Below are 189829 nucleotides of genomic sequence, written 5' to 3' on the forward strand. Positions count from 1 at the left end.
GGCGGACGGCTGGCAGGTCGAGCTGCCGGAAACCTGGCTGGCGCACGGCAACCCCTGGGAGTTCGAGCGGCGCGAAAGCTCCTACGAGATCGGTTTCGGCGGCTCGGTCGAAACGGTCAATATCGACGAGGAACTGACCCGCTATGTCTGGAAGCCGGCAGAGCGCGTGATCGCCACGGCCTGCGACACGCCGGTCGTCGGCTGGCGCGGCAAGCGCACCAATACGCTGCGCCTCTGGAGTGCCCACCCGATCGATCCCATCCTGCTCGACGCCTTCAATGCCGGCGACCACATCGGTGCGCTGCGCGAAAGCAACAAGGCCGAGGCGCTTGCCCGCGTGCTCTATCCGGCAGACGCGACGCCGGCCGGCCAGGAATTGCGCCTGCGCCAGGAGTTCTTCTTCTCCTCGGCCTCGCTGCAGGACATCCTGCGCCGCCATCTCCAGCAGTATCCGGACTTCACATCGCTGCCGGACAAGGTCGCCATCCAGCTGAACGATACGCATCCCGCCGTCTCGGTCGCAGAACTGGTCCGCCTGCTGACGGACGTCCACGGCATCGACTTCGACACGGCCTGGGACCTTGCCCGCCGCACGTTCTCCTACACCAATCACACGCTGCTGCCGGAGGCTCTGGAAACCTGGCCCGTCCCGCTCTTCGAGCGCCTCCTGCCGCGGCACATGCAGATCATCTACGCGATCAACGCGAAGATCCTGATCGAGGCGCGGAAGCTTCCGGATTATAGCGACCAGCAGGTGCGCAACATCTCCCTGATCGACGAAAGCGGCGACCGCCGCGTCCGCATGGGCAATCTCGCCTTTGTCGGCTCGCACTCGATCAACGGCGTTTCCGCACTCCACACGGATCTCATGAAGATCACGGTGTTTGCCGACCTGCACAAGCTGTACCCCAAGCGCATCAACAACAAGACCAACGGCATCACGCCGCGCCGCTGGCTGATGCAGTGCAATCCCGAGCTCTTTTCGCTGATCCGCGAGACGATCGGCGACGATTTCATGGACGATGCCGAGGCCCTGAAGGCGCTGGATGCCCATGCCGACAACCCGGTCTTCCAGGAACGTTTCGCCGCCATCAAGCGCGACAACAAGGTGCGTCTGGCGCAACTCGTCCAGAGCCGGATGGGCATCCGCATCAACCCGTCAGCCATGTTCGACATCCAGATCAAGCGGATCCACGAATACAAGCGCCAGCTCCTGAACATCATCGAGGCGATCTCGCTCTACGACCAGATTCGCTCGCATCCCGAGCTGGACTGGGTTCCGCGCGTCAAGCTTTTTGCCGGCAAGGCGGCGCCGAGCTATCACAATGCCAAGCTCATCATCAAGCTGGCGAACGACGTGGCCCGGGTCATCAACAACGACCCTGCCGTCCGCGGCCTGCTGAAGATCGTCTTCATTCCGAACTACAACGTCTCGCTCGCGGAGATCATGGTGCCGGCGGCCGACCTGTCGGAACAGATTTCGACGGCCGGGATGGAAGCGTCCGGAACCGGCAACATGAAGTTCGCGTTGAATGGTGCGCTGACGATCGGCACGCTCGATGGCGCCAATGTCGAGATGCGCGATTGCGTGGGTGAGGAGAACATCAAGATTTTCGGAATGACGGCGGAAGAGGTTTCCAACCTGCGTCGAGATGGCCACGAACCCCGGGCCGTCATCGAGGCGTCGCGCGAACTTTCGCAGGCGCTCCAGGCGGTGGCCTCCGGCGTGTTCTCGCCCGACGACCGCAGCCGCTTTGCCGGGCTGATCGACGGCATCTACGCCCACGACTGGTTCATGGTTGCAGCCGACTTCGACGCCTATGCGAAAGCACAGCGCGAGGTCGACGCGATCTGGACCGATACCAAGCAATGGTATGGCAAGACCATTCGCAACACGGCGCGGATGGGCTGGTTCTCGTCGGACAGGACGATTCGGCAGTATGCCGATGAGATTTGGAGAGCCGGATGACCTCCGAGCTGAAAGAGGTCTCGTCGACGGCCTATCTGTCGGATGACGAGGTAGCAGCCTTCATCGAGGGCACGCATACCAATCCGTTTGCGAGTCTCGGGCCGCACATGGTTGGCAAGGATGTCGTGGTCCGCTGCTTCCTGCCAGGCGCCACCCATGTGTCGGTCGAGACGCTGTCCGGCAAGGATCTCGGGGCGCTCGCGCTTCGCCACGATGCCGGCTTCTTCGAGGGCATGGTCGGCCTGCGCAAGGCACAACCCCTGCGTTACCGGGCCGAGAATGCCGGCGGCAGCTGGACCGTCACCGATCCCTACAGCTTCGGGCCCGTCCTCGGACCGATGGACGATTACTATATTCGGGAGGGTTCGCATCTTCGCCTGTTCGACAAGCTGGGCGCCCACCCCGTGCGTCACGAGGGCGCCGATGGTTTCCACTTCGCCGTCTGGGCGCCGAACGCGCGCCGGGTGTCGGTGGTCGGCGCCTTCAACGCATGGGACGGGCGTCGACATGTCATGCGCCTGCGTCTCGACACGGGCATCTGGGAAATCTTCATTCCCGATGTCCATGCCGGAACGCCCTACAAGTTCGAAATCATGGGGCCGGACGGGCAACTGCAGCCGTTGAAGGCCGATCCGTTCGCACGCCGCTCCGAGCTCCGCCCGGAAACGGCGTCGATCACCACCCCGGAGATCGCACAGGTTTGGGAAGACGAGGCGCACCGTGCGCATTGGGCGTCCGCCGACGCACGCCGTCAGCCGATCTCGATCTACGAGGTGCATGCGGGTTCCTGGCAGCGCGGCGACAACGGCGCGTTCCTGAGCTGGGATGAGATGGCCAGCCGGCTGATCCCCTACTGCGTCGACATGGGCTTCACCCATATCGAATTCCTTCCGGTCAGCGAATTTCCCTACGATCCGTCCTGGGGTTACCAGACGACGGGGCTCTATGCGCCCACGGCCCGCTTCGGAGAGCCTGAGGGCTTTGCGCGCTTCGTCAACGGCGCCCACAAGGTCGGCCTCGGCGTGATCCTCGACTGGGTTCCGGCCCACTTTCCGACGGATGCCCATGGGCTGCGCCAGTTCGACGGAACCGCGCTCTACGAACATGAAGATCCCCGGCAGGGTTTCCACCCGGACTGGAACACGGCGATCTACAATTTCGGCCGCGCCGAAGTGTTTGCCTATCTCGTCAACAACGCGCTCTACTGGGCCGAGAAATTCCATCTCGATGGGCTGCGCGTCGATGCGGTGGCATCCATGCTCTACCTCGACTATTCGCGAAAGCACGGCGAATGGGTCCCGAACGAATATGGCGGCAACGAGAATCTCGATGCCGTCCGCTTCCTGCAGACGATGAACAAGGAGGTCTACGGCAGCCACCCCGGCATCCTGACCATCGCGGAGGAAAGCACCTCCTGGCCCGGCGTCTCCGCGCCGGTCCATGTCGGCGGCCTCGGCTTCGGCTTCAAGTGGAACATGGGGTTCATGCACGACACGCTGCAATATCTTGCGCGTGACGCCATCCATCGCAAGCACCACCACAACGACCTGACCTTCGGTCTCGTCTACGCCTTCAGCGAGAACTTCGTTCTGCCCCTGTCCCACGACGAAGTGGTGCACGGCAAGGGCTCGCTGGTCGCCAAGATGCCGGGCGACGACTGGCAGAAATTTGCCAATCTGCGGGCCTATTACGGCTTCATGTGGGGTTACCCCGGCAAGAAGCTGCTGTTCATGGGACAGGAGTTCGCCCAATGGTCGGAATGGTCGGAGGAGCGCGGTCTTGACTGGAGCCTGCTCGAGTATCCGTTACACCAGGGCATGCGACGGCTGGTCCGTGATCTCAACGGCACCTATCGCAACAAGCAGGCGCTGCATGCACGCGACTGCGAAGGCGAAGGCTTCGAATGGCTGATCGCCGACGACAGCGACAATTCGGTCTTTGCATGGTTGCGCAAGGCGCCGGGTCAGAAGGCCGTCGCCGTCATCTCGAACTTTACGCCCGTCTACCGCGAGGTCTACTCCATTCCCTTGCCGACCGAGGGGCGCTGGCGGGAGATCCTCAACACCGATGCCGAGATCTACGGCGGCAGCGGCAAGGGAAATGGGGGCGTGGTTCACGCGGTGCGCACCGCGTCGGGAGAGATCCGCGCGGACCTGACATTGCCGCCCCTTGCCACGCTGATGCTGGAGCAGGACTGACATCGACCGAGCCGGATTTTCGTCCGGCACAAGAGCACATGCAGGGCTACCCGTTTGAGAGGGCGGGCAGACCGGCCAAGAGACCGCAAAATCGGGAGGATAGAATGGAAAAACGCATACAGCCCCTGGCACGTGACGCCATGGCCTACGTTCTGGCCGGCGGCCGCGGGAGCCGTCTGAAGGAACTGACGGACCGTCGCGCCAAGCCTGCCGTCTATTTCGGCGGCAAGGCGCGCATCATCGACTTTGCCCTGTCGAATGCGCTGAATTCCGGCATCCGCCGCATTGGCGTCGCGACGCAATACAAGGCCCACTCGCTGATCCGCCACCTGCAGAACGGCTGGAACTTCTTCAGACCCGAACGAAACGAGAGCTTCGACATCCTGCCGGCCTCCCAGCGTGTGTCGGAAACACAGTGGTACGAAGGCACCGCGGACGCGGTCTACCAGAACATCGACATCATCGAGGATCACGGTGTCGAGTACATGGTGATCCTGGCCGGCGACCATATCTACAAGATGGACTACGAGCTGATGCTCCAGCAGCACGTGGACAGCGGTGCCGACGTCACCATCGGCTGCCTCGAAGTGCCGCGCATGGAAGCGACCGGATTCGGCGTCATGCATGTCGATGAACAGGACCGCATCATCGCCTTCGTCGAAAAACCCGCAGATCCGCCGGGCATTCCCGGCAACCCGGAAATGGCCTTGGCGTCCATGGGCATCTACGTGTTCCACACGAAGTTCCTGATGGACATCCTGCGGCGCGATGCGGCCGACCCGACCTCCAGCCGCGACTTCGGCAAGGACATCATTCCCTACATCGTGAGCCACGGGAAGGCGATCGCCCACCGCTTCAACGAATCCTGCGTGCGCTCGGACTTCGAGCGCGAGGCCTATTGGCGCGATGTCGGCACGATCGATGCCTACTGGCAGGCCAATATCGACCTGACCCATGTCACCCCCGAGCTCGACATCTACGACAGCACCTGGCCGATCTGGACCTTTGCCGAGATCAAGCCCCCGGCAAAGTTCGTCCATGACGACGAGAACCGGCGCGGGTCGGCAACCTCCTCGCTGGTCTCGGGCGACTGCATCATCTCCGGTGCATCGCTCAATCGCAGCATGCTGTTTACCGGCGTCCGGGTGAATTCCTTCTCCCGCCTCGACGGCGCCGTGATCCTGCCGAGCGTAAAGATCGGCCGTCACGCGCAGTTGAAGAACGTCGTCATCGACAGCCGGGTCGTCATCCCCGAAGGCCTCGTGGTGGGTGAAGATCCCGACCTCGATGCGAAGCGGTTCCGGCGCTCGGAGAACGGCATCTGCCTGATCACCCAGCCGATGATCGACAAGCTGGGACTGTGAGGCGATGAACGTCCTTTCGGTCGCCTCGGAAGTCTTTCCGCTGATCAAGACGGGCGGCCTTGCCGACGTCGCGGGCGCCCTGCCCGCGGCGTTGAAGCCACATGGCATCCGCATGCGCACCCTGCTGCCCGGCTATCCCGCGGTGATGGAAAAGATCGGGGTGACCACGCAGGTCGGCGGTTTCGACACGCTGTTCGGCCATCCCGCAGCCGTTCTGGCCGTGGATCATGACGGCCTCGATCTTCTGGTGCTGGACGCACCTGCGCTCTTCGACCGACCGGGCGGACCGTATCTCGATCCGCAAGGCCTCGACCATCCGGACAACTTTCGTCGCTTCGCGGCACTGTCGCTGGCCGCGGCCGAAATCGCACGGGGCATCCTTCCCGACTGGACGCCGGATCTCGTCCATTGCCATGACTGGCAGGCAGCACTGGCGCCCGTCTACATGAACCGCGGCGGTGCAACGCATGTGCCGACCGTGCTGACGATCCACAACATCGCCTTTCGTGGCCAGTTTCCGGCCAGCAGCTTCCCCGAACTGGCGCTCCCCTGGGATGCGTTCTCGGTTCATGGCGTCGAATATTACGGAGACGTGTCCTTCCTCAAGGGGGGACTGATGGCCGCAACAGCCATCACCACGGTCAGCCCGTCCTACGCGCAGGAGATCCTGACCCCGGAATTCGGCATGGGCCTGCAGGGTGTCCTCGCCGCCCGCATCGCCGATCTCCACGGCATCGTCAACGGCATCGACACGGATGTCTGGAACCCGGAGACCGATCCGCACATCGCCTCCCCTTATGCCGCCGGGGGCTTGAAAAAGCGCCAGGCAAACCGCGATGCGCTGCGTGCCCGCTTCGGCCTTACGGCCACGGACGGCCCCCTCTTCTGCGTCGTCAGCCGCCTGACGGGCCAGAAGGGCATGGACGTGCTGGCGGGCGTGATCGACATGATCGTCGAGAATGGCGCGACGCTTGCGGTCTTGGGTTCCGGCGATCCGGCGCTGGAAGCGGCGTTCCGGACAGCCGCTGCCGTGCATCCCGGCCGGGTGGGTCTTGTCACCGGCTATGACGAACCTTTGTCACATCTGATGCAGGCCGGCGCGGATGCCATTCTCGTGCCCTCACGCTTCGAGCCCTGCGGCCTGACGCAGCTGTACGGTCTGCGCTATGGCTGCGTGCCGGTCGTTGCGCGCACGGGTGGTCTTGCCGATACGATCATCGACGCCAACGAGGCCGCTGTGGCCGCCAATGTCGCGACCGGCTTCCTGTTTTCCCCTGTCTCCGAGGAAAGCCTCAGGCGCGCGTTGCGTCGCGTTTTCTCGCTGTGGCACCAGCCGAAAATCTGGGCGCGTCTGCAGATGCGCGGCATGAAATCCGATGTCTCCTGGGATATGAGTGCCACGCGCTATGCTGCGCTCTACGCCGGTCTTCTTTCGAAAGGTTGAACCATGACGAAAACCGTGACTACGACGCCCTATACCGACCAGAAACCCGGAACCTCGGGGCTTCGCAAGAAGGTTCCGGTGTTCCAGCAGCAGAATTACGCCGAGAACTTCATCCAGTCGATCTTCGACAGCCTCGAAGGCTTTGCCGGCAAGACGCTGGTCATCGGCGGCGACGGCCGGTTCTACAACCGCGAGGTCATCCAGATCGCCATCAAGATGGCGGCGGCAAACGGCTTCGGTCGTGTTCTCGTCGGCCGCGGCGGCATTCTCTCGACGCCAGCGGCCTCCCACGTCATCCGCAAGTACGAAGCCTTCGGCGGCATCGTGCTCTCGGCAAGCCACAATCCCGGTGGCCCGACAGAAGACTTCGGCATCAAGTACAATATCGGCAATGGCGGGCCTGCGCCCGAGAAGGTGACCGACGCGATCTACGCGCGCACCAAGACCATCGAGACCTACAAGATCGCGGATGTCGCGGATGTCAATCTCGACGCGGAAGGCGAGCAGGACGTCGCGGGCATGACCGTTCAGGTCATCAATCCGGTCTCCGACTATGCCGAACTGATGGAAAGCCTGTTCGATTTTCCGGCCATTCGCGCCCATCTCGCCAGCGGCTTCCGCATCGTCTTCGATGCGATGAGCGCCGTGACCGGCCCCTATGCCAAGGAGATCCTCGAAAACCGGCTGGGCGCCGCCAAGGGGTCCGTGCTCAATTTCGTGCCCCTGCCCGACTTTGGCGGCCACCACCCCGATCCCAACCTCGTCCACGCCCGCGCGCTCTACGAGGAAATGATGGGGGACGACGCGCCCGACTTCGGCGCGGCCTCGGACGGGGACGGCGATCGCAATCTCATCATCGGCAAGGGCATCTTCGTAACGCCGTCCGACAGCCTCGCCATGCTCGCGGCGAACGCCACGCTCGCGCCTGGCTATGCCAAGGGGCTTGCCGGCATCGCCCGCTCGATGCCCACCTCGGGTGCTGCCGACCGCGTGGCGGAGAAACTCGGCATCGGCATCTACGAGACGCCGACCGGCTGGAAATTCTTCGGCAACCTGCTGGATGCAGGCCTTGCAACGATCTGCGGCGAAGAGAGCGCCGGAACCGGCTCGAGCCACGTCCGTGAGAAGGACGGTCTCTGGGCCGTTCTCCTGTGGCTGAACATCCTTGCCGTCCGCAAGGAAAGCGTGGTCGACATTGCCCGCGAACACTGGACCACCTATGGCCGGAACTACTATTCGCGCCACGACTATGAAGAGGTGGACTCCGCGGCCGCAAACGGCCTGATGGAAACGCTTCGCGGGCAACTCGCGACGCTCCCCGGCCGCAAGCTTGGGGATCTCGTGATCGAGACGGCGGACGATTTCTCCTACCACGATCCGGTCGACCAGTCGGTCAGCAACCATCAGGGCATTCGCATCCTGTTTGAGGGCGGCTCGCGCGTGGTCTTCCGCCTGTCGGGCACCGGAACCTCCGGCGCGACCCTCCGCGTCTATATCGAGCGCTTCGAGCCCGATGCCGCCAAGCACGACATCGATACGCAGGTCGCCCTCGCCGACCTGATCGAAGCCGCAAATACGCTGGCCGGCATCAAGGAGCGGACAGGCCGCGCCGAGCCGACCGTCATCACCTGATCGCAGGCCGGGCTTCCCCTGATGGTGAGCGGAAGCCCGGCAACGCTTTCATATTGGTCCAAAAACAAAAAACGCCGCTTCGAAGCGGCGTTTTTTGTTGATGTTGGACTTGGAAAAGCCTCAGGAGGCAGCCTTGACGCGGGCAAGGCCGGCGCGGGCGGGCTCGTATTTCGGATCGAGCTGCAGGGCATGGCCGTAAGAGCGCTGCGCCTTGGCCTTTTCGCCACGGCGCTCGTAGACCAGCGCCTGGTTCGCCCAGGATTCGGCGATCTTGCCGTTCAGATTGATGGCCGTGTTGAAATCGGCAAAGGCGTTGTCGTCGTCGTTCTGCGCGACGTAGGAGATCCCGCGACCGTTATACGGCTCTGGCGAACTCGGCGACAGCGAGATGGCCGTCGAGAAATCCTCGATCGCCTGTCCATGCTGGTTGCGGGCCTGATAGATCAGGCCCCGATTGTGATAGGCGCGCGGATCGGTCGTGTCGTTCTCGATCGCCTTGTTGAAATCGGCAAAGGCCTGGTCCAGCCGGCCGCTCTGACGGTAGAGATTGCCGCGGCCGATATAGGCAACGTCGTAGCGCGGATTGAGCTGCAGGGCCGTGTTGTAGTCGGCCAGCGCTTCGGCGAGGTCACCCATGTTCCGCTCGACAAGCGCACGGTTCGCAAAGGCCTGATAGAAGCGGGGATTGAGCTCGATCGCCTTGTTGAAATCGGCGACCGCCCGGCGGAACTCGCCGGCACGACCATAGGCGGAGCCGCGAACGTTGTATCCTTCGGGATTGCTCGGATCGCTGTTGATGACGCCGGAGAGCGAAGCGATGTTCTGCTCGGAGCCCTGTGCCCGCTCGACCTGCAGCGTGCTGTCGTTGGACGGATCCGTCTGGCAAGCCGACAGAAGCAGTGTGGCGCCGAGCGCTGCGAGAATGCCCAGTCGGCCGGAGCGCCGTGCGCCACGGGACACGTCCCGGCCGGCGAAATCCTCTGTCGTCACAGTCGATGTCAAGATTGATCCCTCAAATCAAGAATGCCTCAGGCACGTCATACTCCGCGGTCTTGAACCGCGGCTGCCACTGTAACGCCGCAACGAGCGGTTCGTTCAGGCAAGAGCCGCATCCGTCGCGAATCCACCATCGGCGAACGGATATCGACCTTGATGACATGTCGCGAACAGGCCGTCTACCTTTGCCGGGCGGAAACACGTCGTCATCAGGCGAACGTGAGGCCGGCTGCCGGCATAAGGAAACGGCGGCGGCGCCTGAACGCCTCCGCCGCCACAATTTCCGAACGATCGGCCGTTCAGCGTGCCTTGGCCGCAAACTTGGCCGCGGCCTTCGGCATCGGCAACAGGCCTTCGCGCTGGGCCTGCTTGCGGGCGAGCTTGCGGACGCGGCTGATGCCTTCGGCCTTTTCGCGCGCACGGCGCTGCGACGGCTTCTCATAGGCTTCGCGGGCGCGCATTTCGCGGAAGACGCCTTCGCGCTGCAGCTTCTTCTTCAGCGCACGAAGCGCCTGGTCAACATTGTTGTCGCGAACGAGTACCTGCACGTGCTTACCATTCCTTGATATCGAGCCGAGATCGCTCAGGCTGTGTCTGTTGGCCGATCCCGGGCTGTGCTTGTCGCAGAGCCGAACGGCACGGTTCTTTGTTCGCCAGGGTCACGACCCTGCGAGAATGGGCGGCAGATAGCAGATGACAGCGCCAAAGTCCACCCGCGCCCGAAATTGCAGCAATCGGCATCTGTCCGGCGCGCGTCATCGACATCGCGGGCCGAAGGCTGCGCCGTCCTGCCGCGCCGAACGCCGGGTCTTTTCCAGACCGCGCTCGCACAGTCCTGGGCAGCGCGGGCCGCGTCGGAGATTGGCGTTCCGCATTTTCCGCAACGGGGTCTCACATTGTCGCGGTGTCGAAAGTGAAGGCGTGCCTTGTCGCAAAATGGACGTTGCGACGCGCCTTGATTTGCGATGTGTTGAAACGACGGTCGGGCGTGCCGCACAGGAGATGAGGCGAATGCGCAAATATTCGGTTTTTGCCGTGGCACGCGAAGCCATGCGGGCGCACAAGGGCTGGGAAGCGCAATGGGTCTCCCCCGAGCCGCGGGCTTCCTATGATGCCATCATCATCGGCGGGGGCGGGCACGGCCTGGGCGCTGCCTATTACCTTGCGAAGGAACACGGGATCACCAATGTCGCCGTGCTCGAAAAAGGCTGGCTCGGCGGCGGCAATACCGGCCGCAACACCACCATCATCCGGTCCAACTATCTCTATGACGAGAGCATGGACATCTACGAGCACTCGCTAAAGCTCTGGGAAAACCTGTCGCAGGACCTGAACTACAACGTCATGTATTCGCCGCGCGGCGTGATGATGCTGTCGCACGGCATCCACGACCAGCAGGTATTCAAGCGTCACATTCACGCGAACCGGCTTTACGGCATCGACAACGAATGGCTTTCGCCTGAACAGGCCAAAGACTTCTGTCCGCCGCTCGACATTTCCGCGTCTGCCCGCTTCCCCATCAACGGCGCCGCCTTGCAGCGCCGCGGCGGCACCGCTCGCCACGACGCCGTCGCCTGGGGCTATGCGCGCGCCGCCTCGGACCGCGGCGTCCACATCATCCAGAACTGTGAGGTCACCGGCATTCGCCGTGGTCCCGACGGCGCTGTCACCGGCGTCGATACCAATCGCGGCTTCATTGGCGCAAAGAGGATCGGGGTCTCCGCCTCAGGCCACAATTCCGTGATCATGGCAATGGCCGGCGTGCGGGTGCCCTTGCATTCGGTGCCCTTGCAGGCGCTCGTATCCGAACCGCTGAAGCCGATCTTCCCCTGCGTCGTCATGTCGAACACGGTGCACGCCTATATCTCGCAGTCCGACAAGGGCGAGCTCGTCATCGGCGCCGGCACCGACCAGTACAACTCCTACTCCCAGACCGGCGGACTGCAGATCATCACCCACACGCTCGACGCCATCTGCGAGCTGTTCCCGATCTTCCGACGCGTCAAGATGATGCGCCAGTGGGGCGGCATCACCGACAACACGCCGGATCGCTCCGCCATTCAGGGCGTGACGCCCGTGCCGAACCTGTATGTCAATTGCGGCTGGGGAACGGGCGGCTTCAAGGCGACGCCGGGATCGGCCCATCTGTTCGCCCATCTGATCGCCAAGGGGGAGCCGCATCGGCTGGCGGCGGGCCTGACGCTCGACCGCTTCCGCTCCGGACGCCTGATCGACGAGGCGGCAGCCGCAGCCGTGGCGCACTGACCATGGCCACGCCAGCCCGCTCTCGCCGCAGACCGTCCGTCCCCGCACCAGGAGTACGTCCATGCTTTTGATCCACTGCCCCTATTGTGAGGAAGAGCGCTCCGAACTCGAGTTCCGGGCAGCCGGTGATGCCCATATCGCCCGGCCCGAAAACATAGCCGCCATCTCGGACGAGGACTTCGAGGCGTACTTCTTCCTGCGGGATAACCCGAAGGGCCTGATCTTCGAGCGCTGGCGCCATGTGGCCGGCTGCGGCCGGTTCTTCAACGCGGCGCGCGATACGGTCAGCGACCGATTCCTGAAGACGTACAAGGCGGGCGAACCGAAACCACAGCTGCCGATCGCTGCCATGACCGACGAAACCGTTGTCGAAACCTATGAAGCCACGGAAGGACGTGCGGAATGAGCGGCGCCCATCGGACTGCGAACGCCGCCAGCATGGGGGGAGCGAACCGCCTTCCCGGCAAGGGCCGCCTGACACCCGCGAGAACCGCGCGCTTCACCTTTGATGGCCGCACCTATCAGGGCCTTCAGGGCGACACCGTCGCTTCGGCGCTGATCGCCAATGGGGTCCATCTGGTCGGCCGTTCGTTCAAGTATCACCGCCCGCGCGGCATCGTGTCCGCCGGCCCGGAAGAGCCGAACGCGCTGATCGATGTGATGCGCGACAATGCCCGCCGCCAGCCGAACGTGCGCGCGACCGTTCAGGAAGTGTTCGACGGCATGACCGTCGCCTCCCAGAACCGGTACCCCTCGCTCACCTTCGACGTCGGGGGCATCAACAACATCCTGGCGCCCTTCTTCGCCGCCGGCTTCTACTACAAGACCTTCATGTGGCCGAAGCAGGCCTGGAAGAGCATCTACGAGCCTCGCATTCGTGCCGCGGCCGGCCTTGGCGTCTCTCCGACGGAAGACGATACCGATGCCTATGCCAGCCGGTACGCCCATTGCGACGTGCTGGTGATGGGTGCGGGCGTCGCCGGCCTGACGGCCGCACTGGCCGCGGCCGGGACGGGTGCGCGCGTGATCCTCTGCGACGAACAGCCCGAGGTCGGCGGCGCGCTGCACCATGATACCGGCGTCATGATCGATGGCCAGAACGGCTATGACTGGGCGCAGGCGGCCGCGCGCCGGCTGGCTGCCCTGGACAACGTCACCCTCCTGACGCGCACGACGGCCTTTGGCTACTACGCCCAGAATTTCGTCGCACTCGCCGAACGCGTCACGGATCATGTCTCGCGCCCCGACCGCACGGCGCCGCGCGAGCGGCTCTGGCAGGTGCGCGCCAAGCGCGTCGTCATCGCGACCGGCGCCATCGAACGTCACATGGTGTTTGCCAATAACGACCGTCCCGGAATCATGCTGGCTTCGGCCGCGCGCACCTATCTCAACCATTTCGGCGTCGCCGTCGGTCGCAAGGTCGGCGTCTACACCGCGCATGACAGCGCCTACGAGGCCGCCTTCGACCTCCACCGCGCGGGCATCGCCATCCCGGCCATCGTTGATTGCCGGGAGCAGCCGGGGAGTGCCGTGCTGGCGGAAGCGCGGGCCCTCGGCATCGAGGTTCTCACCGGCCATGCCGTAACCGACACCAAAGGCAAGCTCCGTGTCTCCGCCATGTCCGTCCGTCGCGTCAGCGGCGGCAGCAGCGCCCGCTCGATTGCGGTCGATGCGTTGATCACCTCCTCCGGCTGGACGCCGTCGGTGCACATGTTCTCGCAATCGCGCGGCAAGGTGGCCTTCGACGCGGAGACGCAGCGCTTCCTGCCCGGCATCTACGCGCAGGACTGCATCTCGATCGGCGCCTGCAACGGCACGACCGACATCGCTGCAACCCTTGGCGAAGCCGTCGACGCCGGCGAACTGGCCGCGCAGGCTGCCGGGTTTGCGGGCGGCGCGCGCCTCGACCTTGCCGGTACGCAAGCCTTCGCCTGGACAGGCGGCATGGCGGGCGCTGCCTACGGCGCCGGACCCGAGGACGACGTGAAGGCCTTCATCGACTTCCAGAACGACGTCTGCGCCAAGGATATCCGGCTGGCCGTGCGCGAAGGCATGCACTCGATCGAGCATATCAAGCGCTTCACCACCAATGGCATGGCGACCGATCAGGGCAAGCTCTCCAACATCCATGGTCTGGCGATCGCGGCGGAAACGCTTGGCCGCGGGATCCCGGAAGTCGGCCTCACCACCTTTCGCGCGCCCTATACGCCGGTGACCTTCGGGACCCTGATCGGGCATTCACGCGGCGATCTCTTCGACCCCACCCGCAAGACGGCGATGCACGAGGCCGAAGAGGCCATGGGCGCCGCCTTCGAGGATGTGGGGCAGTGGAAGCGCGCGTGGTATTATCCGCGGCCCGGCGAGGACATGCATGCGGCGGTCAATCGCGAGTGCCGCACGGTGCGCCAGACGGTCGGCATGTTCGACGCGTCCACGCTCGGCAAGATCGAGGTCGTCGGGCCCGACGCGGCCGCCTTCCTCAACCTGATCTATACCAACAGCTGGGACACGTTGAAGCCTGGTCGCTGCCGCTATGGCATCATGTTGCGGGAAGACGGGTTCATCTATGACGACGGCGTTGTCGGCCGGATGGCCGAGGACCGTTTCCACGTGACCACCACGACGGGCGGCGCCGCGCGTGTCATGCATCATATGGAGGACTATCTCCAGACCGAGTTCCCGCACCTGAACGTGTGGCTGACCTCTGCCACCGAACAGTGGGCCGTGATCGCGCTGCAAGGCCCGAAGGCCCGCGAGATCATCGCGCCGCTCGTCGAAGGCATCGACATTTCCAACGAGGCCTTTCCGCATATGAGCGTGGCCGAAGGCCGGATCTGCGGCGTCCCGACACGGCTCTTCCGCATGTCGTTTACCGGCGAACTCGGCTTCGAGGTCAACGTCCCCGCCGATTTCGGCCCGGACGTCTGGAACGCGATCCGGGCCCGCGTCGAGGCGGTGGATGGCTGCGCCTACGGGACGGAAACCATGCACATTCTGCGCGCCGAGAAAGGCTATATCATCGTCGGGCAGGATACCGACGGCACGCTGACGCCGGATGATGCCAGCCTTTCCTGGGCCGTCGGCAAGAAGAAGGCTGATTTCGTCGGCATTCGCGGCATGAAGCGCCCCGACCTCGTGCGGGACGGCCGCAAGCAGCTCGTCGGCCTGCTGACCAAGGATCCGAACGTCGTGCTGGAGGAAGGGGCCCAGATCGTCGCCGATCCCAACCAGCCGAAACCCATGACCATGCTCGGCCATGTCACCTCGGCCTACTGGTCGGAAAACTGCGGACGCTCCATCGCCCTGGCGGTGGTGGCTGGCGGCAAGGCGCGGCTCGGTCAGACCCTTTACGTCCCGATGGCCGATAGAACGATCGCCGTCGAGGTCAGCGACATGGTGTTCTTTGACAAGGAAGGTGGCCGCATTCATGGCTGATCTCGCAACCCGAACCCTGCCGCTTCGCGGTTTCCACGGGAGCTCCGCCACCGTCCGTCTAACGCCGGCACCGCCGGCAAGCCGCCTGTCGCTACGCGCCAGGCCGGAGGCGGTCGAAGCGCTCTCGACGGCGCTCGGACTGTCGTTGCCGACCCGTCCGAAGACCTCGGCCACCAACGCCGCGCGTCACGCGCTCTGGCTCGGCCCCGACGAGTGGCTCGTGATCGACGCGCTGGATACGGACCTCGCGGGCATGGCCGCCGCGGCGGGCGTCCTGCATTCCGCCACCGACATCTCGCATCGGAATACGGCCATACTCGTCGATGGCCCCGGCGCGGCCGCGGCCATCAATGTCGGTTGCCCGCAGGATCTGTCGCTGAAGGCCTTTCCCGTTGGTGGCTGCTCGCGCACCGTCTTCGGCAAGGCGGAGATCGTGCTCCTGCGCACCGGCGAAACGGCCTTCCGCGTCGAATGCTGGCGCTCCTTCGCGCCTTATGTCTCCGGATTGCTGGCGGCAGGCGCTGTGGACGCGAGCCACTGACCGCCGCACTGTGTGTGCAAGCCCGCTTTCGGCGTCAGGATAGGCCGGGCCAGCCGCTCCAGTCGACCCAGCGGCCGTGGAAATCTGCACGGCCCACCTCGTGACGCTCGCCGCTGGGCCACATCTGCAGCGTCAGAGCGGCACCCGGCTGCGTTCCATCGTTCTCGAGCGACAGACGCGCGAAGGGTGCCGCCTCCGTCGCCGCGCGGCCGGCTTTCCCGATCAGTGCTTCGCCGCGTTCGCGGTCCGTCGCCGACAGGTATTGCCAGGCAATCGTGTGATAGACGACATGCACTGAGCCCGGGCGGGCAAGGGCCAGGCGGCGCTCCAGCCACGAGACGGCATCCACGGCCTCGACCTTATGTTCCGACGAAGCCACGAGAGCGATCGCAGCGCGTGTCCGCGCAATCCGATCCGCCTGATCTGCCCACAGGTAGGACAGAAGACGTTGGGCATCATCCGGACTTGCGGGATCGAGAGGCCGGAGATCACAGCCCGCCCGATCCTCGACGACGAGGGACGTTGCCGGCGGCGCACGGCCCTTCCAGTCGGGTGTCAGCGTCACCGGCGATTGCGGATCGCCCCAGGAGACATCTCCGAGACGATAAGCAAAACGGTCCCAATGGAGATTAAGCCCTGCACTCGCACCGACCTCCGAGAGGCAAAGCGGCTTGCCGAACCGCTTGGCGATGGTGAGAAACCCCGGCAGAAGCGCTGAGGAGCGTCGCACCTCATTCGTCTGGGGCGGAGACTCGAGCCGCGCGAGAACGAGCTCGGCATGGTCGTGACAGGCACGCTCGACGGCCGCCCATAACGCCGTGGGATCCGGTGTGTGCGGGGGGAAAACAGCCGCGAGGTCTTCAGCAACGCCGCCCAGAACCAGAGAATGCAGCGCGCCGGCAAATCGCAGGGGAACCGAATCGGCAGAGGAAGCCGGATCTCCGGTCCAGCCAAGGACACGGCGTCCGACCGAATGCGTTTCCGTCAGGCGGTCGGCAGCAAGGTCGCAGAGACGGGCGACGAAGGGTGAGCCCAGCGCACGGCAGGCGTCCGCTTGCGACCGAAAGGCCGCCCAGACAGCTGCGGCGCGGGCGTCGGCGTCAGGCATCGTCCGGCCGGTCCTTCGGGTCGAACTGGACGATCGTCAACCAGGTCGCCGTCAATGCCGGCTTGCTTTCCTGTTCCACCTCCACGGAGACCTCGTAGGTGACGACGAGCATGCCCGCGCCGCGAAAACGGGCGTCGGTGAGCGTGAAATGACCGCGAACCCGTGCACCGGACCGCACGGGCGCAAGAAAGCGAACCTTGTCGAAGCCGTAATTGATCGCCATCGTCTGCTCGCGCACCGCCGGCAGGCAATTGTAGTTCATGGCCGAAAGCAGCGAGAGCGATAGGAAGCCGTGCGCGATGGTGCCGCCATAGGGCGTCTCGGCGGCCGCCCGCGCCGGATCGGTATGGATGAACTGATGATCCTCCGTCGCATCGGCAAAGCGGTCGATCATGTCTTGGGAGACGGTGATCCAGTCGGAGATTCCGAGCTCCTGCCCGACGAGATCCTTGACCTCCCCGAGCGCGACCTCTCTGACACGCGTCGTCTTCGTACCGTTCGTATCCATCTCGGTCACTCCTGTCAGACCCTCGGCGGCCCTTACGCGACGTCCGGCGTCACGTACCAGCCGACCGCACGGGCCGGGATCTCCGTCGTGCTTGTCTCCGGCAGCAGCGACTGCCAGCCTGTCCCGGGAAGCGTCAGCGTCGCCGCGGCATGCGCCCGGTTCAGAACCACCGCCAGCCGACAGGGCTTGTCCGTCGTCGCATCGCGGGTCGAAAGGATCATGACGAGCCCGTCGGTGCGCTCACCCTCCCAATCCGAAACCTCCATCGGCTCGCCGTCGAAACGAACCCAGGCCACGTCGCCCTGCCCTGTGAAGAAACCGTCGCCCTTAAACACATCGAAACGACGGCGCAGGGCGCCGAGCGCGGCGCAATGGGCGATCAGGTCCTCGTCGGCCGTGCCCCAGTCGAGCCAGGTGATCGGGTTGTCCTGGCAGTAGGCATTGTTGTTGCCCCCCTGCGTTCGCCCGAACTCGTCGCCGGCGGTGATCATGATCGCGCCGCGCGTGGCAAGGAGCGTCGCCAGCAATGCCTTCACGTCACGCAAGCGCGCCGCAACGATCGCGCCGTCGTCCGTTTCCCCTTCGACACCATTGTTCCAGGAATGGTTTTCATTGTGGCCGTCGCGATTGTCTTCGCCGTTCGCCGCATTGTGCTTGTGGTCGTTGGACACGAGGTCCCGCAGCGTAAACCCGTCATGTGCGGCGATGAAGGTGACGCTGCGGCTCTGCGTGCCGCCGTGCTGCGCGAAGATATCGGACGAGCCGGCCAGGGCACCGGCAAGCGCGCCGATCATGCGCCCCTCTCCTTTCCAGAACCCGCGGAGATCGTCGCGTGCGCGATCATTCCATTCAAGAAAGGGCGGTGGGAAGTGGCCGAGCTGATAGCCGCCCGGTCCGATGTCCCAAGGTTCGGCGATCAGCACGCGATTCTTCAGAAGCGGATCGGCGAGCATCTCGGTCAAGAGCGTCGCGTCCCGGCGAAACCCTGCCGCGTCACGGCCGAGGATGGATCCGAGATCGAACCGGAAACCGTCGATCCCGGCTGCCGTGACGAAGTGACGAAGCGTGTCGAGGATCAGGGAGCGGACCGTCGGATGGTCGCAGGCGATGGTGTTGCCGCAGCCCGTATCGTTCACGAGCCGTCCCGGCGCGGCATGCCGATAGTAGACGGCATTGTCGAGGCCGCGCATGGAGAGGGTCGCCCCCTCGGAATCGCTCTCGCCGGAGTGGTTGAAGACGAGATCGAGGATGACGCCAATGCCTTCGCGGTGCAGCGCGGCGACCGTATCCCGGAGTTCGGTCAACCCTCCGGGCACCAGCCGCGGATCGAGCGCCATGAAGGCCACGGGATTGTAGCCCCAGCCATTGGTAAGCCCGAGCGGCGGAAGATGCCGCTCGTCGATCCAGGCGGTGATCGGCATCAGTTCCACGGCGGAAACGCCGATGCGCTTCAGGTGGGCGATGACGGCTGGATGCGCCAAGGCAGCCACGGTCCCCCGCTGCTCCTCCGGCACATCCGGATGCTGCATGGTGAACGGCCGAACCGCGACCTCGTAGATCAGGCCGTCATTGGAAAAACGCGGCGCGGAACCCCGCGCCTTCGGCACTTTTGTCACCAGCGCCTTCGGCACGAGATCTGCCGTCTCCGCGCCGAACTGCGTCAGGCGCACGTCATGCTGAAACGGCCGATCGAGCTCCAGCGCATAGGGGTCGACCAGAAGCTTTGCCGGATCGAACCACAGACCGCGCTCGGGATCGTAAGTGCCGTGGGCGCGCAGGCCGTAGCGCGTTCCGATCGGCGCGTCGGGCAAGGTCAGCGCAAAGACATCACCTTCCTCGCGGCCCATTTGCAGCCGGCGAAGCTCTGTCTCGCCATCGCCATGGAAAAGGCAGAGATCGATGCGGTCGGCCGTCCGCGAGCGCACGGCAAAGCGCGTCCACCGACCGGTGATCGTGGCACCGAGCGGCCGGGTCGTTTCCGTCATGGTGATCCCTCTCGCTGCATGGCCACACGGTCAGCTAAGAGCAAATCGCGTGCGGATACAACGAATTTCGTGGCATGAGCCCGAAAGTCCAGGCGTACCGACCTCAGCGCAGAAGCACGACGCCGGCAATGTTGAGGAGCACGAACAGCACGAATCCCGTAAACCAGCCGGCGCTCGTGAAGAAGGCCGCAGCCATGGCAATCAGCAGCGCCACGCAGAAGATGGTGAGGAACTTTGCAGCGCTCAGGAAGTGAAGATAGGTCTTCTCGTGTTCGGGATAATCCATCGGCGCACCGGTTTCGGAAGGTCCCGTCTGATGTTCGGCCATGTCTGTCTCCCCGCAAGTTTTCACGCCGCAAGATGCGGCACCTCTTGGCGTCAAGACATGCCCGCACTGCTCCGCGACGTCAAGGCCCGCAGAGCATGGGAAGGCTCAGCTTTTACGGCGACGAAAGCCAGGACACATCCGAGGGCCGCTACCGACTATCCTGGGAAACAGAAGCATTGACGCGGCGACGGCTTCCCGGCAAGTCGGAGGAAGAGACGCCACCGGAGAGCCCCATGTCGAAGCCGATCATCGCCATACCCGCCGATTTCCGTGAGATCGAGGGCAATGTCTGGCATGCCGCCCCGCATCAATATGTGCGCGCCGCCCTGACCGGCTCGGGCGTCATGTCGCTTCTCGTGCCGGCCCTCGAGGCCGGCAACGAGCCCGACGCCATTCTCGATCGCGTGGACGGACTGCTGGTCAGTGGCTCCCGCTCCAACGTCCACCCGACACTTTATGGCCGGGAAGCTGTGGAAACCGACGGGCCGTTCGATCCTGGTCGCGACGCAACCAGCCTGCCGCTGATCCGCCGCGCGCTCGCCCGCGGCATTCCGGTCCTCGCCATCTGCCGCGGCATCCAGGAACTGAACGTCGCGCTCGGCGGCACTCTCGCGTCGGAGATCCAGGATCTGCCGGGCCGGCAGGACCACCGCAAGCCCGACGTCAAGGATCTCGACATCGCCTATGGCATTCGCCAGACCGTCATGGTGGAGCCGGGCAGCTGCCTGGCCGGCGTGGTCGGCGCCGGTGCGATCCAGGTGAACTCACTGCACCGCCAGGCCATCTCCGATCTCGCACCCAACCTTGCGGTAGAAGCGGTGGCCGACGACGGCACGGTGGAGGCCGTCTCCGTCATCGGTGCAAAGGCCTTTGCCGTCGGCGTGCAGTGGCATCCCGAATACTGGGTCGGCCGCGACAAGACCTCGAACGACCTTTTTGCAGCCTTCGGCGAAGCTGTCCGCGCCTATAGCGAGGCAAGATAGACGAGAGGCGACAGACGGGAGCCGAAACAGACGGGTGTTATCGCGCGCGTCGCGTAAACGGCGTCTCGGCGACCGGCGTCAGCGCCTTGCCGTTCTGAAACCAGGACGCCAGATTGTCGACCACGAGGTCGGCCATCTTGTTGCGGGTCCCGACCGAAGCCGATGCGACATGGGGCAGCAGCGAGACCTGCGGCAGGGCCATCAGGGCTTCGGGCACCTGCGGCTCGCGCTCGAAGACATCGAGTCCGGCCCCGGCGATCACCCCCTGTTGCAGGGCGGCAATCAGCGCGGTTTCATCCACGGTGATACCACGGCCGACATTGATGACGACACCGTCCGGCCCCAGCGCCTGCAGGATGTCTGCATTGACCGTATGCTTCGTTTCCGCGCTGCCCGGCACGATGACGATCAGCGTGTCCACGGCCTGCGCGAGCTCGAGCAGGGTCGCGTGATAGGCATAGGGCACGTCGTCGCGGCGGGAGCGGGTGTGATAGGCGATATCGAGATCGAATCCCTGGAGACGCCGGGCGATCGCCTGCCCGATGCGGCCAAGCCCATAGAGGCCGACCTTGCGGCCGCCGAGCGACAGCGGGCTGAGCGGAAAGGGTCCGTCCTTGACCCAGCGTCCGTCGCGCAACCATTGTTCCGCAGCGGGAAGGCGGCGCAGCGTGTTGATCAGGAGGCCGATGGCCGTATCGGCGACCTCGTCATTGAGAACATCCGGCGTATGCGTGACGACAATGCCCGAGCGGGCGGCATGGCCCGCATCGACCCCATCATAGCCGACGCCGAAGTTCGATACGATTTCCAGCTTTTTCAGGGCGTCCATCAGCGACGACGGGACATTGTTGACCGTTGCAATGCCCGTGACACCCGCGGCAAGCTCGGGCGTGATCAGGCTTGCGTCCGGACCGTCGACCTGCCGGACATCGAAGAGGGTCGTCATGCGCTCCAGTACACGCGGGTGCATCTTTCCGGGAACGAGAATGATCGGGCGATCTTGCGACATGGCGTGTCCTTTCAGACGTCGGCGAAAGAAAAATGGCGCCGCGACGGGATCGTTGCGGCATGCGAATGCGCAGCGGAAACTACCGCACGGATCGGCTGCGTCAATTGAGGCTGGGTTGGTGAGCCAAGGCGGGGAGTTTGCCGCAAGGGCGCGCGGTGACGAGAAACACCCGGCGGGCGATCGCTCAATCGGCCTGCTGCAGCCGCAGGGGGCCTGTCGACTGACGGATGCGCATTTCCGGTTTGATCAGGTGGATACCATCCGGCTCATGGCTGCCGTTCAGGCGGTCGAGCAGGGCCCGTGCGGCGCTTCGCCCGACATCCGACTGCCCGTTCCAGACCGTTGTCAGGGCGGGCGTGGCGATAGCGGCTTCCTCCAGATCGTCGTACCCGGTAACGGACACATCCCGGCCGGGCACGAGGCCGGCGCGTGCGATGCCGTTCATCATGCCGATGGCGACGAGATCATTCCAGCAGACAACGGCCGTCGGCTTCTGCGGCAGCGACAGGAGATGCACGGCCGCCTCGAAACCGCCCTGCATGGAACGCGGTCCGGGAATGCGCAGATCGGGATCGACGTCGATGTTCGCCTTGCGCAGGGCCTGGACGTAGCCGAGATAGCGGTCGCGACCCGTCGAGGTCAGGTCGGTTCCGCCGACCATGGCGATGCAGCGATGGCCGAGGCTGATCAGATGATTGGTTGCGAGCGAGATGCCATAGGCGTCGTCTCCCCGAAAGATCGGCACGTCCACGCCTTCGATCGAGCGTGCAACAAGGATCGCCGGCATGCCGTTGTCTTCCGCCAGCTTGATATCCTCCGGCGGCGTGCCGATGGCCGGAGACATGATGACGCCGTCACCTCCGAGCTGCAGCAGCGTTTCGATGAACACGCGCTGTTTTTCGACGGAGTCGTAGTGATTGGAGAGAATGAAGGTCTGGCGGTCGCGGTCGAGTTCCGCCTCGATGGCTTTCAGAATCTCGCCATAGAACGGGTTCATGATGTCGTGCACGACGACACCGATGATGCCGGAGCGAGAGGTACGAAGGCTGGCGGCACGACGATTGTAGATATAGCCGAGTGCCCGCGCCTGATCCTTGATCTTGTCCCGCGTCACCGATGCAACGAGGGGACTGTCACGCAGGGCGAGAGAAACGGTCGCGGTCGAGACGCCCAGTGTCTCCGCGATCGTCGACAGCTTGATCTTCTGCGCCACGTGTCCTCCGTCTGCCCGGCTATCCCCTCCACGCCTCCGGCCATGCCTGAAAGCGCCCTTAAATCCTCTTAAACTGTTTAAAAGGAGACTGCAATCCCTGCGCGAGGCGGCAGAAAATGCCTACTCGCTGCCCTGCAGATTGGCATCGACCAGCTTCAAAAGCTTGGCCAATGTTCGGATCTGCTTGTCCGTCATGCCCTTGAGAGCCGTCGTCTCCGACAGGTCGGCGGCCGCTTCGATCGCCTGCAGTCGCTCGCGCCCGTTCTCAGTCAGGTAGACCTTGGTCAGCCGGGCATCCGTTGCATCTGGCTTACGCTTAAGAAAACCCTGTGCCTCCATGCGGCCGATGGTGCGCGTCATCGTCGGAGCCTTGACGCCGAGATGGCCTGCCAGCGCGCCGGCCGTCAGGCCGTCGGTTTCGGCCAGCGCGAGCATCACGCCGTCCTGCCCGGCATACAGCCCGCTTTCCAGAAGGTTGCGCGACAGCACGGTCCGCATGGAACGGGCCGCCTGTGCCAGCAAGGGCGCCAGAACCGGCGCTGTCGCCGCCTCCGGCTGCCCCTCTCCGTCGACCGCGGCATGATCGAGGATCTTGTCGATCTTGATCTTTTTCTGCTTGGCTTTCTTCTCGGATTTGTCTTTCTTGCCCATGCTCGCTCCCCTGCCTGGCGAAGGCTTGCACCGCCCTGTCGAGCTTGTATGACTCATATGACAATAGGGCCGCAAGAGCCTGCGCAAGGCTTGATGTCGGGATGCAGACCAGGAAGACACGCCATGACGAGACCCGCTGCCCGGTATGCGGATAACAATCCCGCCCTTGCTGCATCCGAACGGGCCGACTGGATCGCCGTGCTGCCGCTCGGCGCGCATGAGCAGCATGGTCCCCACCTGCCGTTCGAAACCGATACGCTGATCGCGGACGGCTTGGTGGACCGCTTGATCGCGGCACGCGGCGACCTGCCTGTGACCTTCCTTCCGACCGAAGCCGTGGGATATTCGATCGAGCACATGGACGTCGCGGGAACGCGGACGCTTCGCTATGACGAGGCGGTCGAACGCTGGCTCGGCATCGCCGCCCGTCTTCACGCGGACGGCATCCGCAGGTTCGTGATGCTCAATGCCCATGGCGGCAATTCTCCCCTCATGACCATTGTCGCCACCGAAGCGCGGGTGCGCTACGACATGCTGGCGGTGGCCACCAGCTGGACCCGTTTCGGGCAACCCGACGGCTGGATCGCTCCGGTGGCCAAATCCGTCGACATTCATGCCGGCGACATCGAAACCTCGGTCATGCTCGCCCTCCATCCGGACAAGGTCGATCGCAGCAGGGCCGAGACATTCTCGTCGCGACAGAGCGAGTGGCAGGCGCGCTTTACACATCTGCGCGCTTACGGCCCTCATGCCTTCGGGTGGCGCATGCGGGACCTCAACCCGAAAGGCGCAGCCGGCGACGCGGCGGCCGCGACCGCAGAGCGCGGCGAGCAACTGCTGGACCATGCCGTTTCCGGGCTGCTTGCCCTCTTCTCGGACGTCGCGGCTTTCGACCTCGCGCAGTTTGACGCGGATACCGGAAATCCCGCGCTGTAATGTTATAAAGAATGGATATTCCGTCGGAGCATTTGCACTGCCGTGTGCCATCTCCTATATCACCCCGACGATCCCGCGCATCGGCCGCCTTACGGCAGGTCGGTGGGCACCCCTCCTGCGCTCTCGAGGTTTCCATGTCCGAAGTCCCCGCTTCCGAAACGCCTGTCCAGAAGCCCATTCCCGTGACCGTCCTCACCGGCTATCTCGGCGCCGGCAAGACGACACTGCTGAACCGTATTCTCTCGGAAAATCATGGTCGCAGATATGCCGTCATCGTCAATGAATTCGGCGAGATCGGGATCGACAACGACCTGATCGTCGAATCCGACGAAGAAATCTACGAGATGAACAATGGCTGCGTCTGCTGCACGGTGCGCGGCGACCTTATCCGCGTCGTCGAGGGCCTGATGAAGCGTCCGGGTCGCTTCGATGCGATCATCGTGGAGACCACGGGTCTTGCCGATCCCGTTCCCGTGGCGCAGACCTTTTTCATGGACGATGACGTTCGCGCCAAGACGGAGCTAGATGCCGTCATCGCGCTTGTCGACGCCAAGCATCTTCCGTTGCGCCTGAAGGACAGCCGCGAAGCTGAAGACCAGATCGCTTTCGCGGACGTCGTGCTGCTGAACAAGACCGACCTCGTGACGCCGGAAGAGTTGGCCAAGGTCGAGGCGACGATCCGCGTCATCAATCCCTCGGCCCGGATCCATCGCACCCAGCGCTCCGAAATCGACCTCGCCAAGGTTCTCGACCAGGGCGCGTTCAACCTGGAACGGGCGCTGGAAAACGAACCCGACTTTCTGAAGGCGGACGATCATCATCACGACCATGATCATGCCTGTGGACCCGACTGCGGCCACGACCATCATCATCATGGCCACGACCATCACCACGATCACGCACATGATCATGGGCATGACCATGCACACGCACCGTCCGACATTCACGACGTGACGGTTCAGTCGGTTTCGCTGCGCGGTGGCGAGATGAATCCCGACAGGTTCTTCCCCTGGATCCAGAAGATCACCCAGACCGACGGACCAAACATTCTGCGCCTGAAGGGCATCATCGCGTTTGCAGGAGATGCCGATCGTTACGTGGTACAGGGCGTGCACATGATCATTGAAGGCGATCACCAGCGCCCGTGGAAGGAAGGCGAAGCGCGCGAAAGCCGTCTCGTCTTCATCGGCCGCGATCTCGATCGCGAAAAGCTCGAACGGACCTTCCAGGCCTGCGCGGCAAAGCCCAACTGATGCCCACCGTCGCTCCGCTTGATCTTGATGCCCATGTCGTCGGCGTCGCCTATCTCGGCGACGTCCCTGTCTTTGCCGATGCCGCCGGTCTCGTGCATCGCCTGGATGGCGGCCACGCCGTGACGCCGGCGCATGAGGGGCTGCTTGTTGCCCTCCGCGACGACGCGACCGACACATTGCTGACCGGGGGCGAGGACGGACGGGTCCTGCGCATCACGCGCGATGGCAGCGTCAGCGAACTTGCCCGCCAGCCGCGCAAGTGGATCTCCCAGATCGCGGCCGGCCCGCAAAGCGCTGTCGCCTTTGCCACCGGCAAGACCGCCACCGTCCGGCTCGCCGACGGCACGACGCGGGACTTTACGGAAGAGCGGACCGTGGAAGGCATCGCCTTTGCGCCAAAGGGGCTGCGCATCGCGCTCGCGCGGTACAACGGCGTCTCCCTTCACTGGGCCGCAACATCGAGCCCGGCTATCGATCTCGACTGGAAAGGCGCCCATACCGGGGTGACCTTCAGTCCAGACGGCCGCTTCGTCGTGACCATGATGCAGGAAAATGCCCTGCATGGGTGGAAGCTCGACACGAAGCCCGGCGCGGAAACACGCCATATGCGCATGAGTGGTTATCCGGCTAAGGTAAAATCCTGGTCGTGGTCGGCGCGCGGAAAGTGGCTTGCCTCGTCGGGTGCGCCGGCGGCCATCGTCTGGCCTTTCCAGGCGAAGGACGGCCCCATGGGCAAGGCGCCGCTTGAACTCGGCACGCGTGCCGATGTCATGGTTTCCCAGGTTGCCTGCCATCCGGCCGAAGAGGTCGCAGCCATTGGCTACTCCGACGGAATGGTTCTCGCCGTTCGCTTTGCCGACAGCAAGGAAGTCCTGCTTCGCCGCCCCGGCAAAGGCGCCATCACGGCCTTCGCCTGGTCGCGATCCGGCCAACAATTGGCATTTGGCAGCGAAGCGGGAGAAGCCGGCGTCATCGACCTGACGTCCTGAGAAGCACCGGTGTCGCGGTGGTTCTTGCACGAACCCCGTCAGGCGCCGACCGTCGAAATGACCCTCGCGAGAAGGTCATGCAGGTCGTCCCGATAGCCGGTGCGGGCGGACGGAGCGCCTTCGGCGGAGGTCATGACAACGGTCAAGCTCAGTTCGGGCACGATGTAGAGCATCTGCCCGCCAAAGCCCCAGGCGAAATGAACCTGATGCCCGCCGATCTCCCGGGTGAACCAGCCATACCCATAATCGTCGCCGGAGAAACGGGATTGCGTGCGCGCGGCCCACGACTGGGAAACCCAATCCTCCGGCACCACCTGCCGCCCGGCGGGGGTCCGTCCGCCATTCCGGTAGAGTTCGCCGAACGCCAGCAGAGAGCGGGCACTCATCGCCATCTGGTTGCCACCGAGATAGATGCCTTGCGGATCGCGCTCCCAAGCCGCGATGCGGAAGCCCTCGACTGGTCCCAACCAGTCGCGTGCCAGTGCCAGGGTCGATTTTCCCCCGACCTTCGTCAGGATGGCGGACAGAAGATGCGTCGATCCCGTGGAATAGAGCATCTGCCCGCCGGGTTCGTCCACAAAATCTGCGGCCAGCGCAAACCGGACCCAGTTGCCGCTGGAGACCCATCGTCCGTAATTCGGCCCGGACATCCGGTCCAGCCCAGCCTGCATGGAAAGAAGGTTGCCGATGGTAATCTTCGCCAGACGCGGGTCGGGGTTGGCCGGCAGATCGCGGGCGAGGATCGGCGCGATCGGCTGGTCGACGCCGGTTAAGAGGCCCTTCTCGATCGCGATCCCGACCAGTGCGGAGACGATCGTCTTGGAGGCCGACTTGATGTTGGTGCTCCCAGTGGTCGTGTTGGACCGGTAGCCGCGCTCGGCAACGGTCCGGCCGTTCTGCGCCACGACAACCGTCTCCAATGGCGGCAATCGCGCTGCATCGTTCAGGACGTTCGACAGCCGCGTGACGTCGAGGACCGGTGCGTGTGCGGGCGCCGGAGACGCAGCCGGATCGTCGGCACCGGTCGAGCGCCGGATCTCTGCAGCAAGCGGAGACCCGGCGAGGAAAGTGCCGGCGATGAGTGCGAGGGCGGAGACGGATCGGCGGGATAACAGTGTCATCGAGCCGAGGTAGGCATTCGCGCCGGGCTCGCAAGGGAGCGGCACGCCGCGCGTGCCGTCTTCACGTCAACGTGACGCTTTACCAGAGCAGTTCGACATGCGGTCGTCCATCCGACGTCTTCGCGGTCGTTCGCCCGGATCCTTCGATCGTGCAGTGGACGCGCTTGCGAAAGGCGGAAAAGCTCTCGAAGGTGACGACATCGACGGGCTCGTCGAGATCGAGCGTCAGACGAAACTGGCCTTCCCGCGCCGTCAGTGCCTGCACGCCGAGCACCTTCGCCTCGAATGGTTGGCCAAGATAGTATCCGCGAACGCGCGAGCCCAACTGATAGGGGTCGAGCGGCGGCCGGTTACCGACGGCGGCATGAAGCGTATTCCAGTCCCGGAAGCCGTATTGCGCGGCAACCGCTTCCAGAGCATGGGAATGGGACATCTCCGTGCCGCGATCGGCAAGCGACGACCGCAGCCGCTTCGCCTGTGCCTTGAGCGCATCGAGACAGGGCAACGGGGATGATGGTGGTGATGGACTCATCGGGATCTCTCCAGCAGGGGCATGCCGTGATATCCGTGGGGTTCGCATTGCCATCGGGAACATGCCGGGAGGGATGACCGAACGTGTTGAAAAGAGACTTCACCAGAGCCCGAAGGCTTGCGAACGGCCGGGGCTCTCACCCGTGAGGCGCAGAGTAAGCCAGCCCAACTATCGTGTCAAATGCCGGTTCGATCCGGCGACCGACCCGCAAAGGTCGATCGCCGAAAGACGTGTTCAGGCAACCCTGCGCATCGGCATGGCCTGAGAGAGTTTACGGCCGCTGGCGGTCAGCATGCCCGCGGCGCCCTTCAGCCAGCCCTCGCGAAGCTCGAGACCCAGAAACCGATGCCGCTCGAACGGCCCCGGCATCACGAGATGCTGGGCGTGCTGCGCTTCAAAGCCGAAGCGTTCGTAATAGGGCGCATCGCCGACAAGCAGGATCGCACCATGACCCCGCAGCGTGGCCTCGCCGATCGCCGCGCGCATCAGGGCAGCGCCGACCCCCTTGCCTTCCTGTGCGGAGTCGACGGCAAGCGGACCGAGGAGAAGCGCCGGGATGGCACGACCGGCAGGGTCGACGCCGGCGTCAACGTTCCAGAGGCGCACCGTACCGATGACGTGGCCGTCGCCATCACGGGCGACGAGCGCCAGGCCATCTGCCGGCACACGGCCGCGGCGCAGCTTCTCCGACGACTTGCGCCGGCGGTTCGGGCCCATGGCGCGGTCGAGCAGCCGCTCGCGCGCAACGACGTCGCCGGGATTTTCGGCGTCGATGATGAAGGTATTCTGCGCAAAGAAGGCGCGGACAGAATCAAGAACAGCGGCCATGACAAGGCCTCCCGTACTCAAAACCGTTTCAAACGGTATCGAAGGATCATTGTGAAGGTGCGGTGCCCGTCGCCGGGAACCGCAGGCTCCCTGTGCGGGAGCCGGAACGTCAGATGACGTAGGACTTCAGCGGATCGAAACCGTTGAAGGCGACGGCCGAATAGGTCGTCGTATAGGCACCGGTGCCTTCGATCAGAACTTCATCGCCGATCGTGAGGGACACGGGCAGCGGGTACATGTTCTTTTCATAGAGCACGTCGGCCGAATCGCAGGTCGGGCCGGCGAGCACGCAGGGCTCCATCTCGTCCGCATCATGCGCCGTGCGGATCGGATAGCGGATCGCCTCGTCCATCGTCTCGGCGAGACCGCCGAACTTGCCGATGTCGAGGAAGACCCAGCGGTGATTGTCATTGTCCGACTTCTTCGAAATCAGGATGACTTCCGCCTTGATCACACCCGCATTGCCCACCATGCCGCGCCCCGGCTCGATGATCGTCTCCGGCAGCTGGTTGCCGAAGTGCTTGCGCAGCGCACCGTAGATGGCCTTGCCGTAGGCTTCGGCCGAGGGCACGTCGCGCAGGTACTTGGTCGGGAAACCGCCGCCCATGTTGACCATCTTCAGTTCGATGCCCTGCTTGGCCAGCTGCACGAACACGCGCTTGGCATCGGCAAGAGCCACGTCCCAGGCATCGACCTTCGTCATCTGCGAACCGACATGGAACGAGACGCCGTGGGAAACGAGACCAAGCTGGTGCGCGTAGACGAGAACGTCGACGGCCATCTGCGGCACGCAGCCGAACTTGCGCGACAACGGCCATTCGGCGCCTTCGCCATCCGTCAGGACGCGGCAGAACACGCGGGCGCCCGGAGCAGCGCGCGAGACCTTCTCGACTTCCTCGTGGCTGTCGACGGCGAAGAGGGAGACGCCGAGCGCATGCGCGCGGGCGACGTCGCGTTCCTTCTTGATCGTGTTGCCGTAGGAGATACGCGAAGGGGTCGCACCGGCTTCCAGCGCCATCTCGATTTCCGCCACACCGGCGCAGTCGAAGTTGGAGCCGAGACCGGCGAGAAGGCGCAGGATTTCCGGCGACGGGTTTGCCTTGACCGCATAGTAGATCGAGCTGTCCGGCATCGCGTGACGGAAAGCCTTGAAATTGTCCCGCACGACATCGAGATCCACGACAAGGCACGGGCCTTCCGGGCGACGGGTGTTCAGGAAGTCGATGATGCGAGCTGTCGTCATGGTTTCAATCCCAATACGTTAGGCTTCCCGATCCGCGAGGAAACCTCGCCGAGCGATGAAGGACAAAGGGCGTACGGGTGCGCGTTCGGATACCAGCCGGTGGAGACCCCGGAATCCTCACATGCGCTCGTACAGCGCGAATTGTGGATGAAGCCCGCCGAGGCGTTCATCCGGCTTTGTCTGCCATGGATTGGAGGTTGGAACCTACCGCACGTCTGGCAATGAAGGTGTGCCTCTTCAGTAACCCCGGCTGATGGAAAGCCGGCAGAGAACAAAAAGGCCCGCACCGTCGTTGCTTCAAGATGTCCTCGCAATTCCGGTTGGCCGGAAAAACGACTGGAGCGGTTAGATCCAGGTACCTTACCGATTTCCTCACCAAACGAGGGATCGGCGGACACCCACAGGCACGTGCGACTTTGGGCAGAGCGGAGATAAGAAATATCCCTGTCGTAATCAAGTGTTTTTTGAGCTGCGCCGGTTTTTTTCGACCCGTGCCGCAAGCCTCGCACCAGCTTGCGGCGAGGCACGAGCAGACCTCCAGCAGGCGCGGGCGCATCAAGAGGGTTGCAGACCTTGCCAACCCTATGTTTTGAATGGCGGCGCGCGACAATGGTTCCCGGAGACCGCTCCGGCCCAGACGCTTGAAGCTCCAGAGAGGAGCCGCGCATGGGAGCCGAAATGGACACATTGACCCGCATTCGCGCCTTCATCGACGTCGTCGATGCCGAGGGTTTTTCGGCGGCCGGCCGCCGCGTCGGACGCTCCAAGGCGTTGCTCTCGAAATATGTGCGCGAGCTGGAAGACGAACTTGGCGCCCTCCTTCTCAACCGCACGACCCGGCAATTCTCGCTGACGGAAGCCGGCCACATCTACTATCGGACCGCGGCCGAGATCCTGAAGGAGATCGACAATCTGGCCGATCTCGTGCGCGCGGGGAACAGCGACCTCAAGGGACGCCTGCGCATTTCTGCGCCGCGAACCTTCATCGATGCCGATATTGGCCAGTCGCTCATCGACTTCGGCCTCGCGCATCCCGAGCTTTCCCTGGAAATCGTCTCGGACGATCGCTTTGTCGATCTGGTGGAGGAAGGCTTCGACGTCGCCATCCGCATCACCCGGCTCGAGGACTCCACGCTGATCGCCCGCAAGCTGGACGATTTTCACATCAAGATGTGCGCATCGCCCGCCTTTCTCGAAAAGCACGGGGCCATCACGCACCCCTCGGATCTCGCCCACAGGCCGTGCGTGATCGACACGAACGGTCGTTCCTACAGCAATTGGCGGTTTGTGGACCGCGACGGCACGAATTTTTCGGTTCCGGTCAGCGGGCCGATGGAGGTCAACAGCCCGCTGGCCAGTCTTCGCGCCGCCGAGTCCGGCCTTGGAGTCGCCGGCGTACCGGACTTCATTGCCCGGCAGAAGCTGGAGAACGGCAGCCTTGTGGCCGTACTCGACGAGTTCCTGCCGCATGATCGCGGCATCTACGCGATCTATCCGCACCGGCGCTATCTGCCGACGAAGGTCCGCACCCTCGTCGACTTCCTGCACACCTGGTTTCGCAAGAGAGCGGATATATGAGGGACACAGGAAAGACGCGGAGCGCCCTGTCCCAATTCCGTCTACTTTCGGCTGGATGACAAGCCACCACTTGTCCGCGTCTGCGCCGGACGCGAGACCGTTGCGCCGCATGGCCAGAAGGCAAGGATCCTTTTTGATGACACGTCACCGATTGTCGAAAGGCCTGCTTGCTGGGTTTGCCGCAGCCGCCGTGCTCCCGGCGCAGGCCCTTGCCCATCCGCACATCTTCGCGGAGGCCCGCCTCGAAGTCGTCTCGGACAACACAGGCCATATCGCCGAACTGCGGAACGTCTGGCGCTTCGACGAGCTCTTCTCGGCCAGCGTTCTCCTCGATTTCGACAAGAACTCCAATGCGACGCTGGATCCGGACGAATTGGCGGAGGTCGGCCAGACCGTCCTGGATTCGCTGAGCGAGTACAATTACTACACGACGATCTACAACAACGGGAAACTGGTGAAGGTCTCCAAGCCGGATGCGATCCATGCCGACTTCAAGGACAATCAGCTTCTGCTGATCTTCGCCGTCAAGCCGGCCGAAACGATCGCACTGAAGGGCACGCTGTCCTTCGGCATCTATGACCCGACCCTTTACACCGCCATCGACTTCCCCAGCGATGGAGACCTCGCCGTCGTCGGCGACAAGCTTTCCGCCTGCCAGCACAAGGTCGTGCGACCGGATCCGGACGAGGTGATCTCCCAGAACCAGTCGACGCTGACGGATGCCTTCTTCACGGATCCGACCGGCACCGACATGTCGAAGCTCTTTGCGACGAGGATTGAATTCACATGCTGATCCGCACGCTTCGCCTGCCGCTCATCGTCGGCACATTCCTCATCCTCGCAACGGTCGCGGCACAGGCGCAATCGCCGCTCGGCATCGGAACCGCCGAGCCGGCGTTCAACACATCCGGTTTTCTTGGCGGCTTTCTCTCCTGGGTGAACATGGAGCAGCAGGGGTTCTACCGAACCCTGACCGACGCCCTGAAAGGGATGCGCGACAATCCGTGGCATCTCTGGTCGCTCGTCGGCCTGTCGTTTGCCTATGGTGTCTTTCATGCCGCCGGCCCGGGCCATGGCAAGGCGGTCATCTCCTCCTACATGATCGCCAATGAAACCGAACTGAAGCGCGGCGTCACCCTGTCGTTCATGTCGTCCTTCCTGCAGGGCGGCGTGGCGATCCTGCTCGTCGGCGCGGCCTATCTCGTGCTGCGCGGCAGCTCGATCTCGATGACGCAGGCGACGACGTTCCTCGAGCGTGTCAGCTACGCCCTCGTGGCAGCGTTCGGCGCCTGGCTCCTCTTCCGCAAGATGCGCGCGCTCGCGCGCTCGACGCCGTCTTCCGCAGCCGGACTGGCGCTCGCCGGTGCGCCGGATTTCGCGCCCGTCCATGCGCACGACCATCAGCATGCCCACGACCGTCACGCACATGCGCACGCTCACCACGACCACGGCAGGGTGGCGCACGGTACGCTAGCGCATGGCGCAGAGGCCCGCGCGCATAACGCCGGGTCGGCCCATGGCCACGCGCTGGGGGGCCATGCCCATGGCCCGGACGAGGTTTGCTCGAGCTGCGGTCACGCCCACGCGCCGGACCCGTCCATGCTTCAAGGCGATCGCTTCCAGCTTCGCGAGGCGTGGTCGGCCGTGCTGGCCGTCGGCCTGCGGCCCTGCTCGGGCGCACTGATCGTGCTGTCCTTCGCGCTCTTGAACGGGCTCTACCTCGGCGGCGTTCTCTCCGTCCTCGCGATGTCGATGGGCACGGCGATCACGGTCTCCGTGCTCGCGACCCTTGCCGTCACCGCCAAGGATCTGGCCGTCCGCTATGCGTCGAGCGCCGGCACGGCCATGCGGCTGACGAACGGCATCGAGATTTTCGGTGCCGTCCTGGTGCTCGGCCTCGGCCTTGCCTTGCTTGGCGCCTCGCTGCAGGGCTGACCGCCGTCAGCGACGTCGCTGATAGCGGGCGCGGAGCCAGAAGACGAAGAAGAAGGCCAGCACGAACACGGTGCCGACGGCCGCCGCGAGATACGGGGAAATTGTGCCGAGATAGAGCATGACCTTCGGCAGCAACAGGAAACCGGCGCCGAAGACCATGAGGAAGATCGCCGCAGCGATGGCGGCCGATCGGTCCCGCGGATCGAGCGGCTTCACGCGTCACCCATGACGGCGGCGATTTCCGCCCTGAGGTCTTCGAGGCGCCGGCGCTGGCGACCGTCGGTATCGAAATTCTCCGGTGCCAGCCATGCCTTGAACGCGGCATTGATGACCGGCCATTCCCCATCGATCATCGAGAACCACGCCGTATCCCGGTTGGCGCCCTTGGCCACCATGTGCTGGCGGAAGATGCCTTCGTAGGAAAAGCCCAGCCGAACCGCGGCGACCTTGCTCGGTGTGTTGTCGTTGTGGCATTTCCATTCATAGCGCCGATATCCGAGATCCTCGAAGACATGGCGGGCCATGAGATAATGTGCCTCGGTGGCGAGCGGCGACCGCGCCATCGCGTCCCCATGCGCGACGGACCCGACCTCTACGACGCCGTTTGCCGGATCGGGCCGCATGTAGCTTGCCATGCCCACGACCGCGTGGCTTGCCTTGTCGCGGAACACCAACGTTACCCAATTGGCCTGGGCCAGGTCGAGCCACGTTCCGAAAGCATCGGCGTCGACAAAGGCGGCTTGCGGGAAATAGCGCAGGCGCTCATTGATCGCGAGACCACCAAATCCGTCCCAAAGCGCCTGGAGATGCCATGTCCGGTCATAGGGTTCGAGCACGACGTACGCGCCCTCGAGCGTGACAGGTTTGGGCGCCGGGCAGCCTGCCCAGCTGGAAAGATCGCGGTTCGTCATGTCGTCCTCGCCACATCGAGACATGGCCTTGCCCGATATCGACGAGCCGGCCTTGCCGTCCGGCATAGGCGAAGGTGCGCGGCGGTGCAAATGCAATCGGGTGATTGACGCATCACCGCCGCGCATGGAGAGGATACAATCCTTAGATGATCGAGGGATCGACCACCGTCGGGCTGCTGCCAGCGGGAATTTTGGCGGAGGCAACCGTTGCCTCGATATGATCGATCAGCGCGTCCGGCAGGCCCAGCCGTCCGGCCAGCATGTCGAGATAGCCGCGTTCGGTGCGGCTGTCGGGTTCGATCGTCAGCCGCGAGGCCGTGTAGAGTTCGACCTTCTCCTCTTCCGTGCGGGCGGCCGCCACCAGGCCGTCGATGTCCACGGGGCTCGCGAGTTCGTCGCGCAGGAAAGCCTCGGCCTCGCTGTCGAGCCCGCTTGCGCCGACGCGTTCCATGATGCGGGCACGTTCGCTGTCATCGATATGGCCGTCGGCACGCGCCGCCGCGATCATGGCCCGCACGAGCACGAGCACGAAATCGTTCCGGACGGCGGCGGGCGAAACAGAAAAGCCGGAATTGTCAGGCGGCGGAAGAATCTCCGGCGCGGTCTGCGGATTGACCGGCTGTGGCGCCTGCCCGGCCTGATAATTCTTGTAGGCCGTATAGCCAAGGCCGGCGATGGCGGCGAGACCCCCAAGCTTCAACGCGGTGCCCGCAATATCGCGGCCGGCACCGGTTCCCAGAAGAACGGCAGCGAGGCCACCCGTCTTCAGCGGATTGTTGCGGGCCATCTGAACGATCTGCTCGGCCTTGTCCTTCATCGACCCGCCGCCCAGCAGACCGCCGATCGCGCCGCCGACGGAGTTTCCGCCCGCATTGCCGAGGAAGCCGCCCTGCGACCCCGACTGTGGGCCGGAGCGATCCTGCGTGCCTTGCGGCCGTTGGCCGCCAAGCCCCTGAGCCCCGAGAAACTGATCCAGCAGCTTTTTTGCGTCGAACATCCTGTCGTCAACCTCCTGAGTGTTTCACTGTCGCAGGAGAGATAGGAAGCCGCACTCGGAAGACAAATGCGGCCTCAGACGGAACGCGATGAGGCACACAGGATCCCGGGATGGCAATCCCGTGACAACCCATTGAGAAGGATAGACTTTTCTGGAGATCGGCCCGACGAAAACCGCTTAGGCGGTCAACGCACAGGCTTCCGATGCCAGCTTTGTGATCCCTGCCCAATCGCCGGCAGCGACCAGCTCCTTCGGCGCGACCCAGGAACCACCGACACAGATGACGTTCGGTAAGGACAGGTAATCCATCGCGTTTTTGAGCGAAATGCCGCCCGTCGGACAAAACAGCGTCCCCGCGAGCGGTGAGGACAGCGATTTGAGAAATGCCGCTCCGCCGGCCTGTTCGGCAGGGAAGAACTTCATGACGTCGTAGCCTTCGGCGCGCAGGATCATCGCCTCGCTGGCGGTGGACGCACCCGGCAGGAAGGATGCCTCGTGATCGTCGGCGGCATCCAGCAGATCGGGTGTCGTGCCGGGGCTGACGATGAACTGGGCGCCGGCCTTGACCGCAGCGGCATAGTGTTCGGGATTGAGGATGGTTCCCGCCCCCGTCACGGCGCCCTCGACCTCCTTTGCAACGGCCTCGATCGCGCCGAGCGCCGCCGGCGTGCGCAGCGTGATCTCGATCGCCTTCAAGCCGCCTGCCACCAGGGCACGAGCCAGCGGTACGGCCGTCGCCAGATCGTCGATGATGAGAACCGGCACGACCGGCTGCAACTTGAGGACGGACAGAAGGCGTTCGGTTTTCTCGATCATGCGGCTTCACTCCTCAAACGATTGAATCTTTCTTCGCAATACCGTCCACATCCGCCAATGTCGAGATCCCTCCTGTCCCATCGCCTGGTATACCCGAGTGGGGGCAAGGCCGAGGCGTGGTGGACTTTCGCGGTTTCTGATTTACGTTGTGCCCGACAACGACGACGCTGAGAGACACGACCACGCTGAGCGACTGGGCGGGAGCAGGATGGCCAAGGAAATCGAGCGGAAGTTCCTCGTGAAGCATGCGGGCTGGCAGACGGCCGCAGGGCCGGGCGCAACCATGCGGCAGGGGTATCTGGCCGCCATGGACGACCGCACCATTCGCATCCGCCTGATCAATGGTGAAAGTGCACGTCTGACCATCAAGATCGGCACCGGCATGCTGACCCGCGACGAATTCGAGTACGAGGTGCCACTCGCCGACGGCGAGGAGCTGATCGCATCCGCCATCGGCACCGTGATCGCCAAGACGCGGTACCGGGTGCAAGGCGGAACACATGTCTGGGAGGTCGATGTTTTCGAGGAACCCTATGCCGGACTGATCGTTGCCGAGGTCGAAATGCAAACGGAAACCGACTCCCTTGCCATGCCCGACTGGATTGGCGAGGAGGTGACGGATGACCGGCGATACTCCAATTTTGCTCTGGCAACGCAGCGCGACAAGCTACGTCCCGATCTTACCCTTGCGCCGCCTGCGGGTTCGAGTGCCCAGAAAATCACATAGGAACGACCATGGCCTACAGACTGAAGCCGGCAAGACGCTTCACCGATGAGTTCCAGCGCATTGCAGGCCGAGAGCTCGGCAAGGCGATTGCCGCCCTTGAACTGCGGCCCGACGGTACCTCCAAAGCGATCCATGTCGCGCGCCGTTGCCTGAAACGGACACGTGCGCTCTACCGGCTCGCCGCCCCGGAAGCCGGCAAGTTCTACAAGCGCGAAAATGCACGTTTGCGGTCTACCGCGCGCAGCGTGGCCGACCTGCGCGATGCGACGGCGCTGATCGACACCGCAACGGCCCTGACGGAGCGCCTGTCGGGCGAGGAGCGGGCCGCGGCCGAGCGCGCGGTCGAAGCATTGCGTGTCCGCAAGGGCTGGGTGGTGACGGCGGAAAACGATCTCGACGAAACCATCGACGCCATGATCGCCGACCTGCGCGATGCCAAGCTCGCAGCGGAAAAACGCGCCTTTCCCAATGGCGTGCGTCCGACGGCCTACATGCTGGCAGCGTCCTGGCGGAAGGCGGTCGAGCGGGCCCAGATCGCCTTGGCGTCCAGCCACGAGCATCCCACGCCCGATCACTTCCACACGCTGCGCAAGCGGACGCAGGACTATCGCTTCTACCATCTTCTGCTGCAGGCGGCATGGCCCGGCGTGATCCTGGCGCGCGAGCGAAACGTCAAGGCGCTGATCGACCGGCTGGGCTTCATTCACGATCTCGCCGTCCTCGCCGACACGCTCGCCCGCGAGCCCGAGCTGCTGCCGCCTCAGGACATCGCCATCTTGCGCCACGCGATCGGCCTGGAACTGCGCGCCGAGGAACGGCACGCGCTCGTCGAGGCCGATACCCTTTTCGGTGATGTGGCCGGCAAGGAAGCAGAACGCATCGCGATCCTCTGGCTCGCGGCCGCCTGAAGCACGATCACCTAAGAGCGGAGACAGTCCTGTCCCGGCTGCGCGCAGTTGAGATGCTCGCGTCTGGCCGCTATTGCTTCGGAATGTCCCGTTCCGCCCGTCTTCTCGATCTCCTGCAGACCCTGCGCACGCATCGCCGGCCGGTCAGTGGCGCCGCCCTGGCGGAGGCCACCGGCGTGAGCCTGCGTACGCTCTACCGCGATATCGCGACGCTGCAGGCCCAAGGCGCCCACATCACCGGCGAACCGGGTCTTGGCTATGTTCTCCATCCGGGTTTCCTCCTGCCGCCGATCATGCTGTCGAGCGAGGAGATCGAGGCACTGGTGCTGGGCGCGCGCTGGGTTCGCGCCAACACCGACGAACGTCTCAGGCAATCCGCAGCCCATGCTCTCGCAAAGATCGCTGCGGTTCTCCCGGACGACCTTCGGCGAGATCTCGAAACATCCGCTCTTCTTGTCCCGAACACCCGCCGTGGCCAGGAGCCCGACAGGGATCTCGGCGCACTTCGCGACGCCATCAAGGCCGGCATCAAGCTCGACATCGCTTATCGCGACGAGCGGGCGCAGGAGACGACACGTCGTATCTGGCCGGTGGCGCTTGGCTATTTCGAAGGCCTGCGCATTCTCGTCGCCTGGTGTGAACTGCGGCAAGGGTTCCGGCACTTTCGCATCGACCGCATGATGACGGTGACCACGACGCAGGAGCTATATCCGCGCCGCAACGAGGTGCTCCTGGCGGAATGGCGCCGTGAAAACGGCATCGTGCATGACCTGTGATGTCTATCTTACCATAGACGCCGCGCCGGAAGTGCCATGCTGACGGAAACTGACAGGGGTCCGTCCTAGACCCTGATGGCCAGACAGGCTGGCGCTCAGGAGACCTCCATGCAACCGACCTACATTCTTCTTGCCGTCGATAAACCGCTGACAAGCGCCATCTTCTACGAAACCCTGCTCGGCACGGCCCCTCTGGAAGCGCAGGAAACCTTCGCGCTCTTCCGCATGGATCCCGCGACCATGCTCGGTCTCTGGTCGAAACACACCATCGAGCCGCCCGTGCATGTACCCGCCGGAAGTGCCGAACTCTGCTTCGTCCTGGAGAGCTGCGAGGCCGTGGATGCTTGCCATGAAAGATGGAAGGCGCAGGGCTTGCCCATCCTCCAGGCGCCGGTCGAGGCGGATTTCGGCTACACGTTTACGGCCACTGATCCGGACGGTCACCGCCTGCGCGCCTTTCGTCCATCCGAGCAGGGTTGACGTCCGTCTGGATTCGGCCCGGTGATTGCGCGCGCACGCCGAACGCGGTATTTCACCGCCCATGACGAACAGCGCAACGACACTGCCCCCGGAAGCCCAAGGCTCGTTTCTGGTCGCGGCCCTCTATCATTTCGCCCGGCTGCACCGGTTCGCGGACCTGCGCGACCCGGTGCAGACGGTCTGCGACGAGCACGGCGTGAAAGGTACGCTTCTCCTCGCGCAGGAGGGCATCAACGGGACGATCGCCGGCACGGATGCCGGCATCGCAGCCGTCCTCGCCTTTCTGCGCGGCCAGCCGGAATTCCGGGACCTGGAACACAAGGAAAGCCGGGCCGCGGCCATGCCCTTCCTCCGCATGAAAGTGCGGATCAAGAAGGAGATCGTCACCATGGGCGTCGAGGACATCGACCCCCTGACGATCGTCGGCACCTATGTGGAACCGAAGGACTGGAATGCGCTGATCTCGGATCCGGACACGCTGGTGATCGACACGCGCAACGATTATGAAACGGCGATCGGCACCTTCCGTGGCGCGCTCGATCCGCAGACCAAGACCTTCCGGGAGTTTCCGGACTGGGTGAAGAACCACACCGGCCTCCACAACAAACCCAAGATCGCGATGTATTGCACCGGCGGCATCCGCTGTGAGAAGGCGACGGCCTTCATGAAAAGCCAGGGATTCGATGACGTCTACCACCTCAAGGGCGGCATTCTGAAGTATCTGGAGGAAACGCCGCCGCAGGACAGCCTGTGGGAAGGCGCCTGCTTCGTGTTTGACGATCGGGTGTCTGTCACGCACGGACTGGGCGAAGGCGAGCACACGCTGTGCCATGCCTGCCGCCAGCCTCTGACGCTGGAAGAGCGCGCGTCACCCGTGCATGAGGAAGGCGTCGCCTGCGTCCATTGCCACGACACGCGGACGGACGAGGATCGCGAACGCTACCGGCAGCGGCAGCGGCAGATCGAGCTTGCAAAGAAGCGCGGCTCGAAGCATCTGGGAAGCTGAACCGGTGCCCGGCGACATCATCATATCCGACCTGCGGGACGTGCCGCACTTCCGCGCGATCATGACCGACCGCCTCTGGACCGCCTGGTGGCGCGACGAGGGGCTGATCACGCGCGATCAACTGGCACGGAAGATCGACGAAAACCTCGGCTCGACGGGCATACCGATCGGCCTGATCGCCCATCGCGGCGATGTTTTCTGCGGCACCGTCTCCGTCATCGAGGACGACATGCCGGCACGCCCGCAATACCGGCCCTGGCTTGCAGCCCTCTGGGTCGAGGACGGCGCACGCCGCCAGGGTGTCGGCGAACGCCTGATCGACACAGCTCTGGACAAGGTTTCCGGGCTGGCGCCCGAAATCCATCTCTATTGCACACCCGAGAACACGCCGTTCTACGAGCGGCGGGGCTGGAACAGGCTCGAAACGGATGTCGGCGGCGTGAATATCCTTCATCGCCGCCTGGCCGCGTAAGCTGGCAGAGTAAGTTGGCCGGGTAAGACGGCCGTGTGAGACGGGACGTCAGGAAACCTTGTCCGAGACGGTCTCCGCATGGTTGCCTTTCGGAAACGCTTGCGCGAGATCCCTGTACCAGAGGCCGCTTTTCTTGATGGTACGAACCTGTGTCTCGTAATCGACATGGACGATGCCGAACCGCATCCGGTAACCTTCCGCCCACTCGAAATTGTCCATGAGGCTCCAGGCGAAGTAGCCCTTCATCGGATAGCCCTCGGAAATCAGGTCGGCCGTGACAGCGAGATGCTCCGCGATATAGTCAAGGCGTGGCTGGTCGTTCACTTCGCCGTTCTCGATGCCCATGTTGTAGCAGGCGCCGTTTTCGGTGATGTAGCAATCGGGCAGGTCGTAGCGCTCGTTGACGGTCCGGATGAGGTCGCCGAGCGCCTGCGGGAAGATCTCCCAACCGATATCGGTCTTTGCCTCGTTGACGAAGGGGGCCGGCTTGGTTGCGGGAAACGCGACACCCTCGGTCGGATCGTCGCTGACACGCATCGGCGTATAGTAGTTCACCCCCCACCAGTCGAGCTTCTGGCTGATGACCGCCATGTCGCCGGCCTCGACCTCCGGCATGCGGGACCCCAGGGCTTTAAGCACGCTGTCGGGATAGGCACCCTTGAAGATCGGACCAAAGAAGACGCCGTTGTGAAAATCGAACGCCCGCTCGGCGGCGGCCTTGTCGGATTCGCTCTCGGTGCCGGGATAGATATGCATGGGATTGATGACGATGCCGACCGGCAGGTTTGCCCGCTCCTCCCGGACGGCGGCAACGCCAAGGCCGTGGGCAAGGTTGGTCACGTGCATGGCATGCAGCGCCGCCTCCATGTTCTTTTCGCCCGGCGCGTGAATGCCATAGAGATGGCTGAGCCAGACCGAGCACCACGGCTCATTGAAGGTGGCGACGGCATCCAGCCGGTCACCGAGACGGGCGATGATGGTGCGGGCGTAGCGCTGGAACGCAAACGCCGTCGAGCGCGCCGTCCAGCCGCCGTCGCCGGCGAGCGTCAAGGGCAGGTCCCAATGATACAGCGTCGCGAATGCCTTGATATTGCGCGCCTTCAACCCATCCACGAGCCGGTCGTAGAAATCGAGGCCTGCCTCGTTTACCGGTCCCGTGCCATCGGGAATGATGCGCGGCCAGGCGATGGAGAAGCGATAGGCCTGCACGCCGAGGTTTGCGATAAGGTCGAGATCTTCCTCCAGCCGATTGTAGTGATCGCAGGCGATATCGCCATTATGCCGGCCAAAGACGCGGCCCGGCATGTTGGAGAAGGCGTCCCAGATGGACGGCTTGCGCCCGTCCGCTTTCGACGCCCCCTCGATCTGGAAGGCAGCCGTGGCCACCCCGAACAGGAAATCGCCCGGAAAGCGCGCAGCAAGCGTCTTCGGATCGGTCATCACTCGTGTCCTCTTCAATCATGGTCCCGTACGGTCCGGGCGACGCCCATAACGCCATCGCGCGGGGAAACCAGAGCCGAACCTTGGCAAGCGCGGGAGACTATCCATGCGAACATGAACGCCGGATGACCGATGCGACCGGGACCACGAAAAAGCCACCGGATGCCAAGCATCCGGTGGCGATCGTTCCCGGCCGCGCAAAAGGGTCAGACGGAGACCCAGGCGCCGTTCCGCTTGGAGGAGCGCACGCAGGCATCCACGAACAGCATGCCCTTCATCCCGTCGTCGATCGTGGGATAGGTAACCGCCGGATCGACCGTGCTGCCGGAGCGCTTGGCCTGGATGGCACGCGCCGCCTCGGCATAGATCGTCGCGAAACCTTCGAGATAGCCCTCGGGGTGACCGGAGGGAATACGCGACACGCGGTTGGCCTCATCCAGCGCACCCGCACCCATGCGCGTCAGAAGCTGCTTTGGCTGACCGAAGGGCGTGTACCAGAGATAGTTCGGATCCTTCTGCGTCCATTCAAGACCGCCCTTCGTGCCGTAGACGCGGACCTGAAGCCCGTTCTCATGGCCCGGCGCCACCTGGCTGCACCAGAGCAGGCCCTTGGCGCGCACGCCGTCCTTCTCCTTGTAGCGCAGCATGACATGCGCATTGTCATCGAGTGCGCGCCCCTCGACGAAACTGTCGAGATCGGCGGCCAGTTCGTCCAGTTCCAGCCCGGAGACGAATGCGCCGAGATTGTACGCGTGCGTGCCGATATCGCCGGTCGAGCCGCCGGCGCCGGAGCGTGCCGGATCTGTGCGCCATTCGGCCTGCTTGGAGCCAGATTTCTCCACCGCATCCGTCAGCCAGTCCTGTGGATACTCCACCTGCACCAGCCGCACGGTGCCGATATCGCCGCGCGCGACCATGGCGCGGGCCTGCCGCACCATGGGATAGCCGGTGTAATTGTGCGTGAGGATGAACAGCGCCTCGCTTTCGTCGGCGAGCGCCTTCAGCTTGCGGGCGTCGCCGAGCGTCGAGGTCAGCGGCTTGTCGCAGATGACGTGGATGCCGCGCTTCAGGAATTCGCGCGCCGCTTCATAGTGCACATGGTTCGGCGTCACGATCGCCACGGCCTCGATGCCGTCCTTCAGCTTGGCCTCGCGGATCGCCATCTGCCTGTAGTCGGCATAGGTCCGGGCCGGGTCGAGACCAAGCTCCGCACCCGAGGCCTGCGCCTTTTCCGGCGTCGAGGACAATGCGCCCGCGACCAGCGTGAACTGATCGTCGAGACGCGCCCCCATGCGATGCACCGCGCCGATAAAGGCGCCTTGTCCCCCGCCCACCATTCCGAGCCGGATGCGCGGCTGGCGCGCCTCCGCTGCCTTACCTTCGATGGCCATGTTCGTTCTCCATTTTCCTTCGCGTCGTCGCGCTCCGGTCGCGTGACCGCACTGTCGTCTCAGATGCCGAGCATGCGCCGGTTGGCGGCGTCATCCGTGCCGCCGGTCGCAAAATCGTCGAACGCCTTTTCCGTCACGCGGATGATGTGATGCTTGACGAAATCGGCCCCTTCCCGGGCGCCGTCCTCCGGATGCTTTAAGGCGCATTCCCACTCGACGACGGCCCAACCGTCGAAGTCGTTCGCGGTCATCTTGGAGAACACCGCGCCGAAATCCACCTGCCCGTCGCCAAGCGAGCGGAAGCGGCCGGCCCGGTTCACCCAGCTCTGGAAGCCGCCATAGACACCCTGGCGACCGGTCGGGTTGAACTCCGCATCCTTGACGTGGAACATCCGGATCCGATCCTTGTAGATGTCGATGTTCTCCAGGTAGTCGAGGCACTGCAGGATGTAGTGCGAGGGATCGTAGAGCATGCAGGCGCGCGCATGGTTGCCGGTACGCTCCAGGAACATCTCGTAGGTGATGCCGTCATGCAGGTCTTCGCCCGGATGGATCTCGTAGCAAATGTCGACGCCGCAGTCCTCGGCATGGTCGAGGATCGGCTTCCAGCGCTTGGCCAGTTCGTCGAATGCGGTCTCCACCAGCCCTGCAGGGCGCTGCGGCCACGGGTAGAGATAGGGCCAGGCGAGCGCGCCGGAAAAGCTCGCCATGGCGTTGAGGCCGAGATGCTTCGACGCGGTCAGCGCAAGTTTCACCTGATCGACGGCCCATTCCTGCCGGGCCTTCGGGTTGCCACGCACCTCCGGTGCGGCAAACCCGTCGAAACCTTCGTCATAGGCCGGATGTACGGCCACGAGTTGTCCCTGGAGGTGCGTCGACAGCTCCGTGATGACGACGCCGTTGTCGCGCGCCTGTCCGGCCAGGTCGTCGCAATAGCCCTTGGATTCCGCTGCTTTCTTGAGGTCGAACAGGCGCGCGTCCCACGTGGGCACCTGCACGCCCTTGTAGCCGATGTCGGCTGCCCATTTCGTGATGGCATCGAAGGAATTGAACGGAGCTTCGTCGCCCGCAAACTGTGCCAGGAACAGACCCGGCCCCTTGATCGTCTTCATTGTGCAATTCCTCCATCGTGGCGATCAGCCGCAGAGCGGCGATCATGTTCAGCGGACCGACCGGTCCACCACGTCCATATCTCTGCGCCGCCTTGCTTCGCTGTAACGTTGCAGCACGTCTCCACGGTACCATCCTGACATGAGGGCGCAACCCGTTCCGCCAGCGGCAGGTCTTCGCACCTGTCCGGTCCGCGCATAGAAAAGCCGCCTGCGGGTCTCGCAGGCGGCTCGATGTCGGTGATCAGAACGGGGAGTCCGGGAAGTAGAACTTCTCGGCATTTTCCTTGGTCACGAGCGTTGCATCCAGCGTATAGGTGCCGCTGACCGGAACCTGGTCGTAGAGCGCGGACGCCGTCAGTTCCATGGCCGTCCCGACCATTGCCGGCGGGTAGAGAACGTCGACCGGGATCATCGTGTCGCCGTCCATCACCTTCTTGATCATGTCCTTGGAGCCGGCACCGGCGACGACATACTGGATGTCCTTGCGGCCGGACTGTTCGATAGCCTGCAGCACGCCGACAGCCATGTCGTCGTCCTGGCACCAGACCACGTCGATCTTCTGGTACTTGGTCAGGAAGTCCTGCATGACCTTGAACGCATCGTCGCGGTTCCAGTTGCCGAACTGGCGGTCGAGCACCTTGACGTTGGAGCCGGCAATGCCCTTGTCGAAGCCGTCCTGGCGCTGCTGGTCGATCGGGATGGGCAGACCCCGGATAACGACGACCTGGGCGTCGGGCGTCTTGCCCGCGATGTACTTGCCGGCGACTTCGCCGAGAGCCGGGTTGTTGCCCGCCACGTAGAGATCACGGATCGTGTCGTCGTTGACGCTCGGTGCGCGGTCAACGATGGTGACGAACTTGCCCTTGTCCTTGACCTCCTTGATGGCGTTGACCAGCGGATCCGGATCGGACGGCAGGATGACGAGCGCGTCGATCCCCTGCGTGTTCAGGTCCTGCACCGCGTTGGCCTGGTTGGCAGCGTCCGGCGAGGTCTTGACGATGACGTTGAGGCCGGGATGCTCGGCCATCAGCAGCTTGGCGACCCGCTCGGCATGGAAGACCACGCCGGAGGTCCAGCCGTGGTCGGCGGCCGGAATCGAAACGCCGATCGTCTTCGTTTCCTGTGCGAACGCTCCTCCGGACAGGGCCGTGCCTGCCAGCGCCATTACGAAAGCCAGTCCCAGTATACGTTTCTTCATGGTGTTCTCCTCCCTATGATGCGGGCTTCTGGGCATTGGCCCGGGCGCCCGCGAACCCTTATCTTTATGGCCGGCGGATCAGGAACCTCTGGACCAGCATGGCGATGATGATGATGGCGCCCTGGATCGCGCTCAGCAGGTATTCGCTGACGACGTTCGACAGAAGCATGATGTTGCCGACGATCTCCAGGATGAACGCGCCGCAGATCGTTCCCCAGATCCGCCCGACGCCGCCCCGCAACGCCGTGCCGCCGACGACCACGGCCGTGATTGCCTGCAGCTCCCAGAGAATGCCGGTGGTGGCCGACGTCGAGCCGAGCCGGGGCACGTAGATGAGAACCGCGATCGCGACGCAGAGGCCCTGAATGATGTAGGCGATGGTGCGGACGCGGTTGACCTTAATGCCGGAATAGCGCGCGACGTCCTCGTTGGAGCCGACGGCCACCACGTGCCGGCCGTAGCGCGTGCGATAAAGCACGAACGCGCCGATGGCCGCCGTGACGAAGATCACGACGATCGGAACGGGCACGCCGAGGATGGTGCCGAAATAGGCCGGACGATAGAGCGACTGTACGGCGGGATCACGTAGCGTGATGGCGCCCCCCTGGGAAAGCCAGGTCGTGAGCCCGCGATAGATGCCCATCGCTCCGAGCGTTGCGATGAAGGGCTCGATGCGCCCGACCGTGGTCACCAGTCCGTTGGCAAGCCCGCAGGCCGCACCCACGAGCACCGCGATCCCCAGGCCTGCAAGCAGGGTCATCGTCGGATCGCCTGCCGCGCCGCTGTTGAGAAACAGGATCATAACGCTCGCAACGAAGGCGACCATGGCGCCGACGGACAGATCCAGCCCGCCCGAGGAAATGACGAACGTCGCCCCGACCGCGATGACCGCGATGAAGGCGCTGCGCGCAAGCACGTTGGTAAGGTTGTCGATACTGAGGAAATTCGGATGCGCAAAGGCACCGAGCACCAGAAGAAGCGCCAGGGCGATGAAGGGCGCGACAGCCCCGAGATCGATGTTGCGAATGGATCGCGCCGGCTTTGCGCCGTCTGCCGTGATATTGGTCATTGTCCCCCGCGTCACGCGGCCTCCCCAGAAACGCCCCCGGATACACCCGTGGCCAGCACGACGATATCGTCTTCCGTCATCGTCTCGCCTGCGACTTCGCCGACGATGCGCCCCGATCGCATCACGACGATCCTGTCGCAGATGCCGATCAGCTCCGGCATCTCCGAGGAAACCACGATGATCGACCGGCCCTCTTCGGCCAGACGCGCGATGAAGGCGTAAATCTGTTCCTTCGTCCCGATATCGATACCGCGTGTCGGCTCGTCGATGATGACAATCTGCGGATCCAGCATCATCATCTTGGCAATCAGCAGCTTCTGCTGGTTGCCGCCGGAAAGCTGGCCGGCGAGCAGATCCTTGCGCCCGGTGCGAATGTCGAAATCCCGGATCGCCGTATCGAGCGCGGCATCTTCCTTCCTGCGATCGACCTGCAGGCCGCGCACGACGCGACCGAGCGAGGCGAGCGTCAGGTTGACCCGCAGATCCTTGGCGAGCAGCAGGCCCTTGCCCTTGCGATCTTCCGAGAGATAGACAATGCCGGCCTTGAGGCTCGCATGCACGTCGCGAAAATGAACCGGGCGGCCGTGCAGCATGATCGTGCCATGCGCAGGACGAAGACCGACCATCCCCTCCATCAGCTCCGTGCGCCCTGCCCCGACGAGACCGGCAAAACCCAGGATCTCGCCCTTGCCCAGCTTGAACGTCGCGTCCGCGGCATAGCCGGGCACGGACAAACCGGACACCTCGAGCACCGTTTCCCGGGATGCCACCGACACACGGTCGGGATAGAGCTTGGCGACATCGCGGCCGACCATGAGCCGCGCCATGTCGGCAGGCTGAAGCGTGGAAGCCGCGTGCGTCGCGATCGTCCGGCCGTCGCGCAGCACGGTGACCGTGTCGGCGATGTCCTTCACCTCCGGCAAGCGGTGCGAGATATAGAGAACCGCCACGCCACGGGCACGGATATGCCGGATCACCTGCAGCAGCGCCGCTGTTTCGTGCGGCGTGAGGGACGCGGTCGGTTCATCGAAGATGACGACGCGATGCGGAACCAGCAGCACACGAGCAATCTGCACAAGTTGCCGCTGCGCGATCGACAACCGGGAAACGATCGTGCGCGGATCGATATTGGCGCCCAGTGCGCGAACCGCCTCGCGCGCGCCCTCGTTCATGGCCTTGTCGTCCAGCGTCAGTCCCCGGACAACCTCACGGCCGAGATAGATGTTCTGGGCGACGGTCAGATCGGGCGCGAGCAGGATTTCCTGGTGCACCAGCACGATGCCGCGGCTTTCCGCATCGACGGGCCCGGCCAGTGCGACCGGTTGACCGTCGATCAGGATCTGCCCGCGTGTCGGTGGAAGATTGCCGGCAATCAGCTTCATCAGCGTCGACTTGCCGGCGCCGTTCTCGCCGATGATCGCATGGACCTTGCCCCCCTCGATCGAAAGATCGATGCCTTTCAGGACTTCGACGATCCCGAACGTCTTGGACAGTCCGCTCGTCTGCAGGACGGGTGACGCCGACGGGGCAACAGTGCTCATGCAGCGCTCCGCATCAACAAGGCGCGCGCCGCCGTGCAACGACAGCAGCTGCGCAAGCGCAAATAGGCATTTGAGCGTACAGACGGATCTCCCCCGCAGACGCCGAAAGGTGCTGTCGAAATCACGCTGAAATCTCCTCCGAAATCGAAGCTAGCGTAAATTTTGAGGTACGTAAAGCAGCTTTGTCGACACAATCACGAAGAGGTGTTCGATGTTCCTAAGATCTTGTTAAAGTACAATTTACCTGCGTACGCGATGCGCATCCGCAAAAAAGGCATCGGCGCGCCCGCTTTCGCGAACGCGCCGATGCCGGACAGCACGCGTCGTGCCGGATACGCCTCAGACGTAGCGGTTGACGACGTTCTCCAGATATTCCTGCCGACCCGAGCGCGGCTGCGGATTGAGATCGGTCGCTTCCACGTGGGCTGCGAGATCTTCGAGCGACATGGATGTCAGACGCTTGCGCCCCTCTTCCGTGCTCCACCCGGCATAGCGCTCGTCGAGCGGACCGGACAGCGCCTTGTCCTCGATCATCTTGGCCGCGGCCTTCAGACCACGCGCACAGCAATCCATCCCGCCGATATGACCGATGAGCAGGTCTTCCGCATCGAGCGACTGACGACGCAGCTTGGCGTCGAAGTTGGTGCCGCCCGTGGTGAAGCCGCCGCCTGCCAGAACCTGATAGTAGGCCAGCGCCATTTCCGGCACGTTGTTGGGGAACTGATCGGTATCCCATCCGGACTGGTAGTCGTTGCGGTTCATGTCGATCGAGCCGAACAGGCCGAGCGCGTTGGCCAGCGCAAGCTCGTGCTCGAAGGAGTGGCCAGCGAGAATGGCGTGGCCCTGCTCGATGTTCAGCTTGACCTCGTTCTCCAGGCCGTAGGATTTCAGGAAGCCGTAGACGGTCGCGACATCGTAGTCGTACTGGTGCTTGGTCGGCTCCTGCGGCTTCGGCTCGATCAGGATCGCCCCCTTGAAGCCGATCTTGTGCTTGTACTCCACCACCATGTTGACGAAACGTCCCAGCTGGTCGAGTTCCTGCTTCAGGTTGGTATTGAGAAGCGTCTCATAGCCTTCGCGACCGCCCCAGAGGACATAGTTCTCTCCGCCGAGCTTGACGGTGGCGTCCATGCACGTCTTTACCGTCGCGGCGGCAAAGGCAAACACGTCCGGATCCGGATTGGTGGCCGCACCCGACATGTAGCGGCGATGCGAGAAGAGGTTGGCCGTGCCCCAGAGAAGCTTGACGCCGGTTTCCTGCTGTTTGCCGGCAAAGTAATCAACGATCTCGTTCAGGTTCCTGGTGTTTTCCGCGAAGGTCTTGCCCTCCGGACGAACGTCGGCATCGTGGAAGCAATAATAGGGAACACCCAGCAGATCGAAGAATTCGAACGCGACGTCGGCCTTGAGCTTGGCGGCCTTCATGCTGTCCTCGAACCAGGGACGTTCGAAGGTCTGCCCGCCGAAGGGATCACCACCCGGCCAGACGAAGGTATGCCAGTAGGCAACGGCGAAACGCAGGTGGTCCTCCATCCGCTTGCCCATGACCATTTCGTTCGGATCATAGTGGCGGAAGGCCAGCGGGTTGGCGCTGTCAGGCCCTTCGAAGCGGATCTTCTGAATATCCTTGAAATAACCTGTGCTCATGATGTCTTCTCCATGTGTCGATGTCAGGGGGATCAGTAGGCGGCGCGGATGGCGGGATAGAGCCGGCCGTAGCGCTGATAGGCATCTTCGTAAGCTTCGCGGAGCGCGGCGACGGGCTCGATCGTCCGGGCGGTCTTCGGCGGCGTGAAGACGGAAAGAGGATCGGCACCTGTGGCTGCGACCAGACCGAGACGGGCTGCCCCGAAGGCTGCGCCGAAATCGCCATCGGCAGGCACATCGACCGGCAGGCCGAGAGCCGTCGCGATCGAGGAAAGCCAGATGGCCGACCGTGAGCCGCCGCCGATCGCCGTCACCCGATGCAGCTGCGTGCCTGCGCTTTTCAGAGCCTCAAGGCTGTCGCGGATGGCAAAGGATACGCCCTCCAGCACCGCCTGGGTCAAGACGGCCCGACTGCTTTCGTGGCCAAGACCGATGAAGGCGCCGCGGATGGTCGCGTCGTTGTGGGGCGTACGCTCGCCCGAGAGATAGGGAAGGAAGGTGACGCCCGTCGGAGCCTGCAGCGTGTCACCCAGTTCCCCCGTCAGGTCCGAGGCGCTGCGGCCGGTAACGCCCGCATGCCAGTTGAGCGCGTCGGTGGCCGACAGGATGACGCCCATCTGGTGCCACGTATCCGGCAGCGCATGGCAGAAGGCGTGGACCGCGCTCTCCGGATTGGGCAGATAGCGCCCATTGGCCGCAAACAGCACGCCCGACGTGCCAAGCGAGACGAAGGCCTGACCTTCGCCGATCGTGCCCATGCCGCAGGCGGACGCCGCGTTGTCGCCGGCACCGCCGGCCACCACGACCCCGGCACCCATGCCCCAGCTGGACGCGAGTTCGGACTTGAGCGTGCCGGCAGGCGCCGTGCCCTCGACCAGCGACGGCATCTGCCGCTCGCTGAGACCCGTCGCCGCCAGCAGACTTTCCGACCACGCGCGCTTGCCCGTATCGAGCCAGGACGTACCGGCGGAGTCCGACATTTCGGACATATGCTCGCCGGTCAACCACAGGCGCAGATAGTCTTTGGGCAGCAGCACCCAGCGCACCTTGGCAAAGACTTCCGGTTCATGCTTGGCAACCCAGGCAAGCTTCGGCGCGGTGAAACCGGGAAAGACGATGTTGCCGGTGATGGCGCGGAACTGCGGATCGGCATCGAGCGCCGCCGCTTCCGCATGGGACCGCGTATCGTTCCACAGGATGCAGGGTCGCAACACGCTGTCGCGATCGTCGAGCAGCGTTGCGCCGTGCATATGACCGGAGAGGCCGATTCCGCGCACGGCCGCAAGCTCTGCAGGATGCGACGCCTTCAGCCCGGAAATCGCCTCCTGCGTGGCCCGGATCCAGTCGGCCGGATCCTGCTCGGACCAGCCGGGATGGGGGCGCAGCACATCGCAGGCACCTGTCGCCGAACCGACGATGCGCTGATCGCCGTCGATGAGCAGCGCCTTGACGCCGGATGTGCCGAGATCGATGCCGAGATACATGAAATGCTCCTAGTTTTCGCCGCTTCCCGACCCCGAGGGGCGAAGCACCTTGCCGTCCGCCTCGTCCGGGAAAGGGAGGTTGTCCTTGAGAAAGATATCGATGCGGATGCGTTCCTGCGCTTCGACGGCAGGAATGCCATCCGCCTTGGCCTTGAGAACGCGGATCGCGCTGCGCACCTCATGGCCGGCATCCTGGTTGAGCACGGCATCGATGAGATCGGCTTCGAGGGCGGCGCGCGTGTGCGGCGTCAGTTCGTGGGCGATGACAGCGCGAGGTCGCGGTCCCGAATGCCGCTGAAGCGCCGCGATGAGACCCCGATTTCCCGCGCCGAGACTGTAGATCCCGGCGACATCGGGATGTCGGGCCAAGAGATCTGCGATCAGGCGTTCGGTCGCCGCGGGATCGTCCTGACCCTCGAGCACAGGCAGCAGTGTGCAGGTTTCCGACAATGCGGACCTGAAGCCCTCGAGCCTGTCCCGATGGTCGCGGACCAGCATGGAGCCGGCCAGCACTGCGATCGTCTCTGTCGCAGAGGGCACGCGGCCGACGAAGCGTCGCATCAGGCTGCCGGCGGTGCGCCCTGCAGCATGGTTGTCGATTCCGGCGAAATGATCGCGACAGGACGCTCCGAGATCGGACACCAGCGTCACCAGCGGAATGCCGGAGGCCTGCACGCGCAACGCGGCGTCCATGACTTCGGGCGCATCCACAGCCACGACGGCGATACCCGCAGGGTCCTGCACCTTGGCTGCGTCGAGCGCACGGGCAACGGCGGCACCGTCGAACGGCGGGACGACGACGAGAGAGATCGCGACGCGATCGGCTGCGGGCCGCGCCATGGCCTCGCGCACATGCCGCTCGAGACCGCGCATGAACGAGTTGTCGCCCGCCGGAAGAATGAAGGTGAAGGGATAGACCCGGCTCTTGGCGAGGTTTGCAGCGGCCATGTCGCGAACGAACCCGATCGCCGCGATGGCCGCCTCGACCCGCAGCCGCGTCGCATCCTTGACGCCCGGCCGGCGGTTGAGAACCCGATCAACCGTCGCAAGGCTGACGCCCGCTTCTGCAGCGATATCATGAACGGTCGGTCGCATGTTTCCTCCGGATACGAGATCTAGAGGAAATCTTGATGTACGTAAATCAGAAATTCCGGTGTCAGCTCTCGAAAGCGAAAAACGCCGCCTTGCGGCGGCGTCGATCAGGGCGAAGACGGAGTGTTCAGTGGCCACCGCCAGCACTTGGCGCCACCGGCTTCGGCTTCTGGATCACGAGGACGCAGAAGATGAGCGCGCCGAAAAGGCAGGTCAGCAAGACGAAGATATCCGCAAAGGACAGGATGGATGCCTGCCGCTGGACGATGCCGGCCAGCTGCTTCATGGCGATGGTCGTGCCGTCCATTCCATGGGCATTGTAGTTGCCGGCGATCTGGTTCAGCTGAGACATCGCCTCCGGGTTGCTCCACGTCACATGCTCGGAAAGCTGGGCGTAGTGCACGTCCTGCCGTCGCGTGAGAATCGTGTTGATCGCGGCCAGACCCACGGCGCCACCGAGATTTCGCGTCAGGTTGAAGACGCCGGACGCACCGCGGATCCTGTCGGGCGCCAGCGTGCCGAGCGCCACATTGTTGATCGGCACCATGCACATCATCATGCCGAAGCCGCGCAGGATCTGCGGCACCAGGAGTTCGTAGAAATCCCAGTCCGTCGTGATGTTCGTCATGATGTAGGTGCCGCTCGAAAACGACGCAAAGCCGATCACCATCAGCACGCGCGGATCGAACTTGCCTGAAAGAATGCCGGCGACAGGCGCCGTGCAGAACATGGCAACGCCGGAAACGAACATGGTCTCGCCGATCATCAGCGAATCATAATGGCGGATCTGCCCGAGATAGAGCGGGTAGAGGTAGGTCAGCCCGTAGAGCCCGATCCCCATGATGAACGAGAAGAGCGAACCGAAGGCGAAGTTCCGGTTCGTGAAGGCGCGCAGATCCACGACCGGAAAATCGACCGTGAACACACGGTAGAAAAACACGACGGCCGCGACGACGCAGGCAACGGCTCCCAGCACGATGTGGCCATCGCTGAACCAGTCATTCGTGTTGCCCTCCTCCAGCACGTATTCCAGGCAGCCAAGAAAGACGCCCATGGAGAGAAGCCCCCACCAGTCGAACTTCTTGACGAGGCTGAGCTCAGGCTTGTCGAAATCGATGTAGTTCCAGGTGACGATGGCCACCACGATCCCGGGCGGAATGTTGACGAGAAACAGCCAGTGCCAGGAAAACGCATGGCTGAGATAGCCGCCGACCGTCGGGCCGATGGTGGGCGCCAGCGTTGCGATAAGACCGATGATGGGCGAGACGATGTTGCGCTTGGACGGCGGGAAGATGGTGAAGGCCGCCGCAAAGACGGATGGAATCATGCCGCCGCCGATGAACCCCTGCAGCGCGCGGTAGATGATCATCTGGTCGATGTTGGTTGCGGTCGCCGCCAAGGCGCTGGCCATCGTGAAGCCGGCAGCCGAGCAGGCAAACAGCACGCGCGTGGAAACGATGCGCGCCAGTGTTCCTGAAAGCGGAATCATGATCACTTCGGCGATGAGATAGGCCGTCTGGACCCAGCCGATCTCGTCGGAACCGGCGGAAATGCCGGCCTGAATTTCGGCAAGCGACGCGGAAACGATCTGGATGTCGAGGATCGACATGAACATGCCGACGACCATCGCGAAGAAAGCGATGAGCCGCCGTGGATCCATCTTCTCTTCCGCGCCCGTCCTGGCACCGGACCCCGCCCCACCGGGACGGGCTGGCGACCCGCCCGTCATCGCACCCGGCCGTCCGCCGGCGGTGGCAGTTGCACTCGCAGCCATGGGCTTGCTCCCGTGCGGGCGCGGAAATCACCAACGGATTTCAGAGCGCCCGATATCGTCAGAAAGACAGCATTCCGGGCGGCGCAGCTGTCGCCCGGAGGTGGAAAGCCTCAGCGTGTCACCGCGGGCACAGACAGGTCAGCGCGGGCTGCCCGTATCCGTCGTCTGCGGAGCCGTGCGCGTGTCGACCTCGACGACGACACTGAGGCCAGCCTGGAGGCGCCCGCTGTCGAGCACGTCCTGCGGCAGAGCGATGCGCACCGGCACGCGCTGGATGACCTTCGTGAAATTGCCGGTCGCGTTCTCCGGCGGCAGCAGAGAAAAGACCGATCCGGAGGCCGGCGCGATGGACTGGACGGTCGCCTCGATCGGCTTGTCGTCATAGGCATCCACATGCACCTTGACCTTCGAGCCCGGCACCAGACCGGCGATCTGCGTCTCCTTGAAGTTCGCGTCGATATAGAGCTTGTTGACCGGCACGAGCGCGGCAAGACGCTGTCCGGCGGAAACGAGGTCGCCATCCTGAACCGCGAGATTGCCAACGACCCCGTCATAGGGGGCCTTGAGCACCGTAAATCCGAGGTCGCGCTGGGCCTTGTCGCGCGACAGTTCCAGAGAGCGGATCGTGCTCTCGGCTTCGGCGCGCTGAGCCTGAAGCACCGAGACGTTCGCGGCGGCGGCGGCGATGGTCGCATCCGCGGCCAGCACGTTCGCGCGGGCCTGGTCGAGCGCCACATTGGCACTGTCGAGGGAAGCGACCGAACCCACGGCCTTCGACTGGAGGTCACTGGCACGCTTCTGCGTGATCTCGGCCCCGCGAACGGTCGCTTCCAAGGCGGTCTTTTGCGCTCGGGCCTGCATCAGACTCGCCTGGGCACCGGCGATCTGCGCATCGAACCGCGCAAGAGACAGTTTTTCCGTATCGATCTGCGCCTGAGCCTGATCGGCGGCGATCCGGTAGTCGCCGTTGTCGAGCGTAACGAGGGGATCGCCCGCCTTGACCCGCTGGTTGGCGACGACGTTCACCGTTTCCACATAACCGGAAACCTTCGGCGCGATCGATGTCAGGTCGCCTTCGATATAGGCGTCGTCTGTCGAGATCATGAAGCGGCCGTTGGTCCAATATTCATAGCCGAACCAGCCGGCAGCTCCGAGCACGGCGAGGCCGATAATCGGCACGACGAACCGACGCCGCTTCGGCTGCTTTTCCGGCGCATCCGGCGCAGGTGCGGCAATCGGGGCGACGGCGGCTGGAGCTTCATCGCTCCGCGCCTTCGGTGCATCCTTTGCCGTGTCGTAATCCTGATCGACCGGTCGCACATGCGCTGCCGATATCTTGCTGGTGCCTGCCATGGTCGACGTCCCTGAAAACCAAATAATTGAACTGAACCGTTCGGTTCGATTTGACATAGGCAAGTCCATCGCGCATATCAAGTGAAATCGAACCGCTCGGTTCGAAAAGTTAATGAAGGGAGAATGCGATGCCTGCGCTGCAGCGAGCCGACGCTTCGATGGCGCCCGTGGAGGGCGACACGCCCGCCGTGACGACGTTGCAGGCGAGAGCCGACCTTGCTTCCGCGGATGCAGGCACCAACGGACGGCGCGCGGCAGGCGAGGACCCGGTCAAGCGCGAGCAGATCATTGATGGAGCAAAGCGCATTTTCATGGCCGTCGGTTTCGATGCTGCAAGCATGAACGACATCACCCGGGAAGCCGGTGTGTCCAAGGGCACCATCTATGTCTACTTCGACGGAAAGGAAGATCTTTTCGCGGCCATGATCGAGCGCGAGCGTGCCAAGGTCGTGGCCAGCATGAAGCATGTCATGCAGACCAACCATGGACCCGTCGATGCGGTTCTCCGGGACTTCGGCGTAACGTTCGTCACCCACCTGTGCTCGGACACGACCGTTCGCGGCATGAAGATGGTGCTCAACGTCAGCGAGCGCATGCCCGATCTCAGCCATCGCTTCTTTTCGGCTTCGCCGGAAAACGGCTATTCGATCCTGCGCGCCTATCTGGAAAGCAAGATCGCAGAGGGACTGCTCGAGATTGAGGATACGGATCTCGCAGCGCGCCAGTTTATCGAGCTCTGCATGCCGGGCCTTTTCAAGCGCCGGCTGTTCGGCTGGCTGCCTGTCCCTCCCGATGCCGACGAGATCGACCGGACCGTCCGGTCCGCAATTGCAATGTTCCTCAAATTTTATATCGCGAAAAAGTGATGTAACGTGATGGCGAGACCGCGTTCGCGTGCCGCGGGCGACTTGCCGCATGCCGAAATCTCGTTACATGGGTGGCCCTGACACCTGCCTTGGGCAGGCCCCTACGCGCCTCTCGCTGAGGCCACCCTATCGAGGAAGGACCCGCCCTGATGCAGGATCTGCTGTTGCTCATGCAAGACCCGGCCGCCTGGATCGCGCTGATCACGCTTGTTGTCATGGAAGTCGTTCTCGGCATCGACAACCTGATCTTCATCTCCATTCTGACGAACAAGCTGCCGCCTGAAAATCGCGACAAAGCCCGCAAGATCGGCATCGGCCTTGCGCTCATCATGCGCCTCGGCCTGCTCTTCGCCATCGCCTGGATCGTCAAGCTCGACTCCGACCTCTTCACGGTCGCAGGCATGGGCTTCTCCGGCAAGGACCTGATCCTGATCGCCGGCGGCATCTTCCTCGTCTGGAAGGCCACGAAGGAGATCCACCATTCGGTCGATACGGAAGACCACAAGGAAGATCTTGTCGGCGCCGGGAAAAACGTCGTCAAGATCACCTTCGGGGCGGCGATCGGCCAGATCCTCGTGCTCGACCTCGTCTTCTCGATCGACAGCATCATCACCGCCGTCGGCATGACGCCGCACGTGCCGATCATGTTCATTGCCGTCATCACCGCCGTGACGGTCATGCTGCTCGCTGCCACCCCGCTCGCCAATTTCATCGAGAAGAACCCGACGATCGTCATGCTGGCGCTCGCCTTCCTGCTGATGATCGGCGGCACGCTGATCGTCGAGGGCTTCGGCGTCCACGTCCCCAAAGGCTACATCTATGCCGCCATGGCGTTCTCGGCCGGCGTCGAGGCGCTCAACATGTTCTCGCGTCGCAAGCGGGAGCGGGAACGCGCGGCCAAGGCCGGCGTGGTGCCGACGCACCATTGATCGCCCGGATGCTGTGGATGATCTAAAGGCAAGGGCCCGGCAGACTCTGTTGGGCCCTTGCCTCGTTGAAAGCCCGCCGGACATGGCCGCCGCCTTGACGCGCGGCGGGGAATATGGTCTCACGCCCGCGATTGAAGACCCGGCCGCGCCGCACGAGGCGCTTGGTCGCGTGTCTCCGCCCTCGAATGACTGGGCCAGTGCGGCGGCGCTTGCCTGGAAACGCCCGCAGTACGTGAACAGGCCGAGATCATGACAGACACACCAGTCCGGGTGCGCATCGCCCCCTCCCCCACCGGCGAACCGCATGTCGGCACGGCCTATATCGCGCTGTTCAACTACCTCTTCGCCAAGAAGAACAACGGCACCTTCATCCTGCGGATCGAGGACACCGACGCCACGCGCTCGACTCCGGAATTTGAAGCCAAGGTGCTCGACGCCCTGAAGTGGTGCGGCCTCGAATGGGCGGAGGGTCCCGATATCGGCGGACCCTATGGCCCCTATCGCCAGTCGGACCGCAAAGACATCTACAAGCCCTACGTCGAGAAGATCGTCGACGCCGGTCACGGCTTCCGCTGCTTCTGCACATCCGAACGTCTTGCCGAAATGCGCGAGGCGCAGCGCGCTGCCGGCAAACCGCCGAAATATGACGGACTTTGCCTGCACCTCAGCGCCGAGGAAGTAACGCGGCGCGTGGACGGCGGCGAGCCCCATGTGGTGCGCATGAAGATCCCGACCGAAGGTGTCTGCGCCTTCGTCGACGGCGTCTACGGACCCGTGGAGATTCCGTGGGATGCCGTCGATATGCAGGTTCTGCTGAAGGCAGACGGCATGCCGACCTACCACATGGCGAACGTGGTGGACGACCATCTCATGCGCATCACCCATGTGGCGCGCGGCGAGGAATGGCTGTCTTCGGTTCCCAAGCATATTCTGCTCTACCGCTATCTCGGCCTCGAGCCGCCGGTGTTCATGCATCTTTCGCTGATGCGCAATGCCGACAAGTCGAAGCTCTCCAAGCGCAAGAACCCGACATCCATTTCCTACTACTCCGCGCTCGGCTACCTGCCGGAAGCGCTGATGAACTTCCTCGGCCTGTTCTTCATCCAGATCGCCGAAGGCGAGGAGATGCTGACCATGGCGCAGCTGACCGAGCATTTCGATCCGGAGAATCTGTCGAAGGCCGGCGCGATCTTCGACGTCCAGAAGCTCGACTGGCTGAACGGCCGCTGGCTGCGCGAAGGAATTTCGGAAGAGGAATTCATTGGCCGCGTGCTGTCCTGGGCCTTGGAGAACGACCGGATCAAGGAGGGCCTGCGCCTTTCTCAGTCGCGCATCTCCAAGCTCGGCGACCTGCCCGACCTCGCGGGCTTCTTGCTGAAGGCCGATCTCGGGCTCGACGCGTCGTCCTTCGCCAAGGTGAAGACGCCGCCGGAGGAGTTGGTCGACATCTTCAAGACCGTGCAGCCGGACCTCGAGACCATCGTGGAATGGAACGCGGAGTCGGTGGAAGCCGAACTGCGCGCCAGCGCCGACCGCATGGGCAAGAAGCTGAAGGTGGTGCTGGCGCCGCTCTTCATCGCCATCTCCGGCTCGTCGCGCTCGCTGCCGCTGTTCGACAGCATGGCCATTCTCGGCCGCTCCGTCGTGCGGCAGCGCTTGAAAGTTGCAGGACAGGTGGTTGCGGCGATGGCGGCCAACGCCGGGAAGTAAGGCCTGAAGCGTGGCCGTCCCTCATCCGCCTGACGGCACCTTCTCCCCGCGCGCGGGGCTAAGGACCTCTGGGTTGCCGTGGGGCATGCTCCTCGCCGCGCAAGCGGAAGGAGGAGCAGGGTAAGGGGCGCGCTCCAGCAGAACCACTGCAGATCAAATCATTGCGCGGCTGCGCCGCCACAGGACAGGCAACCATGACCGAAAAGCTCGAAACCGCCCTTTCCTCCGATGTCACCGAGGTCCGCGCCCAGAAGCTGAAGCTTCTGCGCGAGCAGATCGGCGACGTCTACCCCGCGCATTTCCACCGGACGATCACGAACGGCGCCCTGGCGGACGCGTATGAAGCGCTGGAGCCGGACGTCGTGACCGAGGATGTGGTCACGGTCGCCGGTCGCGTCTTCTCGTCGCGCAATTCCGGCATGTTCATGGACATCCGCGATGCCTCCGGCAAGATCCAGATCTTCTCGCACAAGGACACGACCCCCGAGGACGCGCGCGCGCTTCTGCCGATGGTCGATATTGGCGACATCATCGGCGTTACCGGCGTCGTGCGCCGCACGAAGCGCGGCGAGCTGACGATCAACGCGCAGGAGATCACCATGCTCACCAAGGCGCTCCTGCCCATGCCGGAGAAGTGGCACGGCCTCTCCGACATCGAGCTGCGCTATCGCAAGCGGCATCTCGACATTCTCACGAACGAGGACAGCAAGCTCCGCTTCCAGCAGCGCGCCCGTATCATATCCGGCATTCGCCGCTTCATGGAGGAAGACGGCTTCATGGAGGTCGAGACCCCCATGCTGCATTCCGTCTATGGCGGGGCCACCGCCGAACCCTTCAAGACGCATCACAACACGCTGAAGCTCGACATGTACCTGCGCATTGCGCCGGAACTGTTCCTGAAGCGCACGCTGGTGTCCGGCCTGTCGGACAAGGTTTTCGAAATCAACCGCAACTTTCGCAACGAAGGCGTCTCCACCCGGCACAATCCGGAATTCACCATGATGGAGTGCTACTGGGCCTACGCCGACTACGAGGACATCATGGACCTCGTGGAGCGCCTGTTCTCCTCGCTGGCCATGGCGATCCACGGCTCGACTGACGTGACCTTCGGCGACAAGACGCTGTCATTTGCAGGTCCGTTCAAGCGCGTTCCCATGCCGGACGCGGTGAAGGACGTGACCGGCATCGACTTCCTGGCCATCAAGACGGACGAGGAAGCGCGCGCCGCCGCCAAGGCAGCCGGCTTCGAGGTCGAAAAGGATTGGACCTGGGGTGAATGCCTCGCCTTCATCTTTGAAGAGAAGGTCGAAGGCACGCTTGTGCAGCCGAGCCATGTCACGCATTTCCCGAAGGACATCTCGCCCTTTGCCAAGGAAGTGCCCGGCGAGCCGCGCCTGGTCGAACGTTTCGAGACCTATTGCAACGCCTGGGAAGTCGGCAACGCGTTTTCCGAGCTCAACGATCCCGAAGAGCAGCGCCGCCGCATGGTGGAGCAGCTGGAGCAGGCCCATGCCCGCGGCGAGAAGGAAAAGCAGCTGGACGACGACTTCCTGGACGCGATCGACCAGGGCATGCCGCCCGCAGGCGGTCTCGGCATCGGCGTCGATCGTCTCGTCATGCTGCTGACCAACGCGCCGTCGATCCGCGACGTCATCCTCTTTCCGGCGCGCCGCAAGGCGGACTGAGACACACCGTCTCGGCGATCGTCGCCATCAATGCGTGGCGCCGGTTTCCTCCGGCGTCACGGCATGCGGTCCAGCCGCTTCCTGCGTGTCAGGCCCTCGGGGTGTCGGGCTCGACATATCCTGTGAAGCTGCCGGCGTCCCGTGCGCTGCATCCTCTCCACCGGGGCTGCCTGCCGCCGCTTCCGTATGCGCTGCCTCGTGCCCCGTCTCCGGGACGGTCACAGCCTGCTCGGGCGTTTCATGGTCAGCTGTTCCATGGTCGGATGTTGCGGCCGTGTCTGCCGTCGCGGCGGGACCCATGCCCGGGATGAGTTGCAGGACGGTGGACAGCATGCCCGGTTGAGCCTGGCCCGGTGCTTCCTGGGGCGCGCCGTGCACCGCTTCGGCCTTGCCACCCATGCCCGGGATCCAGGCCGTGATGGTGGAGACCCATCCACCCTGTGTCTGAGGTTCCGGCTGCCCGGCGAGCTCTCCATCGGCGGGCTCCCCATCGGCGGGCTTCCCATCGGCGTGCTCGCCATCCGGCGCATCATGTCCGGACGCAGCTGGCGCTTCGTGACCTTCCGCCGCCTCTCCATGGGCGTCAGCTGCCGCGCCGTGCCCCTCGACCGGTTCGCCGTGACCCTCGCCCGCACCTTGGCCCGCACTCTCGCCCGCACTTTGGCCATGCGCGGCAGGCTTGCCATGCGCTCCGACCGTATCGCCTTCGACGGGCGCTGCCGAATCGGCCACCAGCGTTTCGCAATCGGTGCGGTCGGTCATTTCGGTCAGGGCTGCCCGAATGTCGTCGGGGGAGAGCGTTTTGCGCTCGCCATAGAACAGTCCGACAGGGTTGGCCCTGCCATCGACGTAGCGGGCGATAAACGGCTGCGCCATGTCCGGAAGCTTCGTCGGGTCCGGCGCAAACAGCACCTCGGCCCCGATGGCCGCGCCGCGAAGATTGGCCCGACCCTCGGGACCCGCACGATCGAGCACGACGACCTGATAGAGATCCGCCTTTTCCGCCTTTGCCAGCACGCCGGCGACGCGAAGCGCGGTGCGCACGCGCTCGATGCCGTCAACGCTGTCCGTCCGGACATATTTGCGCAGCCAGCGCTGGCCGCCGCGATTGAGCTTGATGAAATCGGTCGTGGTGCAGGCGACACCGGAGGGCTGGGACGACGTCGCCTCGTCCACGGCATCCGACAGGAGGCCACTCTTCAAGACATATGCCGCGCCGCCGCCGATGACCACGAGACAGGCCGCGGCGCCAAGAAGGCGCTTCTTGGAAAGCCGGACTTTCAGGGAAATGCCTTTCACCTCAGCCGCTCCATACCCAATCCCGCGCTCCAAACGGTCTGCCAGCGGCAGACATCCTGCCCGGACCGTAAACGAACGGGGTTGAGGAAGCTTTAATCGGCCCCGCGCGGCGGCCCGGCGATGCCGCACGAAAAACCATGCCCGCCCTGTCTTCCCCCTTGATTGACACGGGCCGGATGGCGCATGACCGTGGCTAAGGACAAGGACGTCTGCCGGACCGGCAGTGCGACCCGTCCGGGGTCTCGAACGAAATCCAAGAGCATCGGACAGCACGGCATGGCACGGATCGGCATTGTGGGCGGCGGTATCATCGGTTGTGCAACGGCACTCCACCTGATCGCGCGGGGCCACGACGTGACGGTCTTCGAGCAGGATGCCGCCGGACTTCCCGCTTCGGTCGGCAATGCCGGCATCATGGCCATTCCCGAGATCGATCCGATCGCGCGGCCGGACATGCTTTTGTCCGCTCCACGCTGGCTTGCCGATCCGCTGGGTCCGCTGACCCTGCGGTGGAGCGACCTTCCGGCTCTCACGCCATGGCTGATCGCCTTCCTGCGTTCGGCCCGCCCGGCACATGCCGCCCGCACCCGCACGGCCTTGCTCGGCCTGATGCGGACGGTGCTCGACGATCACCGTGATCTGGCGGGCATGGCCGCCCTCGTGGATCCCGTGCAGCACACCGGCGCCATGACGATCTTCGACGCCCAGACGTCGCTCGACACAGCGTTCCGGCATGAGAGCGAAACGGCAAGGCTTCTCGGCTTTTCCATCGAGCGCCTGAGCCCTGCCGAGGTGCGCGCGCGCATACCCGCGCTCGAAGGCGCGCTTGCCGGCGGCATCTTCTCGGCCGGCTACCACACCTTCCGCCACCCGGAGACCTTTCTGCGCGACCTTCAGGCGCAACTGCGCGCCCGGGCGACCTTTGTCGAGGCGGGCATCGCCACGCTGCGTCCGGGCTCGGATGGCATCACGCTCACCACGTCGTCCGGCGCACGGCACCTCTTCGACAAGGCTGTGATCGCCGCAGGGGTCTGGTCGCGCGATCTCGTGCGCGGCCTCGGGTTGCGCGTGTCTCTCGAAACGGAACGCGGCTACAACACGACCTTCGCCGATCCGAAGGTGACGCTGCCCATGCCGATCTTCTTCTCCGAGCACGGTTTCTGCGCCACCCCGTTCGACAACGCGCTGCGGGTCGGCGGCGCCGTGGAACTGGCAAGGCCGGATGCGCCTGCAAACTTCGCCCGCGCCAAAGCCATGCGCACGAAGATGCGCCGCTACGTACCGTCTCTGCCGGAGACCGGCGGCACGGAGTGGATGGGCCGCCGCCCCTCCACGCCCGACAGTCTGCCCGTGATCGGCCTCAGCCCTGATGATCCGCGCATCGCACTGGCCTTCGGCCACGGCCATCTCGGCCTGACGCTGTCGGCCACCACCGGCCGGCTCGTCGCGGACCTCTTCGACAAGGGCGAGCAGCCGACGCTCGCGCCATTCAGCATCCGCCGCTTCCAGCGCGGCAAGACGACCTGAGGAAGCACCATGCACAAAGTCATCTTCGATACCGATCCGGGCGTGGACGACGCCATGGCGCTGCTTTTCCTGCACCAGCACCCTGACATCGATCTCGTGGGCATCACCACGATCTTCGGCAATGCCTCCATCGAGACGACGACCCGCAACGCTCTGTTCCTGAAGAAGGCCTGGCAGATTCCAGCACCGGTCGCCAAGGGCGTGGGAGAGACGATCGACCCCGCGCGCGCCCATGTCGGCTGGCCCGTGATGATCCACGGCCATGACGGTCTCGGCAATATCGGTGTGCCGGATACGGTCGAGGGGGAGCCGGATGCGCGCCCTGCACACCGCTTCATCATCGACACGGTGCGCGCTCATCCCGGCGAGGTCACGCTCGTCGCTGTCGGGCGCATGACCAATCTTGCCCGGGCGCTGGCGGAAGATCCCGGGATCGTGTCCCTGGTCAAGGCGGTCGTCATCATGGGCGGCGCCTTTGATGTCGCTGGCAACATCACGCCGGCGGCCGAAGCCAACATCCATGGCGACCCTGAAGCCGCCGACATCGTGATGGGCGCTGCCTGGCCCGTCATCGCGATCGGCCTCGACGTGACGATGAAGACGGTCATGACCCGCTCAGCCCTGGCCACCATCGCGACAGCCAGTCCACGGGCAAAGCTGCTGGCCGACATTTCCGACTTCTACATCGATTTCTACGCCCACATCGTGGACGACGGCATGGTCGTGCATGACAGCTGCGCCTGCGTCTACGTCGTGGCGCCAGAGCTTTTCACCACGCGCACCGGTGCGATCCGCGTTGTCTGCGGCGGCATTGCGGATGGACAGACCATTCAGAAGGCCGACGGCCGCTCCTTCCCGCCAAGCCCCTGGGACGGGTTGCCGAGCCAGACCGTGTGCACGGATATCGATGCCGACGCCGTCATGGCGCTGATCACCGAGACGCTGTCGCGCGTCTAGTCCGAGATCGCCGCACCACAAAGAATCCTGGTCGCCTCTCTGGCGGCCGGCTCCGGTGCGGCTATCTACAGAATCATGAAACCGGAAACCCTGCTCTACCCCACGCCCAAGGGCCTGTTCTGCGAAGCGGGCGGCTTTTACATCGATCCGGTGCATCCGGTCGACAAGGCCCTGATCACCCATGGTCACGCAGACCACGCCCGATCCGGCCACGGCGAGGTGCTGGCGACGCGGGAGACCCTGGAGATCATGGCGATCCGCTACGGCGCCGATTTCTGCCGCCAGCCGCAGGAAGCGGCGCTGCGGGAAACGATGACGATCGGCGATGTGACCGTGAGCTTCCATCCGGCAGGTCATGTTCTCGGCTCCGCGCAAATCGCCGTCAGCCGCGGCGGGACGAAGATCGTCGTTTCCGGCGACTACAAGCGTCGCCGCGACCCGACATGTCTTCCCTTCGAGCCGGTGCCCTGCGATGTCTTCATCACGGAAGCGACGTTCGGCCTGCCCGTCTTCCACCATCCACCGGATGCCGACGAGGTCGGAAAATTGCTGACCTCGCTGCGCCAGTTTCCGGAACGCGCCCATCTGGTCGGCGCCTACGCACTCGGCAAGGCCCAGCGCGTCATCATGCTGCTGCGCGAAGCGGGCTACCATGAGCCGATCTATATCCATGGCGCGCTCGTCAAGCTCTGTGACTACTATCTCTCCAAGGGTATCCCGCTCGGCGAACTCCGTCCGGCAACCGTGACCGCAAAGGAAAAGCCGGCATTTGCCGGTGCCGTGGTCATCGGGCCCCCTTCGGCTTTTGCCGACAAATGGGCGCGCCGCTTTCCGGATCCGATTCCGATCTTTGCTTCGGGCTGGATGCTCGTGCGCCAGCGGGCCAAGCAGCGCGGGGTCGAGCTGCCGATCATCATCTCCGACCACTGCGATTGGGCGGAACTCACCGATACCATTCGTGAAATCCGCCCCGGGCAGGTGTGGGTGACCCACGGGCGTGAAGAAGCGCTGGTCCGCTGGTGCGAGCTGGAGGGCATCAAGGCCCGGCCGCTGCACCTGGTCGGCTATGACGACGAGGGCGAATGATGCGAGATTTCGCCGAACTCTTGGACCGTCTCGTCCTCACCCCCTCCCGCAACGCGAAGATCCGGCTCCTGACCGACTACTTCCGCACGGCACCCGATCCGGATCGCGGTTACGCGCTCGCGGCGCTTGCGGGAACACTGACGCTATCGGTCGTGAAGCCCAACGTACTCCGGCAGCTGATGCTGGAGCGGATGGACCCGGTGCTCTTCCAGTATTCCTATGACTATGTGGGCGATCTTGCTGAGACCATCTCGCTCGTCTGGGAAGGCTGCGAGCCGGATGAGGCCGAAATCGGCGATCTCTCGCTCGGATCGATCGTCGAAAAGCTGCAGTCCGTGGGGCGCGCGGACGTGCGCAGTCTCGTGCGCTCGTTGCTCGACCGCCTCGATGGCTCGAGCCGCTTCGCGTTTCTGAAGCTCATCACCGGCTCCATGCGCATCGGCGTCTCGTCGCGCCTCGTCAAGCAGGCGCTGGGCGAGATGGGCGCGGTCGATGTCACCGAGATCGAAACCCTCTGGCACGGCCTGCTGCCGCCTTATGTCGAGCTGTTCGCCTGGCTTGACGGTCATTCCGGTCGCCCGGAACTGACCATGCCGGCGGTCTTTCACTCCGTCATGCTGGCGACCCCTGTTGGCGACAAGGATCTCGACAACCTCGACCCCGCCGATTTCGTGGCAGAATGGAAATGGGATGGCATTCGTGTCCAGCTTGCAAATCTCTCCGGCACGCGTCGGCTCTATTCCCGCAGCGGCGACGATATCTCCGGCGCTTTCCCGGATATCCTCGAAGCGGTCGATTTCGAGGGGGTCATCGACGGCGAGCTCTTGGTCGGGGGTACGCTCCGCTCCAACCAGGCGACACGCAGCTTTTCCGACTTGCAGCAGCGCCTCAACCGCAAGGCGGTCACGCGCAAGACGATCGAAGAGTACCCCGCCTTCCTGCGCGGTTACGACCTGCTGTTCGACGGACCGCGCGACATGCGCCCGGAGCCCTTCGACGTCAGACGAGAGGCGCTTACGAAACTGATCGCCACCACACCGCCGCTCCATTTTGACCTGTCTCCGCTCGTCCCGTTCTCGTCCTGGGAGGAGCTCGACCGGTTGCGGACCGCGCCGCCGGATCCCGTGATCGAGGGGATCATGCTGAAGCGTCGCGATTCGCCTTACACGCCGGGACGAATGAAGGGCCCCTGGTTCAAGTGGAAGCGCGAGCCCTACAACATCGACGCCGTCCTGATGTACGCCCAGCGGGGTCACGGCAAGCGGTCGAGCTATTATTCGGACTTCACCTTCGGCGTCTGGACACACGGCGACAAGGGCGACCTCCTCGTCCCCGTGGGCAAGGCCTATTTCGGCTTTACCGATGCCGAACTCGAAGTGCTCGACCGCTACGTTCGCAACAACACGATCGAGCGGTTCGGCCCGGTGCGCTCCGTGCGGGCGGAACCCGATCAGGGATTTGTGGTCGAGGTGGCGTTCGAAGGCATTGCTTTCTCCTCCCGCCACAAATCGGGCGTTGCCATGCGGTTTCCGCGGATCTCCCGCCTGCGCACCGATAAGTTGCCGCGTGATGCCGACCGTCTGGAGACCCTCGTCTCGATGATCGACACAAGCGCGCCGACGACCGACGATCTCTGATCGGCGCCCAATCCTCGTCCAGGATGCCCGGGCAGGGATGCTGCCGCTCTCCTCGAAGGTCCGCGAGCAAAGCCCAGTCCGACACGCCGCTGACAGGCCAGAACCGGCTGAAGGGCCGCCACCGCCCTTCGGACAACGGCCGAACGGGGAATTGGGATAACGATGTCTCCGCGTGTGTCGCGGAATGAGACAGGCGCTCTTTCGTCTTTGAAATCAGAGATTTGGCCAAAAGGCCCGCACGATATGCCGTTGATGCGCGTGCGCAGAAAGACGGCCGAGCGTGGCATGCGGGGAACACTGGCGCACAATAATGCGGAAGGCCCTCAGCTTTGGGATTGTTTCCTCGCTTCGGGTGGTGAACATGCTAAAGACCAGATGTGAATCATTCGTTACCGGCGCATCACCTGCCGGATGGGGACCTTTATGAAGATTGCTCAAGCGCTCCTTCCCATGAGCATGCTCCTGCTGTCCGGCTGCGTGGTGGGTCCGGATTACCAGACGCCCGCTGACAACCTGCCCGCCAAGTTTTCCAAGGCCGATACCCCTGCTGCGAACGTCACCCTGAACCCCTGGTGGCAGAGTTTTCGCGACAAGAAGCTCGACAGCCTCGTCGCACAGGGCATGAACCAGAACCTGGACGTTCAGCAGTCGATCGAGCGCATCGTGCAGGCGCGTGCAAACGTCGTGATCGCCAGCGCCGACGCCCTCCCCGCGCTGAACGGCAGCGCTTCCGGCAACGTGCAAGGCTCCGACGGCTCCTATCTTCGCAAGACCTCCGGCATCAACCACACCGAAACCAAGTCGCTCGACAGCGGTCTTGGCGCCTCCTGGCTGCTTGATCTCTTCGGCCAGTATCGACGTGCTCGCGAAAGCGCCAACGCTTCGCTCGACGCCGCGTACAACAACATCAATGTGGCCCGTCTCGCCTATCTCTCCGATCTCGTGACGTCCTACATCGACGCCCGCTACAATCAGGAAGCCCTGGCGCTCGCCCGGCTGAGCCTGTCCTCGCGGCGCGAGACATTGAAACTGACCAACGATATCCGCAGCGCCGGCGCCGCATCGAGCCTCGACGTCGTGCAGGCCGAAGGTCTCGTGAATTCGACGCTTGCCGAACTTCCGGCTTACGAGACCGGCTTCCATCAGGCTGCCAACCACATCGCCACACTTCTCGGTCTTCCCGCGACCTCGGTGACCGCCGATCTGATGCGCGGCCGGGCTCAACCATGGCCGAAGTTCAACACCAAGGTCGGCGTTCCCGCCGATCTCGTGCGCAATCGTCCCGACATCCGCGTCGCCGAGCGCCAGCTGGCCGCTGCGACCGCAGATATCGGCGTTGCCGAAGCGCAGCTCTATCCGAGCCTCTCGCTCAGCGGCTCGATCAATGCCGGCCGCACGTTCGGCAACACCGTGACCGGCAACCTGACGAGCTGGTCCTTCGGCCCGACGCTCGACGTTCCGATCTTTAACGGTGGCCGCCTGCGCGCCAACGTCGAAGCGCAGCGCTCCGCTGCGCAGGAACAGTACCTCGCGTGGAAGCAGACCGTGCTCAACGGCATCGAGGAAGTCGAGAACGCGATGATCGCGTTGCGCAAGAACTATGAGACCGTCTCGGCCCTTCGCCGCGTGGTCGCATCCTCGGAACAGGCGCTCGGCCTTGCACGTGAAAGCTACCGCGGCGGCGCAACCTCGCTGCTCGACGTCCTCGACGCCGAACGTACGCTGTCTGATAGCCGCATCCAGCTCGCGTCTGCCATTCGCAGTCTCGCGGCCAATTACGTCGCCCTCAACGTTGCCCTCGGCGGCGGCTCGGGCATCGAAATCGCCACGAAGTAAGTCATCCCTGATTGATCGATGCGAAACGCACCGGAGACCCCGTCTCCGGTGCGTTTCGCATTTCAGGACAGTGCCCTGCAATCGCCGCGGCGAGAACCATCGCGTGTGCAGAACGACGTCTCCTGTCATCGGCACGCGCGCAGACGCCGAGATCACGGAGAGATAACAGGATGTTTTCTTGGTCTTCCCGGCGATGAGACGGTACGCGAGGTTGGGCATCCGTCAAAAACACCGGCGAGGTTCATAAGACAAACTGGAAAAACGACAGATGGGGGCTATTTGCCACTTTCGCGGGTTGGCTTCGCGGCAGAATACCGGCATAAAATTCGGCATGTCGCGCTGTCTTCGTTCACGCAGACCCTTCGGGCCCCTCGGCCTCGAAGCGTCCGTCAAGCTCGTGCTCGGGTGAGCGCGTAGAACCGACATCGTAACGATCAAACTGGGGAAATGACCATAGAGATCGCGCAAAACCTGCTGCTCTTGCTCGTGCTCACGCCGTTCGTGGGAAGCCTCATCGCCATCAGTCTGCCGAGCGATCGCAGCACGCTGGCAGCCTGGCTCTCGGGCTCCATTGCCTTCCTCTGCCTGGCGATCACGACATCGCTTTACGTCTTTGTCATCGAGGGCCGCGTCCTGCGTTATGATATCGCCTGGATTCCGCAATACGGGCTGAACTTTACGCTGCGGATGGACGGTTTCTCCTGGCTGTTCTCGGCCCTGATCAGCGCGATCGCGCTCCTGGTCGTGGTCTATGCACGGTACTACATGTCGGCGGAAGATCCTGTTCCGCGTTTCTTCTCGCTGTTTCTCGCCTTCATGGGCGCGATGCTGGGCCTCGTCCTGTCGGGCAATCTCATTCTTCTGTCGATCTTCTGGGAACTGACGAGCATCATCTCGTTCCTCCTGATCGGCTACTGGTATCACAATGCCAATGCGCGCGACGGCGCCCGCATGGCGCTCACCGTCACCGGCACGGGCGGTCTCTGCCTCTTCGTCGGGCTGCTGCTGATCGGCCATGTCGTCGGCAGCTACGATCTCGACGTGGTGCTCGCCTCGGGCGATGCGATCCGCAACCACCCTCTCTATCTGGTGATCCTCGTCTTGGTGCTCATGGGTGCCCTGACCAAGAGCGCGCAATTTCCATTCCATTTCTGGTTGCCGCACGCCATGGCGGCCCCCACGCCCGTGTCGGCCTTTCTGCATTCGGCCACGCTGGTCAAGGCCGGCGTTTTTCTCCTCACGCGCTTCTGGCCGGTGATGGCCGGCACGGAAGCCTGGTTCTGGCTGGTTGGCCTCGCCGGGCTCTCGACACTGCTCCTCAGCGCCTATTTTGCGATCTTCCAGCAGGATCTCAAAGGGCTTCTTGCCTATTCCACCATTAGTCACCTCGGCCTCATCACCGTCCTTTTGAGCCTCGGCAGTCCGCTGGCCGCCGTCGCCGCGATCTTCCACACGATGAATCATGCGACCTTCAAGGCGTCGCTCTTCATGGCCGCCGGCATCATCGACCACGAGACGGGCACCCGCGACATGCGGCGCCTGAGCGGGCTCTTCAAATACATGCCGATAACCGCCACGCTGGCCATGGTCGCAAGCGCGTCCATGGCCGGAGTACCCTTGCTCAACGGGTTCATTTCCAAGGAAATGTTCTTTGCCGAAGCCATCGAAACGCACCGGATCAACCTGCTCGACACGCTGACGCCCTATATCGCGACGCTGGCGAGCCTCTTTGCGGTTACCTATTCCCTGCGCTTCATCTACGCCGTCTTCTTCGGCCCCAAGCCGCACGATCTGCCGAGCGAGCCACACGAGCCGCCGCACTGGATGATCGCGCCGATCGGCTTTCTGGTGCTTGCCTGCCTCGTGGTCGGCGTCGTGCCGAGCCTGACCATCGGACCGCTGCTGCACACGGCCGTGATCTCCGTCCTGCGCGACGCGACGCCGGTCTACAGCCTTGCCGTCTGGCATGGCTGGAACCTGCCGTTCTTCATGAGCCTGTTTGCGCTCGTTGCCGGCATCCTGCTCTATGTCGTCATGCGCCCCTACCTGGCGACCAGCGTTGAGGGGCCACCTTATTTCCGCAAGCTCCAGGGTCAGCGCATCTTCGAGCGCATCCTCCTCACCCTGTCCTGGAAATGGGCCCGCATGGTGGAAATGAAGGCCGGCACGAGGCGCCTTCAGCCCCAGATGCGCATTCTCGTCTTCGCAGCCGTCATCGCTGCAGCGACGCCGCTGCTCTGGGGTCGCTTCCAGCCAGCCGATCTTGCCTTTCGCAACATCGATCCGGTCTTCGCCATCCTCTGGCTGATCGGCATGGCCTGCGCAATCAGTGCCGCGTACCAGGCGAAATTCCACCGCCTCGCGGCGCTCGTTCTTCTCGGTGGGGCCGGCCTCGTCACCTGCATCACGTTCGTCTGGCTGTCCGCACCCGATCTTGCCCTCACGCAGCTCCTCGTCGAGATCGTCACCACCGTTCTCATTCTCCTCGGCTTGCGCTGGTTGCCCAAGCGCTTCGAAGCGCCCGATGCCGAAGCCATGTCCATCGGTGTGCGCATCCGCCGTCTTCGGGACCTCGTCATCGCGGTCACCGCCGGCGTTGGCTTGATGCTGATCTCCTACACCGTGATGACCCGGCCGATGCCGGAGACGATCTCCAGCTATTTCCTGGAGCGTGCCTATTCCGAGGGCGGCGGTACCAATGTCGTCAATGTGATCCTGGTGGATTTCCGCGGGTTCGATACCTTCGGCGAAATCGCCGTTCTCGCCATTGTCGCGCTGACCGTATTCTCCCTGCTGCTGCGCTTCCGCCCGGCTGCCGAAAGCCTGGAGCGCCCGGAACAACAGCGTGTGCAGAACGCCTTCGATGCGCGGCATCCCGAGCGCCAGTCCGGCGAGAGCGTCGCCGAATATCTCCATATTCCCTCGGTGATCATGCGGTGGCTCTTTCCTGCCATCGGCATGTTCGCGGCCTTCCTGTTCTTCCGCGGCCACGACCTGCCGGGCGGTGGCTTTGCGGCAGGTATCGCGCTTTCGATCGCGTTTATCCTGCAATACATGAGCAGCGGAACGCGCTGGGTCGAGGAACGTCTGCGCATCCATCCTCTGCGCTGGATGAGCGTCGGGATCCTTGTCGCGACCGCCACCGGTCTAGGCTCCTGGGTGTTCGGTTATCCCTTCCTGACAACACATTCCCGCTATGCGGACCTGCCGCTGATCGGCGAGATACCGCTGGCGAGCGCCATTCTGTTCGATCTTGGCGTCTTCTCTCTGGTAACCGGCGCCACGGTGCTGATCCTGATTGCGCTCGCCCACCAGTCCGTCCGCTCGCCGCGCGCCCACATGCGCAGCGTCCGGCTGTCGACGAAGGAGAAGAGCTGATGGAACTCGTTCTGTCCGCCGGCATCGGCGTGTTTGCAGGGTCCGGCATCTGGCTGCTCTTCCGGCCGCGGACCTATCAGGTGGTCGTTGGCCTCGCGCTCCTGTCCTACGCGGTCAATCTGTTCATCTTCGGCATGGGCCGTCTGCGCCTCAATGCGCCGCCTGTGCTCGAAAAGGGCGTTGCGGGTGGCTTTCTCACCCACACCGATCCGCTGCCGCAAGCCCTGGTTCTGACGGCCATCGTCATCGGATTTGCCATGACGGCGCTGTTTCTCGTGGTGCTTCTCGCCTCGCGGGGCTTTACGGGCAACGACCATGTCGACGGGAGAGAGGGCCGATGAACTGGGTCGGTCATCTGATCATCCTGCCGATCCTCCTGCCGTTCGTCACCGCGGCAGCGCTGATCCCGCTCGACGAGCGTCGCCGTACCCTCAAGGGGGCGGTGAGCTTCGGAGCAACGATCCTTCTGCTCCTGACGGGCGTTGCCCTGATGATCGCGTCCGCGCACGCGCAGGACAACGGCTCGCTCGTCTACCAGCTCGGCAACTGGGCCGCGCCCTATGGCATCGTCCTGGTGATCGATCGCCTGTCGGCCATGATGATCACGCTCGCCACGCTGATGGCCTTGTGCGCCCAGATGTTTTCCATGGCGCGCTGGCACACGGCCGGTCCGCACTTCCACACGCTGTTCCAGTTCATGCTGGTCGGGATCAACGGCGCCTTCCTGACCGGAGATCTGTTCAACCTGTTCGTCTTCTTCGAGATCATGCTGGCAGCTTCTTATGGTCTCATGCTGCACGGTTCGGGGCCGGTGCGTGTCAAGGCGGGTCTGCACTACATCGCCATCAACCTTGCAGCTTCGTCGCTGTTTCTCATCGGCGTCAGCCTGATCTATGGTGCCTCCGGCACCCTCAACATGGCCGATCTCGCTCTGCGCATTCCAGATCTGAGCGCCGAGAACCGCATGCTGCTGGAGGCCGGTGCCGCCGTGCTCGGGGTTGCCTTCCTCGTGAAGGCAGGCATGTGGCCGCTCGGCTTCTGGCTGCCCCAGGCCTATTCTGCCGCAACGCCGCCGGTAGCGGCGATGTTTGCGATCCTGACCAAGGTCGGCGTCTATATCCTGCTTCGGCTGTCGCTTCTCCTGTTCGGCAATGCCGCAGGCACGTCAGAAGGTTTCGGGCAGAGCGTTCTCCTCTATGGTGGTCTCCTGACCGTGGTCTTCGGCACGATCGGCGTCATGGCATCGCAGGCGTTGGGGCGGCTTGCCAGCTATTATGTGCTGATCTCGTCGGGATCGCTGATGGCGGCCATCGGCCTCGGCATCACGGGCGTCATTCCCGGCACGCTGTTCTATCTGATCTCCTCAACGCTCGGCATCTGCGCCTTCTTCCTGCTTATCGAACTCGTGGAGCGGGCCCGGGACGCGGGTGCCGACGTTCTCGCAGTGACCATGGAAGCCTATGGCGACGGCGATGACGATGATGTCCCGAAGGAGGTCGGCGTTGCCGTTCCGGGTACCATGGCGGTGCTCGGCGCGTGCTTCGTCGCCTGCACCATGCTGATGGCCGGCCTGCCGCCTCTGTCGGGCTTCGTCGCCAAGTTCGCAATCCTTCACGGGCTGTTCGAAGGCGTTGGCGAAAATGCGCCCGTGACCGGCGCGCAATGGACCTTCGTGGCGCTTCTGATCCTCTCCGGCCTCGCAGCGCTGATCGCACTCAACCGGGTCGGCATTCGTACGTTCTGGAGTTCGATCGAAGGCACCGTTCCCCGTGTCCGGCTGATCGAGATCACGCCGGTGCTCGCGCTTCTCGCGGCCTGCGGCTTCCTGACGCTTCAGTCCGGTCCGGCGCTCCGCTATCTCCAGGATACGGCGACCGCGCTGTCGCAGCCGCAGATCTACATCGGCAGCGTGCGCGATGCAGTGCCGGTCGTATCCCCAGGAGGCTCCTGATGCGGTACTGGTTCCCCTATCCGGTTCTGTCGCTTCTGCTCCTGGGGTTCTGGCTGCTCGTCAACCAGTCGGTGTCCCCGGGTCAGATCCTCCTCGGCACGGTGCTGTCCGTTTCACTGTCCTGGGCCATGGTCAATCTGGAGCCCAGCAAGCCCCGCCTGCGCCGGCCCGGTGCTGCGTTGCGCCTCGCCGGTTTCGTCGTCAGGGACATCGCACAATCCAACATCGCCGTTCTCGGCGCCGTCCTGTCGCGGCGGAAGCGGCCTGTGCAGTCCGCCTTCGTCATGGTGGAACTGCAACTGCAGGACGACAACGCCATTGCGCTGCTCGCCTGCATCCTAACCACCACGCCCGGCACCGCCTGGCTTGAATATGATCGCCAGACCCGCATGCTCCTCATCCATGTGCTCGATACGGCCGACGGCAAGGACTGGCAGTCCATCGTGACCCATCGGTATGAACGGCTTCTCAGGGAGATCTTCGAATGACCGAGCTTCTCATCATCTGGTCCGTGCTGATTTCGCAGATCATGATCGGCCTTGCCATGGTCTGCGCGCTTTACCGCGTCGCGAGGGGCCCGCGGGCGCAAGACCGCATTCTGGGTCTCGACACGGTGTATATCACGGGCATGCTGCTGCTGCTGACCTTCGGGATCCGCACGGCCAATGTGCTCTATTTCGAGGCTGCACTGACGATTGCCTTGCTCGGCTTCGTCTCGACCATCGCATTTGCCAAGTTCCTGATGCGCGGCGAGGTGATCGAATGACGTTTCTCGTCGATCTGCCGGTCTGGGCGGCCATTCCCGTCTGCCTGCTCCTGCTGTCGGGCTCCGCGATCACGCTGGCCGGCGCGATCGGCATCGTCCGTTTCCAGAGCTTCTACGAGCGCCTTCACGCGCCGACGCTCTGCACCAGCGGCGGCGTCCTTCTCATCGCCACGTCATCGATGATCGCGTTCGGCGTGCTTCAGAACCGCTGGATCGTTCACGAGGTGCTCATCGTGATCTTCATGATCGTCACGACGCCGGTCACTTTGATGCTGCTTGGCCAGTCCGCGCTCTACCGCGATCGCGCCGAAAAGAACCCTGAGGTTCCCCGGAAAACGGAAACCGCCAAGACCGACCCCAAGATCGACATCGGCGTCTAGACCGCTCCGAAAGACGCTCGGACGGAAGGTCCTACAGTTCGTCGCGGCCGCGGAACCGGCGCTGATAGCCTGCATCGTAGAGCGCGCTGTCGCGAAAACCATCCGCTGTCAGCGTGCGACCAACGAAGATCAGCGCGGTCCGCTCGATGGGGTTTTCGGCGACCCGTGCCTCGATATCGCCCAGCGTGCCGCGCACCACGCGCTCGTCCGGCCAGGATGCCTTGACGACGATGGCGACCGGGCAATCGGCGCCGTAGAGCGGCGTGAGCTCCGCGACGATCGCCGGCAGGGCGTGGATGGCGAGATGGATCGCAAGCGTCGCACCGGTCGCACCGAAATTGGCCAGCGTCTCCGCATTCGGCATCGGCGACGCGCGACCGGAAACACGGGTCAGCACGAGGCTCTGCGCCAGTGCCGGCAGCGTCAGTTCGCGACCGAGCGCTGCTGCCGCCGCCGCGAAAGACGGTACGCCCGGCGTCATCGTGTAGGCAATCCCGCGCGACTCCAGCCGCCGCACCTGTTCGGCGACCGCACTCCAGACCGAGAGATCACCGGAGTGCAGACGCGCAACGTCCTGGCCGTGCGCCTCTGCCCGGACATATTCCGCCTCGATCTCGTCCAGCGACAAGGGAGCCGTGTCGACGATGCGGGCGCCCGGCGGGCAGTAGGACAGCAGATCGCGCGAAACGATCGAGCCGGCAAACAGGCACACGGGCGATGCCGCGATCAGATCCCGTCCGCGTACCGTGATCAGGTCCGCTGCCCCGGGACCGGCACCGATGAAATGTACCGTCACGCCGGTTCTCCCTTACGCTTTCCAAGGGCGTCACCGGCGAGGTGAGGCCTGTCTTCTGTTAAAGGTTTCGTCAGAGCCCATTGCGTCACCGGCATGCCCGGGCGCCAGCCCGTCATCGTGCCGACAGGCGATGCACGCGCAATGTCGATCCGTGTCAGGCTTCCGCCCTGCTCGGCATGGCAGGCAAGCAGAACCGCTTCCATCTCCGTCGTCACGGCATTTGCGACCAGCCGCCCGCCAGGCCGCAAGGCGGCCCATGCCGCCTCCATCACGCCCGGCTCGCTCCCTCCGCCACCGACGAAGATCGCATCCGGCGCTCGCCCGGCGTCAAGGCTCGCCAGCACGTCCGGCGCCTTGCCCTCGACCACACCCAGGGCGGGAACGCCGAAAGCCTGCGCATTGCGTCTGATCCGCGCGGCCCGCTCCGGCGACATCTCGATGGCGACCGCTTCTAGGGAGGGATCGGCCAGCATCCACTCGATCGCGATCGAACCTGCGCCAGCCCCGATATCCCAGAGTCTTTCGCCGCGTCGAGGCGCCAGCGCGGAAAGCGTCAACGCCCGGACCTCGCGCTTGGTGATCTGTCCGTCATGCTCGAAAAGGTCGTCGGCAAGTCCGGGCGACAGCGCGAGAACGCGTGCCGCCTCTCCGGCCACGACCTCAATGGCGCAGACATTGAGGGCGTGGCATTCGGCACGATCGAACGTCTTCGCCGTCTGCCGGGTCACCCGCTCCTGCCCTCCGCCCATCGCTTCCAGCACGGTAAAACCGGACGCGCCGAAGCCGCTGTCGCGGAGAAGGGCTGCGATCGCGCTCGGCCCTCTACCGTCGGACGTCAGCGCGAGCAGGCGTGTCCCCGGGTGTAAATGGGGGCGAAGGAGGTCGAGCGGCCGGCCGTGCAGCGAAAGGCAGACCACGTCCTGCAACGCCCAGCCAAGCCGTGCCGCCGCAAGACTGAACGCCGAGGGTGCCGGCAGAACCCGCATTTGCGCCGGATCGATGCGCCGCGACAGCGTGACACCGACGCCGTAGAAGAAGGGATCACCCGAGGCGAGCACGACCACAGGCATGCCGGCCATCGCCACCACGACGTCGATGGCCGTTTCGAACGGGCTCGACCAGGGGCAGCTTTCCCCGGTGATCAGCGGCGCCGCGAGCGCCAGATGCCGCGCGCCGCCGAAGACGAGACGCGCGGCTGCGAGCGCCTGCTTGGCGTCATCGCCGAGACCCGCTAGACCGTCTTCTCCGAGGCCGATGATCGTCAGCCAGGGTTCCGCCGTCAGGGAAGCGTTTTCGCCGTCACGCATGGGTCTTCATATCCTTATTCTCGGTGGCACCACGGAAGCCCGCACGCTGGCCGGTGCCCTTGCCGAGGGCCGGCATGCCGTGGTGCTTTCGCTGGCCGGTCGCACGCGGGCGCCGATGGCGCAGCCCGTCCCGACCCGGATCGGTGGGTTCGGCGGCGCGGAAGGCCTTGCCCGCACACTGCGGGATGAAGGCTTCGATCTTCTGATCGATGCGACGCACCCCTTCGCTGCAAGAATTTCGGAGAACGCCGCAATAGCCTCTCGGGCGACGGGCATACCGGCTTTCGCCCTTCGGCGCCCGCCCTGGGAGCGCCGGCCGGGCGACCTCTGGACCTGCGTCGACAGTGTAAAGACGGCCGTTGCTGCGCTGGGTACGGCCCCCCGGCGCGTCCTCCTGGCGATCGGTCGGCAGGAGGCAGCCGTGTTTGAAGCCGCTCCGCAGCACACGTATCTTGTTCGCAGCGTCGACCCGGTCGATCCGCCTCTGATGCTGCCCGACGTCCGCTACATCCTTGCGACCGGACCTTTCGGCGAGGCTGACGAGCAGGCCTTGCTCATCGAACACCGTATCGACAGCATCGTCGCCAAGAACAGCGGTGGCAGCGCCACCTACGGCAAGATCGCCGCAGCCCGGGCACTGGGGATTGCGGTGATTCTCGTCGAACGGGCCGCCGGGCATGCTCTTCCAGCGGTCGGCACTGTGGAGGAGGCGCTCGCCCGCATCGATCACGTGTCGGCTCCGGAGAGGAAGCGCGGCGTGTAGACCAGGTCGCCGCGGCCGGGTCGAGAGATGACGGTCGTTTCGGGCGAGCCGATGATGACGCAGGTCGCCATGTCGGCTACCGTCGCATCGGCATCGGCAAGCGGCATGACGCGCATGCGCTCGTCCGGCCGGCCGGCAGCGCGGCCAAAGATGACGGGCGTTCGGGCCGGCAGGATCGGCCGCAAGATCTCGAAGGCGGCGCCGAGCTGCCAGGGCCGTGCCTTGCTGATCGGATTGTACAGCGCGATGACGAGCCCGGCTTGCGCGACCAAGGTCAGCCGGCGGGTGATGATCTCCCACGGCTTCAAATTGTCCGACAGCGAGATGGCGCAGAAGTCGTGCCCGAGTGGTGCGCCGATCCGGGCCGCAACGGCCAGCATGGCGGTTACGCCCGGCGTCACGCGGAAATCGATATCGCGCCAGAGGGCGGGCCCATGATCGATCGCCTCGCAGACGGCGGCCGCCATCGCAAAGACGCCGGGATCGCCGCCGGAGACCACGCAGACATCGGCACCCCGCGCCGCATGCTCGAGTGCGGCCTTGGCGCGGTCCAGCTCCTCGCGATTGTCGGAAGCCACTCGCGTCTGGTCGGGGCGCAGCACAAGGCGGTCGAGGTAAGGTCCATACCCAAAGAAATGGCTGGCCGCGGCAATGGCCTCGAGAGCTTCCGGCGTTGTCTGCCGCGGATCGCCCGGGCCGGTCCCCACGATCGTCAGGCGGCCGCTCATGCGCAGGTGTCCCTGACACGGCCGGTCCAGCCGGGCACGAGAACCAGCGAGAAGTAGGGCGCCTCGTCGGTCAGTTTGTCGGCAAGGGGCGTCATCGCGGCATTCGCCATTGTCCCACGCTCGACATAGACGGCTTCGCCCAGCTTACCGGACGCGGCAAGCGCACGGCGGATCTTTGCCAGATTGCGCCCCACCTTCATGATCACGGCCGCTTGCGTATCACCCAACCGGCGGCAAAGCTCCGTCTCGTCCATGGTTCCGGGCAGGACCGACAGCACGTCGTCGCCCTGAACGATCGGCAGGCCGGCAAGCGACCAGCAGCCCGACATCGCCGTAACCCCAGGCACGACCTCGGCCGCATAGCGCCCTGCCAGACGCACGTGCAGATGCATGTAGGAACCGTAGAACATCGGATCGCCTTCGCTCAGGATGGCGACGGTCCGTCCGGCATTGAGATGTGAGGCAACGCTCTCTGCCGAAGCATCATAGAAGCAGGTGATCTGGTCCCTGTAGTCCTCGTGCTCCTTGTCGATCTCGACGGTGACCGGATAATAGAGCGGCAATTCGATGCGGCCGGGCTTCAGGATGCCCTCCATCTGCCCGGGTGCAAACAGGCTGGCAAGACCATCGGCCTTGCCGAGCCCATCGAGAATGGTGCGTCCATTGCCGCGCCGACCGGCCTTTGCGAAATAGGCGAGAACATCTGCCTCGGCGAGCGCCCGCACGGCTTTCAGCGTCAGAAGCTCAGGGTCGCCGGGCCCCGTTCCGACCCCGATCAGGCGCCCGGCCTTGCGGTCCGCCAGCGGCGCGTCGGCACTGTCGGCTGTTTGGTTCTCTCCCGTCCCCAATGCTTTCACAGGCCCGGCCTCGCAAGGGCATTGATGGCGGCTGCCGTGATGGCGCTACCGCCGAGGCGGCCGCGGACAATGGCGAAAGGCACGCCGTAGGAATGCTCGGCCAGGGCATCCTTGGATTCCGCCGCACCGACGAAACCGACCGGCATGCCGAGGATCGCAGCCGGCTTCGGCGCCCCGTCACGCAGCATTTCGAGAAGATAGAAGAGCGCCGTCGGCGCATTGCCGATGGCGACCACCGCACCGCCCATCCGCTCTCCCCAGAGCCGCAGCGCTGCCGCGGATCGCGTGTTGCCGATCTCCCGGGCGAGCGCAGGCGTTTCGGGCTCGCGCAGCGTGCAGACCACCTCGTTTCCAGCGGTCAAGCGCGCGCGGGTCACACCGTTTACCACCATGAAGGCATCACAGAGAATGGGAGCGCCACGCCCGAGGGCGGTCCGTGCAGCCGTGACGAAGTCGGGCGAAAAAACGAAATCCCGCGCAGCTTCGACCAGCCCGCAGGCGTGCACCATGCGCACGGCGACATCCGCCTCTTCCGGCGAAAACCGCGAAAGATCGGTTTCTGCCCGGATGATGGCGAAGGAGCGCTCGTAGATGGCGTCGCCATCATGGATGTAGTCATATGCCGGCATCATCAATCCCGTTGAAGCACGCCCCTGAAAGCGCAGCGGCGATCCGCGCCGGCCCCAACCGTTCCAAGCAGGCGGCCGCCGATTCGCCCTTCTCTATCGTTTCCGCAACCCATTGGCCAAGCGCCGTCAGGGCGCAAGGCACGTCTTCCAGACGCTTTGTCGCGACAGGCGGGTCTCCAGCCCGTCCGCCAAGGACGATCCCCGCCCCCGGCTGGCCTTCGCAGGACGCCGCCACCAGTGTGAGCCCCGCCGTGCGCGGCCTCGCGCAGCCCTTGGCGCAGCCGGAGACGTGCAGGCTGAGCGACCCATCCATGAGCGCGGGCGCATGCGCGATCAGGCGCGCCGCCATGGCGTGGGTGTCGATGCGTCCCGAGGCACAGCCGGCCTGCCCGGCGCAGGCATCGATCTGCAGGACCGGGTCGGTCGCCTCCACGGCCAGGCCGAGCGACCGGGCAGTCCGGACGAGTGCCGGGTGGTCATAGCCGGCAGGACCGATCAGGAGAAGCGCGCGACCCGGAGCCAGCCGCACCTGCGAACATCCCTGCGACCGGGCGGCAACGACCAGACGGCGAAGCACATGCGCCTCCGCCTGTCCGAAGGACGGTGCAACGCCGAGCGCGACCTGGGCGCCGAGATCGAACGTACCCACCGGCGAATGTGCATGCAGCTGTTTTGGAGCGGGCGAATGCAGGACCGCTCCACGGCCTGGAGGAAGGTCGCGCGCGCGCGCTGCAGGCCCGCAGGCAGCGATCTCGGAAATCACCGCCATCGCCGCATCGATCATCTCGTTTGCCGCGCCGGAAAGGCCCGACGGCCGCCCTGCGACGAACAGATGCCAGAGAGGAACATCGCCATCAACGGCTTTCAGCCGGACATCCGCCGCAACGCCGTCGAGATGCAGCCTCCCGCCGCCGTCCACGATGACAGCCAGCTTCGGTGCAAGCACATGACGGCTCTCACGGATGCGTGCAGAGAGCTCGCCGGCAAGCGGACGCGGGTCGACGATTTCCTCCGGATCGAGCCCGGCCAGCGGTGGCGTTTCCACCGCGATCCCCTCGATCGGCGTGATGCCCGCGCGTGCGATAGCCGCCGACAGCCGTGCGACACTGTCCGATCGCAAACCGCGAATCTGGAGGTTTCCCCGTGCCGTGATATCAAGCCGTCCCGTGCCGAATGCTTCCGCCGCATCGAGGAGAGCCAGAAAAGCCTCTGTCGTGAAGAAGCCCGAGACTGGCCGCAGGCGCGCAAGCAGGCCGTCGCCGGTCTGCATCGGACGCGCCAATGTCGGGCAGGCGCCACGCCGCAGCGTCGGGGACGAGCCATCCCCGAACGTCGTCGTCTCACCATCTCTGCGCATTTGCGTTCCGGCCATCGTCCTGTCAGCGCCCTTCGATCAGCCGTCATACAGCATGCGGCAAGGCGCGTGCAAATCGGCGCACCCATCGCTCGCCGCGGCAGGCGCGAGCCTGTCTCAGCGCTGTCCCGCGGGTCCTTGTGAAGGCGTGCGCAGCAGGTAGATATCCATGATCCAGCCGTGGCGCGCCCGCGCGGCCGCGCGTGCCTCGACGATCGCGCTTCGGACAGCGCCAAGCCGTCCGGCGATCGTGATCTCCTGCGGCAGACCGAGATAGGCGCCCCAGAAGATCTCGGTATCCAGCTCGTCCACCGCCAGAAAAGCCTCCTCGCCATCCAGCATCACGACCACGGCCTCGGCCGCGCGCGGAAAGATGCCGGACAGGCGCCGTGCGGGCGTAATGGTGACGGGAAGCCCGATGTCGTTGATCGGGATGCGGTGGCGGGCCGCCAGCAGCTGCATGCTGGTGATCCCCGGCAACACGGAAACGTCGAACGCAACATGCCCGGCGTCCCGCACGCGCTCGAGAATGCGCAACGTGCTGTCGTAGAGCATCGGATCGCCCCACACGAGGAACGCGCCGGTTTCACCGTCTGCCAGATGATCGAGGAACAGCTGCTCGTGGATGCCCGCGATCGCGGCGTGCCAGAGATCGACGCCTTGGCGATAGCCGATGCCATCCGTCTGTCGCCGCGGCACGGCAAACTCCACGAGCCGCACGCTGGCTGAGCCATTGCGCGCAATGATGCCGCGGCGAACGTCGGCAAGCTCGACCTTGTCGTCGCCCTTTGTCGGGACGAAGATCACCTGGGCCTCGCCGATCGCCCTGACAGCCTCGAGCGTCAGGTGATCGGGATTTCCGGTTCCGATGCCGATCACCAGGATCCGGCGCATGGCTTGTCCTCCAAAACACGTTCGTGCTGCCGCGCCTGCGGCCAATGCCGGTCCTATAGCGGGTGGCGCCTTGAAACGCATAATGCTAAAATAAATTCAGAATCTGCCTTTGGTGATAAAAAATTGACATGATCGTCTCTAATGTGACCGCGTCTGCGCAGCGCAAGGGCCGATTGGCATCGCGCTCGGGATCGCAGGCAGGCGTTGGGGAACGCCGGTTCAGGCCACACGACAGCCCTTCCGGCGGGCATTTGGGGTGACGATGACAAAGACCAGACATTCAGGCACGGAGCCGGCGCAGGCTTTGCGGGACTGCAAGGGCGCGTTTATCGGCGTCGGCATCGCCAGTGCGCTGGTCAACGTGCTTTACCTCACGGGCTCGTTCTTCATGCTCGAGGTCTATGACCGCGTCTTGCCGAGCCGCAGCATTCCGACGCTGATCGCGCTCTGCATCCTCGCGCTGCTGCTCTACGCGTTCCAAGGCGCATTCGAGTGGGTGCGCGGCCGCATGCTGGTGCGCATCGCCGGTGCCCTCGACGAGGCAATGACGGGGCGCATCTATCGCACGGTCGTTCGCCAGCCGCTGAAGATGCGGACGGCCGGTGACGGCCTGCAGCCCCTGCGCGATTTCGATCAGGTGCGCGCCTTTCTGTCGGGTGCCGGGCCGGCCGCCTTCTTCGACCTTCCCTGGCTGCCGTTCTACATCGGCATCTGTTTCCTGTTCCACCCGGTCATCGGCATCGTCTCCGTTGTCGGCTCCCTTATTCTCATCGCTCTCACGTTCCTCACCAATCGCGGGACCCAGGGTCCGTCCAAGAAAGCGTCCGAGACCGGCAATCTGCGCAACGCCTTTGCCCAGTCGTCACAGCGCAACGCCGAGGTCATGCAGTCCATGGGGATGCTCGGCCGCATGTCGACGCTCTGGGGCGAGCGCAACGACGCCTATCGGCACCATAACCTGGTGAATTCCGACGTATCGAACGGCTATGGCGCCCTGTCCAAGGTCTTCCGCATGATCCTCCAGTCGGCCGTGCTCGCCACGGGGGCGGTGCTGGTCATCGAGGGACTGGCCTCTCCCGGCATCATCATTGCAGGATCCATTCTCACGGCGCGCGCACTTGCGCCGGTGGAACTGGCCATCGGCAACTGGCGCTCCTTCGTCGCCGCGCGCCAGAGCTGGAAGCGTCTGGGCGACCTCCTGACCGCGCTGCCGGAGCGCGAGGCGCCGCTGGAGCTCCCGGTTCCGCGCGAGAAGCTGACCGCGGAAGCCATTGCCGGCGGACCGCCCGGCATCCAGCGCCTGACCTATGCCGACGTCACCTTTACCCTGAAGAGCGGCAGCGCGCTCGGCATCATCGGCCCCAGCGCTTCGGGCAAGTCTTCGCTCGCCCGCGCCCTTATCGGCATCTGGCCGACCCTGCGCGGAGCCGTCCGGCTGGACGGCGCAGCCCTTGATCAGTGGGACAGCGATCGTCTCGGCAAGCATATCGGCTACCTTCCGCAGGACGTAGAACTGTTCTCCGGCACCGTGGCGCAGAATATCGCGCGCTTCGAAGAGGATGCCGCGCCGGCCGCGATCGTCGAGGCCGCCAAGGCCGCCCGTGTCAACGACCTCATTCTCAAGCTGCCGAACGGCTATGAAACGGAGATCGGCGATGGCGGCTCGTCTCTGTCGGCCGGCCAGCGCCAGCGTGTCGCCCTCGCGCGCGCGCTCTACGGCGAGCCCTTCCTCGTCGTTCTCGACGAACCGAACTCGAATCTCGACGCTGAAGGCGAACAGGCGCTGAGCGAGGCCATCCTCGGCGTTCGCGCCCGTGGCGGGATCGTCATCGTCGTTGCCCACCGCCCGAGCGCACTTGCGAGTGTCGACCTCGTGCTGATGATGAATGAAGGCCGCATGCAGGCCTTCGGCCCGAAGGACGAGGTTCTGGCGCAGATCCTCCGCCGCGATCCGCCCCGCCCTGCGGCGACCCAGCCGTCTCCGTCGAACGCCCCGCCGCAGCTACAGACACAGCTGCCCATGCTCAAAGCCGTCGGCAACGGACAGGAAACCGCATCATGAGCCCGCGCGAGTCGTCGTCCCCGGTGCCCACGGTGCAGTCCCGCCGGTCTCTTTCGCGCCACATCACGGCCGTCGGAATCATGGCCCTCGTTCTCGTCGGCGGCATCGGCGGATGGGCCGGAACGACGGAGCTTTCGAGCGCCATCGTCGCCCCCGGAACGGTCGTCGTCGAAAACAACGTCAAGAAGATCCAGCACCTGACCGGCGGCATTGTCGGCGAACTGCGCGTGCGTGAAGGCGAAACTGTCGAGGCCGGACAGGTGCTCGTGCGGCTCGATGGCACCACCGTGCGCGCCAATCTGTCGATCGTCCAGAATACGCTGGCCCAGCTCTATGCCCGCCGCGCCCGGATCCTGGCCGAGCAGGCCGGCGAAGCCACATTCACGGTTCCGAAGATCGTCCAGGTCGTCCCGACGGACATGGCGTCCAAAGGCTTCGAGGACAGCGAGCGACGGCTGTTCGACAGCCGCCGGAGCGCGCTGGTCGGCATGAAGAACCAGCTTGCCTCGCGCAAGGCCCAGCTGAAGGACGAGATCGAAGGCCAGACGGTCCAGCTCAACGCCATTGCCGACAGCCTGAAGCTGATCAAGGAGGAGCTCGAAGGCGTCGACAAGCTCTATGCGCAAGGCCTCGTGTCCATGCAGCGCGTCACGGCTCTCAAGCGTGACCGCGCACAGCTCGAGGGCGATCGCGGCGCTCGTCTTGCCGCCCGCGCACAGGCTGCCGGAAAGTCGAGCGAGATCGACCTGCAGATCCTGCAGCTGGACGAGGACCGCCGTACGGAAAATGCCAAGGATCTCACAGATGTCGAGGCACGCATCGCGGAATACGAGGATCGCGGCGTCGCCGCGCTCGACCAGCTGAAGCGACTGGATATCCGCGCCCCGCTGGCCGGCCGGGTTTCGCAGCTCGCCATCCACACGGTCGATGGCGTGGTCAATCCCGGCGAAGTCTTGATGCTGGTGGTTCCCGCGACCGATACGTTGACGATCGAAGCCCGCATCGCGACCACCGACATCGACCAGATCACCCTCGGCCAGCCGGTGGAAATCCGCTTCAGCGCCTTCAACCAGCGAACCACGCCCGTGGTCGAGGGCGAGGTCGCCAATATCGCTCCGGACCAGGTGACAGACCCGCGGACGGGCGCAAGCTACTACCCGCTGCGCATTCGCCCGAAGGCGGCGAGCCTTGCCTCCCTGAAGGGCCTTTCGCTCTATCCGGGCATGCCGGCGGAAACCTACATCAAGATCGCCGACCGGACCGTCATCTCCTATCTTGCCAAGCCTCTGACCGAACAGATGCAGCGCACCTTCCGGGAAGATTGACGGCGGGAGACGGGCTTTCGACGCGGGGCAGAGGGTCCGCTCACGCCGCATTGGATCCGAAGTTCGTTTTCATCCCGAAATCGATACCCGTCCCGGGAAATATACAGTAGGAGACGAGGACGCCCGGCCACGGGCGTTTTCCCAGAAGACCTGAGCGCGTCCATACGGTCGTCAAGGCGAGCACGGCAAGACGACTCCGATGACATCCAAGCGCAAGGGCTATCTCTTCGTTTTCGTCGCAATCCTCATCTTCACGCTGCAGGACGCGACCTCCAAGCACATGGGCAGCCTCTATCCGCCTGTGTTCATCACGATGATCCGCTACTGGGCGTTCGCAGCCTTCGTCGTCCTCCTGGCAGCCCGTTCCAGCGGCGGCCTGAAAGCTGCGGTTTCCACGAAGCACCCGGTCTTGCAGATCCTGCGTGGTCTGCTGCTCGTCAGCCAGATCGTCCTGGTCATTGCCTCCTTTGCCAGCGTCGGGCTGGCGCATTCGCAGGCGATCTTCTCGGTCGGACCGATCTTCGTCGCGCTTCTGTCGATTGTCATCCTCGGCGAGCGCGTGGGCTGGCGCCGCTGGACGGCGATCTTCGTCGGGCTGATCGGCGTCATCGTGATCCTTGATCCGACCGGCAACGAAACGGCCTCGCTGCTGGTCGTTCCCGTCTCGTCCGCCCTGATGTTCGCGTTCTACGTCGTTACCACGCGCCTTGTCAGCCGCGAGGACAGCGCCATGACCAGCTTCTTCTACACGGGCGTCGCCGGAGCCGTGGCGATCACGCTTGTCGGGCCGTTCTACTGGACGTGGTTCGCCCCGGTCGACTGGTTCTGGATGGCGCTCCTCTGCGTCACCGGCACGTCGAGCCACTACTTCCTCATCAAGGCCTATGAATATCTCGATGCCTCGGAGGTGCAGCCCCTGACCTATCTGCAGCTCGTCTTCGCCAGCATCATCGGCGTTTCCGTCTTTGGCGAAGTGCTCAGCGTCAACATGATCGTCGGCGCCGTCATCGTCGTTGGCGCCGGCATCTTCACGGTCTGGCGCGAGAGCGTCGTCGCCCGCAGGGCGGGCGTCCTGCAAACCCACCCTCCGGCCTGAGGCTGGCCTGTGCGAACGGCTCAGATCGGCGGCAATGCCCAGTCGATCGGCGTGCGCCCATGCTCTTCAAGGAAGGCATTGGCTTTGGAAAACGGGCCCGTGCCGAAGAAACCGTTATGCGCAGACAAGGGTGAGGGATGCGCCGAGCGCAGCACGAGATGCCGGCTCTGATCGACAAAGGCCGCCTTCTTCTGGGCGTAGGATCCCCATAGGATAAACACGACCGGCCGCGGCTGATCGTTGACGGCGCGGACGATGGCGTCTGTAAAGGTTTCCCATCCCCGCTTCTGGTGCGACGCCGCCAGCGCCCGCTCCACCGTCAGCACGCTGTTGAGAAGCAGGACGCCCTGTTCCGCCCAATGCTCAAGAAACCCGTGTCGCGCCGGCGGTATGCTGAGGTCGGTCTCGAGTTCCTTGTAGATATTGACCAGAGACGGCGGAATACGCACGCCGGGGCGTACGCTGAAGGACAACCCGTGGGCCTGACCCTCGCCGTGATAAGGATCCTGCCCGAGAATGACGACGCTGACCCTGTCGAGCGGCGTCAGGTCCAACGCCCGGAAATACTCCGAGCCCCGCGGGAAGATCTGCTTTCCCGCCGCCTTCTCAGCCTGCAGGAAGCTCTTGAGCGTCCCCATATAGGCGCTGTCGAACTCCTTCGAAAGCGCGTGTCTCCAGCTCTCCTCCAGCCTGACCGTCCCGTCCATATCGCCCCGTCCTATGCCTGTTGTCTGCGTGTTCCTGTCGCAAACGATAGCTCACCGGGCCGCCGCCGCAAGGGCGGGACAGCAATATATCTTGACAAATATATCGCTGGCGAAAGCCGAGGGGTGCGTTATATTCTTCGGAATATCTCGAGTTGAGGGGACAACATGCTGCGCAAATTTCGCCGATTGAACGTGAATGCATGGGGCGCGCTGGCGATCTCCATCTTCGCGGCGATGGCACCGGCGACGCCGACTCTGGCCGCGGACAACGTCACGGTGTTTGCGGCTGCAAGCCTGAAAAACGCGCTTGATGCGGTCAATGCGGCTTGGGAGCGGAAAAGCGGAAACGCCGTCACCACCTCCTATGCGGCCAGCTCGGCGCTTGCCAAACAGATCGAAGCGGGCGCTCCGGCCGACATCTTCCTGTCTGCCGATCTTGCCTGGATGGATTACGTCGCAGGCAAGAAGCTCGTTCGCGAAGGCAGCCGCTCGACCCTCCTCGGCAACCGCCTTGTTCTCGTCGCACCGGCATCAGACGCGCAGGCCGTCACGATCGCTCCAGGTTTCGACCTCAAAGCACGTCTTGCCGGCGGAAAGCTTGCCATGGGTGCGGTCGACTCGGTACCGGCCGGCAAATACGGCAAGGCGGCACTTGAAGCGCTCGGCGTCTGGTCATCGGTCGCGGCGGACGTTGCGGGAGCCGAAAACGTGCGCGCCGCTCTCCTCCTCGTCTCCAAGGGCGAAGCTCCGCTCGGCATCGTCTACGAAACGGATGCCCGCGCCGATCCCTCCGTAAACATCGTCGGCACGTTCCCGGAAAGTTCCCACCTGCCCATCGTCTACCCGGTCGCGATCCTCGCGGAGAGCAGACATCCGGACGCCGCCGCCTATCTCGACTTCGTTCGCTCGCCTGCCGCAAAGCCGCTCTTCGAAGCGCAAGGCTTTACCGTTCTCGACAAATAGGAGAAGGCTAAGCCGGCGCAGACAAGGCCGACTGCGGCTGCCGGAGCGGCGAACCAACGTGGAGAACCAGGGACCGTGGAGTGGCTTGCCATCAGCGATGCAGAATGGACAGCCATCCGGCTGAGCCTGAAAGTATCGGCCGTCGCCATGCTGTCGAGCCTGCCTTTGGCCCTCCTCGCCGCCATGGCGCTTGCCCGGGGCCGGTTCTGGGGCCGCTCCCTCCTGAACGGCCTGGTGCACCTGCCGCTGATCCTGCCGCCGGTCGTTACCGGCTTCCTGCTGCTCATCGTGTTTGGACGGCGCGGGCCGGTCGGCGCATTTCTCGAAACCTACACGGGTCTCGTCCTCTCCTTCCGCTGGACGGGGGCTGCTCTTGCCTGCGCGGTCATGGGGTTCCCGTTGATGGTGCGCAGCATCCGCCTGTCGATCGAGGCGGTGGACAGGCACCTCGAACAGGCCGCAGCCACGCTTGGCGCCTCACCCGGCTGGGTCTTTGCCACGATCACCCTGCCGCTGATCCTGCCGGGCATCATTGCGGGCATGATCCTTTCCTTCGCCAAGGCCATGGGGGAATTCGGCGCGACGATCACCTTCGTGTCCAACATCCCCGGGGAGACGCAAACGCTGTCCGCGGCCATCTATACCTTTACACAAGTGCCGGGCGGCGACAGCGGCGCGTTGCGCCTGACCCTCGTCTCCATCGTCATCTCCATGGCCGCGCTGCTTCTCTCGGAATGGCTCGCCAACGCTGCCGCGCGCAAGGTTGCCGGCGCATGACGCTCGACGTGTCCGTGTCACACCAGCTCGACGCCTTTTCGCTCGACATCGCCTTTTCCGCTGACGCAGGCGTCACCGCCCTTTTCGGGCGCTCGGGCTCGGGCAAGACCTCGCTGATCCGCATCCTCGCAGGCCTCATCCGTCCGGACGAAGGGCAGGTGCGGCTCGACGGCGAAACGATCATCGATACAAAAAGCCGGACGATCATCCCGCCGCACCGCCGGCGCTTCGGAACGGTGTTTCAGGAAGGCCGGCTGTTTCCACACCTCAGCGTGCGGCAAAACCTGCTCTACGGTCGATGGTTTTCGAAGGAGCGGCCGGACAATGACGAGATCGCGCGCATCGTGGACCTTCTCGGGATCGCACCGTTGCTCTCGCGCTCCACCACCCGTCTCTCCGGCGGAGAGAAACAGCGGGTGGCGATCGGCAGGGCCCTGCTGGCCCGGCCACGCCTCTTGCTGATGGATGAACCGCTTGCCGCCCTCGATGAGGCACGCAAGGCCGAGATTCTGCCGTATCTCGAACGTCTGCGCGACGAGACCGACATTCCGATCCTCTATGTCAGCCATTCCATCGCGGAAGTGACGCAGCTTGCCGATCGCGTGTTGATGATCGAGAATGGCCGGCTGACGGGAAGCGGCACCGCAGCGGATATGCTCAGCCTGCCGGGTTCGAGCGAGGCCATCAGTCGCAGGGAGGCCGGCACCATGCTGGAGGCGGTCGTCGCCGCCGACCAGCCCGATCCGCGGCTCGTCAGCGTGGTCGCCGGCGGCCTGAACCTCCGGCTGGCCGCCAGCGGGCGGCAGCGGGGGCAACGCCTTCGGCTGCGGATTGCCGCTCGCGACATTCTCCTGGCAACCCGCCGCCCGGATGGCCTGAGCGCCCTGAACATCATCGAGGGCATCATCACGGGCATGGAACCCTCCGGCCACGATCAGGTCGATGTCGCGCTCGACTGTTCCGGGACACGGCTGACGGCACGCATCACCAGCGTCTCGGCCGACATTCTGGATCTTACGCCCGGAATGACGGTCCATGCGGTGATCAAGACGGTGGCGCTGGATCCTTGAGCCCGGCGCGCTGCGCCTCGAGCCAGGCGATATCCTCGGCCATGGCAGACAGCGCCTTTTCCTCCATCGCCCGGAAACGCGCGATCAGCGCCTCGCCGAACGGCGTCACCATCGCGCCGCCGCCCTGTTTGCCGCCGCGCTGGGAGGTCACGGCCTCCTCCCCGAACATCGCATTGACCGCGCTGACCAAGAGCCAGGCGCGACGGTAGCTCATGTCCATGGCGCGCCCTGCCGCCGAGATCGAACCGGTCTCGCGAATATGTTCGAGAAGCGTGATCTTGCCGCGCCCGAGCCGCTGCAGCCCGGAAGGACTTGGCAGATCGATCCGGATGACCGGCCGCGGCCGGGATATCTGGTCCATGGGGCATCCCGTCGAGGATTGAGAGGGAAACCAGGCGCAGCTTCCCTGTGCGCCGCAGGGGAGCGAAAGCGGACGCGGCTGTCAACCCGTCCTGCAGCGCGGTCTTCAGCCCATCCGTTCGGACGCGTAAGAGCCCGGACTTGCCGGGAAGACGATGGTTCGGTTTCCGTTCATGAAGACGCGGTGGTGGATATGGGCATGCACGGCGCGGGCGAGAACCTGGCTTTCCACGTCCCGGCCGATGGAAACATAGTCGTCCGGTGACTGTGCATGCGTGATGCGGGCAATGTCCTGCTCGATGATCGGACCTTCGTCCAGATCCTCGGTGACATAATGCGCCGTCGCGCCGATCAGCTTCACGCCGCGCTCATAGGCCTGCTTGTAGGGATTGGCCCCCTTGAAGCTTGGCAGAAAGGAGTGGTGGATGTTGATGATGCGACCCGACATCTTCTTGCAGACGGCATCCGACAGAACCTGCATGTAGCGGGCGAGCACGATCAGTTCCGCATTCGACTGCTCGACAATGTCCATCAGTCGCGCCTCGGCCTCGACCTTGTTGTCCTTGGTCACCTTGATGTGATGAAAGGGAATATCGTGATTGACGACCACCTTCTGGTACTCGAAGTGATTGGACACGACGCCGACGATCTCGACCGGCAGCGCACCGATCTTCCAGCGATAAAGAAGGTCGTTCAGACAATGTCCGAAACGCGACACCATCAACAACACTTTCATACGCTTGGCGGAGTCGTGGATCTGCCATGTCATGGCGAAGGTTTCCGCAATCGGTGCGAACCCTTCCTGTATGGTCGCCTCAGTGGCACCCTCTTCCGAAATGAAGCTGACCCGCATGAAGAACAGGCCGGTCTGCAGATCGTCGAACTGAGAACTGTCAACGATATTGCAGCCTTGCGTCGCCAGATAACCGGAGATCGCAGCAACGATGCCTCGAGTCGACGCGCAACTGACGGTCAGCACATAGCTCTTCATGAAATGGGTCTCTCGCTCTTGCCGATCACCACGGACGCTATCGCCCGGCTGACTGCAAGCTATCGCGCCAGCCGACCGTCCGTCCATCCGCTTCGCGACATCCGCTAGCAGGAACCGGCCATCCGATCACTCCCGGGCCAGCAACAGAGATTTAAAGCGTCGGAAATCGGCAGGACGTCGTACCAGAGATCCGCAGAATTCTCGTTAACGCACCGGTTACCCTCTCTCGCACATGCCGTGTGCTCTGCAGCATCCATTAGTCTTTGCCCTCTACATCTGCGTTCGGAACGACGAACCCCGCGCTCCAGCGAATGCGGATGCGGCTCGATCACGGCAACGACCCGGGAAGACTCAATGTCCACGGAAAAGCCCAAGCGGCAGCTATCGGTGAACTTCGCCATCAACGTCGCAGGAGCTATCGCGCCGATCGTGATCGCGCTGGTGACGGTGCCCATTCTCGTGCGCCATATCGGCGATGCCCGCTACGGCGTCATGTCGATCGTCTGGGTTCTGCTCGGCTATCTCGGCTTTCTCGACCTTGGCCTGTCGCGCGCCTCGACGAACGCCCTGTCGCGTCTTCCCTTCTCGGCAACCCAGGAACGCTCCGAGATCGTCGCAACGTCCTTCCTCCTCAACATGGCGCTGGCAAGCCTCGGCGCCGTGCTTCTCTATTTCGCCGGCAACTTCCTCCTGCTCACCGTCTTCACCGTGCCGCTGGAACTCGAGGCGGAGATTGCGATCGCGCTGCCGTTCATCGCCTGTCTCCTGCCGCTGGCGCTGATCTCGGGGTTTTCGATCGGCATTCTGGAATCGCGAGAGCGCTTTTTCCTGGCCAATGCGCTGCAGATCGGCGGCATGATCGTCGGGCAGGTCGTCCCGGTCCTCTGCGCCATCCTGATATCTCCCAATCTCTCGGTCATCATTCCCGCCGCTGCACTGTCCCGCGCTGCCTCCGTCATCGTGGCGACACTGATCGCGCTCTATACGGAACAGGGCTTCCGCTTCGACCGGTTCCGGTTTGCCAAGGTCCGCTCGCTGATGAACTATGGCGGCTGGATCACGCTTTCCTCGATCATCCTGCCGGTGCTCAACACGCTCGACCAGATCATCATCGGCAAGACGCTAGGCGTCAGCGCCGTCACCTATTATTCGGTTCCCATGAACCTCGTGATGCGCAGTCAGGTCTTTACCAGTTCGCTCGCGCGCACGCTGTTTCCCCGCCTGTCGAGCCTGCCGCGCGCGGAGGCCATCGCGATTTCGGAACGCGCGATGATGGTGAGCGGGATTCTCTATGGCGGCCTCTGCGCGGCAGGAATCTTTCTCATGCGGCCCTTCCTCGATCTCTGGATGGGCCCGTCCTTCACCGCGATCGCCGGGACCGTCGCGGTCGTCCTCCTGATGGGCAGCTGGCCAAATGCCCTGACCTTCGCGCCCTTCACGCTGCTGCAGGGGCAGGGACGCCCCGACATGACGGCGAAGATCCATGTGGCGCAGATGGTGCCCTATGTCCTTCTGCTGTTGCTGCTCACGCATCAGTTCGGCATTCTCGGCGCCGCCATCGCCTTCCTCTGCCGCGGCTATGCGGATTGCAGTCTGCTCATCCTCTTTTCCCAGATGCCCCGGCGCATCTTCCGCGCGCTTTTCCCGTCCGCCGTTCTGGTCATCGCGGCGGGCCTGCTCCAAATCCTGCTTGCAGGCTCCACGCTGGCCCTCTTTTTGGCCGCATGTGTCAGCATGATCGTTTCCATCGTTCTCCTGCGCACCCAGGAACGACAGGTGTTTGACGAAACGCTGGCGGTCGCGGCGGGCGCATGGAACCGGCGGCGCGCGCGGGAGGCCACGGCGCCCGTAACCAACCCGTCGACCGTCGGGCGAACCTTTCCGCCGGCTGTCGGGGCGCCGAAAACGGTCGAGAACCAGGGAGCGTGACGGTGGCGGCAGAGGAAAGGACCGAGATGATGCCGGATGCGCGAAAACCGCTGATCGTCCAGGTCGTCCGCCAGTTCCTACCCAATCGCGGCGGGCTGGAAGACGTCGTCGCCAATCTCTGTCATTCGCTGCCCGACCGCGGCTTTCGCGTGCGCGTCGTCACCTGCGACCGCCTGTTTTCCGAACCCGAGCGTGGCCGGCTCCCCGCAAGAGAAACGATCGACGGCATCGAGATCGTCCGCATTCCCTGGCGCGGCTCCAGCCGATATCCCGTCGCCCCCGCCGTTTTCCGACATCTGCACGAAGCCGATCTCGTACATGTCCACGCGATCGACTTCTTCTTCGATGCCCTCTCTTGGGGACGCGTCCTTCATCGGCGCCCCATGGTCGTAACCACCCATGGCGGCTTCTTTCACACCAAGGCCTTCTCCGCCCTGAAGCAGACCTGGTTCAACACCGTCACGCGTGTCTCGGCACAAGGCTATTCCGAGATCATCGGCTGCAGCGAGGCCGACGTGCGCACCTTCGCGCCGATTGCCGGAAACCGCGTGCGCCTCATCGAGAACGGCGTGGACATCCGCAAGTTCGAGGATGCTGCCAGCCGCGTGCCGACACGCCGGCTCGTCACCATCGGGCGCTTTTCCGCCAACAAGCGCCTGCCGTTGCTCATTGCTTTGACCGCGGCCCTCAAGGCGCGCCATCCCGACTGGGGCCTCGACATCATTGGCGTTCCCTCCGATCTCACCGTCGACAGGCTGCAGGCCGAGGCGCAGAGGCAGGGCGTCGAGACGGCGGTCGCCATCCACAAGGGCCTTTCCAATTCCGAGATCCGCGACCGACTGGCCAAGGCGTCCCTGTTCGTCTCGGCGTCCGACTATGAAGGATTCGGCCTGGTGGCCGTCGAGGCGATGAGCGCCGGCCTCCTGCCGGTCCTGAACGACAACACCGCCTTCATCGATCTCGCTGCGCGGCACCCGGCGCTGTTGCTCAGCGACTTTGCCGACCTCACCGCGACGGCCGATATCCTGGAGGCTGCGCATGCCCGCCTCGAAGCACGGGGCGACGCGCTTCGGGCCGAATTGATGGGTGCCGCGAGAACCTATGGCTGGAGCGCCGTGGCCGACCGCTATTGCGACGTCTATCGTTCGGTGCTCGGCCCTGCTGCGGCGCCCCGATCCAATCTCTCGTTCGACGAGACCGCCCCTGCCCGATGAGGACCGACATCATGCAACCGAAACGTTCCCTCGCCGGGCGCGCCGCCCGCCTGCTCGCGCTGGCAGCCTGCCTCTCGACCGGCGTCCAGCCGGCTCTTGCCGGATGCCTTAACGGCGTCAACCTCGCCGGTGCCGAGTTCGGCACCATGCCCGGCGTATTCGGCAAGGAATATACCTACCCTTCCAAGGAGACGATCGATTACTTTGCCGGCAAAGGTTTCAACACGGTCCGCCTCCCGTTCCGCTGGGAGCGCATTCAACGAAAGCTGAACGGCCCCCTCGACAGCGAGGAGTTGACGCGTCTGAAAGATGCCGTAGCGGCCATGCGGGCGCACGGACAGACGGTCATTCTCGACCTGCACAACTACGCGCGATACAACGAAAAGATCGTCGGAACGAAGGATGTGCCGCAAGCAGCGCTCGCCGATGTCTGGGCGCGCCTCGCCAAGGTTTTCGCCAATCAGAAAGGCGTGGTCTTCGGGCTGATGAACGAGCCGTTCGACATGGCTCCCACCGCCTGGCTGCCGCCGGCCAATGCGGCCATTGCGGCAATCCGCAAGACGGGCGCAAAAAATCTCGTGCTGGTGCCCGGCGTCTCCTGGACCGGTGCGCACAGCTGGAAGGCCGACATCGAGGGGTCTTCCAATGCCTCGACCATGATTAAGGTCAAGGACGCCGCCAACAACATGGCCTTTGAGGTGCACCAGTATCTCGACAGCGATTTCTCGGGGACTCAGGACGATTGCCCCCGCGGGGAAGACGCCGTCGCCGCGCTCCGCTCCATGACAGACTGGTTCCGCGCCAACAAGACGCGCGGCTTCCTTGGCGAGTTCGGCGGCTCTGCAACATCGGACTGCATGATCGGGCTGGCGCGCATGATCGACGTGATGGCGGACGCAAAGGACGTCTGGATCGGCTGGACCTACTGGGCTGCGGGCGATTGGTGGTCGCCCGACGAACCCCTGAACATCCAGCCGACCGAAACCGGCGACAGGCTGCAACTGAGGGCGCTCACGACGCGCAAGCTCGCGCGCGAAGAGGACAGCTGCCCTGCCCTCGATGCCGTCAAGCCACGCTGAGTGTAGGGCTGGCTGCCGGGGCCGACCGGGCATCCTTTGGCGCGCGCCCGAGCGCCGTCTCGTCGAGAACCGAGATGGTGCCGAACAGAAACCACAGCAGCCCTGCGGTCTTGATGGAATAGCCGCTGTCGCTGATGATCATGAGCAGCAGCAGGTAGACAATGACCATGCCGTGGAAAATGCGGGCCCTGCCGCTTTTCAGCGGCGCGAAGACGAGCAGGCCCCATAGCCCCAGGAAGCCGAACAATCCGAACTTCGTCAGCGTGTAGGCAAGCCCCGAATCGGCAGTGAACTGCGTCGTCGTCTGGGCGCCGAACACCACGCGAAGGTCGAGCGAGGTCAGAAGATGGGCCGTGACCTGGAACCGCCCGCCAATATCGTTCGGGCCGCCCTGCGTTCCTGACTGGATGCCGTAATAGGCCAGCACCGACAACATGATGAACGGCAGCACGTACCACGCAAGTCGCGGCATGACCCGATAGACCGGCAGGAGCAGGGTCATCAGGATGCAGGTATAGAGCCCGAACCGCGCATCTCCGAGGGCAATCACCGTCAGCGCGAGACAGAGTGTTACGAACCGAAGGCGCATGGTTGGCCTAAACAGGCACCAGCCATAGACGATTGCGCCGAAATTGCCGACCGACACGGGTTCGAGGAAGACCGAAGAGACGCGATGCATGCCGAGAAACGGCAGAATGGTGCGCGCACTCGGACGCATGCCGCTGATGAACAGACCGGTCGTCTGCCCGTAGAGCTGATCGACGGTCACGCTGCCCCGGGCGAGATAATAGCCGATGACGTTGAAGAACGAGATGTAAACATCAAGCGCCATGTACTCGAACAGGCCGACAGCCACCACAATGGCTGCCGAGACGAAAACCAGCCGATCGGCAAGCCGGAGATCGTGCAGCGTGCGGCCGGCGAAGTAGAAGCCGATCGGGATGAGGATGTCCCGCAACGCCTTGAGGTCGGGTTGGCCGCGCATCGTGAACAGGAAAAGCATATAGGAGATGTAGACCGCCAGAAGCATGTACGGAGCCGTGCGCCGCCCCAGCGCGACGATGAAGACGCAGCCGACCAGAACCATCTCCGACATCATCACATGTCCGTCCGACACCCGCGTCACACGCGTGTTGACGAGACAAAGGAGCGCGTTGAAGACGAGGCCGCCGATGACGCTGAAGGCCGCAAGGCGCGTATAGAGGCCCCGCCACGCGTCGTCGTCCGATGGTACAAGGTCGCGGACCGGCAAGGCATATCGCGCGGAAACGTCCTGCAGGACGCTCATCAGGCTGACGCCTCGACAAGAACGACCCCGACGAGCTTGGTGGCCCAAGGCCGGAGCGTCTGCGCAAGGTCCTTCAGATCGGCGCGGCCGACCCGCCCCGGCTTGATGACGATGGCGATCGCGTCGCTGTCCTTGACGAACGCCATCAGCCGCGCGGCATGTTCCTCCCCCGTTGCATCGACGATTAAAAAATCGGCCGGTGCAGGCCGGACGGCGGCCGACAGGAGGGAACCGGATGCACGACTGCGCTGACGCGGCATGGCATGGCGATCGAGGCGACGATAATTGACGCTCTCGAAGGCCGGCACCCCGCCCATCTGCATCCGTTGCAAGGTGCCGGCCAGCGGCGATGTCGCGGATACGGATGCGGTTGCGACATCGACCGCGGCACCGGTAGCGGCCAGCGCATGCGCGATATCACCGACCAGCGTCTCATCCGGCGTGTCCGCGCCGGGCGACAGAAACACGATGCGGGCGGGCATGGCGGAGACGGCATCGGCCAAGACATAAGCGGTGCGCGCAACACCGGCCTCGCGCTGTCGTTCGATGGCCTGTGAACGGGCCGTAGCCCGTCCGCCGCGCGGAAGGCGCCGCCGCAACCGTTGAAGGACACCGCCCCAACGGCCGGGGCGATGTCCATCCCAAGCGTCATTATCCAGAGCTCCATGTCTCGGCATCTGGCGCGGCGCGAGGCGCGCGATGACGGGGACGCCGAGCATGTCGACGATCTGCCGATCGGAGGTCACGCGGCCATCGAGCATGTCCAGCCCGACGGCAATGGCCGACCCGGCAGCGGCGCCGAACAGGAAGCCGGCGATGGCCACAAGCACGGCAGAGGCCCGCGTCGTCTTCGTCGGCGGCAGTGCGTCCGAGATGATGCGTGAATTTCCCGAGCCGATGTCATACTGGCGGCTCAACTCTTCCGAACGTGTGAGGAAGGATGTGTAGACGCCGCGGATCGCGTCCGCCTCGCTCTGAAGCTGTGCCAACGTCGTACGGGCGTCACCGCTGTCGCCGTTGGCATTACGGAGCGCAGCAAAGCGCGCTTCGAGGGCTGCAACATTCGCCTTGCTGCGCTCGTAGGTGTTGCGGACGGAGTCCTGCACCCGTTTAAGCTCCGACTCCAGCGCCCGGCGCATGCTTTCGGCCTGCGCTTGGGCGGTCAAAAGCTGGGGATGGCGGCTGCCGAGGCTGGTCTGCAGCTCGGCCAGCCGGTCGAGCGTCTGCGCATAACGGGTGCGCAGCGTCGTGACCGACGTCTGCTGAAGCGCTTCGGGAATTGCCCCCGAGGCAAGATCGCCGGTGGTGAGAGCCCGCACCTGATTGTAGTTGATCTGCTGCTGCTCCAGGGCGGCGCGTGCGCTTCCCAGTTGCTGCGTCACATCCTCAAGCTGCTGGTCCGTGACCAAACCCTTTTCGCCCGTGCTGATCAGGCCGTTCTGGGTCCGGAACTTGACGACCTTGTCCTCAGCTTCGAGCAGCCGCTTCCGCAGCGCCTCTGCCTCGACCTGCAGGCTCATACTGGCCTTCAGGCTCTTGTCGGAACCGACCTTGTTCGCTTTGTCCAGGTAGATCGTGGACACGGTATTGGCGATTGCTGCGGCGCGGGCGGCATTCGGATGCTGGGCCGTGATGGTAAACACCAGCGACTGGTCCGCACGGGTGATGATGAGGTTCTGCGCCAGTGCCGCGGCCGCACCGGCCGTCGCGGCGTCGAGCGAACCGGGTCCGGCATCGGCGCCCGCGTCGGGAGGCGATCGCCCGAGGATCCGCCCGATCAGGCCGGCCTTCGCCTGGAAGAAGGGATCCTTTTGCAGTTCGAGCTTGCGCGCCGCTTCGGAAAGGACGCTGAATGACTGCATGACGTAAATCTGGCTGTCGATGGCCTGCTGCGCTTGGGCCGGTGCGACCGTATCGCCGGCAGATTGGCCGACCGCGGCGAGGCGCTCGGGATCGAGCAGAATCTGCGTGGATGCGCGAAACACGGCCGGCTGGCTCAGCACGAAGGCGAAGCCGAGGCCACCGAAGATCAACGCCGTGCCGATGACGATGCCGATGCGGCGCATCACGATCGACGGAAGTTGAAAGACATCGATGTCCATGGGGCTTCCATTCCACGCCAGGTTGCTGCAAGAACGCTCGGTCGAGACGTGCCGATGTGAGGCGGCAGGCAGCGATCTGCACGAGATTCTCCGTCCGAAGAATTGACAGTTTATCGTTAACAACCCCTGAACGACGCCTCCGACGCTTTGCCCGAGCCCTGCAACTTCAGGGCTTTGCACGCACATCTCGCCGCCGCACCATATGAGGCGCTGCTTGAGGAAACTTTAGCTATATTCCTTAGCCCGTTTTTAGCCTGCAACCGGTAAGTCTGCCGCATGACAGCCAAGACCCCAGCCGTGCTGAGAAGGAGCGATGCCATGAAGACCCAAATCCGAGAGATGCTTGCCCAATATGCGTCGCTGCCGTCGGCAGCCGATCTGGATGACGACGCGGACCTCTATGCTGCCGGCATGTCGTCGCATGGCTCCGTCCAGCTCATGCTCGCGCTGGAAGACACGTTCGATGTCGAGTTTCCCGACAACCTCCTGAACCGCAAATCGTTTTCCACCATTGCGATCATCGAGCAGACGGTCAACCAGCTCGTTGCTGGGAAAGAAGCCGCCTGATGGACGTCTCCCTCAACGCTCATGGATCGACGCTGCTGGAGCGTGCACGCCGCGTGGCGGGCATCGCAGGCCAGCACGCCGACGACGTGGACCGCAATGCCCGCTTCCCGCGTGAAGCTGTCGATGCCCTGATCTCGGAGCGGCTCCTGTCGATCCAGATCCCCGTCACACTGGGCGGTGAGGGCGCGACGACCGCGCAGATCGCGGAAGCCTGCACGGTTCTCGGCCAGGCCTGCTCCGCCGCTGCCATGATCTTCGCCATGCACCACATCAAGCTGTCGAGTCTCGTGTCTCACGGGATCGACAGTTCCTGGCATCAGAGCTTCATGCGCCGCGTCGTCGACGAACAGCTTCTCATCGCCTCGGCGACGACCGAGGGCGGCATCGGCGGCAATATGCGCAATTCGATTTGCGCCATCGACGTGGACGGAGATATCTGCCGGTTGCAGAAGGATGCGACAGTCATCTCCTACGGTCGTCACGCCGACGCGATCCTCATCACCTCCCGCGCCCATTCGGAGGCTGCCAGCACCGACCAGGTACTGACGGTCTTCACGAAAGACCAGTACACGCTGGAACGGACCAACGAGTGGGACACGCTCGGCATGCGCGGCACCTGTTCGGAAGGCTACCTTTTCAACGGGACGGCGCCGAAGGAGCAGATCCTGCCGAAGCCCTTTGCCGAGATTGCTGCACAATCGATGCTGGCCAGTTCGCACCTGCTTTGGGGTGGCGTCTGGTATGGCATCGCCGTCAATGCGATGACCCGCGCGCAGGCCTTTGTTCGCGCCGCAGCGCGCAAGAGCCCCGGCCAGACACCGCCTGGCGCACTGCATCTCGCGGAAGCCTCGAGTCTTCTGCAGCAGGTCCGAGCCAACATCACGGCCGGAATTGCCCGCTACGAGGCGGCCCTTGTCGAGCCGGAGCAGCTTTCCTCCATGGGCTTCTCCGTCGCGATGAACAACGTCAAGCTCGCGGTCTCCCAGACCGTGCCGAAGATCATCGACCACGCCATGCAGATCACCGGCATCATGGGCTACAAAAACGGCACCCCGTTCTCGCTCGGGCGCCACCTGCGCGACGCGCAGTCCGCGCAGTTGATGATTTCCAATGACCGCATTCTCGCGAACACGTCGAACATGCTTCTCGTCAACAAGATCGAAACAAACCTTCTGGGGTAACCGACATGGATATGCAGCTTCCCTTGCTTGACCGGCTGTTTGCGGCCGGCCTCCTCATCGATACCGGTGTCGACGGACTTTACGGCCGCAGCGGCGTGTTCGAGGACGTCATCACCCGCTTCGAAGCGGTCATCGATGGCCTCGGCGGCGTGGACAAGCCAGAGACCATCCGCTTCCCGCCCGGCATGAATCGCGCCCACTTCGAAGGCTCGGGCTACATGAAGAGCTTTCCGCAACTGGCCGGCACCATCCATTCCTTCTGCGGTTGCGAGCTGGACCATGTCAGCTTGCTCACCTGCATGGAGGAAGGCAAGGACTGGACCGGTCAGCAGCAGGCAACCGATATCGTCCTGACGCCCGCTGCCTGCTACCCGCTCTATCCGACGATCGCCAAGCGTGGCGCCCTGCCGGCCGGCGGCGGCCTGTTCGACCTGCAGTCCTATTGCTTCCGCCACGAGCCCTCGAAGGAGCCGACCCGCATGCAGCTGTTCCGCATGCGAGAATATGTGCGCATGGGCAAGCCTGCGGACGTCGTTGCTTTTCGCCAGGACTGGATGGAACGCGGCACAAAGCTGATGGAATCGGTCGGCCTCCCGGTTGAGATCGACGTTGCCAACGATCCGTTTTTCGGTCGCGCCGGCAAGATGTACAAGAACAACCAGCGCAATCAGAACCTCAAGTTCGAGCTGCTGATCCCTGTGAATGCCAATGCCGGCCCGACCGCCTGCATGAGCTTCAACTACCACCAGGATCATTTCGGCAAGACCTGGGGTCTGACGACGGAAGACGGTGAGACTGCCCATACAGCCTGCGTCGGCTTTGGACTGGAACGCATCGCCCTGGCCCTGTTCAAGCATCATGGCCTCGACGTCGCGGCCTGGCCGGCGCACGTCCGCAAGACGCTCTGGGGCTGATACATCCATGCAAGCCGTGTTCCCCGGCCTCGCGCCCGAGACCTATCGCCCGCATGCGCTCCACGACCAGGAGCGCATGTGGCCGGAAACCAACTGTTACATCGATCTGTGGATCGAGGTCTTGAACACGATGAATTTGCCGCCGGAAGCCATGCTCGGCTTCACGCTGACGCAGGATTTCGAAGGCGACCAATTCACCTTTTTCAAGGTGCCGCTGGAAGACCTCGACACGCTTTACGGCATCACCTGCACGGAGCTTGCCATTTTCGACAAGGTCGAGAGGCATGTGGAGACCCAGATCGCGCGCGGCCGTCTCTGCCTCGTCGAGATGGACAGCTTCTTCATGCCCGACACCGCCGGCGTGGCCTACCGCCGCGAGCACGGCAAGACGACGATCGGGATCAACCGGCTGGATGCCGCCGGTCGCAGCCTCGATTATTTTCACAATGGCGGCTTCTTTCGCCTGGAAGGCGACGATTTCGATGGCCTGTTCCAGACGCTGAGCGCGCCGGACGCTTTGCCGCTCTTGCCCTACACCGAGTTCGCCAAGCTGCCGAACGGGCGCCCGGACGAGGCCCATCTCCGGAAAGCAGCAGACGCGCGGCTCGCCTTCCATTTCGCCCGCCGCCCGAGCGCGAACCCGTTTCACGCTTTTGCCGCCGTCTTGCCCGGGCAGGTCGAGGCGCTGGCCGGCCGCGACTTCGACTTCTTCCACAAATACGCCTTCAACACGCTTCGTCAATTCGGCGCGAACTACGAGCTTCTGGCCACGCATCTCGCCTGGCTTGCGACCGATGGGCGCTATGAGACCGAACGTCTCGCCGCGCTGAAGATCTCCGAAGTCGGCAAGACCGTCCAGTTCCAGGTCGCACGTGCCGTCAACCGAAAGAGGTTCGACGCCCTCGCCGGCACGCTCACGCCCGCTGCCGAGGCCTGGGACACGCTGATGCAAGGGCTGGCGACGAAGCTCGCCTGACCCGCCTCTGAAGGTCGAGACACAGGAAACGCAGGCCATCATGACATCGCTTCCCGCCTGCCTCCGTCTTGTGGATCCACGGCCCGTGACACAAGGCTGGCGCCTCGTCCTGACGGCTCCGGGTTTACACACGGAGCCTTCCGGTCTGACCGACGACGACGGCATCCCGGCCCTGGTCCCCGGCACCGTGGCTGAAGCGCTAGAAGCGGCAGGCCTTTTCGACCGTACCGCCCCGCATCCACTGAACGGGCAGGACGCCTGGTTCCTCACCGTTCTCGAGGACGAACGGCCGGGAGAGGCCCTTCTGCGCTTCGAAGGGCTTGCGACCATCGCGGACGTCTTTCTCAATGGCGAAAAGATCCTGTCGTCGCAGAGCATGTTCACGCGTCATGCCGTTTCCGTCCGCCTCACCGGGGACAAGGACCGCCTTGCGATCTGCTGCCGGGCTCTCCTGCCGCATCTGTCGCGAAAGTTGAAGCGCGCGCGCTGGCGCACCAAAATGATCGTGCCTGCAGGTCTGCGCGGTGTGCGGACCACGACACTCGGCTACATGCCGGGCTGGTGTCCGGAGATCCAGGCGGCCGGGCCCTATCGTCCGGTGACGCTCGAGCGTCCTCAAGAGACGGCCGTCGGTGCTGTCAACATCGCTGCTGCGCTCGACGCGGACGGCACAGGCCATCTCACCGTCCGTTTCGAGACCACGACGACCCTTCCGATCCGCCTTTGCTGCGCCGGTCACGTGACAGACATGTCGGTTGAAGACGGTCACGCAGAGGCGACACTCGTTCTCCCCGGTATCGCCCCCTGGTGGCCGCGCAGTCATGGGGAGCCGCGGCTTCACGACGTCGAGATCCTCGTCAACGGAGATCGCATCGCTCTCGGTCGCACCGGCTTCCGGCGAACCGAGATTGATCGGGGTGCCGATGGCACGCATTTCGCTCTGAAGGTCAACGGCGTCGATGTCTTCTGCCGCGGCGCCGTCTGGACCAATGCGGACATCGCGAGACTGCCGGGAGACCGTACGGCCTATGCGCCCTGGCTTCACTTGGCCGCCGAAGCCAACATGAACATGATCCGCATCGGCGGAACTATGACCTATGAAACCCAGGCATTTTTCGCGCTCTGCGACGAGCTCGGTCTGATGGTCTGGCAGGACGTCATGCTGGCCAATTTCGACTATCCGGCCGAAGACGAGGTTTTCGCCGAAGCGCTTCGGGAAGAGGTCGAGACGCTGCTGCAAATGACGCGTGCGTCTCCATCGCTCGTCATCGTTTGCGGCGGCAGCGAAATGTACCAGCAGGCCGCGATGATGGGCCTTGCAGAACGGGTCTGGGCCGGCCCCCTCACGGAGACGCTTCTCCCCGGCATCGTCGCCGACCTTCGTCCAGATCTTGTCTATGTCCCCAACTCTCCGTTCGGCGGCGCGCAGCCGTTTTCGCCGAACGCAGGCGTTGGGCATTACTACGGCGTCGGCGCCTATGAACGACCGCTGGAGGACGCCAGACGCGCCGATGTTCGTTTCGCCGCCGAATGCCTCGCCTTTTCCAACGTGCCGGAACAGGCGACGCTCGACACGCATCTGCCGGTCGCGCCCGTCCACGATCCCCGCTGGAAGGCGCGCGTCCCCCGCGATCGCGATGCTTCCTGGGACTTCGAGGATACGCGGGATCATTATCTTGGCCTTCTCTATGGCCTTGACCCTGCCCGGCTCAGACGGGAGGATCCCGCGCGCTATCTTGATCTTTCCCGCGCCGTCACGGGCGAAGTCGTCGAGGCGACATTCTCTGAGTGGCGACGGACGGGATCCGGATGCGGTGGCGCGCTCGTCTGGACACTCCAGGATCTGCTTGCGGGAGCCGGCTGGGGCCTTGTCGATGCCACGGGTCTGCCGAAGCCCGTCTGGCACGCCGCCCGTCGTGCCTTTCGCCCCGTTCAGGTCTTGCTCCTCGACGAAGGAACGAACGGCCTTGATGTCCATCTCGTCAACGATACGGCCGACGCCGTCCCCGTGCGGCTGGAGCTGACATGCCTGCGCGCCGGTCGCCAGCCCGTCGTCTCCGGCCGGCATGAAACCGTGCTTGCCCCGAGATCGAAGAGGCGTCTCGCGGCGACCGACCTGTTCGGGGCTTTCTACGATACGACCTATGCCTTTCGTTTCGCCGGTCCGCAGCATGACGTAACCGAGGCACGCCTCGTTTCGTCGGAGACGAACATGGTGATCGCCGATGCCTTCCACTTTCCGCTCGGTCGCCGCGCAGCCATCCACGATGCGACGCTGACCGCAGCGGTGGTGGATATCGCGGGCGGGTTCGCGGTCGACATCGCCACCGACCGCTTCGCGCAATCGATACACATTGTTTGTCCCGGCTTTCTGCCGTCCGACAACTGGTTCCACCTCGCCCCGGGCCCGGCACGCCGCATCGGATTGATGCCGTGGCCCGTCGCAAACGCGGAAGCGACGTCGACACGCCCTGGCTGCGAGATCACCGCGATCGGCAGTGCCTTTCCCGTGCACGTCTGATGTAAACGCCCCGAGCGCTTATCCGACCTTGCGCGTGGAGGATGTGAACGCGAGGATCGTATCGCGGATGTGGTGGCGCAACGCGCTGCGTGCAGCGGGTGGCGTCACATTGTGGTCCGCGTCGGCCAGCAGGAAGCGGGAGACATTTGGGTAGCGCGCCAAGAGCTGGCCGTCCCGGCCGAAATGCTGTCCGAGTCGGGCCAATCCGATGTCGCCTTCGCTGTAGACGAGCGAAACCGGGACATGGCGCTCGCGCAGCTGCCGGAACGCGCGGTGCACGCCGGTGCGAAGCTTCGCGTCGACGGACAGCGATCCCATCACCGGCGCTACCGCCTTCGAAACGCGGCGCGCCACGATCTTCAGAATATTGCCGGCCGCGCGCGGCATGTCGATCTTGCCGGAGATCAATCTGTAGGCGGTCTCCATGCGAAAGGCGCGTCGCTTGTAATCTTCCAGGGAACGCGGGTTGTAGCGAACCATCTGGTCGACATCATCGCGGGGATCCCAGGCGAAGGTCAGGATATTGACGGCGATCACGCCCCGGCAACGCGGATCGGCCAGTGCCGCGTTGAACGCGAGATAGGCGCCACTGCATCGGCCAACGAAAACCGGATCGGGCAGACCGATGGCCTCGATGCGATCGAGCGCCGCGCGCACATCGGCAATCTGACCCGGCGAATAGAGCACCTGCGCCTCTCCGTTCGGTACGGGAGGGCTGTCGGCGACGCCGGCGGCATCGAAGCGGAAGGACGCGATCCCGGAAGCCGCCAGAAAGCGCGCGGTCTCGACGGTCGATCGGGCCCAGCCGGACTGGCGATCGTAGCCCGTGCCCAGCAGCAAGGCGGTGCCCGCGGGAATGGCATTGGCAGGCGTGCAAAGGACACCGAACAGCCGGTCGCCGGCACCGAACCGCATGGGACATTCGATGAAGTCGCTGCCGTCGAGGACGCCGGAAGACGGCATGCCCGGACCCGGCCCTCCATTGGCGTTTGAGAGATCGAAACCGAGGATCCACGTCGTCAGTGCCTTTAAGACGGCAATGGGCGCCTCGGCAGTAATGGGGTTCGACACGAGATCGGAATACCCCTCGAAGTCCACGCGGGTAACATCCGCCCCCGCATTCTGCAGCTGGCGGGAAAAGCCTGCATCCATGTCGGATTGCGGGCGTTCCGCAATGAAAAAGCGGATCGAGGCCGGCGGTTCGAAAGCCCTGAGATCCGCACTGCGCACCGCGGCGGCAACGCTGTCCTCCATGACGAGCCCGGCTATCGACGTGTTCGGCCCACTGCTGCCCGGCGGCAGACCCAGGCCCTCATCGACGACCTTCGACCACAGCGACAACTCCCGCAGATAGCGCCGTCCATGGGTGACAGGGGCAAGAAAAGCGACACCTTCCGGCTGAAACGATGAATCCTGTGCCTGCAGGAGGGCGAGAATGGGTAAGGCCCCGAAACCCTGCGTCACCACCACCAGACGGTCGCAACCGGTGAGATCACGCAGTCTCCGTGCCGCCGCCAGTGCTGTCGCGGCAAAGGGTTCGAGACCGGCGGGCACGGAGATGTCCAGCGCATCGCCCGTACCGGGATGATCGTAGCGCAGGCTTGCAACACCGACTGACGCGAGACGATCGGCAAGCTCGCGCCAGGCCTTGTGCACACACAGTTCCTCCAGTCCCCAGGGGCTGACGAACAGCACGGCTGCCCGCGTCGCCAACCCTTGTGCCGGTGTGTAAAGGCCAATGGTGTTTTCGAACGTGACGGGCTGGCCTGCAGAACACGGCATCGCGATGGTATCCATGCTGACGGCAGACATTGCGCATTGGTTCCGTTGGTTGGAAGCACCTCCGAGCGGGGCTCGTCAGTCTAGAATCTGGTTATTGCTCGTGGCTGATCACACGGGTGGACGGCCGGTCTCGAGAACCGGCGGCCGGTTGGTCTGTCGGCGAGGCGCTGTACGCCAGCCTTGCAAACGGCCGAGGAAGAGATGGCGGGAGCGGCGCGCCATGGCCCAATCCCGCTGAACCCCGTAGAGGATCATACCAGCAAGCGGGCGCACCAATTCCGGCAGAAAGCGTCTCATCGGGAAATCATGCCGGCGAAGCACGTAACCAAGTCCGGCACCGTATCGATACATCTTCTGCGCATTGTCGAACGTGCGTCGATCGCCGTGATCTTCGGGATGATGGGCATTGAGCGTTGGGAAATAGCGCCCGGTCGCTCCCGTCTCCAAGCATTTCAGCACCATGTCCTGGATTTCATGCGCCCCCCAGATCGTGCCCGACCCCGGCCCGAGGGCCACATCGAAGCCTTCCACGGCTTCAAAGACACGACGCCGCACGACGACGATCCATTCCATCAGCGTGTCCCATACCGTGTCCCGCGTCAGGGTCACGGCCTCGCTGGCGAAACGCCCCATGATCGTCCGTCCCTCCATGTCCGTTGGGCGGCCGCTATAGATGTCTGCAGGCGTGGCGGCCATCAGGGCGTCCAGAGAGCGGAAAAAGTCCGCGGGATACCAGCAGTCATCGTCGGGAAACATCAGCCATGTGCCGCGGGCCTGCCTCGCGCCGCGGTTTCGGGCACGACACACACCCTTTTCTGGCGAGCGGATATGAACGATGTCGAGATCACCGGAAAAACGCGCCAGAAGGGACGTCAGTCGCTCATCGCCATTCTGGTCGACGAACAGCACTTCGATGTCCCGGCGCTGTTGGGCCGCAAGAGAGATCAGAAGGCGCTCGATCTCCTCGACGCGACCAAGGGTGGCCACCACGAGGGAGAAGCGGTGATGCAACGATCCTTCCACGTCGAGCGTCCCCCGATGCGCCGGAGCGCGGATATCATGACGTTGCCCTTTCGGGTTCTCCCTCGACATAGCGCGAATTCGCCAATGTCCCCTTAATGACCGCGGAAAAAGGCGCTCTAACCGTCGCGATGCGTCACGTGCGTCCGCAGGCTCCGAGGCTGCAGGCGCTTCAGCGTCTTGCCGCCCGGATCATTTTCCAGGTGCAGGACGCGCTTGAAGAACACATCGTTGGGCTGGATTCGACCAATATTGACGATTGCGGCCTTGGCCGTTTCGACCATGAAGAAGGTGACGACGCGCTGATAGGTGTCTGGATCGAGCGTGTCGAGCACCTCCTCGATAACGATCCAGCGCGGCTTGTGGAGGCCAAGCCGGGCAATGGCGAGCAGGCGCAACTCCGCTTCGGTCGGTTTCACCTGAGATTGGAGCGGTTGATCGAGAGCCGCAACAAAACGATCGAGCCCGACACGCGTCAACACGGATGCGAGTTGCTCGCGCGGGAAACGGTCCGGCGTTGCAGGATGGATCAAGGTTTCCGCGACGGTTCCCGGCGGAAAATAGGGTGCGCGGGGAATGAACGCCATGCTCTCTGGCGGCGGCAGCGCAAGCCGCCCGCGACCCCAGGGCCAGAGCCCGGTGATCGCACGGAAGAAGGAGCTCTTGTCGACGTCGGTCCTCGCGGTGATCAGCACCCTGTCTCCAGCCATGATCTCGACATGCGTGTCGGCAAGCTTGACGCTGCCAGCAGGCGAGGCCACTGCGAGATCGTCCATGACGATACTGCCGGAGCCTGGCGCGGCATAGACGATCCGCTTGTCGTTCTCGTAGCGCTCGTCGGTCATCAGCATGGCGGAGCGGAAGGCGGAAACCCGCAACAGGGTCGCGCGCCAGTCTGCCACGGCCTGGATGTTGTCAACGAACCATCGCAGCGAAGCATGGACCTGATTGAACGCGCCGACAGCCATCATCAGGCCCCCGAAAGACAGGTTTCCCGCAAAGAATACCGGCGCGGCAATGACGATCGGCGCAATGACCGTTACCCAGCCATAGCCCGCCGTCACCCAGGTAAGGCGCGTCATGGCGAACATCAGGCCACGGCTGATTTCCAGCACGGAGGCCAGATCGCGCTCGATCCGGCGCTTCTCGTTCGCTTCGCCGCCCGACAGGGAGACAGCTTCGATATGCTCGTTGACCCGCATGAGCGAAAAGCGGAGCGCTGCCTCGCGTTGATAGTGTTCGCCGTTCAGCTTGACGAGCGGCCGTCCGACCAGCCAGCTCAGCCAGGAAGCGATACCGGCATAAAGAATAGCGGCCCAGACCATGTAGCCGGGAATGGCGATCGAATAGCCTTGGAAGCGGAAGACGAACCCGGCCGAGAGGGACCAGAGCACCCCGATGAAGCTGACCAGAAGAATGCCGGACTGGACAAGCCCGATGCCGAGGCCCGCCGTCAGGTCCGTCAGATGCCGTGTATCCTCATGAATGCGCTGATCCGGATTGATGCCGAGCGAACCGGCATTGGCAAGGCGAAAGGCCCGCGTCGGCTTCATCCATTCCGTGATCAGGTCCCGCGTCAGGCCCTCCCGCAACTTGATCTTGATCCATTGTCCCAGCCAGGTCTGGATGACATTGAGAACAAGGATGACCCCCGCGATCTGACCGAAAACGACGAATTGCCCGAGGAATGCCGGAAGGTCGCGTCGTTCCAACGTATCGTAGAACGGCTTGTACCAACGATTGAGAAAGATTTGGCCGATGGCAATCGCAACGATGACGGTGAGAAGACCGGCCGCCAGAAGGAGGATGATGCGTCGCGACGGCGAGGCCATGAATGCCTGCTGCATCATCCGGAGTTGTTGGCCAAGCGACTGCTCTTCCTCGAGTTCCCCTGCAGCTGCACCCGTGGCGCCTTCTGCCACACGTGCTTTGGCGCCCTCTGTCGGCCTGTTGCGAGCGTCCCTGCGATGCGGCATGTCGGCAGCTTTCTTCCAATTACGTCACGCTAAACTATAGCGCAGACCGCAATCTCTCCCACGGGAAAACGACCATGAAGCGGCGACCTTGCCGCTTCCTGACCATTGTCGCTTAAATAAGAACTTGATGTCGTCAGAGATCGCTTTCCGAGCGGGCGCGTCAGGCATCCCGCATGTTGTCTGCCTCCGCAGGGGAACTCGCAGCGTGGGCCGTCCTGAGCTTCATCCCGATTGCGTTGTTATTAGGCGATCCGGTGGGAAGAAACGCAGTTTAGCGCGCAAAGACGGGGTAAAATGCTATGATTTCGACATGGCTCGTCTCTTGCATATGCCTCGTTCTGACAGGGTGTCTTGAAAGATGCACAGTTCAATTGGTACAAGTGCCGCCGACAGACAGACCTGCATTAGCAACGACAGATGGAAATTTGGATGAATTTTGAGCGCCTCTCGATCCCCGACGTGGTCCTGATCAAGCCGAATAAGATCGGCGACGACCGGGGTTACTTCATGGAAACGTTTCGCCAATCCCTGTTCGAGGAGCAGGCAGCCAAAGTCGAATTCCGTCAGGACAATCAGTCGCTCTCAGCAGACGCCGGGACGGTGCGCGGTCTGCATTTCCAGCTCGAACCACGTGCTCAGGGCAAGCTTGTGCGCTGCATTGCCGGCGCCATCTACGACGTTGCGGTCGATATCCGTGTCGGTTCGCCGACCTATGGCCAGTATGTCGGTGCCGAACTGACGGCGCAGAACGGCCACCAGCTGTGGGTCCCCGCCGGCTTTGCCCATGGGTTCTGCACACTGGTCCCGGCCACCGAGGTCAGCTACAAGGTGACCGACTACTACAGCCCAGAGCACGACCGCGGACTTCGCTGGGACGATCCGGCCATCGGCATCGTCTGGCCCGATGTTGCCAAGACGCCCGTTCTCTCGAAGAAGGACACCCTTCAGCCGATGCTTGCCGACCTGAAGGAAAGCTTCATCTACACCGGCGCCAACGCCAACTCGTAAACCAGTCAGGAACCGATCAATATGCGTGTTATTGTTACCGGAGGTGCCGGCTTCATCGGTTCGGCCGTCGTCCGTTATCTTGTCCTTGAAAAGGGCTACGACGTTCTGACGATCGACAAGCTCACCTACGCAGGGACGCTGACCTCTCTCGAGAGCATCAGCAACCAGGCCAACCACAGGTTCCTGCAGGCCGATATCTGCGATCGCAGTGCGATCCAGGAAGCCTTCGACACCTTCCGCCCGGATCGCGTGATGCATCTCGCAGCCGAGAGCCACGTGGACCGCTCGATCACCGGTGCTGCCGACTTCGTCCAGACGAACGTGATCGGCACCTTCACGATGCTCGAGTCCGCCCGGGCCTATTGGAACACGCTGGAAGCAGACGCCAAGGACGCTTTCCGTTTCCTTCACGTCTCCACCGATGAGGTCTACGGGTCGCTCGGCGACGAAGGTCTCTTCACGGAGACGACACCTTACGATCCGAGCTCGCCCTACTCGGCCTCCAAGGCCTCGTCCGACCACCTGGCGAAAGCTTGGCAGCGCACCTACGGCCTGCCGATCGTCGTGTCCAACTGCTCGAACAATTACGGCCCCTATCACTTCCCGGAAAAGCTGATCCCGCTGATCATCCTCAACGCCATGCACGGCAAGAAGCTGCCGGTCTATGGCAGCGGCGCCAATATTCGCGACTGGCTGTATGTGGAGGATCACGCCCGCGCGCTGGATCTGATCGCCGAACGCGGCCAGGTCGGCGAGACCTACAATGTCGGCGGCCGGAACGAGCGGCGCAACATCGACGTCGTGCATCGCGTTTGCGAACTCATGGACACGCTACGTCCGCAGGGCGCACCGCACGCCAAGCTGATCGAGCACGTCACCGACCGTCCGGGACACGACGCCCGCTATGCGATCGATGCGACGCGCCTGGAAACGGAGTTGGGCTGGAAGGCCCTCGAAAACTTCGACACCGGAATCGAGAAGACCGTGCGGTGGTATCTGGAGAACGAGTGGTGGTGGAAGCCGCTGCGCGATGGCTATGACGGCGGTCGCCTCGGTCTCATTCAGACGCAGACGAAGGCCTCCTGATGGCCCTGACCTATCTCGTTACCGGCAAGGAAGGACAGGTCGTCCGCTCGATCATCGAGCGGGCCGCCGATCGTCCCGATATCGCCATCGCCACGTTCGGACGGCCGGAGGTAGACTTCGGTGCCCCCGAGACCCTCGGCGCCGCGATTGCCGCCATCCGACCGGACATCATCATCTCCGCGGCCGCCTATACGGCCGTGGACCAGGCAGAGACCGAGGAAGACCTGGCGACAAAGGTCAACGGCGAGGCTCCAGGCGCGCTGGCACGGGCGGCCGCCGGCCTTGACATTCCGATCGTTCACATCTCGACCGATTATGTCTTCGATGGCACCAAGACAGGCGCCTATGTCGAGACGGATCCAGTCGCACCGATCGGCGCCTATGGCCGCTCGAAGCTCGCCGGCGAAAAGGCTGTCGCGTCTGCAACGCCGAACCACGCCATTCTGCGCACCGCGTGGGTTCACAGCCCCTACGGCAAAAACTTCGTGAAGACGATGCTGCGTCTGGCGGTCGACCGCGACGAACTGAACGTGGTTGCCGACCAGGTCGGTTGCCCGACATCTGCACTCGACATTGCAGACGCCGTGCTCAAGGTCGCCGACAACCTACTGAAGAGCAAGGACGCAGCCCTGCGCGGCACGTTCCACCTGACCAATGCCGGTCGGGCCAACTGGGCGGAGTTCGCAACCGAAATCTTCCGCCTATCGGCGGAACGCGATGGCCCATCCGCGACGGTCAATCCCATCCCGTCCAGCGCCTATCCGACGCCGGCGAAACGTCCTGCCAATTCACAGCTCGACGGCACCAAGCTGTCATCCATCCATGGCGTCGTCCTTCAGGATTGGCGCCCGGCAACCGAAATCGTCGTCGCCCGCATCCTTGAGGCATGATTTTATCAGGAGTAATTCGATGAAGGGTATCATTCTCGCCGGCGGCAGCGGCACGCGACTGCATCCGATGACACTCGTCACATCCAAGCAGCTGATGCCGGTCTACGACAAGCCGATGATCTACTATCCGCTGTCCACGCTGATGCTGGCCGGCGTCAGGGACATCCTGATCATCTCGACACCCGTCGACCTGCCGAACTTCCAGCGCCTTCTGGGCGACGGCAGCGCCTGGGGCATCAACCTGACCTATGCCGAACAACCGTCTCCCGACGGTCTCGCGCAGGCCTACATCATCGGCGCGGATTTCGTCGGTTCCGATCCATCCTGCCTCATCCTCGGCGACAACATCTTCTACGGTCACGGCATCACCGACCTTTTCGCCCGCGCCAGCGCGCGTACCAAGGGGGCCACCGTCTTCGCCTATCACGTCGCCGACCCGGAACGCTATGGCGTGGTCGAGTTCGACAAGGGCATGAAGGCGCTCTCGATCGAAGAGAAGCCCGAGGCGGCAAAGTCCAACTGGGCCGTCACCGGCCTCTATTTCTATGACAGCGACGTCATCGACATCGCCGCCAATCTCAAGCCTTCCCCGCGCGGCGAGCTTGAGATCACCGACGTCAACAAGGCGTATCTCGAACGCGGTGACCTGAACGTCGAACTCATGGGCCGCGGCTATGCATGGCTCGATACGGGAACGCCGGACAGCCTGCTGGATGCCGGTGACTTCGTCGCGACGCTGGAACGTCGCCAAGGGTTCAAGATCGCCTGCCCGGAAGAAATCGCCTATCTCAGCGGCTTCATCGATGCCAACCAGCTGGAAGTTCTTGGCAAGAAGCTCGGAAAGAGCACCTATGGCAAGTATCTCCTGTCGCGCCTGAAGGATGGCAACATTTGAAGGCTACGCCTCAGTCCTGCCGGCGATAACGCCGGGTCATACGAAAAAGGCGCAGGCTGACCGGCCTGCGCCTTTTCTAATTCTGGCTCAACGGCTTTTATCGCGCGTTGGTGCCCCGAAGGATCTCGAACAGAAACCAGACCCGCTTCTCCCCTTCATCGATCCAGTTTTCCAGCAGACTTGCCGTTGCAACATCACCATGTTCGTCACAGGTATCGTGCAGTTCCCGCATGCTCTGGACCAAGGCGCCATTGTCGTCGCGCAATTCGGCCAGCATCTCGTGCGGATGAACGAAATCGGCGTCGTTGTCCTTGATGCGCTGCTGGCGGGAGATATCGCCGATCGACTTCAGGGTCGAGCCACCCAATTTGCGGACGCGTTCAGCCAGAGGGTCGGTAATCGCCAGCAGTTCCGCACCGTGGTCGTCGAGCAGCAGATGATAGTCCCGGAAATTTGCGCCGGACATGTGCCAGTGAAAATTTTTCGTCTTGAGATAAAGCGCAAAGACATCGGCAAGCAGGGCCGAAGCACCGCCCGAGATATCTTTCACGCCCTCCTGCGAAAGGCCCGTTGGGGTTTTCAGGTCAGCCTTGCGGCGCGATTTTACGGACTGGTCCATGGGTCCTGTTCCTTGTCTGTGTATTGAGAAGATCTCGGCTTGGTCCATCGAGATGTCCTGTCGATCGACGGACGTCAGGGATCGGCAGATATGATGCTTTTCGACGGCACGGCGCAGGTACTCGGAGCATAACAGCCTTCACACTCTACCACGGCGCACTGGATGAGGTCGGTCAGATGCTCACGCGGTAACGGATTTCCGCTGCAAAAGTTCCCAGGCGCGAGAGGAATCTTTGTTCTGGTTTTTTGCGGTCTGGCACGCTGCCGCCGCAGCCGAAAGGTTCATGCTTCAACATCCGAACAGCAACACGGAGGAGGCGTCGAAAAAGATCAATTGACTTTCGCGTCAAAACAGAACATATAGAGAACAAATCAGGAGATGATCGAGATGGCAACAGCAGAGAAGTTCATCGTCATGCCCTTCAAGAAGGTTCGCGGCGGCGTCGCTCCCGGCGAAATGCGTCAGGCATCGAACGCTGTCAGTGCAGAGAAGATCGCCACCTCCATGTCCGCGCGCTTCCCCGGCGTAGCGGCCTATGCGGTCAAGGTGGACGAAGAATCGGGGGATATGAGCGAGCCCCGTTTGATCATCCAGTTCGGCGAGGTTGCCGATCTTGCAGCAGCATGAGGTATGCGATGGATAAGCAGATCGAATTGCGGGAAAGTGTGCGGATTCTGATTGCGCAGGGCGAAGCTGCCCGTCAGCGTGCAGAGGCCCACCGCGAACAAACCCGTATCAAGGTCGCCGCCATGGCCTCTCGTCCCGGCGAGAAATATCTGGCCGCAATGCGCCAGGCCAAGGCGGCAACCAGCCATTAAGCTCTCACTCTGACGTAGCGGACGGCTTTCCCGTGTCATCTGCGGGAACTTACCGTGTGTCCCACGGTTCGGCGGCTCTTTATTCGAGAAGGAGCACGGCATGGCCGACACCGATATCCGTACAATTTTCGTCACGGGCCTCAAGAATGCCCACGCGATGGAGAACCAGGCGCTCTCCATCATGAAACCCCAGGTCTCCCGGATCGAAAACTATCCTCAGGTCGCCGATCGGCTTCAACAGCACATCCGCGAAACGGAAGGTCAGATCACTCGGATCGAGACCCTTCTCGACGAGCTTGCCGAAAGCCATTCGGCTCTGAAAGACATGGCGCTTTCCTTCACAGGCGCAATGGCAGCTCTTGGCCATTCGGTTGCCGGCGACGAGATCCTGAAGAATTCCTTTGCCAACTTTGCCTTCGAGAATTTCGAGATTGCTGCCTACAAGTCACTCATTACGGTAGCGGAGCTTGGCGGCTTCCCCAATGCGGTCCCGGCATTGCGCAGCAATCTTGACGAAGAGATTGCGATGGCTGGCTGGCTCGATGCCAATCTGCGCGAGGTCACCGTCACCTTCGCCTCTCTGAAAGAGTCCGGGCAATCCGCAAAGATCTGATCGCGACCAACGGGAAAGGGCCTGCCGCCGCGTGAACACGCGGTTTGCGCAGGCTCTGCCCTTCCGACGGAAACACACCGGACACCTTGGCACGAAACAGCGGATCACCGTTTGCCATCCGGCGGGACCGCCTTAGGTCTCCCTCACACCCTACCAGGTCCACCGCGAGAGGCAGCGACATCCCATGAAGCCCGAGACCATCGACGAACTCGCACGCCAGTACGGTATCGGCGAGACGCGACCGAGCCCCGAAAAGAAGGACGTCGCCGTCTCTACCGAGACCAAGATCAAGATCCTCGCGGCACTGAACGTCGACATCGATGCTCTCGGGCAACCGGAGGTCCCCCCACCCACGCAAACGTCGACAACACCAAACAACCTCCCTGCGTCCTATCTACCCTCTTTCCTGGAGAGCACGCGCGTCTGGGGGATCACCCTGGAACCCTACAGCCTGCGTTCGTCGCGAAACTGGGGCATTGGCGACTTTCAGGACCTCTGTGATATCGCGGCCATCTTCGGACCGCTTGGCGCCGACTTTATCGGACTGACCCCGCTCCACGCGCCATTCCTCGCCGATCCCGAACGCTGCAGCCCCTATGAACCCTCCAGCCGTCAGCGGCTCAATCCTCTCTATATCGCCGTCGACCAGGTTCCGGGCTATAAAGCCGATCCCGACATCGAGCGCATGGCAGCAGGCCTTCGGAACAAGGCCCACGTCGACTATGCCGGCGTCTGCCGCCTGAAACTGGAGGCCTTGCGCACGATCTGGGCCGATTGGACGCCGGACAGGAACGGGCAGGCAGAGCCGGAGGATTTTGAGACGTTCGTCGAGCGGGAGGGCGCCCCGCTCCGCCTGCATGCCCTTTTCGAGGCCTTGTCGTTCACCATGGCGGATCGTGGCTTCGGTGCCGGATGGCATGCCTGGCCCGAAAGCTACAAGAACCCCGAAAACCCTGATGTTGTCGCCTTCGCAGACGCGCATGAGCACGAAATCCGCTTTCATATGTGGCTGCAATGGCTGGCACATTGCCAGCTTCATGTCGCGGCAAAAGCCGCCGAAGCCGCAGGCATGCGGGTCGGTCTGTATCTCGATCTCGCTGTTGGCGAAGCGCTTGATGGGTCGGCCACCTGGGGCGAGCGTGACCTCTACATCTCGACCGCCACCGTCGGAAGCCCACCGGATCCCTTCGCTGCGGATGGACAGGATTGGCACCTCGCCGCATTCCAGCCTGCCGCCATGACCCAAGGCGATCCGTCGCCCTACCAACGCATGGTCGTCGCGGCCATGCGTTATGCCGGCGCCATTCGCATCGACCACGCCGCAGCGCTCCGCCGTCTGTTTCTCGTTCCGGTTGATCTCAAGCCGGATGGCGGAGCCTATGTCACCTATCCGGAGCGGCATCTTCTCGACATTCTGGCGAAGCAATCCCGCCGTCACGCGTGTCTCGTCATCGGCGAGGATCTCGGCGTGCTTCCAGACGGGCTGCAGGATGATCTCGCCGAAGCACGCATTCTCTCCTACCGCATTCTCTCCTATGAGCGCACGGAAGATGGCTTCAAACCGGCGGAGGCGTATCCGGCGCTGTCACTTGCCTGCATCTCCACCCATGATCACCAGACAATGGCGGGCTGGTGGCGCGGCGCCGACATCGCCACCCGCGCCGATCATGGCATTCTGTCGGCAGATATCACCCAGGCGCATCATGAAGAGCGGAAAGAAGAGCGCAAAGACCTCGTTCGCGCGCTGGACGAAGCCGGCATCGAGCAGCCGGCGCGCTTGCCATCGGATGCGGCACCCGATCAGGCCCTGACAGGACTTGTGGTCGATGCCCACCGTTTCATTGCCAGGACCGCATCGGCACTGGCAGCGGTGCGCCTTGCCGACATGACCGGCGAGAAGAAACCGACGAATGTTCCGGGAACGAGCGACAGCTATCCGAACTGGAAGCCCAAACTGTCCGTCGCACTCGGAGCCCTGTCCCAGGCACCCCTTCTTGTTGCGATTTCGGCCGTCATGCAGGAGGAACGTCCGCGATCCTAGCGTCCGTTCGGCATAGGAAAGGCGCTGCGTTTCGCCATGTTCGGCAAGACGACGTGGAACAAGCTTAGGGCTTGCAAGGTTCTCGATGAAACAACGCGAGACAGCCCATGAATGTTCATTCGCTTGCCGAAGCACGCACATCTGTCGTCACCCCGCCGCGGATCTACTACGTCCACCCCCTGCATATGCGCGGGGCGGAGGCGTGGGACGCGGTCTTTGCCCATGCGGCAGACCTCGGTTTTGACACCGTTCTTTCGGCTCCTCTCTTCCAAAAGGGCGAAGCGACAAGCGTTTTCATGACCGCAAGCTACGAAGCTCTGAACCCGGAGCTCGGACTCGGCAACAGCGTCGCCGACGGTGTGTCCGCTTTGGTCAAATCGGCACGAAGACATGGTCTGTCTCTGATGTTGGATATCGTCGTCGGGCACGAGGCGGAACCGCATCCGGCGCCCGGCGCCCCGGTCGATCCGCGTATCTCGCCAACCGTCTTCGGCGGCCGTCCGACGGACCCACAGGATGAGCACGCGGAAGCGGCGCTGGTCGCGACATGGACGGATCGTCTTCTGGCGCTTGCCGAAGCCGGGATCGAGGGTTTCCGCTGCGTCGGAATAGCAGCCTTGTCGAAAGAAGCGTGGGCGCAGCTTATCGCGAATGTCCATCAGCGCCAGTCGCAGGTCCGCTTTCTTGCCTGGACGCCGGGGACGTCGTTCGGGGACCGCAAGGGCCTCTCCGAAGCAGGTTTCGAAGGCGTTTTCTCGTCGCTGGCCTGGTGGAACCTGCAGGATCACTGGCTTCTCGACGAATACGAGTTGCAGCGCGACTTCGCCTATCAGATCGCCTTTCCGGAAGCCCCGTTCGCCAAGCGCATCGCACACGGCACGGAAAGCAGCGAGATCCTGAAACGTCGGGCGATACGAACGCTTGCGCTCTCTGCCACCGTCGGCCGCGGCATCCTCATCCCTATGGGCTTTGAGTTCGGGGCAGCCACGCCCCTCGACCCGATGCATGGCCACGGGAGCGGCCTTCACGGCATGAAAGCCCAAGGCGCTTTCGACATGTCCTCCCATATTCGCGCCATCAACAAGGAGCTGGCGGCGTCGACGCTGTCGCGCACCACGCCGATGACGCTCATTTCCGGTAGTGCCACGCCTGTGAGCGCCCTCGTGCAAGGGGACCACGCAGACCTCCGCCAAGCGGAGAAGGTGCGCGTGATCGTCTGCAATCGCGATCTCCGTCGCAGCGCCACCGTTCCCTTCCATGCAATCCGGGAGGCGGCGTCCGCCTTTTTGCCACTTTGCGACGTGGCGCGACCCGAACGCGCGCTCGATGCCGACATGCGGCTCGCGCCCGGCGAGCTCCGCATCTTCGAAGGCTCCGTGTCAAACCCGATCCTGATGCCGGGCGCCGCAATGGACGCGCTGGCGGCGGCAGCGACGGCGCGGCTGGCGATCGAAAAGGTTGTCCCTGCGGTTGACGAAGGCCGCTTCCCGGTGAAGCGCGTCGTCGGCGATATCGTGAAAGTGGAAGCCGACATCTTTGGCGACGGCCACGATCCTTTGGCAGCCGTTCTTCTCTGGCGTCCAGTCGACACGCAGGAGTGGACCGAAGTCCCGATGCAGTTCGTGGTCAACGACCGCTGGAAGGCGGAATTTACGCTGAAGCGGATGGGTCGGCACGAATATGTCCTGGAAGCTTGGCGCAATCCCTATGCAATCTTCCGCTACGAGCTCGGCAAGAAGCACGAGGCCAACCTCGATCTGACGCTCGAGATCCAGGAAGGCATCAACCTGATCAAGGCGGCGGCCGAAAACGGGCCGCAGCGGGTCCAACCGGAATTGAAAACGCTTCTGGCGACGCTTGCCGGGAGCGATGCTGAACAGAAGACAAAGCTGCTGCTGTCGCCGGAGACCTTCGCGCTTCTAGCACGCGCCGATCGGCGACCCTTCAGCGTTCGTTCCGCCGTTATCCCGGTGGACGCCGAACGCAAGGCTGCAGGCTTTGCCAGCTGGTTCCAGGTGTTTCCACGCTCGCAGAGCGGTGATGCCAATCGTCACGGCACGTTCGACGACGTCATCGGCCGGCTTCCCGCCATCCGCGACATGGGTTTCGACGTTCTCTATTTTCCGCCCATCCACCCGATCGGCACGACAAACCGCAAGGGTCGCAACAACACGCTGACACCTGGCCCGAACGATCCCGGAAGCCCCTATGCCATCGGATCCCCGGAGGGTGGCCATGACGCCATTCATCCGGAACTTGGCACTTTCGAGGATTTTCGGCGGCTTGTTTCGGCTGCGGCCGATCATGGCCTCGAAATCGCGCTCGACCTGGCGATCCAGGCCTCGCCGGACCATCCTTGGCTGAAGGACCACCCGGGCTGGTTCGACTGGCGACCCGACGGCACCATCCGCTACGCTGAAAATCCTCCGAAGAAGTACGAGGATATCGTCAACGTCGATTTCTACGCGAAGGACGCGGTCCCTGCGCTATGGGAGACGTTGCGCGACGTGGTTCAGGTATGGGTCGACCAGGGCGTCAAGCTCTTCCGCGTCGACAACCCCCACACAAAGCCGTTTCCGTTCTGGGAGTGGATGATCGCCGACATTCGCGGACGCCATCCGGACGTCGTCTTCCTGTCGGAAGCCTTTACCAAGCCGAAGGTCATGTACCGGCTGGCCAAAGTCGGTTTCTCGCAATCCTACACCTACTTCACCTGGCGAAACGCGAAGTGGGAGCTGGAAGAATACATGCGGGAGATCACGACCGAGGCGCCGAAGGACTTCTTCCGTCCCCACTTCTTCGTCAACACGCACGATATCAACCCGGACTTCCTGCAGAACGCACCGCGTTCGGCCTATCTCATCCGCGCGGCGCTTGCCGCAACGCTGTCCGGTCTCTGGGGTGTCTATAACGGTTTCGAGCTCTGCGAGGGCCGGCCGGACGCCAAGCGCAAGGAATATGCCGACAGCGAGAAATACGAGATCCGCGCGTGGGATTATGACCGTCCGGGCCATATCAAGAACGAAATCGCCCTTCTGAACCGCATCCGCCGCGAAAACCCGGCCTTGCACTCGCATCTCGGTCTGACGCTCCTGCCGGCGTGGAACGACAACGTTCTGTTCTTCGAGAAAGCCAGCGCAGGCAGGGAAAACGTCCTTCTCGTCGCCATCAGCCTCGATCCCCACAATGTGCAGGAAGCCGATTGCGAGGTTCCGCTCTGGTCATGGAACCTTCCGGACAACGGATCGCTTCCCATGGAAGACGTCATCGCCAACCGGGCGTTCACCTGGACCGGCAAGATACAACGCATCCGTCTCGACCCCTCCATGCCGTTCGGCATTTGGCGCGTCCGATAGGGAGGAACGGCTATGGATATGCTGACAGATCAAATGCAAGACGAGGACGGCACCCGTCCGCAGACGCATGCCGAGAGCGGCTCCTCTGATCCGCTCTGGTATAAGGACGCGATCATCTACCAGCTGCATATCAAGTCGTTTCACGATGGAAACGGCGATGGTATCGGCGACTTCAAGGGCCTTCAGGAGAAGCTTGACCATATCGCCACGCTCGGCGTCACCGCGATCTGGCTGCTGCCGTTCTTCCCCTCCCCGCGTCGCGACGACGGCTATGACATCGCCGACTATGGCGACGTCAGTCCCGACTATGGGACAATGGAGGAATTCCGCGCCTTCGTGGACGCCGCCCACGAGCGGGGCATCCGCGTCATCATCGAACTGGTCATCAACCATACGTCCGACCAGCATCCGTGGTTTCAGCGCGCCCGCAACGCGCCGGTCGATTCGCCCGAGCGCGACTTCTATGTCTGGTCCGACACGGACCAGAAATTCCCGGAAACCCGCATCATCTTTCTCGACACCGAGAAGTCCAACTGGACCTGGGATCCGGTCGCCGGCGCCTATTACTGGCACCGCTTCTATTCTCACCAGCCGGATCTGAATTTCGACAATCCCAAGGTCATGGAAGAGCTGCTGTCCGTCATGCGGTTCTGGCTGGAGACCGGCATCGACGGCTTCCGCCTGGATGCCATTCCCTATCTGATCGAGCGGGAGGGAACGAACAACGAGAACCTGCCGGAAACGCACGACATCCTGAAGCGCATCCGGGCCGCGCTCGATGCCAGCCACCCCGGCCGCATGCTTCTGGCCGAGGCCAACCAGTGGCCCGAGGATACCAACGAATATTTCGGCAGCGGCGATGAATGCCATATGGCGTTCCATTTCCCGTTGATGCCACGCATGTACATGGCGATCGCCAAGGAAGATCGATTCCCGATCACCGACATCATGCGCCAGACGCCGGACATTCCGGAAAATTGCCAGTGGGCCATCTTCCTTCGCAACCATGACGAACTGACGCTCGAAATGGTGACGGATGCAGAGCGGGATTATCTCTGGAACACCTATGCCGCGGATCGGCGAGCCCGCATCAATCTCGGCATCCGTCGTCGTCTCGCACCGCTGATGGAGCGCGATCGTCGCCGTGTCGAACTGATGAACGCGCTTCTTCTCTCGATGCCCGGAACACCCGTCATCTATTACGGCGACGAGATCGGCATGGGGGACAACATCTATCTCGGCGATCGCGATGGCGTGAGAACGCCGATGCAGTGGTCGCCGGATCGCAATGGCGGCTTTTCGCGCGCCGACCCCGCCCGTCTCGTTCTGCCGCCGGTCATGGACCCGCTTTATGGCTACGAGGCCGTGAACGTCGAGGCGCAAGCGGCCGATGCCCATTCGCTGCTGAACTGGACCCGGCACATGCTGGCGCTCCGCCGGCGCCACATTGCGTTCGGTCGCGGCACGCAACGCTTCCTGAAGCCGGGCAACCGCAAGATTCTCGCCTATCTTCGCGAATATGAAGGCGACACGATCCTCTGCGTCTTCAATCTCTCGCGTCTGCCGCAGGCAGTGGAGCTTGATCTGTCCGAATTCGAGAACCGGGTACCGATCGAGCTGACCGGCATGTCGCCGTTTCCGCCGATCGGCCAGCTGACCTATCTCCTGACGCTGCCGCCGTACGGGTTCTTCTGGTTCCAGCTCGTGGCCGAAGTCGATGGGCCGATCTGGCGCAACGATCCGCCGGAGCAGTTGCCGGACTTTGCAACGATGGTTCTTCGTCGCGACCTCCTGGAGGTGGTGGACGAGCCGCGTTTGTCGAACATTCTGTCGCGCGATGTGCTGCCATCCTATCTCGCCAAACGCCGTTGGTTCGGCTCGAAGGGGGAAACGCTGCACGGCGCAACGATCGTCAGCGCGATTCCCATGGGATTCCCGCACGATATCCTGCTTGGCGAACTCGAGGCCGAGCTTGAAGGGCACACCGAAACCTACATGCTGCCGCTTGCGATTTCCTGGGATGACACGAATCCGTCGGCCCTGGCCCAGCAACTGGCGTTGACACGCATTCGCCAGGGACGCCGCGTCGGCTTCCTGACCGACGGCTTTGCGGTCGACGCCTTTGCCCGCGGGGTTCTCAAGGGGCTGAGCGAGCGCACACAGATCTCCGGGCGCAGCGGCACATTGGAGTTTATCGGGTCCGACGAGCTTGACGGCATCGACGTTCCCGACGACCTGCCGATCCACTGGCTGTCGGCCGAGCAATCGAACAGCTCCCTGATCGTCGGGGATGTCGCGATGATCAAGCTCATCCGCCATATCTTCCCGGGCATCCACCCCGAAGTGGAAATGACGCGGTACCTGACCAGCGTCGGCTATGCGAACACGGCGCCCCTGCTCGGCGAAATCGCCCGTATCGCGCCCGATGGCGAGCGTTCGACGCTCATCATTATTCAGGGTGCCATCCGCAACCAGGGCGACGCCTGGAACTGGATGCTCGACACCTTGCGCCGCACGCTCGATGACGCCTTGGCCTCGACACCGGACAGCGCTGGCACCGACGGTCAGGACGGCCTGTTCCTCCCGCTGATGGATTTCGTCAGCAATGTTGGCACGCGTCTTGGTGAACTTCACGTCGCCCTGGCGACGCCCACAGAGGATGAAGCCTTCTCGCCGCTTCATGCTGCAAAGACCGATGTCGAAGCTTTGCGGCACCAGGTGGTCGGCCAGATTTCCGAAGGTCTCGCCATCCTCGATCGTGCACGCGGCGACGTCGATCCCTCGCTCGGCGGGGACATCACGACGCTGGTCGATGGAAGGGAAACGCTGCTTGCCTCCATCGGGGCCCTTGCAGATGCCGCAGCGGACACGCTGATGATCCGCAATCATGGCGATTTCCACCTCGGTCAGATTCTGGTCGCAGAGGCAGATGCCTTTATCATCGACTTCGAAGGAGAGCCGGCCCGCGGTCTCGACGAGCGCCGTGCGAAGACCAATCCTCTTCGCGACGTTGCGGGCTTGTTGCGATCCTTGAGCTATCTCGCCGCAACGGCGGAACGCGACCACGACGCCGCCTCCGACCAGAATGGCGATCGGCGAACTTTGCTCATTCGGGCCTTCATCGAAAAGGCGGAGGCCGCCTTCCTGTCGAGCTACTTCGCTGTCACCAAGATGTCGGACGATCTGCGCATGCCCGACACCGTCAGCACGCGCGTCCTCGACCTTTTCCTCTTGGAAAAGGCCGCCTACGAAATCGCCTACGAAGCTCGTAACCGGCCGAAATGGCTGCCCATCCCGCTCGCTGGCTTCTCGGCCATCGTCCGCAGACTTTCGGAAAGTAATTCCTGATGCTGGAACGTCTCGATCTTCTTCAGGGCATCGATCATGATGCCGTTACCGCTCTCGTCGAAGGCCGCCATGGCGACCCTTTCGCCGTGCTCGGCGCTCACCCCCACGCGGACCGAACCATCGTGCGCGTCTTGATGCCGGGTGCCATCGGGATCGATCTCCTTGATCCGTCCAGCGGCGCGGTGACAGCCCACCTTGACCTGGCCCATCCCGGCGGACTTTTCGCTGTCTTGACCGACCAGCCCCGCTATCGCTTGCGGATCACCTGGCCAGACGCCGTGCAGGAAACCGAGGACCCATACGCCTTCGGTCCGCTGCTCGGGGACCTCGATCTGCATCTTTTCTCGCAGGGCACGCACTACAGCCTTGGCCGGACCTTTGGGGCACGGGTCACCGAGATCGACGGCATTCAGGGTGTGCGATTTGCCGTCTGGGCGCCGAACGCGCGACGCGTCTCGGTCGTCGGCGACTTCAACGCCTGGGACGGTCGCCGCAATCCGATGCGGCTTCGCCCATCCGCCGGTGTCTGGGAAATCTTCATTCCGCGCCTCGGCAAAGGCGAACGCTACAAGTTCGAGATCATCGATGCGTCCGGCCATCTTCTGCCGCAGAAGGCAGACCCGGTGGCACGAGCAAGCGAGGCAGCCCCTGCCACCGCCTCCATCGTCGCCTCCGCCTCGCCCTATCCCTGGACCGACGACGACTGGATGCGCCGCAAGACGGAAACACGCGATGGGGAAGCCGCCATATCGGTCTATGAGGTCCATCTGGAGTCCTGGCTCCGGATTGCCGAGGATGGAAACCGCTCGCTGGACTGGATCGAATTCAGCCAGCGCCTGATCCCCTATGCCGCACGCCTGGGCTTCACCCATATCGAACTTCTGCCCATCATGGAGTATCCCTTCGGGGGATCCTGGGGCTATCAGCCGCTTGGCCTTTTCGCTCCGACAGGGCGCTATGGCACGCCGGAGGATTTTGCGTATTTCGTCGATCGATGCCACGCATCGGGGATCGGCGTCATCCTCGACTGGGTGCCGGCGCATTTCCCGACAGACGTCTGGGGCCTCGCCCGTTTTGACGGTACGGCACTTTACGAGCACGAGGATCCGCGCGAAGGCTTCCACAAGGATTGGAACACGCTGATCTACAATTTCGGGCGCAATGAGGTGAAAGGTTTCCTGATCGCCAGCGCGCTCGAATGGCTGGAGGAGTATCACGTCGATGCCCTGCGCGTGGACGCCGTCGCCTCCATGCTCTACCGCGACTACAGCCGCGAGGCAGGCGAGTGGATCCCCAACCAGTATGGCGGGCGCGAGAACCTGGAAGCCGTCGAATTCTTCAAGCACCTCAACAGTATCGTCCATCAACGGTGCCCGAACGTGCTCATGATCGCCGAGGAATCGACCGCATGGCCGGGCGTGACGCAGCCTGTCGAACAGGGTGGCCTCGGATTCGATTTCAAATGGAACATGGGCTGGATGCACGACACGCTGCACTACGTGCAGGATGACCCCGTCTATCGTCGCTACAATCATGGGCAGATGACGTTCGGAATGGTCTACGCCTATTCCGAAAGGTTCATGCTGCCGCTCTCTCATGATGAAGTGGTTCACGGCAAGGGCTCGTTGCTCGGCAAGATGCCGGGCGACGCCTGGCAGAAACTCGCCAATCTTCGCGCCTACTTCGGCTTCATGTGGGCCCACCCGGGCAAGAAGCTTCTCTTCATGGGCGGGGAGATCGCGCAGGAGACCGAATGGAACCATGATGGTTCGATTGTCTGGGATTTACTGGACCGGCCGGAGCATGCCGGCATTCAGCGGCTTGTCGGCGACCTGAACCGTCTGTACGCGGCAGAGCCGGCCCTCCAATACGGGGACCTGCATCCGCAAGGCTTCGACTGGGCGGTGTCTGATGATGCCGAGCACTCGGTCTTCGGCATGCTGCGTCTCAACGAAGACCGGACGTCCATGATCCTCGCCGTTTCCAACATGACGCCGGTGCCGCGTCATGGCTACAGGGTCGGCGTCCCCGTCGACGGCGCTTGGGAAGAGGTCTTCAACAGCGATGCCGGGGTCTACGGAGGCTCCAACCTCGGGAATATTGAGGTCTGGACGGAGCCGCATCCCGCCCATGGCAAGCCGCAGTCCCTGTCGCTGACCCTTCCGCCGCTGTCGACAATCCTGCTGCGCTGGCAATCGAAGGCCTGAACCGAGACCGAATGCGATGCGCCAATCCGTCGCGACACCAAGAGACCACCTGCCATTGACGGCAGGTGGCAAGACCGGCAAGAAGAGCGGCATGCCCCATCAAGATCTCGATCACGACGCTCCGCCCTCCCGCCGGGCGAAAATCATCTTCGGCGTTCTCATCTGCATCGTCGTGCTTGCAACGGTGAGCAGCATGGCGACATCCGTCATCCTGTATCTGAAGAGCGTCTGACCTTCTGCACATGAACATCCGGCAGCGCATGCCGGCGCGACGACACTGGCAGATATGGCATACCACTAACATTTGATGTTTTCGGCACGCGAAAGCTGCGGAACTCTCCGCCACAACATGCGTTGACGGGCAGATTCCTTAACAGGACAGCACGTTTCTCGCATGTCAGGAGCATCATCATGAAAGCCACGGCTACGCTCGCTTTCTCCCTCACCGTCGCCATGACGCTCTTTATTGCCGGTTTTCTCAGCGCCTCAGCCCTGATGGCAAAGCCCGCAACCGAAGCGTTGGCCAATATCAATGCGCCTGATCTTTGGACCTCCGAGCCGAAGCGTGTCGAGGCAGCGGACCGCGGATTCGATCGTGCCCCTTCGGCGCCGCCTGTCGATCTCGCATCGTCGGAAACGCTCGCCGTTGCCGAACCGGTCGTGGCGGCAGACAACGCGTCCGCCGAAATCGACCAGACCCAGCCTGGCACACCCGTTGCCGATACGCAGAGCGCGATGGCCGAAAATCAAGCTGTGAGCAATCCCGAACACCAAAGCTGGTGCGCGAGCCGGTACCGCTCCTACAGGGCGGACGACAACAGCTACAGCGCCTATAGCGGCGAGCGGAAGGCCTGTGTATCGCCTTACATGGATGTCGCCTCCACCGATGACATCGGCCGGATGTCGCCGTCTTCCGATCTCCAGACCAGCGACCACGTCCGCAAGTGTCAGGAGCGGTACTCCTCCTATCGGATTTCGGACAACACCTACCAGCCCTATGGCGGACCGCGACGCGCCTGCGTCATGAACTGACGCGATACCGGACCGGAACAGAGGTTGGAAAGGTCGTCCTCGTTCATGACAGGCAGACGGATCGTCGTTATCAGCGACTTTCAAGATGGACAGCCCGACGACGGCCTTTTGCCAACGGTCGAGGACGCCTACCAAGACTGGATCTCGGGACGACGCGGGCAGGCCCCGGAGGTGGTTTCGGACCTCGAGACCGTCGCTGTCGATGGCGGCTACATCGAGCGTTTGCCGCTTGCCTGCTTGAGATCGGGCCTCGTCGACAGCGCCGAAATCTGGACGCACTGGCGCGGTAGCCACCCGCTGGAAATGCCTCCTAGAGGGAGCCCACACTTGAAACGCCGGGCGTTCCGCATGAACGGCCCGCACGCCCCCTTCGCCTCCAACGACATGCTCGGCTATATCGCAGCCTTCGGTGCGCCGGATATCCTCTGCGTCTGGGGTCTCGGCGTCAGCGAGGACATTCTTCTCGCCTGTCGCGACAGCTTCAAGATCTACAATTCCATCGATGCGCCAGCCCTGCGCATACCGCCCGAGGTCAGTCGGCATTTCGATCTCGTCCTGACCGGTGCAGAGTGGCAGTCGGACGTCGTGCGCGCGCGTCACCCGGATATGCCGACCGCCATTCTGCCGGTCGGCCCTGAGTTTGCGTCGGACACGACATTCTATCCGCTGGATCTGCCCAAAACCTACGACATCATCTATGTCGCCGCCGCCCAGGGCTACAAGCGCCACGACATCCTGTTTGACGCCATGGCCAGGCTACCGCGCTCTCTGCGCGCGCTCTGCGTCTGTGGCTACGGCGACATGGTCGACGAGTTCCGGCACCAGATCGCGCAAAGGGGCATTTCCGTCGACATCATCGACCCGCCCGGCGTCCCGTTCGAGGAGGTCAACCGTCTGATGAACACGGCGCGTCTCGGTGTCGTCTGCGGCGTCGATGACGGAGCGCCGGCTATCCTCACGGAATACATGCTGGCTGGGCTCCCGGTGCTGGCCAACAGTGCACTTTCCTGCGGTCGCCAGTACATCACGCCGGAAACCGGCCGGACGGCGACAGCGGAAAACTTCCATCTTGCCATCGCCGACATCCTGGAGAACCTGTCGGCGTTCACGCCGCGCCCGATCGTTCGCGCCAACTGGACCTGGCCACATTCGGTCCAGAAACTGAAATCCCTGATGTCGAAGCCTTTAAAAAAAAGCGCACCGCACGACGGAACCTAGAGAGGCTCGCACAGTTCCCTGCAAGCTTGAAGGAAGGGAGCTCTATGAATCTACTGGGTGCGTTTTCGAAGGTTTCGGAGGGCATGTATTGCACCGACGCACCGATCGTCTGTTTTTCCCACCTGCGCTGGGACTTCGTTCTTCAGCGTCCGCAGCATCTGATGCAGCGGTTCTCTGCCGATCGGCAGGTCTTTTTCTTCGAGGAATACATCCCGACCGACCACCATCTGGCCTATCTCGAGATACATCCGTTTGCCGGCACCACCGTCAAGGCCATTCGCCCACGCGTGCCGCACGGATGGAGCGAACCGCAGCGGGAAGAGGCGTTGGCCCATCTGCTGGATGATCTCCTGGCGCTGCACGGCGGCCGACAGCCGATCCTCTGGTTCTACACGCCCCTGATGTTCGCCTTTGCGCGCCATGTGGACGCGGCAGCCGTCGTCTACGACTGCATGGACGAGCTTGCGAATTTCAAGTTTGCGCCGCCGCAATTGAAGGCCATGGAACAAGCCCTTCTCGACAGGGCCGATGTCGTCTTTACCGGCGGCTACAGTCTCTACGAGGCCAAGCGGGGCCGCCACGACAATCTGCATGCCTTCCCTTCGAGCGTGGACGCCCACCATTTCCGCACCGCACGCAACGGGCATGCCTCACCCTCCGATCAGGCCGGCATCCCGGGTCCGCGACTCGGCTACTACGGCGTTATCGACGAGCGGCTGGATCTGGGCCTCATCCGCGATATCGCTGCAGCACGTCCGGATTGGTCGTTCATCTTCCTCGGTCCCGTGGTGAAGATCTCGCACGACGATCTGCCCCGTGCGCCGAACATCCATTATCTCGGACAAAAGAGCTACGCCGAGCTTCCGTCCTACCTGTCCGGCTGGGATGTCGCTCTGATGCCCTTTGCGCTGAACGAAGCGACGCGGTTCATCAGCCCCACCAAGACGCCGGAATATCTCGCCGCTGGCCGGCCGGTCGTCAGTACCCCCATCACCGACGTGGTTCGCAGCTATGGGGACGTTCCCGGTGTCTTCATTGGCGAAGATGCGGCACGCTTCGTCGACGCCTGCGCCGCGGCCCTTGCTTTGCAGCATGCCGCCGGCTCCTGGCTGGACACGGTGGATGCGCTTCTGGGCCGCTCCTCCTGGGACGACACGGCCCGGGAGATGCGCATGCTCATCGAGCATACCATGGGTGGGCCTGCGCCTTTTCCAGCCGAAGTTGCCGGGCAGCGAGCGGCACGGGCACAGGGTCAACCGACGCCTCATGCCTGAAAAACCCGCAAGACGCCCGCGCATCGTCCTCGCAACGGACAGCCGCGACCCATCGGGCCTGGGCGAACACATGCTGGCGCTTGCGCGCGGCCTGTCGGCCGATCATGAGGTCATCCTGCTTGCCGATCCGGCCAGCGCCGGCCCCTTTCTCGCCCGGGCCGCAAGACAGCGGCTCGCCGTCAAGGACATGCCGCTGGACGAAGATCTGGCAGCATGGCTCCAGCGAGCCGATATCGATCTGCTTCATGTCCACGCCGGCATTGGCTGGGAAGGACACGCGCTTGCAGCTGCGGGGATTGCCAGCGGCATTCCGGTGATCCGCACCGAACACCTGCCCTATCTCCTGACCGATGCGGCCCAGCAGACGCAGTACCGGACGGAAACCTCCCGTCTTTCTCATCACATCGTCGTCTCGGAGGCGTCTCGAAAGACTTACGCCTGCGGTCATGTCGACCCGGCGCGCTTGACCGTCGTTCGAAACGGCATTTTCCCCTTGGAACCCGCCGCAGCGCCCGATCAGACCCGAGCCGCCCTTGGTCTTTCCGGCCGGACGGTCCTCCTCTCCGTCGCCCGCTTTTCCGCCCAAAAGGATCACGCCTCCCTCATCCGCGCCATGCCGGCGATCCTGCGCCAACATCCGTCCGCCATGCTTCTTCTGGTCGGCTCGGGGGAGGAGCGGCAGCGGGTTGAGGCTCTCGCGGCTGACACAGGTGTTGCGGGCTCCGTGTGCTTTCTCGGCCAACGCGACGACGTGGCGGACCTCATGGCGATCGCCGATCTCTTCGTGCTCTCCTCCTTGTTCGAGGGCCTGCCGCTCGCTGTGCTGGAGGCCATGTCGGTCGGGGTGCCCGTGGTCGCCACGCGAATTGGTGGCACGGTGGAAGCGCTTGGCGAAGAACATCCTTATTTCGCCGAACCGGGGCAGCCTGCCTCGCTCGCCGAAGCCATCATCGGGGCACTCGACGATCCCGCCGGACGTGCAGCCATCGGAGAGGCGGGACGAGCCCAATTTCGTCGCCATTTCTCCGCCGCGCGGATGGCTTCGGAAACCGCCTCCGTTTACCGGCCCTTCATAGCGCCGAACTCATCCCTGACAAAGGACCGCTCCATGCAGAAGACACGCCTCGGCTTCATCGGCGTCGGTGGCATCGCCCACCGCCACCTCGACATTCTCGCAACCTTCGAGGACGTCGAACTGGTCGCCTTCGCGGATCCGGACGCGGCCCGTGCGGACGTGGCTGCCCGCCGCTTCGGCGCCACGTCCTTTACCAGTCATCGCGACATGCTGGAAAGCGCGACGGTCGACGCCGTCTATATCTGCGTCCCGCCCTTCGCGCACGGCGAGCCGGAGCGCGATCTGATCGCCAAGGAAATTCCTTTCTTCGTCGAAAAACCGGTCTCGCTGGACATCGCCCTGGCCGAGGAGATCGCGGCGGGCATCGCCGAAAAGAACCTCGTCACGGCTGTCGGCTATCACTGGCGCTATCTTGATACCGTCGAGGAAGCCCGCGCCCTGCTCGCCGATAACCCTGCACAGTTGCTTTCCGGGTATTGGCTGGACTCAACCCCGCCGCCGCAATGGTGGTGGAAGGAAGACAAGTCCGGCGGGCAGATGGTAGAGCAGACGACGCACCTGCTCGATCTCGCGCGCTTCCTGATCGGCGAGGTCACGGAGGTCTATGGTCGTGCGGGCCATGCGGAGCGGCAGGACTTTCCGGGCCTCGACGTGCCGACCGTCAGCACTGCAAGCCTCACTTTCCAGTCCGGAGTCGTCGCCAACATCGCCTCCACCTGCCTGCTCGGCTGGAGCCATCGCGTGGGCCTGCATATCTTTGCCGACAAGCTGGCGATCGAACTGACCGACCGCGACATCATGGTCGATGTCGGCCGTGGTCGGCCCGTCCGCCAAGCCGACGGCGATCCCGTCTGGCGTGAGGATCGCGACTTCATCGATGCCGTCCGCGGCGGTGAGAACCGAATTCGCTGCCCCTATGCCGATGCCGTCGCCACCCATCGACTGGCTCTGGCCGTGGTTGCGTCGTCCCGCAGCGGCGAAGCCGTGCATCTTGACCTCCCCGCCCTCACCCGTGCGCCGCTGGCACCGCTGCAGTTCCAGCCGCGACCGGAAGAAGCGCCTCGCGGCATGCCTCCGGGCCACCGGAAGATCCGCTCGCTCGGCATCGAGGGGCCAGGCCGCGCCTATGTGTTCGAATATGAGGAGGGGCCGCCCGCCGACGGACAGGTCCGGCTGGAGACCCTCTACACCGGTCTTTCCGCCGGCACCGAGCTGACCTTCCTGAAGAACACCAATCCGTATTTTCGTTCGCGGTTCGATGCGGGTCGGGGCGTCTTCATCGAAAACGAACCGGATCTGCACTATCCCGTGCCTTTCCTCGGCTACATGGAAGTCGCGCGGGTCTCGGAGTCCCGCACGGGCGGCTATGCTGAGGGCGACGTGATTGCCACCACCTATGCGCACAAGACCGGCCACACGGCGGATCCCTATCACGACGTGCTCGTGCCCATGCCGGCCGAGGTGGACCCGCTCCTTGGCGTCTTTGTCGCGCAGATGGGGCCGATCGCAGCGAACGGCATCCTCCACGCCGATGCAGAAGCGATGGGGACCCAGGTTTCGACGCTTGGGGCCGGTGTCGCCGGCAGACCTGTGCTTGTGATCGGCGCCGGCACGGTGGGTCTCATGACCGCGCTGTTCGCCCGCAAGCTCGGCGCATCCGATGTCGTCATCACCGACCCGTCCGACTTCCGTCGGGCCAAGGCCGAAGCCATGGGCTTGACCGCCATGACAGAGGACCAGGCCTGGCAGCATGCGAAAGCGCGTTGGCACGATGGCGGGCTCGGTCGGGGCGCCGATCTCGTCTTCCAGACGCGCGCACACTCCGGCAGCCTGCAGACCGCCCTCAAGGCCTTGCGTCCTCAGGGGACGGTGATCGACCTTGCCTTTTATCAAGGCGGGGCGGATGCACTTCGTCTCGGCGAGGAGTTTCATCATAACGGCCTCAACATTCGCTGCGCGCAGATCAACCGCGTGCCGCGCGGCCTTTCGGCGATCTGGAACCGGCAGCGCCTTGCACGGGAAACGGTCGATCTCCTGCGCCACGACGGCGCGACGATCCGCGAGCACATGGTGACCCATGTCGTGCCGTTCGAGGACGGCCCTGCCTTCCTTCAGGATCTCGTGAAGCATCGCCCCGACTTCCTGCAGGTCGTCTTCAAGGTCGGCGCATGATGCCGGCGGCGGACACGGTTGCATTGCGAGAGCCGCCCATGCGGATCCTCTTCGTCTTCGCCTGGCTGGTGGTCGGCGGAGAAGAGACGGAGGTCCGGCTGCTGGCGGAGGCGCTGGATACCGATCGCTACCAGATCGACGTGGTCGCCTGCTTCCGCAAGCCCGGGATGCCCGAGCAGACCCATGAACAACTGAGGGCGCTGGGCGTATCGGTGGATACCGCGCCCTACGCCATGTCGTTCGAGGATACGGTGTCCTACCTTGCAGGCAAGGTTCCCGGCTACGACGTTGTGGTCTCGTGTCAGAATGTTGCCGATATCTATCCGGCACTGGAGCGTCTGAGCCTTTGTCCGCCATTGATCGAACATGGCGGGCTTGTTTCCGAAGCCCTGGCGGGCCCGAAGCATCTCACCACCCGCTATGTCGGTGTCTGCCGATCCATCCGGGACGCAGCGGCATCCCGCATGCCGGGCCGTGAGGACGATGCGATCGAGATCCCCTCCATGGTGGATCTTTCCGCATTCGACCCGTCGCGGCGGGAAGACATGCGGGCCGAACTCGGATTGTCCGCTCGACACACCGTGATCGGATGGGTCGGGAGGCTCGATCCCAAGAAGAATGTCGAGCACGTCATCGTCGCCGCATCGCTTCTCCATGCCGAGAACCCCGACGTGCGCGTCGTCATCGTCGGCGGTCCCGATGCCTTCATGCCGGACTACGCCGCCGATCTTCGGGAACGTGTCGCTGCTCTCGGCCTCGCGGACGTTGTGCAGTTTCTGGGGGACCGCAAGGACATTCCGGATCTGCTTCAGGCCTTTGACGTCTTCGTCTGGGTGTCACGTGGCGAAGGCATGCCGCATGTCATCGCAGAAGCCGGCGCGGCCCGTCTTCCGGTCATTTCGACGCCGGACAACGGCGCGCTGCAGCAGATCGAGGACGGCACGACCGGGCTGATCGTGCCCTATGACGATCCGCCCGCGATCGCTGCGGCGGCCGGCCGACTGATTTCCGATCCGGCTCTTCGCAGACTGCTGGGAGACGCTCTGCGCCAGAAGGTCGAACGCCTCTACGCCGTCGAGGCCGTCGTGCCGCAGTGGGAGCAATTGTTGAACGCCGTTGTTTCGCGGCGGGTTGCCCGCGGCCCGACCGGTCTCTTCCGGTCGTTCATCCAAGGCGGGTTCGAGTGCTCGACACATCGGCTGCGCCCGACGCCGGAGGAGCCGCTCGGGCCCCGGCTCGACATGATCGACGATATCGCCCACGACATCCATGCAGAGCGCGATTACCGGCAGCTGCAACGGTTCGGCATCCAGACGGTGCGCGATGGTTTTCGCTGGCACCGCATCGAAACCGCAGGCCGTTTCGAGTGGTCCAGCGTGCGGCCCATGCTGCAGGCGGCTGCCCGTTCGGGAACACAGGTCATCTGGGATGTGCTGCACTATGGCTGGCCGGACGACATCGACATCTGGACACCGCATTTCGTGGAGCGCTTTGCGCGGTTTGCCGGCGAATGCGCCCGCGTCGTGCGGGAGGAAAGCGACGACATTCCTTTTTATTGCCCGGTGAACGAGATTTCGTTCTTCTCATGGGGCGCAGGCGATGCCGGCTATCTGAACCCCTTTGCGAACGGCCGGGGATTCGAGCTCAAGGTCCAACTGGCCCGTGCAGCGATCGCCGGCATGGATGCGATCATCGCCGTCGATCCCCGGGCACGCTTCGTGCATTGCGACCCGGTCATCAATGTCATCACCGATCCGTCCCGGCCGTGGGAAGCACCGGTTGCGGAAGGTCACCGGCAATCCCAGTTTCAGGGATGGGACTTGATTTCAGGCCGTATGTGGCCGCAGATCGGTGGCGCCGAACGCTATCTGGACGTCATCGGCGTCAACTACTACTTCAACAACCAGTGGATTCATGGCGGCCCGCCGATCGATATCGGCCACCCGCTCTACAAGCCGCTTCGCACGATTTTGATCGAAACCTATGCCCGCTATGGCAAGCCGATGATGATCGCCGAAACCGGCATCGAGGACGACCGTCGCGCGGCCTGGTTCACCTATGTGGCGCAGGAAGCCCTGGCCGCCATGAAGGCTGGTGTTCCGCTGGAAGGCCTATGTCTCTACCCGATCGTCAACCATGCCGGCTGGGACGACAAGCGCCCTTGCCAGAACGGCCTCCTGTCCGCCGCCATGACGGCCGAAGGTCGGCGGGTCTATGCCCCATTGGGCGAGGCGATCGCGACCTTTCTGCAGAAGAACGGCGAACGGGTGCAAGGCACGGGGGCGGAGAACAAAGACGGGAACCTGAAGCGCGCAAGAGGCCTCTGACCTTCCCTCGATCCTTAGCGACGGTCAGACCCTGGCGACATCGCGGAAACCTTGCATCTTTTTCCTCCGGCAGCGGCAAGCCTTGCCCTGCCGGAGGAATGTCCAGAATCAGAATTCGAGATCGACGACGATCACGCCATCGGGCCCACCCCTGGTATGGGCCACGATCCGCGCACCGGCCGCCTGATGGTGTGGATGGACAAGGTAGGCATCGCGGACGGCCGCGCTCTCGAAATCGAACCAGAACGCATCGTTGAAGCCGCGCATCATGTCCGTTTCGACGCTGACATTGGGGCCCGCATGAAAGCCACGGATGCCGCCGATCTGCCCCTTGAGCGCCTCGAGCTCGTGGTAGATCGACTGCTTGTCGGCCTCCGATACGCTATCCTTGAACTTCAAAAGCACGATATGCCGGATCATCGGTCATCTCCTGTCATTCCGTATCGCCCTGCACGGGGCGGAGGGACCGGGGCTGCGCGAACGAGCGCCAACCCCGGTTCCCAATTTTACGCAAGCAGCCGGCGCCCGGCCCGCCGTCAGCTCAGTTGGGGCAGCGCGCCAATCAGCTTGTCGAGCGTCACGGGATAGTTTCTCACGCGAATTCCCGTTGCATTGTAGACGGCGTTGTTGATCGCCGCTGCCACCCCGCACAATCCCAGTTCACCGACACCCTTCGCCTTCATCGGCGAGGACATCGGATCGGTCTCGTCCATGAAGATGACCTCCTGATGCGGAATGTCGGCGTGAACGGGCACTTCATATCCCGCCAGATCGTGGTTGACGAAGAAGCCGCGCTTCTTGTCCACGGCGAGCTCCTCCGAAAGCGCCCCGCCGACGCCCATCGTCATCGCGCCGATGACCTGGCTGCGGGCTGTCATCGGGTTGAGAATCCGGCCTGCGGCGCAGACGGCGAGCATCCGCCGTATCCGCGGTTCGCCGGTCGCGATGTTCACGCCGACCTCCACGAAGTGGGCGCCGAAGGTCGACTGCTGCTTTTCCTCGGAGATATCGCCGTACTCGATCGTATCCTCCACGACCAGGGGCTTATCCTTCACGGCCTCGGCGAGCGGCACGCGGCGATCGCCCGAGATCACCATGCCATCCGCAAAGTCGATGTTCTCCGCATTGAATCCGAGCGCCGCGGCGATGGCCTCGCGCATCTTGACGCAGGCGGCGTAGACCCCCGCCGTGGCGCTGTTGCCGCCCCACTGCCCGCCCGAGCCGGACGAGACCGGAAAGCGCGAGTCGCCAAGATTGACGGCAACGCGGTCGATCGGCAGGCCGAGCATCTCCGCCGCGGTCTGGGCGATGATGGTATAGCTGCCGGTGCCGATGTCGGTCATATCCGTCTCGACGGTCAGGACACCCTCACGATCGAGCCGAGCCCGGGCACCGGACGGCATGACCATGTTGTTGCGGAACGCCGCAGCGACGCCCATGCCCACCAACCAGTCGCCGTCCTGAACGGCGCCAGGCCGCGCATTGCGCTTGTCCCAGCCGAACCGTTCGGCCCCGAGCTTCATGCAGCCGACGAGATCACGATGGGAAAAAGCCTTTTCCGGCTTTTCCGGATCAACCTGCGTATCGTTGAGGATCCGGAAGGCCACCGGATCCTGACCGAGCTTTTCCGCCATTTCATCCATGGCGACTTCGAGCGCCATCAGGCCGGGAGCTTCGCCCGGCGCACGCATGGCATTGCCTTCGGGAAGGTCGAGCACGGCAAGCCGCGTTGCCGTCATCCGGTTGGCACCGGCATAAAGCAGCCGCGTCTGCTGGACCGCCACCTCCGGGCCGCCGCCTTCAAGGTCGCCAGACCAGCTCTCATGTGCGATGGCGGTGATCTTGCCATCCTGTCCGGCACCGATCCGGATCCGCTGGATGGTGGCCGGGCGGTGTGTCGTGTTGTTCATGAGAAACGGCCGGGGCAGCGCGACCTTTACCGGCCGGCCCGCCGCGCGGGACGCGAGTGCGGCGAGAACCGCATCGGAGCGCAGGAACAGCTTGGACCCGAACCCGCCGCCGATGAACGGCGACATGATGTGGATCTTCTCCTTGTCCATATCGAGCGCGGTGGCGAGATCCGACCGCCACCAGTCGACCATCTGGCTCGACGTCCACACCGTCAGCGCATCCCCATCCCAGGCGGCGATGGACGCGTGCGGCTCCATCATCGCATGGGACTGGTCGGGGGTGGTATAGGTCTGGTCTAGCTGGACCGTGGCTGTCTCGAAGGCCGGCGCAAAATCGCCCGCCGCGGAATCGGGTTCTCCGTCCTTCGGCTTGATGGCAGCGTCCATGGAGGCCTCGAGGTCGAACGCCCCTTTGGACTCCTCATAGTCCACCTTGATCAGGTGCGCCGCTGCCCGCGCCTGTTCGAAGGTTTCGGCAACGACGACGGCCACGGCCTGATGATAATGATGGATGTCGACACCGCCGAAGAGTTTGGCCGTGTTGCGCTTGGCCTTCTTCAGGTCCGGCATGCTGTTGCTGGTGACGATCTTGATGACGCCCGGAGCACGGCTGGCTGCCGTCACGTCCATTGCCCGGATACGGCCCTTGGCGATCGCGGCGCCGAGCGGGTAGCCGTAGGCATAGGGCACGGCATCATCGTGCCACTCGTAGGCATACTTGGCGCGACCCGTCGTTTTCATCTGCCCATCGATGCGCTCGATCGGCTTGCCGACGACCGTCATGCGGTCGATCGGGTTCTGTGTTGCAGGTGTGTCGAATTTCATGATCTCAACCCTTCGCTTCTGCGAGGACAGCGCCAAGCGTCCGCTCGACAAGCTTTACCTTGTAGGCATTGTGTTCCGTCGGCTGGGCATCGAGCAGGAGACGGCGCGTTACCCGGCCGGCACCGCTCGGCAACTCAGCGTCCGCCGTATCGAGACGCCAAGGCTTGTGGGCGACGCCGCCAACGGCGACACGACCGGTCCCGTCCGGAAGGATCACGGCACCAACCGAAATCAGCGCGAACGCGTAGGATGCGCGATCGCGAACCTTCCGGTAGATATGCTTGCCGCCGATCGGCTTCGGAAGCACGACGGCCGTGATGACCTCGCCTTTCTTCAGCTCGGTTTCGATATGCGGCGTGTCGCCCGGCAGCCGGTGGAAGTCGGCGATCGGGATGCTGCGCTTGGCGCCATCTGCCCCGACAGTCTCGACCACGGCATCGAGCGCGCGCATGGCAATCGCCATGTCGCTCGGGTGCGTCGCAATGCAGGAGTCGCTGACGCCGACAATGCCGAGCTGACGGCTGAAGCCGTCAATGGCGGAACAGCCGCTGCCGGGCTGGCGCTTGTTGCAGGGCTGGTTGGTGTCGTAGAAATAGGGACAGCGCGTGCGCTGCAGGAGATTGCCCGCCGTGGTCGCCTTGTTGCGAAGCTGCCCTGACGCCCCTGCCAGAAGCGCGCGGGAGAGGAGGCCGTAGTCGCGCCGAACCCGCTCGTCGGCAGCGAGCTCGGTGTTGCGCACCAGCGCTCCGATCCGCAAGCCGCCTTCGGGCGTTGCCTCGATCGTGTCGAGCCCCAGCGAATTGACATCGATCAGATGCGTCGGCGTCTCGATTTCAAGCTTCATCAGGTCGAGAAGATTGGTGCCGCCGGCGATGAACCGGGCTGCATCATGGCTGGCTGCCGCCTTGGCAGCGGCTTCCACGGAGGTCGCGCGTTCGTAGGTAAAGGATTTCATGCCGGCCTCCCTGCGACGTCCGCAATGGCGTCGACAATGTTGGAGTAGGCCCCGCATCGACAGATATTGCCGCTCATCCGCTCGCGAACCTCTTCCAGGCTGAACGCGGCCTTGGCCGTCAGATCGCCCGTCACGTGGCTTGGGATGCCCGCCTTGATCTCTACGAGCACGGCGATCGACGAACAGATCTGGCCGGGCGTGCAGTAGCCGCACTGGTAACCGTCATGCTTCACGAAGGCCGCCTGCATCGGATGCAGCTTGCCAGGCTCGCCGAGCCCCTCGATCGTCACCACCTCGTCGCCTTCATGCATGATGGCGAGCGACAGGCAGGAATTGATCCGTCGTCCATCCACCATCACCGTGCAGGCGCCGCACTGTCCGTGATCGCAGCCTTTCTTGGTGCCTGTCAGGTGCAGATGCTCCCGCAGCGCATCGAGAAGCGTCGTCCGGTTATCGACCGTCAGCGTCTGATCCTGACCGTTTACCTTGAACGACACGCTGGAGGTTTCACCGACCGGCATGCTGCCCGGTTTTTCCCCCGCCGGGGCCTGAGCCTGCGCCCGTGCTGTCGAGGCAACGCCGCTGACGGCAACGGTCGCAGCGGAAGCCATCAGAAGGTCCCTTCGAGAGAGATCGAGGTCGCCTTGGTTTAGCATGTCCTGCTCCATGTTCTGGTGAGAGTTCCGCGACATGGGATTGCGCGGATCCGTACGCTGGAGCTAGGGCGCGTTGTAAGGCAAACCAGACCCAGTGCCGATCACTGGCGCCGGACGGCGATCACAAAGCCGACAGTGGGAGAAACATCAGCTTCTGGCATATTCCGGTTCGGCTGTTGCCAGCGAAGCCTGAGCATCGGGTGAAACGACAGCGGACGGCAGCGGCGTCCCGCGCTTGCGCTCGCGCACGAGGGTGAGCAGTCCGGAAAAGATGATGAGCGCGATACCGCCCGCCATCGGCAGGTCGACCGTGTCATCGAAGATGAAATAACCGAACAGGATGGCCCAGATCATCTGGCTGTATTGCGGCGGCGCCACAAGATTTGCAGGCGCCAGCCGGGCCGCCGTCATCAGCAGCGCATTTCCGGCCGCCCCGAGAATGCCGTAGCTGGCGATGAAGGCCCATTCCATCGGCGTTGGCATGGCGATGTCCGAGAGCATGAGAAGCCCGCTGACGACCAGCGTGCCGAGAAGACCGGCGCCGTAGAGCGACATCCGCTTTTCCGTCGGCCCCATCCCTCTGAGGACGACGATGGCGATCGCGGCGCTCAGTCCGCCGATAGCCGCGGCAAGGTGCCCAACCGACAGCTCCCGGAACCCGGGCCTGAGCACGATGAGCACGCCGACGAACCCGACGACGACAGCCGTCCAGCGCTGCCAGCGCACATCCTCCTTGAGAAAGATGACGGAGAGGATCGTGACGAAGGACGGGAGAAGAAAGAGGAGACAGAAGGCTTCCGCCATCGGCAGTTTCGTAAACGTGATGATCGACGCGATGGAGCCGATCGCACCGCAGGCAAAGCGCAGCAGCCAGAGCGTGCGATTGGACGTTCGGAAGAGGTCGAGCCAGGCGTCGTCCCGCGCCTTGATGAGCGGCAGGATGACGAGGCCGAAGACGGCACCGGCAAAGGCGACCTGATAGGCAGGAACGGCGCCGTCGACGAGTTTGACCGACGCATCGCTGAAGGCAAAAACGGCATAGGCGATGAATGCGATGACGACACCGCGAAGGGGAGACTGTGAGACGGGCATGATGTCGAATCGCAAAGGAAGAGGATCCGGCTGGAATAGCCCGAAAGACGAACGGCGGACAGATGCCGATCGCAGGCGAACCGGCGCCTGATCAGCGTTTTTGCAACCCGTCGACGAACACGTCGACCATGCGAAGCGCCGTTGGTTGCCAGTCCGTCGGCCCCTGGGTGTAGAAGATCCCGAGAAGGGTTCGCAGGAGCTCGTCCGCGGAGACATCGTCCCGGATCCTGTCCGCGGCGATCGCTCGGTCGAGAAGAAGGCCGATGGCGCTGACCATGCGCTCGTAGGAATAGGCCTTGAGTTCGCTCGAGCCGACGACGGCGAGTTGGAGCCCCTCGATCATTCCCTTCTTGGTCGCGACGAGGCGCACATTGGCTTGCAGCCAGGCCTTCAGCGCCGCGACGGGATCGGTATCGGTCGCCAGCTTCTGGGCCAGATCGGCAAGGAGATCGACCTCGTGCCGGTAGACCGCATCGAACAGGGCTTCGCGCGTCGGGAAATGGCGATAGAGCGTTCCAATGCCGACGCCGGCCTCCTTGGCGACGGCCTCGAGGCTCGCCTGCGCGCCACCGAGCCGGAAGATGGCGGTCGCCGCCTCCAGAAGGCGCGCGCGATTGCGGGCCGCATCTGCCCGTGGCTTGCGCCTTGCTTTCGCGTGGTTCTGGTCCATGTGTCTATTCGCCGATCAGCATTTACAAACTCGCCCTTGCTAAACGGAGGAACCCTCCGTATATTGCGTCTCACATCGGGGCAGTGTCGACTGGAACACCCGACCCGCGATGCGCCGAGCCTCTTGAACGAGTTCAGCCCGTTTCCAGCGTCCTGTCAAAGCGTCTTCCGCGCCCGCGGTTCCCATTTCATACATCACAATCCTGACTGGAGCATCCTATGCCTTTCTCCATCAGCCTCACCGTCAATGGTCAGCCGAATAGCATCGCGCTCGACGATCCGCGCGTGACGCTTCTCGACCTTCTGCGCGAACGGCTCCACCTCACCGGCACGAAAAAGGGCTGCGATCGCGGCCAGTGCGGGGCCTGCACGGTTCTTCTCGACGGGCGGCGGATCAATGCCTGCCTGACCCTTGCCGCGAGTCTCGACGGGAGTTCCGTCACCACCATCGAAGGCCTTGCCAACGGCAGCGAACTTCATCCGGTTCAGGCCGCGTTCATTGCCTGCGACGGCCTTCAATGCGGTTACTGCACGCCGGGCCAGATCATGAGCGCGGTGGGACTACTGTCCGAAGGCCATGCGGGCGACGACCCGGAACGCGTTCGCGAACTGATGAGCGGCAATATCTGTCGATGCGGGGCCTATCAGGGCATCACCCAGGCAGTGCTGGAGGCAGGCCAGGCTATCTCTCAGCAAAACCGGCCGGTACCGGCCGAAGGGTCGGAAAACGGGAGGAGTGCGGCATGAACCGCTTCGATTTCATTCGTCCGACAAGCCTTGCTGATGCCGTCGCGGCCGGCACCTCGCCCGGATCGGTCTATCTCGCCGCCGGTACGAACCTTCTTGACCTGATGAAGATTGGCGTGACGCGTCCGGAACGCGTCATCGATATCAGCCGGCTTCCGGGACTGGACAGGATCGAATGGCTGCCGGACGGCAGCGTGCGTATCGGCGCCTTGGTGCGCAATTCCGACCTCGCCTATGACAAGCGCTTTGCTGCCGCCTATCCCGCCGTTGCCGAAGCCCTGCTGTCCGGTGCTTCCGCCCAGTTGCGCAACGCCGCAACGGTCGGCGGCAATTTGCTGCAAAGAACGCGCTGCGCCTACTTCCAAGATACGGCGAGCGCCTGCAACCGGCGAGAGCCCGGCTCCGGCTGCGATGCGCTGCGGGGCGAGAACCGCCTTCATGCCGTACTCGGCTGGACCGAGCAGTGTATTGCCACCCATCCCTCGGATTTCTGCGTTCCTCTGGCAGCCCTCGACGCTATGGTCGAGATCGAAGGTCAGGATGGACGTCGAGAGCTTCCGATCGGGGCGCTCCACCGCCTTCCCGATGCGCACGGCGCAACGGAGTCCGTTCTTGCACCCGGGGATCTCATCACCGGGCTCCGTCTTTCGGAGTCCACGGCGTTTGCTGCGCATGCCCGTTACGTAAAGCTCCGCGAACGCACATCCTATGCATTTGCGATCGTGTCCGCAGCCGCGCTTCTTTCCATGGATGGCGACAGAATCAAGGCATCACGCCTTGCGCTCGGCGGCGTTGCTGCCAAGCCTTGGCGCGCATCCGCTGCCGAGGCGGCCCTCGTCGGGCAGCGCGCGACCCGGGAAGCCTTCGAGAGAGCCGCGACGGCGGCGCTCGGCGATGCCCGTCCCTCGGGCGACAACGCCTTCAAGATCACGCTCGCACACCGCATCCTGGTCCGCGCGCTGACGCTGGCGCATCAGGGCACGCCGAAGGTCCTGCCTGCCCTTCCCGCATCGCCGTTCCCGGACCCGCATAGCCCCGCCCCGAAGGGAGATCTTCATGTCGCCTGAGATATCGTCGCATCAAGCAGCACCATCCGAAACGAAGGCGGCAGCCAACCGTTACGGCTCCAATGCCGGTCAGCCGCTGACCCGTCGTGACGGGCTCCTGAAAGTCACCGGCCGCGCCACCTACGCTGCCGACAATCATCCTGAAGACCTGGTCTTTGCCGTAACGGCCGTGAGCCGGATTGCGCGAGGGCGCGTGCGCGCCATGAACATCGATGCCGCCAAGGCACATCCCGGCGTGATCGACGTGCTGACGCCGGCCAACCGCCCGCCGCTGTCCCACGATCCCGACGAGAAGATGCCGCCCTTCGGCTTCCGCGTCGAAGTGCTGCAGGACGATGGCGTGCGCTACGCCAATCAGCCGATCGCTCTCGTCATTGCTGAAACCCTGGAGGCCGCAACGGAAGGGGCGGTCCTGCTCGATCCGCAATATGACGTCGAGCCAGCGCGCGTCGACCGCGCCACAGGCCTGCGCTTCGATCCGCCGGGCGTTGGGGTGGGTGGCGACCCGTCGACGGCTTATGGCGACCTCGATGCCGGTTTCTCGCAGGCCGCCGTCACCCTGGAGGGCGAGTACGAAACGCCCCCGCAGTATCACAATGCCATGGAGCCGCATGCCGTCGTGGCCGAATGGGACGGCGACCGTGTGACCCTGGACATGCCCAACCAGGCCCTGGCCATGAGTTGCGCCAGCTATGCCGCCTTCTTCGGCATTCCCGTTGAGAACGTGACGATCCGCTCGCCGTTCCTCGGCGGGGGCTTCGGCTCGAAGGCCATCATCAACGGGCCGCAAATTCTCGCGATCCTGGCCGCCCGGATGCTGAAGCGTCCGGTGAAGCTGGTGCTGACCCGCGCCCAGATGTATGGCCCGGTCGGCCATCGTGGCCAGACATGGCAGAAGTTGCGCCTTGGCATGGACAGCGATGGACAATTGACCGCCCTGCATCATCGATCGATGTCTGCCACATCGGCGTTCGAGGACTTTCTCGAACCGGCGGCCAACGCGTCCCTGCCGCTCTATGCGAGCCCCGCCATCTTGGTCGAGCATGAAGGCCTGCGGCTCGACACCGGCACGCCAGGCCCGATGCGGGCACCAGGCGAAGCATCAGGCTCAGCGGCTCTGGAGGTCGCGATCGACGAAGCGGCGGAAGCCTGCGGCATGGACCCGCTTGCGTTCCGGCTGAAGAATTACGCGGAAACGGAGCCCGGGACGGGCAAGCCGTTCTCGTCAAAGGCACTGCGGACCTGTTACGCGCAGGGCGCCGCCCGTTTCGGCTGGTCGCGCCGGCCGCTTTCACCCGGCCAGATGCGGGATGAGAACGGCCTCCTGGTCGGCTGGGGGATGGGCACGGCGGTTTTCCACTGTCCGCATTTTCCGGCTGAAGCACGGGCGACGCTGCGCGCCGACGGTACGGCATTGGTGGAGACAGGGGCAGCCGACATGGGCCAGGGGGCCTGGACCGCGCTTGCGCAGATCGCAGCCGAAGCGCTCGGCCTCGATGCCGATCAGGTCGAATTCCACGCGGGACTGTCGACGCTGCCGGATGCGGGCGTCGCCGGCGGATCGGCCCACACGGCGAGTGCCGGACTTGCCCTCCACCAAGCCGGGGGCGATGCCATCGCGCGGCTGACCGACCTTGCCGTCAACGATCCGCAGTCGCCGCTTTTCGGTGCCGGAAACATCGGGGTCATCGCACGCCGCGGACGGCTCTATCGTCGGGACGACGAAGCGCGGCACGAAAGCTATGCCCAGATCCTCGCCCGCTCCGGCCAGAGCGAGGTCGTCGGGAGCGCAAAATCTGCCCGCGACCCAGCCGTCGCCTCCGAGCATGCGCTCTATTCCCACGGAGCCGTCTTTGCAGAGGTGAAGATCGACCCGGACCTTGGTCAGATACGCACGACACGCCTTGTCGGCGCTTTTGCGGCCGGTCGTGTGATCAACCCCCGACTGGTTCAGAGCCAGTATTTCGGCGGCATGATCTGGGGTCTTTCGTTCGCCCTTCATGAGGAGGCTGTGACGGATAAGCGGACGGGACGCATCATGAATGCCGATCTGGCCGAATACCGCGTGCCGGTGAACGCGGACATTCCGCCATTGGAAGCCATCCTCGTTGACGAGGAGGACGCCATCGTCAACCCGATCGGGGTGAAGGGCGTCGGCGAAATCGGGATAACGGGCACTGTCGGCGCCATTGCCAATGCCGTCTGGCATGCGACCGGCAAACGCATCCGCAAGTTCCCGATTCGCATCGAGGACATGCTCTGACCCTGACGGCGTGATCGTGACGCTGAGAAGCAGGACGCCGCCCAGGCGTCCTGCCCATGCCCGCTCCGTCTCGCGGGAGATCGTCGAGCGTCTGGCACAACGGGCCTACCGACGCGCGGTGTCGAGCCAGTCGCATGACGCAAGCCCAACACTTTCAGACTGCAGTCTTCCGAAAAGACGCGTGTTATGATCAGCCCCGGACCATCCGTCGCAGGATGTCCGTCTTCCAGTAGAAGTGATGTGCGAGCGCGCCGAGCACGTGACCGCCGATCAAAACCCAGAGCACGACCTTCAATATGTCGGCATGGACATCGCCTGCCACATGCGAGCCGAAGTAATAGGCGGCGATGCCGCTCAGCGGCATGGCAAGCAAGAGCGCGTAGAGCAGGCCATGGGCGTATGCCGAGAGCCTTTGAAAAAGACGAGGCTCTTGCGCGGGTGAAGGCGGAACGCCGTGCGTCATCCGCAGAATCAAACGCGGAAGCACGATGGCGACGATGGCCAAGCCGACATAGGCGTGCAGGTTTGCGCTTGCCACTTGATCGGCCGTCGCCGATCCCGTCCGTTTCATGCTGCGGTTCCAGGCCTCAATTCCGTCCGGAAGCAGAAGGTTGAAGAAGACGAGCGCGGCGGTCGCCCAATGCAGCCATCTTTGCATCCGGGAAAACGATGCTGTCGGGGTGTGGGAGGGCATGGTCAGATCCTCTTCGTACAACGTAGGTGGCGGCGCGTCACGTCGGGCAGACCGCCTGGAGAAGGCCCTTTCGGACCCTCACCGTGACCCGTCGAAGCCGTCGATCCGTGTCACGCTGTTGAAGCTGCTTCGTAAGATGACCGGACTGTCCGCCCGCTGTCTGCGCCCACGCGCAATCGTCGGCGCCGCTGTCAGCGACCGGACCAGCCGTTACCGGACCTTTCGGGACCAAGGTCCGGGACCCCGACGTATTGGTCTGCGGGACGTTTCTCATCCACCGCAACCGACGCAATCTCGGTGTGTCGAATGTCGGGGATGTCCCCCGGCCAGGCTCCACGGAACGGGGCCAACGAGGAGAGAAACGATGACTTTGCGACAGATCATGATCGGCGGGACGGCAGCGCTCGGTGCGACGCTTTTCGCCATGTCGGCACAGGCCGCCCTCAACAGCGATATCGATGGCGTCGGCATCACAGCACCTGCCGGCCAGGCTTATGACCTTCTGGCGAAGAAAGGTGCAGACGACGGGAAGAAGGACGATCGGCACGGCAAGGGCCGAGGACGGGATGACGGTCGCAACCATGCCGGCATCGTGAAGCTGGATGACATCCAGATGGCACGTCGCGGCGCTGACGACGCACCGGGTCACATTCGCAAGGGACGCGGACGCGATGACGTCCCCGGCGATGACCGTGGCGGCGATGATCGTGGCAACCATGACGGTAGCGGCCATGACATGAACGATGACCATGGTGGACGCGGTGGACATAAGTCCGACGACCACGGCACCCATGGCCGGCATGGCGGCTCCAGAAGCCGGGCCTGACAGCTGGTTCGTCTCGATGCCGGAACGACGACACGGCAGGGAACGACGACGCGCTGCAGGGCGCGTCGTTTCTTCAAGGACACGCACATGAAAACACGCACCATCATCCGCCTTCTGGCCTGCAACGTTCTGCTCTCAGCGACCCTCTGCCACCCCTTGGTCGCCTGGGCTGACAAGGGCGGTGGTCACGGCGGCGGTGGTCACGGCAGCGGTGATCACGGTGGAGGTGGCGGCGGTCAGGGTCATGGCTCCGATGGTGATCATGGCGGCGGATCCGGCTCTGGCAGCGACGATCGTGGTGGATCGAGCGGCGATCGCAGCGGCGGATCCAACTCCGGGCAGGGACATGGTACCGAGACCGACGAAAACGACGGTCGTAAAGACGACAACGATAGCGGCAAGCCGGACAAGGGTGCCGGCCGAAGGGGCGATGAAAGCCGTTTCTACACGGGCGGCTGGCGCGAGCAGATCCGCAACGGTCGCTACGAGGTTTTCGACCCGGCCGGACGACTCGTTATCCGTCGAGAGGCTGTGCCCGCGGATTATCTCCGCTTCTGAGCGCGGTTGTCCTCGCGCGTGATCCGACGACGCCGTTAAGGACGAACGCCTTGACGTCCCGGCATGTCCCACCTTACCGTTTTTGCGCATCCTTGAGGACCATGGCCGCTTCGACCCGGTTGCGAACCTTGAGCTTGTGCAAGATCCGCGTCATGTGATGCTTGATGGTTTTCTCCTGCAGGTCGATCTGCCGCGCGACCTCCTTGTTGCTGTTGCCATCCGCCACCAGACGCAGGATTTCTTCTTCGCGGCGCGTCAGGGTGGACAGGGGATCTGCGGCCTCGGGCGTCGGCCCTTCCTGTCGTGCACGCGCTCCGGGGCGCAACTCCGCCAGAATGCGCGCGGCTAGCGACGGCGAAACGTAGCTCTCGCCGCTGACGACGCCTCGGACGATCTCCACGAGCATTGCAGCGCTGACACCTTTCAACACATATCCTCGCGCGCCGGCCCGCAGCGCGCTAAGAACGTCATCGTCCTCTTCAGAGGCTGTCAGAACGAGGACCCGTGCGTCGGGCGATTGCGCGAGAATGGCAGACAGCGCAGTGTGCCCGCCGCCCGGCATGGACAGGTCGAGCAGCATCACATCCGGTTTCAACACCCGGTCGAGCTCGACGGCGTTGTCGGCCGAGGCGCCTTCTCCGCAGACCTCGATACCCGGTTCTCCCGAAAGACTGCGCGCTACGCCGTCACGAAACATCGGATGATCGTCGACGATGACAATACGGATGGTTTTCTCGGTCATTCTGTCTTTCCCGGCAGGTTCATGGTCAGTCTCGTTCCCCGGTTCGGCGCGGACTCGACATGAAGCTTGCCCCCGAGGCTGGCGATCCGCTCCTCCAGTCCGACAAGCCCCAGCCCTTCGTGGGACGCGGCACGGTCAAAGCCGGGACCGTCGTCCGACACGGTCAGCGAGAAGCCATCCGGCCCGACCTTGACGACGACGCGCTGGCCCTTCGCGCCGGCATGACGGGCGGCATTATTGAGGGTTTCCTGCAGGAAGCGATAGACGCAGATCTTTTCGGCCTGGGACAAGGCAGGCAGGGTCGCGGCGCGTTCCAGCATGACCTCCGTCCCGGTGCGACTTTCGTGCGCCGACACCGCACGATTGATCACGTCGACGGGCGACAAGGTCTCGAGTTCGGGAAGGGTCAGCCCACGGCAGATATTGCGGATTTCCCGCATTGCCTCGTCGAGGGCGTCCTTCACCCGTCTCGCTTCGTCACCGTCCGTCGTTCCCTCTTTCACGGACGGAAACCGCAGGGACGCAAAGGCAAGGAGCTGTGCCGGACCGTCGTGAAGCTCTGCGGAGATCCGTCGCAGGTAACGCTCGTTGAGGTTGGCCGAGCGCCGCGCCGCCTGCTCGACGCGGCGATGCAGGACGGCATTCTGCGTCAGAAGACGCGACAGGGTCTCGACCTTCTCGTTCAACGCGGAGCGTTGTGAAACGATCAGTCGGCTGCCGCGGGCGACGATGCCGTAGAGCAGGCCGAGCATGCAGAGCGTGACGACCGCGACGACCAACCAGCTCTGCAACTGCGCAATGTTGAGCTCGTGCCGCAGGTCTTGTGCCGCCTCGTAGAATTCTGCGATCGCGATGATCTTGCCCGACCAGGGTTCGCGGATGGGACTGTAGATTTCGAGGAGCGGGATCCCGCTCGCGCTCTCCAGCGCGTTCTCCGCCTCGCCAAGATGCTCGAACTCCGCATGGATACGGCCGGCCCGGGCTTCCGACAATCCTTCGGTCATGCCGAAGCGCTTGCCGATCAGGCTGTCTTCATTGCTGAAGACGATCTTGCCGTCCGGAGTCCAGATCTTGAAGGAGAACATCTTCTGGCTGAGCACGCCCTGGCTCAGGGTTTCCTTGAGCGCCAGCTTCGCCCCTTCGGTCAAGGTTCCCGAATCCGCCATGTCCTGCGTCAGGGGTGCGATGATGCTGTCGACATAGAGAGCCGTGGCGGCCGCGGCATTATGCGTCACCGCCTCCTCGATCCGGCTGCTGACCCACAGCCCGATGGTCCCCATGCCGAAAATAAGCACGACGGCCGCCGCCAGCACGAATTGCCGCGAAAGGCTGGGCTCGGACTGGCCTCTCGGAATACTGCCCGAAAGAACCCCCGCGATCTGACGTGCTTCTGCCATATGTCGTCATAGCCGAACATAGGATTTCGAGGAAGATGGGCGATGGTCGGGCCAGGTCTGACAGACGGCTGATGGACAGCGGGAGACACGTGTTGGAGCACAAAGAGCCTCAGCGCGTATTCGACATAGTGATTGGGTGCGATTGTAAACTGGCGTGTCGCCGGTGCTGGTTCGAATTGCCGCTGTCCGCCGATCACGTCGGAGCGTCCGCTTACGAGTTCTGTTGCAGCGCCGTCGCCTCTATGCTTTCCTAACAGCGAGAACGCCCGCGAGAGCAGGGCTTGAAGCGGAGTGGAATGTGGGTTCGCAGTTCCCGCCTCAAGGACCTGTCTTGAAACTGAATTTCAAGGCAGACCATCGTCCGGATGTCCAGAAGATCGTGAGATGGAAGGGCATCTCGCTTGACTATGTCCGTGTGACGCCAAGCGCGGAATATGCCTACTCCTGGAGTGGCGGAAACCATTACCTCGCGACACACGACATCGTCATGACCGACGGAGAGATGTCGGTCGCCGGAGGCGCCAACATACAGGCGACGGACATCCGCAACAAGATGACCTTTCTGCCCGCCGAGTGCCCGGTCGCGGGATGGTCTAAAACGGTGCCCCGACAGAACACGTTTACGGTCCTTTGCTTTGACCGAACGTTTCTGACCGAGGAAACGGAGCGTTCGGCCATGCGCATCGGTGAACGCGAACTGATCTACTTCGAGAACGCCGCGCTGCAGTCCACGATGGCCAAGCTTGAGACGATCATGCAGGACGAGGCATCTGACGGAGGCCTCTACGCCGAAACCCTTGCCCTTCTTGCCGTTATCGAACTCGGTCGGACAAGCGTTGCGGACCTGGAGGAACGTCGGACAGGCAAGTTCTCGATGGCACAGGAGCGGTTGCTCGTCAGCTTCATCGAGGAAAATCTCGGGACCGCCTTTTCGCTCGAGGATTTGGCAAAGGTGGCAGGCCTGAGCCGATATCACTTCACCAGAACGTTCAAACACACGTTCGGAAGTCCGCCCCATCGCTACGTCATGGCGAAACGGATGGCGGCCGCGAAAACGTTGCTGACGCGGCCCGGGCTGACGATCGCCGAGATCGCTCCGCAGGTCGGGTTCGGGACCGCGGGCCATTTCGTCAGGGCTTTCAAGGACACCGAGGGCATGACGCCGCGCGACTTTCGTAAGCGTTGCTAATCGTCCGTCGTAAGGCTTGGCTTTCTCTGACACTGGACTCATTGCGCGGATTGTGCTTAGTTGCAGCGGATGTTGCGGGGGCAAGATCCGCCGATCCAACGAGCATCTTGCCGTCGACCTTTCGTGTCGGCGCCACCTCCCCGTCGCTGAGGCGAGCGTCGACCATATTGTCGTCGATCAGCATCTATACTTTATCCGCTGTTACATATTCGGGAGGGCTATCATGTACTTAATGTCAGAAGCCGATAAACGGGTGATCCCGCCACCCTCGTCCAAACTCGCTGAACTCCTTCGAACGATTGCAGATGATCTGGACGCAGGAACGATCTACAGTGACTCACTTCCCATGCTGCTGTCGCCGAAAGATACGAACGATACATTTGACGTCGCCGTTGTCCTGGTCCCGCCATCCCGAATAAAAGCGTCGGAACGCGCCAACCAACTCCTATCGACGCTCACTCCAAGACAACAAGACGTCCTGAAATTGTTACTCGGCGGCATGCAGGCCAAGCTTATCGCGCTTACTCTGGGCGTTTCACAAAGAACCGTAGAAAAACATGTCTCATCCATCTTTCGTAAGACGATGACGAATAAAATACACGGACTACTCGAAATCGCTCATACCAGATTATACTAAATATATATTTACAAATCCTTTCATTACTTTGTATCCTGCAAGAAGCCTCATGGTCAGGCGCCACCAGCAAAAGCAGTCGGTTTCCCGATGATGCGTGCTGGACGCGACAGAACGATTGCAACGAATAAAGGTGGATCTCTCGAAGCCTGACAGAGTGCCCTTACGGGGGATTTGGTCAGGACGGCGTGAGCGAGCGTGCGTCGATCATTCGCGACGGGTTGCCTGATTACGCCTGCACGCGCTGCACGCTTTACTGCGTCATCACGATGCTGTGGCGAGGTGATCGGACACGGGTTCCCGGTCACCGGAGGTGACGAACAAAACCATGTAAGCTTACCTCGGTTGACTGGCGCTATCGCGAACGGACATCCCGGCTGAACGCGGCGTTTGCGCGTCTCAGAGCGAATGTCTGCGCAGCAAGCGCCGTGATGTGATCGGCAATCGGAATGGCCGAGGTGGCGGCGGGAGACGGCGCGTTACAGACATGGATCGTTCGGGCTGTGGTGCGGATCAGAAAGTCGTGCACCATCCGCCCGTCGCGCATGACGGCCTGCGCCCTGATCCCGGCAGGATGCGGCTTCAGATCGTCCCGCTCGATCGTCGGCATGTATTTTCGGCAGGCATCGAGGTACACGCCGCGAAGGGCCGAATTGGCGATCTCCCGCAAGGCGGGGCGCAGGTGCCGGACGCAGGTTCGCCAGAACCCGGGAAATGTGAGCATGGCTTTGAGATCCTTCGGATCCAGGCCGAGCTTTGCATAGTTTTCCCGGGCCATGGAAAGAACGGCGTTCGGTCCGACAGTGACATATCCGCCGATTGCGCGGGTCAGATGAATACCGAGGAATGGCAAAGCCGGATCCGGAATAGGGTAGATCAGATGCCTCACGGCATCGTCGTGGCGCGCGGCCAGCCGGAAATACTCTCCCTTGAAGGGGATGATGGCAAAGTCTCCGCCGACACCGCACATGCTCGCCAGACGGTCGGCCTGCAGTCCGCCGCACACGATGAGGTTTCGCGCTTCCAGGCTGTGGCCGTTCGACAGGACCACCGTCACGCGCGCGCCGTCCTCCCTGAGATCGTGAACGTCGGTCGATGTGAGAACGGACCCGCCGTCGGCAATGAAGAGCTCCGCCATCTTCCGGACGATCGCGGCATAATCGACGATGCTCGTCGAGGTGCTGAGGATCGCGCCGCGTCCGACGATGTTCGGCTCGCGCTCCCGCAGGGATGCCGCATCGAGCTTGAGAAGATGAAGGCCGTTGTCAGCCGCGCGCCGGTGGAGCGCGTCCATCACCGTCACCTCATGCGGTGTCGTCGCGACCAGCAGCTTGCCGCATTGGTCGAAGGGCAGATGATGATCCTTGCAGAACGCAATCGTCTCGGTCAGCCCCCGACGTGAGAAGGTCGCTTTCAAGCTGCCGGGCGCATAGTAGATGCCTGCATGGACAACACCGCTGTTGCGCCCGGTCTGATGCGCGGAAAGCCTGTCTTCCTTATCGACGACCGCAATCCCGATGCCCGGATAAGCCGCCTGCAGGCGCCACGCCGTCGCGATCCCGACAATCCCGCCGCCGATGATGATGATGTCGAGCATCGCGTCCTCCCGCTCTCACCTCTCTCTGTTCTCACGGATCGAATGCGCCGTCGCCAAATCCTTTCGGCGAATGACCTATGCTTTCGTCGAAAACCGCAGAGCCGGGGCGAGCCTTAACCGGCAGGCGCCCCGAGGCGGGCCGAGCAATGTCCGGTGACGGTAAGCGGCCGCCTACGCCTAATGATGGAGCGTCGGCGACCGGCCATAACACTTTGGGCAAGCTGCCGCGCGACGCGGCCCCCCTATAATCGACGTGGGGCTCAGGAGCTGAGCCGATCATCCAGCGGCGAGAGCGGACACATGGCGGACAAGACAGCCTTGATCATCGGCGTGACGGGACAAGACGGCGCGTATCTCAGCGAGTTGCTGTTGTCCAAAGGCTACATCGTCCACGGACTGAAGCGGCGGTCCTCGTCGTTCAACACGGCTCGGATCGATCATCTCTACGGCGATCCCCACCGACCGGACACGCGCTTCCATCTTCATTTCGGCGATCTGACCGACGCGACCAATCTCTGCCGGGTCATCCAGGACGTTCGTCCGGACGAAATATACAATCTCGGGGCGCAAAGCCATGTGCAGGTCAGTTTCGAGACACCCGAGTATACGGCCAATTCCGACGCGCTCGGGACGCTACGTGTGCTCGAGGCCATGCGCATCCTCGGGCTGGGGAAAAGCTGCCGGTTCTACCAGGCTTCGACGTCGGAACTGTTCGGCGGCATGGGCGAGACGGCGCAGCACGAAAAGACCGCGTTCTATCCCCGCAGCCCCTACGCGGCCGCCAAGCTCTATGCCTACTGGATGACGGTCAATTATCGCGAAGCCTACGGTTTCCACGCCTCCAACGGCATTCTCTTCAACCATGAAAGTCCCTTGCGGGGCGAAACTTTCGTCACCCGAAAGATCACCCGGGGCGTTGCGTCGATCGAGCACGGCCTTGCCGAAAAACTGTATCTCGGCAATCTCGACGTGAAGCGGGACTGGGGACACGCGCGCGATTACGTCGATGGAATGTGGCGCATCGTCCAGCAGGACGAGCCTGAGGATTATGTGCTGGCAACGGGAGTGGCGCATACGGTTCGCGACTTTGCGGAGCGCGCGTTCGGCGCCGTCGACCGAAAAATCGAATGGGAAGGCAAGGGTGTGGACGAAGTCGGGATCGACGCGAAAAGCGGAAAGATTCTGATCGAGATCGATCCCACCTACTTCCGTCCGACCGAGGTCGATTTCCTGATGGGCGATCCCAGCAAGGCGCGTCGTCAACTCGACTGGCATCACACGACCTCGTTCGAGGATCTGGTTGCGGACATGGTGCAGTCCGACCTGCGCCTCATCAGCCGTCAGGAGGGGCGCAACGATGTCTTTGCCTGAAACGACCGAAGCAACGTTCCGCCTCGAAGAGAAGCGCGTCTGGGTTGCCGGCCATACCGGCATGGTCGGTTCGGCGCTGGTTCGCCGGCTGGCGCAGGAGAACTGCAAGGTGCTGACCGTTCGCCGCCGCGAGGTCGACCTGACGCGCCAGGCGGAGACCGAACAGTGGATCGACCACGCGCGCCCCCAGGTCATCCTGATGGCCGCCGCAAAGGTCGGAGGAATCGTTGCCAACGCAACGTACCCCGCCGAATTTCTCTACGACAACACGATGATTGCCATGAACGTGATGAAGGCGGCGGCCGCCGTCGGCGTCGAGCGGCTGCTCTGGATGGGATCGAGCTGCATCTATCCCAAGCATGCCGCCCAGCCGATGCGCGAGGAAGACCTCCTGACGGGACCCCTGGAGCCGACGAACGAAGCCTACGCGATCGCCAAGATCGCCTCGCTCAAACTGGCCGAGGCCTATGCCCGGCAGTACGGCATCCCCTCCATTTCTGTGATGCCGACAAACCTCTACGGACAGGACGATAATTTCGACCTGCAATCGTCCCATGTCATCCCCGGAATGATCCGCAGGCTGCATGAGGCCAAGATACGCCAGGCGCCAAGCGTGACGCTGTGGGGCAGCGGCATGCCGTTGCGCGAATTCCTGCATGCCGATGATCTTGCGGATGCCTGTGTCTTCCTCCTGAAGCGGGAAGTGCAGGCCTCGCTCATCAATATCGGATCCGGACTGGAGCTTTCCATCGCCGATCTGGCCCGTCTCATCGCGGGAATTGTCGGGTATGACGGCCGTATCGTCTTTGATCGCGACAAGCCGGACGGGGCACCGCGAAAGCTTCTCGACAGCTCCCGCCTCGCAGCCATGGGCTGGACGCCGAGCGTCGGCCTGAAAAGCGGTATCGAGGACCTTTATCGCCGCTGGCAGGGCGAAGCTCAGATCGCCGCCGAGTAACCCGTTTCGATGACGGATATCATGCACAGCCGCCTCCAACCGGACCCGCCGTAAGAGGCCGAAAGAACGCACGATGAAATTTCGGCTCGGACAAGGTCTGTTCATCGCCCTCTTCCTGCTTGCCTCACCTCTGTCGGGCGACGGGGGCGGGCCGTTTCCGCGACAGGACGACAGCGGAGATCTTGCGGTATCGGAGCCGGGGTGGTCGCCATTCGCCTTTCCGGTGCCTGTTCCAGAACCGGCCCTCCCCCCCGGCGTCGACCGCTTCGACCCTCCTCTTTCCCCGGCCGGCAGCACGGCTCCCGCCATCGCCGAGATATCGCGCACCGCGGATCATGGCGAAGTCGTTTCCATGACCGGGGTGGATCTCGACGGCGCGACGACATTCGACGTATTTTCGCAGGTGCCGACGGCAACGCGGGGCGCGATCACTGAGATCGGGCCTCTTTCGGCAGATACCACGGCCGCGACTTTGGCGTTGCCGGAGGGCATTCCGGCTGGAACCATGTTCATGCTCTGGCCGAAGCGCGGCAAGGATCGCGGCGCGCCGGTCGCGATCAATCGGACGGAGGCTTGGTGGGTGGGGCCCGACAATGGCGCGCCCGGCGAGCGCATTTCGATCTACGGTCGGAATCTGGCCACCTCGACCGGAACCCTGTCGAGCCTTGTCTACCTGAAGCCCACTGGCAGGGCCGGCTGGTATGTCACGCCGGTCGCAGTCAATCCGTTCAAGGTGGACATCGATATCCCCGAGCTCGCTGCGGGACGGTACGAGGTCTGGATGCACAACGGCCATGGGGGCAAGTACGGCTGGAGCGGCCCTCTATCGCTCGACGTCGTTCTGCGATCCCGCTGGGCACGTCAGGCCGACACGGTCGTCAACGTCCAAAATTACGGCGCGGTCGCGGACGGCACGGCGGATGATACGGAGGCGATCGCGCTCGCCCTCGAAGCGGCCCGGTCGGTGGCGCCTTCGACGCTTGTTTTCCCGGCCCGAACGTACCTTGTCTCGCAGACGCTGGTCGCGCCCGACAATGTGACATGGCGCGGCGCAGGTAGCGACAAGACCGAGATCCGGCTTCAGACGCCGCTGGCAGCCAGCATGGTCGCCGCCACCGGTCGCAACGTTCAGTTCCAGCATCTCACGCTGAACGCAGCGCGCAACACCGGCAAGAACCCGCTCCTGTTCCTAGGGTCGGCCCGCAACATCCGGCTCGACCACGTGAAGCTCGACGCGTGGGGCACTGCGGCTATCGAGGCTCAAGACGTGGAGGGCCTCGCGATCCTATCCTCCGAACTCATCGAAGACGGTTCCTTTTACGGAAACAGCCGGCAGGTCTTCCTGTCCGGGAACCGTTTCAGGATGACGGGCGACGGCGAATCCGTGGCAGCTCTCTGGGGTGGACGGGACTTTTCGATGACCGACAACACGCTGACCAACGCCGACGAGGCGCAGGAGGACGGAAACGGCATCGGCCGCTTCTTCGTCGCCCAGACCCACCGAGGCAGCATGCGGAATCTCTATTGGGGCGGCAATGTCTCGCACAATGCCGGACCCCGCGATTGCGCCAAAGTCGATTGCAACAAGGGCGAACAGATCTGTTTCGAGATCTATGGCAGCCAGTTGTTGCAGACGGACGTCGTCGCCGCATCCGCCGGAGAGGTTACCTTCCAGTCGCTGGATGCCATGCCGCAGGAGGTGCCCGGCGGCCGGGATCTGGTCATCGTCGGCGGGCGTGGGGCCGGGCAACATCGCCACATCCTGTCGCATTCGGGCGCGACGGTCGTTCTGGAGGCGCCGTGGGTCGTCGTTCCGGACAGGACGAGCCGGTTTGCCCTCGCGGCGGTCGCGGATCGCGCTGCCATTTACGACAACCGCTTCGAGGGTCGGTCGAGCTACAGCCTGCACGATTCCGACACGACCGGCGTGCTGCTTTACGGCAATGTCTACGACGTCGTGGTCGACAGCAATCGCATCTCCCGGATGCGGCACGGCATGATGACCGTCGCGCTCGGCTCCAACGCCGGCCTCAGCCCCTATTTCCTGCAATACTCCAATAACTGGGTCACCAACAGCAACAGCGGCCTCTATGTCGGGACAACATTTGCCGAAACGGGTGTGCCGGGCATCTGGGGCGGGCTTGGCAATGTCTATCGGAAGAACAGGTTTGAAAACATCGCGCATATCGGCGTCGAGTACGAAACATGGGATGCGGATGGTTCGGATTTCAACGGGACGGTTTTCGATAGAAACAGCTTTGCCGGTGTCCGCTACGGCTTCGTTGACGGCTACAAGTTGATGTGGACGCCTGACGGGTCCTTCAAGGCGGCCCCGGGACCCCATCCGCAGCGCATCGGGACAGTGCTCCATCACAACCGGTTCGACGGCACGGGCGTCGACGGGGACGGCAGCCGCGGCTTCGTGACGATGCATGCCGACAATAGCTGGGTGGATATCGGGTCGACCTGGACCGGTTTCGACATGGACAACGAGGGACCAGTCGTCGGCACCCGGACGAGATAACGATCGCAACGCCTCCGCAATGGCAGAGATGCCTCGCATGTCGGCGCCGAACGTCTGTCGACGCCATTCCGTTGTGCGTCCGGAACGGATCAGCGCAGCGCTTGTTGCGTCGGCGATGCGGCGGAACGCGCTCCGGGCCGATGTGCAACGAGGCGAACGCGAATGACATCGCCGGACTGAAGGGCCGTATGTTCGTCAATCGCGGTCTCCTGGTAGGCTCCGTTGACCAGCCGCACGAGGGTGAACGCGGTTTCGACAGTGTCCTCGATCGCATTGACGCGCTTGGCCGTCAGGCCGATTTCGGCCATGGTCTGGCCGCTGAAGGTCATTTTCTGCCGCAGGCGCAGTATCTCGAGCCGGATGTCCCGGAGCTCCGTGGCCGCGGTGTTGTGGCGGATGCTTGAAAGCTCCGCGATCCGCCTCTCCACCTCGTTCTTGTTCTGCTGGGCCCGCGCCAGATAGGATCCGAATTCCAGAAGCTGCTGGTTCATCGCCAGAAGGTCACGCTTTCTCTCGCGCAGGGCCGACTGCGTGGATGCGCCCTTGGTCACGAGTTCCTGCGCAGCATCCACATCCTGGCGGAGCAATTCGAACTGTTGATTGCGCAAGGCGCCCGTCTTCGTCAGCGTCTCGATCTCTTCCGCATAATTCCGGCTCTGGATCTCCAGATTGTCGCGTTCGTTTTTCAGCGCGGCGAGACGCAGGTTGAAGATACCGGCCTCCGCATGCGCCATCTGCTGCACGACAAGCGGATCGCGGCCGGACAGGCTGATCGCCTTCTCATCGAAAGGCGTATCGTTCAGTTCCGCTTCCAGCCGGGACTGCTTGACCTCCATCCCGAGCAGCTGGAGCGCCATGTCCTCGTAGTCCTGCTGCGCCGCGATGAGTTGCACGCCCGATACATCCGTCCGCGTGGCGACGTCCCGAAGTCCGCCGCCGAGCGCGAAGAGTTCCAGAGCGATCATTCCCGGGCGGAACTCGTATTTTCCGGGCTTCTGGATCTCTCCGACGATAAAGACGGGCGCGTACTCCTTCACGGTCACCGCTACGGACAGATTTGGTACATGCTCGGCAAGGGCTTTTCCAAGAGCATCCCCGATCTCGACTGTGGTCTTGTCGGCAACCGGGATGTTTCCGAGGATGGGATAGCCGATCGTGCCATCCTCGCCGACAGGAAAAGCGCCGGTGAGACCGGTATCGCCATAGACCCAGATCATCAGGACATCACCGGCCATCACGCGATGGACGCCCGCAGCCTGCGCCGGGGCAGCACCGGTAAGGACCACCGTCCAGAACACGACAGCTGCGTGCAGAAGCATCGGTTTCAGACGTGCCTTCGGCACTGGCAAGCGGGACTGCAAATCGACCTGCATCGCTATTCTCCTGCCAAGAGAGCGGACCGGGGTCCGGGCTTCATCTGCCGGCTGCCGGCCGGATCGAGGATCACGGGGCCCGCGCGGTTGCCTGATTGAGCTTTGCGCCGGCGGACACCGTTCAGCACCATCCCCAGCACCTGGTCTCCCTTGGCACGCAGACGATCGGCGGCCGCCTGGAGAACCAGGCTGTCGGCCCGTTCCGGATCGACCACGAACGCGACCGCATCCACCATGCAGGCGATCCTCGCGAGGTCGAGCTCGAAGGTGCAGGACGGGCAGTCAAGCAGCACGAGGTCGTATCGCGTCCGCATCTCTGCGATGAGAAGCTTGAAGTTCACGGCACCGAGAATGAAGTCGGGCGGCGTGGCCTGCCGTTCCGCCACGATGACATCGACCGGAGACAAGGGGTCGCGGTGGAGGACGTCGTCGAATGCGAGGTTTCCCTTGACCGCGCGCGCCAGATGGTAGGCGCTGAAGACGCCGAAGGCTTCACCGATCGAAGGATCCCGCAGATTGGCGTCGATCACGAGCACCTTCAGCCCGCTCGAAGCCAATGAGCGCGCAAGGTGGGTGACGATGAAGGTCTTGCCTTCGCCTTGGGCCGACGATGTGAGCGCGAAGACCTGACTCTTGCCCTGCTGCGTTGTTTGCGCAAGCTGAATGGACGTCCGGATCTCGGCAACCGCACAGTGGAAATCGTTGGCCTTTCCGCTGAACATCGCGGGGCCCACCTGGATCTCGCCCGGCCGCATCCGCGGGACGCGGCCGAAAACGGAGAGGCCCGTTTTCTGCTGGAGCGTTGCGACAGACCCGATGGATCGGCAGTTGAGACCTCTCAGCCAGACAGCCCCCAGACCGCATGCCGTGCCGGCAAGCAGTGCGCCCAGGGCCCACAGCACCTTGTCCGGGCTGGTCGGCTTGGCGCGCGGCATGGCCCGGGTGATGATCCGCGCCTCGGCGGTGGCAATGCCATCCTGCTCGATCATCTGCTTGTAGCGGGCAAGATAGGTTTCATAGATCGAGCGGTTGGCATTGGCCTCGCGTTCGAGCTGGGCGGCCTGGACCGTTGCCATGCTGGCGACCGACATGACATGCTGAACATCCTGAAGATTGCGATAGACCTCGCTCTGCTGCCTCTGATTGACTTCGATCTCGTTGCGCAGGCTCGACACGATCTCCAGAACCTCCTGGTGGATCTGGCTCTTGAGCGAGGCAAGCTGGGACTCGAGCTGAGGGCGTTGCGGGTTCATCCGAGCGCCGCTCTGGTCGATGTCGGCAATACCCCGGACCACCCGCGCCTGCTCCGCCCGCAACAGCTGGATCGCGGGCGACGACAGGACCTCGGTCAGGCCCACCCCCTCCCCCTTCTGCAGCACGTCGGTGGCCGTTGCCAGTCGGGCTCTGACTTCGGCAAGCCGAGCCTGGAGCGTCGTCAGCTCGGTGTTCAAGCCGGATAGCTGCTGTGCCTGGAGGTTGGTGCCCCCCACGCCGACGAGCCCCTCCTTCTGCCGGAAAGCGGCCGCGCTTTGCTCGGACACTTCGAGCTTCTTCTGCAAGCTGACCAGTCGTTCGCCGAGCCATTCGCTGACCCGCCGCGTCGCCGTCGTCTGGAGGTCGATCTGGTAGTCGATATAGGCCGTGGCGAACGCGTTCGCGACGGTCGCGGCGAAAACGGGGTCTCGCGCCGTGTAGGAGATATAGATCGTGTAGGACCGGCCATCGTTCATGACGCGGACATTGTCCAGAAGCTCGTCGACGGACTTCGCGCGGCCATCCGCGTTGACCGCCGTCGCAAACCGGCTGTTCTTGCCGTTGATGTCGGCGGCGGGCTGGCCCAGCCCGAGATTGGCATAGACACGCTCGGCCATCGACCGGGATCCGATGATGTCGATCTCCGTGCGAAGAACCGGGCTTTCCTGAGGAAGGGGAGCCATGACGGATTCACTGGGAAGGGCCTGGAGTTTGCGAACATCGAGCGCGACCACCGTTTCCGAATGATAGCGCTTGGGTGCGCGGACATAACCGATAGCAGCAACGAGCCCGCTGAGGAGAAGGCAAGCCGTGAAGAGGAAGCGATGCTGCCAGACGAGGCCGGCAAGACGCGGCAGACCTCCGCGCGCTTGGGAAGACGGTTCTGTGTTCCTGATCATGCGTTTTCCCGCCTTGAGCTTTGATGGTGACGTCTGCCCTATCTCTGGATCGCGATGGAGCCGATCTTGCAGGCAACTTCCGTTCGGTTGGTCGCACCCAGTTTCTTCATGATGTTCCGGATGTGAACCTTGATCGTGCTCTCGCATAGGTTGAGTTCGCTGGCGATGGCCTTGTTCGCCTTCCCGCACCGCAAGGCTTCGGCGACGGCCGACTGACGGTCCGTGAACGAGAGAGGTGGCGCCGATTGCTGCGTGGAGATGCCGAGCAGGTCGCGAACGCTGAGGAGACTGCTGGCGGGGATAAACCGACCGCCTGCAATGGCGAGGCTTATGGCCTGGATACAGACGTCGATGGACACGCTGCTCGGGATGCATCCCCGCACGCCAACTCCGATGAAGTTCAAAATGACGTTGATATCGTGATTGTCGGACAGGATGACCACGGCGGCAGGTGCCATCGCATCGACCAGTTCGGCAATCTCGGCGACAAGCTGCTGCGGGGCGACGGCCGAATTGCCGGCGTTGAACAGAACGGCGGACGGAGCGCCGATCGTGCGGCTTGCCGTTCTCCATTCGGCAAGGTCGGAGAATGTCAGGATCTTCCGGTCGATCCGGTGAAATTCCAGACTATGCGCGAGGCATTCTCGTTCCAGCATGCGCTTGTCGATCAGCGCGACATAGCCTTCATCGTCGTCGAGAGGGGCGTAGGGTCCGCCATTGCCGCTTCGGGCGACAAGGGGCGCATCGTCCTGATGCCGACCCAAGGGGGGTATAAAGTGAGAACGGGCGATATCGACACTCATTTGAATGCACTCCTAAAAGCGATCAGACTGAATGGATTTCGGCGATGGTCTGCCAGATCGGGCAAGTTATTAGGTAAGCGTCATCTTTCTAACCGTGAAAGCCTCGGCAAAACGTGCCGGGGCTCGGCATTCGACACCCCGCAGGCGCGCAAGTCCGCGGAACGTCTCGGCGTCGAACCAGTCCTTCGACCGCTGCGTCCCGAAATGATCGAGCAGGAGGGCGACCTTCCTGTCGAGGGCATAGTCGCTGAGGGGGACGTAGATATTCGGCCTCGAAAAATCCCCGTCCCATTTGGGTATCTCGTATTCCAGGATGAGGTGGTCTCGGAAAACGTTTCCCGTCAGCCGGCTGATTTCCCGATGATCCTGATGCGCATCTCCGCGGGCATGGGTGAAAATGAGATCCGGGCTGCATTCATCGCGCAGATCAGTCAGCCAGGCCTTGATCGCCCGGCTCTGGCTGGGGAAGAAACTGTCGTCGAAGCCGGCTACCCGCACGCTTGCGGACGCCGCGCCTTTCAGAAACGCCGTGGCGGACTCCTGGGCTTCCGCAACGCGCTGGTTCCCGGCGCTCAGAACACACCATGTTACGTCGAGGAGGACGCCCTTCGAGATCAGGTCCAGGATCGTTCCACCCGCGCCGATTTCGATGTCGTCGGAATGAGCGCCGAGGCAAAGGATCGACAGGCGCTCGCCCGGTGAAGCCATGAAGAGCGGCTTCATGGTTGAGCGACCGATGTGGTGACGCTCGAGCCGGTCGGGGCGACACGAGACAGCCAGGGCATGTCGCCGCGCTCCACCATCGCTTCCAGCGTCTGCCAGTCACGCAGCGTATCCATCGACCGCCAGAAGCCCTCATGTTTGTAGGCCATCAGCTTGTCGTCGGCGATCAGCCTTGCGAAGGGTTCGAGGACAAGTTCCTCGCCCTCGCGCATATAGTCGAAGATCGCGTTGCGCATGATGAAGAAGCCGGCATTGATCCACATGTCGGATGTCTCGGACGACCGGAATTCCAGCACGCGGCCGGAGGCGTCGATATCGGCCAGATGGTAGGTCAGCGGCGGCCGCACGGCGAGGAAGCAAGCCAGCTTGTCGCTGGCCCGGAACCGCTCGATCATGTCTTCGAGATCGACGTCGGTCAGGCCGTCGCTGTAGTTGGCCAGGAAAATCTCCTCGCCCCGGACCTGATCGCGCACGGCCCAGAGCCGCTCGCCGATATTGCGCCAGATGCCGGTATCGATCAGCGCCACCCGCCAATCCGGTGTCGGCGCCGCCATCATTTCCACCCGGCCGGAACCGGAGACGACGCAATCGGCATAGGTCTCGGGCTTGCTGTTGAGGAAGAAGTCCTTGATGACATTGGCCTTGTAGCCGAGGCACAGAATGAAGTCCTCATGACCGTAGCCGGCGTAATACTGCATGACGTGACGCAGGATCGGCTGGGATCCGAGGGGGATCAGGGGCTTCGGCACGCTCTCGGAATATTCCCGTATCCGGGTACCGCGGCCGCCGCAGAAGAGAACGACTTTCATGACACGAGCTCCTTCGGATCGATTTCCGCAACCTGCGGGATCGGGACGATGAATTTGCCGCCCCAGTCGCCGATCGATTTCATCTGCGCGACGATCTCCGCCTTGAGGTTCCAGGGCAGGATGAGGACGTAGTCGGGCCGCGCCTGGGCGAGCGCCTCGACCGGCCTGATCGGGATATGCATGCCGGGCGTAAAGCGACCGTGCTTGTAGGGGTTGCGGTCGACGGCGAAGTCGATGAAATCGGTGCCGATCGCGCAGTAGTTCAGCAGCGTGTTGCCCTTGCCGGGCGCGCCATAGGCGCAGATCGATTTGCCCGCGTTCTTGAGCGCGATGAGCAAGGAGAGCAGATCCTTCTTGCTCTTGCGGGCCGCCAGGCAGAAGGCCGTGTAGGTCTCGAGAACGCCGAGACCGGCGGCGCGTTCCTGATCGCGCAACTGATCGACGCTCGGCTCGCAGGCGACGGGATTGCCGACATGGGCAAGATAGACCCGCAGCGATCCCCCATGGGTCGGCAGCTGATCGACGTCGAAGACCTTCAGTCCGTGCCGCGCCGCCAGGATCTCGATCGTCAGCAGCGAGAAGTAGGAAAAGTGCTCGTGGTAGATGGTATCGTACTGGCCCTCCGCGATCAGCTTGGCGATGTGCGGAAATTCCAAGGTGATGACGCCGTATGGCTTGAGCAGCAGCGCCATACCGGCCACGAAGTCGTTGAGATCGGGCACCTGCGCAAGGACGTTGTTTCCGATGATCAGATCGGCCTGGTCCCCGTTCGAAACCATCTCCCGTGCCAAAGGCGACCCGAAGAACTGGGTGATCGTCGGAATGCCCTTGTCGATGGCGGTCTGCGCGACATTGAGCGCAGGCTCGACCCCGAGGATCGGAATGCCGTCCGCCAGGAGATGCTGCAGCAGATAGCCGTCATTGCTGGCCAGCTCGACGACAAGGCTTGCGGGTCCGAGCGAAAAGCGCGGAACGACGGTATCGCAATAGCGCTTGGCGTGTGCGACCCAGCTGTCCGAGTAGGACGAGAAATAGGCATATTCCTCAAAAATGGTCTGCGGCGACACATGCTCCGGCAGTTGCACGAGAAAGCAGTCCTCGCAGACAAAGGCATGCAGCGGATAGTAGCTTTCCATATTGTCGAGCGTGTCGGCTGCCAGGAAGCTCTCGCACGGCGGGGACATCCCCAGATCGACGAATGTATGGTGAAGAGGCGCGGTGCAGAGCCGGCATCGGCGTTCCAGCACCGTCCTTGCACCGAATTGTCCAGAATCCGATCGCGCATCCATCAAAATTCCCCCGGTTTTATTCCTGCAGGAACGCCCGTCTGCAGTGTAAAAACGAGAATATGACGAAGACAGATCGGGCACGATGGGCCTCGTAGGCTTAGGCGGTCATCCAATAGTCGTACCCCGAGCGGTTCTCTGCGCCACGTCTACCTATGGTTCTACCTCCTTCGGCAACGGGAGGGCCGGCACCCGGCCCGCCTCATGTTTTCGGTGGAGACGATCAACCAATGTCGGTCTTTGCAAAGTGCTGCCGATCCGGGAATTCTTGCCCGACGTGAGACACCAAAACGGCCCGCGGGGCCGGAAGCGAGACCTGCAGATGCACTTCACCGAGACGCCTATTCGCGATCTCTGGATCGTCGAGCCGGAACGGATCGAGGACCATCGCGGATCCTTTGCCCGCACGTTCTGCGTCGACGACTTCGCACGCCGCGGCTTGCCGCACCGTTTCGTCCAGCACAGCGTCTCGCTGTCGACGCGGAAGCACACGTTGCGCGGCCTTCACTTCCAGGCTCATCCCCATCAGGAAACCAAGATCGTTTCCTGCGTACGCGGCGCTATCTGGGACGTTGCGGTCGATCTGCGTCCGCTCTCCCCGACCTATCTCGCCTGGGTCTCGACAGTTCTTTCGCAGGAAAACGGAGCACAGTTTCTCATCCCGGAGGGTTTTGCGCACGGATTCCTGTCCCTGACCGACGATGTCGCGGTCACGTACATGATCTCCACGCCTTACGTCGCCGGCAGCGCCCGCGGCCTACGCTACGACGATCCCGCCATCGGCATCGACTGGCCGGCGCCCCCTGCGGTGCTCTCGTCACGGGACCTTGCCTGGCCGCTCCTCGAGAAGGCCGGGCTGTTACAGCCGGACGAATCCTAGATTGCTCACAAGCCCGACGGTCCGGAGCGTGTCTGCGGCAGCCGCGATCTCGGAGAAAGGCATGCCGGATCGTTCGGATATATCGAGCAAAGTGTGGTCGCCATCCGCCAGATTGAGCACCCAGAGATAGGCCATGACGCGCTCGCTGTTGGCCTTGTGGCCTCCCATCGGGGAAAACAGGCCATACCGCCCGAGCTGCGGCTCGCCTTTCGGCGCGAGGTTGAGCGGTGTCCAGTTGGCCTCCAGGATCTGCAGCATGTCCTGAACCATCCGGAACGAGGCGCCGAGATGCCTTGGTCGGATGAAGTCGAGGTTGTCGGCGGAGGTGTGATATTGCGGGAACGTCCCGAAGGCGCTTCTTTGCAGCAGGCCGACCGGCAGGTTGAAGCCGGGCGAGCAGAACTGACGCTCATCGTAGCCATAGGGGATGAAATCAGAGAGAGCCGGAGAAACCTCCTCCGCACCGCATCGAACGCAGGCGGCCGCCCGATCGATCGTCGCGCGGCCCTGCCGGCTGCGCTTGTAGGTCGGCCCGCCGCCGTCCCCGACGCACGACAGCACGAGACCATGCTTGACCCTGTTCAACCTCTGCTCGTTCCGCTGCAGCCAGGCGAGCGAGCCGATCGTCCCCGGCGCAAAAATGAACCGATAGCTGTAGTAGGTCGACCTCTCCCGCATGCGTTCGGCAAGACAGGTCAGGAGGGCCACCCCCGAACAATTGTCGTTCGCCAGGCTCGGATGACAGATGTGGGCATAGAGGATCACTTCGTCCTCGACCTGCCCTCGATGCAGATAATCGGCGAAGGTGAGATGTCCCGACACCTTTTCGGTGTCGATGCAGACCTCGTAGGTGCCCTCTTCCAGCGCCAGGAACCGGTCGTGCCGCATGCAAAAGCCCCAGGCGTCCGTGTAATAGGCTGTCTTGTAGGGGATGACGTCCGGCTGTTCCGGCAGCGTATGGAGGTGTGGCTTCAGCTCGTCGAGGGACAATCGCGCCCGTACGGGCGTGCTGTAGTTGACGAGGTGAAGCGTGTGATCGGCGAAATCGACAATCGTCCGGCCGCATGGCCCCTTGAGGCTTGCGCCGCGCACGATCCATTCGGGAGGAACGGTCCAGCCGAACACCGGCGTCCCCGTGGCGACGCGGTGCACGTTGAGGTCGATATGCTCTCGGAGAATGTCGAGCGTATCGAGAACGCCCTGCCCCGTGATGCTGCGGCATATCGGATAGAGCCGTGCGGCGAGCGCGTAGATGGCCGCGCCGTCCGGGTCGTCCTCGGCGTCAGGCGGACAAAACGCGCCGGTCGTCAGATCCATGGATCACACCGCCGCCTGCAGCTGCCGGGCCCCTTCCGCCCGGGGTACCCGCCGCAGCGACGGATCAATGTCGCCATTCGCAATAAGGTCTTGGAGTTGGCCGATCCGCTGGTATCGGGGTCCTTCGAACTCGGCCATCGTGAGGCTGGCGCTGGTGTAGGCGCGGTAGAGTTCCTTGGCACCGTCCCGGGCGCTGTGGACCGGTCGAAAGGCCGGCAGAGCTCTGGCGATCTTGGAAAAATCCACCCGATAAGACCGCGTGTCCGGGCTGGCATCCGCTGCATACGTCAGCTGGCAGTCGAGCACCGTCTCTGCGACGATCTGAGCGATATCGCGGATCTGGTAGTTGTGCGTTTCCTGGCCGACATTGAAGGCCTGATTGTGGACCACATCGACGGGGGCTTCCAAGGCCGCGAGAAAAGCACGGGAGATGTCCGCGATATGGACGATCGGCCTCCAGGGCGTACCGTCGGATTTCAGGCGGATCGCCCCTTCCGCCACCGCCCAGGCAGTGAGATTGTTGAGGACGATGTCGAAGCGGTGCATCGGCGACAGGCCGAACGCCGTCGCCGGACGCAGGTAGACGGGACAGAATTTGCCGTCGGCGAGGCGGCCAATGTCGTGCTCGGCGAGAACCTTGGAACGGCCATAGTCGGTTACCGGGTTGAGCGTGGCTGTTTCGTCGACAAGCCCCGATCCCGCCGCGCCGTAATTGCTGCAGGATGATGCAAAGAGGAAGCGCCGCACGCCCGCCTTCTTGGCCGCTGCCGCGACGCGGACGCTTGCGTGGTGGTTGATCGCATAGGTGTTTTCGGGATTGAGGTTGCTCAGAGGATCGTTGGAGAGAGCGGCCAGGTGAATGACGGCGTCGAAGCCCTTGAGATCGGTTTCGGTGATATCGCGCACGTCCTGGCAGAGACCGGGGACTTCCGGCAGTGGGCCTCCCGGCGCATAGGTGCAGCGACGGTAGAGTTCGCAATCGTAACCGTATACCTCGTGGCCGGCGTCCCTGATGATGGGCACCATGACCGAGCCGATATAGCCGCGATGACCGGTAATCATGACCTTCATTGCCGTCTCCTCTCGATTTACGGGACAGGCAAGCCTACCGCTGGGACGCGGGGGCCGGACATTGCCGCATACGGCGTCGCTCGGCATGCCATGGTCGCAGGTGCGTCGGGATCTACGTCTTTTGGCCCATCCGCCCCGCCAGACCGGTAACACCTGCAATGCTTGCGGCGACACCCGCTTCCACATCGGCTTGCATGTCGGCTCCCCACCCGGTTCTCGAGCCGGTTCCCAGACCTATTCCCAGGCCGGTTCCCAGCCCGGCCCCCAGGCCTAAACTTGCCTCGGCAACATCTGTACCCGGAGCGTCATGGTGTGGCGGCAGTCTCGCGTTGAAACTGCGGAACACATGTTCCGACGGTCGCCCCATGAGAAATGTCTCGACCTTGTGATCGAGCGCGCACTTGTAGACCACGAGCGCCTCGCTGATAGCGTCGATGGTCTTTTCGATGTCCTCATCCGAATGCGTGTAGCTGACCACCAACGAGGGCGCGAGGATGCCGCGCCGAATGATCTCCTGCAGGAAAAGGGTGCGGAACATCTGCGACGGCTCGCCCGCGGCATCGAACGTCGCATAGACCAAGCAGGCCGGATGTCCCGAGACATGGAAGTGGTTCTGCAGACCATGCGCGGTCGCGACCTGGTTCAGGGCATTCCTCAGCTTCGTGCCTTGTCGAACAAGATGCTCGATGACGGGTTCGTGCCTGTAGACCTCCATCGTGGCGATGGCGGCAGCCATGGCATGGGTTTCGGCGCCGTGCGTCGTGGACAGCAGGAACACGCGCGGCGCGCCCGTCTGCTCGATCCCGCCGAGATCCATGAACTCCCGTTTGCCGGCCAAGGCGGAAATGGCAAAGCCATTCCCGAGCGCCTTGCCGAAACACGAGAGATCCGGAACGATGTCGTAGACATGCTGGGCCCCGCCGCTGTGCCAACGGAAGCCGGTGATCATCTCGTCGAGAATAAGAAGCGCGCCATTCTCGTGACAGAGCGTTTGCAGCTTGTGCAGATAACGATCCTCCGGATCCTCCCCCCGCGAAGGCTCCAGAATGAGCGCTGCGATCCTGCCTGGATAGCGTTTGAACAGATTCCGCGCGCTCTCGAGATCGTTGTACCGGAAGCCGACCGTCAGATTTCGGACCGCGTCAGGGATGCCGGCATTCATGGGCGTCGTGCCGATGAACCAGTCATCGGTGGAAAAGAAGGGATGGTCGCGGCATATCGCGACGAGATCTCGGCCCGTCGCAGCGCGGGCCAGGCGGATCGCTGCCGATGTCGCATCGGACCCGTTCTTGCAAAACTTCACCATCTCGGCGGACGGCACCGTTTCCAGAAACGCCGAAGCGCATTCGACCTCTATTCTCGACGGACGTGTAAAATTGCAGCCGCGCTCGAGTTCGCTCGTGACGGCCTGGAGCACAGGCGCGTAAGCATGGCCGAGACCCACGGCCCGATTGCCCATGCCGTACTCGATGTACTCGTTGGCATCCACGTCCCACACATGGCTGCCATAGCCACTGACGATGAAGCCTGGGGACAGCAATGGATACTGGTCATCCCCCTTGGCATAGGTATGTGCGCCGCCGGGTATGATGCGATGCGCTTGCTGACGAAGACGGTTCGAGTTGTCGAAATTCTGTATGAGTTCTCTCATTGGCCCCTCCTCCGGCTGGCAATGCCATAGGCAGGATCTCAGCAAACGCGGCGGATGACAGTCTGACGGTTTGTCAGCGCCGCACGGCCGAAAGGCTTACGTCTCGCACCGGAATTTTCCCGAATTGGACGTTCCGCCTTTGGCGCCGGCGTCACGCGTCGAACATGGCGGAAATCTTGAAAATGATTTCCGTCCGGTTTCGGGCGTGCAGCTTTTTCATGATGTTGCGGACATGGACCTTGACGGTGCTTTCCCGCAAATTGAGCTCGTAGGCGATGATCTTGTTGGGCTTACCCTTGGTCAGAGCATCGATGACATCCATCTCGCGCTCGGTGAAGATCTCGGCCCGTCGTCGCTCCCTGCTTTCGGCAACGAGGAGGAGCTGGCGCAGATCTTCGAGGTTTTCTGCCGAGATGAACACGCCGCCGGCGACAGCCAGCGATATCGCGCCGACGCAGACCGTCAGGCCGATAGCCGACGAGATATAGCCGCGGACGCCGAGCTCGAATGCCTGCATGACCTGCCGAAGATCCCTGCTTTCCGCAAGGATGACCACCGGCAGGCCAGGATAGTCGGCGACCAGCCGCCGAACGTCCGCGACGAACGCGGCTTCGCTGAGATTGCCGCGGCCGATATTGATCAGCACGCCGGCATGCGCCGCGTTCGCCGCCTTTCGCCAAAGGGAAATCGTTGAAAACAGCTCGACATCCATCCGCAGCCCGTGCGCAATCAGGCTCTGCGCGAGGCACTCCCGATCCAGGGCGCGATCATCGATGATGGCGAGTTTGGATGCATAGTGCTCGAGCCCGAGCGCATCGATTTCACTGATGACATGAAACGGATTTGTCCGTGTGACGTGACTGTTCGTCGAAATTCCAGCTGACATCATGGCTTCCCCCATAGGTTTTTGAACGGCTGTCGACGCTCTTACAAACCGATTGGAATGGAATGGGTGCGCACGATCCATCGAGCGGAACCATTCATCCGCGGTGCGCAAACCCATGCAAGACGCCCACTACCCGAAACAATGAAATTGGGCCTACCCCACTTCATACTTCCTCCCCCGAAGGGTTGGTTCCCAATACTAAAACGGATTACGCCCAATTTTAAGGATCGGAATATACCTATTCCATTATCTGACAGCTGATCGACCAGACGTTCATCGGACTGTCTCAGCAATAGTTAATTTGGATTCAAATTCCACCTTTATGTTGTCTGATAATACAGACGTTTTCGCTCTTCCGGCAGCCGTTCTTCTTCCGGAATCGATAGCGTCTCTTCTGTGTCAACAGAGAACGGCACACGATTTCGTGAACGCACATTTTTCTCTTTTGGCAGGGCCGGTAATGCTTTGATCGTCGTCCGAAAGACTTACACGGTGTCGTTTCACCCCCCAAAGCCGCGATAGGAATTGGACGCCCGGCTTGTACAGTCCGGCGTACGTGAAAATAGGCGTACGTGAAGATGGGCGTACGTGAAGATGGATGTATGTGAAGATGACAAGGAGATCTGCGAATGTGCGGTCTGGTCGGTATAGTTAGCGGCGAGCCGGTTGCCGGCCGGTTGGTGGATGCTCTTCGGCGCCTGGATTACCGAGGGTACGACTCGGCCGGCATCGCTACGATCGCAGGCGGCAGGATGGAGCGACGCCGGGCGGCGGGAAAGCTGGCAAACCTCCAGCAACGGCTCGACGCCGATCCGATCGACGGCACGATCGGCTTGGGGCATACGCGCTGGGCCACACACGGCATCGCAAACGAAACGAATGCGCATCCGCATGTCGTCGGGGATGTCTGCATCGTCCACAACGGCATTATTGAGAACTTCTCCGAACTCCGGCAAGACCTTGCTGCGAACGGCGTCTTTTTCGAGAGCGAGACGGATACGGAGATCCTCGCGCATATGCTGGCGCGGTCTTTGGCGGACGGACACGACCCCGTTGCCGCCATGCTGGCGATGCTCCGCTGTCTGCGCGGCGCTTACGCCTTCGCCATCATGCTGCGGTCGCATCCTGGCATGATGATGGCTGCGCGCTGTGGGCCACCGCTCGCGATCGGACACGGCCATGGCGAAATGTTCTTCGGCTCGGATGCCGTCGCTTTGGCCCCCTTCACGAACGAGGTCACCTATCTTGCAAACGGCGATTGCGCCGTCATCACCCGGGATGAGGCGACGCTCCTCGATGCCTGCGGTCATCGGGTTCAGCGAGCGCGGCAGATCGCCCAGAGCTGCGCATATCTGACGGACAAGGGCCAACACAGGCATTTCATGGAGAAAGAGATCACGGAACAGCCGGAGGCGATCTCCCGCGTGCTGGCCAGCTACGTCGATTTTGCCACAAGACGCATCAAGGTCGGACACGCGGTGGATTTTTCTGCGATGGCTGGCGTGACGATATCGGCCTGCGGGACGGCCTACCTCGCCGGGTGCATCGGCAAATCCTACTTCGAACGTTATTCCGGCCTGCCCGCGATAACCGAGGTCGCGTCCGAGCTGCGCTACCGCGATCTGCGAAATCGCGTCGGTGATGCGGCTCTCTTCGTCTCGCAGTCGGGCGAAACCGCAGATACGCTTGCGGCGCTGCACGCTTGCCGGACAAGCGGAATGGCAACCGGCGCGGTCGTCAATGTCGAAGGCTCGACCATCGCCCGAGAGGCCGACGCCGTGTTCCCCATCGTGGCCGGTCCCGAGATTGGCGTCGCCTCGACCAAAGCCTTCACCTGTCAGCTGGCCGTCTTTGCCTGCCTTGCGATCGCGGCGGGACTTCGCCGCGGGATGATCGACGCACCGCAGGAACAGGCGCTCGTCGGGCATCTCATCGAAGTGCCCAGGGTCATGACCCATGTTCTGACTGATATGAAGCCGCAGATCGAAGAGCTGGCGTCACATCTCTGCCGTTTCCGGCATGTTCTCTATATCGGCCGCGGCACCAGCTACCCTCTGGCTCTGGAGGGCGCCCTCAAACTCAAGGAGATCGCCTACATCCATGCCGAAGGGTATGCCGCAGGCGAACTGAAGCATGGGCCCATCGCGCTTGTCGACGACAGCATGCCGGTCATCGTGATTGCGCCCTATGACCGCTTCTTTGAAAAGACGGTCTCCAACATGCAGGAAGTCGCTGCGCGTGGCGGCAAGATCATTTTCATCACCGACGAAGCCGGATCAGCCCGATCGCATCTTGCAACCTTCGCAACGATCGTTCTGCCGCAGGTGGACGATATCATCGCCCCGATGATCTTTGCCCTGCCGCTCCAGATGCTGGCCTATCATACGGCCGTGCTCATGGGCACGGATGTCGATCAACCCCGCAATCTCGCCAAGTCGGTAACGGTCGAATAGCGTCCGTCTTACTGGTTCATTCGCGCGCATGCACACGATCGTCGCCGGCTTATAACAGGCGCCGACCCGGCTTCTTTCCAAACGGGGGCAGCGACACAAACCGCCGCAATCGGTCGGGACGGCTGAGGAGATAGGCGATCGGCGGAAGAATGGCGACGATCGGCGAAAGCCGGAAGGCGAGCCGGAAATAATCCGACGCCTTGGTTCCCTCACGCAGGAACTGGATAACCCCGCACCAATAGGCGCGATGGGCGAGGCCCTGCAGGGCCTGTCGGCGCAGGCTCCGGCCGCGCTTCATGGCACCCCCCTCGTGATCGAAGAACGATTGGGCGGCTTGGATCGTGTGAAGGATGTGCTGCAGTTCGTCGCTCACCAGGAGCTTTGAGCGGTTGCAGTCGTGCGAGCGCAGACCGGCCTGAACGCAGTCAAGTTCCGCCACCGGTCCGTGCAAAGCCAGCCGCAGCCACATCTCGTAATCATCGGTATGCGGCAGGGTCTCGCGATAATGGCCGGCGCGTTTCTGCACGCAGGTTCGCACGACGACGGTGGGGCTCGAGATCTGAAAGACACCCATCCTGCAGAAGCGCGCGATGAACGCCCGGCTGCCGACGCGTCGGTAGGCAGGCATATCCCCTTGAAGCGGCATCGAAGGCATGGGCAGGTCGCCGCGGAGCGGCACGTCGCGGCCGTGACAGAACGAGAGAGACCGATCACTGTCCAAGACATGCAGGGCGCGGCTCAGCGCGCCTGGCGACAGCACGTCGTCCGCGCACAACAGAAGGAAGTAGTCCGCCTCCGCCCAGTCGATTCCCTGGTTGAAGGAGGCATGCGTCCCCAAGTTCCGCGACCGCAGGACGACGTGAACCCGTTCGTCTTCGGCGGCAAGCGCGGTCGCGATCGCGGCGCTGTCGTCGGTCGAAGCATTATCGACGATCAGGACGCGGACCGTGACGGACGGCTGATCCAGCACGCTCCGCACGCAAGCCCTCAGATATCGACCGTAATTGTAGTTCGGGACGACGACATCGATGCTGGACATGGCCTCAGGCTCCCAAAGCCGGGAAACGGCGTCGCAGCCAGGGCAGCGCAGAGACGAGCTTGGCAGCCAGGAGCCGGACCTCGACCAGAAAGGGATGTCGCGCGATGATCAGGCCCGGTAGCCACCCGGCCCCGGCAAGCAGACAGGTGAGAATGAGCGCGCCCGGCCCCATCTCGTCCTCCCAGCCGTTGACCATCAGCAGCACCAGCGGGCCCGTCATCGCACAGGTTGTGACGATGATGCTGGGGCGGATCGCGGACCAGAGGTCGAGGAGGGTGAAGTGCAGATGTCGCCGCGCAAAGGCGAGGGAGATGACCATCTGGATCGGAAGCGATGCGAACTGGCTGAGCGCCATGGCCGTCACGCCATGGACGCTGGCGGCGCAAAGCAGCACCGTGGCGACACTTCTGCACATCAGGCTGCTGCGGAACGCATCTCTGTTCTCTCCGAGAGCCAGGAGAAGCGGATTGGTGACGATGACGGCAAACCAGAAGACGGAGGCGAGGGAAAGGATTCGAACCAGATGGATCGTCTCGTACCATTGCGATCCGAGCACGAGGTGAACGATCGGTTCTGCGGTGACGGCGATGAGCAGCACGCCAGGCCAGTAGAGGCAGGAAATGTAGGCGAGCGTCTGGAGGTAGGCCTGCCGGATGTCCCGTCCCTCGCGCATGCTGGCGCTGAGAGCCGGAAAGGCCATCGCATAGAATGCCGACATGATAATCCGGTCCGGGATCCCGCAAACCGTGTTGGCGCGGTTGAAAAGACCAACGGAAGACAAGGAAATGATCTTGCCGAGCAAAAGCTGCGGCAAGGTTTCATACATTCGGTCCACGAGCTGCGAGGCGCCCTTGTAGCGACCGAATGCGATCGCTTCCGGACAGGCGGCAAGGCTCGGGCGACAGATCGATGAAAGCGGATAGGGAGACGCGGTGACGGCGAGAGCCGCAAGCGAGACAGCCCCTGCCAGCATGCCCCAGGCATAGCTCATGTATCCGGTGCCCAGATATCCAAGCAATATCGTCACCACAGCCGACACCAGGAGCGAGACGGTCCGGATATTGGCAAGACGCCCGAAGGACATGTTCCGGCGCAGGATGGCGATGATGGGAAGCGACACGATCTCCGCGACAGACGACAGCAGCACGAGAAACAGAAAGAAGGGAAGCTCCGGAAAGGCGTAGAAGCGTGCGATCCATGGTGCCGCAGCCATGACACAGGCAGCGACGCACAGTGTGATCGCGGCAAGGAGCGTAAAGGCCGTCCGGATATCCGTCAGCCTCAGCGTCCGGCTTTGGATCAGGAACTCCGGCGTGGCGAACTCGCGCAACGAGAGCGCCACGGCACCGATACCGATGCCGGTGACCATGTGCCCGATGCCGTCCGTCGTCAGCAGGCGGGCCATCGTTGCGACGACCACGACATTGATCACGATGGCAAGATACTGCTCGATCGAGGACAGGATGAAGGCTCTTCGCACGGTCATGACAGCCTCCTCGATGACAGAGGAACCGCTGACAGGCGGTCAGGCGAGCGCTGCGTAGGCTGCGTGTTCAGGCACATCTCTGTCGCTCCGGTGGGTATCGGCAAGAAGGTGGAAATTGTCATTCCGGTCGCCGGCCGGACGTTCAGTGAAGCAGCGACGTCTCTCCGCCGGGCGGGGCAGAGCCAGTCGGCCGCTCCGGCAGATCGGGCGCGGCGAGCGGCGCTGGCATGGACAAGAGCGTCCGGTACAGGAGGTTCTCCTGATCGGCGAGTTGCGCCCGGACACCCGCGTTGGTCTGCGCAATGGCTTCGGTCGCCCCCTGCCGGTCGGCGATCAGCCGCCGCACGAGCACCAGAAGCTCCTCGGTGTCGAAGCGTTCGATATGCCGCGAATAGGCTCGCTGCCCGAACCTCTGCATGAGGTCGTCGTTTTTCTGCGCATATCCAAGCGATATGCTGGGTCGCCCCAGTTTGAGCGAGCACACCAGATTGTGGTACCGTGACACCACGGTGATATCCACGTCGGCGACGAGCGCCATGACATCCTGAAGCGTTTTGCCGGAATGGGCCTCGATCCGGCTTCGCTGCTCGGCAGACAACGTGTCGGCCAGGCCGTTCAGGATGTCGTCGCGAGCGCGCTCATCGGTCACGTCGCCCATGAAAAGGCAGACACGATGGCCATCGGCGGCCAGCCTTCCGACAAAATCGGACATCTTCGCGATGTAGTCCGCATAGATGTCGTCAGCCTTGGGATCGTGGTGCCGCCATCCGCGATACTGCATGATCCCCACGCCGAAGGTCAGCGGTGCGTCGGAGCAGGCGGTGCTCTCGCTGGCCTCTCGCCAAGCGGCCCGACGCGGAACGATCGGCGGAGACGGCAGGCCGAACGCGATGTCCGGATAGCGATGATCGTTTGCGACATCGATCCCGACCGACGTCATGAAACGCAGGGAGGCTTCGTCGCGATACGAGCGATAGGTCGCCATTCTTGCCGCGGAAACCAGAAGCAAGCGGCTGAGCCGGCCGTGGACGGGCCCAGCCCCGATGCTGACGAACGCGATGCGGGTGTTGCGGAGCCTTGCCGCAAGGCACCAGCAAAAGAGCACAAGCGGCCAACCGAGCACCCTGTCCTGGAAGTCGTCCAGAATTCCTGTGCCGGGAACGATCATGAGATCGATGTCATTAAACTGCCCGAGCGCCGAAAAAAGCAGAATGACCCTCCGCGGCAGGTTGAACAGAACCTTATTGAGAGTCCTTGCGAAGAGGCTCGACGGAGCTGGCCCACCGACGCTCTTTGCAGGAATGCCGTATCGCGCCTGTACCACCCTTGGATTGGAGCAGATGCATTGGAGTTCGGCATCGGGACGCAGCTTGCGCAGGAAGAGGATCATGGATTCCAGAGAGCCGTCATTGCCGGTGTTGCCGGAACCGAACTGTCCGAACAGGCTGATTTTCATCGGACCTCCAAAAGTCGGCGCATAGCGCAGACGGACTGCGAAGCCGCTGGCGGAACCCTGTCTCGAAGAGACGGGGCACCGGATGGGCAGGGACTTAAAGGCGGCGTGTGCAAACCGCGATCGGCAACGTTGCAACGGTTAGCGCCCATCCAGGGATCTTCCCACGCCGCCGTTTGGCACGCGGCCTACCTCGAAAGGGGAAACAGGTTACGGCGACACAGTCGAAGAAGGGGAGCCTTGCGACCTCCGTTCCACTCCACGCCATCGGCAGCGTCTCTACTATCCGACCACGCGAAACGGCCGGAGCTGTCCTCCGGTCGGACGCTGGGATCAGGGCAGGTGCGTCTGGTCGCACGATGCATGAGGTGTCCGATGAAACTTGCCTATTTCGTTATTCCGCATATCGGCGGAACCTATACCGTTTTCACGGCGCTCCGGGCCGCCCTGGCGCCATATGGTGTCGATGTCAGCTGGTTCGGACTTTGCGAGGACAATCCCGACGTGCGACACGACGTTCAGCGTCACACCGATAGCGGCATGATGATGTATCTGCCGCCGCAGACCACCGAAAAGGAAAGGGCCAAGCTGGTTGTCGAAGAGATACGAAAGCAGGGATATGCCGGTATCTTCGTCAACATCCTCGGCGATCGCTTCCAGACCAATATTTCCCGGTACCTGCCGCCCGATATCCTGCGCATCGCCATCGTCCACAACATCACGCCGGGAACCTATGCGGCGGCCAAGGCGATCCGCGACTATAGCCATGTCACCATCGGCGTGTCCGAGCGCATTCGCCAGGACCTCGTCGAACACCACGGCTTCCCGCGCGACAGGACGTTCGCGGTCCCCAGCGCGATCGACACGGACGCATTCCGCATAGCGGCAGAACGCCGCAAGAGTGCGCCGGCCGAGCTTCGGACGCTGTTCGTCGGTCGGATAGAGGACGCCTCGAAGGGGGTTTTGTGGCTTCGCGAAATCCTCGACGCCCTGCCGGACACAATCCGCCTGACCGTTGTCGGCGATGGGCCGGACCTGGCCAAGCTGAAGCGACGGTTGGCGAACCATGCCTCGCGCGTTCATTTCTCGGGTGCCGTCGACCCTTCGCGGATCAGCACCTTCATCGCGGAGCACGACGTCCTCATCATGCCGTCGCGCTTCGAGGGGCTCGGCATGACGATGATCGAGGCGATGGCCGGAGGCTGCGTGCCGGTCGTTTCGCACATCCGGGGCGTCACGGACACCGTCGTGGACGATGGACGCAACGGCATCCTTTTCCCGGTCGGAAATTACACGGCCGCCGCCCAGGCCATCGCCAGGCTGGATGACAATCGGGACCTTCTCGCAAGAATGTCCGATGCAGCACGCGAGACCGTGCCTGGCCGGTTCGGCATCGAGACGATGGGCGCCCGCTACAACGCCATCATCACATCGGCCCTGATCGACGGCCCCCAACACCTGCCGACACTCGACGTCGACGCATGGTCGATCCCCAACGGTCTGCGGGCGGGGCTGCGCACCGTCATTCCGCTTCCCCTGAAGAACTATCTCCGGGTGGTTCGCGAACGGCTGAAGCGTCCCAACGTCCTCCCGCACGTCTTTTGATGGAGGCATCCTGCCTTTTGGCGGCTTACCGGAATTGCCGAGAGCTTCCTACAATCGCCGCAGCGTCGAAACCGAGTCGACCCCCGTTTGCCCTGCCCGTCACGATCGAGAGGACCTGCCATGTCGTCGATGCTTCTGACAACCAGTGCGACCTTCCTGCTCGGCATCGCCTTCATCGCGACAGCGCGCCGCCTCAGCATCGCCTTCGGGATCGTCGACCGCCCCGATGCCGTCCGCAAACGGCATTGCGGAACCGTTCCCTTGTGCGGCGGCGTCGCCATCTTCGCGACATTTGCCTGCGCAGCACAATTCGGGGCTGCCTCGGCCCTTTTGACTCCGCCCTTCTGGCTCGGCCTGGCGGTGATTGTCGGCATCGGCGTGTTGGATGACCGCCTGTCCCTGCCCGCGACCGGCCGTCTGGTTGCGCAGCTGCTCGTCTCGATCCTGCTTATCGGAAGCCTCAGGACCGGTGCGCTTTCAGCCGGTCTCCTGACCGTGTCCGATGCGCTTGTCCTGACGCCTCTTCTCGTCCTGATCTATGTGCTGTTCATGACAGGTATGATCAACGCCTGGAACATGCTGGACGGGATCGACGGTCTTGCCGGAGGAACGGCGGCGGTCAGTCTTGCTTGGCTGATCGTCATCGCGGCCTTCGCCAGCTTGCCGGATCTCATTCCGCCGCTCGAAACGCTTCTCGTCTGCATCTGCGCTTTCCTCGTCTTCAACATGCGCAACCCCTGGCGCCTTCGTGCCAGCGTCTTCCTGGGAGATGCTGGCAGCACGGCGCTCGGACTGGTCATCGCCTATGCCATCCTCCAGATCACCGCGACCGCTCCGCAGGTGTCCTTTCCCGCGCTTCTCTGGGTGGTCTTCGTTCCCGTGATGGATACGCTCAGCCTCATCCTCCGCCGGCTCCTTGCCAGGCGAAGCCCGATGTCCGCCGACCGCTGGCATCTGCACCATCTCCTGCTGGATCACGGCCTGACCACCTCCTCCGCGACCCGCACGCTGATGCTGATATCGGCGGCCTGCGGGGGCGTGGGCTATGCGGGCATCCGGCTGGCAATCCCCGCAGATATTATGGCGGCAGGGCTTCTCGTGCCGATCGGCTTGCACACGCTCTTCGTTCTTGTCTCGACAGGCACCCTGATGCGGATGCGGCTCGGACCTTTTCCTGCAAAGACGCGCAATGCGGCTTTGGGGCATGATGTTCTGGGTGGCCGGGAGCCGGTCGCCGCTCTCACGGGACGACGAGACGCCGAGCAGGACGCATAGGCCTTCACCGTCCGCGCCTGTGGCATTACGCCGTCGCGGCGGAGGCGTGGCGCGGACAGCGCGACATCTTATCGAGGGAAATGACGATGCGCTCCAGATATGACGACCCGACATTCGACGCGGCTCGGGCGACACTGCCCCGCTTCGGAGGCCCGACCTACGCGCTCCGGTTCCGGCTTTTCCGGTTCGTCTGGATGATCACCTGGCTGCTTCTGGCGGCCTGGACGCCACCCCCGTTTCGCCGCTGGCGCAATCTGCTCCTGCGCCTGTTCGGCGCGCGGATCCACGCGACCGCGACGGTCCATGCAAAGGCGAGGATCTGGTGGCCAGCCCATCTTGTCATGGACGCCTACGCGTCCATGGGACCGGGCGTGATCTGCTACAATGTCGCCTCGATCACCATTCAGACCTTCGCGTCCGTCTCCCAGCGCGCCCATCTCTGCACCGGGACGCACGATGTCCAGGACAGCGCGTTTCGGTTGATCGCCCGCCCGATCATCATCGGCGCCAATGCGTGGGTTGCGGCCGAAGCCTTCGTCGGACCCGGCGTGACGCTCGGAGAAGGCGCCGTGCTCGGCGCAAGGGGCGTGACGGCCCGGTCGCTCGACCCCTGGACGATCTATGTGGGCAATCCCGCAAAACCCGTCCGGGTCCGCCGGCGCGAGGCCGGTGCCGCGTATGCGCTCGCCTCGTAGTGCTGGAGCGTCAATTCGGCGATTGCGGGCCAGGTAAACGTCTCGAAAATCATCTGTCGCCCGTTCCGCCCCATCTGGTGGGCCGCGATGCGATCCTGCAGGAGGGTATCGAGGCCCTCTGCGACGTCGCCCGGATCGAGCGTGACGATCAGTCCTGCATCGGCTTTCGCCACCTCCGGAAAATGGCACTGATCCGAAATGACCACAGGCGTGGCGCAGGCGAGCGCCTCGAGGATGGCGATGCTGAAACCTTCCTGGCGACTGGGGAGGCAGAAACAGGCGGCCTCCGCCAGGGCGGCGGTTTTCACGTCCCCGTAGAGAGGTCCGGTCATATGCACCCTGTCCGCAAGACCGGATGCTGCGATCCGCGCCTTGAACTCGGCCTCTGCCCCATCATCGGGGCCCGCGACGACCAGATCGATATCGGGATGCTGCCCGGCCAGAAGCGCAAAAGCCTCTGCCAGAATATCGAGCCCCTTTTTCATGTGGAGGCGTGACAGAAAAAGGATGTAACGACGGTTTTCGGGGAAACCGATCCGGGTCCGAAAGAGAGCCTTCGGAGGCAAAGGCTCGTACTCCTCCGGGAAAACCCCATTGGGAATGATGACGTTCGGCGCGCGGAAACCCAGCGGCTCGACCGCACGCCGTTCGTCGACGTTGAGGACGTGAATGAACGCCGCCCTGTTCAGCATGCGGGCGTAGCAGAGATGCAAGGCAATGCGCTTCTTCCACCGCTTCTGCGCAAGGCTCCAGTGATCCAGCATCCCGGCTGGGCACACGCAGTAGGGAATCGGTCCTGCCAGTTTTGAGGCATGCAGCAGCAGCGGCTCCCAGACGCCGTGAATGTGGATGAACGCGGTGCCAGGCAGCAGGTCCTGCAGCCGACGTCGTCCCCGGAAGCAGAACAGGCTCTCGAACCGGCCGGGTGTGCCGAGAATATGGAGATGGACGCTGGAAAAGCCGGGAATGGCCTTTCCAAGCTCGATCACCTGTCGATGCACCTCGACGCTCCCATAGGCGACGAGGTGCACCTCCGATCCGGTCGCGGCCTGAGCGGCGGCGAGCCGCATCGCGACCGCTTGAAGCCCCCCGTTCTTCGGGTCGATGGAGGCGATGACATGAACGATTTTCATCGGCTGATCCAATGCTTGCTGTTTTCACGCAAGACGGTCTCACGCCTCGAGTTGCGAGAGTGCGGCCAGCAGGCGCTTTCCATAATGTTCGACGGTAAACTCTGCAGCCCGGCTCAAGGCGTTGCGGGACATGTCGGCGCGCAGCTCCGCGTCGCCGGCAAGGCGCTCGACAGCCAGCGCAATCTCGACCGCGTTGCCGGTGGGAACGATGAAGCCGTCGACGCCATCGCGAACGACACTGCCGGTATTTTCAGTCGTAATGACGGGAAGGCCGGCTGCAAGCGCCTCGTAGACGGCGGTGGCCGAGCCTTCGCAAATCGAGGGCAGGAGAAAGACGTCCGCCCAGCGAAGCTCCGCGCCGATGTCGGCACGAGGAACGATGCCCCGCAAGGTCACCCATCTCGAGATCTCCCGCTGGAGATCATCTGGCAAGAAGGTGCGGCCCGCCATGCGGAACACCGCCGATCGGCCCGCGAGGCGCGCCGCCTCGACAACATAAGGCGAGCCCTTGCGCAGACCCACCTCGCCGACCGTGAGCACCCGCAGCGGTCCCGGCATGCGATGGGTTCTTTCCACGGCGACGGGCGCATTCACCCCGTAGGGAACGACGATGCAGCGATCGGCGGGGCCCCCGCAGGCCACGACATGGTCGCGCACGAAGCGCGACGGGCAGACGATCGCGTCCGCGAGATCCCACTCGGCTTTCTCGCGCTCGGCAAAGACAGAGGCGAACACATTCGCCGTCTGGGGGCCGGCCCAGGCCGGGAAGCGCGCGATTTCCTGGTCGATCAGCCTTTCCACGACCTCCCGGGGCGCGATCATCTGCTCGACCGCTGTCCAGAGGCCTTGGCGCTTTGCGGCTTGCATCTGCTCCAGCGCGTCGCCGCTGAAGGCGTAGAGGCCGGCCGCTCCGTGAAAACCCCGACCCGCGACCAGTTGCGAGAACCGGGCGCCGGCCCACAAGGCATGTGACGTCTCACCGATGACATCCCTTGACGCCATTCGTCGCAGCGCCGAGCGGATGCCGAAGCTTGGAAACACGGTGATCAGGTCGGCCGGCACGCCGTTCGGTTGCCGCCCGGCAAGACGGCGGACAGAGGCCGGCAGCACGCCCTTCGGCAGCGCCGACAAAAGGCGTGGCCAACCTTTTGTCGCGCAGATGTCCGTGTAGAAATGCGCAAGCCGTCCCTGCGACCCGAAGATACGGGGAACGGCATAGTGCATGCGGGCGCCCAGCTGGCTGACGACGACCTTGTTGTTCATGGCGCCAATCCCTCCGTCGCGGGCGTCGACGGATACGGCGCCTGCGCGAGGTCCGCGATCCTTTTGCACCAGCCCTCGATGGCACCGTCGCGCGAGTAGTCGGATACCAAGAGCGCGCGTGCGCGGGCACCCATGGCCCGGCAGATCGCGGGGTTGTCGCGCAGGTATCGAATGGCGCGCACGAGCCCGTCCGCATCGCCGAGCTCCACATGCAGACCGCAGCCTGCGCGTTCGATGACGCGCGCCACTTCGCCGTCCTTGGCGCCGATGAAGATCGTCGGGCGCCCGGCGGCCAGGATGCCGTAGAACTTGCTGGGAATGATGCAGTGCTCGAGCTGTGGCAGGAGCGAGACCAGATGGACATCTGCGGCACCAAGGCTTTCGCTGAGCCTGTCGATCGGTTGCAACGGTTGGAAAAGCATCGTGCGGAGATCGGCTTGCCGAGCCTTGGCAGTGACCGCCGCATGATGGTGGCCGCCGCCGATCATCAGAAACCGGATCGTTTCGTCGGCACGCAGCCTTTCGGCCGCACCCAACGTCGTCTCGAAGTCATGGGCCCGCCCGAAATTGCCGGAGTAGCCGACCACGAAGGCGTCATCGAGACCCCAGGCGCTGCGCAACCCGTTCTCGGCGGGGTCGACGGGTCGGATTTCCGCGCCATCCGACCAGTGGTGCGAGACGATCACGCGACCCTCGGCAATGCCTTGGCGCGTCAGGTATTCCGCCATGGTGTCCGTCGAGCAGATGCAGAGACCGCGCATGCGGAGAGACGCGTTGCGCGCGGCCAGTGTCAGCCTCGCCAAAACATTCCCGCGGGTGAAATAGCCGAGCTCGATGGCCGCTTCCGGGAAGAGATCCATGATCCAGTTCACCATCACGGCGTTCTTCAACCGCAGCGCAACACCGCTGGTGACCGAGAGCAGCGGCGGATCCGTGCAGATGACGGCGATATCGTCGTGCGAAATATGGGCCATCATCCAGAAGAACGACAGAAGATGGAACATCAGATAGTCAAAGCCCCTGCCGAGAAGGGTCTGGCGTCCGAACCGCGTGGTCGACAATCGCCGGATCGTCACGCCGAAGACGGTCTCTTCCGCCGGAAGCACGATGTCGCGTCGATTATGGATATCACGGCTTGTCATCACGATGACGTCGAAGCCTCGCCTTGCCAAACCGAAGGCAACCGAGGACACGACCCGGCTCGTTGCCGACTGGTCCGGGTAAAAATAGCGGTTTGCGAAGACGACCCTCATCATACTCTCCTCGCCTCTAGATGTCGGAGGCATATCAGCACCCGGATCGCGGCGATCGCAATATGATCGAAAGCGGTAGGGCGGGCTGAAGACACGCGAGACGCCCGGGGCGGACGAGCCTATCGCCGGCGCGCCGGTCAAGACAGTCGGGGAACCTGGCGCGGGCGTTCGCCCCGGATCAGGCCGATGGCATTGACGAGCTTCCTCAGGAGAAGCTTGCGTTGCACGTGTCTGCGATACTGCAAAATGAACGGGTCGGGTTCGAAGGGACGTGCAACGGCTGCGGCGATGAACCGCTTGTCGGCAGGAAGGTGCAGCATCGAACTGCCGAGATGGTGGGACAGGGGCATCTGGCGAAACCGCGACCGTGTCGAAAACCACCGGCTGATCCAGCGATGCCGCCCGTCGCCGACATCGATGAGGTGGATCGCGTCCTCGTCGAGCAGGCTGTTGAGCGCCGCGGACACGATCATCTCGTCACCCACATGGTGCAACTCGCCGGTCAGCGCCTTATAGGTCGGCCACAGGCGCTCGATCCGCTCGGACAAAGATTTGAATGCCCCGCACGACCCGGCAATAAACTCCCCGCCATACCAATGTGTTGAGCGAAGCTCGGCTCTCGCGACGCGCCGCAGGTCCGATCGAACGCGGTCGGCACCATACTCCTCGAGGACCGTCCCCGAAATGTCGTAGACGAAAAGCCGATCATCGTCCCAGGTCGCGAGATCGGCTGCGGGAAGATTGAGCATGACGACATCATTGTCGATCAGGCCGACATGCGATCCGAAGGCGCCGCTTGCGAGCTGGCGAATGGCATCGAGCTTGAAATGCGCCGCGTAGAAGGGAATGCCTTTCGGCACGTCGCGCGAGAACGCGACGCCGATCGCGATTTCCGGCGCACCCAGGCGAACAAGATGCGCATTCACATAGGCTGGCTGGTTCGTCAGGATCTCGACCCGAACCCCGTGTCGACCGCAGCTGGCGAGCAGGTTCGACGCACATCCGATATAGACATCCCGGGTGGGCAACCTGCCTTTTCCGACGCTCGAATGCTGGATCTGCGTTTCATCAATGTAGAGGACGGTGAAAAGCCGGATATCCCGGAAGGGCGCGTTTGCCATGATGGCTCCTGAACGTCTGCGAACAGTCATGGCTGCGACGTCCATGGCCGCAGCCGCCGAGGGCGGATCTTCCTGATGCGGGCGGCGGGCCTAGGCCGGCAAGGGCGCCGCAAGGTCACGCGCCTCCCGGCCGGACGAGGGAATGCTGGCGAAGGCGAGGACGGGCACGGCGAACAACAGCATATGAATCCACACCATCAGGATCCAGTCCGTCTTGTGCGAAATCGCGTGCATCGCCGGCACGACGGAGAGCACGTAGACGAACTGTCCTGCGAACCATCCCGCGTCTGCCGCGGCGAGGATGCGCCGCAAAAAATAGGCCAGAAGGAAGAATTCCACGGCGCCGAAATACCAGAAGGATTGGAAGGCATCGGCAAGCCCCGTCTCCGTCGTGCCGCGGATCGGGCTATAGTCCCGCGCCAGTGCCGGTAGCGGCATCATCAGGTCGGCTTTCACCTTGCCGCCCAGGAGCTGCGCCGGGACGAACGAGAACACGAGCCGGTTCCAGTGCGACAGGCCGTAGTCGAACTCCATCGTCTCGCTCGTATGGCTGATCCTCTTGATCGCATTCCTGACCTCATCGCCGCCATTGGCGAGAATGGCCGATGTGTTGCCGACAAGATCGATCTCGGTCATGGCCTCGATGGTCAGCCCGTTGCCGCTCTTGCTGATCGCGCGGTAGTCGCCCACGCTGTTCATCAGCAAGGTTCCGAAGACCAGCCCGCAAAGGACCACCCATCTCGGGATGGCGCGACGGCGATAGAACCACCAGGCAAGCGCGAAGATCATGAACAGCTCGACGGTGTCGGCGCGGCTGCCGCTTCGAAGGATTCGATCGCCGATGAACACAAGGTCGAAGGCAATGATCCCCATCGCCGCAAAGGAAAAACGCCGGGCAAGACACAAGGCGGAAATCGCCAGCCCATAGACCAGCAGACGGGAGAAGAAGACGAAGATGACAGGAACGCCCGTCATCTGAACGGCGATCGTCATTTCGCTCGGCAGCCGACTGAGCGCATAGTAAAAATAGGCGCCCGCGACCGACAGAACCATGGCAGCCACCAGAAGCCGCGTTTCGCTGAAGGTCCATTCGAGAGCGGCCGGCGATCCTGCCTGCCGGGTCCATCCGAGCCAGCACATGAAAAGGCAGAGGATCATGAAGGCAACCGTCCGGACAAAGGCCGGCTGCGGCACGAAATAGTCATGTGCCAGTCCGGGAACCTGGACGAGGATGAAGGCGAAAGAGACGGCGCCCACCAGAAAAGGAAACTCGTAGATCCGCTCCTGCCTTGCCATGCCCCAGGCCAGCAACGCGAAGACCGCAGCGAACAGCAATCCTGTCATCACGTCATTCATCGCAAGGAACCTCGATGACCATCAACCAGATCAGACGGCATGCTCCTCAAGGCATCGGACGAGATTTCGCAAGCTGCCCGGGATCCACCTGACCTGAAAGACGATCATAGGGCCCGTCGGTCAAAACCCAACGGGACCTTAAGGGGTAGAAGGTCAAACGAAAGACGGACATCCGGTATTCGCTCAGACGTGTCGGCGCAACGAGTGATCTCGTCCTGATGGTCTTGACATAGCCGGGGCAGATGCCCCTTCCGTTGACGTCACAATGTGCAGGAGCAGCGTCTCGTGGCTCTGACAACCGCCTTACGGGAGTGCAAGGCGGCTGCACCATCCCTTGCCGCAGGCTCCTTCGGCGGACGGTGGCGGGTGGAGCACTTGCGATAACGGCCAGGACACGGCGAGCCCCTCCCCCGGATGTCAGATCGGTCTGGCGTGATGCCCTTTCTGTCGGGCGCGGCATCCTCTGTCTCTTGGTCTGTGGCTGCCATCAGCACGACGCGACGTGGTGACCATTTTCGTGGCATTGGAACGCAAAAACCCCCGGACCTTTTGGCCCGGGGGTTTTGGATTGTCTGTCTGGTTGCGGGGGCAGGATTTGAACCTGCGGCCTTCAGGTTAT

The 189829-nt window shown here is 63.4% G+C and carries 154 protein-coding genes and 3 pseudogenes (1 of these 157 only partly in view); 84 read left to right on the top strand and 73 right to left on the bottom strand.

Annotation, left to right across the window (positions count from 1 at the left end; genetic code table 11):
• The 5 genes from ASG03_RS08935 to ASG03_RS08955 all read left to right on the top strand — a co-directional run.
• A protein-coding gene (locus tag ASG03_RS08935) for a glycogen/starch/alpha-glucan phosphorylase (RefSeq protein WP_062475303.1) crosses the window boundary here: on the top strand, positions 1–1969 show its 3' portion. 497 nt of this gene lie to the left of the window's left edge; 1969 of the gene's 2466 nt are visible here — the last part of the coding sequence; its start codon lies off the left edge, out of view; it ends in the stop codon at positions 1967–1969.
• Positions 1966–4167 carry a 1,4-alpha-glucan branching protein GlgB gene (gene glgB / locus ASG03_RS08940; protein WP_062693315.1) on the top strand — a complete coding sequence of 734 codons (2202 nt, stop codon included), beginning with the start codon at positions 1966–1968 and terminating at the stop codon, positions 4165–4167. The genes ASG03_RS08935 and glgB (ASG03_RS08940) overlap by 4 nt, the downstream gene beginning before the upstream one ends.
• A 104-nt stretch (positions 4168–4271) precedes the next feature.
• Entirely contained in the window at positions 4272–5531 is a 1260-nt protein-coding gene (gene glgC, locus ASG03_RS08945; protein WP_062475307.1) for a glucose-1-phosphate adenylyltransferase, read from the top strand.
• A 4-nt stretch (positions 5532–5535) separates the two neighbouring features.
• Complete coding sequence (gene glgA, locus ASG03_RS08950) at positions 5536–6975, top strand: glycogen synthase GlgA (RefSeq protein WP_062693316.1); 1440 nt, start codon at positions 5536–5538, stop codon at positions 6973–6975.
• A 3-nt stretch (positions 6976–6978) separates the two neighbouring features.
• Positions 6979–8607 carry an alpha-D-glucose phosphate-specific phosphoglucomutase gene (locus ASG03_RS08955; RefSeq protein WP_062475313.1) on the top strand — a complete coding sequence of 543 codons (1629 nt, stop codon included), beginning with the start codon at positions 6979–6981 and terminating at the stop codon, positions 8605–8607.
• 120 nt (positions 8608–8727) lie between these two features.
• On the opposite strand, the gene ASG03_RS08960 is transcribed toward ASG03_RS08955, so the two are convergent.
• Both ASG03_RS08960 and rpsU read right to left on the bottom strand, forming a co-directional pair.
• The gene (locus tag ASG03_RS08960) at positions 8728–9567 is read right to left on the bottom strand and encodes a tetratricopeptide repeat protein (protein ID WP_443216593.1); all 840 of its coding nucleotides are present in this window, start codon (positions 9565–9567) and stop codon (positions 8728–8730) included.
• A gap of 335 nt (positions 9568–9902) precedes the next feature.
• Entirely contained in the window at positions 9903–10151 is a 249-nt protein-coding gene (gene rpsU / locus ASG03_RS08965) for a 30S ribosomal protein S21 (RefSeq protein ID WP_062475317.1), read from the bottom strand.
• 463 nt (positions 10152–10614) lie between these two features.
• On the opposite strand from rpsU, the gene ASG03_RS08970 reads away from it, so the two are divergent.
• The 4 genes from ASG03_RS08970 to ASG03_RS08985 all read left to right on the top strand — a co-directional run bounded on the left by ASG03_RS08970 (position 10615) and on the right by ASG03_RS08985 (position 15844).
• The gene (locus ASG03_RS08970; RefSeq protein WP_062693317.1) at positions 10615–11868 is read left to right on the top strand and encodes a sarcosine oxidase subunit beta family protein; all 1254 of its coding nucleotides are present in this window, start codon (positions 10615–10617) and stop codon (positions 11866–11868) included.
• A gap of 61 nt (positions 11869–11929) precedes the next feature.
• Positions 11930–12274: a sarcosine oxidase subunit delta gene (locus tag ASG03_RS08975; protein WP_062475322.1), complete on the top strand. Its 345-nt coding sequence runs from the start codon at positions 11930–11932 to the stop codon at positions 12272–12274.
• A 32-nt stretch (positions 12275–12306) separates the two neighbouring features.
• Positions 12307–15303 (top strand): sarcosine oxidase subunit alpha, encoded by a 2997-nt coding sequence (locus tag ASG03_RS08980; protein ID WP_062693435.1) that lies wholly within the window; start codon positions 12307–12309, stop codon positions 15301–15303.
• On the top strand, positions 15296–15844 hold the full coding sequence (locus ASG03_RS08985; RefSeq protein WP_062693318.1) for a sarcosine oxidase subunit gamma: 549 nt from the start codon (positions 15296–15298) through the stop codon (positions 15842–15844). Before ASG03_RS08980 ends, ASG03_RS08985 begins: the two co-directional genes overlap by 8 nt.
• Before the next feature lie 34 nt (positions 15845–15878).
• Here ASG03_RS08985 and ASG03_RS08990 read toward each other — a convergent pair whose 3' ends face one another.
• The 4 genes from ASG03_RS08990 to ASG03_RS09005 form a co-directional block, all read right to left on the bottom strand.
• On the bottom strand, positions 15879–16952 hold the full coding sequence (locus ASG03_RS08990) for a DUF2332 domain-containing protein (protein WP_062693319.1): 1074 nt from the start codon (positions 16950–16952) through the stop codon (positions 15879–15881).
• Positions 16945–17460: a MaoC family dehydratase gene (locus tag ASG03_RS08995; protein WP_062693320.1), complete on the bottom strand. Its 516-nt coding sequence runs from the start codon at positions 17458–17460 to the stop codon at positions 16945–16947. Before ASG03_RS08995 ends, ASG03_RS08990 begins: the two co-directional genes overlap by 8 nt.
• Positions 17461–17492: 32 nt before the next feature.
• A complete protein-coding gene (gene glgX, locus ASG03_RS09000; RefSeq protein ID WP_062693321.1) occupies positions 17493–19445 on the bottom strand; it encodes a glycogen debranching protein GlgX in 1953 nt (650 codons plus the stop codon).
• A gap of 103 nt (positions 19446–19548) precedes the next feature.
• Entirely contained in the window at positions 19549–19773 is a 225-nt protein-coding gene (locus ASG03_RS09005; RefSeq protein ID WP_062475336.1) for an aa3-type cytochrome c oxidase subunit IV, read from the bottom strand.
• Between the two features lie 233 nt (positions 19774–20006).
• On the opposite strand from ASG03_RS09005, the gene ASG03_RS09010 reads away from it, so the two are divergent.
• The gene (locus ASG03_RS09010) at positions 20007–20756 is read left to right on the top strand and encodes a gamma-glutamyl-gamma-aminobutyrate hydrolase family protein (RefSeq protein ID WP_062693322.1); all 750 of its coding nucleotides are present in this window, start codon (positions 20007–20009) and stop codon (positions 20754–20756) included.
• A gap of 37 nt (positions 20757–20793) precedes the next feature.
• Here the strand turns inward: ASG03_RS09010 and ASG03_RS09015 are convergent, their stop codons facing one another.
• From ASG03_RS09015 to ASG03_RS09025, 3 genes are all read right to left on the bottom strand, one after another.
• Complete coding sequence (locus ASG03_RS09015; protein WP_062693323.1) at positions 20794–21765, bottom strand: 2-hydroxyacid dehydrogenase; 972 nt, start codon at positions 21763–21765, stop codon at positions 20794–20796.
• 184 nt (positions 21766–21949) lie between these two features.
• Positions 21950–22978 carry a LacI family DNA-binding transcriptional regulator gene (locus ASG03_RS09020; RefSeq protein WP_062475342.1) on the bottom strand — a complete coding sequence of 343 codons (1029 nt, stop codon included), beginning with the start codon at positions 22976–22978 and terminating at the stop codon, positions 21950–21952.
• A 120-nt stretch (positions 22979–23098) separates the two neighbouring features.
• Positions 23099–23629: a MarR family winged helix-turn-helix transcriptional regulator gene (locus ASG03_RS09025; protein WP_062693324.1), complete on the bottom strand. Its 531-nt coding sequence runs from the start codon at positions 23627–23629 to the stop codon at positions 23099–23101.
• Positions 23630–23752: 123 nt separating this feature from the next.
• On the opposite strand from ASG03_RS09025, the gene ASG03_RS09030 reads away from it, so the two are divergent.
• The 3 genes from ASG03_RS09030 to ASG03_RS09040 all read left to right on the top strand — a co-directional run bounded on the left by ASG03_RS09030 (position 23753) and on the right by ASG03_RS09040 (position 26807).
• Positions 23753–24565, top strand: a complete 813-nt coding sequence (locus ASG03_RS09030) for a creatininase family protein (RefSeq protein WP_062693325.1) — start codon at positions 23753–23755, stop codon at positions 24563–24565.
• A 134-nt stretch (positions 24566–24699) separates the two neighbouring features.
• Entirely contained in the window at positions 24700–25818 is a 1119-nt protein-coding gene (locus ASG03_RS09035; RefSeq protein ID WP_062693326.1) for a CobW family GTP-binding protein, read from the top strand.
• Positions 25818–26807, top strand: a complete 990-nt coding sequence (locus ASG03_RS09040; protein ID WP_062475349.1) for a WD40 repeat domain-containing protein — start codon at positions 25818–25820, stop codon at positions 26805–26807. The genes ASG03_RS09035 and ASG03_RS09040 overlap by 1 nt, the downstream gene beginning before the upstream one ends.
• Positions 26808–26845: 38 nt before the next feature.
• Here ASG03_RS09040 and ASG03_RS09045 read toward each other — a convergent pair whose 3' ends face one another.
• The 4 genes from ASG03_RS09045 to odc2 all read right to left on the bottom strand — a co-directional run bounded on the left by ASG03_RS09045 (position 26846) and on the right by odc2 (position 30531).
• Positions 26846–27928: a serine hydrolase domain-containing protein gene (locus ASG03_RS09045; protein WP_062693436.1), complete on the bottom strand. Its 1083-nt coding sequence runs from the start codon at positions 27926–27928 to the stop codon at positions 26846–26848.
• A 79-nt stretch (positions 27929–28007) separates the two neighbouring features.
• Entirely contained in the window at positions 28008–28460 is a 453-nt protein-coding gene (locus ASG03_RS09050; protein ID WP_062693327.1) for a glyoxalase superfamily protein, read from the bottom strand.
• Between the two features lie 234 nt (positions 28461–28694).
• Positions 28695–29288 (bottom strand): GNAT family N-acetyltransferase, encoded by a 594-nt coding sequence (locus tag ASG03_RS09055; protein WP_062693328.1) that lies wholly within the window; start codon positions 29286–29288, stop codon positions 28695–28697.
• A 109-nt stretch (positions 29289–29397) separates the two neighbouring features.
• Positions 29398–30531, bottom strand: a complete 1134-nt coding sequence (odc2, locus tag ASG03_RS09060) for an ornithine/lysine decarboxylase (RefSeq protein WP_062475362.1) — start codon at positions 30529–30531, stop codon at positions 29398–29400.
• Between the two features lie 678 nt (positions 30532–31209).
• On the opposite strand from odc2, the gene ASG03_RS09065 reads away from it, so the two are divergent.
• The 3 genes from ASG03_RS09065 to ASG03_RS09075 all read left to right on the top strand — a co-directional run bounded on the left by ASG03_RS09065 (position 31210) and on the right by ASG03_RS09075 (position 34044).
• Positions 31210–32109: a LysR family transcriptional regulator gene (locus tag ASG03_RS09065; RefSeq protein WP_062475830.1), complete on the top strand. Its 900-nt coding sequence runs from the start codon at positions 31210–31212 to the stop codon at positions 32107–32109.
• 136 nt (positions 32110–32245) lie between these two features.
• Complete coding sequence (locus tag ASG03_RS09070; RefSeq protein ID WP_062475365.1) at positions 32246–32902, top strand: DUF1007 family protein; 657 nt, start codon at positions 32246–32248, stop codon at positions 32900–32902.
• Positions 32896–34044, top strand: a complete 1149-nt coding sequence (locus ASG03_RS09075) for a nickel/cobalt transporter (RefSeq protein WP_062693329.1) — start codon at positions 32896–32898, stop codon at positions 34042–34044. Before ASG03_RS09070 ends, ASG03_RS09075 begins: the two co-directional genes overlap by 7 nt.
• 6 nt (positions 34045–34050) lie before the next feature.
• On the opposite strand, the gene ASG03_RS09080 is transcribed toward ASG03_RS09075, so the two are convergent.
• The 4 genes from ASG03_RS09080 to ASG03_RS09095 all read right to left on the bottom strand — a co-directional run bounded on the left by ASG03_RS09080 (position 34051) and on the right by ASG03_RS09095 (position 36768).
• Positions 34051–34260 (bottom strand): hypothetical protein, encoded by a 210-nt coding sequence (locus tag ASG03_RS09080; RefSeq protein WP_062693330.1) that lies wholly within the window; start codon positions 34258–34260, stop codon positions 34051–34053.
• Entirely contained in the window at positions 34257–34955 is a 699-nt protein-coding gene (locus tag ASG03_RS09085; RefSeq protein WP_062693437.1) for a GNAT family N-acetyltransferase, read from the bottom strand. Before ASG03_RS09085 ends, ASG03_RS09080 begins: the two co-directional genes overlap by 4 nt.
• A gap of 142 nt (positions 34956–35097) precedes the next feature.
• Entirely contained in the window at positions 35098–35952 is an 855-nt protein-coding gene (locus tag ASG03_RS09090; protein WP_082475633.1) for a tellurite resistance TerB family protein, read from the bottom strand.
• A gap of 177 nt (positions 35953–36129) precedes the next feature.
• Complete coding sequence (locus ASG03_RS09095) at positions 36130–36768, bottom strand: 2-dehydro-3-deoxy-phosphogluconate aldolase (RefSeq protein ID WP_062475374.1); 639 nt, start codon at positions 36766–36768, stop codon at positions 36130–36132.
• 208 nt (positions 36769–36976) lie between these two features.
• On the opposite strand from ASG03_RS09095, the gene ASG03_RS09100 reads away from it, so the two are divergent.
• The 6 genes from ASG03_RS09100 to ASG03_RS09125 all read left to right on the top strand — a co-directional run bounded on the left by ASG03_RS09100 (position 36977) and on the right by ASG03_RS09125 (position 41137).
• Positions 36977–37495, top strand: coding sequence for a CYTH domain-containing protein (locus ASG03_RS09100; RefSeq protein WP_062693331.1), 519 nt, complete (start codon positions 36977–36979; stop codon positions 37493–37495).
• Positions 37496–37503: 8 nt separating this feature from the next.
• Entirely contained in the window at positions 37504–38403 is a 900-nt protein-coding gene (locus ASG03_RS09105; protein ID WP_062693332.1) for a CHAD domain-containing protein, read from the top strand.
• Between the two features lie 83 nt (positions 38404–38486).
• On the top strand, positions 38487–39179 hold the full coding sequence (locus ASG03_RS09110; protein ID WP_062693439.1) for a helix-turn-helix transcriptional regulator: 693 nt from the start codon (positions 38487–38489) through the stop codon (positions 39177–39179).
• Positions 39180–39287: 108 nt separating this feature from the next.
• Positions 39288–39659: a VOC family protein gene (locus tag ASG03_RS09115; RefSeq protein ID WP_062693333.1), complete on the top strand. Its 372-nt coding sequence runs from the start codon at positions 39288–39290 to the stop codon at positions 39657–39659.
• A 61-nt stretch (positions 39660–39720) separates the two neighbouring features.
• Positions 39721–40665, top strand: coding sequence for an oxygen-dependent tRNA uridine(34) hydroxylase TrhO (gene trhO, locus ASG03_RS09120; RefSeq protein ID WP_062693334.1), 945 nt, complete (start codon positions 39721–39723; stop codon positions 40663–40665).
• Between the two features lie 4 nt (positions 40666–40669).
• Positions 40670–41137, top strand: coding sequence for a GNAT family N-acetyltransferase (locus tag ASG03_RS09125; protein ID WP_062693335.1), 468 nt, complete (start codon positions 40670–40672; stop codon positions 41135–41137).
• Between the two features lie 48 nt (positions 41138–41185).
• Here ASG03_RS09125 and ASG03_RS09130 read toward each other — a convergent pair whose 3' ends face one another.
• The 11 genes from ASG03_RS09130 to ASG03_RS09180 all read right to left on the bottom strand — a co-directional run bounded on the left by ASG03_RS09130 (position 41186) and on the right by ASG03_RS09180 (position 56238).
• Positions 41186–42577 carry a GH1 family beta-glucosidase gene (locus tag ASG03_RS09130; RefSeq protein WP_062693336.1) on the bottom strand — a complete coding sequence of 464 codons (1392 nt, stop codon included), beginning with the start codon at positions 42575–42577 and terminating at the stop codon, positions 41186–41188.
• Positions 42578–42783: 206 nt separating this feature from the next.
• The gene (locus ASG03_RS09135) at positions 42784–43968 is read right to left on the bottom strand and encodes a Gfo/Idh/MocA family protein (protein ID WP_062693337.1); all 1185 of its coding nucleotides are present in this window, start codon (positions 43966–43968) and stop codon (positions 42784–42786) included.
• Positions 43969–44027: 59 nt separating this feature from the next.
• Entirely contained in the window at positions 44028–45080 is a 1053-nt protein-coding gene (locus ASG03_RS09140) for a sugar phosphate isomerase/epimerase family protein (RefSeq protein WP_062693338.1), read from the bottom strand.
• A 241-nt stretch (positions 45081–45321) separates the two neighbouring features.
• Entirely contained in the window at positions 45322–46278 is a 957-nt protein-coding gene (locus ASG03_RS09145; RefSeq protein ID WP_062475394.1) for a substrate-binding domain-containing protein, read from the bottom strand.
• Between the two features lie 64 nt (positions 46279–46342).
• On the bottom strand, positions 46343–47347 hold the full coding sequence (locus tag ASG03_RS09150) for an ABC transporter permease (RefSeq protein WP_062693339.1): 1005 nt from the start codon (positions 47345–47347) through the stop codon (positions 46343–46345).
• A gap of 11 nt (positions 47348–47358) precedes the next feature.
• Complete coding sequence (locus tag ASG03_RS09155) at positions 47359–48888, bottom strand: sugar ABC transporter ATP-binding protein (RefSeq protein WP_062693340.1); 1530 nt, start codon at positions 48886–48888, stop codon at positions 47359–47361.
• Between the two features lie 339 nt (positions 48889–49227).
• Positions 49228–50535 (bottom strand): xylose isomerase, encoded by a 1308-nt coding sequence (gene xylA, locus ASG03_RS09160; protein WP_062475404.1) that lies wholly within the window; start codon positions 50533–50535, stop codon positions 49228–49230.
• A gap of 32 nt (positions 50536–50567) precedes the next feature.
• Positions 50568–52019, bottom strand: a complete 1452-nt coding sequence (gene xylB / locus ASG03_RS09165; protein ID WP_062693341.1) for a xylulokinase — start codon at positions 52017–52019, stop codon at positions 50568–50570.
• 9 nt (positions 52020–52028) lie between these two features.
• Positions 52029–53114 carry a LacI family DNA-binding transcriptional regulator gene (locus tag ASG03_RS09170; RefSeq protein ID WP_062693342.1) on the bottom strand — a complete coding sequence of 362 codons (1086 nt, stop codon included), beginning with the start codon at positions 53112–53114 and terminating at the stop codon, positions 52029–52031.
• Positions 53115–53238: 124 nt separating this feature from the next.
• Positions 53239–54885 (bottom strand): DHA2 family efflux MFS transporter permease subunit, encoded by a 1647-nt coding sequence (locus ASG03_RS09175; RefSeq protein ID WP_062475417.1) that lies wholly within the window; start codon positions 54883–54885, stop codon positions 53239–53241.
• 138 nt (positions 54886–55023) lie between these two features.
• Positions 55024–56238 carry an HlyD family secretion protein gene (locus ASG03_RS09180; protein ID WP_062693343.1) on the bottom strand — a complete coding sequence of 405 codons (1215 nt, stop codon included), beginning with the start codon at positions 56236–56238 and terminating at the stop codon, positions 55024–55026.
• A gap of 128 nt (positions 56239–56366) precedes the next feature.
• Here ASG03_RS09180 and ASG03_RS09185 point away from each other — a divergent pair, with 128 nt between their 5' ends.
• The 4 genes from ASG03_RS09185 to lysS all read left to right on the top strand — a co-directional run bounded on the left by ASG03_RS09185 (position 56367) and on the right by lysS (position 61428).
• Positions 56367–57104, top strand: a complete 738-nt coding sequence (locus ASG03_RS09185; RefSeq protein WP_244475206.1) for a TetR/AcrR family transcriptional regulator — start codon at positions 56367–56369, stop codon at positions 57102–57104.
• Between the two features lie 149 nt (positions 57105–57253).
• Positions 57254–58033: a TerC family protein gene (locus ASG03_RS09190; protein WP_062693344.1), complete on the top strand. Its 780-nt coding sequence runs from the start codon at positions 57254–57256 to the stop codon at positions 58031–58033.
• 249 nt (positions 58034–58282) lie between these two features.
• Positions 58283–59743, top strand: a complete 1461-nt coding sequence (gene gltX / locus ASG03_RS09195) for a glutamate--tRNA ligase (protein WP_062693345.1) — start codon at positions 58283–58285, stop codon at positions 59741–59743.
• A gap of 194 nt (positions 59744–59937) precedes the next feature.
• The gene (lysS, locus tag ASG03_RS09200) at positions 59938–61428 is read left to right on the top strand and encodes a lysine--tRNA ligase (RefSeq protein ID WP_062693346.1); all 1491 of its coding nucleotides are present in this window, start codon (positions 59938–59940) and stop codon (positions 61426–61428) included.
• A 27-nt stretch (positions 61429–61455) separates the two neighbouring features.
• On the opposite strand, the gene ASG03_RS09205 is transcribed toward lysS, so the two are convergent.
• Complete coding sequence (locus ASG03_RS09205; RefSeq protein ID WP_062693347.1) at positions 61456–62727, bottom strand: hypothetical protein; 1272 nt, start codon at positions 62725–62727, stop codon at positions 61456–61458.
• Between the two features lie 183 nt (positions 62728–62910).
• Between ASG03_RS09205 and ASG03_RS09210 the strand changes: the two genes are divergently transcribed.
• From ASG03_RS09210 to mnhG, 11 genes are all read left to right on the top strand, one after another.
• A complete protein-coding gene (locus tag ASG03_RS09210) occupies positions 62911–64254 on the top strand; it encodes an NAD(P)/FAD-dependent oxidoreductase (RefSeq protein ID WP_244475207.1) in 1344 nt (447 codons plus the stop codon).
• 9 nt (positions 64255–64263) lie between these two features.
• Positions 64264–65211: a nucleoside hydrolase gene (locus ASG03_RS09215; protein ID WP_062693349.1), complete on the top strand. Its 948-nt coding sequence runs from the start codon at positions 64264–64266 to the stop codon at positions 65209–65211.
• Between the two features lie 75 nt (positions 65212–65286).
• Positions 65287–66297 carry a ligase-associated DNA damage response exonuclease gene (locus ASG03_RS09220; protein WP_062475439.1) on the top strand — a complete coding sequence of 337 codons (1011 nt, stop codon included), beginning with the start codon at positions 65287–65289 and terminating at the stop codon, positions 66295–66297.
• On the top strand, positions 66297–67934 hold the full coding sequence (locus tag ASG03_RS09225; RefSeq protein ID WP_062693441.1) for a cisplatin damage response ATP-dependent DNA ligase: 1638 nt from the start codon (positions 66297–66299) through the stop codon (positions 67932–67934). Before ASG03_RS09220 ends, ASG03_RS09225 begins: the two co-directional genes overlap by 1 nt.
• A 423-nt stretch (positions 67935–68357) precedes the next feature.
• Complete coding sequence (locus ASG03_RS09230) at positions 68358–69770, top strand: efflux transporter outer membrane subunit (RefSeq protein WP_062475442.1); 1413 nt, start codon at positions 68358–68360, stop codon at positions 69768–69770.
• A 453-nt stretch (positions 69771–70223) separates the two neighbouring features.
• Positions 70224–73148 carry a monovalent cation/H+ antiporter subunit A gene (locus ASG03_RS09235; RefSeq protein WP_443216594.1) on the top strand — a complete coding sequence of 975 codons (2925 nt, stop codon included), beginning with the start codon at positions 70224–70226 and terminating at the stop codon, positions 73146–73148.
• The gene (locus tag ASG03_RS09240) at positions 73148–73489 is read left to right on the top strand and encodes a Na+/H+ antiporter subunit C (protein WP_062475445.1); all 342 of its coding nucleotides are present in this window, start codon (positions 73148–73150) and stop codon (positions 73487–73489) included. Before ASG03_RS09235 ends, ASG03_RS09240 begins: the two co-directional genes overlap by 1 nt.
• Positions 73486–75099, top strand: coding sequence for a monovalent cation/H+ antiporter subunit D (locus tag ASG03_RS09245; RefSeq protein WP_062475448.1), 1614 nt, complete (start codon positions 73486–73488; stop codon positions 75097–75099). The genes ASG03_RS09240 and ASG03_RS09245 overlap by 4 nt, the downstream gene beginning before the upstream one ends.
• Positions 75099–75587 (top strand): Na+/H+ antiporter subunit E, encoded by a 489-nt coding sequence (locus ASG03_RS09250; protein WP_062475452.1) that lies wholly within the window; start codon positions 75099–75101, stop codon positions 75585–75587. Before ASG03_RS09245 ends, ASG03_RS09250 begins: the two co-directional genes overlap by 1 nt.
• Entirely contained in the window at positions 75584–75865 is a 282-nt protein-coding gene (locus tag ASG03_RS09255) for a K+/H+ antiporter subunit F (protein WP_062475455.1), read from the top strand. Before ASG03_RS09250 ends, ASG03_RS09255 begins: the two co-directional genes overlap by 4 nt.
• Positions 75862–76245: a monovalent cation/H(+) antiporter subunit G gene (mnhG, locus tag ASG03_RS09260; RefSeq protein ID WP_062475458.1), complete on the top strand. Its 384-nt coding sequence runs from the start codon at positions 75862–75864 to the stop codon at positions 76243–76245. The genes ASG03_RS09255 and mnhG overlap by 4 nt, the downstream gene beginning before the upstream one ends.
• Before the next feature lie 31 nt (positions 76246–76276).
• Here the strand turns inward: mnhG and cobM are convergent, their stop codons facing one another.
• Both cobM and cbiE read right to left on the bottom strand, forming a co-directional pair.
• Positions 76277–77041 (bottom strand): precorrin-4 C(11)-methyltransferase, encoded by a 765-nt coding sequence (cobM, locus tag ASG03_RS09265; protein ID WP_062475461.1) that lies wholly within the window; start codon positions 77039–77041, stop codon positions 76277–76279.
• Positions 77038–78348 carry a precorrin-6y C5,15-methyltransferase (decarboxylating) subunit CbiE gene (cbiE, locus tag ASG03_RS09270; RefSeq protein ID WP_082475635.1) on the bottom strand — a complete coding sequence of 437 codons (1311 nt, stop codon included), beginning with the start codon at positions 78346–78348 and terminating at the stop codon, positions 77038–77040. The genes cobM and cbiE overlap by 4 nt, the downstream gene beginning before the upstream one ends.
• On the opposite strand from cbiE, the gene ASG03_RS09275 reads away from it, so the two are divergent.
• Positions 78347–79111 (top strand): cobalt-precorrin-6A reductase, encoded by a 765-nt coding sequence (locus ASG03_RS09275; protein ID WP_062475464.1) that lies wholly within the window; start codon positions 78347–78349, stop codon positions 79109–79111. The two genes, cbiE and ASG03_RS09275, sit on opposite strands and share 2 nt — an antisense overlap.
• On the opposite strand, the gene ASG03_RS09280 is transcribed toward ASG03_RS09275, so the two are convergent.
• From ASG03_RS09280 to cobF, 5 genes are all read right to left on the bottom strand, one after another.
• On the bottom strand, positions 79075–79839 hold the full coding sequence (locus ASG03_RS09280) for a precorrin-3B C(17)-methyltransferase (protein WP_062693350.1): 765 nt from the start codon (positions 79837–79839) through the stop codon (positions 79075–79077). The genes ASG03_RS09275 and ASG03_RS09280 overlap by 37 nt on opposite strands.
• Positions 79836–80642 carry a precorrin-2 C(20)-methyltransferase gene (locus ASG03_RS09285; RefSeq protein ID WP_062693443.1) on the bottom strand — a complete coding sequence of 269 codons (807 nt, stop codon included), beginning with the start codon at positions 80640–80642 and terminating at the stop codon, positions 79836–79838. Before ASG03_RS09285 ends, ASG03_RS09280 begins: the two co-directional genes overlap by 4 nt.
• A 50-nt stretch (positions 80643–80692) precedes the next feature.
• A complete protein-coding gene (locus ASG03_RS09290; protein WP_062475855.1) occupies positions 80693–81325 on the bottom strand; it encodes a precorrin-8X methylmutase in 633 nt (210 codons plus the stop codon).
• A complete protein-coding gene (cobG, locus tag ASG03_RS09295) occupies positions 81312–82682 on the bottom strand; it encodes a precorrin-3B synthase (RefSeq protein WP_162241371.1) in 1371 nt (456 codons plus the stop codon). Before cobG ends, ASG03_RS09290 begins: the two co-directional genes overlap by 14 nt.
• A 114-nt stretch (positions 82683–82796) precedes the next feature.
• The gene (gene cobF, locus ASG03_RS09300) at positions 82797–83573 is read right to left on the bottom strand and encodes a precorrin-6A synthase (deacetylating) (protein ID WP_062475475.1); all 777 of its coding nucleotides are present in this window, start codon (positions 83571–83573) and stop codon (positions 82797–82799) included.
• A gap of 262 nt (positions 83574–83835) precedes the next feature.
• Here cobF and ASG03_RS09305 point away from each other — a divergent pair, with 262 nt between their 5' ends.
• The 3 genes from ASG03_RS09305 to ASG03_RS09315 all read left to right on the top strand — a co-directional run bounded on the left by ASG03_RS09305 (position 83836) and on the right by ASG03_RS09315 (position 88056).
• Positions 83836–85635 (top strand): type I secretion system permease/ATPase, encoded by a 1800-nt coding sequence (locus ASG03_RS09305; protein WP_062693352.1) that lies wholly within the window; start codon positions 83836–83838, stop codon positions 85633–85635.
• On the top strand, positions 85632–86960 hold the full coding sequence (locus tag ASG03_RS09310; RefSeq protein ID WP_062693353.1) for an HlyD family type I secretion periplasmic adaptor subunit: 1329 nt from the start codon (positions 85632–85634) through the stop codon (positions 86958–86960). The genes ASG03_RS09305 and ASG03_RS09310 overlap by 4 nt, the downstream gene beginning before the upstream one ends.
• Before the next feature lie 199 nt (positions 86961–87159).
• Positions 87160–88056: a DMT family transporter gene (locus ASG03_RS09315; protein ID WP_062475485.1), complete on the top strand. Its 897-nt coding sequence runs from the start codon at positions 87160–87162 to the stop codon at positions 88054–88056.
• Between the two features lie 20 nt (positions 88057–88076).
• Here the strand turns inward: ASG03_RS09315 and ung are convergent, their stop codons facing one another.
• The gene (gene ung / locus ASG03_RS09320; RefSeq protein WP_062693354.1) at positions 88077–88763 is read right to left on the bottom strand and encodes a uracil-DNA glycosylase; all 687 of its coding nucleotides are present in this window, start codon (positions 88761–88763) and stop codon (positions 88077–88079) included.
• 168 nt (positions 88764–88931) lie between these two features.
• On the opposite strand from ung, the gene modA reads away from it, so the two are divergent.
• From modA to modC, 3 genes are all read left to right on the top strand, one after another.
• The gene (modA, locus tag ASG03_RS09325) at positions 88932–89726 is read left to right on the top strand and encodes a molybdate ABC transporter substrate-binding protein (protein WP_443216595.1); all 795 of its coding nucleotides are present in this window, start codon (positions 88932–88934) and stop codon (positions 89724–89726) included.
• Positions 89727–89801: 75 nt separating this feature from the next.
• Complete coding sequence (modB, locus tag ASG03_RS09330; protein WP_062475491.1) at positions 89802–90503, top strand: molybdate ABC transporter permease subunit; 702 nt, start codon at positions 89802–89804, stop codon at positions 90501–90503.
• Complete coding sequence (gene modC / locus ASG03_RS09335) at positions 90500–91573, top strand: molybdenum ABC transporter ATP-binding protein (RefSeq protein WP_062693355.1); 1074 nt, start codon at positions 90500–90502, stop codon at positions 91571–91573. The genes modB and modC overlap by 4 nt, the downstream gene beginning before the upstream one ends.
• Here the strand turns inward: modC and ASG03_RS09340 are convergent.
• Both ASG03_RS09340 and purU read right to left on the bottom strand, forming a co-directional pair.
• The gene (locus ASG03_RS09340) at positions 91548–91934 is read right to left on the bottom strand and encodes a winged helix-turn-helix domain-containing protein (RefSeq protein WP_062693356.1); all 387 of its coding nucleotides are present in this window, start codon (positions 91932–91934) and stop codon (positions 91548–91550) included. The two genes, modC and ASG03_RS09340, sit on opposite strands and share 26 nt — an antisense overlap.
• Positions 91935–92039: 105 nt before the next feature.
• Complete coding sequence (gene purU, locus ASG03_RS09345) at positions 92040–92924, bottom strand: formyltetrahydrofolate deformylase (protein ID WP_062475501.1); 885 nt, start codon at positions 92922–92924, stop codon at positions 92040–92042.
• Positions 92925–93278: 354 nt separating this feature from the next.
• On the opposite strand from purU, the gene ASG03_RS09350 reads away from it, so the two are divergent.
• From ASG03_RS09350 to ASG03_RS09360, 3 genes are read left to right on the top strand one after another with little or no spacing between them, the layout of a single operon-like run.
• On the top strand, positions 93279–94853 hold the full coding sequence (locus tag ASG03_RS09350) for a flippase (RefSeq protein ID WP_062693357.1): 1575 nt from the start codon (positions 93279–93281) through the stop codon (positions 94851–94853).
• Between the two features lie 26 nt (positions 94854–94879).
• The gene (locus ASG03_RS09355) at positions 94880–96067 is read left to right on the top strand and encodes a glycosyltransferase family 4 protein (protein ID WP_062475507.1); all 1188 of its coding nucleotides are present in this window, start codon (positions 94880–94882) and stop codon (positions 96065–96067) included.
• An 11-nt stretch (positions 96068–96078) separates the two neighbouring features.
• Positions 96079–97146, top strand: a complete 1068-nt coding sequence (locus ASG03_RS09360; protein ID WP_062693445.1) for a glycoside hydrolase family 5 protein — start codon at positions 96079–96081, stop codon at positions 97144–97146.
• Here the strand turns inward: ASG03_RS09360 and ASG03_RS09365 are convergent.
• On the bottom strand, positions 97133–98434 hold the full coding sequence (locus ASG03_RS09365; RefSeq protein WP_062693358.1) for a hypothetical protein: 1302 nt from the start codon (positions 98432–98434) through the stop codon (positions 97133–97135). The two genes, ASG03_RS09360 and ASG03_RS09365, sit on opposite strands and share 14 nt — an antisense overlap.
• Entirely contained in the window at positions 98434–100536 is a 2103-nt protein-coding gene (locus ASG03_RS09370; RefSeq protein WP_062693359.1) for a GumC family protein, read from the bottom strand. Before ASG03_RS09370 ends, ASG03_RS09365 begins: the two co-directional genes overlap by 1 nt.
• Positions 100537–100854: 318 nt before the next feature.
• Between ASG03_RS09370 and ASG03_RS09375 the strand changes: the two genes are divergently transcribed.
• The 5 genes from ASG03_RS09375 to ASG03_RS09395 are packed head-to-tail and all read left to right on the top strand — an operon-like array spanning position 100855 to position 106695.
• On the top strand, positions 100855–101103 hold the full coding sequence (locus ASG03_RS09375) for an acyl carrier protein (RefSeq protein WP_062475516.1): 249 nt from the start codon (positions 100855–100857) through the stop codon (positions 101101–101103).
• On the top strand, positions 101103–102284 hold the full coding sequence (locus ASG03_RS09380) for an acyl-CoA dehydrogenase family protein (protein ID WP_062693360.1): 1182 nt from the start codon (positions 101103–101105) through the stop codon (positions 102282–102284). Before ASG03_RS09375 ends, ASG03_RS09380 begins: the two co-directional genes overlap by 1 nt.
• Before the next feature lie 5 nt (positions 102285–102289).
• The gene (locus ASG03_RS09385) at positions 102290–103198 is read left to right on the top strand and encodes an amino acid--[acyl-carrier-protein] ligase (RefSeq protein WP_062475522.1); all 909 of its coding nucleotides are present in this window, start codon (positions 102290–102292) and stop codon (positions 103196–103198) included.
• A 7-nt stretch (positions 103199–103205) separates the two neighbouring features.
• A complete protein-coding gene (locus ASG03_RS09390; protein WP_062475525.1) occupies positions 103206–104174 on the top strand; it encodes a DUF1839 family protein in 969 nt (322 codons plus the stop codon).
• 40 nt (positions 104175–104214) lie between these two features.
• Positions 104215–106695: a glycosyl hydrolase 2 galactose-binding domain-containing protein gene (locus ASG03_RS09395; RefSeq protein WP_062693361.1), complete on the top strand. Its 2481-nt coding sequence runs from the start codon at positions 104215–104217 to the stop codon at positions 106693–106695.
• 18 nt (positions 106696–106713) lie between these two features.
• On the opposite strand, the gene ASG03_RS09400 is transcribed toward ASG03_RS09395, so the two are convergent.
• The 3 genes from ASG03_RS09400 to ASG03_RS09410 form a co-directional block, all read right to left on the bottom strand.
• Positions 106714–108477 (bottom strand): alpha/beta hydrolase, encoded by a 1764-nt coding sequence (locus ASG03_RS09400; RefSeq protein WP_156381779.1) that lies wholly within the window; start codon positions 108475–108477, stop codon positions 106714–106716.
• A gap of 108 nt (positions 108478–108585) precedes the next feature.
• Positions 108586–109500 (bottom strand): glycosyltransferase family 2 protein, encoded by a 915-nt coding sequence (locus ASG03_RS09405; protein WP_162241372.1) that lies wholly within the window; start codon positions 109498–109500, stop codon positions 108586–108588.
• Positions 109501–109616: 116 nt separating this feature from the next.
• Positions 109617–111473, bottom strand: a complete 1857-nt coding sequence (locus ASG03_RS09410) for an ABC transporter ATP-binding protein/permease (protein WP_062693364.1) — start codon at positions 111471–111473, stop codon at positions 109617–109619.
• Between the two features lie 429 nt (positions 111474–111902).
• On the opposite strand from ASG03_RS09410, the gene rfbC (ASG03_RS09415) reads away from it, so the two are divergent.
• From rfbC (ASG03_RS09415) to rfbA, 4 genes are read left to right on the top strand one after another with little or no spacing between them, the layout of a single operon-like run.
• On the top strand, positions 111903–112481 hold the full coding sequence (gene rfbC / locus ASG03_RS09415) for a dTDP-4-dehydrorhamnose 3,5-epimerase (protein WP_062693365.1): 579 nt from the start codon (positions 111903–111905) through the stop codon (positions 112479–112481).
• Positions 112482–112502: 21 nt separating this feature from the next.
• Positions 112503–113567: a dTDP-glucose 4,6-dehydratase gene (rfbB, locus tag ASG03_RS09420; protein ID WP_062475541.1), complete on the top strand. Its 1065-nt coding sequence runs from the start codon at positions 112503–112505 to the stop codon at positions 113565–113567.
• Between the two features lie 5 nt (positions 113568–113572).
• Positions 113573–114457, top strand: a complete 885-nt coding sequence (gene rfbD / locus ASG03_RS09425) for a dTDP-4-dehydrorhamnose reductase (RefSeq protein ID WP_156381793.1) — start codon at positions 113573–113575, stop codon at positions 114455–114457.
• Positions 114458–114476: 19 nt separating this feature from the next.
• Positions 114477–115352 carry a glucose-1-phosphate thymidylyltransferase RfbA gene (rfbA, locus tag ASG03_RS09430; RefSeq protein ID WP_062693367.1) on the top strand — a complete coding sequence of 292 codons (876 nt, stop codon included), beginning with the start codon at positions 114477–114479 and terminating at the stop codon, positions 115350–115352.
• Between the two features lie 97 nt (positions 115353–115449).
• Here the strand turns inward: rfbA and ASG03_RS09435 are convergent, their stop codons facing one another.
• The gene (locus ASG03_RS09435) at positions 115450–115971 is read right to left on the bottom strand and encodes a Dps family protein (protein ID WP_062693368.1); all 522 of its coding nucleotides are present in this window, start codon (positions 115969–115971) and stop codon (positions 115450–115452) included.
• A 387-nt stretch (positions 115972–116358) separates the two neighbouring features.
• Here ASG03_RS09435 and ASG03_RS09440 point away from each other — a divergent pair, with 387 nt between their 5' ends.
• The 13 genes and pseudogenes from ASG03_RS09440 (at position 116359) to ASG03_RS09495 (ending at position 137452) form a co-directional block, all read left to right on the top strand.
• Positions 116359–116598 (top strand): hypothetical protein, encoded by a 240-nt coding sequence (locus ASG03_RS09440; protein ID WP_062475554.1) that lies wholly within the window; start codon positions 116359–116361, stop codon positions 116596–116598.
• Between the two features lie 8 nt (positions 116599–116606).
• Positions 116607–116789, top strand: coding sequence for a hypothetical protein (locus ASG03_RS09445; protein ID WP_062475557.1), 183 nt, complete (start codon positions 116607–116609; stop codon positions 116787–116789).
• Positions 116790–116889: 100 nt separating this feature from the next.
• The gene (locus ASG03_RS09450; protein ID WP_062475560.1) at positions 116890–117402 is read left to right on the top strand and encodes a ferritin-like domain-containing protein; all 513 of its coding nucleotides are present in this window, start codon (positions 116890–116892) and stop codon (positions 117400–117402) included.
• Positions 117403–117586: 184 nt separating this feature from the next.
• Positions 117587–119305, top strand: a pseudogene (gene malQ / locus ASG03_RS09455) (4-alpha-glucanotransferase); the annotation flags it as partial.
• Positions 119306–119550: 245 nt separating this feature from the next.
• Entirely contained in the window at positions 119551–122799 is a 3249-nt protein-coding gene (locus ASG03_RS09460; protein ID WP_062693370.1) for a maltotransferase domain-containing protein, read from the top strand.
• Between the two features lie 33 nt (positions 122800–122832).
• Complete coding sequence (gene treS, locus ASG03_RS09465) at positions 122833–126147, top strand: maltose alpha-D-glucosyltransferase (protein WP_062693446.1); 3315 nt, start codon at positions 122833–122835, stop codon at positions 126145–126147.
• A complete protein-coding gene (glgB, locus tag ASG03_RS09470; RefSeq protein WP_443216590.1) occupies positions 126147–128354 on the top strand; it encodes a 1,4-alpha-glucan branching protein GlgB in 2208 nt (735 codons plus the stop codon). The genes treS and glgB (ASG03_RS09470) overlap by 1 nt, the downstream gene beginning before the upstream one ends.
• A gap of 91 nt (positions 128355–128445) precedes the next feature.
• On the top strand, positions 128446–128586 hold the full coding sequence (locus ASG03_RS21425) for a hypothetical protein (protein WP_156381780.1): 141 nt from the start codon (positions 128446–128448) through the stop codon (positions 128584–128586).
• A 179-nt stretch (positions 128587–128765) separates the two neighbouring features.
• The gene (locus ASG03_RS09475; protein ID WP_062693372.1) at positions 128766–129386 is read left to right on the top strand and encodes a BA14K family protein; all 621 of its coding nucleotides are present in this window, start codon (positions 128766–128768) and stop codon (positions 129384–129386) included.
• Between the two features lie 45 nt (positions 129387–129431).
• The gene (locus ASG03_RS09480) at positions 129432–130604 is read left to right on the top strand and encodes a glycosyltransferase (protein ID WP_082475640.1); all 1173 of its coding nucleotides are present in this window, start codon (positions 129432–129434) and stop codon (positions 130602–130604) included.
• A gap of 44 nt (positions 130605–130648) precedes the next feature.
• Positions 130649–131788 (top strand): annotated as a pseudogene (locus tag ASG03_RS09485) (glycosyltransferase family 1 protein); the annotation flags it as partial.
• A gap of 82 nt (positions 131789–131870) precedes the next feature.
• Positions 131871–135125 carry a glycosyltransferase gene (locus tag ASG03_RS09490; RefSeq protein WP_062693373.1) on the top strand — a complete coding sequence of 1085 codons (3255 nt, stop codon included), beginning with the start codon at positions 131871–131873 and terminating at the stop codon, positions 135123–135125.
• A gap of 38 nt (positions 135126–135163) precedes the next feature.
• Complete coding sequence (locus ASG03_RS09495) at positions 135164–137452, top strand: glycosyltransferase family 4 protein (RefSeq protein WP_244475208.1); 2289 nt, start codon at positions 135164–135166, stop codon at positions 137450–137452.
• 108 nt (positions 137453–137560) lie between these two features.
• Here the strand turns inward: ASG03_RS09495 and ASG03_RS09500 are convergent, their stop codons facing one another.
• From ASG03_RS09500 to ASG03_RS09525, 6 genes are all read right to left on the bottom strand, one after another.
• A complete protein-coding gene (locus ASG03_RS09500) occupies positions 137561–137872 on the bottom strand; it encodes a Dabb family protein (protein ID WP_062693374.1) in 312 nt (103 codons plus the stop codon).
• A 116-nt stretch (positions 137873–137988) separates the two neighbouring features.
• The gene (gene paoC / locus ASG03_RS09505; protein WP_062693375.1) at positions 137989–140187 is read right to left on the bottom strand and encodes an aldehyde oxidoreductase molybdenum-binding subunit PaoC; all 2199 of its coding nucleotides are present in this window, start codon (positions 140185–140187) and stop codon (positions 137989–137991) included.
• Between the two features lie 4 nt (positions 140188–140191).
• Positions 140192–141142 (bottom strand): FAD binding domain-containing protein, encoded by a 951-nt coding sequence (locus tag ASG03_RS09510; protein ID WP_062693376.1) that lies wholly within the window; start codon positions 141140–141142, stop codon positions 140192–140194.
• Positions 141139–141810 carry an aldehyde dehydrogenase iron-sulfur subunit PaoA gene (gene paoA / locus ASG03_RS09515; protein WP_200934696.1) on the bottom strand — a complete coding sequence of 224 codons (672 nt, stop codon included), beginning with the start codon at positions 141808–141810 and terminating at the stop codon, positions 141139–141141. Before paoA ends, ASG03_RS09510 begins: the two co-directional genes overlap by 4 nt.
• 135 nt (positions 141811–141945) lie before the next feature.
• On the bottom strand, positions 141946–142890 hold the full coding sequence (locus ASG03_RS09520) for a DMT family transporter (RefSeq protein WP_062693450.1): 945 nt from the start codon (positions 142888–142890) through the stop codon (positions 141946–141948).
• Positions 142891–142981: 91 nt separating this feature from the next.
• Positions 142982–143560 (bottom strand): TetR/AcrR family transcriptional regulator, encoded by a 579-nt coding sequence (locus tag ASG03_RS09525; RefSeq protein WP_062693377.1) that lies wholly within the window; start codon positions 143558–143560, stop codon positions 142982–142984.
• A 218-nt stretch (positions 143561–143778) separates the two neighbouring features.
• Between ASG03_RS09525 and ASG03_RS09530 the strand changes: the two genes are divergently transcribed.
• From ASG03_RS09530 to ASG03_RS09540, 3 genes are read left to right on the top strand one after another with little or no spacing between them, the layout of a single operon-like run.
• The gene (locus tag ASG03_RS09530; protein ID WP_062693378.1) at positions 143779–144306 is read left to right on the top strand and encodes a (2Fe-2S)-binding protein; all 528 of its coding nucleotides are present in this window, start codon (positions 143779–143781) and stop codon (positions 144304–144306) included.
• Positions 144303–145373 (top strand): FAD binding domain-containing protein, encoded by a 1071-nt coding sequence (locus ASG03_RS09535; RefSeq protein WP_062693379.1) that lies wholly within the window; start codon positions 144303–144305, stop codon positions 145371–145373. The genes ASG03_RS09530 and ASG03_RS09535 overlap by 4 nt, the downstream gene beginning before the upstream one ends.
• Positions 145363–147636 (top strand): xanthine dehydrogenase family protein molybdopterin-binding subunit, encoded by a 2274-nt coding sequence (locus ASG03_RS09540; protein WP_062693380.1) that lies wholly within the window; start codon positions 145363–145365, stop codon positions 147634–147636. Before ASG03_RS09535 ends, ASG03_RS09540 begins: the two co-directional genes overlap by 11 nt.
• 190 nt (positions 147637–147826) lie before the next feature.
• Here ASG03_RS09540 and ASG03_RS09545 read toward each other — a convergent pair whose 3' ends face one another.
• Positions 147827–148330 carry a cytochrome b gene (locus ASG03_RS09545; RefSeq protein ID WP_062693381.1) on the bottom strand — a complete coding sequence of 168 codons (504 nt, stop codon included), beginning with the start codon at positions 148328–148330 and terminating at the stop codon, positions 147827–147829.
• 364 nt (positions 148331–148694) lie between these two features.
• On the opposite strand from ASG03_RS09545, the gene ASG03_RS09550 reads away from it, so the two are divergent.
• Positions 148695–149156: a hypothetical protein gene (locus tag ASG03_RS09550; RefSeq protein WP_062693382.1), complete on the top strand. Its 462-nt coding sequence runs from the start codon at positions 148695–148697 to the stop codon at positions 149154–149156.
• Positions 149157–149243: 87 nt separating this feature from the next.
• On the top strand, positions 149244–149714 hold the full coding sequence (locus ASG03_RS09555) for a hypothetical protein (protein WP_062693383.1): 471 nt from the start codon (positions 149244–149246) through the stop codon (positions 149712–149714).
• A 73-nt stretch (positions 149715–149787) separates the two neighbouring features.
• On the opposite strand, the gene ASG03_RS09560 is transcribed toward ASG03_RS09555, so the two are convergent.
• Both ASG03_RS09560 and ASG03_RS09565 read right to left on the bottom strand, forming a co-directional pair.
• Positions 149788–150456, bottom strand: coding sequence for a response regulator (locus tag ASG03_RS09560; RefSeq protein ID WP_062475610.1), 669 nt, complete (start codon positions 150454–150456; stop codon positions 149788–149790).
• Entirely contained in the window at positions 150453–151853 is a 1401-nt protein-coding gene (locus ASG03_RS09565) for a sensor histidine kinase (protein ID WP_062475612.1), read from the bottom strand. Before ASG03_RS09565 ends, ASG03_RS09560 begins: the two co-directional genes overlap by 4 nt.
• A 331-nt stretch (positions 151854–152184) precedes the next feature.
• Between ASG03_RS09565 and ASG03_RS09570 the strand changes: the two genes are divergently transcribed.
• Together ASG03_RS09570 and ASG03_RS09575 are read left to right on the top strand one after the other, a co-directional pair.
• Positions 152185–153042 carry a helix-turn-helix domain-containing protein gene (locus tag ASG03_RS09570; RefSeq protein WP_062693384.1) on the top strand — a complete coding sequence of 286 codons (858 nt, stop codon included), beginning with the start codon at positions 152185–152187 and terminating at the stop codon, positions 153040–153042.
• Between the two features lie 223 nt (positions 153043–153265).
• Entirely contained in the window at positions 153266–153679 is a 414-nt protein-coding gene (locus ASG03_RS09575; protein ID WP_062475622.1) for a LuxR C-terminal-related transcriptional regulator, read from the top strand.
• A gap of 352 nt (positions 153680–154031) precedes the next feature.
• Here the strand turns inward: ASG03_RS09575 and lhgO are convergent, their stop codons facing one another.
• Positions 154032–155273 (bottom strand): L-2-hydroxyglutarate oxidase, encoded by a 1242-nt coding sequence (gene lhgO, locus ASG03_RS09580; RefSeq protein ID WP_062693385.1) that lies wholly within the window; start codon positions 155271–155273, stop codon positions 154032–154034.
• A 300-nt stretch (positions 155274–155573) separates the two neighbouring features.
• On the opposite strand from lhgO, the gene gmd reads away from it, so the two are divergent.
• The 3 genes from gmd to ASG03_RS09595 all read left to right on the top strand — a co-directional run bounded on the left by gmd (position 155574) and on the right by ASG03_RS09595 (position 160126).
• The gene (gene gmd / locus ASG03_RS09585; RefSeq protein WP_062693386.1) at positions 155574–156644 is read left to right on the top strand and encodes a GDP-mannose 4,6-dehydratase; all 1071 of its coding nucleotides are present in this window, start codon (positions 155574–155576) and stop codon (positions 156642–156644) included.
• Positions 156631–157602, top strand: coding sequence for a GDP-L-fucose synthase family protein (locus ASG03_RS09590; RefSeq protein WP_062693387.1), 972 nt, complete (start codon positions 156631–156633; stop codon positions 157600–157602). The genes gmd and ASG03_RS09590 overlap by 14 nt, the downstream gene beginning before the upstream one ends.
• Positions 157603–157675: 73 nt before the next feature.
• Positions 157676–160126: a glycosyl hydrolase family 28-related protein gene (locus tag ASG03_RS09595; protein WP_082475642.1), complete on the top strand. Its 2451-nt coding sequence runs from the start codon at positions 157676–157678 to the stop codon at positions 160124–160126.
• Positions 160127–160215: 89 nt separating this feature from the next.
• On the opposite strand, the gene ASG03_RS09600 is transcribed toward ASG03_RS09595, so the two are convergent.
• The 6 genes from ASG03_RS09600 to ASG03_RS09625 all read right to left on the bottom strand — a co-directional run bounded on the left by ASG03_RS09600 (position 160216) and on the right by ASG03_RS09625 (position 167276).
• On the bottom strand, positions 160216–161499 hold the full coding sequence (locus ASG03_RS09600; protein ID WP_062693388.1) for a polysaccharide biosynthesis/export family protein: 1284 nt from the start codon (positions 161497–161499) through the stop codon (positions 160216–160218).
• A gap of 2 nt (positions 161500–161501) precedes the next feature.
• On the bottom strand, positions 161502–163652 hold the full coding sequence (locus ASG03_RS09605; RefSeq protein ID WP_062693389.1) for a GumC family protein: 2151 nt from the start codon (positions 163650–163652) through the stop codon (positions 161502–161504).
• Between the two features lie 38 nt (positions 163653–163690).
• A complete protein-coding gene (locus ASG03_RS09610; RefSeq protein WP_082475644.1) occupies positions 163691–164455 on the bottom strand; it encodes a LuxR C-terminal-related transcriptional regulator in 765 nt (254 codons plus the stop codon).
• 69 nt (positions 164456–164524) lie between these two features.
• Positions 164525–165178, bottom strand: coding sequence for a PIG-L deacetylase family protein (locus ASG03_RS09615; protein WP_062475642.1), 654 nt, complete (start codon positions 165176–165178; stop codon positions 164525–164527).
• Positions 165175–165987: a glucose-1-phosphate cytidylyltransferase gene (locus ASG03_RS09620; protein WP_062475644.1), complete on the bottom strand. Its 813-nt coding sequence runs from the start codon at positions 165985–165987 to the stop codon at positions 165175–165177. The genes ASG03_RS09615 and ASG03_RS09620 overlap by 4 nt, the downstream gene beginning before the upstream one ends.
• On the bottom strand, positions 165984–167276 hold the full coding sequence (locus ASG03_RS09625; protein WP_062693390.1) for a class I SAM-dependent methyltransferase: 1293 nt from the start codon (positions 167274–167276) through the stop codon (positions 165984–165986). Before ASG03_RS09625 ends, ASG03_RS09620 begins: the two co-directional genes overlap by 4 nt.
• Positions 167277–167595: 319 nt before the next feature.
• Here ASG03_RS09625 and rfbC (ASG03_RS09630) point away from each other — a divergent pair, with 319 nt between their 5' ends.
• Positions 167596–168153 carry a dTDP-4-dehydrorhamnose 3,5-epimerase gene (gene rfbC / locus ASG03_RS09630; RefSeq protein WP_062693391.1) on the top strand — a complete coding sequence of 186 codons (558 nt, stop codon included), beginning with the start codon at positions 167596–167598 and terminating at the stop codon, positions 168151–168153.
• On the opposite strand, the gene ASG03_RS09635 is transcribed toward rfbC (ASG03_RS09630), so the two are convergent.
• The 4 genes and pseudogenes from ASG03_RS09635 to ASG03_RS09650 form a co-directional block, all read right to left on the bottom strand.
• On the bottom strand, positions 168133–169470 hold the full coding sequence (locus ASG03_RS09635; RefSeq protein WP_062693392.1) for a DUF4910 domain-containing protein: 1338 nt from the start codon (positions 169468–169470) through the stop codon (positions 168133–168135). The two genes, rfbC (ASG03_RS09630) and ASG03_RS09635, sit on opposite strands and share 21 nt — an antisense overlap.
• A gap of 3 nt (positions 169471–169473) precedes the next feature.
• Positions 169474–170541, bottom strand: a complete 1068-nt coding sequence (locus tag ASG03_RS09640) for an NAD-dependent epimerase/dehydratase family protein (protein WP_062693393.1) — start codon at positions 170539–170541, stop codon at positions 169474–169476.
• A gap of 328 nt (positions 170542–170869) precedes the next feature.
• Positions 170870–172192, bottom strand: a pseudogene (locus ASG03_RS09645) (glutamate-1-semialdehyde 2,1-aminomutase); the annotation flags it as partial.
• Positions 172193–172343: 151 nt separating this feature from the next.
• Complete coding sequence (locus ASG03_RS09650; protein WP_244475209.1) at positions 172344–173081, bottom strand: LuxR C-terminal-related transcriptional regulator; 738 nt, start codon at positions 173079–173081, stop codon at positions 172344–172346.
• Between the two features lie 626 nt (positions 173082–173707).
• Here ASG03_RS09650 and glmS point away from each other — a divergent pair.
• The gene (gene glmS, locus ASG03_RS09655) at positions 173708–175531 is read left to right on the top strand and encodes a glutamine--fructose-6-phosphate transaminase (isomerizing) (protein WP_062693394.1); all 1824 of its coding nucleotides are present in this window, start codon (positions 173708–173710) and stop codon (positions 175529–175531) included.
• A gap of 49 nt (positions 175532–175580) precedes the next feature.
• Here the strand turns inward: glmS and ASG03_RS09660 are convergent, their stop codons facing one another.
• From ASG03_RS09660 to ASG03_RS09670, 3 genes are all read right to left on the bottom strand, one after another.
• Positions 175581–176570 carry a glycosyltransferase family 2 protein gene (locus tag ASG03_RS09660; RefSeq protein WP_082475646.1) on the bottom strand — a complete coding sequence of 330 codons (990 nt, stop codon included), beginning with the start codon at positions 176568–176570 and terminating at the stop codon, positions 175581–175583.
• A 4-nt stretch (positions 176571–176574) separates the two neighbouring features.
• Positions 176575–178056, bottom strand: coding sequence for an oligosaccharide flippase family protein (locus tag ASG03_RS09665; RefSeq protein ID WP_062693395.1), 1482 nt, complete (start codon positions 178054–178056; stop codon positions 176575–176577).
• Between the two features lie 142 nt (positions 178057–178198).
• Positions 178199–179512, bottom strand: a complete 1314-nt coding sequence (locus tag ASG03_RS09670; protein ID WP_082475647.1) for a polysaccharide pyruvyl transferase family protein — start codon at positions 179510–179512, stop codon at positions 178199–178201.
• A gap of 372 nt (positions 179513–179884) precedes the next feature.
• Between ASG03_RS09670 and ASG03_RS09675 the strand changes: the two genes are divergently transcribed.
• From ASG03_RS09675 to ASG03_RS09685, 3 genes are all read left to right on the top strand, one after another.
• On the top strand, positions 179885–181114 hold the full coding sequence (locus ASG03_RS09675) for a glycosyltransferase family 4 protein (protein WP_062693396.1): 1230 nt from the start codon (positions 179885–179887) through the stop codon (positions 181112–181114).
• A 120-nt stretch (positions 181115–181234) separates the two neighbouring features.
• Entirely contained in the window at positions 181235–182389 is a 1155-nt protein-coding gene (locus ASG03_RS09680; RefSeq protein WP_062693397.1) for an MraY family glycosyltransferase, read from the top strand.
• Between the two features lie 86 nt (positions 182390–182475).
• Positions 182476–183084 carry a putative colanic acid biosynthesis acetyltransferase gene (locus tag ASG03_RS09685; protein WP_062693398.1) on the top strand — a complete coding sequence of 203 codons (609 nt, stop codon included), beginning with the start codon at positions 182476–182478 and terminating at the stop codon, positions 183082–183084.
• Here the strand turns inward: ASG03_RS09685 and ASG03_RS09690 are convergent.
• The 5 genes from ASG03_RS09690 to ASG03_RS09710 all read right to left on the bottom strand — a co-directional run bounded on the left by ASG03_RS09690 (position 183009) and on the right by ASG03_RS09710 (position 189198).
• A complete protein-coding gene (locus ASG03_RS09690) occupies positions 183009–184217 on the bottom strand; it encodes a glycosyltransferase (protein ID WP_062693452.1) in 1209 nt (402 codons plus the stop codon). The two genes, ASG03_RS09685 and ASG03_RS09690, sit on opposite strands and share 76 nt — an antisense overlap.
• Positions 184218–184256: 39 nt before the next feature.
• Positions 184257–185480, bottom strand: coding sequence for a glycosyltransferase family 4 protein (locus ASG03_RS09695; protein ID WP_062693399.1), 1224 nt, complete (start codon positions 185478–185480; stop codon positions 184257–184259).
• The gene (locus ASG03_RS09700; protein ID WP_244475210.1) at positions 185477–186736 is read right to left on the bottom strand and encodes a glycosyltransferase family 4 protein; all 1260 of its coding nucleotides are present in this window, start codon (positions 186734–186736) and stop codon (positions 185477–185479) included. Before ASG03_RS09700 ends, ASG03_RS09695 begins: the two co-directional genes overlap by 4 nt.
• A 134-nt stretch (positions 186737–186870) precedes the next feature.
• Positions 186871–187854, bottom strand: coding sequence for a hypothetical protein (locus ASG03_RS09705; RefSeq protein WP_062693401.1), 984 nt, complete (start codon positions 187852–187854; stop codon positions 186871–186873).
• A gap of 90 nt (positions 187855–187944) precedes the next feature.
• A complete protein-coding gene (locus ASG03_RS09710; RefSeq protein ID WP_244475211.1) occupies positions 187945–189198 on the bottom strand; it encodes a hypothetical protein in 1254 nt (417 codons plus the stop codon).
• Positions 189199–189829: the final 631 nt, after the last annotated feature.

It is taken from the genome of Rhizobium sp. Leaf341 (assembly GCF_001424325.1).
Classification (GTDB): Bacteria; Pseudomonadota; Alphaproteobacteria; order Rhizobiales; family Rhizobiaceae; genus Ferranicluibacter.

What these genes read in the sequence shown, in the direction of transcription:
- glgB (WP_062693315.1), top strand. Translation starts at nt 1,966, where the DNA reads ATGACCTCCGAGCTGAAAGAGGTCTCGTCGACGGCCTATCTGTCGGAT.
- glgC (WP_062475307.1), top strand. Translation starts at nt 4,272, where the DNA reads ATGGAAAAACGCATACAGCCCCTGGCACGTGACGCCATGGCCTACGTT.
- glgA (WP_062693316.1), top strand. Translation starts at nt 5,536, where the DNA reads ATGAACGTCCTTTCGGTCGCCTCGGAAGTCTTTCCGCTGATCAAGACG.
- ASG03_RS08955 (WP_062475313.1), top strand. Translation starts at nt 6,979, where the DNA reads ATGACGAAAACCGTGACTACGACGCCCTATACCGACCAGAAACCCGGA.
- ASG03_RS08970 (WP_062693317.1), top strand. Translation starts at nt 10,615, where the DNA reads ATGCGCAAATATTCGGTTTTTGCCGTGGCACGCGAAGCCATGCGGGCG.
- ASG03_RS08975 (WP_062475322.1), top strand. Translation starts at nt 11,930, where the DNA reads ATGCTTTTGATCCACTGCCCCTATTGTGAGGAAGAGCGCTCCGAACTC.
- ASG03_RS08980 (WP_062693435.1), top strand. Translation starts at nt 12,307, where the DNA reads ATGGGGGGAGCGAACCGCCTTCCCGGCAAGGGCCGCCTGACACCCGCG.
- ASG03_RS08985 (WP_062693318.1), top strand. Translation starts at nt 15,296, where the DNA reads ATGGCTGATCTCGCAACCCGAACCCTGCCGCTTCGCGGTTTCCACGGG.
- ASG03_RS08990 (WP_062693319.1), bottom strand. Translation starts at nt 16,952, where the DNA reads ATGCCTGACGCCGACGCCCGCGCCGCAGCTGTCTGGGCGGCCTTTCGG.
- ASG03_RS08995 (WP_062693320.1), bottom strand. Translation starts at nt 17,460, where the DNA reads ATGGATACGAACGGTACGAAGACGACGCGTGTCAGAGAGGTCGCGCTC.
- glgX (WP_062693321.1), bottom strand. Translation starts at nt 19,445, where the DNA reads ATGACGGAAACGACCCGGCCGCTCGGTGCCACGATCACCGGTCGGTGG.
- ASG03_RS09005 (WP_062475336.1), bottom strand. Translation starts at nt 19,773, where the DNA reads ATGGCCGAACATCAGACGGGACCTTCCGAAACCGGTGCGCCGATGGAT.
- ASG03_RS09010 (WP_062693322.1), top strand. Translation starts at nt 20,007, where the DNA reads ATGTCGAAGCCGATCATCGCCATACCCGCCGATTTCCGTGAGATCGAG.
- ASG03_RS09015 (WP_062693323.1), bottom strand. Translation starts at nt 21,765, where the DNA reads ATGTCGCAAGATCGCCCGATCATTCTCGTTCCCGGAAAGATGCACCCG.
- ASG03_RS09025 (WP_062693324.1), bottom strand. Translation starts at nt 23,629, where the DNA reads ATGGGCAAGAAAGACAAATCCGAGAAGAAAGCCAAGCAGAAAAAGATC.
- ASG03_RS09030 (WP_062693325.1), top strand. Translation starts at nt 23,753, where the DNA reads ATGACGAGACCCGCTGCCCGGTATGCGGATAACAATCCCGCCCTTGCT.
- ASG03_RS09035 (WP_062693326.1), top strand. Translation starts at nt 24,700, where the DNA reads ATGTCCGAAGTCCCCGCTTCCGAAACGCCTGTCCAGAAGCCCATTCCC.
- ASG03_RS09040 (WP_062475349.1), top strand. Translation starts at nt 25,818, where the DNA reads ATGCCCACCGTCGCTCCGCTTGATCTTGATGCCCATGTCGTCGGCGTC.
- ASG03_RS09045 (WP_062693436.1), bottom strand. Translation starts at nt 27,928, where the DNA reads ATGACACTGTTATCCCGCCGATCCGTCTCCGCCCTCGCACTCATCGCC.
- ASG03_RS09050 (WP_062693327.1), bottom strand. Translation starts at nt 28,460, where the DNA reads ATGAGTCCATCACCACCATCATCCCCGTTGCCCTGTCTCGATGCGCTC.
- ASG03_RS09055 (WP_062693328.1), bottom strand. Translation starts at nt 29,288, where the DNA reads ATGGCCGCTGTTCTTGATTCTGTCCGCGCCTTCTTTGCGCAGAATACC.
- odc2 (WP_062475362.1), bottom strand. Translation starts at nt 30,531, where the DNA reads ATGACGACAGCTCGCATCATCGACTTCCTGAACACCCGTCGCCCGGAA.
- ASG03_RS09065 (WP_062475830.1), top strand. Translation starts at nt 31,210, where the DNA reads ATGGACACATTGACCCGCATTCGCGCCTTCATCGACGTCGTCGATGCC.
- ASG03_RS09070 (WP_062475365.1), top strand. Translation starts at nt 32,246, where the DNA reads ATGACACGTCACCGATTGTCGAAAGGCCTGCTTGCTGGGTTTGCCGCA.
- ASG03_RS09075 (WP_062693329.1), top strand. Translation starts at nt 32,896, where the DNA reads ATGCTGATCCGCACGCTTCGCCTGCCGCTCATCGTCGGCACATTCCTC.
- ASG03_RS09085 (WP_062693437.1), bottom strand. Translation starts at nt 34,955, where the DNA reads ATGACGAACCGCGATCTTTCCAGCTGGGCAGGCTGCCCGGCGCCCAAA.
- ASG03_RS09090 (WP_082475633.1), bottom strand. Translation starts at nt 35,952, where the DNA reads ATGTTCGACGCAAAAAAGCTGCTGGATCAGTTTCTCGGGGCTCAGGGG.
- ASG03_RS09095 (WP_062475374.1), bottom strand. Translation starts at nt 36,768, where the DNA reads ATGATCGAGAAAACCGAACGCCTTCTGTCCGTCCTCAAGTTGCAGCCG.
- ASG03_RS09100 (WP_062693331.1), top strand. Translation starts at nt 36,977, where the DNA reads ATGGCCAAGGAAATCGAGCGGAAGTTCCTCGTGAAGCATGCGGGCTGG.
- ASG03_RS09105 (WP_062693332.1), top strand. Translation starts at nt 37,504, where the DNA reads ATGGCCTACAGACTGAAGCCGGCAAGACGCTTCACCGATGAGTTCCAG.
- ASG03_RS09110 (WP_062693439.1), top strand. Translation starts at nt 38,487, where the DNA reads ATGTCCCGTTCCGCCCGTCTTCTCGATCTCCTGCAGACCCTGCGCACG.
- ASG03_RS09115 (WP_062693333.1), top strand. Translation starts at nt 39,288, where the DNA reads ATGCAACCGACCTACATTCTTCTTGCCGTCGATAAACCGCTGACAAGC.
- trhO (WP_062693334.1), top strand. Translation starts at nt 39,721, where the DNA reads ATGACGAACAGCGCAACGACACTGCCCCCGGAAGCCCAAGGCTCGTTT.
- ASG03_RS09130 (WP_062693336.1), bottom strand. Translation starts at nt 42,577, where the DNA reads ATGACCGATCCGAAGACGCTTGCTGCGCGCTTTCCGGGCGATTTCCTG.
- ASG03_RS09135 (WP_062693337.1), bottom strand. Translation starts at nt 43,968, where the DNA reads ATGGCCATCGAAGGTAAGGCAGCGGAGGCGCGCCAGCCGCGCATCCGG.
- ASG03_RS09140 (WP_062693338.1), bottom strand. Translation starts at nt 45,080, where the DNA reads ATGAAGACGATCAAGGGGCCGGGTCTGTTCCTGGCACAGTTTGCGGGC.
- ASG03_RS09145 (WP_062475394.1), bottom strand. Translation starts at nt 46,278, where the DNA reads ATGAAGAAACGTATACTGGGACTGGCTTTCGTAATGGCGCTGGCAGGC.
- ASG03_RS09150 (WP_062693339.1), bottom strand. Translation starts at nt 47,347, where the DNA reads ATGACCAATATCACGGCAGACGGCGCAAAGCCGGCGCGATCCATTCGC.
- ASG03_RS09155 (WP_062693340.1), bottom strand. Translation starts at nt 48,888, where the DNA reads ATGAGCACTGTTGCCCCGTCGGCGTCACCCGTCCTGCAGACGAGCGGA.
- xylA (WP_062475404.1), bottom strand. Translation starts at nt 50,535, where the DNA reads ATGAGCACAGGTTATTTCAAGGATATTCAGAAGATCCGCTTCGAAGGG.
- xylB (WP_062693341.1), bottom strand. Translation starts at nt 52,019, where the DNA reads ATGTATCTCGGCATCGATCTCGGCACATCCGGCGTCAAGGCGCTGCTC.
- ASG03_RS09170 (WP_062693342.1), bottom strand. Translation starts at nt 53,114, where the DNA reads ATGCGACCGACCGTTCATGATATCGCTGCAGAAGCGGGCGTCAGCCTT.
- ASG03_RS09175 (WP_062475417.1), bottom strand. Translation starts at nt 54,885, where the DNA reads ATGGCTGCGAGTGCAACTGCCACCGCCGGCGGACGGCCGGGTGCGATG.
- ASG03_RS09180 (WP_062693343.1), bottom strand. Translation starts at nt 56,238, where the DNA reads ATGGCAGGCACCAGCAAGATATCGGCAGCGCATGTGCGACCGGTCGAT.
- ASG03_RS09185 (WP_244475206.1), top strand. Translation starts at nt 56,367, where the DNA reads ATGCCTGCGCTGCAGCGAGCCGACGCTTCGATGGCGCCCGTGGAGGGC.
- ASG03_RS09190 (WP_062693344.1), top strand. Translation starts at nt 57,254, where the DNA reads ATGCAGGATCTGCTGTTGCTCATGCAAGACCCGGCCGCCTGGATCGCG.
- gltX (WP_062693345.1), top strand. Translation starts at nt 58,283, where the DNA reads ATGACAGACACACCAGTCCGGGTGCGCATCGCCCCCTCCCCCACCGGC.
- lysS (WP_062693346.1), top strand. Translation starts at nt 59,938, where the DNA reads ATGACCGAAAAGCTCGAAACCGCCCTTTCCTCCGATGTCACCGAGGTC.
- ASG03_RS09210 (WP_244475207.1), top strand. Translation starts at nt 62,911, where the DNA reads ATGACCGTGGCTAAGGACAAGGACGTCTGCCGGACCGGCAGTGCGACC.
- ASG03_RS09215 (WP_062693349.1), top strand. Translation starts at nt 64,264, where the DNA reads ATGCACAAAGTCATCTTCGATACCGATCCGGGCGTGGACGACGCCATG.
- ASG03_RS09220 (WP_062475439.1), top strand. Translation starts at nt 65,287, where the DNA reads ATGAAACCGGAAACCCTGCTCTACCCCACGCCCAAGGGCCTGTTCTGC.
- ASG03_RS09225 (WP_062693441.1), top strand. Translation starts at nt 66,297, where the DNA reads ATGCGAGATTTCGCCGAACTCTTGGACCGTCTCGTCCTCACCCCCTCC.
- ASG03_RS09230 (WP_062475442.1), top strand. Translation starts at nt 68,358, where the DNA reads ATGAAGATTGCTCAAGCGCTCCTTCCCATGAGCATGCTCCTGCTGTCC.
- ASG03_RS09240 (WP_062475445.1), top strand. Translation starts at nt 73,148, where the DNA reads ATGGAACTCGTTCTGTCCGCCGGCATCGGCGTGTTTGCAGGGTCCGGC.
- ASG03_RS09245 (WP_062475448.1), top strand. Translation starts at nt 73,486, where the DNA reads ATGAACTGGGTCGGTCATCTGATCATCCTGCCGATCCTCCTGCCGTTC.
- ASG03_RS09250 (WP_062475452.1), top strand. Translation starts at nt 75,099, where the DNA reads ATGCGGTACTGGTTCCCCTATCCGGTTCTGTCGCTTCTGCTCCTGGGG.
- ASG03_RS09255 (WP_062475455.1), top strand. Translation starts at nt 75,584, where the DNA reads ATGACCGAGCTTCTCATCATCTGGTCCGTGCTGATTTCGCAGATCATG.
- mnhG (WP_062475458.1), top strand. Translation starts at nt 75,862, where the DNA reads ATGACGTTTCTCGTCGATCTGCCGGTCTGGGCGGCCATTCCCGTCTGC.
- ASG03_RS09275 (WP_062475464.1), top strand. Translation starts at nt 78,347, where the DNA reads ATGGGTCTTCATATCCTTATTCTCGGTGGCACCACGGAAGCCCGCACG.
- cbiE (WP_082475635.1), bottom strand. Translation starts at nt 78,348, where the DNA reads ATGCGTGACGGCGAAAACGCTTCCCTGACGGCGGAACCCTGGCTGACG.
- ASG03_RS09280 (WP_062693350.1), bottom strand. Translation starts at nt 79,839, where the DNA reads ATGAGCGGCCGCCTGACGATCGTGGGGACCGGCCCGGGCGATCCGCGG.
- ASG03_RS09290 (WP_062475855.1), bottom strand. Translation starts at nt 81,325, where the DNA reads ATGCCGGCATATGACTACATCCATGATGGCGACGCCATCTACGAGCGC.
- cobG (WP_162241371.1), bottom strand. Translation starts at nt 82,682, where the DNA reads ATGCGCAGAGATGGTGAGACGACGACGTTCGGGGATGGCTCGTCCCCG.
- cobF (WP_062475475.1), bottom strand. Translation starts at nt 83,573, where the DNA reads ATGCGCCGGATCCTGGTGATCGGCATCGGAACCGGAAATCCCGATCAC.
- ASG03_RS09305 (WP_062693352.1), top strand. Translation starts at nt 83,836, where the DNA reads ATGACAAAGACCAGACATTCAGGCACGGAGCCGGCGCAGGCTTTGCGG.
- ASG03_RS09310 (WP_062693353.1), top strand. Translation starts at nt 85,632, where the DNA reads ATGAGCCCGCGCGAGTCGTCGTCCCCGGTGCCCACGGTGCAGTCCCGC.
- ASG03_RS09315 (WP_062475485.1), top strand. Translation starts at nt 87,160, where the DNA reads ATGACATCCAAGCGCAAGGGCTATCTCTTCGTTTTCGTCGCAATCCTC.
- ung (WP_062693354.1), bottom strand. Translation starts at nt 88,763, where the DNA reads ATGGACGGGACGGTCAGGCTGGAGGAGAGCTGGAGACACGCGCTTTCG.
- modC (WP_062693355.1), top strand. Translation starts at nt 90,500, where the DNA reads ATGACGCTCGACGTGTCCGTGTCACACCAGCTCGACGCCTTTTCGCTC.
- ASG03_RS09340 (WP_062693356.1), bottom strand. Translation starts at nt 91,934, where the DNA reads ATGGACCAGATATCCCGGCCGCGGCCGGTCATCCGGATCGATCTGCCA.
- purU (WP_062475501.1), bottom strand. Translation starts at nt 92,924, where the DNA reads ATGAAGAGCTATGTGCTGACCGTCAGTTGCGCGTCGACTCGAGGCATC.
- ASG03_RS09350 (WP_062693357.1), top strand. Translation starts at nt 93,279, where the DNA reads ATGTCCACGGAAAAGCCCAAGCGGCAGCTATCGGTGAACTTCGCCATC.
- ASG03_RS09355 (WP_062475507.1), top strand. Translation starts at nt 94,880, where the DNA reads ATGATGCCGGATGCGCGAAAACCGCTGATCGTCCAGGTCGTCCGCCAG.
- ASG03_RS09360 (WP_062693445.1), top strand. Translation starts at nt 96,079, where the DNA reads ATGCAACCGAAACGTTCCCTCGCCGGGCGCGCCGCCCGCCTGCTCGCG.
- ASG03_RS09365 (WP_062693358.1), bottom strand. Translation starts at nt 98,434, where the DNA reads ATGAGCGTCCTGCAGGACGTTTCCGCGCGATATGCCTTGCCGGTCCGC.
- ASG03_RS09370 (WP_062693359.1), bottom strand. Translation starts at nt 100,536, where the DNA reads ATGGACATCGATGTCTTTCAACTTCCGTCGATCGTGATGCGCCGCATC.
- ASG03_RS09375 (WP_062475516.1), top strand. Translation starts at nt 100,855, where the DNA reads ATGAAGACCCAAATCCGAGAGATGCTTGCCCAATATGCGTCGCTGCCG.
- ASG03_RS09380 (WP_062693360.1), top strand. Translation starts at nt 101,103, where the DNA reads ATGGACGTCTCCCTCAACGCTCATGGATCGACGCTGCTGGAGCGTGCA.
- ASG03_RS09385 (WP_062475522.1), top strand. Translation starts at nt 102,290, where the DNA reads ATGGATATGCAGCTTCCCTTGCTTGACCGGCTGTTTGCGGCCGGCCTC.
- ASG03_RS09390 (WP_062475525.1), top strand. Translation starts at nt 103,206, where the DNA reads ATGCAAGCCGTGTTCCCCGGCCTCGCGCCCGAGACCTATCGCCCGCAT.
- ASG03_RS09395 (WP_062693361.1), top strand. Translation starts at nt 104,215, where the DNA reads ATGACATCGCTTCCCGCCTGCCTCCGTCTTGTGGATCCACGGCCCGTG.
- ASG03_RS09400 (WP_156381779.1), bottom strand. Translation starts at nt 108,477, where the DNA reads ATGCCGTGTTCTGCAGGCCAGCCCGTCACGTTCGAAAACACCATTGGC.
- ASG03_RS09410 (WP_062693364.1), bottom strand. Translation starts at nt 111,473, where the DNA reads ATGCCGCATCGCAGGGACGCTCGCAACAGGCCGACAGAGGGCGCCAAA.
- rfbC (WP_062693365.1), top strand. Translation starts at nt 111,903, where the DNA reads ATGAATTTTGAGCGCCTCTCGATCCCCGACGTGGTCCTGATCAAGCCG.
- rfbB (WP_062475541.1), top strand. Translation starts at nt 112,503, where the DNA reads ATGCGTGTTATTGTTACCGGAGGTGCCGGCTTCATCGGTTCGGCCGTC.
- rfbA (WP_062693367.1), top strand. Translation starts at nt 114,477, where the DNA reads ATGAAGGGTATCATTCTCGCCGGCGGCAGCGGCACGCGACTGCATCCG.
- ASG03_RS09435 (WP_062693368.1), bottom strand. Translation starts at nt 115,971, where the DNA reads ATGGACCAGTCCGTAAAATCGCGCCGCAAGGCTGACCTGAAAACCCCA.
- ASG03_RS09440 (WP_062475554.1), top strand. Translation starts at nt 116,359, where the DNA reads ATGGCAACAGCAGAGAAGTTCATCGTCATGCCCTTCAAGAAGGTTCGC.
- ASG03_RS09445 (WP_062475557.1), top strand. Translation starts at nt 116,607, where the DNA reads ATGGATAAGCAGATCGAATTGCGGGAAAGTGTGCGGATTCTGATTGCG.
- ASG03_RS09450 (WP_062475560.1), top strand. Translation starts at nt 116,890, where the DNA reads ATGGCCGACACCGATATCCGTACAATTTTCGTCACGGGCCTCAAGAAT.
- ASG03_RS09460 (WP_062693370.1), top strand. Translation starts at nt 119,551, where the DNA reads ATGAATGTTCATTCGCTTGCCGAAGCACGCACATCTGTCGTCACCCCG.
- treS (WP_062693446.1), top strand. Translation starts at nt 122,833, where the DNA reads ATGCAAGACGAGGACGGCACCCGTCCGCAGACGCATGCCGAGAGCGGC.
- glgB (WP_443216590.1), top strand. Translation starts at nt 126,147, where the DNA reads ATGCTGGAACGTCTCGATCTTCTTCAGGGCATCGATCATGATGCCGTT.
- ASG03_RS21425 (WP_156381780.1), top strand. Translation starts at nt 128,446, where the DNA reads ATGCCCCATCAAGATCTCGATCACGACGCTCCGCCCTCCCGCCGGGCG.
- ASG03_RS09475 (WP_062693372.1), top strand. Translation starts at nt 128,766, where the DNA reads ATGAAAGCCACGGCTACGCTCGCTTTCTCCCTCACCGTCGCCATGACG.
- ASG03_RS09480 (WP_082475640.1), top strand. Translation starts at nt 129,432, where the DNA reads ATGACAGGCAGACGGATCGTCGTTATCAGCGACTTTCAAGATGGACAG.
- ASG03_RS09490 (WP_062693373.1), top strand. Translation starts at nt 131,871, where the DNA reads ATGCCTGAAAAACCCGCAAGACGCCCGCGCATCGTCCTCGCAACGGAC.
- ASG03_RS09495 (WP_244475208.1), top strand. Translation starts at nt 135,164, where the DNA reads ATGCGGATCCTCTTCGTCTTCGCCTGGCTGGTGGTCGGCGGAGAAGAG.
- ASG03_RS09500 (WP_062693374.1), bottom strand. Translation starts at nt 137,872, where the DNA reads ATGATCCGGCATATCGTGCTTTTGAAGTTCAAGGATAGCGTATCGGAG.
- paoC (WP_062693375.1), bottom strand. Translation starts at nt 140,187, where the DNA reads ATGAAATTCGACACACCTGCAACACAGAACCCGATCGACCGCATGACG.
- ASG03_RS09510 (WP_062693376.1), bottom strand. Translation starts at nt 141,142, where the DNA reads ATGAAATCCTTTACCTACGAACGCGCGACCTCCGTGGAAGCCGCTGCC.
- paoA (WP_200934696.1), bottom strand. Translation starts at nt 141,810, where the DNA reads ATGGAGCAGGACATGCTAAACCAAGGCGACCTCGATCTCTCTCGAAGG.
- ASG03_RS09520 (WP_062693450.1), bottom strand. Translation starts at nt 142,890, where the DNA reads ATGCCCGTCTCACAGTCTCCCCTTCGCGGTGTCGTCATCGCATTCATC.
- ASG03_RS09525 (WP_062693377.1), bottom strand. Translation starts at nt 143,560, where the DNA reads ATGGACCAGAACCACGCGAAAGCAAGGCGCAAGCCACGGGCAGATGCG.
- ASG03_RS09530 (WP_062693378.1), top strand. Translation starts at nt 143,779, where the DNA reads ATGCCTTTCTCCATCAGCCTCACCGTCAATGGTCAGCCGAATAGCATC.
- ASG03_RS09535 (WP_062693379.1), top strand. Translation starts at nt 144,303, where the DNA reads ATGAACCGCTTCGATTTCATTCGTCCGACAAGCCTTGCTGATGCCGTC.
- ASG03_RS09540 (WP_062693380.1), top strand. Translation starts at nt 145,363, where the DNA reads ATGTCGCCTGAGATATCGTCGCATCAAGCAGCACCATCCGAAACGAAG.
- ASG03_RS09545 (WP_062693381.1), bottom strand. Translation starts at nt 148,330, where the DNA reads ATGCCCTCCCACACCCCGACAGCATCGTTTTCCCGGATGCAAAGATGG.
- ASG03_RS09550 (WP_062693382.1), top strand. Translation starts at nt 148,695, where the DNA reads ATGACTTTGCGACAGATCATGATCGGCGGGACGGCAGCGCTCGGTGCG.
- ASG03_RS09555 (WP_062693383.1), top strand. Translation starts at nt 149,244, where the DNA reads ATGAAAACACGCACCATCATCCGCCTTCTGGCCTGCAACGTTCTGCTC.
- ASG03_RS09560 (WP_062475610.1), bottom strand. Translation starts at nt 150,456, where the DNA reads ATGACCGAGAAAACCATCCGTATTGTCATCGTCGACGATCATCCGATG.
- ASG03_RS09565 (WP_062475612.1), bottom strand. Translation starts at nt 151,853, where the DNA reads ATGGCAGAAGCACGTCAGATCGCGGGGGTTCTTTCGGGCAGTATTCCG.
- ASG03_RS09575 (WP_062475622.1), top strand. Translation starts at nt 153,266, where the DNA reads ATGTACTTAATGTCAGAAGCCGATAAACGGGTGATCCCGCCACCCTCG.
- lhgO (WP_062693385.1), bottom strand. Translation starts at nt 155,273, where the DNA reads ATGCTCGACATCATCATCATCGGCGGCGGGATTGTCGGGATCGCGACG.
- gmd (WP_062693386.1), top strand. Translation starts at nt 155,574, where the DNA reads ATGGCGGACAAGACAGCCTTGATCATCGGCGTGACGGGACAAGACGGC.
- ASG03_RS09590 (WP_062693387.1), top strand. Translation starts at nt 156,631, where the DNA reads ATGTCTTTGCCTGAAACGACCGAAGCAACGTTCCGCCTCGAAGAGAAG.
- ASG03_RS09595 (WP_082475642.1), top strand. Translation starts at nt 157,676, where the DNA reads ATGAAATTTCGGCTCGGACAAGGTCTGTTCATCGCCCTCTTCCTGCTT.
- ASG03_RS09600 (WP_062693388.1), bottom strand. Translation starts at nt 161,499, where the DNA reads ATGCAGGTCGATTTGCAGTCCCGCTTGCCAGTGCCGAAGGCACGTCTG.
- ASG03_RS09605 (WP_062693389.1), bottom strand. Translation starts at nt 163,652, where the DNA reads ATGATCAGGAACACAGAACCGTCTTCCCAAGCGCGCGGAGGTCTGCCG.
- ASG03_RS09610 (WP_082475644.1), bottom strand. Translation starts at nt 164,455, where the DNA reads ATGAGTGTCGATATCGCCCGTTCTCACTTTATACCCCCCTTGGGTCGG.
- ASG03_RS09615 (WP_062475642.1), bottom strand. Translation starts at nt 165,178, where the DNA reads ATGAAGCCGCTCTTCATGGCTTCACCGGGCGAGCGCCTGTCGATCCTT.
- ASG03_RS09620 (WP_062475644.1), bottom strand. Translation starts at nt 165,987, where the DNA reads ATGAAAGTCGTTCTCTTCTGCGGCGGCCGCGGTACCCGGATACGGGAA.
- ASG03_RS09625 (WP_062693390.1), bottom strand. Translation starts at nt 167,276, where the DNA reads ATGGATGCGCGATCGGATTCTGGACAATTCGGTGCAAGGACGGTGCTG.
- rfbC (WP_062693391.1), top strand. Translation starts at nt 167,596, where the DNA reads ATGCACTTCACCGAGACGCCTATTCGCGATCTCTGGATCGTCGAGCCG.
- ASG03_RS09635 (WP_062693392.1), bottom strand. Translation starts at nt 169,470, where the DNA reads ATGGATCTGACGACCGGCGCGTTTTGTCCGCCTGACGCCGAGGACGAC.
- ASG03_RS09640 (WP_062693393.1), bottom strand. Translation starts at nt 170,541, where the DNA reads ATGAAGGTCATGATTACCGGTCATCGCGGCTATATCGGCTCGGTCATG.
- ASG03_RS09650 (WP_244475209.1), bottom strand. Translation starts at nt 173,081, where the DNA reads ATGATGTCAGCTGGAATTTCGACGAACAGTCACGTCACACGGACAAAT.
- glmS (WP_062693394.1), top strand. Translation starts at nt 173,708, where the DNA reads ATGTGCGGTCTGGTCGGTATAGTTAGCGGCGAGCCGGTTGCCGGCCGG.
- ASG03_RS09660 (WP_082475646.1), bottom strand. Translation starts at nt 176,570, where the DNA reads ATGTCCAGCATCGATGTCGTCGTCCCGAACTACAATTACGGTCGATAT.
- ASG03_RS09665 (WP_062693395.1), bottom strand. Translation starts at nt 178,056, where the DNA reads ATGACCGTGCGAAGAGCCTTCATCCTGTCCTCGATCGAGCAGTATCTT.
- ASG03_RS09670 (WP_082475647.1), bottom strand. Translation starts at nt 179,512, where the DNA reads ATGAAAATCAGCCTGTTCGGACAGTTCGGTTCCGGCAACACCGGCAAT.
- ASG03_RS09675 (WP_062693396.1), top strand. Translation starts at nt 179,885, where the DNA reads ATGAAACTTGCCTATTTCGTTATTCCGCATATCGGCGGAACCTATACC.
- ASG03_RS09680 (WP_062693397.1), top strand. Translation starts at nt 181,235, where the DNA reads ATGTCGTCGATGCTTCTGACAACCAGTGCGACCTTCCTGCTCGGCATC.
- ASG03_RS09685 (WP_062693398.1), top strand. Translation starts at nt 182,476, where the DNA reads ATGCGCTCCAGATATGACGACCCGACATTCGACGCGGCTCGGGCGACA.
- ASG03_RS09690 (WP_062693452.1), bottom strand. Translation starts at nt 184,217, where the DNA reads ATGAAAATCGTTCATGTCATCGCCTCCATCGACCCGAAGAACGGGGGG.
- ASG03_RS09695 (WP_062693399.1), bottom strand. Translation starts at nt 185,480, where the DNA reads ATGAACAACAAGGTCGTCGTCAGCCAGCTGGGCGCCCGCATGCACTAT.
- ASG03_RS09700 (WP_244475210.1), bottom strand. Translation starts at nt 186,736, where the DNA reads ATGATGAGGGTCGTCTTCGCAAACCGCTATTTTTACCCGGACCAGTCG.
- ASG03_RS09705 (WP_062693401.1), bottom strand. Translation starts at nt 187,854, where the DNA reads ATGGCAAACGCGCCCTTCCGGGATATCCGGCTTTTCACCGTCCTCTAC.
- ASG03_RS09710 (WP_244475211.1), bottom strand. Translation starts at nt 189,198, where the DNA reads ATGACAGGATTGCTGTTCGCTGCGGTCTTCGCGTTGCTGGCCTGGGGC.